General features: G+C 40.7%; 175 protein-coding genes, 16 tRNA genes, 1 other RNA gene, 6 pseudogenes and 1 riboswitch (1 of these 199 running past the window's edge). Of the genes and pseudogenes, 110 read left to right on the top strand and 88 right to left on the bottom strand.

The features are described from left to right. Window positions 1-128 precede the first annotated feature (128 nt). Window positions 129-563: pseudogene (locus tag FTU22_RS08215) on the bottom strand (efflux RND transporter periplasmic adaptor subunit); the annotation flags it as partial. 46 nt (window positions 564-609) lie between these two features. After that, window positions 610-1,203, bottom strand: coding sequence for a hypothetical protein (locus FTU22_RS08210; RefSeq protein WP_373683064.1), 594 nt, complete (start codon window positions 1,201-1,203; stop codon window positions 610-612). A gap of 343 nt (window positions 1,204-1,546) precedes the next feature. Between FTU22_RS08210 and pilG the strand changes: the two genes are divergently transcribed. The 7 genes and pseudogenes from pilG to FTU22_RS08180 all read left to right on the top strand — a co-directional run bounded on the left by pilG (window position 1,547) and on the right by FTU22_RS08180 (window position 10,139). Then, entirely contained in the window at window positions 1,547-1,930 is a 384-nt protein-coding gene (gene pilG / locus FTU22_RS08205; protein WP_078191060.1) for a twitching motility response regulator PilG, read from the top strand. A gap of 29 nt (window positions 1,931-1,959) precedes the next feature. Further along, complete coding sequence (locus FTU22_RS08200) at window positions 1,960-2,328, top strand: response regulator (protein WP_078191059.1); 369 nt, start codon at window positions 1,960-1,962, stop codon at window positions 2,326-2,328. A 6-nt stretch (window positions 2,329-2,334) separates the two neighbouring features. Next, complete coding sequence (locus tag FTU22_RS08195; protein ID WP_078191058.1) at window positions 2,335-2,871, top strand: chemotaxis protein CheW; 537 nt, start codon at window positions 2,335-2,337, stop codon at window positions 2,869-2,871. A gap of 44 nt (window positions 2,872-2,915) precedes the next feature. Beyond that, window positions 2,916-4,991: a methyl-accepting chemotaxis protein gene (locus FTU22_RS08190; RefSeq protein WP_078192256.1), complete on the top strand. Its 2,076-nt coding sequence runs from the start codon at window positions 2,916-2,918 to the stop codon at window positions 4,989-4,991. A 162-nt stretch (window positions 4,992-5,153) separates the two neighbouring features. Continuing rightward, window positions 5,154-5,690, top strand: a pseudogene (locus tag FTU22_RS16475) (Hpt domain-containing protein); the annotation flags it as partial. Window positions 5,691-5,783: 93 nt separating this feature from the next. Further along, window positions 5,784-9,668: pseudogene (locus FTU22_RS08185) on the top strand (Hpt domain-containing protein); the annotation flags it as partial. Window positions 9,669-9,671: 3 nt separating this feature from the next. Continuing rightward, complete coding sequence (locus FTU22_RS08180) at window positions 9,672-10,139, top strand: hypothetical protein (protein WP_180093851.1); 468 nt, start codon at window positions 9,672-9,674, stop codon at window positions 10,137-10,139. 68 nt (window positions 10,140-10,207) lie between these two features. Here FTU22_RS08180 and dapE read toward each other — a convergent pair whose 3' ends face one another. The 3 genes from dapE to FTU22_RS08165 all read right to left on the bottom strand — a co-directional run bounded on the left by dapE (window position 10,208) and on the right by FTU22_RS08165 (window position 12,641). Further along, window positions 10,208-11,341, bottom strand: coding sequence for a succinyl-diaminopimelate desuccinylase (dapE, locus tag FTU22_RS08175; RefSeq protein ID WP_180023170.1), 1,134 nt, complete (start codon window positions 11,339-11,341; stop codon window positions 10,208-10,210). A gap of 122 nt (window positions 11,342-11,463) precedes the next feature. Continuing rightward, entirely contained in the window at window positions 11,464-11,613 is a 150-nt protein-coding gene (locus tag FTU22_RS08170; protein WP_078191053.1) for an entericidin A/B family lipoprotein, read from the bottom strand. A gap of 164 nt (window positions 11,614-11,777) precedes the next feature. Next, entirely contained in the window at window positions 11,778-12,641 is an 864-nt protein-coding gene (locus FTU22_RS08165) for a DUF1853 family protein (RefSeq protein WP_180093849.1), read from the bottom strand. An 88-nt stretch (window positions 12,642-12,729) separates the two neighbouring features. Here FTU22_RS08165 and FTU22_RS08160 point away from each other — a divergent pair, with 88 nt between their 5' ends. From FTU22_RS08160 to FTU22_RS08110, 11 genes are all read left to right on the top strand, one after another. After that, window positions 12,730-13,164 carry a YbaN family protein gene (locus FTU22_RS08160; protein WP_078192251.1) on the top strand — a complete coding sequence of 145 codons (435 nt, stop codon included), beginning with the start codon at window positions 12,730-12,732 and terminating at the stop codon, window positions 13,162-13,164. Further along, on the top strand, window positions 13,157-13,651 hold the full coding sequence (elsL, locus tag FTU22_RS08155) for a cell wall-recycling L,D-carboxypeptidase ElsL (RefSeq protein WP_180093847.1): 495 nt from the start codon (window positions 13,157-13,159) through the stop codon (window positions 13,649-13,651). Before FTU22_RS08160 ends, elsL begins: the two co-directional genes overlap by 8 nt. Window positions 13,652-14,100: 449 nt before the next feature. After that, window positions 14,101-14,176, top strand: a tRNA-Val gene (locus FTU22_RS08150). 29 nt (window positions 14,177-14,205) lie between these two features. Beyond that, window positions 14,206-14,282: transfer RNA gene (locus FTU22_RS08145), tRNA-Asp, on the top strand. A 47-nt stretch (window positions 14,283-14,329) separates the two neighbouring features. Next, window positions 14,330-14,406 (top strand) — tRNA-Asp (locus FTU22_RS08140). A 21-nt stretch (window positions 14,407-14,427) separates the two neighbouring features. Then, window positions 14,428-14,503 (top strand) — tRNA-Val (locus FTU22_RS08135). A gap of 13 nt (window positions 14,504-14,516) precedes the next feature. Then, window positions 14,517-14,593, top strand: a tRNA-Asp gene (locus tag FTU22_RS08130). A 31-nt stretch (window positions 14,594-14,624) separates the two neighbouring features. Then, a tRNA-Val gene (locus FTU22_RS08125) sits at window positions 14,625-14,700 on the top strand. A 43-nt stretch (window positions 14,701-14,743) separates the two neighbouring features. Continuing rightward, a tRNA-Asp gene (locus FTU22_RS08120) sits at window positions 14,744-14,820 on the top strand. 98 nt (window positions 14,821-14,918) lie between these two features. Beyond that, a tRNA-Val gene (locus FTU22_RS08115) sits at window positions 14,919-14,994 on the top strand. Window positions 14,995-15,091: 97 nt separating this feature from the next. Next, complete coding sequence (locus FTU22_RS08110; RefSeq protein ID WP_180023173.1) at window positions 15,092-15,553, top strand: DUF2750 domain-containing protein; 462 nt, start codon at window positions 15,092-15,094, stop codon at window positions 15,551-15,553. A 54-nt stretch (window positions 15,554-15,607) separates the two neighbouring features. Here FTU22_RS08110 and FTU22_RS08105 read toward each other — a convergent pair whose 3' ends face one another. The 4 genes from FTU22_RS08105 to yccS form a co-directional block, all read right to left on the bottom strand. After that, the gene (locus FTU22_RS08105) at window positions 15,608-16,378 is read right to left on the bottom strand and encodes a YdcF family protein (RefSeq protein WP_180093845.1); all 771 of its coding nucleotides are present in this window, start codon (window positions 16,376-16,378) and stop codon (window positions 15,608-15,610) included. A gap of 89 nt (window positions 16,379-16,467) precedes the next feature. Continuing rightward, window positions 16,468-19,170, bottom strand: a complete 2,703-nt coding sequence (locus tag FTU22_RS08100; protein ID WP_180093843.1) for a sulfite reductase flavoprotein subunit alpha — start codon at window positions 19,168-19,170, stop codon at window positions 16,468-16,470. Window positions 19,171-19,358: 188 nt separating this feature from the next. Continuing rightward, a complete protein-coding gene (locus FTU22_RS08095) occupies window positions 19,359-19,919 on the bottom strand; it encodes a YcxB family protein (protein WP_180004995.1) in 561 nt (186 codons plus the stop codon). An 85-nt stretch (window positions 19,920-20,004) separates the two neighbouring features. After that, window positions 20,005-22,173 carry a YccS family putative transporter gene (gene yccS / locus FTU22_RS08090; RefSeq protein WP_078191437.1) on the bottom strand — a complete coding sequence of 723 codons (2,169 nt, stop codon included), beginning with the start codon at window positions 22,171-22,173 and terminating at the stop codon, window positions 20,005-20,007. A 135-nt stretch (window positions 22,174-22,308) separates the two neighbouring features. On the opposite strand from yccS, the gene FTU22_RS08085 reads away from it, so the two are divergent. From FTU22_RS08085 to FTU22_RS08040, 10 genes are all read left to right on the top strand, one after another. Beyond that, window positions 22,309-23,511: a multidrug effflux MFS transporter gene (locus tag FTU22_RS08085; RefSeq protein WP_180093841.1), complete on the top strand. Its 1,203-nt coding sequence runs from the start codon at window positions 22,309-22,311 to the stop codon at window positions 23,509-23,511. Between the two features lie 640 nt (window positions 23,512-24,151). Further along, entirely contained in the window at window positions 24,152-25,423 is a 1,272-nt protein-coding gene (locus FTU22_RS08080; protein ID WP_180093839.1) for a DcaP family trimeric outer membrane transporter, read from the top strand. A gap of 626 nt (window positions 25,424-26,049) precedes the next feature. After that, complete coding sequence (gene gltS, locus FTU22_RS08075; protein WP_078192244.1) at window positions 26,050-27,291, top strand: sodium/glutamate symporter; 1,242 nt, start codon at window positions 26,050-26,052, stop codon at window positions 27,289-27,291. Window positions 27,292-27,354: 63 nt separating this feature from the next. After that, window positions 27,355-28,830, top strand: coding sequence for a sodium:alanine symporter family protein (locus tag FTU22_RS08070; protein WP_180093837.1), 1,476 nt, complete (start codon window positions 27,355-27,357; stop codon window positions 28,828-28,830). 242 nt (window positions 28,831-29,072) lie between these two features. Continuing rightward, entirely contained in the window at window positions 29,073-30,065 is a 993-nt protein-coding gene (locus FTU22_RS08065; RefSeq protein WP_180009823.1) for a patatin-like phospholipase family protein, read from the top strand. 386 nt (window positions 30,066-30,451) lie between these two features. Further along, window positions 30,452-30,628: a hypothetical protein gene (locus FTU22_RS08060; RefSeq protein ID WP_171263721.1), complete on the top strand. Its 177-nt coding sequence runs from the start codon at window positions 30,452-30,454 to the stop codon at window positions 30,626-30,628. A gap of 280 nt (window positions 30,629-30,908) precedes the next feature. After that, entirely contained in the window at window positions 30,909-31,430 is a 522-nt protein-coding gene (locus tag FTU22_RS08055) for an acyl-CoA thioesterase (RefSeq protein ID WP_078192241.1), read from the top strand. 196 nt (window positions 31,431-31,626) lie between these two features. Continuing rightward, window positions 31,627-32,223 carry a TetR/AcrR family transcriptional regulator gene (locus FTU22_RS08050; protein WP_111885574.1) on the top strand — a complete coding sequence of 199 codons (597 nt, stop codon included), beginning with the start codon at window positions 31,627-31,629 and terminating at the stop codon, window positions 32,221-32,223. Continuing rightward, entirely contained in the window at window positions 32,220-33,425 is a 1,206-nt protein-coding gene (locus tag FTU22_RS08045; protein WP_180093835.1) for an MFS transporter, read from the top strand. The genes FTU22_RS08050 and FTU22_RS08045 overlap by 4 nt, the downstream gene beginning before the upstream one ends. Next, window positions 33,425-34,318: a LysR substrate-binding domain-containing protein gene (locus tag FTU22_RS08040; protein WP_078191428.1), complete on the top strand. Its 894-nt coding sequence runs from the start codon at window positions 33,425-33,427 to the stop codon at window positions 34,316-34,318. The genes FTU22_RS08045 and FTU22_RS08040 overlap by 1 nt, the downstream gene beginning before the upstream one ends. 120 nt (window positions 34,319-34,438) lie before the next feature. Here the strand turns inward: FTU22_RS08040 and FTU22_RS08035 are convergent, their stop codons facing one another. Beyond that, window positions 34,439-35,347 carry a DUF4349 domain-containing protein gene (locus tag FTU22_RS08035; RefSeq protein WP_180093833.1) on the bottom strand — a complete coding sequence of 303 codons (909 nt, stop codon included), beginning with the start codon at window positions 35,345-35,347 and terminating at the stop codon, window positions 34,439-34,441. A 215-nt stretch (window positions 35,348-35,562) separates the two neighbouring features. Between FTU22_RS08035 and FTU22_RS08030 the strand changes: the two genes are divergently transcribed. Then, on the top strand, window positions 35,563-36,171 hold the full coding sequence (locus tag FTU22_RS08030) for a glutathione S-transferase family protein (protein ID WP_180093875.1): 609 nt from the start codon (window positions 35,563-35,565) through the stop codon (window positions 36,169-36,171). Between the two features lie 65 nt (window positions 36,172-36,236). Here FTU22_RS08030 and FTU22_RS08025 read toward each other — a convergent pair whose 3' ends face one another. Next, window positions 36,237-37,841, bottom strand: coding sequence for a bifunctional 3-(3-hydroxy-phenyl)propionate/3-hydroxycinnamic acid hydroxylase (locus FTU22_RS08025; protein WP_180093831.1), 1,605 nt, complete (start codon window positions 37,839-37,841; stop codon window positions 36,237-36,239). A gap of 343 nt (window positions 37,842-38,184) precedes the next feature. Further along, window positions 38,185-38,406: a hypothetical protein gene (locus tag FTU22_RS08020; RefSeq protein ID WP_078191424.1), complete on the bottom strand. Its 222-nt coding sequence runs from the start codon at window positions 38,404-38,406 to the stop codon at window positions 38,185-38,187. Window positions 38,407-38,976: 570 nt separating this feature from the next. Here FTU22_RS08020 and FTU22_RS08015 point away from each other — a divergent pair. From FTU22_RS08015 to FTU22_RS08000, 4 genes are all read left to right on the top strand, one after another. Next, the gene (locus tag FTU22_RS08015) at window positions 38,977-39,990 is read left to right on the top strand and encodes a GTP-binding protein (RefSeq protein ID WP_180093874.1); all 1,014 of its coding nucleotides are present in this window, start codon (window positions 38,977-38,979) and stop codon (window positions 39,988-39,990) included. 65 nt (window positions 39,991-40,055) lie between these two features. Continuing rightward, on the top strand, window positions 40,056-40,586 hold the full coding sequence (locus FTU22_RS08010) for a YaeQ family protein (RefSeq protein ID WP_168379277.1): 531 nt from the start codon (window positions 40,056-40,058) through the stop codon (window positions 40,584-40,586). A 506-nt stretch (window positions 40,587-41,092) separates the two neighbouring features. Then, window positions 41,093-41,431 (top strand): FKBP-type peptidyl-prolyl cis-trans isomerase, encoded by a 339-nt coding sequence (locus FTU22_RS08005; RefSeq protein WP_078191421.1) that lies wholly within the window; start codon window positions 41,093-41,095, stop codon window positions 41,429-41,431. A 127-nt stretch (window positions 41,432-41,558) separates the two neighbouring features. Continuing rightward, a complete protein-coding gene (locus tag FTU22_RS08000) occupies window positions 41,559-43,415 on the top strand; it encodes a diguanylate cyclase domain-containing protein (RefSeq protein ID WP_373886218.1) in 1,857 nt (618 codons plus the stop codon). 143 nt (window positions 43,416-43,558) lie between these two features. On the opposite strand, the gene FTU22_RS07995 is transcribed toward FTU22_RS08000, so the two are convergent. Continuing rightward, complete coding sequence (locus FTU22_RS07995) at window positions 43,559-44,005, bottom strand: GNAT family N-acetyltransferase (RefSeq protein WP_078191420.1); 447 nt, start codon at window positions 44,003-44,005, stop codon at window positions 43,559-43,561. 435 nt (window positions 44,006-44,440) lie between these two features. Here FTU22_RS07995 and FTU22_RS07990 point away from each other — a divergent pair, with 435 nt between their 5' ends. Continuing rightward, a complete protein-coding gene (locus tag FTU22_RS07990) occupies window positions 44,441-44,929 on the top strand; it encodes a hypothetical protein (RefSeq protein WP_180093829.1) in 489 nt (162 codons plus the stop codon). Here the strand turns inward: FTU22_RS07990 and FTU22_RS07985 are convergent. From FTU22_RS07985 to FTU22_RS07975, 3 genes are read right to left on the bottom strand one after another with little or no spacing between them, the layout of a single operon-like run. Beyond that, window positions 44,911-45,474 carry a TetR/AcrR family transcriptional regulator gene (locus FTU22_RS07985; protein WP_180076709.1) on the bottom strand — a complete coding sequence of 188 codons (564 nt, stop codon included), beginning with the start codon at window positions 45,472-45,474 and terminating at the stop codon, window positions 44,911-44,913. The two genes, FTU22_RS07990 and FTU22_RS07985, sit on opposite strands and share 19 nt — an antisense overlap. A gap of 50 nt (window positions 45,475-45,524) precedes the next feature. After that, window positions 45,525-46,415 (bottom strand): alpha/beta fold hydrolase, encoded by an 891-nt coding sequence (locus FTU22_RS07980; RefSeq protein ID WP_180093827.1) that lies wholly within the window; start codon window positions 46,413-46,415, stop codon window positions 45,525-45,527. A gap of 55 nt (window positions 46,416-46,470) precedes the next feature. Beyond that, on the bottom strand, window positions 46,471-47,256 hold the full coding sequence (locus FTU22_RS07975) for a crotonase/enoyl-CoA hydratase family protein (protein WP_180093825.1): 786 nt from the start codon (window positions 47,254-47,256) through the stop codon (window positions 46,471-46,473). Between the two features lie 222 nt (window positions 47,257-47,478). Between FTU22_RS07975 and pnuC the strand changes: the two genes are divergently transcribed. The 4 genes from pnuC (at window position 47,479) to FTU22_RS07955 (ending at window position 49,708) form a co-directional block, all read left to right on the top strand. Next, window positions 47,479-48,069, top strand: coding sequence for a nicotinamide riboside transporter PnuC (pnuC, locus tag FTU22_RS07970; protein WP_111885562.1), 591 nt, complete (start codon window positions 47,479-47,481; stop codon window positions 48,067-48,069). 263 nt (window positions 48,070-48,332) lie between these two features. Further along, the gene (locus tag FTU22_RS07965) at window positions 48,333-48,632 is read left to right on the top strand and encodes a hypothetical protein (RefSeq protein ID WP_180093823.1); all 300 of its coding nucleotides are present in this window, start codon (window positions 48,333-48,335) and stop codon (window positions 48,630-48,632) included. A gap of 109 nt (window positions 48,633-48,741) precedes the next feature. Beyond that, window positions 48,742-49,035, top strand: a complete 294-nt coding sequence (locus tag FTU22_RS07960; protein ID WP_180093821.1) for a hypothetical protein — start codon at window positions 48,742-48,744, stop codon at window positions 49,033-49,035. A gap of 166 nt (window positions 49,036-49,201) precedes the next feature. Beyond that, window positions 49,202-49,708, top strand: coding sequence for a DUF2505 family protein (locus FTU22_RS07955; RefSeq protein WP_180093819.1), 507 nt, complete (start codon window positions 49,202-49,204; stop codon window positions 49,706-49,708). Window positions 49,709-49,749: 41 nt separating this feature from the next. Here FTU22_RS07955 and FTU22_RS07950 read toward each other — a convergent pair whose 3' ends face one another. Then, on the bottom strand, window positions 49,750-51,030 hold the full coding sequence (locus tag FTU22_RS07950; protein WP_180093817.1) for an MFS transporter: 1,281 nt from the start codon (window positions 51,028-51,030) through the stop codon (window positions 49,750-49,752). A gap of 741 nt (window positions 51,031-51,771) precedes the next feature. Between FTU22_RS07950 and def the strand changes: the two genes are divergently transcribed. The 8 genes and pseudogenes from def to FTU22_RS07910 all read left to right on the top strand — a co-directional run bounded on the left by def (window position 51,772) and on the right by FTU22_RS07910 (window position 57,843). After that, window positions 51,772-52,254 carry a peptide deformylase gene (gene def, locus FTU22_RS07945; protein ID WP_180093815.1) on the top strand — a complete coding sequence of 161 codons (483 nt, stop codon included), beginning with the start codon at window positions 51,772-51,774 and terminating at the stop codon, window positions 52,252-52,254. A 190-nt stretch (window positions 52,255-52,444) separates the two neighbouring features. Then, a complete protein-coding gene (locus FTU22_RS07940; RefSeq protein WP_180093813.1) occupies window positions 52,445-52,615 on the top strand; it encodes a hypothetical protein in 171 nt (56 codons plus the stop codon). Window positions 52,616-52,621: 6 nt separating this feature from the next. Then, entirely contained in the window at window positions 52,622-53,656 is a 1,035-nt protein-coding gene (locus tag FTU22_RS07935) for a GGDEF domain-containing protein (protein ID WP_218956297.1), read from the top strand. A 17-nt stretch (window positions 53,657-53,673) separates the two neighbouring features. Continuing rightward, window positions 53,674-54,126: a hypothetical protein gene (locus FTU22_RS07930; protein ID WP_180093809.1), complete on the top strand. Its 453-nt coding sequence runs from the start codon at window positions 53,674-53,676 to the stop codon at window positions 54,124-54,126. 64 nt (window positions 54,127-54,190) lie between these two features. After that, window positions 54,191-55,468: a glutaminase gene (locus FTU22_RS07925; RefSeq protein ID WP_180093807.1), complete on the top strand. Its 1,278-nt coding sequence runs from the start codon at window positions 54,191-54,193 to the stop codon at window positions 55,466-55,468. 90 nt (window positions 55,469-55,558) lie between these two features. Continuing rightward, window positions 55,559-56,590 (top strand): molecular chaperone DnaJ, encoded by a 1,032-nt coding sequence (locus FTU22_RS07920; RefSeq protein WP_180093805.1) that lies wholly within the window; start codon window positions 55,559-55,561, stop codon window positions 56,588-56,590. Between the two features lie 193 nt (window positions 56,591-56,783). After that, window positions 56,784-57,071: pseudogene (locus tag FTU22_RS07915) on the top strand (endonuclease domain-containing protein); the annotation flags it as partial. 163 nt (window positions 57,072-57,234) lie between these two features. Continuing rightward, window positions 57,235-57,843, top strand: a complete 609-nt coding sequence (locus FTU22_RS07910; RefSeq protein WP_180093795.1) for a hypothetical protein — start codon at window positions 57,235-57,237, stop codon at window positions 57,841-57,843. Between the two features lie 174 nt (window positions 57,844-58,017). On the opposite strand, the gene FTU22_RS07905 is transcribed toward FTU22_RS07910, so the two are convergent. Continuing rightward, on the bottom strand, window positions 58,018-60,912 hold the full coding sequence (locus FTU22_RS07905; RefSeq protein ID WP_180093793.1) for a valine--tRNA ligase: 2,895 nt from the start codon (window positions 60,910-60,912) through the stop codon (window positions 58,018-58,020). Between the two features lie 184 nt (window positions 60,913-61,096). Between FTU22_RS07905 and FTU22_RS07900 the strand changes: the two genes are divergently transcribed. The 3 genes from FTU22_RS07900 to FTU22_RS07890 all read left to right on the top strand — a co-directional run bounded on the left by FTU22_RS07900 (window position 61,097) and on the right by FTU22_RS07890 (window position 63,710). Beyond that, window positions 61,097-61,768, top strand: coding sequence for a hypothetical protein (locus FTU22_RS07900; RefSeq protein WP_180093791.1), 672 nt, complete (start codon window positions 61,097-61,099; stop codon window positions 61,766-61,768). 44 nt (window positions 61,769-61,812) lie between these two features. Next, window positions 61,813-62,619 (top strand): SDR family oxidoreductase, encoded by an 807-nt coding sequence (locus tag FTU22_RS07895; protein WP_180093789.1) that lies wholly within the window; start codon window positions 61,813-61,815, stop codon window positions 62,617-62,619. Window positions 62,620-62,693: 74 nt separating this feature from the next. Next, window positions 62,694-63,710 (top strand): hypothetical protein, encoded by a 1,017-nt coding sequence (locus FTU22_RS07890; protein ID WP_180093787.1) that lies wholly within the window; start codon window positions 62,694-62,696, stop codon window positions 63,708-63,710. A gap of 33 nt (window positions 63,711-63,743) precedes the next feature. Here FTU22_RS07890 and FTU22_RS07885 read toward each other — a convergent pair whose 3' ends face one another. The 8 genes from FTU22_RS07885 to sdsA form a co-directional block, all read right to left on the bottom strand. Continuing rightward, window positions 63,744-64,187: a YbjQ family protein gene (locus FTU22_RS07885; protein WP_180093785.1), complete on the bottom strand. Its 444-nt coding sequence runs from the start codon at window positions 64,185-64,187 to the stop codon at window positions 63,744-63,746. A gap of 3 nt (window positions 64,188-64,190) precedes the next feature. Next, window positions 64,191-64,547, bottom strand: a complete 357-nt coding sequence (locus FTU22_RS07880) for a YbjQ family protein (RefSeq protein WP_078192212.1) — start codon at window positions 64,545-64,547, stop codon at window positions 64,191-64,193. 150 nt (window positions 64,548-64,697) lie between these two features. Continuing rightward, on the bottom strand, window positions 64,698-66,152 hold the full coding sequence (gene adeK / locus FTU22_RS07875) for a multidrug efflux RND transporter AdeIJK outer membrane channel subunit AdeK (RefSeq protein ID WP_180034600.1): 1,455 nt from the start codon (window positions 66,150-66,152) through the stop codon (window positions 64,698-64,700). Then, a complete protein-coding gene (locus FTU22_RS07870) occupies window positions 66,152-69,331 on the bottom strand; it encodes an efflux RND transporter permease subunit (protein WP_078192210.1) in 3,180 nt (1,059 codons plus the stop codon). Before FTU22_RS07870 ends, adeK begins: the two co-directional genes overlap by 1 nt. Before the next feature lie 12 nt (window positions 69,332-69,343). Then, complete coding sequence (locus FTU22_RS07865; RefSeq protein ID WP_180093783.1) at window positions 69,344-70,609, bottom strand: efflux RND transporter periplasmic adaptor subunit; 1,266 nt, start codon at window positions 70,607-70,609, stop codon at window positions 69,344-69,346. A gap of 42 nt (window positions 70,610-70,651) precedes the next feature. Further along, complete coding sequence (locus tag FTU22_RS07860; protein WP_180093781.1) at window positions 70,652-71,248, bottom strand: phosphatase PAP2 family protein; 597 nt, start codon at window positions 71,246-71,248, stop codon at window positions 70,652-70,654. A 152-nt stretch (window positions 71,249-71,400) separates the two neighbouring features. Continuing rightward, the gene (locus FTU22_RS07855) at window positions 71,401-73,452 is read right to left on the bottom strand and encodes a site-specific recombinase (protein ID WP_180093870.1); all 2,052 of its coding nucleotides are present in this window, start codon (window positions 73,450-73,452) and stop codon (window positions 71,401-71,403) included. Between the two features lie 31 nt (window positions 73,453-73,483). Then, window positions 73,484-74,461, bottom strand: a complete 978-nt coding sequence (sdsA, locus tag FTU22_RS07850) for an All-trans-nonaprenyl-diphosphate synthase (protein WP_078191391.1) — start codon at window positions 74,459-74,461, stop codon at window positions 73,484-73,486. Between the two features lie 459 nt (window positions 74,462-74,920). Here sdsA and rplU point away from each other — a divergent pair, with 459 nt between their 5' ends. The 10 genes from rplU to FTU22_RS07795 all read left to right on the top strand — a co-directional run bounded on the left by rplU (window position 74,921) and on the right by FTU22_RS07795 (window position 83,765). Next, window positions 74,921-75,232 (top strand): 50S ribosomal protein L21, encoded by a 312-nt coding sequence (gene rplU / locus FTU22_RS07845; protein ID WP_078191390.1) that lies wholly within the window; start codon window positions 74,921-74,923, stop codon window positions 75,230-75,232. Between the two features lie 19 nt (window positions 75,233-75,251). Then, window positions 75,252-75,506 carry a 50S ribosomal protein L27 gene (gene rpmA, locus FTU22_RS07840; protein ID WP_067764378.1) on the top strand — a complete coding sequence of 85 codons (255 nt, stop codon included), beginning with the start codon at window positions 75,252-75,254 and terminating at the stop codon, window positions 75,504-75,506. 181 nt (window positions 75,507-75,687) lie between these two features. Beyond that, entirely contained in the window at window positions 75,688-77,133 is a 1,446-nt protein-coding gene (locus FTU22_RS07830; RefSeq protein ID WP_257225846.1) for a YadA-like family protein, read from the top strand. A 232-nt stretch (window positions 77,134-77,365) separates the two neighbouring features. Then, complete coding sequence (lolA, locus tag FTU22_RS07825; RefSeq protein WP_180093779.1) at window positions 77,366-78,061, top strand: outer membrane lipoprotein chaperone LolA; 696 nt, start codon at window positions 77,366-77,368, stop codon at window positions 78,059-78,061. A 160-nt stretch (window positions 78,062-78,221) separates the two neighbouring features. Then, window positions 78,222-79,013, top strand: coding sequence for an RsiV family protein (locus tag FTU22_RS07820; protein WP_180093777.1), 792 nt, complete (start codon window positions 78,222-78,224; stop codon window positions 79,011-79,013). A 117-nt stretch (window positions 79,014-79,130) separates the two neighbouring features. Continuing rightward, window positions 79,131-80,402 carry a serine--tRNA ligase gene (gene serS / locus FTU22_RS07815; protein WP_078192204.1) on the top strand — a complete coding sequence of 424 codons (1,272 nt, stop codon included), beginning with the start codon at window positions 79,131-79,133 and terminating at the stop codon, window positions 80,400-80,402. A 73-nt stretch (window positions 80,403-80,475) separates the two neighbouring features. Next, a complete protein-coding gene (cysG, locus tag FTU22_RS07810) occupies window positions 80,476-81,870 on the top strand; it encodes a siroheme synthase CysG (RefSeq protein WP_180093775.1) in 1,395 nt (464 codons plus the stop codon). Between the two features lie 3 nt (window positions 81,871-81,873). Then, entirely contained in the window at window positions 81,874-82,578 is a 705-nt protein-coding gene (locus tag FTU22_RS07805) for a hypothetical protein (RefSeq protein WP_111885294.1), read from the top strand. 38 nt (window positions 82,579-82,616) lie between these two features. Then, window positions 82,617-83,096, top strand: coding sequence for a tRNA (cytidine(34)-2'-O)-methyltransferase (locus tag FTU22_RS07800; RefSeq protein WP_111885295.1), 480 nt, complete (start codon window positions 82,617-82,619; stop codon window positions 83,094-83,096). A gap of 168 nt (window positions 83,097-83,264) precedes the next feature. Next, window positions 83,265-83,765, top strand: a complete 501-nt coding sequence (locus FTU22_RS07795) for a hypothetical protein (protein WP_078192201.1) — start codon at window positions 83,265-83,267, stop codon at window positions 83,763-83,765. A 92-nt stretch (window positions 83,766-83,857) separates the two neighbouring features. On the opposite strand, the gene FTU22_RS07790 is transcribed toward FTU22_RS07795, so the two are convergent. Continuing rightward, window positions 83,858-85,429 (bottom strand): PT dipeptide repeat lipoprotein, encoded by a 1,572-nt coding sequence (locus FTU22_RS07790; RefSeq protein WP_180093773.1) that lies wholly within the window; start codon window positions 85,427-85,429, stop codon window positions 83,858-83,860. A gap of 70 nt (window positions 85,430-85,499) precedes the next feature. Next, a complete protein-coding gene (locus FTU22_RS07785) occupies window positions 85,500-85,895 on the bottom strand; it encodes a hypothetical protein (protein WP_078192198.1) in 396 nt (131 codons plus the stop codon). Between the two features lie 152 nt (window positions 85,896-86,047). On the opposite strand from FTU22_RS07785, the gene FTU22_RS07780 reads away from it, so the two are divergent. The 3 genes from FTU22_RS07780 to FTU22_RS07770 all read left to right on the top strand — a co-directional run bounded on the left by FTU22_RS07780 (window position 86,048) and on the right by FTU22_RS07770 (window position 88,739). Beyond that, window positions 86,048-87,244: a cupin-like domain-containing protein gene (locus FTU22_RS07780; RefSeq protein ID WP_180093771.1), complete on the top strand. Its 1,197-nt coding sequence runs from the start codon at window positions 86,048-86,050 to the stop codon at window positions 87,242-87,244. A 66-nt stretch (window positions 87,245-87,310) separates the two neighbouring features. Further along, window positions 87,311-88,123 carry a DUF6502 family protein gene (locus FTU22_RS07775; RefSeq protein WP_180093769.1) on the top strand — a complete coding sequence of 271 codons (813 nt, stop codon included), beginning with the start codon at window positions 87,311-87,313 and terminating at the stop codon, window positions 88,121-88,123. Beyond that, window positions 88,101-88,739 carry a hypothetical protein gene (locus FTU22_RS07770; RefSeq protein ID WP_078192196.1) on the top strand — a complete coding sequence of 213 codons (639 nt, stop codon included), beginning with the start codon at window positions 88,101-88,103 and terminating at the stop codon, window positions 88,737-88,739. The genes FTU22_RS07775 and FTU22_RS07770 overlap by 23 nt, the downstream gene beginning before the upstream one ends. Before the next feature lie 64 nt (window positions 88,740-88,803). Here FTU22_RS07770 and FTU22_RS07765 read toward each other — a convergent pair whose 3' ends face one another. The 6 genes from FTU22_RS07765 to rpoD form a co-directional block, all read right to left on the bottom strand. Continuing rightward, on the bottom strand, window positions 88,804-90,201 hold the full coding sequence (locus FTU22_RS07765; protein WP_111885298.1) for an APC family permease: 1,398 nt from the start codon (window positions 90,199-90,201) through the stop codon (window positions 88,804-88,806). A gap of 265 nt (window positions 90,202-90,466) precedes the next feature. Then, the gene (locus tag FTU22_RS07760; RefSeq protein WP_180093767.1) at window positions 90,467-91,651 is read right to left on the bottom strand and encodes an iron-containing alcohol dehydrogenase; all 1,185 of its coding nucleotides are present in this window, start codon (window positions 91,649-91,651) and stop codon (window positions 90,467-90,469) included. A gap of 3 nt (window positions 91,652-91,654) precedes the next feature. Continuing rightward, window positions 91,655-92,188, bottom strand: coding sequence for a hypothetical protein (locus FTU22_RS07755; RefSeq protein WP_180093765.1), 534 nt, complete (start codon window positions 92,186-92,188; stop codon window positions 91,655-91,657). Between the two features lie 75 nt (window positions 92,189-92,263). Continuing rightward, window positions 92,264-92,923, bottom strand: coding sequence for a lipoyl(octanoyl) transferase LipB (gene lipB / locus FTU22_RS07750; RefSeq protein WP_180023222.1), 660 nt, complete (start codon window positions 92,921-92,923; stop codon window positions 92,264-92,266). Window positions 92,924-93,065: 142 nt separating this feature from the next. Further along, window positions 93,066-93,353, bottom strand: a complete 288-nt coding sequence (locus tag FTU22_RS07745; RefSeq protein ID WP_180093866.1) for a YbeD family protein — start codon at window positions 93,351-93,353, stop codon at window positions 93,066-93,068. A 127-nt stretch (window positions 93,354-93,480) separates the two neighbouring features. Beyond that, entirely contained in the window at window positions 93,481-95,370 is a 1,890-nt protein-coding gene (gene rpoD / locus FTU22_RS07740) for an RNA polymerase sigma factor RpoD (protein WP_180093763.1), read from the bottom strand. A 399-nt stretch (window positions 95,371-95,769) separates the two neighbouring features. Here rpoD and FTU22_RS07735 point away from each other — a divergent pair, with 399 nt between their 5' ends. Both FTU22_RS07735 and FTU22_RS07730 read left to right on the top strand, forming a co-directional pair. Then, window positions 95,770-95,979 (top strand): PA3496 family putative envelope integrity protein, encoded by a 210-nt coding sequence (locus tag FTU22_RS07735; RefSeq protein WP_078191373.1) that lies wholly within the window; start codon window positions 95,770-95,772, stop codon window positions 95,977-95,979. A gap of 67 nt (window positions 95,980-96,046) precedes the next feature. Next, complete coding sequence (locus FTU22_RS07730) at window positions 96,047-96,571, top strand: YecA family protein (RefSeq protein WP_078191372.1); 525 nt, start codon at window positions 96,047-96,049, stop codon at window positions 96,569-96,571. Window positions 96,572-96,651: 80 nt separating this feature from the next. On the opposite strand, the gene FTU22_RS07725 is transcribed toward FTU22_RS07730, so the two are convergent. From FTU22_RS07725 to FTU22_RS07705, 5 genes are all read right to left on the bottom strand, one after another. Continuing rightward, complete coding sequence (locus FTU22_RS07725) at window positions 96,652-97,068, bottom strand: ABZJ_00895 family protein (protein ID WP_078192190.1); 417 nt, start codon at window positions 97,066-97,068, stop codon at window positions 96,652-96,654. Between the two features lie 124 nt (window positions 97,069-97,192). Continuing rightward, the gene (locus FTU22_RS07720; protein ID WP_180093761.1) at window positions 97,193-97,603 is read right to left on the bottom strand and encodes an ABZJ_00895 family protein; all 411 of its coding nucleotides are present in this window, start codon (window positions 97,601-97,603) and stop codon (window positions 97,193-97,195) included. A gap of 21 nt (window positions 97,604-97,624) precedes the next feature. Next, on the bottom strand, window positions 97,625-98,236 hold the full coding sequence (locus tag FTU22_RS07715; protein ID WP_111885305.1) for a DedA family protein: 612 nt from the start codon (window positions 98,234-98,236) through the stop codon (window positions 97,625-97,627). Window positions 98,237-98,600: 364 nt separating this feature from the next. After that, window positions 98,601-98,897, bottom strand: a complete 297-nt coding sequence (locus tag FTU22_RS07710) for a hypothetical protein (RefSeq protein ID WP_180093759.1) — start codon at window positions 98,895-98,897, stop codon at window positions 98,601-98,603. 194 nt (window positions 98,898-99,091) lie between these two features. After that, window positions 99,092-100,024: a rhodanese-related sulfurtransferase gene (locus FTU22_RS07705; protein WP_180093757.1), complete on the bottom strand. Its 933-nt coding sequence runs from the start codon at window positions 100,022-100,024 to the stop codon at window positions 99,092-99,094. 188 nt (window positions 100,025-100,212) lie between these two features. Between FTU22_RS07705 and FTU22_RS07700 the strand changes: the two genes are divergently transcribed. Together FTU22_RS07700 and FTU22_RS07695 are read left to right on the top strand one after the other, a co-directional pair. After that, the gene (locus FTU22_RS07700) at window positions 100,213-100,701 is read left to right on the top strand and encodes a DUF1289 domain-containing protein (RefSeq protein WP_111885315.1); all 489 of its coding nucleotides are present in this window, start codon (window positions 100,213-100,215) and stop codon (window positions 100,699-100,701) included. Between the two features lie 64 nt (window positions 100,702-100,765). Beyond that, window positions 100,766-101,377, top strand: a complete 612-nt coding sequence (locus FTU22_RS07695) for a LysE family translocator (protein WP_180093755.1) — start codon at window positions 100,766-100,768, stop codon at window positions 101,375-101,377. Between the two features lie 88 nt (window positions 101,378-101,465). Here FTU22_RS07695 and ribB read toward each other — a convergent pair whose 3' ends face one another. Beyond that, window positions 101,466-102,125: a 3,4-dihydroxy-2-butanone-4-phosphate synthase gene (ribB, locus tag FTU22_RS07690; RefSeq protein ID WP_180093753.1), complete on the bottom strand. Its 660-nt coding sequence runs from the start codon at window positions 102,123-102,125 to the stop codon at window positions 101,466-101,468. A gap of 103 nt (window positions 102,126-102,228) precedes the next feature. After that, window positions 102,229-102,382: riboswitch (FMN riboswitch) on the bottom strand. Window positions 102,383-102,552: 170 nt separating this feature from the next. Here ribB and FTU22_RS07685 point away from each other — a divergent pair. Both FTU22_RS07685 and FTU22_RS07680 read left to right on the top strand, forming a co-directional pair. Then, window positions 102,553-104,394, top strand: coding sequence for a DUF2157 domain-containing protein (locus tag FTU22_RS07685; protein WP_180093751.1), 1,842 nt, complete (start codon window positions 102,553-102,555; stop codon window positions 104,392-104,394). After that, entirely contained in the window at window positions 104,394-105,005 is a 612-nt protein-coding gene (locus tag FTU22_RS07680; RefSeq protein WP_180093749.1) for a GDYXXLXY domain-containing protein, read from the top strand. The genes FTU22_RS07685 and FTU22_RS07680 overlap by 1 nt, the downstream gene beginning before the upstream one ends. 130 nt (window positions 105,006-105,135) lie before the next feature. On the opposite strand, the gene panD is transcribed toward FTU22_RS07680, so the two are convergent. The 11 genes from panD to FTU22_RS07625 form a co-directional block, all read right to left on the bottom strand. Continuing rightward, complete coding sequence (panD, locus tag FTU22_RS07675; RefSeq protein WP_078191363.1) at window positions 105,136-105,516, bottom strand: aspartate 1-decarboxylase; 381 nt, start codon at window positions 105,514-105,516, stop codon at window positions 105,136-105,138. 150 nt (window positions 105,517-105,666) lie between these two features. Further along, on the bottom strand, window positions 105,667-106,242 hold the full coding sequence (pth, locus tag FTU22_RS07670; protein WP_168378106.1) for an aminoacyl-tRNA hydrolase: 576 nt from the start codon (window positions 106,240-106,242) through the stop codon (window positions 105,667-105,669). 20 nt (window positions 106,243-106,262) lie between these two features. Next, window positions 106,263-106,559, bottom strand: coding sequence for a 50S ribosomal protein L25 (gene rplY / locus FTU22_RS07665; RefSeq protein ID WP_078192179.1), 297 nt, complete (start codon window positions 106,557-106,559; stop codon window positions 106,263-106,265). Between the two features lie 98 nt (window positions 106,560-106,657). Further along, window positions 106,658-107,611, bottom strand: coding sequence for a ribose-phosphate pyrophosphokinase (locus FTU22_RS07660; protein ID WP_078191360.1), 954 nt, complete (start codon window positions 107,609-107,611; stop codon window positions 106,658-106,660). A gap of 37 nt (window positions 107,612-107,648) precedes the next feature. Continuing rightward, window positions 107,649-107,723: transfer RNA gene (locus tag FTU22_RS07655), tRNA-Gln, on the bottom strand. Between the two features lie 91 nt (window positions 107,724-107,814). Continuing rightward, window positions 107,815-107,889, bottom strand: a tRNA-Gln gene (locus FTU22_RS07650). Between the two features lie 28 nt (window positions 107,890-107,917). Further along, window positions 107,918-107,992: transfer RNA gene (locus tag FTU22_RS07645), tRNA-Gln, on the bottom strand. A 38-nt stretch (window positions 107,993-108,030) separates the two neighbouring features. Further along, a tRNA-Gln gene (locus FTU22_RS07640) sits at window positions 108,031-108,105 on the bottom strand. Window positions 108,106-108,108: 3 nt separating this feature from the next. Further along, the gene (ispE, locus tag FTU22_RS07635; RefSeq protein ID WP_180093864.1) at window positions 108,109-108,948 is read right to left on the bottom strand and encodes a 4-(cytidine 5'-diphospho)-2-C-methyl-D-erythritol kinase; all 840 of its coding nucleotides are present in this window, start codon (window positions 108,946-108,948) and stop codon (window positions 108,109-108,111) included. A gap of 28 nt (window positions 108,949-108,976) precedes the next feature. Continuing rightward, window positions 108,977-109,555, bottom strand: coding sequence for a lipoprotein insertase outer membrane protein LolB (lolB, locus tag FTU22_RS07630; protein WP_180034449.1), 579 nt, complete (start codon window positions 109,553-109,555; stop codon window positions 108,977-108,979). A gap of 9 nt (window positions 109,556-109,564) precedes the next feature. Then, the gene (locus FTU22_RS07625; protein WP_180039555.1) at window positions 109,565-111,277 is read right to left on the bottom strand and encodes a hypothetical protein; all 1,713 of its coding nucleotides are present in this window, start codon (window positions 111,275-111,277) and stop codon (window positions 109,565-109,567) included. A gap of 78 nt (window positions 111,278-111,355) precedes the next feature. On the opposite strand from FTU22_RS07625, the gene hemA reads away from it, so the two are divergent. Next, window positions 111,356-112,639, top strand: a complete 1,284-nt coding sequence (hemA, locus tag FTU22_RS07620; protein ID WP_180093748.1) for a glutamyl-tRNA reductase — start codon at window positions 111,356-111,358, stop codon at window positions 112,637-112,639. A gap of 55 nt (window positions 112,640-112,694) precedes the next feature. Here the strand turns inward: hemA and FTU22_RS07615 are convergent, their stop codons facing one another. Then, on the bottom strand, window positions 112,695-114,623 hold the full coding sequence (locus tag FTU22_RS07615) for a DNA primase (protein WP_180093746.1): 1,929 nt from the start codon (window positions 114,621-114,623) through the stop codon (window positions 112,695-112,697). A gap of 221 nt (window positions 114,624-114,844) precedes the next feature. Continuing rightward, the gene (locus FTU22_RS07610) at window positions 114,845-115,828 is read right to left on the bottom strand and encodes an outer membrane protein assembly factor BamD (RefSeq protein WP_180065829.1); all 984 of its coding nucleotides are present in this window, start codon (window positions 115,826-115,828) and stop codon (window positions 114,845-114,847) included. 71 nt (window positions 115,829-115,899) lie between these two features. Here FTU22_RS07610 and rluD point away from each other — a divergent pair, with 71 nt between their 5' ends. From rluD to FTU22_RS07590, 4 genes are all read left to right on the top strand, one after another. Continuing rightward, complete coding sequence (rluD, locus tag FTU22_RS07605) at window positions 115,900-116,952, top strand: 23S rRNA pseudouridine(1911/1915/1917) synthase RluD (RefSeq protein ID WP_078192173.1); 1,053 nt, start codon at window positions 115,900-115,902, stop codon at window positions 116,950-116,952. 44 nt (window positions 116,953-116,996) lie between these two features. Continuing rightward, the gene (gene pgeF, locus FTU22_RS07600; RefSeq protein WP_180093745.1) at window positions 116,997-117,737 is read left to right on the top strand and encodes a peptidoglycan editing factor PgeF; all 741 of its coding nucleotides are present in this window, start codon (window positions 116,997-116,999) and stop codon (window positions 117,735-117,737) included. A 40-nt stretch (window positions 117,738-117,777) separates the two neighbouring features. Further along, window positions 117,778-118,329 (top strand): flavodoxin family protein, encoded by a 552-nt coding sequence (locus tag FTU22_RS07595; RefSeq protein WP_180048747.1) that lies wholly within the window; start codon window positions 117,778-117,780, stop codon window positions 118,327-118,329. 229 nt (window positions 118,330-118,558) lie between these two features. After that, on the top strand, window positions 118,559-119,908 hold the full coding sequence (locus tag FTU22_RS07590; protein ID WP_249708367.1) for a hypothetical protein: 1,350 nt from the start codon (window positions 118,559-118,561) through the stop codon (window positions 119,906-119,908). A gap of 54 nt (window positions 119,909-119,962) precedes the next feature. Here FTU22_RS07590 and smpB read toward each other — a convergent pair whose 3' ends face one another. Beyond that, the gene (smpB, locus tag FTU22_RS07585) at window positions 119,963-120,436 is read right to left on the bottom strand and encodes an SsrA-binding protein SmpB (protein WP_078191351.1); all 474 of its coding nucleotides are present in this window, start codon (window positions 120,434-120,436) and stop codon (window positions 119,963-119,965) included. A 137-nt stretch (window positions 120,437-120,573) separates the two neighbouring features. Here smpB and coaD point away from each other — a divergent pair, with 137 nt between their 5' ends. The 4 genes from coaD to FTU22_RS07565 all read left to right on the top strand — a co-directional run bounded on the left by coaD (window position 120,574) and on the right by FTU22_RS07565 (window position 121,886). Continuing rightward, window positions 120,574-121,065 carry a pantetheine-phosphate adenylyltransferase gene (coaD, locus tag FTU22_RS07580; protein WP_078191350.1) on the top strand — a complete coding sequence of 164 codons (492 nt, stop codon included), beginning with the start codon at window positions 120,574-120,576 and terminating at the stop codon, window positions 121,063-121,065. A 1-nt stretch (window position 121,066) separates the two neighbouring features. Then, complete coding sequence (locus FTU22_RS07575; protein ID WP_078191349.1) at window positions 121,067-121,330, top strand: YfhL family 4Fe-4S dicluster ferredoxin; 264 nt, start codon at window positions 121,067-121,069, stop codon at window positions 121,328-121,330. Window positions 121,331-121,356: 26 nt separating this feature from the next. Then, window positions 121,357-121,736, top strand: an RNA gene (gene rnpB / locus FTU22_RS07570) — RNase P RNA component class A. Between the two features lie 73 nt (window positions 121,737-121,809). Then, a tRNA-Met gene (locus FTU22_RS07565) sits at window positions 121,810-121,886 on the top strand. 67 nt (window positions 121,887-121,953) lie between these two features. Here FTU22_RS07565 and FTU22_RS07560 read toward each other — a convergent pair. Beyond that, complete coding sequence (locus FTU22_RS07560) at window positions 121,954-122,532, bottom strand: hypothetical protein (protein ID WP_180093744.1); 579 nt, start codon at window positions 122,530-122,532, stop codon at window positions 121,954-121,956. Window positions 122,533-122,800: 268 nt separating this feature from the next. Here FTU22_RS07560 and FTU22_RS07555 point away from each other — a divergent pair, with 268 nt between their 5' ends. After that, window positions 122,801-124,039: a hypothetical protein gene (locus FTU22_RS07555; protein ID WP_180093743.1), complete on the top strand. Its 1,239-nt coding sequence runs from the start codon at window positions 122,801-122,803 to the stop codon at window positions 124,037-124,039. Here the strand turns inward: FTU22_RS07555 and FTU22_RS07550 are convergent. From FTU22_RS07550 to carA, 5 genes are all read right to left on the bottom strand, one after another. Next, window positions 124,036-124,665, bottom strand: a complete 630-nt coding sequence (locus tag FTU22_RS07550) for a CatB-related O-acetyltransferase (protein WP_180093742.1) — start codon at window positions 124,663-124,665, stop codon at window positions 124,036-124,038. The two genes, FTU22_RS07555 and FTU22_RS07550, sit on opposite strands and share 4 nt — an antisense overlap. 74 nt (window positions 124,666-124,739) lie before the next feature. Further along, window positions 124,740-125,612, bottom strand: coding sequence for a class I SAM-dependent methyltransferase (locus FTU22_RS07545; protein ID WP_180093741.1), 873 nt, complete (start codon window positions 125,610-125,612; stop codon window positions 124,740-124,742). A 192-nt stretch (window positions 125,613-125,804) separates the two neighbouring features. Beyond that, entirely contained in the window at window positions 125,805-126,281 is a 477-nt protein-coding gene (greA, locus tag FTU22_RS07540; protein ID WP_078192164.1) for a transcription elongation factor GreA, read from the bottom strand. A gap of 107 nt (window positions 126,282-126,388) precedes the next feature. Continuing rightward, window positions 126,389-129,619, bottom strand: coding sequence for a carbamoyl-phosphate synthase large subunit (gene carB, locus FTU22_RS07535; RefSeq protein ID WP_078192163.1), 3,231 nt, complete (start codon window positions 129,617-129,619; stop codon window positions 126,389-126,391). 13 nt (window positions 129,620-129,632) lie between these two features. After that, window positions 129,633-130,775, bottom strand: a complete 1,143-nt coding sequence (carA, locus tag FTU22_RS07530; protein ID WP_078192162.1) for a glutamine-hydrolyzing carbamoyl-phosphate synthase small subunit — start codon at window positions 130,773-130,775, stop codon at window positions 129,633-129,635. 309 nt (window positions 130,776-131,084) lie between these two features. On the opposite strand from carA, the gene FTU22_RS07525 reads away from it, so the two are divergent. Then, on the top strand, window positions 131,085-131,570 hold the full coding sequence (locus FTU22_RS07525; RefSeq protein WP_078192161.1) for a hypothetical protein: 486 nt from the start codon (window positions 131,085-131,087) through the stop codon (window positions 131,568-131,570). Between the two features lie 239 nt (window positions 131,571-131,809). Here the strand turns inward: FTU22_RS07525 and FTU22_RS07520 are convergent, their stop codons facing one another. After that, window positions 131,810-132,349 carry a DOMON-like domain-containing protein gene (locus FTU22_RS07520; protein ID WP_180076751.1) on the bottom strand — a complete coding sequence of 180 codons (540 nt, stop codon included), beginning with the start codon at window positions 132,347-132,349 and terminating at the stop codon, window positions 131,810-131,812. 6 nt (window positions 132,350-132,355) lie between these two features. Then, window positions 132,356-132,679 carry a YhbY family RNA-binding protein gene (locus tag FTU22_RS07515; RefSeq protein ID WP_078191340.1) on the bottom strand — a complete coding sequence of 108 codons (324 nt, stop codon included), beginning with the start codon at window positions 132,677-132,679 and terminating at the stop codon, window positions 132,356-132,358. Between the two features lie 194 nt (window positions 132,680-132,873). On the opposite strand from FTU22_RS07515, the gene rlmE reads away from it, so the two are divergent. The 4 genes from rlmE (at window position 132,874) to FTU22_RS07495 (ending at window position 136,928) form a co-directional block, all read left to right on the top strand. Then, window positions 132,874-133,524: a 23S rRNA (uridine(2552)-2'-O)-methyltransferase RlmE gene (gene rlmE / locus FTU22_RS07510; protein WP_078192159.1), complete on the top strand. Its 651-nt coding sequence runs from the start codon at window positions 132,874-132,876 to the stop codon at window positions 133,522-133,524. A gap of 136 nt (window positions 133,525-133,660) precedes the next feature. Continuing rightward, complete coding sequence (gene ftsH, locus FTU22_RS07505; protein ID WP_078191443.1) at window positions 133,661-135,559, top strand: ATP-dependent zinc metalloprotease FtsH; 1,899 nt, start codon at window positions 133,661-133,663, stop codon at window positions 135,557-135,559. A 112-nt stretch (window positions 135,560-135,671) separates the two neighbouring features. Beyond that, complete coding sequence (gene folP, locus FTU22_RS07500; protein ID WP_218954978.1) at window positions 135,672-136,526, top strand: dihydropteroate synthase; 855 nt, start codon at window positions 135,672-135,674, stop codon at window positions 136,524-136,526. 87 nt (window positions 136,527-136,613) lie between these two features. Beyond that, the gene (locus FTU22_RS07495) at window positions 136,614-136,928 is read left to right on the top strand and encodes a DUF5713 family protein (RefSeq protein ID WP_078191338.1); all 315 of its coding nucleotides are present in this window, start codon (window positions 136,614-136,616) and stop codon (window positions 136,926-136,928) included. 817 nt (window positions 136,929-137,745) lie between these two features. Here FTU22_RS07495 and FTU22_RS07490 read toward each other — a convergent pair. Further along, a tRNA-Leu gene (locus FTU22_RS07490) sits at window positions 137,746-137,831 on the bottom strand. A 169-nt stretch (window positions 137,832-138,000) separates the two neighbouring features. Then, window positions 138,001-138,735 (bottom strand): hypothetical protein, encoded by a 735-nt coding sequence (locus tag FTU22_RS07485; RefSeq protein ID WP_180093740.1) that lies wholly within the window; start codon window positions 138,733-138,735, stop codon window positions 138,001-138,003. A gap of 195 nt (window positions 138,736-138,930) precedes the next feature. Here FTU22_RS07485 and FTU22_RS07480 point away from each other — a divergent pair, with 195 nt between their 5' ends. Continuing rightward, entirely contained in the window at window positions 138,931-139,437 is a 507-nt protein-coding gene (locus FTU22_RS07480) for a hypothetical protein (RefSeq protein ID WP_078191335.1), read from the top strand. Between the two features lie 94 nt (window positions 139,438-139,531). Here FTU22_RS07480 and FTU22_RS07475 read toward each other — a convergent pair whose 3' ends face one another. From FTU22_RS07475 to FTU22_RS07460, 4 genes are all read right to left on the bottom strand, one after another. Continuing rightward, entirely contained in the window at window positions 139,532-140,872 is a 1,341-nt protein-coding gene (locus FTU22_RS07475) for a CitMHS family transporter (RefSeq protein WP_180093739.1), read from the bottom strand. Between the two features lie 266 nt (window positions 140,873-141,138). Next, window positions 141,139-141,417 (bottom strand): hypothetical protein, encoded by a 279-nt coding sequence (locus FTU22_RS07470; protein WP_078192154.1) that lies wholly within the window; start codon window positions 141,415-141,417, stop codon window positions 141,139-141,141. Window positions 141,418-141,471: 54 nt separating this feature from the next. Beyond that, on the bottom strand, window positions 141,472-142,800 hold the full coding sequence (locus FTU22_RS07465; RefSeq protein WP_078191332.1) for a hemolysin family protein: 1,329 nt from the start codon (window positions 142,798-142,800) through the stop codon (window positions 141,472-141,474). 129 nt (window positions 142,801-142,929) lie between these two features. Next, window positions 142,930-143,922, bottom strand: a complete 993-nt coding sequence (locus FTU22_RS07460) for a LysR family transcriptional regulator (protein ID WP_078191331.1) — start codon at window positions 143,920-143,922, stop codon at window positions 142,930-142,932. 684 nt (window positions 143,923-144,606) lie between these two features. Here FTU22_RS07460 and FTU22_RS07455 point away from each other — a divergent pair. Beyond that, window positions 144,607-146,211, top strand: a complete 1,605-nt coding sequence (locus FTU22_RS07455; RefSeq protein WP_078192152.1) for an isocitrate lyase — start codon at window positions 144,607-144,609, stop codon at window positions 146,209-146,211. A gap of 140 nt (window positions 146,212-146,351) precedes the next feature. Here the strand turns inward: FTU22_RS07455 and FTU22_RS07450 are convergent, their stop codons facing one another. After that, window positions 146,352-146,726 (bottom strand): diacylglycerol kinase, encoded by a 375-nt coding sequence (locus tag FTU22_RS07450; RefSeq protein ID WP_180076757.1) that lies wholly within the window; start codon window positions 146,724-146,726, stop codon window positions 146,352-146,354. Between the two features lie 261 nt (window positions 146,727-146,987). Between FTU22_RS07450 and FTU22_RS07445 the strand changes: the two are divergent. Together FTU22_RS07445 and FTU22_RS16315 are read left to right on the top strand one after the other, a co-directional pair. Beyond that, a pseudogene (locus FTU22_RS07445) lies at window positions 146,988-147,878 on the top strand (MBL fold metallo-hydrolase); the annotation flags it as partial. An 84-nt stretch (window positions 147,879-147,962) separates the two neighbouring features. Further along, window positions 147,963-148,151 (top strand): annotated as a pseudogene (locus tag FTU22_RS16315) (hypothetical protein); the annotation flags it as partial. Between the two features lie 56 nt (window positions 148,152-148,207). Here FTU22_RS16315 and FTU22_RS07435 read toward each other — a convergent pair. Next, entirely contained in the window at window positions 148,208-149,395 is a 1,188-nt protein-coding gene (locus FTU22_RS07435) for a glycerophosphodiester phosphodiesterase (protein ID WP_078192150.1), read from the bottom strand. Between the two features lie 276 nt (window positions 149,396-149,671). Between FTU22_RS07435 and FTU22_RS07430 the strand changes: the two genes are divergently transcribed. From FTU22_RS07430 to FTU22_RS07420, 3 genes are all read left to right on the top strand, one after another. Beyond that, on the top strand, window positions 149,672-152,782 hold the full coding sequence (locus FTU22_RS07430; protein ID WP_180093737.1) for a multidrug efflux RND transporter permease subunit: 3,111 nt from the start codon (window positions 149,672-149,674) through the stop codon (window positions 152,780-152,782). A 230-nt stretch (window positions 152,783-153,012) separates the two neighbouring features. Then, a complete protein-coding gene (gene mgtE / locus FTU22_RS07425; RefSeq protein WP_078192148.1) occupies window positions 153,013-154,353 on the top strand; it encodes a magnesium transporter in 1,341 nt (446 codons plus the stop codon). 80 nt (window positions 154,354-154,433) lie between these two features. Further along, the gene (locus FTU22_RS07420; RefSeq protein ID WP_180093735.1) at window positions 154,434-155,024 is read left to right on the top strand and encodes a DUF4112 domain-containing protein; all 591 of its coding nucleotides are present in this window, start codon (window positions 154,434-154,436) and stop codon (window positions 155,022-155,024) included. A 161-nt stretch (window positions 155,025-155,185) separates the two neighbouring features. Here the strand turns inward: FTU22_RS07420 and htpX are convergent, their stop codons facing one another. Further along, window positions 155,186-156,091 (bottom strand): protease HtpX, encoded by a 906-nt coding sequence (gene htpX / locus FTU22_RS07415; protein WP_078192146.1) that lies wholly within the window; start codon window positions 156,089-156,091, stop codon window positions 155,186-155,188. Between the two features lie 133 nt (window positions 156,092-156,224). Continuing rightward, window positions 156,225-157,088, bottom strand: a complete 864-nt coding sequence (locus FTU22_RS07410) for a lytic transglycosylase domain-containing protein (protein WP_111883899.1) — start codon at window positions 157,086-157,088, stop codon at window positions 156,225-156,227. 497 nt (window positions 157,089-157,585) lie between these two features. Between FTU22_RS07410 and ttcA the strand changes: the two genes are divergently transcribed. Both ttcA and FTU22_RS07400 read left to right on the top strand, forming a co-directional pair. After that, window positions 157,586-158,515 carry a tRNA 2-thiocytidine(32) synthetase TtcA gene (gene ttcA, locus FTU22_RS07405; RefSeq protein WP_078190435.1) on the top strand — a complete coding sequence of 310 codons (930 nt, stop codon included), beginning with the start codon at window positions 157,586-157,588 and terminating at the stop codon, window positions 158,513-158,515. Window positions 158,516-158,737: 222 nt separating this feature from the next. Next, window positions 158,738-159,121 carry an SCP2 sterol-binding domain-containing protein gene (locus FTU22_RS07400; protein ID WP_078190434.1) on the top strand — a complete coding sequence of 128 codons (384 nt, stop codon included), beginning with the start codon at window positions 158,738-158,740 and terminating at the stop codon, window positions 159,119-159,121. Window positions 159,122-159,197: 76 nt separating this feature from the next. On the opposite strand, the gene FTU22_RS07395 is transcribed toward FTU22_RS07400, so the two are convergent. Further along, a complete protein-coding gene (locus tag FTU22_RS07395; RefSeq protein WP_078192143.1) occupies window positions 159,198-160,310 on the bottom strand; it encodes a transglycosylase SLT domain-containing protein in 1,113 nt (370 codons plus the stop codon). 365 nt (window positions 160,311-160,675) lie between these two features. Between FTU22_RS07395 and greB the strand changes: the two genes are divergently transcribed. The 6 genes from greB (at window position 160,676) to epmA (ending at window position 164,740) form a co-directional block, all read left to right on the top strand. Beyond that, the gene (gene greB / locus FTU22_RS07390) at window positions 160,676-161,173 is read left to right on the top strand and encodes a transcription elongation factor GreB (protein WP_180093733.1); all 498 of its coding nucleotides are present in this window, start codon (window positions 160,676-160,678) and stop codon (window positions 161,171-161,173) included. Window positions 161,174-161,256: 83 nt separating this feature from the next. Then, window positions 161,257-161,346: transfer RNA gene (locus FTU22_RS07385), tRNA-Ser, on the top strand. 229 nt (window positions 161,347-161,575) lie between these two features. Continuing rightward, window positions 161,576-161,665 (top strand) — tRNA-Ser (locus FTU22_RS07380). Window positions 161,666-161,830: 165 nt separating this feature from the next. Further along, entirely contained in the window at window positions 161,831-162,583 is a 753-nt protein-coding gene (locus tag FTU22_RS07375; RefSeq protein WP_180093731.1) for a class II aldolase/adducin family protein, read from the top strand. A gap of 115 nt (window positions 162,584-162,698) precedes the next feature. Next, entirely contained in the window at window positions 162,699-163,766 is a 1,068-nt protein-coding gene (locus FTU22_RS07370; RefSeq protein ID WP_180093729.1) for a 4-phosphoerythronate dehydrogenase, read from the top strand. 5 nt (window positions 163,767-163,771) lie between these two features. Beyond that, window positions 163,772-164,740 carry an EF-P lysine aminoacylase EpmA gene (gene epmA, locus FTU22_RS07365; protein WP_373886221.1) on the top strand — a complete coding sequence of 323 codons (969 nt, stop codon included), beginning with the start codon at window positions 163,772-163,774 and terminating at the stop codon, window positions 164,738-164,740. A 135-nt stretch (window positions 164,741-164,875) separates the two neighbouring features. Here epmA and FTU22_RS07360 read toward each other — a convergent pair whose 3' ends face one another. The 7 genes from FTU22_RS07360 to ahcY all read right to left on the bottom strand — a co-directional run bounded on the left by FTU22_RS07360 (window position 164,876) and on the right by ahcY (window position 175,471). After that, a complete protein-coding gene (locus FTU22_RS07360) occupies window positions 164,876-165,349 on the bottom strand; it encodes a hypothetical protein (protein WP_180093725.1) in 474 nt (157 codons plus the stop codon). Window positions 165,350-165,510: 161 nt separating this feature from the next. Then, window positions 165,511-166,752, bottom strand: a complete 1,242-nt coding sequence (locus tag FTU22_RS07355) for a multifunctional CCA addition/repair protein (RefSeq protein WP_180093723.1) — start codon at window positions 166,750-166,752, stop codon at window positions 165,511-165,513. 81 nt (window positions 166,753-166,833) lie between these two features. Continuing rightward, window positions 166,834-169,113 carry an NADP-dependent malic enzyme gene (locus FTU22_RS07350; RefSeq protein WP_180093722.1) on the bottom strand — a complete coding sequence of 760 codons (2,280 nt, stop codon included), beginning with the start codon at window positions 169,111-169,113 and terminating at the stop codon, window positions 166,834-166,836. Window positions 169,114-169,253: 140 nt separating this feature from the next. Continuing rightward, on the bottom strand, window positions 169,254-172,130 hold the full coding sequence (locus tag FTU22_RS07345) for an EAL domain-containing protein (protein ID WP_180093721.1): 2,877 nt from the start codon (window positions 172,128-172,130) through the stop codon (window positions 169,254-169,256). A gap of 193 nt (window positions 172,131-172,323) precedes the next feature. After that, window positions 172,324-173,034 carry a 16S rRNA (uracil(1498)-N(3))-methyltransferase gene (locus tag FTU22_RS07340; RefSeq protein ID WP_180093720.1) on the bottom strand — a complete coding sequence of 237 codons (711 nt, stop codon included), beginning with the start codon at window positions 173,032-173,034 and terminating at the stop codon, window positions 172,324-172,326. A 32-nt stretch (window positions 173,035-173,066) separates the two neighbouring features. Continuing rightward, window positions 173,067-173,903 carry a methylenetetrahydrofolate reductase [NAD(P)H] gene (gene metF, locus FTU22_RS07335; protein WP_180093719.1) on the bottom strand — a complete coding sequence of 279 codons (837 nt, stop codon included), beginning with the start codon at window positions 173,901-173,903 and terminating at the stop codon, window positions 173,067-173,069. A 185-nt stretch (window positions 173,904-174,088) separates the two neighbouring features. Then, window positions 174,089-175,471, bottom strand: coding sequence for an adenosylhomocysteinase (ahcY, locus tag FTU22_RS07330; RefSeq protein ID WP_078192086.1), 1,383 nt, complete (start codon window positions 175,469-175,471; stop codon window positions 174,089-174,091). A gap of 236 nt (window positions 175,472-175,707) precedes the next feature. On the opposite strand from ahcY, the gene FTU22_RS07325 reads away from it, so the two are divergent. From FTU22_RS07325 to FTU22_RS07310, 4 genes are all read left to right on the top strand, one after another. Next, complete coding sequence (locus tag FTU22_RS07325) at window positions 175,708-176,010, top strand: hypothetical protein (protein ID WP_180093718.1); 303 nt, start codon at window positions 175,708-175,710, stop codon at window positions 176,008-176,010. A 34-nt stretch (window positions 176,011-176,044) separates the two neighbouring features. After that, window positions 176,045-176,986, top strand: coding sequence for a DUF4424 family protein (locus FTU22_RS07320; RefSeq protein ID WP_180093717.1), 942 nt, complete (start codon window positions 176,045-176,047; stop codon window positions 176,984-176,986). Window positions 176,987-177,138: 152 nt separating this feature from the next. Then, window positions 177,139-177,768: a hypothetical protein gene (locus FTU22_RS07315; protein ID WP_180093716.1), complete on the top strand. Its 630-nt coding sequence runs from the start codon at window positions 177,139-177,141 to the stop codon at window positions 177,766-177,768. Window positions 177,769-177,928: 160 nt separating this feature from the next. Beyond that, window positions 177,929-178,453: a cysteine peptidase family C39 domain-containing protein gene (locus tag FTU22_RS07310; protein WP_180093714.1), complete on the top strand. Its 525-nt coding sequence runs from the start codon at window positions 177,929-177,931 to the stop codon at window positions 178,451-178,453. 64 nt (window positions 178,454-178,517) lie between these two features. On the opposite strand, the gene FTU22_RS07305 is transcribed toward FTU22_RS07310, so the two are convergent. The 6 genes from FTU22_RS07305 to radA form a co-directional block, all read right to left on the bottom strand. Then, window positions 178,518-179,030 carry a tetratricopeptide repeat protein gene (locus tag FTU22_RS07305; protein WP_180003360.1) on the bottom strand — a complete coding sequence of 171 codons (513 nt, stop codon included), beginning with the start codon at window positions 179,028-179,030 and terminating at the stop codon, window positions 178,518-178,520. A 113-nt stretch (window positions 179,031-179,143) separates the two neighbouring features. Further along, window positions 179,144-179,482, bottom strand: a complete 339-nt coding sequence (locus FTU22_RS07300; RefSeq protein ID WP_180093711.1) for a DUF3325 family protein — start codon at window positions 179,480-179,482, stop codon at window positions 179,144-179,146. Beyond that, window positions 179,479-181,227 (bottom strand): PepSY domain-containing protein, encoded by a 1,749-nt coding sequence (locus FTU22_RS07295; RefSeq protein ID WP_180093710.1) that lies wholly within the window; start codon window positions 181,225-181,227, stop codon window positions 179,479-179,481. The genes FTU22_RS07300 and FTU22_RS07295 overlap by 4 nt, the downstream gene beginning before the upstream one ends. A gap of 1 nt (window position 181,228) precedes the next feature. After that, window positions 181,229-181,576, bottom strand: a complete 348-nt coding sequence (locus tag FTU22_RS07290) for a hypothetical protein (protein WP_078192079.1) — start codon at window positions 181,574-181,576, stop codon at window positions 181,229-181,231. A gap of 202 nt (window positions 181,577-181,778) precedes the next feature. Further along, the gene (locus FTU22_RS07285; RefSeq protein ID WP_180093709.1) at window positions 181,779-182,780 is read right to left on the bottom strand and encodes a Tim44 domain-containing protein; all 1,002 of its coding nucleotides are present in this window, start codon (window positions 182,778-182,780) and stop codon (window positions 181,779-181,781) included. 114 nt (window positions 182,781-182,894) lie between these two features. Further along, window positions 182,895-184,292: a DNA repair protein RadA gene (gene radA / locus FTU22_RS07280; protein ID WP_180093708.1), complete on the bottom strand. Its 1,398-nt coding sequence runs from the start codon at window positions 184,290-184,292 to the stop codon at window positions 182,895-182,897. Window positions 184,293-184,477: 185 nt separating this feature from the next. Here radA and FTU22_RS07275 point away from each other — a divergent pair, with 185 nt between their 5' ends. After that, the gene (locus FTU22_RS07275; RefSeq protein WP_306670209.1) at window positions 184,478-185,005 is read left to right on the top strand and encodes a hypothetical protein; all 528 of its coding nucleotides are present in this window, start codon (window positions 184,478-184,480) and stop codon (window positions 185,003-185,005) included. A gap of 69 nt (window positions 185,006-185,074) precedes the next feature. Here the strand turns inward: FTU22_RS07275 and FTU22_RS07270 are convergent, their stop codons facing one another. Beyond that, window positions 185,075-186,436, bottom strand: a complete 1,362-nt coding sequence (locus FTU22_RS07270) for a sodium:alanine symporter family protein (RefSeq protein WP_180093707.1) — start codon at window positions 186,434-186,436, stop codon at window positions 185,075-185,077. 332 nt (window positions 186,437-186,768) lie between these two features. On the opposite strand from FTU22_RS07270, the gene FTU22_RS07265 reads away from it, so the two are divergent. The 7 genes from FTU22_RS07265 (at window position 186,769) to FTU22_RS07235 (ending at window position 193,419) form a co-directional block, all read left to right on the top strand. After that, window positions 186,769-188,172 (top strand): amino acid permease, encoded by a 1,404-nt coding sequence (locus tag FTU22_RS07265; protein WP_078192075.1) that lies wholly within the window; start codon window positions 186,769-186,771, stop codon window positions 188,170-188,172. A gap of 344 nt (window positions 188,173-188,516) precedes the next feature. Next, window positions 188,517-188,726, top strand: coding sequence for a lipoprotein (locus tag FTU22_RS07260; protein ID WP_373886215.1), 210 nt, complete (start codon window positions 188,517-188,519; stop codon window positions 188,724-188,726). Between the two features lie 24 nt (window positions 188,727-188,750). Continuing rightward, complete coding sequence (gene lysA, locus FTU22_RS07255) at window positions 188,751-189,995, top strand: diaminopimelate decarboxylase (protein ID WP_180093705.1); 1,245 nt, start codon at window positions 188,751-188,753, stop codon at window positions 189,993-189,995. Window positions 189,996-190,008: 13 nt separating this feature from the next. After that, on the top strand, window positions 190,009-190,854 hold the full coding sequence (gene dapF, locus FTU22_RS07250) for a diaminopimelate epimerase (protein ID WP_111883917.1): 846 nt from the start codon (window positions 190,009-190,011) through the stop codon (window positions 190,852-190,854). An 85-nt stretch (window positions 190,855-190,939) separates the two neighbouring features. Beyond that, window positions 190,940-191,773: an enhanced serine sensitivity protein SseB C-terminal domain-containing protein gene (locus tag FTU22_RS07245; protein ID WP_180093704.1), complete on the top strand. Its 834-nt coding sequence runs from the start codon at window positions 190,940-190,942 to the stop codon at window positions 191,771-191,773. A 71-nt stretch (window positions 191,774-191,844) separates the two neighbouring features. Then, entirely contained in the window at window positions 191,845-192,768 is a 924-nt protein-coding gene (locus FTU22_RS07240) for a tyrosine recombinase XerC (protein ID WP_180003344.1), read from the top strand. 279 nt (window positions 192,769-193,047) lie between these two features. Then, on the top strand, window positions 193,048-193,419 hold the full coding sequence (locus FTU22_RS07235; protein WP_218948625.1) for a hypothetical protein: 372 nt from the start codon (window positions 193,048-193,050) through the stop codon (window positions 193,417-193,419). A gap of 464 nt (window positions 193,420-193,883) precedes the next feature. Here the strand turns inward: FTU22_RS07235 and FTU22_RS07230 are convergent, their stop codons facing one another. After that, window positions 193,884-194,029, bottom strand: the 3' end of a protein-coding gene (locus FTU22_RS07230; RefSeq protein WP_078190405.1) for an Lrp/AsnC family transcriptional regulator. It continues 349 nt past the right edge of the window; 146 of the gene's 495 nt are visible here — the last part of the coding sequence; its start codon lies off the right edge, out of view — the gene reads right to left on this strand; its stop codon occupies window positions 193,884-193,886.

Here is a 194,029-nt window from a genome sequence, read left to right as displayed (position 1 = left end):
CGCGACTCATGAGTGCTCGGTTATATGCGGGCCAATTGGTTGTGCGGTAGATTTTGTGTGTAGGCTTCTTCATTTGAAAATTATATCGCTGAAAAAGCCTTTACAGATAGGTTTGTGCAACAAAGCCCTTTGGAAATAAAGCCTTGATTCAGCAAACGCTGTTTACGTTCCATCATCAGTTTGGCTTGATTGGCTTGAGCTTGCGTTGATGCAAGGTTTGCTTGAGATTGAGCAAGACGTGCGGCATTGTCTTGATTATTTAAACGCACCAACACTTGGCCTTTGTTGACACGTTGTCCGACTTCTGCATTAACATTGGTTGCAGTCGCAGTGACTTGGGCTTGAATACTGCTCTGATTGACCGCCCGAATGGTACCTGTAAAGGCTGTTTTTGAAATGGCGTTGCCTTGTTCGATCGTGACCAGATCTTGTTGAATCAATTCAATCTTATTTTCTGGTTTAACACTTTGCTGCGGATCTTCTTTTTGACATGCAGCCAAAGTCAGGCTTATGCAAAGCAGGCTAAGCTTTAAAAATGGGGATGATTGCTGTGCAGAGTGCATAATGGTCCTTATATCAGCGGTCTACAAAAGCAATTGAATAACAAGTTTATTCCATCGCTTTTAAACGCGTAATAATTCTGTCGTATTCAGCTTCTGTATTTCGATAGCGAGTTTGTAACGATTGAATGTATTCTTTTTTCGCTACCATATTTTTTTGATTATTATCCAACATTGTTTTTAATTTTGCCGGAACGGTTTCACCTTTTCGAAAATGTTCACGTTCTTGGCGAACAAATAATACACGATCATTTTGTAATTGTTTTAATTGTTCTTGTTCAAACACGATCTGTTTACGTATACCAGTCAGTGCATCACGCTTTTTAATGGCCGCAGTTCGGCTATTGGTATAGGCTTTTTTAAGTTTGATATCTGAAGCTTGCTGACGTGCTTGGGCAGCACGCTGAGGAGCTTGTCTAACGTCCGCTTCAGCATTGTAGGGGCGGTTACGTTTAATCACTTGCATATTTTGATCAAGTGCTTCATAACCATAGCGGATGTGATTTGGTGTCACATTGGTACTGATGTTTGCTATGCCTTTACTGTCATAGTAACGATACCAAGTCGCCTTTTGTGGTTGCTGCGTATTGGTTGGTGCAGCAAATAAAAGCGGGGTATAAGCCAGTAAACAAGTCGTCAGAATGACTTTTTTTGAGAAATGTTTAAGGCCAATCAAGTGAATTTTTTTTGTAAACGGACTCAACCTTGTACTCCCCAGTTTAAAGTTGACTAAATTACTTATTTTAAAGTAATAATCTTGCTATAATATGCTTAATTAAGACAATTAAATACTATTCCAAGTTAAAAAAAAATCGTTGGTCATCGGAAAGTGTGAAGCAGTTAATAAAAACAAGAAATCTTGTGTGTTTGCGCAGAAAATGTTCATTGAAAACGCAAGTAAAGATATGTTAAAAATGTTCACAACTTGTAAATAATAATGCTGCTAACTTAATTGTTTGTACATCCTCAATGGGTAGGGTCAATAAATGGACGATAAATTCCAAAATCTAAAAGTCATGGTAATTGATGATTCAAAAACCATTCGTCGTACGGCCGAAACGCTGCTTCAGCGTGAAGGATGTGAAGTCGTCACTGCTGTAGATGGTTTTGAAGCACTTTCAAAAATTGCAGATGCGAATCCAGATATCGTATTTGTCGATATTATGATGCCGCGTCTTGATGGCTATCAAACTTGCGCCCTGATTAAAAACTCTCAAAATTATCAAAATATTCCTGTGATTATGCTTTCAAGTAAAGATGGTTTATTTGATCAGGCAAAGGGGCGTGTTGTGGGTTCGGATGAATACTTAACGAAGCCATTCAGTAAAGATGAATTGCTGAATGCAATCCGTAATCACGTTACAGCTTAATTAGATTTTTTATTTTTTGGGGAAAAAGCATGGCACGTATCCTAATCGTTGATGATTCACCAACAGAAACATTCCGTTTTAAAGAAATTTTAGGTAAACACGGTTTTGAAGTGATTGAAGCTTCAAATGGGGCAGATGGGGTGACAATGGCTCAAGCTGAGTTACCTGATTTGGTCTTAATGGATGTGGTAATGCCGGGTGTGAATGGATTCCAAGCAACACGTCAAATTGCACGTGGTGCGACCACCAAACATATCCCAATTGTCATTGTAAGTACCAAAGATCAGGCAACTGACCGTGTTTGGGGTAAACGCCAAGGTGCTTCTGATTATCTGACTAAACCTGTAGACGAAAAACAATTAATTGATGTGATTAAGCAACACCTCAATGCAGGATAAAGCTCTATGGCAGCAAATGGATTTATCGAATTACTTCGAATCGCAAAACGAGGAAACAAAAACTACGTTTCCACTGAAAATGAAGTAAACCGATGGTCAGGCATTGCTTTTGAGATGATGGGGCAATATTACGTTGCTCCTTTAGGTGAAGTAGCTGAAGTGATCTACCCACCAAAATATACGCCAGTTCCCAATACCCAACCTTGGGTGATGGGATTAGCCAATATTCGGGGACGCTTACTTTCTTTGTCTGACCTAGCACAATATATAACCGGTCATCGAAGTAGTTTTTCACCCACTCAAAAAGTTTTATGTATTAGTCATAATGACCATTATGTCGGTTTGGTAGTCGATCAAGTTTTGGGTATTCAACACTTTAATAAGAAAAGTTATTTTTCTAAACATAATGAGTTGGATCGAAATTTGCAGGAATATTGTCAGGGGTATTTCCACCAGCATAACCAGCAGTGGAATGTATTTCTCTTCAGTCGTTTACTGCAAAATCCAAAATACATGAACGCATCTATAAAATTTATAAATTAATTGTCGCGCACGAACGAAAGAAGGCGTAATCGGGGAGAAGCTGAATGGGCTTTAAACTTAAAAAGAAAAATACGGGTGAAAGCACCAGTGGTCGTAAAGGCGGTAATGCTTTTCTGGCAAAACTGCAATCACAGACAGATCAATTATCTCGAGTTTTTGGTGATAGTGAAAAATCCAAACCATTTATTTATGGTGCGATTGGTTCATTAGTACTGGCAACGATCATTTTATTATACCTATTCTATAGCGTTCCTCGCGGTAACCAATTGACGCAAAGTTTGGGTGAACTCCGTCTTCTTTCGCAAACAATTTCGCGTCAAGCAACTGAAGCAACAGCTTCGGGTACTGAAGATGCAATGAAAAAATTAATTGCTTCTCAAGATTCGTTCAAAGAAAACTTAGAAACTGTAAAAGATATTCATGCAAATACCGATGCGCTGAAATCTGTAGATACGCAGTGGGCTGAAGTTTCAAAAAGTATTGACTTGATTACTTCGCAACAAAAAATCATTAACAAGCTATATGACACGAACATCGCGATTGGTGAAACCATTCCGGGGATTCAGGCGGAATATAACTTGATGGTCGACCAAATGGCACGTCAAGACATGCCTTCGAACCAGGTGGTGATTGCGAAAAACCAGGTATTCATTGCTGAACGTATTTTACGTTCGATCAGCTCGGTGCTTTCCGGTTCTGATAGTTCACGTGAGTCTGCGGATGACTTTAGTGCCGATACTGAAACCTTCGGTTTGTACTTAAATGCCCAATTGGATGGTAGTACAGAGCTTGGTGTACAACGTATTGAAAGCCCTGAATTACGTGAGTCACTTGAAGGTATTAAAGCTGAATATGACGATGTATTAAAATCAGCGGCTGCGACAATTTTGAAAAACTCAACGCAAATTGTGAACGTACGTAAAGCATCTTCACAAATTTTTGCTGAGTCAGACAAATTGTTGGACAACTTAAATCAATTGTCTTCTAGCACAGGTCTGAAAACCATTTTACCTGCGGTACTGTTGATTCTTGCTTTAACAGCCTTCTTAATCTGTGTGTTCAAACTTCTTTCTTTACGTGGTCAATCGGATAAATTCCGTGTAACCCGTCTTCAAGAAGAATATGACCGTAACCAGAACGCGATTTTACGTTTACTCGATGAAATTGCCGATCTTGCAGACGGTGACTTACGTTCGTATGCGACGGTATCTGAAGACTTTACTGGTGCGATTGCCGACTCGATTAACTTCGCAATCGACCAATTACGTGACCTTGTATCGCGTATTACAGAAACTTCTCAAGAAGTTGCGCAATATACGGCGAATACGCAGGGTATTACCAACCAGCTTGCAGAAGCATCTGAACATCAGGCGCAAGAAATTGCTGGTGCATCTGCCGCAATTAACGAAATGGCAATGTCGATTGACCAAGTATCTTCGAACGCTGAAGAATCAGCTGTCGTAGCAGAACGTTCTGTACAAATTGCTGCAAACGGTGCAGATGTCGTAAACCGTTCAATTGAAGGTATGGACACGATTCGTGAACAGATTCAGGAAACCTCAAAACGTATTAAACGTTTGGGTGAGTCTTCTCAAGAGATTGGTAACATTGTCGCACTGATTAACGATATTGCCGACCAAACAAACATCTTGGCATTAAACGCAGCAATTCAGGCGTCAATGGCGGGTGAAGCAGGTCGTGGTTTCGCCGTGGTAGCGGATGAGGTACAGCGTCTTGCGGAACGTTCAGCGTCTGCAACCAAACAGATTGAAGGTTTGGTAAAAACCATTCAAACGGATACTAACGAAGCTGTAATTTCAATGGAACAAACGACTTCGGAAGTTGTACGTGGTGCGAACTTGTCTAAGGATGCCGGCGTAGCACTAGATGAAATTCAGTCTGTATCGGGTAACTTGGCGAAACTGATTGCAAACATTTCGGATGCTGCAAAACTTCAGTCTGCTTCAGCAGGTCATATTGCGACAACGATGAACGTTGTACAAGAAATTACCTCGCAAACCACCAGTGCAACATTTGATACTGCACGTTCGGTATCTGAATTGGCGAATATGGCTGAATCATTACGTGAATCTGTATCTGACTTTAAACTCCCAGAGTAAGTCAGGCGCAAACCTGTAGTACCTTAGCTGCGGCTAGGGTACTGCACCGATTACAGATAACACATCGATAAGGTGAACTTAACGTCACAGTTAAGTCTTAGGTGATGGTTACAATTAAGTTTGAGCAACCTTCTTGGTGGCAAAATATAAGAAGCCTTAGCTATGAAAGAAATATTAAAAAATTTAGTTGAAACAACTACGCTTCCTGAAGATAGTTATCTTGATCAAGATGCAGAAATTTTAGAGATTTTTGTTGAAGAAATAGAAGAAATCTTTGAAGAACTGGCGAGTTTATTTACGACTTGGTTGGAAAATCCACAAGATAAAGACACTTTAACGACGATTCGTCGTCATTTCCATACCCTGAAAGGTTCGGGTCGTATGGTCGGGGCAAAATCGGCGGGTGAAACTGCATGGGCAGTTGAAGATACGCTGAACCGTGTTATTGCGGGTTCGGTACAGTTAACGCCGACCGTTCAAAAGTTTGCACAAACAGTTTTAAATGTTTATCAATATAAGCTCTATCCACGGTTTAAAAATGTTGCCGAATTGGATGTTGACTTACGTCCATTGGTTTTAATGGGGCAACAATTACAACAAAATATTAGCCTTGAGCCTGCACTCGAAGAATTATTAAAACTGGCAGATCAATTAAAATCTGAAGATGGTGTTACTGGTTTAGAACTGACTGATGTTGAAGCTACAGCGTCTGTAGAAGTGCTTGAAAGCACGATTGATGCGGTCGATGAATCAGAACCTGCTTCTGAACAAGTGGATGTAGATGCATCACTGGTCGAAGAGACAGTGAGCATTTTTATTGAAGAAGCTGAAGAACATCTACAAACGATTGATCAGTTCCTCCAATCTGATGACAGTAAATCACAAGACTATAATGGCTTGATTCGCGCGCTACACACCTTACGTGGTAGTTCGTCGATGGCGCAAATCGAAGAGATTTTTGAAGCCAGTTCAAAAGTTGAAAATTTATTCAAAACCTTATTACAAGACGAAATCGTATCGAGCTCGAAAGAAGCTGCTTTATTGATTCAATATGCTGAATTTGTTCGTGATTATTTACACGTGCTGCGTTCAGGGGATAAGGCAAATCTTGCATCTATTTATGAAACCTTCAAAGCTGCTTGGGATGATTATGGTTTTGCTAGCCAAGATCAATTGGCGCCTGAAGATAATCCACAAGGTTTGGTTTCTAAACTAATCGAATTAAATATTGATCAGTTATTGGATGCTGAATTTGAGTTTGATAAACGTGCCCTTGCTGAATTCCCTGACTATATTCAACAGCTCAGTCAGCAAGCTTTAGAGTTGATTGAACATACGGATAATCGTGCGTCTGTTGGAATCCATGATTTCACAACTCAACTGCGTGCAGCGTATCAGTCTTTAATTGAAAAGCCTGAATTACTCCATGCTGATTATGGTTATGAGTTATTTGCGCAAGCACATCAAGAGTTCATTCACTTATTTGACACTTTAGCTGCGGGTCAGCGTGTAGTGTTAAGTGAAGAGGTTCAGCGTTTCTTAAATGAGCTGACTGCATTTGTTCAACAAGACATTGAAGCAGTTGCAGCGACGACAACACCAGAAGCCCATGTAGTTGCTGAACCTGTTGCCACTGTAGAAGATAAAGCCGCTGTTCCAAATACAACAGCAGTAGACTTTGCACAATTAAGTCAGCGTATTCAACTTGATCATCAACAGATGCAAGCGGCGGATGCGAATAATGACTTTGATGAAGATCTTTTGGGGATCTTTATTGAAGAGGCAGAAGAATTATTGGTGGGGATTGATCAAGACCTCAGTACTTGGACACGTGATCAGACCAATACTTCAGCTTTGAATAATTTAATGCGCTATTTGCATACCCTAAAAGGTGGTGCAAATATGATTGCCGCGTCTCATGTGGGTTTAATTTCGCATGAATTGGAGTCGATTTATGAGCGCATTATTCGTCAGCAAATTTCGATTACGCCTGCGTTAATTCAAATTATTCGTTTGGTGCAGGATGATATTTCAGATCGTATTCAAACCATTCGTGACCAAGGGATCGACTACCCAGCGAATAATGTGATCGATATTCTTAAGAATATTCAGTCAATTGTGGCAGGGGAGCATTCAGAACCAGTCGGATTGGCTTCGGCTCCTATTTCTGCTGAAACTGAACAAGCAGCAGTAGAGCAAGATGTATCGGTGTCAGAGCCGATGGATGTTGCTGAAGACACAGCAGAAGCAGTGGTTGAAGCTCAAACGACGGCTCACACTGAGTCTGCTGTTGAACATCTTGAACATGCGGTTGCTGAACATGTTGAGCATCCAGATGACGATCTACGTTCTGTCATGGAAGAAACCTTCCTTGAAGAGTCTGAGGAAATTCTTGAACAAGCCGTTCAATTATTAAATCAATGGACTGAACAACGTAGTGACCGTAACGTATTGCTTCAATTACAACGTGCTGCCCACAGTATTAAGGGTGGTGCGCGTATGGTTGAAAATGAACCTGTTGCCGCAATTGCGTATCAACTTGAGACGACGTTTGAGCATTTCGCGGTTCATCATTTCAACTCAAATGCATATGACGGCTTACTCAAAACGACGTTGGCATGGTTAAAAGAAGCGATCTTCAACCACGACTATAGTAATTTTGATAGCATCAAATTGAGCCTAGAATCCATTCAGTATGTGGATGTTACAGTTCAATTACCAAACCGTGTTGCAGAATTAGAGCAAGGTATTGTTAGCAAAGGCTTTGAATTTATTCAAGGTGATGGTGTTGAACCTCCATCGATGTTGGGTGAATGGACTGAAGCCAATTCTTCTGATAACAGCAATGAGATGATTCGTATCTCGGCTGATCTCGTCGAGAAGATGATTGACTTATCAGGCGAAAACTCGATTAACCGTTCACGTATTGAGATGGACTTAGGTCAGCTAGGCAATACCTTGAATGAAATGGAGTTAGCAATTAAGCGACTTGCTGACCAGTTACGTCGAATGGATGGTGAGCTTGAGTCACAAATTATTGCCAAACATGGTTCTGAAAATTCACGCTATGCGGATTTCGACCCATTGGAGATGGACCAATATTCATCGATTAACCAATTGTCAAAATCTCTAGCCGAATCTGCGTCGGATTTGGTTGACTTCAAGAGTACTTTGGCAGAAAAAATCCGTGATGCAGAAGGTTTGTTATTACAACAATCACGTATTCAGTCAGAAATTCAAGAAAGTCTGATGCGTACCCGTTTGGTGCCATTTGATCGTTTGTTACCACGTTTACAACGTATTGTGCGTCAAACCTCTTCGACCTTGAACCGTCCTGCAGAATTGATTGTTCAAAATACAGAAGGTGAATTGGACCGTACGATCTTAGAGCGTTTGGTGACACCATTTGAACATATGCTGCGTAATGCGGTCGACCATGGTTTAGAAGATACTGCTGACCGTTTGGCTTTAAAAAAGCCAGAAGTAGGTAGCATCGTCTTGAACATTAGTCGTCAGGGTACTGATGTACTGGTGTCTTTCAGTGATGATGGTAAAGGGATTGATGAAACCAAAATTAAAGACAAAGCCTTAAAACTTGGTTTAATCAAAGCGGATCAGTTCCTCGATAAACAAGAAATCTTGCAATTGATCTTCCATCCAGGTTTCTCAACGGCACAATCGGTAACGCAAATTTCGGGTCGTGGTGTTGGTCTGGATGTGGTGCAAAGTGAAATTAAAGCCTTGGGTGGTCATGTTTCCGTTGAGTCTGAGTTAGGTAAAGGGACGACCTTTACCATTCGTGTACCAACCACAGTAGCGGTCAGCGATGCCTTGATGGTGAAAGCGGGCGATCAGCAATATGCGATTTCATTAGCGCAAATTGAACGTATTGTCCGTATTGCACCTACGGCACTCGAAACTTACTTCAATAGTAAGGATGACGTGTTTAAAATTGACAACACCAATTACAAACTACGTTATCTATCAGAGTTTGTGGGTAATCAGCCAATTCCACGTTTAAATAATGTCGGCCATTCATTGCCTGTACTACTAATTAAAGGCAACAGTGGTCAAACCATTGCTTTATTGGTCGATCAGCTGGTGGGTTCACGTTCTCAAATCGTGGTGAAACCAATTGGTCAACAATTTACCAGTGTAGCCGCGATTGCAGGTGCCACGATTCTAGGTGATGGTCATGTATGTTTGATTTTGGATGGGCAAAATATTGCACGTCAAATTCAAACTACGCAGCGTGTTAAACATTCAGCTGAACAGCGTGATTTGGGCCGTCAGGCCAATGCGCGTCGTTTAGTGATGATTGTCGATGACTCGGTAACTGTACGTAAAGTGACTTCACGCTTACTTGAACGTCAAGGTTATGACATTGTGACAGCGAAAGATGGTGTGGATGCAATTGAACAGCTTGAAAATGTCCGTCCAGACTTGATGCTACTTGATATTGAGATGCCACGTATGGATGGTTTCGAAGTGACAAACTTAGTTCGTCACCATGACATTCACCGTGACCTGCCAATCATTATGATTACATCACGTACAGGTGAAAAACATCGTGAGCGTGCATTTAGCTTAGGTGTGACTCACTATATGGGTAAACCATTCCAAGAAGCTGAATTGCTTGCCAATATTGAAGCTTTAATTGCAGAAAAGCAGGGGTAATCTATGAGCCAAAATACTGTTTCTCAGATTGTCAGCGATAAAATTGATCAACAGGAACTGCAACATCTCATTACGGTATCTACCGGGTTTATCGATGCGTATATCATTGATTGTCATGGTAAACAGCCAATGTTGTTGCCACAAAATATTGTGCTATCAGCGCTTGATAGTGCAACTAAGGTTCCTTTTGTTGAATGGCATGAATTGAAATTGCCTGTTTTCTCAGTCAATGATCCTGCCAAAAATCAGGGTGTGGCTTTGGTGATTGAAGGTGATGATGTTGGGCAGCGTTTTGCACTGATGTGTAATGAAATGCCGAAAACCATTCGTCTGCGTATTTCTGAAGTGGTTGATGAAGAAAAAACCGTGAAAGACGCCAATATTTTCCAATATGTACGCATGGCCGATCAGGTATTTCATATTCCAAATTTAGCCAATATTCAAAACAGCATTGGGCTTCAAGTGGTTTAGTATTTGTAAAAGCGAGATATAAAAAAGGAACTCAATGGAGTTCCTTTTTTTGACTATGTGGGGAATATTTAAGCCAACAGGTTTTCTAAAATCTTTTCGTAAATTTCAGAAAGTGGCTCCAACTCTGCCACATTAACGTGTTCATTGATTTGGTGAATCGTAGCATTTAAAACACCCAGTTCAAGCACCTGTGCTCCTGTAGGCGCAATGAATCGACCATCAGAAGTTCCACCACTGGTCGAAAGTTCTGTTTCTGTCCCAGTAACATCTCGAATGGCATCACGTGCAGCATTCACTAACTCACCGACAGGGGTTAGGAAAGGCAGACCAGATAACGTCCATGAGATGTCATATTCAACGCCATGACGATCTAAAATTTCCAAAGTACGTGCTTTGAGTTCATCTGCCGTTACTTCTGTTGAATAACGGAAGTTAAAGAGTAAATTCATCGTACCCGGAACAACGTTGGTTGCACCTGTGCCGGCATTAATATTGGAAATTTGGAACGACGTTGCAGGGAAGTATTCGTTACCATTGTCCCACACGGTATCGCAAAGTTCAGCCAGTGCCTTTGACGCAGTATGGATTGGGTTTATTGCTAGATGTGGGTAAGCAACGTGCCCTTGTTTACCTTTAACTGTTAAATTGGCATTTAGCGAACCACGACGACCATTTTTAACAATATCACCGAGTGTGTTGGTGCTAGATGGTTCACCTACCAAACACCAAGTCATTTTTTCATTACGCGCTTCTAACGTTTCAACAACTTTGACTGTCCCGTTGATCGAAGGACCTTCTTCGTCAGAGGTAATGAGAAATGCAATCGAACCTTTATGATTTGGATGCTTTGCTACAAAACGTTCTGACGCTACAACCATAGCTGCCAACGCTGTTTTCATATCTGCGCTGCCACGACCATATAGTTTTCCGTCGCGAATTTCAGGAAGAAATGGGTCAGAACCCCATGCATCCAAGTTACCCGTAGGTACTACATCAGTATGACCTGCAAAGCAAAATACTGGTGCTTCAGTCCCTTTACGTGCCCAAAGATTATCTACATCATCAAAACGCATATTTTCAATGTTAAAGCCAATCTTGGCTAAACGTTCTGCCATAATGTTCTGGCAGGTATGGTCAATCGGTGTCACCGATGGTTGGCGAAGTAGTTCTAGGCTGAGATCAAGAGTTGCTGTTGAGGTCATGCTAAATACAGAAGTCAAAAATGTCGCAATATAATAGGCGAATCAACAAGCGAAGGGAAATTTAGACGTAAAAAAACCCTATTTAAAAAATAGGGCTGTTTTATAAATCCTTGGGAAAGAAATTAATTGCGGCGAATTTCTTCCGAAGTTTTCTCAGCAGTATTGGTTACAGCATCTCCAGCTTTAGATACGTCTTTACCAACACCTTTTACTGTATTACAACCTGTCAGTACGAAAGCAACCATAAGTGATGCAGCTAAAATTTTTTTCATAGAATGTAATCTCCATTATGAAAGAATAATTTTTAGAGGACTAAATTATTCTGTTGTGAGATTTAGATTAAAAAATAGGCTTATTGAACAGTAGGTAGTTTTTATGGTGGTTGAGTAAATAAATGTAATTATCTATCAGGCTTTATATTTTGTATTCTGCCATTTCAAGTGGTTTGAGGCAAAACTAAGCGTGGTAATCTATACATATAATAGCTTTCATCGCTGTCCTTTTTATATAAACCATCTGTCCACCAATGTGCAGTTTTACTTGTGGGTTGCTGCTGTACGCAGATCCATTCATGTCGTTGTAGGCGATAGAAACCTTGACTTATGGACGGAATGACATGTCCCCATTGACCTATTCTACGCGCAGGATTGACCCAGTTTGGTAATGTGCTGGTACGCTGAATAGGTAAATATAATTGACCCTTTAAAACGCAATAGCGTTGTTGAATCTGCTGCCCAAGTGCTTCATCAAATTGGAATTGTTTTTGGGTAAAATGATTAAGCTTTCGAGCCAAATTATCAATACGATTTAAGCCATACCAATAGGGTAATTGAAAATCGCGCTCTGCTAGATAGTATTTTAAAGCCACTTCCCAATGTTCAACTTCACCACTTTCAGTATTTTTTAAAACAAAGTCGAGTTCACCTACTGTACGAGGGCCGTCAATTTTTTGAATGCTATGTCCGAGTATCTGGTAGGGATGGTATGGGTGATCGAGAAGCCAAAACCATATAAACATTTCGAAACGTAAACCCAGACGAGTACTTTTTAATTTTTGTAAAAATTCTACTAATTCACTTGGGTGTTGTTCGAGTTGTTTTAAACGGGGAAGGTAGGCTTCAAAATATTTATGCCAAAGCTCGTTTGGATGAAAATGAAAGGGATAGCGGATTTCGAGTTCATTGGGAATTTGCTGCAGAATATTTGGGCTAGCAATACAGAAAGCCAATTGGCGAACTAAGGGCTGTTTAAATTGCAACCATGGCTCAAAATAAGACGACGTTGTCGGGGCTACAGCCATATTGAAACCTTTTGAATAATGTAGAATAACAACGGATAATTGTTAAAAACATCTTATACTACCTGAATTGAAAGTTCAGGGTAGCGGTATGAAGACGTTGTTTTGGCGAAGCTTAGTGGTTGTCTTTGTCATTTTAGGCTTTATAGGGGCTTTATTGCCGGGAATGCCCACGACAGTCTTCTTAATATTAGCGGCATGGGCGGCTTCAAAAGGTTGGCCTCAAATGGATGCTTGGTTGTTGAATCATCCTAAATATGGGCCAACCTTACGCGCTTGGCGCGAAAATGGCACAGTCCCACGCAAAGCAAAATGGTTTGCATCGATCATGATGTTTGTGAGTGGTATGATTATGCTTTTTACATCAGCACCGATTGCCGTCAAGATTTTCACTGACTTAACCATGTTGATTGTTGGCATTTGGTTATGGACACGACCAGAGCCAAATAAGATTAGGACTATTGAACATTCGCCGCAGACTAAACCACAAGATAAAGATAAGCAGAAAGAGCAAGAGCATGTCTGAATATACCCAAGATCAAGCAGATATCCTGATTAACTTGAAAGATCAAACTTTAACTTTGCCGAAACTGAATAAGTTTTACCTCATTTCATCGGGTAAAAATGGCATTGGTGAGCAGGAAAATAGTGGCAAGACGCCACGAGGCTGGCATCAAGTGGCTGAAAAGTTTGGTGGAAAACATCCTCAAAATGCAGTTTTTAAAGCACGTCAGTGGACCGGAGAGGTTTACGACGAGCAACTTGCTGCATCACACCCTGATCGGGATTGGATTTTATCTCGAATATTATGGCTCAGTGGTTTAGAACCCGGCTTTAATGCAGGTGAGGGCTGTGATACTTATCAACGCTATATTTATATCCATGGCACACCAGATCGCGAGCCTATGGGTATACCGATGTCACATGGTTGTATTCGCATGCGAAACAGCGATGTTGTAGAACTTTATCAATTGATTCCATTAAATGCGCTGGTTTACATCACTGAACATTGAACACGTCGTTAAAAGCACAAGCCATGAAAGCCGAAGTTCATGGCATCAAAACAAAGATTTGAAAAATTAAAGTGAGTTTGAAAGGCGTTTTTTGTCAGGACTAATGCTCGCAAACTAACAGAAAGTCGTGTTTGAATGTATTTTGTACACTAGGCTGTTTTAGAATGCAGGATGTGTGGTGAAATAATCGTCGGTTTGCTGAATGATTAGTTATGAGTCCACGCGAAAAACTGTTTTTTATGTGAATGATGCAGAATATAAGTCATATTTTTAGTAATAAATTTACAGGTTTATAGCTAAAAAATGTTCAAAAATACTGATTTTTCCGCAATATAACTTATTTTTTAATCACTCAAACAGAAAAAGTGGAAAAGAGTTAGAAAAGCGTTTGACAGACCGTGAGGATTCTCTATAATGCACCTCATCAAACGATGAACATGTTTTGAAAAGGGCGCTTAGCTCAGTTGGTAGAGCGTCTGCCTTACAAGCAGAATGTCGGCGGTTCGATCCCGTCAGCGCCCACCAAGCCTTTTCAGCGTTAAGATATTTAGAGTGCAGCGGTAGTTCAGTTGGTTAGAATACCGGCCTGTCACGCCGGGGGTCGCGGGTTCGAGTCCCGTCCGCTGCGCCACTTTAAATCTTGATTCGTTTGAACCACAATAGCGACATTGTGTAAGTGCAGCGGTAGTTCAGTTGGTTAGAATACCGGCCTGTCACGCCGGGGGTCGCGGGTTCGAGTCCCGTCCGCTGCGCCATTTACATGATAGACCTTTTGAGGGCGCTTAGCTCAGTTGGTAGAGCGTCTGCCTTACAAGCAGAATGTCGGCGGTTCGATCCCGTCAGCGCCCACCATATTTTTTGCGATGCAGCGGTAGTTCAGTTGGTTAGAATACCGGCCTGTCACGCCGGGGGTCGCGGGTTCGAGTCCCGTCCGCTGCGCCATTTCAAAGAATATAATTATTGTACCCTTTAAGGGCGCTTAGCTCAGTTGGTAGAGCGTCTGCCTTACAAGCAGAATGTCGGCGGTTCGATCCCGTCAGCGCCCACCAAATCTTTAAGATTTTGGTTGTGTTTCGAAAGAAACTACGTGATGCAGCGGTAGTTCAGTTGGTTAGAATACCGGCCTGTCACGCCGGGGGTCGCGGGTTCGAGTCCCGTCCGCTGCGCCATTTATCTTAAAAATCTCTGTTCAAGAGAGTGCCTTTAGAAAAATTTAGGATTTTTCTCTTGCGCTCAGACAAGGCTCCGCTTTGTTACTCTTTGCTCAGGGCGCTTAGCTCAGTTGGTAGAGCGTCTGCCTTACAAGCAGAATGTCGGCGGTTCGATCCCGTCAGCGCCCACCATATTCTTCTATAGAAACTTCTTTATCCAAAAGCTTGCCTAAATTTTCTGATTTACATAGAATCCGCTCTATAATAATTTTAATATTGTATGTGATCTATGAGAAATCCATATCAGCGCAAGGCAGCGTCTAAAACTCAAACTACAAATTACAATCCTCAAGAAACCTATAAACAATTTATTGAAAATATGGTCGCTCAAGGTGGCGTGATTGCGTTATATCAAGATGGTTGGGCCCTTTGTGCGACACCTACAGGTCAACGTTCCTTCGCCATTTGGCAAAACCGTGGTTTGGCACGTTTATTAATTAAAGACAATTGGTCCAATTATGAAATTCAGGAAATTTCATTAAAAGACTTTATCGAAAAAGTCATTCCGTTTTTACGCAGCGAGAGCACTACAGTATCTTTAGATTTAACCCCAGAAGGACAAAATATTTTAGTTGCACCTGAAAAGATGCTGTTAGATATTAAAAATTATTTATATCAAGTTTATCAACAGCGCCCAGAAATTTTTGAAAACCTTAAAATTCCTTTGCCACGTAACATTCGTTTAAATTAATTGTTTATTCACAGCATAAAAAGCCCTTGTTTACTGATCAAACAAGGGCTTTTTTTAATATTCATTGAGTACAAAACCGCTCAAAAAGGCAAAATATTCTCGTAGCCAAGAGTTGTAGCGGATGTACAGCGGTGTAGGCGCTGCAATGGTATACACCTGTGTATAGCCTAACTTTCGTGCAATTGCTTTTGCACGTGGAAGGTGAAAGTCACTACTGGCAATCGCAATGGGGGCATCAAGAGAAATCTGATGTTGTTTTAAAATCTTTTTACTATTGATCAGGTTGAGTTCTGTACTGGTACTTTTACTTTCTTCATATATGCCTGCCGCTGAAATGTCATAGTGTTGAAGTAAATAGCGTTTCATGACGGAAGATTCGGTCATTTTTTCATTAAAGCCTAAACCACCCGTCATGATCATAATAGTATTGGGTTGTTGCAAGGCATACTGTGCTGCGGCATCGAGACGCGCCTTTAAGGTCGGAGAGGGTTGACCATTTTCAATACCACTACCCAAAACGATGATGGCTTGGACGGAAGTAAATGGCTTGGATTGCTGGCTATTGAAGTGTAAATACGCAAAAAACAGTAAAAGGCTCAATAGCCAAAGCCAAAACAACCACCATGTAGCACGCCAGAGCCTTTTGAGTTTAGGGTATTGATCTAAAATATTGTGGATTTGGGTTGAAAATAGTCCGGATAAAATAAAAATACACCCAATGACTAAGGGTAAAAGGATGCCTAAATGAATTTTATCTAATGTAAGTAACCAAATGGCATCTACGCAGAGCAGCAAGCCTACACAAAGCAGTAGTATTCTTTTCATGCAAAAAATTAAAGCAGTATCCGTATTTGGCCCAAGTATAGCGTGAAAAAAACCAGACACGAGGTCTGGTTTTGAGTTGGGGCTATTGATTAGTAAACATCACGGCGGTAACGTCCAGCTTGACGCAGTTCAGCCACGACATCTTCACCTAGAATATCAATCAATGCGTGGTCAACGTCCGTTGCCATACCGTTGATACTACCGCAAACGTAGATCACGGCACCTTGTTCTACCCATGATTTTAGTAAGGATGCTTGATCACGTAGCTCATGATGCACATAGCGTTTCTCCGCTTGATCACGAGAGAAGGTGAGGTCTATGCGTTGAACTAAGCCCGTGTTTTGCCATGCTTCAATGATGTCTTGATAAAAGAAATCATGTGCGCGTTGGCGCTCACCAAAAATCAGCCAGTTTTGCGTATAGTCTTGACGAACTCGTGCATGTAACAGGCTGAGTAAACCAGCAATACCTGTACCGTTACCAATACAAATCACAGGACGATTATCTGCAATCAGATGGAATGATTCATTGGTACGAATACGCAGTTGTAGTGTGCTATTGATCGCAGCATGTTGTGTTAACCACCCTGAGCCTAAGCCGAGCTCACCATCCGCATTGGATTGCTGACGCACCACTAAGCGTAATACTTGCTGACTTGGAATACTGGCAATGGAGTATTCACGAGTTGGAAGCGGTGGAAGCTGTTCGAGCAAGTGATCAAGGTTGGCAAATGGTTCGACATCCGTATTTAGGTTACGATCCCATAATGCATCTTCAATACGTTGCTGAGTAGAATCAACCACTTGTTGACTTTGAATTTGGTACTTTTGCATGAAGTTTGCAATACGTTCAGCACTATTACCCGGCTGAATCTCTGCAATATCACCCGCTTGCCAGTTGGCTTCATGTTGCGGTTTTAACTCAATATTAAATGCAGGTGCACCTAAACTGTTCGGGTTGAGTAAATCACGTTTGGTCAATGTCCATGCATCAAAAGTTTTTTCAATTTGCATGTGCTGAAGTTCAAGTTTAGTCGCTTTGGCTAAAGCGCTATTCCATGCTTGAATGGCTTGGGTGTCGCCATTATTGACTTCAAGCGTGTCAAACAGGGGCTTCGCAGCATTACTTTGCATCCAACGATGAATCGCATGACCAAAGCTACAGAACGTATCCGGATATTCTTCAGAGCCTAAAGCTAAAACGGCAAACTGAACATGACTCAAATCGAGGCTTTGTGTCATCAGTTTACGTTCAAAGCTTGAAGCGAGGTCAGGTGCTTCCCCAGTGCCATAGGTACTTGCAACAAATAAAACCTGAGCGGCTTGCGTTAAGTCATCTGCTGAAAGTTGCTGAACAGCTTTCACTGTGACAGGCTGACGAGCCTCTTGTAAGCTTGTTGCTGTACGCCATGCCAATTGTTCAGACTGACCTGTTTGTGATGCATAGCAAATTAACCAAGGCTGTGCATTTGGGTCGATGGTAACTGGTGCTAAGCTTTGACGGGCTTGCTGTGTCAGTTTTTTCTGTTTACGACGTTTGAGATAGAGCATCCATCCTGTGACAAAGAACAGCGGCATCATGAGGGATGCAATAACCACAAAGAACTGATAAATCGGTCCGAAGAAACTACCGCGATGTACAGGCAACATGCTGGTCATGATTTTTTCATTTAATTTTTTATCTTCGTATAACTCGATATCGGTGAGAGCAGACGTTTTGTAGTTATAAGTTGCTTTGTTGCGCGCACGCTCATGTTGAGGGACGGCATCCACAAAGTTAATTTCTAATTCACCATTGGCTTTTTTCGGAATATTAAAAGTGACACTTGAGTATTCACGACCAATATTTTGATTAAAGCCATTCCAACTTTGCGTAAGGGCAATATTCACTTGTTCTGGTTTTAGACCACGTTTTTCTCCGCGACCTTCAGCACCATGTTTATTTTCTTGAGCGCCGTGTTCAGAGGGACTCGACGTTGCAGGGTTTCTTTCAGAACGTGCTTGGTGTTCGCCATGAGTTTGTTTTGCCTCAGTGGCTTGTTTTTCACCACCTTGCTCTGCACCCGCCTGTTCAGCAGGTTGTCCATTCGGTTTTGGACGTTCTTGTAACTGGGGCTGTGGACGTTCAACGCCCATGACTTTAAACATGCCATTACGCCACCACTCATAAGACCAGTACAGGCCTGTACATGCCAAAATGAGATAGAAAATAATCACCCATGTGCCGACGACAGCATGTAGATCCCACAGGAAATTACGTCCTTTGAGCTTCGGTTTTACTGCAAGCCATTGTTTTACAGAATGTCTTTTTGGCCAACGCAGATATAAACCACTCAATACAAAATAAATCAGCATCAGTGTACATGCGCCGGTAATTTGTTTACCAACAGGGCCAACAGTTAAATTACGGTGTAGCTGCTGTACAAACTGGAAGAATTTTTGACCTTTGATTTCAGGTAAAACTTCGGCTGTATAGGGGTTAACCATCATGTTATAGCCACGACGAGCACCTTCTTTGACAATATTCACGGTACTTGAGGCGGTAGCATCTGAGGCAATAGAGATGCTGTTAATTTTCATGTCAGGATCAGACTGACTAAAATGCTGATAAAGCTCAGCAGGGGTTAGTTTAGGCTGCTGTTGAGCCTGAACCACATAACTGTCCTGATTGATTGCTTTAAGTATTTGCTGTTCATAGGAATAAATGGCACCTGTAACCCCCATGAGCGAGAGTATTAAGCCGGCACTAATCCCCAAGAACCAGTGAATCTGGAAAAGGGTTTTCTTAAACATGATGGATTTAATATTGATAAAAGGTTGCTGAATTGCGACGAATTATAAACGATGATTTAGCAGAGAATGTGGAAAAAGTAAGTAATATTCATTCTCATTATTGTAATTATCAATAATTATTCAAAAATTAAACACATAAAAAAACCTCCAAAGAGAGGAGGCTTTTTATACACAAATGTCTGTTAGGCTTAAATTGGTTTAGCAGGGCCTACAGTTTCATTTAAATGTTTACGAATGGTCGAAAATGGAAACTTCTTGCTATCCATACGTTTAGGCAAGATGTATGCGCCGTCTTGACCCTTTACTTTAAAGTTCAAAAGGATGAAGTCTTTGGTGTCATACCATTCATGAATGTCTTTCCAACCGACAGTCATCGTCCCCATGTTTGCGCCCATACGTTGCTGCATAGAGATCCCATGCGGCTGGACACCCATACGGATGCCTTTAATTTCTTGAACAGGGACTTCGTTCAGTTTGCGTTTCGCATACCATTCGATTCCGAATTTACGCACAAGGAAGTAAATCACGACACAGACAATAGCTACCCAGCAAAATACTGTTGAATAGTTCTTAATAAAGATGAGGCCCAAGAGTGCCAGTGCAAGAATTGCACCCATAATTAGCCATGCTTTTTTGCCAATTTTGAAGTTACTGCGAGACAGAACAAGTTGAGCATAACGTTGTTCTTCTTCAGAAATTTCATAAGCCACTGGCTCTAGCGTGTAGGCGTATAAATTTTTTGCGGTCATAGTGAAAGTAACAGATTTAAAACTGTAAAAAGTTTAGCATTATTTATACCAATTCAGTGAGTATATTGTTCCAAAATCATCCAAATTATAGCGAAGCCAGTTCAGTCGATGCTTGATCATGCTCATGACTGAGATTTTGTTTCAATTGGCTAAATTGGTTCAACACGTTAAACATCAACGAAAGCTGTTGTAGCACAATCAAGGATTTTTGATCTTCCTCACTGTTTTGTGACAAACGCTGACGGATTTCTTGCAACATATTTTGCGCCGTTAAGTCCGGCACTTCGTCACGTAGTAATGCACCTTGAATGTCATCCGTGGCTTTATCCAATAAGGTTAAGACCTGTTGATCTTGAATTTTTTCACGATGCGCACCTAAGGCTGCGATATAACTAATAAAGGTATGATTGAGACACAAAAACTCAAAGGCCAAAGCTTTTTGAGTCGGATCGGTATCGGGTTCGGTAGCTAAGGTGGAAATCAGTGAAGCTACTTCTGCATCGGTATTATGGGCTGCACGACGGACCACACGATAATTCAACCCGTTATTACGACCAGATTTGTATTGTTCAACCACTTCGGCCAAATAATCACACTGCGCTTGAATCGAACGGCTGATGGTCCGAGGCAGGCGACGGAATTTCCAATCTGGGAAAATGAAACTCACACCAAACCATGCCAAGGCACAACCAATCAGTGTATCAATCATACGCGGCATTGCTGCGGCAAAACCCATTCCATCTAAGTTAAAGTTAATCAGCGCCAAAATGGTAATAAACGCAGTGGCTTGTGCATATTGCTTACTGCGTAATTCAAAAAACAGCACGCCACTTAAAATGAGTAGCAGTAACTGACCTTCGACAGAAGGAACAAAATATAAAATCGCATAACCTAAAATAATTCCGACCAAGGTGCCAATGATACGTAAATAGAGGCGGCGCTTGGTGGCGTTAAAGTTCGGCTGGCTGACAAACAGGGCAGTCAATAAAATCCAATAGCCATAACTGATATTGGTGACTTGGACAAAAATATAACCAATAAATAACACGGTCGATAAACGCACAGCATGACGGAACAGCACCGACTCAGGGCTCAAATGTTGTTTGAATCGAATGACGATGTCGTCCCAGCCTTTTAAATCATCATCTTTTAAACGATTTTCAATCAGGGCTTGTCGGTCAATATAACGCTCGGTTTCGACATTACGTAATTGCGCATCGATGCCTTTTAGGTTTTGGTATAAAGCAAATAAAGAGTTGATCCAAACTTCATCGTATTTTTGTTCTTCACGCAGCTTTTCGAGTGACAATTTTAGATTGTGGAACGCATGTTTAAAACGTTGATTATGATGATAAGGTTTTCGCTGTAAGATACTGATACTCAAATCTTTACAAGCTTTACCTTGAATCGAAAGCACGCGTTGAAAGCGAAATAAAATATCACTATGTTCAAAAATACGGGTCAATTTTTGATAATCAATATGCGCGGAATCGGCACGTTCATGAATGTCTTGCGCGACAAAATAATATTGCAGGCTACGACGCGTATCTTTTTGTCCACGGTCACCTTTTAAACGCGTTAATAAGGCTGTTTTCATATCGTTGAAAATGCCAATTAATTTGCCATTTTCTAGCGATAGCTCAATCAAACTTTGCTGATAACTTTCTGGTGTCATATCGACATCAAACAAGTTAGATTTTGCAAATAAGAAGTCACCTAGGGACGAATAGCTTTGGGCCAATTTGTCCTGAACTTGACGCACAGGAAACAGCAGAAAGCTCAAAGTCGAAAGCAGTCCATACCACATCGCACCGATGACCAATAAACCTGCTTGTGTATACCAATTTTCAAAAAGTTCAACCCCTAGCATGGAATACACGGAGATCACCAGACAGCCATAAGAAATGGTGGCATAGCGACGACCCAATGAACCCAAAAGAATCCAACCGATACAAGACACAATCAGCCCCAATGCAAATAAGATCGGATGCGGGAACAACAGATAAATGGATACCGCAGTAACAAAGAACCCGATATAGGTATAAATTTGATTGAGCACACGGACTGAAAAGCGGTCATCGATATCACTTAGACCAGCGGCAACCACACCCAAGGTGAGGGGAATGGTCATCAATTGCTGATCTAAAAAATATGGGACAAAGGCTGTTCCTGCGAAGGCAATGACCATGCGCAAGTTATACATAAAGGTCGTGTTATAGGTTGCTTGTTTCAGTCGTGCGAGCCAGGCGTTCAAAATTTTTCCTTTGCTAAAGCGATGGGGCAGTAAGCAATGTGTATCGTGTGAATTTTCACATTGAAGCCAAGAAATAATACTATGTGCAGTGTAAACTTGTCTGCAAAACTTGCTTGCGATAAATGAATTATTCTTATGAAAAGCGTCGAATCACAAAAGGAATTTTCTCAACGCTGGATCGTCTTGTTGGCATTGCTGACTGCTTTAGGGCCACTTTCAATCGATATGTATTTGCCGGCTTTACCTCAAATGGCCGACGATTTTGGTGTCACAACCCAACAAGTGGCCAATAGTCTTCCAGCGTATTTCTTGGGTTTGGCGATTGGGCAGTTAATTTATGGGCCAGTCAGCGACCGTATTGGGCGTAAAACACCGCTATATTTCGGTTTGGTTTTATATATTTGTGCCGGTTTTCTGTGTGTCTTTGCCAATAGTGAATGGAGTTTGATCGCTGCTCGTGTTTTGCAAGCGTTGGGTGGCTGTGTCGGTGTAGTGATTGCCCGTGCTGCAATTCGTGATCGCTTAAGTATGCAAGCTTCTGCTCAAGCCTTTGCCAGCATGATGATCGTGACAACAATTGCACCAATCATTGCACCTACTTTAGGCGCGTGGGTGTTACAGGTGTTTGAATGGCAATACATATTTGCGGTATTGGTACTTGTCGGTATTTTTTGTCTTTTCTGCGTACATTTTTTCTTTCAAGAAACCCTGCCTGTTGAGCGACGCTTAAAATTAAGTTTGAAACAAGTCTTAGGTTTATATGGTGCGATTTTACAGGACGAAACTTTCCGTAAACCGATGCTCACAGGCTGTTTTTCTGGCGCAATTTTATTTTGTTATATCAGTGGCTCATCTGCCATTTTAATGGATGGTTATGGTCTGAGCCAACAGCAATTTGCTTATGTATTTGGTGCGAATGCTTTAGGGATTATAGTGTTTTCGACCCTCAATAAGAAACTTGCAAATCGACTGGATGTTCGCCATCGTTTGCAATTGGGTAATGCACTTCAATTGTGTGGTGTGTTGATCTTATTGGCGGCAGGGTTATTTTATCTTTCCTCTATCATTGTTGTAATGTTTGGTATGTTCTTATGTGTTGCTTCAATCGGCTTCACTGGTCCAAATGCGATGGCATTGGCGATGTCTGAACAAGGCTCACGAGCTGGCACAGCCAGTGCAATCATGGGAAGTATGCAATTTGCCTGTGGTCTATTGGCCGGAGTGTTTTTGAACTTTTTAGTATGGTCAGCGCTGATCAATATGGCCCTGATTATGTTGCTATTTGTGGTTGTTGCAATGATTACTATACGTAGTTTAAAAGCTTCAGCCATGGGTTGAAAATGCAGGTGATGACGTTTAGCAGGTCTTACTTAAACGTCAGTCATCAACGTACTAGTATTATTGATCAAATATCCACGTCACTCATTATAAATGTTCATCATCCATAACTTTAGAAGAGGGCGCTATTTTCCCATTGTGAGGGCAGTATCTGTTTACTCGAAACTTATATCTAAACAATCATCCACTTGGAAATAATTAGTGATACGGTGGATCGCTGTTGTCTCACTCTAATGAAATAGAGCAACTGATAAATAAGTATTATTTGCATTAAATACATTACGTTATGCTGGATAAATACATTGTGAATGTCTCTATCGGTAATATGTCGGATTTTATCGTTTTTATTGCATACCTACAGAGTATGGATTTTTACCTTTAAGGTATGTGTGTTGAGCTATTTTGCCATCTGAATCGGCTAAGTCCGAATTTTAACTAAATATTTCAGTCTATTTTCAGTGATGGATTCAGTGTTTTTGCTTATTGCTTTCAAGTATTTCGTTATTAGGGGCAACAAGTTGGGGCGTTAATGCGACTAAAGCACGGATAGGCAGCTTGAAATTTGTCCGCTCAAATAGGCGAATAACAAAGCGCCCGGAGTTAGGGCATACAACAATGACAGGACAATAGAGAGCTTAGGATGAAAACTCAAACTGTATTCCACCCAATGAAAACCCTTGTTGTTGCCATGAGTTTGGTAACGGTATCAATGGCTCATGCAGGCAGCAATACTTCTGAAATTGAACAATTACGTGCAGAAGTTGCAGAACTGAAAAGTTTGATTAAAGCGCAGCAGCAAGTTCAACAACAGCAACAAACCGAGATTCAGCAAGTTAAAGCGCGTCCTGTTGCACCACCACCGCCACCAGCTACTCCAACTGCAAGCTTAAAATCTAAAACAGGTGCAGATGTAAGTCTTTACGGTTTTGTTCGTGGTGATGCGAACTACATCATCGAAGGTGCTGATGATGACTTCAACAAAATTGCGTCTACAGATGGAAATACAAAAGATAAATTACGTGCGACAGCAAAAACCACGCGTTTTGGTTTAGATTTTACAGCACCCGTCGGTGGTGATGATAAAGTGGGCGGTAAAATCGAGGTCGATTTCAATGGAAGTGGCGAAACTATTCGTCTACGTCATGGTTATTTAACCTTTAACAACTGGTTATTTGGTCAAACGACATCTAACTTCTTGTCTAGTCATGCACCAGAAATGATTGATTTCAATACAAACTTGGGTGGTGGTACTACACGTATTCCTCAAGTTCGTTATAACTACAAGTTAGCTCCAGATACTCAATTATTTGTTTCTGCGGAAGAAGGGGATAGTAAAGGGACTGTTGCTGCAGATCCGACGTATCGCCTTCCAAACTTAACTGCCAAAGTGACTCAAGGTTTTGCTGCTGGGAAAGGTACCGCTTCAGCTCGTGCATTGGTTGAAAACTACAAATCTAAAACTGCGGATGATACAGAAACAGCTTGGGGTGTAGCAGCGGGTGCATCTTATGCAGTGACTGATCAATTGAAATTGAATGGTGATGTTTCGTATACAGAAGGCAACAGCAACTATTTATATGGTTCTAACTCGGCTTACTCTGTGGTAGATGGCAACATCGAGCAAAACAAATTCACTGCTGTACAAGTGGGTGCAACTTATAAGTTTAATGAAAAACTACGTTCGACTTTAGCTTACGGCGCGCTATTTGCGGATGATGGCAGCGCGTATGCGAAAGATGCATCTAACTCAAATGCAAACGAAGAAGCACAGCAAGCTTGGATTAACTTTATTTACGCACCTGTAAAACCAGTTGAACTTGGCTTGGAATATGTGAACGGTAAACGCAAAAACTTTGCGGGTGAATCTTATAACGATGACCGCGTTGGCTTAATGGCTAAATATAGCTTCTAAGCTAAATCATCGAAAAGAATCGATCAAAAAAGCCTGACTCAGTTCAGGCTTTTTTTGTTTAAATGTGGATGTTTCAACGCAAATGAACTCGCAGTACTAAGTAGATGGATTCACTAAATCGCCTGAGTCATGATGTCGTACTGGTTAAGGCAGGCGTTGAACCACGTCCTATAATACATTATGTTCAAATCTTTAATATTTTATATAGATAAAAATTGCGAATGCATTTAAATAAAAACAATTAGATATAACTTTAAATTATAGGAAAATTAACTTTTTGTAATAAAAAGTGCTGAAATTTTATTTCACTCCACGCATAATGTGCGACTTTTCTAATCAGCATTTGATTTTATGTATTTCATCTATGATATGAATATTGTAGTAAGTGTTGGTTTAGTAAGTATGAACTGCTTTTATGGATTTGTTTTGTCGAATTGAGTTTTCACTTTTTTTAACTCAGGCATACATATTTGAATCAGATGATGAATATTTATGATTGGCAATGATAGCTGGTAGCCTGATTTATTGGTTAAATTTACAAATTGGAATTGTATTTTAATTAATAAACGCTACTAATTTCTATTAATTGGACTAATAAATATTCTAACCATTTTGGACAAATTATTATGGAATTTAGCTTTAACGCATTTTATACCTTAATTGCGGCGGTGATCGTTCTTTTATTAGGACGTTTTTTGGTAAATAAAATCAGTTTTTTGAGGCGTTACAATATTCCTGAGCCCGTAGCTGGTGGTTTGGTTGCTGCAATAATTTCATTGGTTGTACATAGCATTTGGGGTTATAGCATTACTACGAGTAGTGAATTACAAACCAGTTTTATGCTGATTTTCTTCGCATCCATTGGTTTAAGCGCAAACTTTGCCAAATTGAAAGAAGGCGGAATTGGTCTTGTTATTTTTCTGGTAGCCGTTGCTTCTTTCATTGTTGTGCAGGATGTCGTTGGTATCAGTCTTGCCACTTTATTGGGTATTGATCCACTGATTGGTTTGATTGCAGGTTCAATTACGTTGACAGGTGGTCATGGTACAGCTGGTGCATGGGGTGAAATTCTTGAAGTTGAACACGGTATACAAGGTGCATTAGCTTTAGGTATGGCAAGTGCAACTTTTGGTTTAATCATTGGTGGTATTATTGGTGGACCATTAGCTAAGTTGCTAATTAATCGTTATCACCTAGCAACTCCGCGCACGAATGAGCAAATTGAGCGTAGTGATAACACACCACTAGCTGATATTAATTCAACAGAATATGTACCTTTTGAATATCCACATCGTGTTCGTTTAATTACCGCAGATAATGCAATTACGACTTTGGGCTTATTTGCTGGCTGTTTAGCATTTGCTGATTTTATGACGGCTTTCAGTAAAGGTACGATGTTTGAATTACCGACATTTGTATGGGCTTTAGCTGGTGGTGTCATTTTACGTAATGTATTAGAAGGTATTTTCCGTGTACAAATATTTGATCGTGCAATTGATGTATTTGGTAATGCTTCATTATCACTGTACTTAGCAATGGCACTATTATCGTTGAAACTATGGCAGCTATCAGATCTTGCAGGACCATTAGTTGTGATTTTGGGAGCCCAAACATTAACAATGGCACTATATGCTGCGTTTATCACTTTCCGTGTAATGGGCAAAAATTATGATGCTGCGGTTTTAGCGGCGGGTCATTGTGGTTTTGGTATGGGGGCAACACCTACCGCAGTTGCAAATATGCAAGCCATTACCAATATGTATGGTCCATCTCATAAGGCTTTCCTAATCGTTCCTTTATGTGGCGCATTTTTTGTTGATTTGATTAACGCAACAGTTATTCAATTAATTCTTAAATTCTTTGCTTAATTTAGAAAGGCTCTTCAGAAAAGAGCTTTTCATACTTTTGACCATTTAAAACTAGGGTTGAATATGAATGAACAATTAAATGAAACCCTGTTGGGGTGGATTAAAATTTTTAATGACCCACTTTGGGATTTCTTAGTCGTACTTTTAGTGGCGGTTGGTATTTTTTATACCTTAATCACTGGTGCAGTTCAGATTCGTCTATTTTTTCATAGTATTAAAGTGATGAAATCTAGCCGTAAAGAAGGCGATGATGAGCATGGGATTACACCATTCCAAGCCTTTGTGACTGGACTGGCAAGTCGTGTCGGTGTGGGTAATGTCGCAGGTGTTGCAATTGCGATTGCAATTGGTGGGCCGGGTGCAGTCTTTTGGATGTGGATGACGGCATTTTTAGGGATGAGTTCTGCATTTGTTGAATCTTCACTTGCACAGCTCTTTAAAGTGCGTGATACGCAAAATCAGCAATTCCGTGGTGGACCAGCTTATTACATTACCCAAGGCTTAAAACAAAAATGGTTGGGTGTAGTATTTGCGATTGCCCTGATTTCAACCTATGGCTTTGTGTTTAATGCAGTACAAGCCAATGCCATTACGGGTGCAACTTCACATGCTTGGGGTTGGGATAAAGCCAATCTAGTATTGAGTTTGGGCGGTTTTAGTTTTGAAATTTCATGGGTAGGGTTATTCCTTGTCTTTATAACAGCGCTGATTATTTTTGGTGGTATTAAGCGTATTGCAAAAGTGGCAGAACGTTTTGTTCCATTTATGGCATTACTTTATTTGGCAGTCGCGCTCTATATCGCTTTTGCCAACTTTGCAATCTTGCCTGATATCTTCCAGTTAATATTCAGCAAAGCATTTGAGTTTGATGCTGCGGCTGGTGGTTTCTTCGGTGCTATGGTTTCTATGGCGATGATGCAAGGCATTAAGCGTGGATTATTCTCAAACGAAGCGGGTATGGGTTCTGCTCCGAATGCTGCGGCAGCATCAGATGTTAAACACCCGGTCAATCAAGGCCTGGTTCAGATGCTCGGTGTCTTTGTCGATACATTTGTGGTGTGTACCTGTACGGCGATCATTATTTTGGCATCTGGCTTGTATGAAAATGCAGGCTTTGAGGGTGTTGCTTTGACGCAAATGGCGCTTGAAAGCCAGATTGGCGCATGGGGAGATGACTTCCTTGCCATAATCTTGTTCTTATTCGCTTATTCTTCAGTAATCGGTAACTATGCTTATGCTGAAGGTAATGTGCAGTTTATCAATAACAATCCTAAGGTCATGTTTATATTCCGCGTAGTCGTCCTCATGATGGTGTACTTTGGCTCAATCATGAGTGTACCACTGATTTGGAACTTAGCGGATCTCTTCATGGGCGTGATGGCGAGTATTAACCTCTTTGCGATTTTATTGCTGACGCCATTCTTATTGATGCTGATGAAAGACTACACCTCACAGTTAAAACGGGGTGTAAAAGAGCCAGTATTTAAAATGGATGAACATCCAAAATATAAGGATCGCGTTAATTCCGATATTTGGTAAAGTCAAAAATTAACTTTAAAAAGCTCCGTTATCGGGGCTTTTTTTGCTAGACAATGTTTTGGATCTTGATGTGGAAATTCTGCTAAACATTGAAACTTTGACAGCCAATGACTTTCTAGGTTGTATGTCAATATAATGTGCATCGGTCAGAGGCATTAACGAATAATAACAGTGACGTGAATGTGGACTGATTAGACTACTTTTTCTCTTCAAATCTCGAGTTGCATTTGGAATATCTCTCAATGAAAAGCATAACTGTTTTGATGACTGCATTCGCAATCAGCCTTGTAGGTTGTCAAAGTGTGGGCTCAAAAAAGGTCAGCGCTGAAACAACATCACAAATTCGAACTTATACAGCAGCACCTGCTCAAGTGGCGAATAACCGCATTGACTTTAAAAAAGTGAAAAAGCAGGAAAAGCGTCCGATTGTTGCTTTGGTTTTAGGGAGTGGTGGGGCACGTGGTTATGCACACATTGGCGCCATTCAAATACTTGAACAGCAGGGAATACACCCAGATTTTATTGTTGGAACCAGTGCGGGTAGCATTGTGGGTTCAATCTATGCATCAGGTAAAAGTGCCAATGAGTTAAGAGATATCGCCTTAAATATGAAAGCCAATGATGTTCGAGAAATACGCTTGGACAAAAAAGGCTTTTTTGATGGTAAAAAAGTTGAAGATTATATTAATGAGCAAGTTGATGACGTGCCTTTAGAGTTGCTGAAAACCCCAATGTATGTGGTGGCAACCGAGTTAAAGGATGGCAAAAAAGTCGTGTTCAACTATGGTAATACGGGACAGGCCGTTCGTGCTTCGGTGTCGATTCCGAGTATGTTTATTCCAACGATTATTGAAGATACAGAATATGTCGATGGTGGCTTGGTCAGTCCTGTTCCTGTGGACGTTGCACGCGATTTAGGGGCAGATATTATTATTGCGGTGGATATTTTGGCACGACCGATTCATACCGAAACGTCGAATGTTTGGGGCTTGTTTAACCAAAATATCAATATTATGCAAAATCGTTTAGCTCAAGAAGAGCTCAAGCGAGCAGACATTGTGATTCAACCTGATTTACGTGAAAAAGCACATATATTTGATGTGAAAGGGCGTGAAGCGACGATGCTTGCAGGTGAAGAGGCAACCTTGGAAAAACTTGGAGAGATTTCTCGTGTTTATGCTGAACATCAATATAGCAAGGGACATCATATTCCTTATTTAGCAGCCAAAGATTAGGCAGGTAAGATCAGCAAATTGATATGCATCCTGTTCACCTCTCAGGGTGCATTTTTATTTCAGCAAAGCATTTTAATTTTTGCTCTCAGCTTTTCCCATGCTCAATAGTATCCAGTAATCATTAATATATTGGATGTTGATTGGTTTTAGGTCTTAATCACAAGATTTGCCAAATATAAAAATCGTAATGATACGAAAATATACAGTTAATTATTTGAAATTAATTAAGAAAATCATATTAATTGGTTTTATGTAGATTTTAAGAGTATATACCTATATTAGCGTTTTTATTCATGTGCTTACGTTTACCAATACTGTTGAAGTGTTTAGAATATCATCAGGTTATTAATACTTAAAACCAATAAATATTTTAAAGGTGGCTGTAGATGAAAACGCTTGATGTAGGACAAAAAGTAAAGCTTGCGATGATGGAAGATAACGTATTTATTGTCACTCATGTACATGTAGATAATTCTTACACGCTAGAAAGTACCAATGATGGTGGACAAAAAACCAGCTATGACAACGTATCTTTCGAGATGTTAAAAGTCTTAGAAGATTAAGTTTAATGCCGTGCTATGTTGAATCGATGAACAACGCGTTTTAATGAATATGTTTTAAATATAAAACACAGCATAGCTTGGATTAAAAAACTGATAGATAGCGCGATAAATACTTGTTTATTGGGTGTATATCGTTATCGATATATATTTTACTGAATGATGGTATGATCACTATAAATAATAATGATGGTTTTTTTGCCGATTTGAACATTTAATTTTGATTAAAATCTATATAATAATCACATTAATCATTGTTATATCACGAGTCTAGAGAAACAAGATGTCCCCATTAGATCAAATTGCGAATGCACTAGACGACCAGTCAGAATTATCGATGTCAGTTTTAATGACTCCTGACATGGCGAATTTTTCGGGTAATGTGCATGGTGGAACGATTCTAAAATTGTTAGACCAAGTCGCGTATGCTTGTGCAAGTCGCTATTCTGGTAGCTACGTGGTGACACTATCAGTTGATAAAGTGAATTTTAAAGAACCAATTCACGTGGGTGAGTTAGTGACTTTCCTTGCAAGTGTGAACCATGTTGGTCGTACTTCAATGGAAATTGGTATTCGTGTTGAAGCGCAGAACATTCAAAAACGTACAGTACGTCATACCAATAGTTGCTATTTCACAATGGTCGCTGTTGATGATCAAGGTAAGCCGAAACAAATTCCAGCATTGAATCTAGATAATGACTGGAAACGTTGTCGTTTCGAAGCTGCGGAACAACGTAAAGTGGCACGTTTACAGGAAAATCATCATCCTTCTTGCAGTATTTATAAAAAGTCGACACAAAGCTAATCACTTTGGTGGCTGAATATTTGAAAAGATCGCTTAGGCGATCTTTTTTGTATTCTGAAATTCGTCTGGAGAGTGCAGTTGAGATTTGAGTTCCGAGTGTGCGACTAAAGTTTATTCTTCGAAGCTCAGTTAAAGATAGTCATTCAGTCCAATACTGTTTAATATAAAACGATACGTAGCGTTTCGTTTTTAAATTATGAGTGAAACTGAAAAAACTTCTCGGCGTAAGCAATGTATCTTACAAGCGGTCACAGATGCTTTGGCGGAAAGTGATTATCGAAGCATGACCATTGAAGACATTGCGGCTCGCGCAGGCGTGGGAAAATCGACGATTTACCGTTGGTGGAAGCATAAGTCCGATCTGGTTTTCGATGCTTTTAAAGCGCACACCGCGTCGGTGTTTGAACTCGATTTATCACAAAGTTTGGAGTTCAATCTAAATCAACAATTGCTCAAACTATCACGGGCTTTAAATCAGCACGTAGGTCGAGCATTGTTGGTTGTATTGGCGGAGCATCGTGAAGCAGCGGGTGAGTTTTTTAAACAGTATTTATTACCTCGACGAGAAGCCACACGTGAGCTGATTCAATTGGCCATTCAACGAGGAGAAATTCGCGCAGATTATCCTTTCGAACTCATGTTGGACATGTTGTACGGCCCGATTCATTATCAGATCATTTTCTTTAATACCCAGCCAGATGAAGACTATATCAAGCGACTGGTGCAGTTGGCGCTAAACCCGATTTTTATGCAGTCCCAAGCCACGCGTAGCAGCGAGACAATGACCTCATGACTACTCAACATCAGGCATCGCTATGGAACAAGTCTTTCGTTTTTTGTCTGTGTAATAACATGTTTTTATTTAGCTATTACTTTGCGTTGCTGACAATATTGCCCATTTATATTATGAAAGAATTGGGTGGTTCGATTCAGCAAGCGGGTATGGCTTTAACGCTGTTTTTGGTGTCATCCATTGCGATTCGTCCCTTTTCCGGCATGATCATTGAACGTTTTGGTAAAGCCAATTCTGTGCGTATTTCAGGCTTTATCTTTGTCGTTTTTGCGCTGAGTTATTTGTGGATTGACAGCATGTGGTCGTTGTTGGTCATTCGTTTTTTACATGGTTTTTGGTTCAGTATATTAACCACGGTCAATGTTCCCATCGTAAATGATTACATCCCAGATCATCGAAAAGGCGAAGGCATGGGTTACTTTGTCATGTCGACCAACTTAGGCGTGGTGATCGGGCCATTTTTAGCGCTGAGTATGATTCAATTCAGCAGTTTTAGTACCTTATTTGCAGTGTTAGCCTTATTGGTTGCAGTGGGCTATATTTTTACGTGGTTAGTTCAAGTACAAGAACACGTACAGCATAAGTCAAGTGATCAAGCGAGCCAATCCGCAGCCATCCAATGGCGTGATGTGATAGAAACACGGGTACTTGCCATCAGTTTTGTGGCATTGCTGACCGCATTTGCATATTCGAGTGTGATGAGCTTTATCACCGCTTATGCAGAGTTGAAGCATTTACTCGCTTATACCAGTATCTTTTTTATTGTCTTTGCTGTGTCGATGTTGCTCGTCCGTCCTTGGGTTGGCAAAGTTTATGATCGCAAAGGCCCGAGTGCAGTCATCTATCCATCCTTTATTTGCTTTGCCATTGGTTTGGTGGTTGTGAGTTTTCTCACGAATCAATGGGTGCTTTGGATATCGGCAGTTTTTATGGGCATCGGCTACGGTTCAGTGTTCCCATGCCTGCAAACGGTCGCGATTCAAACGGTAGAAAAAGCCCGAATGGGACATGCGATATCCACCTTTTTTGCCTTGTTTGATATTGGCCTTGCTGTCGGTTCGGTCATTATGGGTGTGCTGATTGCATACTTTGGATTTCAGGCAACCTATTTATTTTGTGCGGTGATGGTGCTGTTCACTACGTGGATGTATCGTCTATTCGTGGCAAACCAATTCAAACGCAGTGCTTTAGGAGCTGAATAATGGAATTACGACATCTACGATATTTTGTTGCGGTTGCCGAAGAGCTAAATTTTACCAAGGCTGCGCAGCGAATGTGTACTGTGCAACCTTCTTTAAGTCAGCAAATTAAAGACCTAGAACAGGAAGTTGGGGTGCAATTATTGATGCGAACCAACCGAAAAGTTGAACTGACTGCAGAAGGTCAGGCCTTTTTAAAAGAAGCGCGTTTGAGTTTAGAGCATGCTGAAAAAGCCATGATAGATGCGCGTCAAATTGCGCAGCTCAGTAAAGAACAACTGAATATCGGCTTTGTTCCTGTGGCTGAAATGAAGGTCTTTCCTTATATCATGCCAAATATTCGAGCTCAGTTTCCTGAGTTAAAAATTCATTTTCATAGTTTAATGGATGTCGATCAAATCAGTGCAGTGCGTAAAGGAGAGATTGATATTGCCTTTACCCGTTATGTCGAAGAAAGCCCTGATATAGAATCTGTTCAGATTTTTACTGAGCCTTTGGCGCTGATTGTACCGAAAAATTCGCCTGTTGCAGAACAGCGGCATATCAGCATTAAAAACATGAATAATCAGGATTTTATTATTAGCGATGAACACTCATCACCTGAGCTATACCGAATTATTCAAGATTTCTTTAAGCAAAATAAACTGAATGTGAACTTGGTACAGCATTCGACCAATATTTTGTTAAATGTCAATTTGGTCGGTATGGGCGTGGGATGGAGTTTGGTACCGTCTTATGTCATTCCATTGCTCGGTGATAAAATATTGGTTAAAAGTACAGTTGAACCCTTGCCGACCATTGGTCTGTATGCGAGCTATCGAAAAGATCGTAAAAATGATGCGATCGAGTTGATTTTAAAAGTATTAAAAGAGCAGTTCTATATGGGATTTTTCTAAGCCTTTAAATATTGCCCTAAGATTTAAATGAAAAAATCCCGAATTAAGCGCTTCGGGATTTTTTTAGTTATCGTATTTTTAATCAAAGACTCAATGAGACATAGTCATTGTCACTCTGATTTATTTAAACCACTTTTGTAAATAAGGTTTCATCACACGGTAGGCAATCAAACCGATAATAATAATCATATAGATTGGCCAAATCGTAATGAGAATAACCAGCAGGCTCAACACAAATTGCCAACCTTTTTGAATACCGTACCACGCTCTTTGCCAGAAACTATCGCCATTTAACTGCGCAATAGCATCAAGGTTAATATCGATATGTTCACGGACAGTGGCAGGTTGAGTAAAGCCAATCAAAATCGTGCTATAGCGGACACGATCTTGAACTTCTAAGCGAGTCAGGCGTGAGATTTCATTGATTTGTGCTGCTGCAACATGGTCGGGCACGACCTGTGTTTGCGACATTTTTTCTTCGAGTAGTTTTAGCTCATAGCGTTTTGCCGAATATTGCTGACGGTTCAAAAAATGCATAAGGGGCAACAGTTGATTAACGAAATGTGCAGCTTTTTCACTTGGCACACGAATGATCATTTCCGCTTGCGGATTTACTTTTTCAAAGATTTTAATTTTGCCGTCAGCAATCGGGTAGGATCGACTCTCTTGCACCACAAAGTCGATATTTTTCTGTTCAATAAAGCCGCCTAAACTTAGCGTCAGTTTTTCAATTTCTAAGGCCGTTTTAACGACATCTTTCGACTCAAAACTGACATTGGCTTCTCGTACCATTTTACGAGAGGCTTCGGCTGGGTTGACCTGCTCATTTAAAATAGTTTCAGGTTTTTGTGTTGTTCCAGGCGTGGTAGACGGCTCATTGGAAGTGCTTTCCGCTGCTTGATCTTGCTGTGTGCTGACTTGAGCAGGTTGTGCATCTGCGCTGGCTTCAGTTGCCATTTCTTCGGTTTTCTTGGAACAGCCTGAAATTAAAATCACCGTAAACATGGCAATTAAATATTTATTTTTCATCGATGTAGAGCTCAATTGTTTGATTATCAGAAAGTCAGAGTAAATACTTTTTGCTTTAAATATAAATTCAAATTTAGCGTAATTATTAGTCGGGCGTATTGTATCGGAAAGTGTTTAAAGCAGGGATGAACGCAACATAATTCTACATAAAGCCGCGTATAGTCATAGACAGAACAACAAGGATGAAAATAAGGATATCTACAATGAACCCAGCAATGAAACTCTACAGCAATCCACGCTCACGCAGTAATACTATTCTGCCTTTATTGAAAGAATTAGACATCGAGTCAGAAGTTGAGATTATTGAAGTGCCATATGAAGAGATGCACCAAGCGGCATATCTCAAGATTAATCCCATGGGCAAAGTTCCCTGCTTGGTCGATGGTATTGTCGTGATTAGTGAGACCGCAGCCATCTTTAGTTATTTAGCCGATAAATTCAGTGACAAAGGTTTGGCACCCGCATTGGATGATCCCAAACGTGGTGAATATTTGAAATGGATGTTTTTCTGTCATGGTCCGCTGACTGAATACATGGACATGAAAAATGTCGGCATTAGCACAGAGTTGATGGATGAGAAACGTGGCAGTTTGAGTTTTGGTAATGAAAAAATACTTTTAGATTTTATTAAAACAGGGCTTGCGCAGGCCCAGCCATATCTGTTGGGGGATAAAATTAGCGCAGCAGATTTGTATTTAGCTTATTGGATGGTGTATGCCATTTCATTCAAAATATTGCCATATTTAGAGGAATTTAAACCTTTTATTCAGCAGATTCAGCAACGTGAATCGGTAAAAGATGTGCATTGTTTTCAGTCGGTTTAAACCGATTTGTCGTCAAAAAAAACCACGCGATGTGCGTGGTTTTTTTAATTGGGTACTAAACCCAATTAAGCATGCAATTTTGCAAACAATTGTTGGCTCACGCTGTCTAAAGTTTGTGGAATTGCAATCGCTGCAACAAAACGGTCTGGGCGAAGAATCGTAATAGATTCAGTGGTTTTACCAAACCAACCACGAATATCAGTACCAATATCACCAATCGTAATCACATTGTCGTACTTGGTGCGATTTTCATTGCTAAGCTGAACAGCAGGCAATACTTGGATAAATTTAACGCCCAATTTTTGCCATTTTTTCATGGTTGCATCTGACAGACCCCATTTTGGATCGACGCCCCAAGCAATGATTGCAAAGTCGTTACCGATGACTTCATCAAGTAGGACTTTCTCACCAGATTCAAGTTGAACATGTGGTTGAATGAACATTTTACCCACAGGTGAGTCTTTAACACCGTTATTGATCAATGCACCATCGTTGTACTTCGGCATTGGCTTGAAGCGCATTTCCAATAGATATTGTTTGATCGGTTTGATGTAATTGAGTGCATAGGCGATACCATCACGCACGAAACCTTGCCATTTTTTTGGTGGCGCAAGGACATGACCCGCCATTACAGAAAGATCAATCATTGCTTTTGCATGATCTTTACGTTCAACTTGGTACGTATCTAAAAGCGCAGGGCCAGCTTTGCCTTGTACAACCATTGCAACTTTCCACGCAAGGTTGAACGCATCACGCATACCACTGTTATACCCTTGACCTTGCCAAACTGGCATGATGTGCGCAGCATCGCCTGCAAGTAAAATACGGTCTACACGGAATTTATCTGCAATACGCGCATTGTGGGTATAAACACGCTGACGAATCACTTCAATACCATCGGTCGTTGGAAGTACTTTCGACAAAAGTTTTGCAATGTTTTCAGGTTTGCTTAATTCTTCTTGAGTCTCCCCAGGCATCACCATAAATTCGAAACGACGAATACCGTGTGGAAGTGCAGCAGATACATAAGGACGCACAGGGTCACAGCATAGGTAAATGTGTGGCGTTGCAAGTGGGTCATTATTGATGTCGATTACAATCCATTGGTTCTGTGCAGTTTTACCATCGAAGCCGATGTTGAGGGTACGACGTACCACAGAGTTACCACCATCACAAGCAATCAAATACTGCGCTTGAATTATTTCAGCTTCACCGTCTTTATTTTGAATATTGAGCGTTACACCATTGGCATCTTGGCTAAAATCAGACAATTGACGAGAGAATAAAACATTTGTGGTTTCGTACTGTTTTAAACCTTGTAGCAGTACATTATCGACTTGTGGTTGAATAAAGGCATTACGACGTGAGAAACCAAATTCACGAGTGAGCGGTTGAATGTCTGCGAAACAACGGCCTTTAGGGGTTAAGAAACGCATCGCGTGGTTCGGTGTCGTATGCGGTAACACTTGGTCCACTAAACCTAATGATTGGATGGTACGTAATGATTCATCATCAATACCAATCGCACGTGGGTAGTCAATCAGGCTGTCCAGTTGTTCAATCACAGTGACATTGACGCCTTGCTTACTTAAGTAGTTTGCAATGGTTAAGCCGACAGGACCTGCGCCCAGAATGGCAACTTCCGTTGTGTAATTTGCTTTATTGCTCATGCGTAAACATCCAATCACTTCACATATGCCACTATTAAGTTCTAAACAGAGACTTTCAACAAGCTAGGCATAAGTCGAAACGATGAATCGAATTGTCGTGTTTTTTGCAGGGTTTTATTTTAAGTGGATGATATATATTTATTTATATGAAAATCATCAATCATTTTGAATGATTTATCGATCATTAAAATCTATCAATCAGTGGCTTTGAGTATAAAAAAGCCGAACCATTTTTCAATGATCCGGCGACTTTAATTCATTTAGCACAACATTTTATTAGTGAGGGATAAATGTTGAGCAGCAGACTAAATGAATTTAGCGTGTGGAGTACGCTATTCGTCTATTACTGAGCAGGTTGAGCTGGTGCAGAACCTTCAGCATTTGCTTCTGAAGCAGGTTGAGCAGCAGTACCTTCAGCAGCAGTTGTTTCAGTCGCTGGCTGTTCTTGAGTGCTAACCACTACTTTTTCTTGTTCAGGCGCTTCTTGTTTATCTTTGCTCGCAGCAAAACTTGTTGCAGCTGCAGCAGCTAGAGTAGAAGCAAGTAAAATTTGAGTTAATTTCATTTTGAGCATCCTTATATATTTTAGTAAGTCCTGAAAAGATCATCACGTCCATCAGGAGAGAACTCATGCTAAATCGAGAAAACCGAGTGATCAATGCGAGCAACAAAGTGAAACAGACTGGTTAACTGGATGAATACATAACCTTCCATCCTGTGTTTTAAATGTAAAAAAATATCGGAATCTTCATTTAACTTTGCAAGAAAAAATGACCAAATCGACTTCATGATTCATTCATTGTTTACATGATGATTACATCGATGTCGTAAATAAGCAGAATCCAGAAATTTCACTAAAATCCAAATGTAAGGATTCTTTTCGAGATAACCATTTTTTAAAATATAAGAGTTAACTTTGCCAATAAAGTGTGACCAGATATGTCATGCATTCATGCAAATGGAATAAACAGGCTGTTCAATAGCCAGATGATTATACAATTCGTTGGAATACGAGACTGATCTATGCTTTAGGAAAATGAAGACAGAGAAATGAAGACTGGGCTTGCAGCATTTTTTTGAAATCATTATGGTAAAGGCCATCAATCATTGGCTATTTATTTTGAGTGACTCACTTTTGAAATTAGTTTCTACCCACGGTGCGATTCCTGTTCATATTATTTCTGGCTTTTTAGGTGCGGGTAAAACCACAGTTTTACAGCAGTTATTGAAGCAAAAGCCAGCGGGCGAAACTTGGGCCGTACTGATGAACGAGTTTGGACAAATCGGGGTCGATCAACAGATGTTGCCGCAAGATCAAGGTTATGCGGTGAAGGAACTATTGGGTGGTTGTCTATGTTGTAGCAGCCAACTGCCGATGCAAATTGCGTTGTCACGATTATTGTCAGAGGTGAAACCCGACCGACTGTTTATCGAGCCGACAGGTTTGGGGCATCCGGGACAGCTTTTGGAGCAATTGACTGAGCCACATTGGCATCCGCATTTAGCCATGCGAGCATTGGTGACCGTGGTCGATGGCTCGCGCTTACACGATCAAGATTGGACGTCGCAAAACCTGTATGCCGATCAACTAAAAGTGGCACAAATCGTTGTGGTGTCGCATGTTGATTGTATGAGTGATGCCGATCAAGCTGGTTTGGAACGACTCAAACAAGCGTATTTACCGTATCAGCAGCAATGGATCAATGTTGTAAAAGGTGATTTAAAACTGGCAAATATTGATCTTGCCTATATGGGAAGTCCTCGTAAAATTCAGCCCTTATTGGCGATACAAAAGCAAACGCTGGTCGATGTACCCACAGAAATTAAACAGTTGCCTTATCATTATGTTGAATCCGCTCAGGGTTATAGTGTCGCAGGTTGGAAACTCCCAAAACGATGGACCTTCGATTTTTTTGACCTGTTAGATTTACTCTGTGAGCAGCAAGATTGGCTACGGATCAAAGGTATTTTTCAGACAGACCAAGGGTGGAAAACCTTTAACTTTAATCCCGATCAGTTTAATTATCAGTCGAGCGAGGAAAGTATAGATAATCGTGTCGAAATTATTTACCAGACTGATCGTGAATGGCTTGAATTTGAAGATCGCTTAATGCAGTGCCGTATCGATGCCGAGAAAGCTGAGAAATAAGTAAATCAGCGCAGCAAAAGCTTGCTAAATCTTATATGCTAGGCGCCAAATTTGAGGACTTTACCATGGCGCTAAAAGCTACAATTTATAAAGCAGATTTGAACATTGCCAATATGGATGTACACCAATATGGTGATTATCAATTGACGATGGCTTTGCATCCTTCTGAAACGATTGAACGTTTGATGGTGCGTGTCTTGGCATATGCACGCTATGCAGATGAAGCATTAGAATTTACCAAAGATCTTTTCGAAACAGACGAACCAGCGCTGTGGGAAAAAGATTTAACAGGTCAATTGGTGAAATGGATTGAAGTCGGTTGCCCTGACGAAGACAAAGTCAAAAAAGCCAGTGCTCGTTGCCCACAAGTCGCTGTGATTACTTATGGCTCATCAGTAGACGAATGGTATAAACGCAACAGCAAACTGAAAACATTGAAGAATGTTGAAATTTGGCAATTATCTGAAGCGAGTACAGCTGCCATTCAAGAGTTATGCGAACGAACCATGTCTTTACAATTAAACGTAATGGATGGCGAATGGACTTTGATAGGTGATAAAGCTCAAGCTGTGATTGAATGGACACAATTGCAATAAGTTTATCATTTGATTTAACTTTTCATGATGGGTGTGAGTTTAGGCTTGCATCCTTGTCGCTATAACTATTTTTTCAGCTAATACGATTCTGATAATTTAACTGTCGATTTAAAACTCAGTTGACCTAAAACCAAAATAAAAATTTAATTCGGGAAATTTTCTAGCCCCCCATTTATGTAATGCCTATGGATGAATCCTCTTTATTATCTTTGTAAATAGCGTTGTTCTTACCGCATAAACGTCTTCATTCAATGAACGTTCAAACTTTTAGTGCGCTTTAAATTTTTTATTCGTTTCTTCCCAATGCATCTTAGGGATAACGGAATACTCATAAATGTTTCAAGACATGTGAGCTTTACTAGTAAATGTTTATTTGCATGCTGATCTAAATCATTGTGTTCTCAACTTTGCGTCGCTAAGTTCTAACGCATTCAAGGGCATCATGTTCAGACTGATTCTGTTTATAATAGTGCTTTATTTAGATTGCGGCATTTGAGGTTGAGAGCATGAGCACGGAATTAGAAATTATTGACTTAGTGGTAGGTGAAGGTAAAGAAGCGGTTAAAGGCGCTTTGATTACAACTCACTATACAGGCTGGTTAGAAGACGGTACAAAATTTGATTCATCATTGGATCGTGGTAATTATTTTGAAACAGTGATTGGTACAGGCCGTGTAATTAAAGGATGGGATCAGGGCATCATGGGGATGAAAGTCGGTGGTAAACGTAAGTTAATCGTGCCATCACATTTGGCTTATGGTGAACGTAAAATGGGTAATGTAATTCCTGCCAATTCAAATCTTATTTTTGAGATTGAATTGTATGATGTAAAAACTCGCGATTAATACAGTGACTGTTTTAGATCAGTGACATGGAAGTTATTGATCAATTTGATAAAATAGTAGTTGTTATTTTTGTCTTTTACCTTAGATTAGAATAATTGCTCGAGTATAAACGCAGGAATCAAAGCCGTTGTCTTTACAGTTGCCTTGCACCAGATTGTTCTGGGTTCTTACCTTTATTATTTTTACATTGGCATTCACTGTATCGACTGCTCAAGCACAGTATGAAACTGCTCCTAAATCGTTTTATTTAAAACATCAAAACGAAGTTAACCAAATCTACTTCACAGAAGATACCAGTAGCCTATTGCAAGGCAAATGGTTGTTTTATCCAAATCAATTTTTAACGTCTCCAAGTTCGGTTCTGGTCGGTCAAACGGTCTATCTGCCTGCTTCATTTAAAGACATCACAGGGGACAGTAAAGGTTTTGGGACATTTACTGGACATTTCCAAATCCCCAAACAATTTATTGGCCGTCGTATCGCAATATTGATTCCAAATCAGTACGGTGCGTATCGGGTATTTTTAAATGGTGATGTGATCGTCCGTTTGGGTGAAGTGGGACAAACTGAAGCAGAACAAAAAACGGAGAATGCACCGCGAATTGCCTATTTCGTCGCTCAAGATGAATATTTCACCTTAACCATTCAAGCTTCGAGTTTTAACAGTATGCATGGCGGTTTTGAAAACCCAATGCGCATTGGTATTGCCAAGACAATAAACCGCCAGTTCCAACGACAAATGATGAGTATTGGAATGGTGTCTGGCGCCGTCTTGGGTGTGGGACTATTTACGATCCTATTTTCTGTTTTCCGAGGTTTACGCGGTCGCAATAGCCGAAGTAACTTGGTGTTTGGCTTATTTATTGTCTTTTTAGCATTCCATAATTTATTTTCAGCACCTTATGCCTATACCACTTTTACCGATATCAATTGGTTGTGGGGCACGCGATTAGAATATTTATTTACTTATTTGGCGTCGATTTTCTTTTTAAGTTATATCCACTTACTCAGTCGTCGCTATTTATTTACCTTAAATTATCAGATCGCGATGTTGCTGTTGTCTTTGAATATTTCAGTGACATTTGTTTCGACGCCTGAAATTTTTCAGCCTTTGGCAACCTACAGCTTTGCCTATGTGATCGTTGTTCTGAGTAATTTTGCGTATGGTTTTTACCTAACACTGAAAAAGAAAGAACCGTATTCAAAATTAAATTTAATCGCGGTTATTTTCCTGTGCATTACTTTTTTAAACGACTTCTTGCTGATGATGAATTTGATTGATTCAGTCAATTTATCGTTCATTTCAACCAGTTTGTATGCCTTGTTGATCATGTTTCAGCAATCGCATCACTATGCACAGCAGTCGATGCATACCGAGCAGTTAAATAATAGTCTGCTTGAGCTAAACAGTTCACTCGATCAGAAAGTCAAAGAGCGCACCTTACAGCTCCATGAGCTGAATAAAAAATTAGAGCTACAAATTCGTATTGATGCCTTAACGGGGGCATTCAATCGTCGTGCTTTGAATGCCGAAATTCAACGTTTATATTCAGAAGTCCGTTTTCATAGTCATCGAACATTGGTCTTTGCCATGTTAGATGTCGATTATTTTAAAAATTATAATGACCACTATGGACATCTCAAAGGCGATGAGGTGTTACAGCAGATCGTGAAAACCATGCAAAATACCCTGCCAAGTTCAGCCTATGTGGCTCGCTACGGGGGAGAAGAGTTTGCCATATTGATGCATGATGTTCCGTATGCGATTGCCCAAGAGCAATTACAATTGGTACTCGAAGCCATGCGTAATGAACAGCTTGAACATGTTAATCGGGGTGATGACAAAAATTACGTCACTCTAAGTTTGGGCATGGCATGGATGGATAAGCAAAATGACTTCGACAGTATCGAAGCCTTAATGAAGCATGCAGACCATTATTTATATATGGCTAAACAGGCAGGACGCGATCAACTTAAGCCTTGATACTCCGTTGTAAACGGTGAAAACTTTGCGGTGCTATCGCTAGTATCCTTTGCCAATACTTATTTAGATTGATCTCTTTTTAAATTCACCTATCATATTCATCCTATTTGAAAATCTATCTTTTTATGAGGTTTGCCTCTCTACTAACAGAGCTGTTTGACCAATTTGAGCGGAACATCGGCAGGCTCAAAATCCTGATGTGCGACAAAGCCATATTTTTGGTAAAAGGCGAGTGCTGTATGAGTACTTTCTAGACTGATCTCGGTAATATTCTTTTTTCGGACGCAGTGCATCATGTTTAACAATAACGCCTTACCAATGCCTTGGTACTGACGTTCAGGGCAGATATAGTTCAGTAAAATTTGTCCCTGATCACTGACTAAAATAAAGCCGACCACTCGATTGTCACTGACGTAGACCCAACTGTCGTTGTAAAGCATCCACATTAAGATATTTGATTGATTTGCCTCCTCAAGCCAAGTTTGAATCACACTTTCATTACGTTGATGGTCCTGGATACATGAACGAATGCTGTTGTGAATCACGTGAATAATTTCGGGTATATCCTGAATTTGTGCTTCGCGTATCATAATTTTTTCTTTTTATAGAAAACTCCAACAGCCTGTCATTTCAGAAGATATCGCCTTGTGCTTAAAGAGGCTTCTTGTTGCGTTTTATGTTTTTTTGCAGCCATTGCGCCGTTGGGTTGGGTTTTTATTTCAAAATTGTTGCAAAATTTACAAATGTATATTTATAAATTAATCGTTAAATACGGATAAATAACGACATAAATGCATCTAACTATACTGTTTTAAAAGTAATAATAGATTTTTTAGAAATGTATACATACTCAATGATTTCAGCAGGTGTAATAGTTTGAAATAAATTAGCAAAGAAAATAGGCAAGATTTCAGCTTTAAAATAATTTTGTATGAATTTTAAACGTTATTGTGCGTTATATTAGTCCATAAAAATATTCGGTGATTAATGATGTGTATGCGCGTCATCGGCAGTAGGTTGTTATTATGGTTAATTTTCTCATTGTGATGTGTATTCTGATTGCGTTGTCTGCAGCAGGAATCGTGGTCAAAAAAATGATAAAAACAGAAAAATATCGTCAAAAATATATGCGTTACCAAGCACCAAAAAAATCGAACAGTATCTCTCTAGCATCAAATGATGATGCTATACGCCAAGTCGATCAGGTGATTGAAGTAGATGAATATGAACAGCAACTTTTTGATGATATCGCGGAAATTTTCTTTCAACAACAATACAAACTAGATTCGCTACAGGCAGCCGAACAGTTACAAGAAGTTTTTTTACGTCGCATGCCAGTCAATTGTAAAACTCAAATTCGCCAATTAGATCTGAATGAATGGTCGATTTATTGGAGTTTTTACAATCAATCGCTCGAGTATTATTTAGGCCGATACGGTGAGTTTTATACACATGTCGACCGTTTTGGCGAAGAACATAAAATTGAATATCGCTATCAAGACTCCGCAAGTTGAAGCAAAATGCGATCTTGGACTAAATCGAGATAACTCAAATCATCGGTTATTCGGGCCATTAAAATCGCGCCTTCATAATCCGCCAAGCTGACTTTGGCAAGTTGAGCGGCATGTTCGATGCTCATGCATCGCTGAAAAAACACTTCAAAGGCCAGTTGCCACTCCTGAAAGATGGACTGTAATTTTGCAAAAATCTCGGTAGGCAAATGTTGACGTTCCATACTTAATATCCCGACTAAACAACCTAATCCACCTTGGCTAAAAAACTGGATGGCCAGTTGATGGATGTGCGGGTAAGTCTGTTGAGGTGATGCAGTGGATCGCTGTAATTGCTGAAAAATACTGTGCTTTAACTTCACGTGTGTCAGGTTTAAAATTTCCATCAGCAAAGCGTCTTTATTTGGATAGTCATAATAAAACGCAGCTTTTGAAAGTCCACAGGCTTCAGCCAATTTCCCCATGCTGCAGCCCATATAGCCATAGCGTTTAAAGGCGTGTGCTGACTGTAACAATAGATGTTCAGAGGTGTTTTTCCGTGGACGCATGTATCTCTCTATCCGAATAATTCAATGTGCTATGTATGAAGTAAATTGGTCTAGGCGACTAATAGTTCGTCAAACCGTCCAATCACTTCCTGCCATAAGAGTTCAGCACCTTTGCGGAAATATCCCATATGACCAATCTGTTTTAGGCCATAATCTTGCGCTTCAATATTGATATAGTGCATTGATGCTTGCGCATAATGTTGCATAAAAGCATGTCGTGAATTGGGTAATGCCCAATCATCATCGAGTGCAGCGACCGCATAGATCGGCGTTTGAACTGCAGCATATTGTTGAGATAGCTCACTCAGCTCAGGGTCGGCAAAGAAATAGGTTGGGTTTTTACACCAACGGCGCCATTGTTTATAGACATCGACAGGAAGGTCAGCGCCCATATTGAGTTTGCTCCAAGGCAAATACCCTTTGATGGCAACCATCGGCGGAAAAACGATATTCCACATAACATGAACCTTCATTTTTTCTTTAAAGGGCATATAGCCATGCCAACCTGCGCCAGTGCCAAAACAATACATGGCACGTATCTGATCGTGATTTGAGGTGAGGCCTAATGCTTGACCGCCATAGGAGTGTCCCACTAGAAAAGTTTCCTGACCGTGTTGTTGCATATAAGCTATGGCACCAGAAAGGTCATAACGTCCCCAGTCGAGGTAGGACATCTTAAAGCCTTTGAGTTTTGGAGGAGCAGAACGTCCTATACCACGATAATCAAAAGTCAGTACTTGATAACCGAGTCCTGCGGCATACTCGGCAAAACGACGGTAAAATTGTTGAGGTACACCTGTCGCACTTGAAATAATAATATTGGCTTTAACGGCAGAATTAGGTCGATATTCAACACCTGAAAGTGTATAGCCATCGGTTGCAGGGAAACTCACGGGTGTAGTACGTATTTCTTGCGTTGCTTGTTCTAAATCCGTTGGCATAATTTTTCTCTTGATGTTGCAGGGCGCTAAGGGTTTATTCGGTTTATCAATAGGCTTATTTGCCCTGAAAATTGGCTGCGCGACGTTGTAGCATGGCCATCACGCCTTCTTGTACATCTTGTGTTTTTAGTAGTGGTTGTAAGTGCTGATCCAATTGAGCAAATGCAGCATCGGCTCCCAAATGCACACCTTGCTGTGCTGCAGCGAGTGTTGCCTGAACCGCCAGTGGTGCGGCCTGCGCAATTTGTTCCGCAAGTTCTATCGCACGAGATAAGGGCGCTTGCTCAGTGATTTCAGTCACCAAGTTCATGTCATATGCTGTTTGCGCATTGAAACGTTCACCCGTGAGTAAATAGCGCATGGCTTTATTCCAACCCGCTGCTTGCACAAAGCGAACTGTTGCGCCACCAAAGGGAAGAATGCCACGTTGCACTTCCATTTGAGCAAACTCCGTCTGACGCTGTGCGATCACGACATCGGCATTCAGCATGAGTTCAATACCCGCTGTAAAACAGAATCCTTGTACCGCGACGACAACTGGTTTTTTTCGTTGTCGTGAGTTGGTTCCCCACGGATTAATTTGCAGATCAGGAAAATTAAATAGTCCACTGCCAAGTTTGGGTTGTAGTTCGACCAAGTCTAGACCTGCAGTAAAATGATCACCATGAGCAAAAATCACTGCACAGCGTAAATTTGGATCATCTTCATATTCAGTGAGCGCCAATGAAAGGTCATGAATTAAATGACTGTCAAACGCATTTCGTTTATCTGCACGGTCCAAACCGATTAAATAAAGATGACCACGGATTTCTCGACTTACACGACCTTGTTGTTCTGACATTTGGATGATTCCTTCTGATTATTCTTTATGCATAGCTATGTTTTTAAACGATTGTTAGAAAACTGTCAAAACTGATGCGTTCAAAACATCAAAATCAAATTCAGTTGGATGAATGGTTTTATTTACAATTTACAGAGTTGATATGAAATAGTGCATGATATAGCTTGCCTTTAGGCTGAATTTTTCCATAATAGCTGCAGCTTTTTTAAGGCCCAATCAACCATGTCGAACTTAGAAATATTTGCAGTCATTATTAGCTTAATCGGGGTGACTTTAACCATAAAGCGAAATATGTGGTGTTGGTGGTTTAACTTTGCAGCTTTTTTGCTGTATGCCTACTTGTTTTATACCTACAAACTTTATGGCGAAACCATTTTGCAGTTTTTCTTTGTGGTGGTGAACTTCTACGGTTTTTATCACTGGTTGAAGGGCAAACAACAAGATCATGACATCCGTATTGAACCGATTGCGACCAAAATTGTGATCTTTCAAATGCTCTTAGCTGCGGTGGGCGGTTTGATTTTTGGTTTAAGCCTGCACTATTTTACCGATGCAGCCGTACCAATTTTGGATGCACAATTGGCCGCGTTTAGCTTACTCGCAACGTATTGGACCAGCCGGAAACATATTGCTACTTGGGTGCTTTGGGTATTTGTCGATATTATCTATGTGGGTATGTTTATATACAAAGACCTGTATCTCACTGCGGCGTTGTATGCAGGTTTTGTGGGCTTGGCGGCATTTGGTTGGTGGCAATGGACACAAGTCAAAAATAAACAGCAGCAACAGGCGATGAAAGCTTTATCCATTTAGCCCACAGATGTTTTTTTCATTCCCAATTTGACAATTTATAAAAATATATTTACTTTGTAACCATAAAGGGCATTTCATAATCGGGCTTCACCCTGATGAGAAGTGCCTTTTTTATGCCTTAAGAAATGTGGCTGTGTTCATTTGAGTCTAAGACATGTCATAAAATCCTCTGTGAATTTATAAGCAAAATTGGGTATCTGCGAAGCTTGATTTTAATAGCCGATGATCCGATCCCGATGAATAAGTAAAGAGCGTGCAGAGTCATGATTATCGACTTTCAACATGAGCAGCAACTGCGTTTTGACCGACAAGCTGCATTTCTACTGCAGCAAAAGGCGAGCTTTTTTCAGTTTGAGCAAATAGCAGATGTGTATAACGCTGAATGGCTCAAGGCATTTCCACAAGGGACGCAATGTAGCATCAGCGGTTTGGATGATGGTGCAGATGAATACGGCATCCAGATCAGTTATAAACACCAAAGCATCTTGATCGATTATTCACAACCGATCAAATTGGTACACCGTGATCGGGATGGTGTAGTGCATAGCATGCTGTTAAATTAACAACTTAAATTAAACTGAGATTTATAAAAGCAGTACCACAAAGATTTGTTATAGAAATATAAAAATAAGCGCAAGAAGAAATGAAAAGATATGGGAAGCTATTAAAGCAATGACGCAACTTGATCCCAAAGATTCAACATTTGAAATTTTTAATCAGCTATGTTTTGAACTGTTTCATCATTATGGCTCGCACTGCAAGTCTTTTGAACCTAGCGCTTTAATACATGCAAAACCAATGCAACAGCTTCCTGAACAAGCCAGCTTTGATATTTTTAGCCTCGACTTTGGTCATTGGTACGCAAAGTTGTCCTATGCAGGGATGTATTTAAAAATTGATGCGGGCTGGGAATTTCAGCTCGAGTTGAAAAATCAGCATGGGCAAATATTTCAAAAAAGCCTTTAAGGCAGAGTCCCTCTGAGTTGCAGTATGGCAATTCTGTTTTTCTAGCTTGGTTTCAGGTCAATGACAGCGACAGCGCTTTCCGATTTAATCCAAAGCACAGTTTTAGCAACTGTAGACTGGGCGAAATAAAACAATAAAACCAATATTGACCTGAAGGATTACGAGAATGGCACATCAATTTACCGTCAATGCCACAATTCATGGCGTTTCACTTGAAGATTTTAAACGACTAGCCGCAGATATCAGCTTGCATGAAGCGGTGTGCAAACGCATACCGGGTGAAAATCTAGAAATTTTAGAATCAAAAAAAACAGGTGATATGTATACCTTAAAACGTGCCTATAACTTGGATGTAAATATTCCAGATATTGCCAAGAAGTTTTTAAAAGATGCGTTTCGTCTGAAACGTACGGATATTAGTAATTTGGCGGCATTAACCTCTGACGTCAAACTAGATCCGAACCTACCGCTCGAAGCCAGTTGTAAACGAAGTGTCAGTGGTGATGCAACACAAGTGAGTTTCAATTTGGACTGGACGGTGAAAGTCAAAGTTCCACTGATTGGTGGATTACTTGAAAAACATGCAGAAGGTGAAATTCGTCGTTTTAGTCAGCTTGAGATTGAAATTGTAGAAGATGAATTGCGTAAAAATTTAAAGCCTGAATTGATTTGAAAGCAAGTTAAAAAAAGCGGTCATTGACCGCTTTTTTATTTTTAGTGCGAAGTTTTTTCAAAACGTTGACGATAGAGCATCGCAGTAAAGACGGTCACCAAACAGACGCTCCATATATAATACATGGCGCCAATGTTGCTGTATAAACTCAACCATTGAACCAATGGCAAGGTGATACCACCCGCGATGGCATAAGCCAAATTGTATGAAAATGAAATGCCCGAGAAACGAATCTGTGCAGGGAACATTTTCACCATACTATAAGACACCATACCAACCGTGCCTGATGCCAAACCGAGCAGCATATAGAGCGCAAACACGGTCGATGCTGCCACATGGCCCAAGCTGTTATAGAACACTCCCGCAATTATCGCAACAAGGAGGGAACCGAATAGCATCACTTTACCCGCACCGAAGCGATCTGCCAAAAGACCTGCCAAGATACAACCGACCATTTGCATCACAATAGCGGCACTTTGCATTTTAAAGGCATCGGCACGTTCAAAACCAAAGGCGCCCGTGAGTAAATTTGGCATCGCTAAAATCAGCACAACAACGCAGCCAGTTAAGAACCATGTAAACAGCATACCAATCACAACGCCTGTTTTGTGCTGTTGCAGTACTTGTTTCACTGGAAGCTCTTTAGCCAATTGTTTCTTTTCTTGCATGGCTTTAAATACAGGCGTTTCTTTTAAATAACTGCGGAGATAGAGCGCAACAAAGCCAAAGATCCCGCCTAAAATAAATGGAATCCGCCATGCCCAATCATGGATTTCTGACTCTGTAAATTGTAATGAAATAAACAAAGACATCAGTGCGCCCAACAAGATACCCAAAGATAAGCCGGCAGTGAGTAAGCCATTGGCGATACCAATTTTTTGCTCAGGTACATGCTCTGAAACAAAAGTCCATGCAGCAGGGATTTCACCACCAATCGCGATGCCTTGAATCACGCGCATCAGTAGGAGCAAAAGTGGTGCTGCATAACCAATACTTTCAAAAGTCGGCATCACACCAATCATCAGTGTAGGCAAAGCCATGAGTAAAATAGACAAACTAAATAAACGCTTACGACCAATCAAATCGCCAAAATGGGCCATCACCACTCCACCCAGTGGGCGGAAAAAATATCCGGCTGCAAAAATACCGTAGGTATTCAGCATCGCCCAAAATGGACTGAGTCCAGTGGGGAAAAACAGTTCCGAAATAATTTTGGCGTAAAACACATAAATGACAAAGTCATAAAACTCAAGTGCGCCACCGAGGGATGACAGTCCGAGGGTGCGTTTATCTTGACGAGTCAGGCGTGGCTGAGCTTCCATGCAAATATTTTCCAGCAGCAAATAGCATTTGACGATTTTAGTGATTCAATTTTTTATTGAATAATCAAACTTTTTTGCCTTATTAAAAACTTATAGTTATGAAAATATTATTAATTAAGAACAAAATAATATAGATAAAGTCGCATTAACTTAAAGAATGATTGGTAATAGATAAAAGTGTACCTTGATTTATAAATGATAAATATCAATGGTATAGGGTGGTGTGATCTACTATTTTACTTTTGTACTCTATATAAACCATAAAAGATTCAAAGTCATAGTACACTGTTGTTTTATACTCAGAACCGATAATAATGCATATTGCATGGTTGTTTTTTTTAAATAACTGATATTACGCAGTAACATCAGAAGCGTTATTTGATTCAAATGAAAGAATGATACGCGGTAACGTCATCCGCAAGTGTTTGAGACAGGACTCCTTCTAATCAAAAAAGTTTTTGCGATACTTTGAATAATTTGATACTAGTGAACGAGTTTTGCGGTGAGGAGCATTGCTCCGCAAGATGGTTTCCTTGCGAAGCTTCGCTTCTCATTTTGCCTAATGAGAAACATTGTTTCGTAAGAGTACCTCCAGCCGAAGGCTAATCCCTTTATTTAAATCCTAGATGTAAGACTCCGTCGAATAAACTTAAATATCATTTTAAAATTGTGAAATTACTTTTACGTGCGTTACATCAGTTAAATAATTTAAGCTTGCTAGACTTAAAAAAGGATAAATACATGAGTTATGTTGCTGCTGTTGCACAGCGTGGTGAAGCAATTTTGACGCTCACTGCCGCAGAGGTACAAGCATCTGAAATAGGTTCTGCATGGTTAACTGCACTAATTGAAACACTGCATGCCACTATGCTTGAGCGTCAAGGCGTAGGCATTGCCGCACCGCAAATTTATGTTTCAAAGCGGGTGATTATCGTGGCTTCACGTGCAAATTTACGCTATCCCGACGCGCCTGAAATGGAGGCGATCGTGATGGTGAATCCAGTGATTACATCTCGATCGACAACGACTGTATTGGGTGAAGAAGGCTGCTTAAGTGTGCCGAATGCACGAGGACAAGTCCCGAGAGCTGAGCAAATTCACGTGCGATATTTGACGCTTCAAGGTGAAGTTAAAGAGAAAACCCTGAATGGCTTTCCCGCACGGATCGTGCAACATGAGGTCGATCATCTGAACGGGATCTTATTCACCGAGCGTTTAGAATGAAAACCGTACTATTTCAAAAAGATAAAAGTGACCAATTGAGCTAAAAAAAATAGCGGAATAGTAATTTGAATAGTGATGCAAGTGAAGTTTAAAGGCTTCAAAGGTTGCATGCTCAACTGTGAAAATAGACTTTCTTTTTGAAGCTAAAACCTTGTATAACTAGCGAAATAATAAATAAAAAAGAAGTTTAATGGGGAAAAATTGGGGCAATGCTGTCTGTACGAAATGGGGCGTGCAATGGCGTAAATTGAAGCATCTTTTGTTTGAGTCAGACTATCTCATCATCAATTGGTCTGACTACGATAAAGGGCGTTTACTCCTCATCTTTGGCATGTTGAGTCAAGTCAGCGTGTTGAAGTAGTGCATCATGAATTTTTATTATTCGTCCAATCGGATCTGGTTTAATCCGAGTGCACTCAAGTTGAGGATCATGGTCGCTTGTATAGTCCTACTCAGTTATGGCGTATTGGCAGTACTCAGTCTTTATTTCAAAAAATATTTAAATTTTAGACTGTTTTTTAGCTATTTTGCGCCCGTCCTGTTTGGGATCGGCATGATCTATGGTGGCTATATGATCGGGATCTATAGTCCTGCCACTATGGCGGGGACGGTCAATCTGCTGATGGTCGGTTTAGTTTTTTATCGTCCTGCGATTATGCTCAGTATTACATTTCCGATCACACTGTTTATTGGCTACATTTGCTATCAAACTTCGATTGACCATCTAGAATATGCACCGATTTTCAGCCCAGCTTTAAAACAGAGTGAGTTTTACGACAATGCCTTTTGGCTGATGAGTATGGCGGAGTTGTATTTACCTATATTGATCGTCAGTGCAGTATTTTTTCAGATTTTGCTTTTACAGTGGCGACACCGTGAACAAAAGATGGAAGTCCTCAGCCGTGTCGATGGGCTGACCAATGTGTTTAACCGACGTTATGTTAGTCATGAACTTGATACGCTCAGCAAACAGACACGGCCTGAATTTGCAGTGGTTTTGCTTGATCTCGACCATTTTAAATTGATCAATGACCAATATGGACATGATGCAGGGGATGCCGTTTTACAACGTGTTGCTCAAATTTTAAATGATAATACCCGTGTGCAAGATGTGGTTGGGCGTTATGGCGGCGAAGAATTTATTTTAATTTTAAAAAATCAGAGTTTAGAGCAGGCGATAGAGGTCGCTGAACGCTGTCGATTGGCCATTTCTGAAGCTGAAACTATGATAGCCAACCATCAAATGTTGAAGATTAGTGCAAGTTTCGGTGTAGCAACTGCGATCGAGGGGACACCGTCTGCTGTGGTCACGCGTATGGCCGATCAAGCGCTGTACATGGCAAAGCAACAAGGACGTAACCAAGTGCGTAGCTTTCGTGAGTTAAACTTTGCAGAAGATTAAAAACTTAAAAGATAGCGATGCAGCAATTACAATTTCAGCTCGGATTAGCGCAGCTCGACTTTCAGACCGAGCAACAGAAAATTCATTTTGATCATGGCTTAGTCGCTTTGGTGCAAAAATGTGTTCGACATCAGCGCTTCGATGCTTTGGCAATTGAATATTTGATCTATGAAATTGAAGAAATTTTAGAACGATTACAGCTCGATTATCAGACGCAGCGCTATGCTCAGTCGAATGACTCGATGCTGCATATATTGTCGCAGACCTTTTTTGAACATGCGACCCACATTGACCGACAAAGCTTAGAACATGGCTTTAATGAAATGATTGAACATACTGAATATTATCAAAATCTCTTTGGTGAACAGGCAATCATTCAACTCAGTTATTTCGTTTTTATTCGAGAAATGATGCACCATTTGAATATACAGCACATACAGGTTTTAGCTCAGAACGCGTCTTCACCATAAGGACTTATACAGATGGAGTTCAATTTGTTATAAATAAAAAAGCACACAACAAAAAATAGACCTTATGAAAACGCCTGTTCCAGATTATTTACAGCATGTCCTCAATGCCTGCGATGCCAATCAGCGCGGAGCTTTGGCAGATTATATTCCTGAGTTAGCTAATGCCAATCCAAATAGACTGGCTTTGGCACTGTCTACCGTAGATGGCACGATTTATTCCACAGGTGATGACGAAGTCGAGTTCACCATACAGTCGATGTCTAAACCCTTTGCTTATGCCTTAGCGATTCGTCATCTTGGCTTAGACAGCGTTTTACAAAAAGTCGGTGTCGAGCCATCGGGAGAGGCGTTTAATCAAATTGCGCTCGATACACAAAGCAATACCCCGAAAAACCCGATGATCAATTCGGGGGCAATCACCACACATTCACTATTACCGCATGACGAACACAGCACCCGAGCTGAAAAACTCCGTGAATTTTTAAGTGAACTGGCAGGGCATGAGCTGAGTTTTGATGAAGCGGTTTACCAGTCTGAAGTGAAGACGGCTTTTCGAAATTTGTCGATTGGTTACATGCTGCGCACAGTCGGTGTACTTGAAGAAGACCCTGAAGATGTGGTGAACGGCTATATTCGTCAGTGTGCAATATTAGTGACGGTTAAAGATTTGGCAAAAATGGCCAGTGTGCTTGCCAATGGTGGCGTGCAAGCTGCCACAGGTAAACGGTTGCTGTCACGTTCGGTGGTGCGCCAAGTGTTAAGCGTGATGATGACTTGCGGCATGTATGATGCTGCGGGTGATTGGCTGACAACGGTCGGTATTCCTGCCAAAAGCGGTGTGGCCGGTGGCATCATGGGGGCTTTACCGGGGCAGGTTGGGCTGGCGGTCTTTAGCCCGAAACTGGATACACATGGGAATAGTGTTCGAGGCGTCGAAATATTTGAACGACTGTCTAAGGACATGGGACTACATGTGATGGAGGGAACACCTTCAGCGCAAACGATCGTCCAGAGTCGCTATACCTGCGGCCTTGATCATTCGGTGGTGGTGTATGAGCTGCGTGGTGTGCTGCAATTTACGGAGTCTGAAATGTTATTGCGCATACTGCAAAATGAAGCTGTCGAACCGACTCAAATTGTCCTTGATCTCACTAATATTTCTTTGATACACGATGTTGGTGTCCGAATGCTCTTTGAAGGTGTAGATCGTTTAATTGCGGATGGTCATCGCGTGGTAGTGATCGACTCTGAGCATCTTTTGGAACAAAGTCGAAGTCATGCAGGACATGAGGTGGTTGTTCGAGAAGAGTTGGGTCAATATTTACAACGGTTTGAGCGTTAATGGACCAAAAGCCATTGTTGATTCATACAAGGTGCTCATAAGTTTCGTGCTTAGATCGGCTATAATTTTCTTTTTGCGTTAAATTTGCTTATGTCTTTTGAGTTAAAAGTCAGTTTACTCCCGAGTGCTGAAGCTTTATCCCCACAGCATAATAAGCTGAATAAACTGATTGAGCAAATCGAACAGCAAAAGCTAGATTTAGATCTTTGGCAAAATGCCAAAAGTGAAATTCAGAGTTATATCCAACTCAAACTTGTGCCGATTTATCGTGATTTGCATGCGGTGTACTACCGCCAGCTTGCACAGCTTTGGTTGCACATACAGCAAGAAGACTTTGCCAAAGCAGACTTAGCACAGCTGGATGCAAAGCTTGCGAAACTGGCTAAGCAGCTAAAAAAATCCATCTATTTAAATACTGCCGAACTTGAAAAAGTCACTGAGGTGGATGCCTTTTATCAGCAGCATCATGCGCATAATCAAAAGCCAAATAAAAAGGCCAAGTCAGCCCAAGCTGAAAATATAAAAGCAGACTTTCATATTGATGCTGAACAAGTTGAAAGCGAAGTTTATGAAGAGTGGGATACAGAACAGTATCAACGTGAGAAAGAAGAACATCAGCGTAAACGCCTAGCGCAAAAACGTGAGCAAGCTGAAAAGTTAGTGAACCAATCACTAAAAACCGTGTATTTAAAAATTACCGCCATGATTCACCCAGACCGTGAACCTGATGAAACAAAAAAAGCTGAAAAAACCCAGTTGCTCCAAGTGGTGAACCAAGCTCATGAAGCACAGGATTTATTTTATTTATTAAAGCTGCAATTACAGCTTGAGACCAATAAAGGCAAAAGCCCAAAAGCCTTAACAGATGAACATTTAAAGTTTTATAAAATGGCGCTTGAAGCGCAAAGTCAACGCTTAGCCAGTCAGATCGATGACATCACGGATAGTTTCCACTGGAGTGAAAAAACGAAGCCGAAAAATATACAGGTAAAAGATGTGTTTAAGGTGATTGATGGTGATGTTTCAGTGTTGAAAGAACAAGTGAGGTGGGAAAAAGAACGACTGAAATATATGGAGAAGGTGAAAGGGTTGGAAGTGTTGTTGGAGAATGGGGTTTTATAAAAGCACGTTTCCCTAACCCTCACTTGCGCTTCGTTTTAAAGCAGTGCTTTAAAACTCGCTCAGGAGAGGGAGCTGCATCTAATTAAATACCGTCAATCGGCTTAATAATGAATATTCCCTCTCCTTGTAGGAGAGGGCTAGGGAGAGGTTATAAAATTTGATAATCTAAATAAAATAATAAAAACAAAACTTAATGAACAATAAACTAGACCCCCAACTTTTAAAATTCGCCAAATACATGCGCCACACCGCCACCGATGGAGAACACATGATGTGGCAAGTACTCCGTGCCAAGCGTTTTATGAATCTTAAATTTCGTCGTCAGCATGTGATTCAACCATATATTGTGGATTTTTACTGTCATGAAATTGGTTTAGTGATTGAGTTGGACGGTAGTCAGCATGGGTCTGATGATGTGATTGAATATGATGCTGAACGAACCAAGTTTTTGGAGGCTTTGGGTTTAACGGTTGTACGGTATTAGAATCATGATGTATTGAGGCAAATGGATGTGGTGTTGGAGGATTTATCAAAGGTGTATTTTGACCCAAAATTTAATAAATGATGAGATTTTAGACAATAAACTGACTTAAAAAATAAGTTATGTTATTTTTAAACTTGATATTTAATATGGTGGAGGCTTTGTGCTTACTTTTAGAGATGTTGTTGATTTAGTAAGTAATCATATAATTTTTAAAATAGTGGTGATTATAATATTATCCGCATTCATTTGGGTTCCTTTGTCCTGGGTAGTGTTTGAGAAGGTCATCTATGCACCTAAGTTAGAACAGGGTAGGCAGCAAATTTCTTATTTAGAAAAAGATATGCAACAACTTCAAGCTAAAAATGAAAAAAATCAACAAATCATTGAGAATTTTCAATCAAATAATAAATCTATTGAAAAACAATTAGGTACCGTTGTATTTAAAGATTTAGAAATTAATAACAATAAGAATAATATTTTTGATTTGAATGAAAAATTAAACTCATGTATTCAAGAAAAAACTCACTTAGATGTACAAATAAAGGAATTGAGCAATGTTATTAATGTAAAAGATAAAATGATCGAAAATTTGAGTGTTAATGAAGGAGTTATCACGCAGATTAAATCATTACAGAAGGAAAGACATGATTTACTAAATCCGGGAATCGTAGTATTTAGAAATGAGAGTAGTAAAGAGATTGACCTTAAAGCTGAATCTTTAAATAAACAAATAATAGATTTGCAAAAATCTATAACTTGCAAAAATTAGAAGAAAGATTTCAAACTACTGATTGATATCCTTAATTTAGGTTATGACTTAGTATAATTTTTTTCATATTATCTTACTCGTTATATTTTAATATTACTAATTTTACAATTTTTATATCAGCTATAAAAAAATCCCCTCACTAAGAGGGGATTTTTTTGTATCAAACCACAGCCATTAAAGCGCTGCAATCTGCTCCATATTCGCTTTAATTTTCGCTAATTGGTCAGCAAACTCAGCAAGTTTCACTTTCTCGCCTTCAACCACAGCCGCAGGTGCTTTAGACACAAAACCTTCATTTGCAAGCTTCGTTGCAATTTGGTCATGCTGTTTTTGAACCTTGTCTAAGTCTTTTTGCAAACGACCCAATTCCGCTTTCGGGTCAATTAAACCCTTCATAGGAACGAATACAGACACGTGACCTACAACAGAAGACGATGACAATGGTGGTTGTTCAGCATCAGCCAAGAAGGTAATGCTTTCAACTTTTGCCAATGCCTTAAACAACGGTTCAATACGTGAGATTTGCGCTTTTTCAGCTTCAGTGGTGTTTTGAAGAAGAACAGGCAACAAGCGAGCATTACCAAGACCCATCTCACCACGGATGTTACGTACCGCACCAATCAAACCTTGCAGCCATTGCATATCTGCTTCAGCTTGTTCGTTAATCAATGCTTGTTCAGCAACAGGGTACTGAGCCAACATGATTGTTTCGCCAGAAATGTTCAGTTTCGGCGCAAGCGTTTGCCAAATTTCTTCTGTTAGGTAAGGCATCAACGGATGAGCCAAACGTAAAGATGCTTCCATTACAGCAAGAAGAACACGACGTACTTCAGCTTTACGCTCAACTGATACGTTTTCATCATTTAGAACAGGCTTAGTCAGCTCGACATACCAGTCACAGTATTCATTCCAAATGAACTCGTAAATTGCTTGTGCAGCCAAGTCTAAACGATACGTTGCAAATGCTGTTTGCACCGCTTGTTCCGCTTTTTGCAGACGGCTCACGATCCATTGTTCAGGCAATTCCCAAAGGTCTTGACGTACTTCTTGACCAATCACTTGCTCTTCGCAGTTCATCATCACGAAACGGGTAGCGTTCCAGATTTTGTTGGCAAAGTTACGGTAACCTTCAACACGTTTCATGTCGAACTTGATGTCACGACCTGTGTTTGCAAGCGCACAGAATGTGAAACGAACAGCATCTGTACCGTAAGATTGAATACCTTCAGGGAATTCTTTACGGGTCGATTTTTCAATCTTCGCCGCTTGTTTCGGGTTCATCAAACCTGTGGTACGTTTTTGTACTAAAGTTTCAAGATCAACACCGTCAATCAAATCTAATGGGTCAAGCACGTTGCCCTTAGATTTAGACATTTTCTGACCTTCGCCATCACGAACCAAACCATGTACATACACAGTTTTGAACGGAACTTGCGGTGTGCCATCTTCATTTTTCATGAAGTGCATGGTCATCATGATCATGCGGGCAACCCAGAAGAAGATAATGTCGAAACCTGTTACCAGTACATCAGTCGGGTGGAAAGTATTTAAGAAATAGTTTTCTTTATCTTTCGCAGCGTCGCCAGTCCAACCTAGAGTTGAGAACGTCCAAAGACCAGAAGAGAACCATGTATCAAGCACGTCTTCGTCTTGTTTCAATTCAACTTCAGGCGCAATGCCATTTTTCGCACGAACTTCAGCTTCGTCGCGACCGACAAATACGTTGCCTTCAGCATCGTACCAAGCTGGAATACGGTGACCCCACCATAATTGACGTGAGATACACCAGTCTTGAATGTTGTTCATCCAAGCCATGTACATGTTGCTGTATTGCTCAGGAACGAATTTAATCTCGCCATCTTTAACTGCTTTAATCGCAGGCTCAGCAAGCGGAGCGATCTTCACATACCATTGGTCAGTCAGTAATGGTTCAACGATCACACCTGAACGGTCACCACGAGGTGGCTTCAAGGTATATGGTTGAATTTGGTCTAACCAGCCTTCAGCTTCCGCTTGAGCAACCAATTTTTTACGTGCTTCAAAACGTTCTAAACCAATGTAATCCGCAGGTGCAGGAATGGTTTTAGAAATTTGCTCGCCCGCTTTTGCGATGTATTCAAACTCAGCAAGAACTTCAGCATTTTTGTTGAAGATATTGATGATTGGAAGTTCACAGCGTTTGCCCACTTCATAGTCATTGAAGTCGTGCGCAGGGGTGATTTTCACACAGCCTGTACCAAATTCTTTGTCTACATATTCGTCTTTTACGATAGGAACAGCACGGCCTGTAATAGGTAGGATGATGTTTTTGCCTACAAGCGCTGCATAGCGTTCATCATCAAGCGCAACCGCAACAGCTGTATCGCCAAGCAATGTTTCAGGACGAGTGGTCGCCACAACAATGTGATCTTTGCCGTCATGGGTGCGGATTGATTTGTCTTCAAAGAAGTATTTGAAGTGCCACAGTGAACCTGCTTCTTCTTTATCAGACTCAACTTCCAAGTCAGAAAGGGCAGTTTGTAGTTTAGGGTCCCAGTTCACAAGGCGTTTACCACGGTAAATTAAGCCTTCTTCATGTAGCTTAACAAACACTTCTTTAACGGCATTTGATAAACCTTCATCCATGGTGAAGCGTTCACGTGACCAGTCTACAGATGAGCCTAGACGACGAATTTGACGGGTAATGTTCCCGCCAGATTGTTCTTTCCATTCCCACACTTTTTCGATGAACTTTTCACGGCCAAGGTCGTGACGGCTGATGCCTTCAGCACCCAATTGACGTTCAACAACCATTTGCGTTGCGATACCTGCATGGTCGGTACCCGGCTGCCAAAGGGTATTTTTGCCAGACATGCGGTTATAACGAGTCAACGCATCCATAATGGCATTGTTGAAACCATGACCCATATGCAAGCTACCAGTGACGTTTGGTGGCGGAATCATAATACAGAATGAATCACCTTTTTGAGATGGCTTGAAGTAGCCTCTCTCTTCCCAAGTCTTGTACCATTTTTTTTCGATCTCGGTCGGATCGTAGGTCGTAGCAATATTTTGCGCTGAATCAGTCATAGTCTAAACAGATCAAAAGTGGATAAAAAATTAGATCTATTGTAGCAAAAAAAATGGTGAATTAGGGATGTTGGGCGAATGTTAACTTTTAGGATTTGGCAGTAAATAAAAGAGTCCGTATGATAGGACCTAAGATAAGAAGTATCCATTGATCCCAAAACTAAGATAAAAGGAGCAATATCAAATGACTTATTCTATTTCTTTAAAGATTCAACCTACGACATATCAACGTTTTGAGACGATTCATCAAAAACTCAATGCAGGTGAAACAGAAAGTCAGTCCAAAGCCTTAGGGGATAATTTAGCGGATATTGCATGTGAAATTTTAGATCAAGTTTTTGGCCAAATGGCGCGCATGAATAAGTCTGGAGACAATGAATCCGAAAAAATTATTCAGCAAATACGTGAAACGACCCGTAAATATATGCCGTGGTCGGTGTCTTTTTTCAGCAATGACCGCCTTGTACCGATGGTAAATTATTTATATGGACGTTTTTACAGCGAAGATGGTCAGCATTATATGCATTATCCGATCGATGCCTCTTTAGCCACCGACTTGCTTGCCTATGTCAGTCAAATGAAAGAAGGGCAGAATCAATATGTCCCACTCGCATTGAAGGCATTTACACAAGTGGTCGATGCCGGGGTGACGCATTTGGTGCGAGAACCAAAAAAAATGCTGAAATTTAATATGGTGGTGGATAAAACTTTAACCGGTGTCATCAATCTCACCACGCAACTCGGATATAAACGCTTCGATAAACTCGGCAAAATTTATGATGCACAATCGATGAGTCAGTACTTTGATCATTTTATGGTGTTTTTGAACAATGAGCCTGTACTACGTAAAGCATAAAATACATATAAATGAATAAATTAGTTATTTAAAAGGATGTCAAAATGGCAAAACGTGATGATTTGAACGGAAAAGTGGTATGGATTACTGGGGCATCGTCAGGTTTGGGTGAAGCTTTAGCAAAAGAATGTGCTTTGCAAGGGGCGCAGGTCATTTTGACCGCACGTCGTTTTGAAGAGTTGGAAAAAGTCCGGGTTTCATTATTACATCCAGATCAGCATCTTTCAGTGTGTGCCGATATTACCAATGAAGAACAAGTTCGCCATGCTTATGAACAAGTCCTTGCGCATAAAGGCCGAATTGATTGGCTAATCAATAATGCGGGATTGAGTCAGCGTGCATTGATCACGGATACGACCATGCAAACTGAACGTGCCATCATGGAAGTAGATTATTTTTCTCAAGTCTATTTGACTAAAACCGTTTTACCGACTTTTATAGCGCAAAAGTCGGGTCGAATTGCTTTTGTTTCAAGTGTTGCAGGCTTATTAGGGACACAGTACCGCGCGACCTATTCTGCTGCAAAAGCTGCTATTCATATGTGGGCAAACAGTCTACGTGCAGAAGTGGCAGATCAAGGGGTGGGCGTATCGGTGATATTCCCCGGATTTGTCAAAACCAATGTTTCATTTAATGCACTCAATGGTGCAGGCAAGCCACAAGGGCATCAGGATGAAGCCATTGAAAATGGTCTAGAAGCCAATGAGTTTGCCGAAACGGTGGTGCAATCTTTGCAACGTGGGGAAGAATACATCGTGGTGGGTGGTTCTAAAGAAAAGCTCGGTGTTTGGGTATCTCGATTATCACCGACAACGTTATATAAAATGATTCGTAAAACCAAAGTGAAGTAAATTTTATCAAGTTTAAATAGTTTAAAAGTCACTCTTAACAGTGACTTTTTTAATGAGTAACGAGATTATAAGAAATGAAAAAGAATAATTTTAACAAATGGGGAATAGCCATCATTTTGTGCGCAATCATTGGTGCAATCGGTACAGTGGCATATTTTTATTTTAAACAGAAAACTCAAAAAATTGAGCAGAAGTCAACGCTCGAAAAGCCTGAAAAAGAAATAGGAACTCTATCAGAACCCGTTACTGAATCTGTTGAGATTGAACCTAAAGTTGAAGCGGCGAGTGCAGAAGTTGTTATGCGAGGACCAAATGAGGGGTGGTTACCGATCGAAGCACTGTTTGATGAAAAAGGATTATTGAAGTCTGAGTATTACAGTCAAAATCCTCAAGATTCAGATGTTGATAAATTACCTTATAGCTCGAATAAAATTGGTGATTTTAAATGGCGAGCTGAATTTCATCCTGTTGATGATTTTAAAGGCGATCAGGCTAGATTCAAAGATCAATGTTTTGGATATTGTGTTTTAGTGAAAGGTAAGTTGCTGACCAGTGTTGAATCGACTGTATTTACGGGAGCATTTATTGCGAAAGATCATTTGATCGAAGTGATTGCACATAAGGGGAGTGGCGCATATATGCCTGTCAACTATAGCTTTATCAAAATCGACAAAGCTGGTAATGCAGAGTTAATCTCAGATGATCATAATTCTTACAAAGATCAATTGGCTCGTATCAATCATTCGGGACTCGAGATTGACTTAAAACCATTTAGAAAACTTCAATATTTTCTTCTAATGAATGAAAATGGTTTAAATGTGTCGATGCAAAAAACCAATAAGGTGGATGTCGAACCGACTCAGTGTAAAGAGTATTACGAAGGAACATTAGAGGCATGTCCAACTTTATATGGATGTAAAGCTGACATTGTGGTGCAAGATCTGGCACGTGCTTATGCTGGAGATGTTGCATTTAGTTATCATGATCCAAATATTGATGAAAAGAAATTTAATGAAGTTTGTTTTAAAGTTTGTCGCAATGAAAATGTGAGTTATGAAGAGTTTGAAAACACATTGTGTAAAGTAAATTAAATAGTAAAAATGAATTGGGGAGAAGTAGAGAGATCAGATGTCTCTCTTTTGAATTGCTGTTCCATACGCAAAGACTTCGACCATGCCACCTTGCATACCCAACTCAGTGGTGCTTAAACGTAAGCCCATAATTTGGTTTGCGCCCATCTTTTCAGCTTCTTGCTTTAAACGCACCACGGCTTCACGACGTGCCCGATCGACGATGCTTTCATAACTGGTTAAACGTCCGCCAAAGAAGTTCTGAATATTGGCAATCACATATTTAAAATAATCATGTGAAATCACTACATTACTTGAAATCAGTTGTCCGAATTGTTCAGTAGTTTTAAAGCGGTTGTTGTCTATGCGAATATGCGCCAATCGCTTTTCTTGAGCTTCGAGTTCTTTGAGATGTTTTTGTTCGATATGGCGACCGAAGCCCCAACCAATACAAAAGAGCACCACAAAGATCAGGACTTTAAAAATAAAGGCATCCATGACTTAGTCCTGAGTTGGAAATGGGTCTGGGAGTTTTGCTGAGTTGGCTTCTACGCGAACAGCCGTGCCATACACAAATAATTCAGAGGCGCCTTGAGCAATATTTGAGGTTGAAAAACGGATACCGACGACCGCATTCGCGCCTAAGGCACGTGCTTTGTCAATCATACGGCTCATAGCTTCTTGACGGGATTCTTCGAGTAGTTCTGTATAACCTTTGAGTTCACCACCCACGATATTTTTTAGGCCAGCCATAAAGTCACGACCAACATGTTTACTGCGGACAGTACTGCCATAAACGACATCAAGTTGTTGTGTAATGGTATGACCCGGAACAGATTCAAGATTACTTAAAAGCATTTTTAGTTATCAATATAAAAAGGTGAATTGAAGATAGGAAACTCTTCAGCAAAAAGCAATATGTTCATTTTTATTTTGTAGCTCCGATTTAAAAATGAAAAAGCCCACCGAAGTGAGCTTTTCAAATATTACGGGCTAGGCTAACTCAAATTATTGTTTTGATGCAGCTTTACGCTCAGCAGTAGAAGGTTGGTATTGCACAGCATCAGAAGTGTTGGCTTTGATACCACCACCAAGTGTTTTATACAATTCAACTTGATTGTTGAGATTTGCTTGTTCAAGCAACAACAAACCTTGCTCAGCTGCATAAGATGCACGCTGCGCATCCAGTACAGTTAAGTAGCTATCAATACCAGCACGGAAGCGAGCATTTGATAGTTTGTACGTTGTGTTGGTTGCATCAACTAAACGGCGCTGTGCTGCAATACGGTCACCAATGTTTTGGCGAACTGCAAGCGCATCATTCACTTCACGGAAAGCTGACTGAACTGATTTTTCATAATCAGACAATGCAATTTTCTGGTCAGTTTCAGAAACTTTAATATTTGCCTGACGTGTACCCCAGTCGAAAATTGGAATATCTAGGCTAGGGCCAGCAGACCATACAAAGTTGCCTGATTTAAATAGATCACCTAAGTCCGTTGAAGCATAACCCGCTGAACCTGTCAGACTAATCGTAGGGAACAGACGTGCTTTAGCTGCACCAATGTTCGCACCAGCAGCAGACAGTTTATATTCAGCTGCACGTACATCTGGACGGTTGTTCAACAAGTCACTTGGAATACCTGAACCAATGGTATTGGTCGAAGTAATTCGACTGACACGTTGATTTGGCAGCAAGTTCGCAGGCACTTGTTGACCCACTAATAGGTTCAATAAGTTTTGCGCTTGAGCAATTTGAGTCTTGTAATTCGCAACATCATTACGTGCAGTTTCTACAGAAATTTGAGCCTGACGAACAGGAACTTCACTGTCAATACCGACATCAAAACGCTTTTTGTTGAGGTTGTAAGATTCAAGCTGAGCCTTTAAGGTTTGATCCGCAAGCTTCAAGTTTGAGTTAGCGTATGCATAGTTTAACCATGCTTGAGCCACTTGACCGATCAACGCAATTTGTGTTGCATCACGGGCACTTGCAGTTGCAAGGTAACTGTCTAAAGCATTGTCTTTTAAGCTACGTACACGACCCCAAAAATCAAGTTCATAGGCAGTGACACCTAAACCGACATTATAAGAGGTGATAGGCTTTTGTGTATTCAACGTGTCTTGACGAAGTACACTACCACTTGCACCAATGGTTGGTAATTGACCATTGGCAGTGATTTGATACTGTTGCTGTGCACGTTCAATATTTAAAGCAGCCGTACGTAGGTCACGGTTATTGGCTAAAGCTAAGTCAAGAACTTGTACCAGACGTTGGTCAGCAAAGAAATCTTTATATCCTTGTTCAGCAACAGAAGTACCAGAAGCACTTGCTGTGTAGCTTTCGGGGATATTGGTCTGAACAACCGGCTCTGGACCACGCATGCTTTGGCAGGCAGCCAAAGCAAGCGCAAGTGAAGAAACCGCAATGCTACGACCTGCAATAGACCATACATTTTGCATCACGATAAATGCTCCTGATTATTTTGTTGTTTTGGTTTGTACTTAAAGATACTTCGGATCCATACATAGAACACAGGAATAAAGAAGATACCAAGTAGGGTAGAACTGATTACGCCACCCAATACACCATAACCTACGGAGTGCTGACTACCTGCACCTGCACCCGAAGAAAGGGCAAGCGGAAGTACACCAAAACCAAAGGCTAAAGTGGTCATGATAATTGGACGTAGACGCATTTTAGCGGCATGCAATGTTGCGTCAAACAGATCTTCACCTTTTTCTTGAAGTTCTTTGGCGAATTCTACGATCAAGATCGCATTCTTCGCGGACAAACCAATGACGGCAATAATAGCCACCTGGAAGTAAATGTTATTCGCCAAGTTTGGATTTTTGAAGAACACCATTCCAAGGAAAGTCAGTAATAACGCACCCAATACACCTAATGGTACAACCAGTAATACTGAGAACGGAATAGACCAGCTTTCATACAAGGCAGCAAGACATAGGAAGACGATTAACAATGAAAGTGCGTATAAGAATGGTGCTTGTGCGCCAGACTCACGTTCTTCTAGAGATAAACCAGTCCATTCATAGTCAAAGCCTTGAACGCCCATCGAAGGAAGTTTTTGTACAATTTCTTCCATCGCTTTCATCGCATCGCCCGAACTTACACCCACACCCGGTGAACCTTGAATGTTCACAGATGCGATACCGTTATAACGTTCAAGACGTGGTGAACCATAAGTCCATTCGCCAGTAGCGAAGGTCGAGAATGGAACCATTGTGCCTTGGTTGTTACGGACATACCACTGGCTCAGGTCTTCAGGCATCATACGTGCCGCAGCCTCACCTTGTACATAGACTTTCTTCACACGACCACGGTCAACGAAGTCATTGATGTAAGAACCACCCCATGCCATACCCATTGTGGTGTTAATCTCAGAAATACTCACACCCATTGCACCAGCTTGAGCTTGGTCAATCGTGATTTTGTACTGTGGTGTATCTTCTTGACCGTTAGGACGAACACCCATGAGGCGTTTATCTTGAGCAGCCATACCGAGTACCATATTACGGGCATCGATAAGTTGTTGATGAGTTTGACCTGCAGAAGCTTTTAACTGCAAGTTGAAGCCGGCAGTTACACCCAATTCAGGCATTGCTGGTAATTGGATTGGCATGATGTATGAAGCATCCTTCACGATCATGTTCAATGCCATACCACGTTGAATAATCGCACCCACTTGAGATTCAGGTGATGTACGGTCTTCCCAATCTTTTAACTTGATGAATGCAAGACCTGCGTTTTGACCTACACCTGTGAACGAGAAACCGGCAACACTGAATACAGAATCGACATATTTTTCTTCGTTTTTCAGGAAGTAATCGGTCATTGCAGTGACAGTTTTATCCGTACGCTCAAGTGAGGCATTCGGTGGTAACTGTACCAGTGTCATTACAACACCTTGGTCTTCTTCAGGTAAGAATGATGATGGTAACTTTTGGAATAAAAGCACTAACAACCCGATTACAACTGCATAAATCACACCAGAGAAAATCTTGTGGTGCGTCATGAAGTTCACGCCGCCTTGGTATTTATGCGCAACTTTATCAAAAGAGCTGTTAAACCAACGGAAGAAACGGGCAAAGATATTGTTGCTTTCAGGTTTGTTTGGATCATGTTGTTTCAACATGGTCGCACATAGGGCAGGGGTAAAGGTCAATGCCACAATCAATGACAGAATCATTGCTGTTACCAGCGTGATTGAGAACTGACGATAAATTACACCTGTCGTACCACCGAAGAATGCCATCGGCACGAATACAGCGGTTAACACAGAGGTAATACCGATTAAGGCACCCGAGATCTGTTTCATTGAGATTTCAGTTGCAGTCACAGGGTCAAGATGATCTTCGACCATGACACGTTCAACGTTCTCTACGACAACAATCGCATCATCCACGAGGAGACCAATCGCCAGTACCATCGCGAACATGGTGAGTGTGTTGATCGAGAAACCAAACATGTTAATGACAGCAAAAGTACCCAATACCACTACAGGTACAGCCAATGTCGGAATAATCGTTGCGCGCCAGTTCTGTAAGAACAAGAACATCACAAAGAATACGAGAATCACGGCTTCTACAAGGGTATGTACAACACTTTCAATCGATAACTTAATGAATGGAGTCGTATCAAATGCAAGCGTGTCTTTTAAACCTTCAGGGTAGTTTGGACGTAGTTCTTTTAAACGTGCTTCAACAGCTTCGGCTGTATCTAATGCGTTTGCACCAGTTGCTAGTTTGATCGCTACACCACCAGCAGGTTTGTTGTTGAACTTAGAGTCAAACTGATAGTTGTCAGCACCTAATTCAACACGTGCAACATCACCTAAACGTACCTGAGCACCATCACTACTGTTACGCAGGAAAATGTTTTTAAACTGCTCTGGTGTTTGCAACAAACTTTGTGCTGTAACTGTCGCGTTCAGTACTTGACCTTCAGTTGCAGGCGCACCGCCTAACTGACCAACAGCAACCTGAGCATTCTGTGTACGGATAGCCGCAGCCACATCACTCGGTGTAACTTTCAGGTTTGCCATTTTGGCTGGATCTAGCCAAATACGCATCGCATAAGAACCACCGAATACTTGGACTTCACCTACACCTGCCACACGGCTGAGAGGTTCAGAAATATTCGAGTTTACATAGTCCTTAATGTCGTCCGCAGTCAACTTACCTGATGGTGAGTGGAATGCTACAACTTGTAGGAAGCTTGCGCCAGATTTGGTGACTTTTACACCTTGACGCTGTACATCTTCAGGTAATAGCGCTGTCGCAGACTGGAGTTTGTTTTGGACTTGAACTTGGGCGATATCTGGATCGATCCCTTGTTCAAAGTTCAATGTAATAGATGCTTGACCATTACCCGCACTGTTTGACGAAATATAACGTAAGCCATCCAAACCATTCATTTGTTGTTCAATGATTTGGGTTACGGTGTTTTCAACTGTTTCTGCAGACGCACCAGGGTAAGTCGCAGAGATTGAAACCGTTGGCGGCGCAATGGTCGGATACTGTGCAATTGGCATATTAGATAGCGTGAGTACACCCGCCAACATAATCACCAATGCAATCACCCACGCAAAAATGGGGCGATGAATAAAGAATTGAGCCATTCAGTCTACTCCCTATGCGTTTGAAGTAGCTTTTTGTTCAGATTTAGGTGCTGCTTGTTCTGCAACTTTAGCATCTGGCTTTGCTGCAGCAGGTTGTTGCGCACCTTGAGGTGCAGCAGCCTGAGGTTGATACGGTTTGGCTACAACTTGTTGTTCTGGCTTAACTTTCGCAATACCGTCAACAATCACTTTATCGCCAGTATTCAAGCCTTGAGTCACGATCCAATTCGAACCTTGTGTACCAACAGTGGTTACAGGACGAGATTCAACAGCACCTTTTGCATTCACAATCATTGCCATTGCTTGACCTGTAGGGGTACGTGTAATAGCAGCTTGTGGAATCAGGTAAGCATTTGGAATCACACCTTGAACGATGCGAGCATTGGTAAACATACCCGGAAGTAATAAATGATTCGGGTTAGAAAAAACAGCACGAAGTGTAACCGTACCTGTATCTGGGTTTACACTCGCATCAGAAAATGCAAGACGACCTTCAATTGGGTATTCGCTACCATCTTCAAGACGTAATTTCACTTTGGTGTTATTACTGCTGTCCAAGTTGCCTTGGCTTAACTGTTGGCGTAGACGAAGAAGTTCAGCACTTGATTGGTTAATGTCAACGTACATTGGATCAAGACGTTGAATTGTGACTAATGGATCAGCCTGAGATGCAGTAACTAATGCACCCGCTGTCACTGTTGAACGGTTAGTTTGACCCGAAATTGGCGCACGTACAGTTGAATAACCTAAGTTAATTTCTGCATTTTTAAGTTCTGCCTGAGATGCAGCAACGTCTGCTTCAGCCAGTTTTACTTGCGCAACAATATCGTCATATTCTTGTTTTGAAATCGCATTTGAGCCAACAAGCTGACGGTAACGACCTTCTTTAACACGTAACACGTTTAGGTTTGCTTGTTGACGTGTTAAAGCAGCACGAGCACTGTCAGCTGAAGCACGGTTTGTACGCGAGTCGATCTCGTACAAGGCTTGTCCTTCGCGAACATAACTGCCTTCTGCAAATAGACGTTTCAGTACTACACCACTGGTTTGTGGACGTACTTCTGAAATTTCATAGGCAGATGTACGGCCTGAAAGTTCAACAGATTGTTCAACGCTTTGCGGTTGGGCAACAATGACACCGACTTCAGTTGGTGGCATTTGCTGTGCAGCAGCAGCTTGCTGTGCATCTTTAGGATCTTTGCTACAACCAACAAGTGCAATACTTGTTGCCAATGCGCAAGCAGTCAGGGCGGGAGCCCAAAGCTTTGCAGACATCATTGTTCCACCTCAATTAGATATTTATCTAAATTATTCATTTGTTTACGCTTTACTGATTTTGATGTAACTCAAATAAAGTAGCGCGATCCAAATAAAACTTATGCTCCAACCGGATAAGACATCTGTCGGAAAATGAACCCCAACATATACTCGCGAAACACCCATACACAGCATCCATAACAATGCCAAAATGGTGATCAAGCGATGTTGAGCATGTTGTCGGCAAATCAAGATCATCAGACACGCAAGCGATGCAGCATAACAACTATGCGCGCTTGGAAATGAACTCCCGTAAGATGCTACAAGATGGTACATTTCTGGGGGACGTGGTCTGGTAAACGTAAATTTAAGCAACCATGCAAGGCCGATACTTCCAAAGATCCCTATACTGATAAAAACAATCTCTGTATATTTTTTATACCACGCAAAGTGTAAACACCATAGCGTGGTGAAAAATAATACAAAAGGCATGCCGCCTAGCGCGGAAAGTCCGATGGCAATTTGATTAAAAACAGCAATACGGTGCTGATTCATCCATTCCACGATACTTAAATCTAATAGATTTAAATAGCTAGAATAAAGCGACAACACACTGATAATTAATGCAAAAAAACCAACAAACAGTAGCGTTCGTGGCATATTTTATTCCTTGTCATTTTAACCGGTTTGAGCTCGGTTAATTAATGGACTAAAGTGTACTCATCAGTACACTTTATTTCAAGTATGTGTAAATCATACTGATTTTATTTTTTGTGTTCATTTACATCTTACTAAAATAAAACACAAATCTGCTAATGATTGTTCTTACTGGCTTGTGTGCCATCTTCAACTTCAAGTGGGGTTTTCGGTGGCCAGAAAAAATCACTTGGTCGCGTTAGAAAATGAGTCATCACCAGTTTAGCCAGTGGTTTCCATTGTTCAAATCTTACGCGACGTGCCCGTAGTGCCACAATAATGGTTAACGTGAAACTGACGAATAAGTTAGTCAGACCGATCAGAATAACCCCTAAGAATGACACAATGATTAAGCCAATGTCTGGTGAACCATTAATATTGATGAGGCCTTGAATGAAGTTGGCCGAGGCGAAGGCGATATGGCGAATATCTAAAGGTAAACCAAAAATAAATCCAATCGTTCCCATACTGCCCAGCATGATCCCGAATAAGAAGTTACCTGCTAAAGCACCTAAGTTTCGCTCAATGTAAGCGGCAAGCTTATCCAGTCTCTCTTGACCCATGATGCGTTTTAACTTTGGATGTGCTTGAATCCGTGGTCCAACTTTGCGATAGATCGCCATGTTGTCAAAGTATCCAGCAAGCAAACCTGATAAAAACAAACATACCCCAGCAATCGCAGCATGTGGCACAGCCAATGAGGTAAATGGATTGAGGTCGTGTAAGGTTTTAGCTGCTTTTGCATGATTCATTAATGGCTCATGTAAAGCCATGTCCCAACTTAAGGCGATCAATGCTGCAACTGGAATCGCAATACTGATGTTGCCTAAGATTGCAATAAACTGGGTTCGAATGATGTTAATAATCAGCGCGGCAAGCTCGGCAATCTGCGCCATTTTCGAGCCTTTACGATGCTGAACCGTCGAGGCAAGGGCGGCAGCTGTCATCGCAGGCTGTTTAGTGGCAACAGTAAAATGTAAGACATGAATCAGCATAAATCCGAAAGAGTAGTTCAGACTATATGAAATGGCTTGCATGAGCGGTGCCATGCTGACACGGGCCATCAGCACTTTTAAAGTTGCCATACATGCAATGATCACACCGGCACCTGCCGCAGATCGGTACATGCTCATAAAGCCTTGTTTGTCCGTACTTACATAGTGTTCGCCAGTTTTACTTGCGTTTTCGGTGACTTGTAGGGCAACCAATTCACTATTGGTGGCGAGCAAATCGCGCACACTGCGCTCGCTATAAATCGCTGACGTCACATCACTGAGTAAACTACCCATAGACACATAGCGGACATCATCTTCTTCAACAATCAGGTTGAGTAAGATTTCTAAGCGATCTAAACACTGTTCTAAAAGCGACAATAAGTAAGTCAGGCTGACACTTACACCAATTCGTTTGGTCGCACGCCGAATCTTCAGCACCACATCACGACATTGTTCCAGCATTACCAACGCTTGAGAAGCATCTGGCGGTAGCACAGCACTCATTTCTTCAGCACTTTGATGGAGCTTTTTATACTGCTGAATAAAATCGTTTATTTCGCGGTTTTGCACCAAAAAAGGTGATTCATATTCGGTCAGTTCAGGCTGTGCATTAATAAATTCAGGATATAAGCCAATACCACTTACCCGATAGGACAAAACGGTAATGGCTTTAATTAACTCACGGCGAATTTTCTTTTTTTCTTCCTGATTGCTATGACCTTGGTTAAACAGTCGAAATAGCTGCATCCATTGCTGATCATCAATACTGTCCAGCCAATATTTGTCGCTATGACGATAAAAAACTCGACGGACTAAATCTTGTAATTGAGTTTCGTCATTGATCACAGGAAGAAAATGTGCGCCAAGCCGTTGGAACAGTTGTCCCCAAAAACCATCGAGAGACAAAATACCCGTGTCCGCATATAAACTGGTTTGTTTATATCGGCTAATGAGTTTTAGGACAAAACTTTGCAGGGTAGAGGCTGCATCTGGCGTGATGAGTAAAGCTTGGATGAAAGCCTGAAATTTTTTCTTAATTTCGTCGGTATTTTTTGTATCTTCTGGTCGAATTCGGTTGACCAATTCGATAAGCAAGTTTTCATCCAGCACAGCCCGAGGGGTATCGAGCTGTTGCTGCATGGTCAAAAAGATATCATTGAGTTTTATATGCATAGGCAAGTGGGATTACGATGAATATTGTTAATTATTGAATTCGGTGTAATGCCAAGTTTGCGAGGTTGATTAAAGCTTGACGATATTCAGTATCTGGTAGCGCTGCTAAAGCGGCTAGTGCTGCCTCAGTTTCTTCAGTCGCTCGTTGGCTACAATAATCAAGTGCCCCAGAGCTTTGTACAATCTGAATAACACGCTCTAAATCTGCCGTACCACCTGTGGCAATACTGCGGCGAATAATGTCATGTTCTTCGCCAGTGGTATTCTTTAAGGCAGAGATTAAAGGTAAAGTTGGTTTACCTTCCATCAAATCATCACCAATATTTTTACCTAATGTTTCAGCATCTGAGGTGTAATCTAAAATATCGTCAATAATTTGAAAGGCATTTCCAAAGTGTCCGGCAAATTTTCTAAGCGGTTCACGGTACTCTGGTGTACCAGTCAGAATCGCTGCACCTTCGGTAGCGAGCTCAAATAAACGTGATGTTTTACCGTGAATAATATCTAAATAGGTTTGTTCAGTAGTTTCAGGTTGGTGCTGTGATTGAAGTTGTAAAACTTCACCTTCAGCAATTTCACAGGTACCCGTTGAAAAGTCTTTGAGTAATACTTTGCTGTCTAGATCCACCAATAAATCAAAAGCGCGAGAAATCAAAAAATCACCCACAAGTACGGCAGTTTGATTATTCCATGTCGCATTTGCTGTTGGGCGGCCACGGCGTAAACCCGATTCATCGACTACGTCGTCATGTACCAAGGTCGCGGTATGCAGCATTTCAATAATTGCTGCAAGTTTACGGTGTTTTTCTAAATCTTCTGCGCCACAAGCCTTTGCTGCAAGTAAGCACATAATGGGACGCATGCGTTTACCGCCTGCTTCGACTACATGTTTACTGACTGCCATGACCAAGGCAACTTTAGACGTGATCCCTTCATTAATAAATTTGTCCATCGCAGCAAAGTCAGTAGCAACAGGCGCGAGAATATCTTGCTTAAAGTCGATGGTCATATGAAGAGAAACCTCAATAATTTTTGAATTACAGACGTAGTGTAGCAATTTGTTATATGAATAACAGATAAGAACTTACTCAATTGACTTAATCTTAAGTGATTTTTTTCATCAAGCGGAAGTATTGTACTTATTTTTTAACAGACTTTTATCTTTAGCATGTTGTTTGAACAGCATGTTGTTGATGTCAGTCCAGTGTATATTAGCGAATTGTTGCTAAAAATCTATGTCAAACCTTGCCAAACGCATGATAAGTGAAATAGAGCACTCATTTTAATGGTTTTAATGACACTGTTTATATAATAAACGCATACTCATCTAATATTTTACGGAAATGACTTGTTGTTTTTTGGGTTATCCCTTAAAATCTTTGCCTTTGCGAAACCCCAGTGACGATCGTTTTAAGATCGGTATATCCCTTTACCGGCACGACAACACGGGCATGTTTGGAGTACTTAAATGTACGCAGTAATCCAAAGCGGTGGTAAACAACACCGTGTAGTTGAGGGTGAAACCCTTAAAGTAGAATTATTGAAAGCTGAAACTGGCTCAACTGTTACTTTTGATGACGTGTTGATGCTTGTTAACGGTGACAGCATTCAAATTGGTGCACCAGTAGTAGCTGGCGCTAAAGTAACTGCTGAAGTAGTTAGCCATGGTCGTCACGACAAAATCCGCATCATCAAAATGCGTCGTCGTAAACACTATCGTAAACAACAAGGTCACCGTCAATGGTTCACTGAGTTGAAAATTACAGCTATTTCAGGCTAATTACGAGGAGTAAGTAGACATGGCAACTAAAAAAGCCGGTGGTTCGACTAAAAACGGTCGTGACTCGAACCCAAAAATGTTGGGTGTTAAAATCTACGGCGGTCAATCTGTGACTGCTGGTAACATCATCGTTCGTCAACGTGGTACTGAATTCCACGCTGGTGTAAATGTAGGTATGGGCCGTGACCATACTTTATTTGCAACTGCTGACGGCGTTGTAAAATTCGAAGTGAAAGGCCAATTCGGTCGTCGCTACGTATCTGTTGAAGCGTAAGCTTGAATAGAAAAAGACCCGCATTTTTTGCGGGTTTTTTTTTGTCTGAATAAAATTTGAGGTATTTTTTAGATTGTTACAAATGATGTACAAATCAATAAATTAACCATAAATAGTGATTTAAATCACAAAACATAAAGAGCGTAATAGAGGAGTACAAATACAAAAAAAGGATAGGGACATGAATAAAATATTGAATACAGTTTTTATCGGTGCTGACTATCAGAAAAGGAATTGTCCTGATAAAAGCCAACAAATTGCATTTGAAAAGACACTAGGACTTGGTGAAATAACTTCAATCGCTATTAAAGCTGTACCAAAATTACTTGCTGTGATTATTTTACTTTCTCTAGGTTCAATTGCATGGGCCGGTGGGAGTGGCTCGTCATATCCTGAGCATACTTGTAATCGTTGCAATAGTGGTATTCCTGGTCCAGTAGGGCCAATGGGTCCTCAAGGTCCTGCTGGTGATAAAGGTGATACCGGAGCAACAGGTGCAACCGGAGCTAAAGGTGACAAAGGTGATACTGGAGCAACAGGCGCTACAGGTGCAACCGGAGCTAAGGGTGACAAAGGCGATACAGGAGCAACTGGCGCTACAGGTGCTACTGGTAAAGATGGACTCAATGGCCGAGACGGCATCGATGGTAAGGATGGTTTAAACGGTCTGAATGGCGTCAATGGTTTAGATGGTGCAAGTGCTTATCAAGTTGCGGTGAGCCATGGTTATGAAGGCAATGAGGACCAATGGCTAGAAAGTCTACATGGTGTAGTTGGCGCACAAGGGCTAACAGGTGAAAATGGTTTCAGTGCGTATGAACTTGCGATAAAAAATGGATTTGTCGGTACTGAAGTTGAATGGTTGTTGAGCTTAAAAGAAACAGATCCGTACATTAAAATTCAATCAAACGTTGCCAATACAGCACCTAAACCAACTGCGAATGGACAAGATGCGATTGCAGTTGGTGCAGGTAATAAAGCTGATGGTAATCAGTCTATTGCCCTCGGTGTAAACAATACAGTCAGTGGTGATGGATCTGGTGCATTAGGTACCAATAATACAGTTACTGGTAATAATACCTATGTGGTTGGTAACAATATCAACACCTCTGCAAATAATGCTGTTGTACTTGGCAATGGTTCAAGCTCTGACCGCAATAATACGGTTTCCGTTGGCTCGGCTGGTGCAGAGCGGCAAATTATCCATGTGGCAGCTGGTACGGCAGACACCGATGCGGTAAACGTGAAACAAATGCGTCAAGCAGATCTAGAAGTGTTAAATAGTTCAAAAGCATATACAGATCAGCATGGGGCAAATGTACTCAACCAAGCCAATAGTTATACCAATCAACGTGTGAATGAATTGAACCATAATTTCAATAAATTTAAAGATAATGTTTACGGTGCTGTTGCTTCAAGTATTGCAATCGCCTCCTTACCTCAACCCACAGATGCTGGATACAACATGTTTAGCGTAGGTATGGGGACTTGGGAAGGTTCACAAGGCTATGCAGTTGGTTTCAGTGGAGTGACTGAAAGCAATAAATATGTGTATAAATTGGCTGCAACAGGGAACTCTGAAGGTGACTTTGGCGCTGGTGCATCGATCGGTTGGCAATGGAAATAACTCAATATTGGATTATTAAAATTGCTAAATCATGGTTTAATTATTTGAAAGGCATTTGAGTCAAATTAAGTGCCTTTTTATTTTATATTTCTCCATCATGATGAATAAAAAACAGCAATTTGCATTAATAACCATACAAAACTTCTTATTTTCTCTAAATTTAGTCAATGAAAGTGGTTTAAGATGGAGCCATCTAACAAATTGCGTTGATGCAAATATAAAAGGTGAATCTATGAAAATGCTTCGTAAAACCATCTGTGCTATGGCATTAGGTGCAGCGACACTGGCACCGGTTATGAGTACGACAGTATTCGCGGCACCAGTTGCAGCGTCGGAGCAGCAGGCAACTGCCAATTTGGTGAAACAATTATCGGGTATTAAAAGTTTTACTGCTAACTTTCAGCAAACTACAAAAGTGACCAACCCGAAAGCTACTCAAAAGAAAGGTTTAAGTGCGCAGCATATGAACCAAACTTTTACTGGGGTCATGAAAGTTCAGCGCCCGGGTAAATTCTATTGGGAAACAACCAGCCCATCTAAGCAAACCATTGCGACCACAGGTAAAACAGTTTGGATATATGATCCAGACCTACAACAAGCGGTACGCCAAAGCTTAGATGACCAAATTGCGAATACACCTGCATTATTATTGTCAGGTAATACGGCTCAAATCATGAAGTCTTATCGTATTACACAGCCGAATAAGACCAAAACTTACTACACTTTATATCCAAAAAGTGATGATGGTGTGTTTCAAAGCTTAACTATTAGTTTTGGTGCGAGAAATGCGCCGACTTTAATGATTCTCCAAGACTCATTAGGTCAAACAACCCATGTACGTTTCAATAATGTGAAGGTGAATGCGTCTATTCCAGCATCAACCTTTAATTTTGTACCTCCAAAAGGTACGGACATTATTGATCAATAATTCTCATAATCGAAAAAAGCAGACATCGGTCTGCTTTTTTTATGGAGAAATGTAAAGCCAGCAAGCTGAATATAAGAGAAATTTAGTAGTATGCTGATATTCACAGTTTGCTTAAATGAAGTGACTTGTGGTTTTGACTGTTGCTATAGGGAATTTTGGGATGAAAAAAAATCATATGAATAATATAGCTTGGGCTGTTTCAGCTGTGGTTTTAATCGGGTCATTAACGGCCTGCCATCCTCGAAATGAACCTGTTGAAGGTGAAACAACGGAACAGAAGCCAGCGGTCGTCGCTGATGCGATTCCACTTATTCAATCTAAATCAGTTGCGATGCAATTACCAAAAGCTCAAGCTTGCGATGCGGAAGGTTGTACCCAATATAGGATTCAAACAGTTGAAACCAATGTTGATTGGATTAATCAATATTTTACTGATCGGATTAAAAAAGCAGACCCGATTGCATTTTCAACTGAGCCGAATCAAAAAATCGATTTATCGGACAAGACGGATGCAGGCCTAAGTCAAAGTACCACTTCTGTTCGATATATTAGTCAGTGGGGACATATCGCAACTTTTGCAATCGAAAGCTATACCTACGCAGCGCATGCGGCTCATGGTATGTCTCATGTTGAATATGTCAATTTTGATTTAAAAGCCAAAAAACGTTTGGCTTTACAAGATGTCTTGGTCAAAGGTGCAGATGCGAAAGTGATTAGCGCACTTTTTGATGCCAACTATATGTGGTTAGATAGTCATGATATTGAACGTTCAAAACTTCAGTTAAGCGATAATTTTTATTATGGTGCGAACGGGATTGTATTTGCTTATCCACTGTATGAATTGGCGAGTTATGCAGAGGGCATGCCTGAGCTAAAACTTCCATATTTTACGGCTAAAGGACTATTTAAACCTGAATATTTACCAAGTTTGCCAAATTACGACACCAAATAAGACAATTTGAAGCAAGATTATTGGTCTAATAAGGGGCAGCTGTAAGCTCGGTCACTGTATTTTTGAGTGTTAAGAGCTTACACTATAGCCAGTTTTTTTCTTTACTTAAGATTGGCTATGATCGACCCGAAATTACTCAGAAATAATATTGAGGCTGTAAACTTAGCCTTAGCAAAACGTGGTGTTCAACTTAACGTAGCAGAGTGGGCAGACCTTGAAGCTCGCCGTAAGGAAATTCAGTCTAAAACTGAGTCGTTACAAGCTGAACGTAATGCTGGTGCAAAACAAGTTGGTCAAATTAAAAAAGCTGGCGGTGATGCATCTGAAATCATGGCACGTATGTCTGCTATTGGTGATGAAATTAAAGCCGCAGAAGTTGCACTTTCTGAGCTTCAGGCTGAACTTGAAGCCAAATCTTTATCGATTCCAAATTTACCTCATGAGTCTGTGCCAGAAGGTAAAGACGAAAATGACAATGTTGAAGTTTTAAAATGGGGTACACCACGTCAGTTTGATTTTGAGATCAAAGACCATACTGACTTGGGTGAAATGATGGGCGGTTTAGAATTTGAAACCGCAACCAAATTGACAGGTACTCGTTTTAGCGTACTCAAAGGCCCATTGGCGCGTTTACAACGTGCAATTACTCAATTTATGTTAAATACACATACCTTGGAAAATGGCTATACAGAAGCGTATGTACCTTATTTAGTTAATGCAGATTCTTTACGTGGTACAGGCCAATTGCCTAAATTTGAAGAGGATTTATTCAAACTTCAAGGCGAAAAAGAATACTACCTGATCCCGACTGCAGAAGTGCCTGTAACCAACTTCGTGCGTGATGAAATCATTGATCCAGAACGTCTACCTTTAAAATATGCAGCGCATACGCCATGTTTCCGTAGTGAAGCGGGTTCGTATGGCCGTGATACACGTGGTTTGATCCGTCAACACCAATTTGACAAAGTAGAAATGGTTCAGATTGTAAAACCTGAAACTTCGATGGATGCTTTGGAAGAATTAACGGGTCATGCCGAAGGTATTCTTCAAGCATTAGGCTTACCATACCGTAAAGTCGTTCTGTGTGGCGGAGACATGGGCTTTGGTGCAATCAAAACTTATGATTTAGAAGTTTGGGTGCCAAGTCAAAATACCTACCGTGAAATTTCATCTTGCTCATGCATGGGTGACTTCCAAGCACGTCGCATGAAAGCACGTTACCGTACTGACCAAAAGAAAACTGAGTTTGTACACACGCTAAATGGTTCAGGTTTGGCAGTTGGTCGTACTTTACTTGCCGTGATGGAAAACTATCAACGTGCAGACGGTTCAATTGAAATTCCAGCAGTACTTCGTCCATATATGGGCGGTGCTGAATTTATCGATTAATAGTCGATAAAGTGCATACATTTGTGCACAAAAATTGCTTAAGACAATCAGATTTAAACTATTGAGGTCGTGTGTGGATATCTTTCCAATCTCTTTGAAGTTGCAGCAGCAACCTTGTCTGATTGTTGGTGGTGGTCGAATTGCATATAGAAAGGCTGTGCTGCTTGCAAAAGCGGGCGCTCAGCTGACAGTTTGCTCACCCGAAATTGAAGATGATTTATTGACCTTGGTTAATAAAACCCAAGGTCAATATCTCAACTCGATTTATCACGAATCGGTTTATCGAGAAAATGCCATTGCGCTGCGTCAGTTTCGTTTAGTGATTGCAGCAACCAATGACAAAGCAGTCAATCAGGCGGTATTTGAAGCCTGCGAAGCTGAAAATGTCTTGGTCAATAGTGTTGATGATCCGCCGCATTGCCGTTTTATGGTTCCTGCGATCATTGACCGTTCTCCGCTGGTCATCTCTGTTGCATCTAATGGCACATCGCCAGTGCTTTCACGCCAAATCCGCACCCAGTTAGAAAGCTCGATTCCGCATGGCATGGGCAAACTGGCTGAGTTCTCAGGCCAATGGCGCGCAGCCGTTAAAGCCAAAATCGTCAATCCAGATGAACGCCGTATTTTTTGGGAAGACTTGTATGCAAGCCCGCTCAAAGAGCAGGTATTTAATGACAATTTGACTGAAGCCAATCGTTTGATTGAACAGGCCTTATTGGAATGGAAACAGCCGAAAGGTGAGGTGTATTTGGTGGGTGCAGGGCCGGGTGATCCTGAACTGCTGACCTTAAAAGCCCTGCGTTTAATGCAGCAAGCGGATGTGGTGATCTATGACCGTTTGGTTTCTCAGCCGATTATGGATCTCTGCCGCCGTGACGCTGAAAAAATCTATGTAGGTAAAGCAAGATCCAATCATGCTGTTCCGCAAGAAGGCATCAATGCCTTACTGGTAAAATACGCAAGTGAAGGCAAACGCGTTTGCCGCTTAAAAGGTGGAGATCCGTTCATCTTTGGCCGCGGCGGTGAAGAAATTCAGGAACTCTTTGCGGCAGGCGTTGCCTTCCAAGTCGTTCCGGGAATTACTGCTGCCTCTGGATGTTCGGCTTATGCAGGGATTCCTTTAACGCATCGTGATTATGCGCAAAGTGTACGCTTCTTGACAGGACATCTCAAAGAAGGTTCACCGGAGCTACCTTGGAATGAGTTGGTTTATCAAAATCAAACGCTCGTGCTGTATATGGGCTTGGTCGGTCTAGAAAAAATTTGTGAGAAACTCATCGCGCATGGGCAGCGTCCGGATATGCCAGTTGCATTGGTATCGAAAGGCACAACCCCAGAGCAAAAAGTCGTGGTCGGTACATTGGCAGATATTGCATCTAAAGTCAGTGAATACCAAATTCAGGCGCCTACATTGACGATTATTGGTGATGTGGTGAGTCTGCGTGAACAACTTCAATGGCTGGATTGATGGATGGCCTATTATTTTGCTGGCTATTATTTGTTGCGGCTTAAACAACATGCATTATTGAACAGGGCTAATCAATTTATTCGTACTTGCAGTTCTTGCATTAATGATCATTTGATTAGCGATTGGTCTTATTCATGCGTTAAAAATGCTCATTTTAAAATAGAAGATGTACAAAGCAAGTTTAATTTGTCTAATTTGCAATTGAGTAACTTGCGGAAGTGGGCTGATCAACATAGTTTGCAAGATCAGGTTGGTTGGATCAGCCTCTTTTACGATATTGAAACTGCTTTAGAATATAAGCATAAATTCTTTGAGCATTGTCAAAACGTTCACTTATTATCAATGTATATTGATGAAGAATATAGACAGGATATTCTTGAAATTTATAAACCTGCTTTTCCTAATATAGGAGAGGTCGGCCTTTATTCATGTTTGAAGAAGGTAATTGTTGAACCTGAAGATACTAATGAATTACTTTTAGGCTATGACTATATTGGCATAGAACCTTGTGGAGATTTTCACAGTTTTCATTGTCACCATCTTGCAGATAGGCTTTGTGAGAAATTCAATTTAGACCTTAACTACAATAATTTATTTGATGATTCTTCAAGGCAGTCTGAAATTGAAGATTTTCTAAATGATGAATCGTCAGGACTTGAAGCAGTCCCATGGGGGATTGCAAAAGTGAAGTTGGTCAAATCTTGGTAAATATGTATTTATCAAATAATTTAATATAGAGAATATACGTGATACATGTTGTTTTATACGAGCCAGAAATTCCTGCAAATACAGGGAATATCATTCGTTTATGTGCCAATACTGGAGCGCAGTTGCATTTGGTCAAACCATTAGGTTTTGAGCTGGATGATAAAAAACTCCGCCGCGCCGGTTTGGATTATCATGAATGGGCACACATGAAAGTATGGGAAAACTTTGAAGAATGCCTTGCGGGCTTAAAAGCGCAAGGTATTGAGATGGATGCCATTTATCCATTAACCACCAAAGGTTTTGAAACACCGCATACCTCTAATTTAAATCGTCCTGTAGCATTGTTAATGGGGCCAGAAACACGTGGTTTGCCGGAAGATGTCCGTATGATGTTCCCAAAAGAACATTGGATTCGCCTGCCGATGGCACCAAATTCGCGTAGTTTAAACTTGTCTAATGCTACTGCTGTGATTTTATATGAAGCTTGGCGTCAGCAAGACTTTAAAGAATTGGTCTAAGTGTGATCTGTTCAAAAAGCCGCTCTATCGAGCGGTTTTTTATTGGGAGTGAACACAGTGAACCGTTTACAGCAATGAAGTTTTGTAAAATAAGGGCTTAAAAACTTCAGCATCAATATAAAAATGTGTATAAGAACACTGTGAAGAAATAAAACGGGTACTTAAAACTTGAAATCTATAAATTTAAAAGCTTTTGGTGTCGTGATTGCGACCGGATTCATTTCATCAATGAGTTGGGCTAATCCAACCGTATCGAACACAACAGAACAGACACCAGTGACCGTCACTGCAACTACAGAAAATGTTCCAGTTGTACCGAAGGTTGAGGTGATCAAGCCTTTTACTAAGGCTGAAATCCAGCAGGGCATGCTGGAAATGCAGCAAAGACAAAATCAGCGTATTGAGGAATGGGGAAAAACACTAAAAGCCGACGATTTTGAACGTTCATGGTATGGTGGTCGTCAATTGAAAAAGTCCAAGCGTCAGGAAGTTTGCGGGATCTATCAGGGTTTAGTGAATGAAACCTATGCGTTGGCACAAAAAAATAAAGCAAGATTGAGTCAAGCGGATCAAAAACAAATATCAGACCGCAATCAATTTATTCAAAGCTTAGGTTATGAAAATAATATCGTTGATACCAAGATGGGTTTTAATTGCCGCTTAAAATAAGTGATTTTTATCACTGCTTTGATTTATGTGAATGATCCATGTCCTTGATGTAAAAAATAAAGGACATGGAAAAGCTCGAGATACCTCATGAATTAATCAATTAAATTAAAGTCACTCAGTTCTGTTTGTAGATGTTTTGGATTATTTGCAAACAGCAGTTGACCACTGGTGTATAACCAACCCAATTGACCTTGCTGCTGAAGACGTTTCAGTAAGACGTCGTTAAATGTCGACGTTGCAAAGACAGTTTCACTAAAGACTTTAAACTCACCGACATTAGTGTTTTCGCTGTCTTTCATAAACAGCATGCCGTTTTTGGTGGTTGAACTCATATCTAAAGCACGGCTGACTAAGCGGTAACCGTCTTTAGCTTGCTCATCGATCATCTCCTGTAATTTTATGCTGCGCTCTACACTATTGCTGCCGGTTGGGTAAGTTTTATAGCGATAGCTGTAAGTGCCATGGTGTGCGCTGCTATTTATACAGGTTGCAACTTTAGGACTATTTTGTTTGCCGTTCAGAATTTCAGGACGAAAACCTGTGTAATAGCTTTTGAATTGAATAATACGGCAGCCTTGGGCACCCAGTGTATTGAGCATAGTTTCCAGTTGCACTGGGTCTACGAGCGGGGAAACATAGCCGCTGTCGTAAGTATATGTCGCGGTATCATTTTCCTTCTTAATAAAATAATCTTTGAAATTCAGGGCATTGGTTGGTCTGACGCTATGCAGGTATTGATAGCCTGATTTGCCTTTTTCATTTAACTGATTACGCCATGTAAAATATATGTCAGCGATAGAGGGTGCTGTACGGTCTGCAACAATATGATTGAAACGCGTATTTTCATTGGCAAGTTTCATGTAGCTATTAACATTACCATTGTCCAAAGTTTTAGAATCATAGCCAATTAACTTATAACCACTTTGTCCCATTGTATTGAGCTGAGTTAAGAAGTTTACTGTGTCGGTGGTATTAATAAAATTCTCAGACTTAAAGTCCGCAGCTGTGATTTTGGTTTTCGGTTTTAAATTGGTGAAGAATTCATTGGAATTTTTTGTATAGCAGCGGCTGTCCTTGAGTGGGTCAGTAATTAGTCCGCGTTGCATGATGATATAGCTTGGATTTGAAATCGTCGCGTTAATTACACAGAAAGAATTATTATTTAAAAAAGTTAAGACACGGTTGCTCGTCGCGCCACCTCTGACTGGTTGAAACTTAATCGAATGATATTCAAAGTTATTTAGTGTTGCAGCCGGCTGTATTTCACTTATAACCATGTCATGAAGTAATTGATAGCGTTTGGAAACAAATTCACCGCTGCAAGTTTTACTTGAACTATTGTGTACCGCATATTTTAGTTCTTCGTTCACTGCACTGACTGAGTTTTCACTGGTTTTATGAATTGAAATTTGTGGTAAATCGCAATTATTGTTACCGAGGGCAGAATTCCCTTGAATCCATTCTCCTGTGAATTTATCCGCTACAGTTGTTGGCGTTGGCGTTGGCGTTGGCGTTGGCGTTGGCGTTGGCGTTGGTGTTGGTGTAGGTGTAGGTGTAGGTGTAGGTGTAGGTGTCGCGCCACCATCATTGGAGCTTGATCCACCACAGCCCACCAATGTCGTAAATACAGCAGCGATAATGCTGATTTTGTGATTATTATTCATGACTAGTGCTCAATAGAGTGAAGTTGTTATGTACGGCTGATGCAGTTGTATAAACTTTTAAAATCTAGATTTATTGCACAAGGTGTGACTCAATCCAGCCATTGCCATGTTCTGTAGTGACTTCTATCAAACCTGTTTTAGTCATGTTTCCCGCAAAAATAATGTCTGCATTTTTTGACAGTTTATTAATGACTTGGCTCGACTTATCGGCAGTTTGATAAAGCGGTAGATTATTAATTTTAGGTCTGAGTTGCTGTCCCATGCTGAAACCATTTGCAGCATAATTTGAGTTAGTCGTGGCCCGACTGCCTGTCCATTCTTTTGCGGTATTCGATACTTCTTTGGATGTTTCATTAAATTGATTCAGCGTATTTCTTAAATCACGCATGGTATCGGCAAAACCTGCATATACTGGTATTGAAGCTAAAGACAGACTGCTAACGATGACTAAATGACGAATTTTCATGAAATTTCTCCTTTACTTTGTTATGTCATTCCGCGTGATATTTGACGGATTCATAACATTCGCGGTGTTTAAATAATTATAAAATGCGAAAATTTAGCATTTTTAAAATAGATCATTTATACTTCACTTGTAAAGAGGGTGGAGTGGTGAAAATGAATGTAGAAAGCCAGAGTGAACATCTAAAGCAAAGTAAAAATTGGTATCAGTCCTTACCGACGGAATGGCAAAATTGGTTGAATGAAAATATTGAAAATGGTTGCGATGTACAGAAAATAAGTCTAATTTTACAATCACATGGATTAAGCCCAAGGGCGGATCAATACTTATTTTCTGATGCAGACCAACTTTCAGAACAGCTGCAAAATGAACTTTTGGACTACAGTCTTGAGGGCTTAGAGACAGATGAAATTTTAGAAAAAATTAAGCAAAAAAATATTTCAAATCATTTGATCATTCAGTTTTTAAAGCGTGTAAACAATAACGTAATTTTTAAAAAACTGAAGCAAGTACAGCAACAGCAGAATAAACAGCGTTGGCTATTACAGGTGATGGGTCAATTGAATCAATTGAACGACCACATTCCATCCACAATCGATTGCATAGAAACACCTGATTTTGAAACATTTATAGAGCGGTATTATAGCCAGATGCGACCAGTCATTTTAAAAGGTGGGATACAACATTGGCCTGCACTGCATAAATGGAGTCCTGATTATTTTGCACAGCATTTTGAAAATGAGTTGGTTGAAGTCCAGATGCATCGTGAGCAGCATCAAGATTTTGAAAAAAAATCGGTACAATTGAAACGTATTATTTTGATGCAAGATTTTGTCGCACAAATTAAAGCCACTAAGCACAGCAATGACATTTATTTAACTGCGAATAACGCCGCTCAAAATAAGCAATTTATGCAAAATATTAGTGAAGATCTAGGTGACTTCGCCAAAGCTTATTGTCAAAAAGAGATCAAAAATCGACATTTTTTATGGTTTGGCCCTGCAGGCACATTTACACCACTGCATTATGACTTAACCAATAATATGTTGGCACAAATCTATGGACGTAAAAAAGTGACTTTGATTCCTGCATGGCAAATGCCGTATATGTATAACGATCAGTGGGTATTTAGTGAAGTTACAGATTTAAAAAAGGCTAATTTTTCTCAATATCCATCGTTGAAAAAGGTCAGACCTATTGAGTGTACATTGAATCCAGGAGAAACCTTATTTATCCCAATTGGCTGGTGGCATAGCGTTGAAAGTTTGGATATATCGATCAGCGTGTCGTTTACGCACTTTAATGTAAAGAATGATTTTTTTACTGAATACCCTCAAGATCTCATCAGATAAAAATTGTGTAGTAGAAAGAATAATGCGAAAATTTCACTTATGCAGTCTAATTTTCATGGCAATTCAATGAGCAAACTTCTCACCAATGAGGCAGATCAAAATTTACAGCAAGTATTGGTGCTGATGAATGAGTTGAGCCAATGGTTGATACGATCAGGTGTTGGATATACTGAGTTTACTGCTGCATTGAAGCCTATATTTTTTCAACAAGCTGTACAAGAGTTGGAGCGTATCGATCAAAAACCGACGATTTCCGCGATTAGTTTACTTTCTGGCTTACACCGTAAAGACGTGACTGCTTATAAAGAAGTGATTTCTGAAGGTAAGGATTTGACCGAAGCGACTGTTTCGGAGCCGATTAGTGTGCCATCACGTGTGATGGGTTTGTGGCTTGCAGAAGGCTGGGGGGATTCATTGCCCTTCAGCAGTGAGTCGGAAAATAGTTTTGAAATGTTAGTGAAACGAATCTCCACCGAGCGCCATCCACGTTCGGTACTCAATGAACTTGTTCGTTTGGAAATTGCCACTGAAAAGGATGGGCAGGTGTATTTACAACAACGTCGTTTTATTCCTGATCCTTCGCAGTTAGAAGCACGTAAAATTTTAACGCGAAATGTTCAAGCGCATTTAGAAGCGGGTTTGCATAATTTATTGAATCCTGATGAAATACCTTATTTAGAACAAGCCATTTGTGCTGACGAATTAACAGAAGAATCGATTAATAAATTACATGAAATGAGCTTAGAGCTTTGGCAGAAATACTCACTACAACTTTTAAAACTTGCCGCGGAGTGTTGCGAAATGGATGAGGGAAATCCTGAAGCAAATCGTGTATTTCGCTTTGGAGTTTATCAACATGATACGAAAATTAAACTTTAAGACTTTAACCCTTTGTGGCTTGATCAGCGTTTTAGCGGGTTGTGACATAGAGTTTTTTCGAAGTGGTGGGGTTACAATTGAAGGTACAGGTGATCCAATCATTGATATCGGTCATGCAGGGGATGGCCGCGGAACAATTATCTTGGGGACACGATATTTAGAGTTTTCAGCTTCCGTGCAGGATTCTTGTTATGGCGTGGAACGTAAATTAGCCTTCCTCAATCCATTTGATCGTCAGTCGATTGACACAAAAACGTATGTAGAAATACCTGCTGCCCAAGCGGATCTTAATTCGCAAAATGTTCAATTGATCTTAAAAAATACCAATAGCGTACCAGTCACCATTCATTTGCAATGTGATATGCCATTAACCATGCAATTATTCGAGCAGGTTAGACCATATTTTCCAAAACAAGTATGTGATACACCTATAGATATCAAACTCTATCCACAACAACAGCATATATTTGAAGCAGCTGTAAATTTAGAGACTGTTGAAGATGGTATATGGTCACACGGTGATGGAGCATCGGTTGAATTAAAAGGCAATACACCAGACAAGTGTGAAGAAATTTCAATTCAATTTCAGCAATCTAGAAAAGCCATACAACCTTAATTGGTATATTTAGAATAACAAAAAAGGCGCTTTAAGCGCCTTTTTTGTTTAGAGATAAACTTGATTAGAATTTATCATCAAATTCGTTATGTTGCGGTGCAGGGTGTTTAAAACCTTTAGTTTTATAACCAAGGTATAAAATACCGAACATTGCCCACCACAAACCATATTTCAATGCAGTTTCTTCAATTTCTAACCACATCGCAAAGATACTGATAAAGCCAAGCATTGGAATAACCACGAAGCTAAAAATATCTTTGGCTGTTTTTGTGCGGCCATCACGAAGTGCATAACGTGAAATCACAGATAAGTTCACGAAAGTAAAGGCTGTCAATGCACCAAAACTAATCATCGAAATGACAATATCAAGATTCATAAAGCCCGCAGTTAATGCAACCGCACCTACGATCATGATGTTGTACGATGGTGTGAAGTTTTTCGGACTAATATGACCAAAAATCTTTTTGTTAATGACGCCATCACGACCCATTACATACATCAGACGTGATACGCCAGCATGTGCAGAAATACCTGATGCCATTACTGTCACAATCGCAAAAGTTAACACATAGGATTGGAACAGTGAGCCGCCGACGAGCAAGAGTATCTCTGGCTGTGTTTCAGCAATATTCTTGAAATAGTTACCCGGCTCAGCAGGGAAGAACAGCTGCATGAAGTAGGTACTAATAATGAAGATAATCCCTGCGATTAAAGCAGTTAAGAAAATCGCTTTCGGCAGTGTTTTCTCAGTATCTTTGGTTTCTTCTGCCAATGAACTTAATGAGTCAAAACCAGTGAACGAGAAGCACAGTAATGTTGCACCTGTAATTAGCGCACCCACAGACGTCAGCTCATTCCAAAATGGCTCAAGGCTCCATAATTGATAGCGTTCTGCCGCAGAAATCGGGCCATCAGCATTGAAGCCCATTTGAAGCTTGCTGTAGACCATCCACGTGAAAATACCAATTACTAATAACTGCACAAGTACAATCAGGCTGTTGAAGTTAGCAACAAAACGCGCGCCGCGTAAGTTAATTCCAGTCATGAATGCCGTTAGCACAATGACCCATACCCAATGGTTTACTGTTGGAAATAGTGCTTCAAGGTAAATCACTGCAAGAATAATATTCACCATTGGAGATAATAGGTAGTCTAACCAAGAAGACCAACCCACCATGAAACCTACGTTCGGGTGAATAGATTTTTGGGCATAGGTATACGCAGAACCCGAAGAAGGGTAGCGACGGATCATATGACCATAACTAATCGAGGTAAACAGAATTGCAATAAGGGCAATAATGTAAGAAGTCGGCACGTGTCTATGACTTTCTTCAGATACTAAACCAAAAGTATCAAATAGAGTCATTGGTTGGATGTAAGCCAAACCAATAATAATAATGTGCCAGAGTCCAAGCGTTTTTTGCAGTTTAGCTGCCGATTGAGTCCCAGAGATATTTGTCAACGGCGTTATCCTCTTATCGTTGATCAAGGATCAGTCATATTCTAAGGATCGTTTGAGACGAACGATCCCCCCTACGTTTTAAAACAAAAGTGCGCCAATCTACTCCAAATTGGTACATTTTGTCAGTAACTTTGAAATTATTTTTAGCAGAAATTATGCCAGTTTGATTAAAAAATAACTGATATTGCGTTCTGCAAGTGAAAAGCCCGATGTTTAAAAAAACATCAGGCTTAATTTTTCGCTATATTCGCTTATTTTTCAGCAATTACCAAGCTTTTTTTAGAATAGTTTTGAGGTCTTCTAAGCTGGCTTCTTTAGGATTATAAATAATAGATCCATCATTCAGTGCTTTCTCTGCCACTTCATCTAATTGAGCTTCAGTCACTTTACCTGTTTCACTCAAAGTACGTGGTAATTTGGTCAAACTAAACAAGCGGTCACGCATGGCTAAAAGCGTTGAAATGGCTTTTTCAGCGCGGAGGTTGGCCGGTGTTTGTGCATAAATATCAGGACCAGCCAGTGGTAATAGCAATTCAGCAATCTTATCGCCATTCACTTCTTTGTTGTATTCCAACACATACGGCAAGAATAAATTCATGCATAATCCATGGGGGAGGTGAGCAACAGCACCTAAAGCATGACCCAATGAGTGGACTAATCCAACCATCGAATTCGAAAATGCAATTCCTGCCATTGTAGAAGCTTGTGCAAGTTCTAAGCGCCCATGTGCATCGCTGGTATTATCTAATACACCAAATAAGCTATTGCTAATTTTCTTGATTGCGGCAGTTGCATAGGCATCTGAAATCGGGTTCGCCGCCATGCACGTATAGGCTTCAATAGCATGCGTCATCGCATCCATCGCTGTCATAGCCGTAAGATGAGGTGGCAAAGTTTGCGTCATACGTGGGTCAAGAATTGCCGCATGTGGCATCAAATAATTCGATGCAAAGGCCATTTTGACATTCTTTTCAGGGGCAGAAACTACAGCGACCATAGTCACTTCTGAACCTGTCCCTGAGGTTGTTGGAATCACAAAAAAAGGTTTTAAAGGTTTTGGTAAGTTGTGCGCACCTGAGTATTTCAGTAAGTCATCACCACCTTCAGATACCAAGATGTTGGTTGCTTTAGAGGTATCAATAACTGAACCGCCACCGACGGCAATAATGGCATCACATTGGTTGTCGCGGTAAAGTTGAGCCGCTTTACGTACGGTTTCTAAACTTGAGTCTGGAGGAACATCATCAAAAATATAGCCAATCACCGTCTCGGTACTTTCAAATGCCGCTTCAATCGGTGCAAGTAATTGATTACTGCGAACGCCTTTGTCAGTAATGATCATGGGGCGTTTAGCACCCAAAGTAGACAGTTCGAATGGAATGTGTTCTAAAGCAGCATGGCCAGCAATCACTTTTACAGGACAGAAAAATTCGTAATATGGTTTAGCCATGTGTTATGCGCTCCGTTTGAAATAAGACTGGGCTACTTTTAAATAAATATTTGCAGCACCGCTCAGTTTTTCTTTTAGGCTTAAATGTGTTGGATATTCTTTGACAGCCAATTCAGCCACCAATTTAGGTAAAATTAACGCTTCCATTTTGTTGAGACAACGCACCAGTCGGATGGCATAAGACAAATCACCATCGGCGATCATGCGGTCATTGGCAAAGGCTTGTGCGGTACTTTCTTGAAATGAGAAGACCAAAAAGGCATGATTCAAATGCTTAAACGTAATGGTTAAGTCAGGCTTTTGAGTGCCGGGTGTGAGGAGTTTGAGTTGATGGTCTTCCGTGACTTGCGCGACAAATGCAGCACCATTAGGAAAAACATTCATAGATAAAATAAAATTAACTGGAAATTTAGCAACTTCTTGTTTAATTTCTTCATCGACCTGGCTCGCCATGACCAGACCTCTGCCAATCACATCCATCATGAGTTTGACATAGGCCTGCTGGAGCGCGGGTTTAACGGATTTAGTTGCAATCACGTGTACATCCCTTATCTATAATTATTAATTTAGAGCTTTTACTCTAAATTATTTTATTTGAGAAAGCAAAGTCTTTTATAGTTGTTTGACTGTTACGTCTTTAAAGTAACCACTGTTTTTCAAAGTATCAATGATATCGACGCATAAGTTTTCAAATTTAGGGTAATCTTGCACCAAATCTTGTATACGAACCATTTCTAATCCAGCATAGCCACATGGATTAATGGTATGAAAACCAAATAGATCACAATCGATATTCAGTGCCAAACCGTGATAACTGCGGCCTTTACGAATTTTAAAACCGAGAGAACCAATTTTGCGTTCTGCAACATAAACACCCGGTGCATCAGGCTTGGCATAAGCGTCGATGCCGTACTTTTTCAGCAGTTCGATCATCAAGTTTTCTGCATAGGAAACCAGCGTACGCACGTTCCAACCTAAGCGATTTAAGTCAAACATGAAATAAGCGACCAACTGACCCGGTCCATGCCAAGTGACTTGTCCACCACGGTCTGTTTGTACCACAGGGATGTTACTTTGCACCAAAATATGTTCAGGTTTGCCAGCTTGCCCCTGAGTTAATACATCGGGATGTTGCAATATCCACAGCTCATCGGGTGAGTATTCATCTCGCTGTTCAGTGAGAGTTTTCATCTCTAAAAAGCGGTCTGCATAAGGGGTAAGGTGGTTATATTGACGAATGATTAATTCGGGTTTTTGAACAGTTTCAGTCACGCGTGTTGCGTCCTTTATGGTCAAACATAGAGTTTTATTATAATGAATTGGCAGAATAATGGGGGCGTTGAACGGTTTGAGTTGTAATTTAATGCTCTATTTTCACATAAAAAAACACGCTCGAAAGCGTGTTTTTCAGTACTTACAGTGCTGTCTTAATTAATGGACAAGCTGCAAGGTCTGCATAAACTGCGTGAACTTGTTCAAGCTCTTCAAAACGAAGATTTGCTGTTACTGAATGGTATTTACCTGTACGAGATGGAGTCACAGTCATTTTACTGCCATCAAAATCAGGAAAATGTTTAACAAAAATTTCATTCACTGCAAGGCGAAGTTCTTCACCTGCATTACCAATCAATTTAATAGGGTAGTCCATAGGGAAGACCCAAAGATGCTCTTGCAATTCACGTGAAGGAGCGCGATTAGTCATATCAGTCATGGGACACCTCATTACTTAAAAATACCTGCAATGAGCAGGTATTTGGAATCATTTGCTACATGCTCATAATATGGGGCGGAAAACCCCATATTCAAGCCTGCATTGTCCTAGTTATAGGTTAATCATTCTCAAGGAATGAACGCAAATGCTCTGAACGTGATGGATGGCGAAGTTTACGTAATGCTTTCGCTTCAATCTGACGAATACGTTCACGTGTTACGTCAAACTGTTTGCCCACTTCTTCCAAGGTATGGTCGGTTGGCATATCGATACCAAAACGCATTTTCAAGACTTTCGCTTCACGTTCAGTCAAGTTTTCAAGAACTTCACGTGTTGCTTCTTTTAAGCCTTCTGACGTTGCAGCGTCAATAGGAGAGGTGATATTACCGTCTTCAATGAAGTCACCAAGATGCGAATCTTCATCATCACCAATTGGTGTTTCCATTGAAATTGGTTCTTTCGCGATTTTAAGCACTTTACGAACTTTCACTTCGTCCATTTCTAGACGTTCACCTAATTCTTCTGGTGTCGGTTCACGACCCATTTCTTGAAGAAGTTGGCGAGATACACGGTTGATCTTGTTAATGGTTTCGATCATGTGTACTGGAATACGAATAGTACGTGCTTGGTCAGCAATCGAACGCGTAATCGCCTGACGAATCCACCAAGTTGCATATGTAGAGAACTTATAACCACGACGATATTCGAATTTATCCACCGCTTTCATCAAGCCGATGTTACCTTCTTGGATCAAGTCGAGGAATTGCAAACCACGGTTGGTGTACTTTTTCGCAATCGAAATTACCAAACGTAAGTTAGCTTCAACCATTTCCTTTTTCGCACGGCGAGCTTTCGCTTCACCAATCGACATACGTTTAGAAATGTCTTTGATGCCTTTAACATCTAAACCAAGTTCTTTCTCGATGTCAGCGATTTTTTGTTGGAATGCCAGAACGTCAGGGCGGACTTTTTCAAGATAGCCTTTCATTTCTGCAGGTGCTTTAGCAATTTGTTCATCTAACCAAGCAAAGTTAGACTCTTGGCCTGGGAAAGACGTACGGAATTGAGTACGGTCCATACGACCACGACGTACTGCATAGCGCATAACTTCACGTTCAGAAGTACGGATTTGGTCATGGGTATTACGAATCAAATCAGAGATGATGTCGAATAAACGTGGTGTGAATTTGAACATCATGAACACAGTTGCAAGTGCTTCAAGTGCAGCAGCAGCTTCTTTACTGTTACGACCATGTTTTTCAATTGCAGCTTTAGTGACTAACCATGCTTGTTCAAGCTCGGTGAAACGTGCTTTAGCAATTTCAGGATCTGGACCAGATTCGCCTTCAGAATCATCATCACCTTCAGACTCTTCTTCTTCATCGTCATCATCAAGTTTGACATCTTTAGTTGGCTTGTTGGTTGACGCTTCATCTTCATCGATCTCAGAATCTTCTTCATCGATCACTTCTGGGATGGCTTCGTCAGATTCTGGATCTAAATAACCAGAAAGAATATCAGCTAAACGGCGTTCACCCGCTTCATAATCTTTATATTCTTGCAATACAACTTCGACTGCATTTGGCCAATAAGCAATAGAATGTAAAACGTCACGAATACCTTCTTCGATGCGTTTTGCAATGCTAATTTCGCCTTCACGTGTCAAAAGCTCAACTGTACCCATTTCGCGCATATACATACGCACAGGGTCAGTGGTACGACCGGGTTCATTTTCAACAGATGCAAGTACAGCAGCGGCTTCTTCTTCAGCAACTTCGTCAGTCGCTTCGCTGCCACCTTCAAACATTGTATCATCAGTTTCTGGTGCACGATCATGTACCGGAATACCCACGTCATTCAACATCTGAATGATGTCTTCAATCTGTTCACTTTCAGTGATTGAGTCCGGGAGATGATCGTTAACCTCGGCGAAAGTTAGGTAACCTTGCTCTTTGCCTCGGCTAATCAGAGCCGCTACTTGAGAAGTAGGGGAAGTCATATCGCTCATCTTTGCTTACTCTTCGTTGAATCTGTGGCAGTAAAAAACCGTGCATTTTAGCACGATCGTCTCATTAAATCTTGTTAATAGCTGGCTTATCCCATTAGGACGGTACAGCATCAAGCTGTCCAATGAGATATTAAAAATTTAAATTCAGTAATTTAGGTGGGGCTGAAATTGTTGTTTTCAAGTTCATCCCATGCATCGATTATTTTACGAGTCATCTTTGACTGTCATAAAAATGAAGGACGCAGGGTGGATTATATCATGCCACAGGTTTTGGTAAGAAAAAAAGACCTATTTTTAAAGTTTAGTTGTTAAAAAAACAAATAAAACTTGACAATATTTTATATCCCATATAAATAGCGGCTAGACCCCTTCAATTTTTTTCATTATGAGGTAGTTTTGGTGTCTTCTACAGATTTTGAACTAGATGATAACTACGGTGATGATGATGTGAATTTCGATGAGGCCAGTGCAAAAACTAGCGCGAAAGAATCGTTAGAAAAGCGCCGACTTATTGATGACCTTCTGGCTCAGCGCCGTCTTGAACGTGAGCTTAAAGATTTTGATTACGACATCGACGATGACGATGATTTTGATGACGAAGAAGACTAAATAGCGATTTAGCATAGCGCTTGAAAATGCTATGCTTACGCATTAAGTTTCTAACTCTGGATTTGAAATGAGTGCTTTAGATTTAGACCTTTTGAGTGACTATCTAGACGGCGATGACAACGAGCATGGTCTAGATTTTGCAGCGACTCATGGTTTTTTATGTGCAATTGCAGTAGGCCCAGCTTTTGATAAATGGCTAGACGAACTTTTTGATAACAATCAGAAAAAAGTACCTGCTGAAATTATTGCACAAGTAAAAGCATGGCTCGAATCGATTCGTCAGAATCTTGCCAATGAAGATGGTATTGAATTTCCATTTGAAATTGAAGAAGCCGATGTTGAATCAAGTCTTGGTGACTGGAGTGTTGGCTTCGTTGATGCCATGTTCCTAAACGAAGATGCATGGTTCACCGACGAGTTTGAAGAACAATTGGTAGATTTAACTTTGCCAATCATGGTATTCAGCGGCATTGATGAAGAAGATCCACAAATGGAATCTTTCCGTCGTAATGGTCAGTTGATGGATGAACTTGCAGAAGAAATCCCAACCAATTTGAACGAATTATATTTGATGTATCACACACCAAATTAATTTCGACGAAATTTTAAAAAAGCACCTTGGGGTGCTTTTTTTAGCGCTATACCTTTTCAATTCAAAGTTAGTCTAAGGGCTTAACTACGTTTGGCTTTTAAGAAGCTCTTTGCCATCCATCCAAAAGATAAAGCCAACATGAGATAATGGATGAATAAAGTAAAGCTGATAGCAAGCAGCCAGACCCAAGCGGGTAATTGCGTTAGCGCCATTTGAATAAAGGCTTGGGTTTCAGGGAAGATCAAGAGACAAATGACTGTAGCAACGACACTGATGAGAACCGACGCTAAAATACAGCTCCAAATCAAAGTTCGCTTTTCTAACTTATTTGGCACTCGCTGATGGTCTTTAACAAAGCTAGATGCTGCAGCAAAACCGCCCACGATGAGACAGGTAATGGATGAACCACCGGGTAAATCAAAGAAAGATTCGATGGCTGCGACAGCAACCATGGCGAGTGCATAAGCAATGCTAAATGTGATGATGTATTTTTTCATTATTTAATGTTCATGTTTTCATTATATAAAGTGCGAGTATAACTTACCTGAAGTGTCTTCACTGAATTTTAACTTTCATTGAAGTGGTGATGATTTAAATTTTAACGCAATACATTGAAAAAATTTATAATTTTTTAGCGCAGTAGTCTGCATACCAACCGTAGGCAATATGAAATATCGTGCCATGAATGGCGACCATGCAGAGCATAACTACAGCAGTTAGCCCAATGCCTGCATTATCCACAGACTTCATAATCCTTTCGGCATTGGGATTCATTAGCACCAAGAACAGCACAAAAAAGCTACCAATGATGATTGCAACGGCACTGGAGCCCCAAACCAGTTGAATCTTTTCATGGTTGCTAGGCACGCGTTGTTCTTTCTTTACAAAATGCCCAACGCTGATTAATGCACATGCCACCAATGTAGGAATTAATGTAATACCACCTAGATTTAATCCAAAAATTAATACGGTAATCAAAAGCACCAAGGCGATGCTATAAACAGCAGCAAAGTGTAGGAGATAGTGTTTCATTTAAGCCCCAAAAACAAAAAATTAACGAGGTCGACGTTGATGTCGACGGTACAAAATCCAAGCAATAATGATGACTGTGATCAGAATAATCACATGGCCAACTTTACTAAATATTTGCTGCATTAACTGCTGATTTTCACCTAAATAAAAACCCATACAAGCTAAAAAAGTGGTCCAAATAATCGTACCTAAACCACTATAAAACATAAACTTCCAAAATGGCATGCGGCTCATTCCAGCAGGAATACTAATGAGAGAACGCACAGCTGGAATCATTCGTCCGAAAAATACAATGCGGTGACCGTATTGCTCAAACCATGCTAGAGATTTTTTTACATCTGCCGACTTGATAAATAAATACTTTCCATAGCGATCGACGAAGTGAAAGATGGATTCATGCTTAAATTTATAACCAATCCAATATAGCAATGCAGCCGCCAGTAAAGAACCGACACAACCTGAAATAATGACACCAATGAGGAGTAGTTGACCTTGGGAGGCAGAATAGCCAGCCGAGGGCATAATGATTTCAGAGGGGATAGGGGGGAAGACATTGTCAAGAAACATGAGTAGGGCAATACCGAGATAACCCAATTGTTCCATGATTGAAATGATCCATTCAGTTAAAGTCATGGTAGCTAAGGCAGAGAAAAGGTGTATTTATCCTATGTTGAAAAGCGCAGTGGGTAAAGTTCCGTTTTAAATATTCCTGAAACCACCTAAGCAAAAACAACAAATATTGAGTTCATCTTGTATTAAGTAGCATGTAGGCTGAATTAGAAGGAAAATGTATCAATGCGTGATGGCATTAAGATATGCTGAATGATATAAGGCTGAATAATTGAAAGGCTTGGATCATAGTTTTTATAGTATTGAGTGTACGCTGTTCAGTTTGGATTTTATTTAGATTTCGGAGCTTTAGCAGCTTTAAAAATCGTTTTATATACTGAACAGCGTAGGACTAGGTTGCAATAAGTGACGTTGTAAGGTGCGTAAATTAATCATCATGTTCCATATTTAACAGTGTGTGAATATAGACTTGGCGTAAGCTTAGAGATAAAGCAAATGGAATCACACAAAGTCCAAGAATATTGAGCATAGTAGGTTGTAAGTGCAATGTATAAGCAATAAATACGGCAAAAATTGCACCAATGCATGTAGCAATACTGACTATCAAAATATGCGACTGTTGGTTAAGGAGGTGTTTTAATTCTGTTACACTTTCTTTTACGTGTGGAGCGGGTAAAGCAAGGCGCCTTGAGGTTGCAATTGGAGAGTTGATTAATTTTGGCATAATGCTTTCCTTTTCAATTATCTATAATGATTTTCTCGGATCAATTGATCAGAATAAGCATAAATGCGCGAACTGATTCTCGTAAATAACCAGATATAGTTATTTTGTCAAAAAAATTAAGTCACTGTTGAGAATGCGTAAAAAAAGCCCTAGAAATAGGGCTTTTATTTATATATCGTTACAACAAATTTTCCTTAGAGACGCTTACGTTTTGCTGCCACAATTTGTGATTGACGCATACGGAAGCCTGCTTTTTGCTGTTCAGTAGTTTTGTCGATACAGTATTTGCATGATACGCCGTGTTCGTAACTCGGAAGTTCAACTTCAGCAGGAGCCAGTGGCCAACCGCATGCGTGACATTTGATATTTTCGCCTTCTTCCATACCGTGAGTGACAGCAGTACGACCGTCAAATACGAAACATTCACCTTCCCACATGCTTTCTTCAACAGGGGTTTCTTCTAAATATTTTAAGATACCGCCTTTAAGGTGATAAACCTCATTAAAGCCTTCTTGAAGTAAAAGTGAGGTTGATTTTTCACAGCGAATACCGCCTGTACAGAACATGGCAATTTTCTTATCTTTATGCTGCTCAAGCTCTTTTTTCACGTATTCAGGGAATTCACGGAAAGTCTCAGTTTTCGGGTCAATCGCACCCTTAAATGTACCTGCTTTGTACTCATAGTCGTTACGTGTATCAATTAGGATTACGTCATCACGTGCAATTAGTTCATTCCATTCTTTAGGATCAAGATAGTGACCGACTAAATCACGTGGTTTCACTTCCACACCTAAAGTCACGATTTCTTTTTTCAGTTTGATCTTCATTTTACGGAATGGTTTATCCGTACTATGCGATTCTTTGTATTCCATCGCATTAAAGCCTTCATTGAGAAGGAATTGATGGATGATATCTACAGATTTACGGTCACCGGCAACAGTACCGTTAATACCTTCACCTGCCACAATTAGAGTACCGCAAAGGTTGATGGTTTTTACCAAGTCTAAAAGACGTTGTTGAAGATCGGCAGGATCTTGAACTTCTTTGAATTGATAAAGTGCGGCAACAACCCAACCAGAGGTCGCTTGCTGTTCTACAGGTGCAAGCTGTTCTACAGTAGCGTTCATGGAGTACTCCAAATGAATAAACAGGATAAAAATTAAGGCGCACATTCTACCGTGATTTGGATGAATAAGCGAGTAAAGCGATGGCTTTTAACCACACATTTGATCATAGCTTCATTTCAGTAGTTTTAGCGTGTATAGTCATGCCGAGTTGTTTTTATCCCATAAATATTGATTGAATGGAGCCGGTTTTGAGTACTGATCGTCGAATTGCCTCGTTAACCCCATGTGCAGGGCGTTGTTCTACGGTATTTGGTGATTCAGTCTGTCGTGGTTGCCGCCGCTTTAACCATGAAGTCATAAAATGGAATACCTATACAGCAGAGCAACACACGGCCATTTGGTGTCGTTTAGATGCACAATTAGATCAAATTTTAATACCGATGTTGCCGCAAGCAGATATCGTCCATGTCGAAGGTTTTGTTTTGTCTAAGCGAGTTCGCTTACGTCCAGATGCAAGCAAAGGCCGCAAACTGTATCACGCACTCAAGCTCTGCGAAAAAAACCGTCATTTCACAGATGAAAGTGGACTCGGGATACATTACAAACAGGTGCGACCGTTGTGGGATGAATTTGAGCGTCGTGTTTTAGCACTCGCCACAGCCAGCTATGATTTGGCATTTTTAAGAGCAGATGCCATTCGCTTGCATTTATTGCAAAACATGGATGAAGAGGACTAAGTCCTCTTTTTTTATTTATGAAATTTATCGTGATGTAAAAAAAAATAAGTGAAGGAATCTCAGCGTGAATTATTCGGAGTACTTTTTATATTGTGTGGCAGTCATCGTAATGATTGCAACACCTGGACCTGTCATGCTGTTGGTCGCAAGTTCAGGTTTACAAGGCGGATATAAAAAGGCATTTCAAACCATTGTCGGGACAAATTTTGCGTCACTGATTTTGATTGTGCTGTCAGTGTGTATTTTAAAAGGCATTTTAAATGTTAATGCGCATTGGCTTGATGGCATCAAAATACTGGGTTGTTTATATATTGCTTATATTGGATTTGATATTTTAAAAGAAGTAACTATACAGCCTACTGCACAATCTCTGCGGTTAAAAGCAGCACAAGGGGGTTTTAAGCAAGGACTAATTGTGGGGATTTCAAATCCTAAGGATATTATTTTCTTCGCGTCATTTTTTCCGCAGTTTGTAGGAATTACCCCTTATCTTAATCTGAGTTTAATTGTGTTGACCCTGAGTTGGATTGTTTTAGATTTCGCGACCTTGTCTTTGGTGTATTTGTCTTTTCATCGATTGTCGAAATCACGCTGGTATAAAAAATTGTTGGCATTGTGTGGGCTGATTTTAGTGGTTGTTGCCATCTATGGCATCTATAGCACATTCACGGCTTAATTCTTAACTTGAAACGTCTATTAAAAAAATAAAAAGGCTGATTCAATCAGCCTTTTTTATGAACGTGTAGAGCTTTAATTAATTCGCACTAGAGATTGTGCTGTAAACGATATTGCACAATTTCTTCAATGGTGAGTACAGTCAAATGATGGGTTTGTGCATACGCTAAAACTTGTACGCCATTCGCCATTGTGCCGTCTGGGTTGGTTAATTCACACAAAACACCTGCAGGTTTTAAACCGGCCAGACGTGCCAAATCAATAGTCCCTTCAGTATGTCCACGACGGGTCAATACGCCGCCTTCACGCGCACGTAAAGGAAAAACATGACCCGGACGGTTTAAGTCACTAGCAACAGCACCATCTCTAATTGCGGCTTTGACTGTAGTTGTTCGGTCTTTTGCTGAAACGCCAGTAGTAACGCCTTTTGCAGCTTCAATGGTTACGGTAAAGGCAGTTTTAAAATGGCTAGAGTTATCAGATACCATGGGTGGAAGTTCTAAGTGATTGGCCTGAGCATCGGTTAAACACAAACAAACAATCCCTGAACCGTCACGAATCATACGTGCCATGGTTTCTACAGTCAGTGTTTCTGCTGCAACAATCAGGTCGGCTTCATTTTCACGGTCAAAATCGTCCATGACTAAAACAGGCTTGCCTTGACGAATGTCTTCTAAGGCTTGCAGCATGCGCTGTTCTGCAGGTGGAAGGGCAGAAAAGAAAATTTCGGGTTGAATTAAACTAGACATTGAAACGCTCGCGTAAATTTTAGATACGGTTGAACATTTCAGGACATGTGAAATAGTGGCGTTACGATATATATTGAAAATGATCAATGATATAGAGATGTGACGTCGTCTTCTTTCATCCGGACTATACCGTCGGCTCAGGTATTGCACCTGATCTGCGAATCGCGTTTAAACGATTGGCTCGTGGGCTTTTTGCAGGGCTTTCAACCCAGCAAATTTACCACCGGTGGGGAATTTCACCCCGCCCTGAAGCGATGTGTCTTGAGTATAGACCTGTTTGAGTGATGATGGGGGATTATTGCTTAGAATCATTTGCAAAATTTTAGATAAGTAATGTTATAAGATTGGATTTGTAAGCATTTATATAAAGTGTGTCAAAGCATGCTATCGTGCCGATAAATCAACCATGATTGCATAATGATAAAAAATGACGCTTCCTCAGCATTCTCAGCAGCAGAATATAAAGCTGCATCGTTCACATTTAGATCAAGAGTTTTCAACAGATCTGTTCCAAGATGTACAGGTCATTCGGTATCTGCAAGTGATCGGTGTTGCACTGATAGCTGCCAGTTTCGTGTATTTGATCGCGGCAAACTGGTTGATGTTGCCAAAATTCATCCAATTGGCAATTCCAATGTTGCTGTTGCTGCTGAGTGCTGTGACGAGTGTATATTTTGCAAGTCGTGTTTGGATTCAGCAAAGTTTAGATACTTTAAGCGGTTTGTTGCTTGGATTGAGTTTGGCTGTGATTGGGCAGGTCTATCAAACAGGTGCAGACAGTTATCTGTTGTTTTTGGTGTGGGCTTTGCTGTTTTTACCTTGGTTATATCGACCGAATATCGGAGTCTTTACGCTACTGTGTTTGATCAGTCAATTGGCATTATTTTTATATTTTAAACAAAGCTATTTAATCGTTGATTATTCATGGTGGTATTTACTCTGCATGAATATATTGACGGTAATATGTGTGACGTTTTGTTTGAAATATTATGCTGCGCTGCGCTTTGTATTTATAGCATTCATTACACTAATGTCGATGTATTGCATGTTTTTATACTGTGGAAATGGGGTAGATCAGTATCAATGGCAATATTTAATTTTTGCATTGTTGCTTCCAATTTATCTGATTATCTATTTTTATCGACAACAGCGTGCATTAGAAACCAGTTTACAAGCCGCGGGTCTTGCCGCGAGTTTCAGTATTTTGATTTTCCAATGGGCAGAACATATTTTATCAGATTCGATTGCAGGATTGCTGGTTTTTGCTTTGCTGATATTTGCTTGGTTTGCGGTGATCAGTTGGGCACTGATTAAATTTCTGCCACAGACTAAATTTGCGGTTATTCCTTTAGCGATTGGGGCATGGTTGGCAGGCATTATTTTATCGAGCTTATTGCTGACCTATTGGAAGGCGTTTTCGATCGTCATGGGCTTAGTTTTTGTAGCTGTGGCTTGGTGGTTGATTCGACGAGCTAAAAGTATCTTTAGTCGCCAATTTGCTTACTGCTTATGGGTATGTGGCCAATCTGCGGTCTTCATTCATACAGAGAGCTTAACCAATAGCATTTCGTTTATTTTAGTGTTGCAAATTGGCGTTATATTGCTCTGTTTGTTTAGTCGAATGCACTGGTTTATTGTTTTTATTCAACTCATTGCAGGATACGGCCTTGCAGTGGCCACACTATTTGATGCCGATCTTTTTATGAGCGATGAACATGTCATCTTAGCTGTGACTGGATTGAATTATATTCTACTGATTTTCTTGCTCGGGAGTGCAACAGCTTGGTTGCACTCGATGTATCGAAAAAGCATTGTGTTATGGATGTTATGCATCGTATTGGTGGGTGTGGTGTTGCAGACGTTGTCAAATAACATTCTACAGTTTGAACAGACCCAAAATGGTGTTCTTGACCTGTTTGTCGGTTACCTGCTGCCTGTGGTTTGGCTTGGCCTTTACATCGCAAATCAGCAAAAACAGGTGGGGAGCGAAAAATGGCCGTTACTGCTATTGGGCCTTGTGCTGATTGCGATGGGCTATTTTGGAATTTTCTTGTTATTGGTTTTATTGGCATGGGCGCAGGTCTATCAGCAATCTTTGGTTAAAGCCCTGAGCATCGTGTTGATCATTTTTAGCTTATGGATGCTGTATTACAATTTGGGTCTGAGTTTTTTATTGAAAAGTTTAACGATTTTGATCTCTGGCCTTTTGCTGCTTGGCATTACCAAGATGTTATCTGCGATACAGCTTAAACAAGGGGGAGATGTGTGATGAACATACTCAATAAAAAAATGCTTCCTATTGGTTTGGCTGTACTCAGTATTCTTTTATTTGTGCTGATGATTGCACGTCATGAATGGCATTTAGCAAATAGTCAGAGTATTTATGTAAAGCTGCAACCTGTCGATCCGCGCTCTTTGATTCAAGGGGATTATATGGCCTTGAATTATCAGCTCTATTTTGGTGGTCAGCCTTCTGAAGAGCAATCTGCCAATGGGCAAGCTGCCAAAGCGAACAAAGAAGAAAATGTACACCGTGACTATTTTGTCGATAAAAACAGTATTGTGAGTTATGCGCAGCTTGATGCACAGCGTAGAGTGATTCGAACCAGTTTCAACCCAGAGTTATTAGCGCAGTATTCAGGTTCATCCACAAAACTGGTGCTCAAAAATCCTGACAATAGATTTGAGGGTTTATATCCCGCTGCGAGCAGCTTTTTATTTGCTGAAGGCTTGGAACCGTGCTATCGCGATGCGCAATATGCAGAGCTAAAGGTGCAAGAAAATGGTCAGCCTTTGTTGGTGGGGTTGGTCGGAGAGCATTTACAGCCCTTTGAGTGTAAACAAAAGCAAGCATGGTGGAAGGGCTCGAGAGCAGGGTAGAAAAATTGAGCTGTGGAGTTGTATGTAGTGATATGTGTCTAATACTGATTTTTCGTAGTCAATAATGCATAGTTCAGCCATAAAAAAGCCCGCAAAGTTGCGGGCTTTTCAGAATCTCTAAATGCTTGAATTAAGCAACTTGAACTGGAATACAGTTCGCTGTGTGGTTCACAGTGTTGTTTGGGTTCGCATAAACTAGGCGTGGCTTATGTGCATTTGCTTCAGCTTCTGTGAAATCACCAAAAGTTGCGATAATCAACAAGTCTCCAATATCTGCTTGGTGAGCAGCACCGCCATTTACAGAGATAATGCCAGAACCTTCTTCACCACGAATGGCATAAGTGGTAAAACGCTTACCATTAGTCACGTTCCACATATGAATTTCTTCATATTCACGGATTCCGGCTAAATCTAGAAGAATACCGTCAATTGCACAAGAACCTTCATAATGTAATTCTGCTTGTGTAACGACGCAACGGTGGATTTTAGCTTTTAATAAACGAGATAGCATGGCTAGCGTCTCCTTGGTAGACCTAAGATCGTATCTTATGGTGGAACAATCTCTTGAATGCTGGGTGAGCAGTCAAATGCAAGCGCATTTTGCTCTGAAATTATTCAGATGGCAATAAGTATTGTTCAACAATTTGTGGAATTGTCAGTTCTATTTGTAAGCGTTGATCTGGTTCATGGCTTGCTGAATCTCACCACTTACCAACAATTTAGTACGTGATAAGGCATGTGCAATAGCATCATCCATTAAGCCTTGTTCACTACTTGGTGCTTTACCTAAGACATGGCCTGAGACACGTTCTTTAGAACCAGGATGACCAATACCAATACGTAAACGATGGAAATTTGGACCAATATGCGGGACAATATCGCGTAAACCATTATGACCACCATGACCACCGCCAGTTTTCAGGCGAATGACACCAGGGTTCATATCAAGTTCATCGTGTGCGATAAGCATTGCTTCAGGAGCAATTTGATAGAATTTGGCGAAGGGAACAACACTTTGACCAGAGAGGTTCATAAAGGTTGTGGGTAACAGCAGACGAACGTCTTGACCTTCGATATTACCACGACCACTGATGCCTTTATATTTAGGATCAGCTTTGAGTTGGATGCCATATTGTTCTGCAAGGCGTTCTACGAACCAGAAGCCTGCATTATGGCGGGTTTGGGCATACTCAGAACCTGGGTTACCCAAACCAACAATCAGTGAAAGTTTACTCACTCATTTACACCATTTAACACTTATGCGCGTTTGAAGTCAGCGTGCATAGGAGTGTTTTTAGCTGGGTGACGTTGTAAAGCTTGGATTTTAACGCTTTCAGCTTTACCGTCGATGTTGATTTCAACAACTTCTTCAAAGAATGCGTTGTTTTCTAAAGCTTTAACAAGTTCGCGAAGTTCCAAAGTAACTGCTACAGGTTCAGCTGCACCACCGTAGATGATTGCTGGTACTTTATTTTGAAGACGAAGGCGGCGGCTCGAACCTTTCCCTTGTACTGCTTCTTCACGTGCTACTGCATTTAATACGAAGTTTGCCATGATAGACATTCCTATTTAAGTTTAATTGACTAGACCTTCGACCAGTCTAGTGATAGAAAGCCCCACCAAAAGGCAGGGCTTTTAAATTTAGCACTATATTATAGATAAGAATCAAACATTGCGCTAATAGATTCTTCGTTGTTAATACGACGAATTGTTTCAGCAACCATACTTGCAACTGAAACTTGGCGAATCTTACCAAGAGCTTGAGCTTCTTCTGAAAGCGGAATAGTGTCTGTTACAACCAATTCGTCAATCACAGAGTTTTTCAAGTTTTCTAAAGCTTTACCAGAAAGTACAGGGTGAGTTGCGTAAGCAACAACTTTGCGAGCACCAAAAGTTTTTAGTGCGTCAGCAGCTTTACACAATGTACCTGCTGTATCCACCATATCATCAACGATGACACAGTCACGGCCTTTAACGTCACCGATCAAGTGCATTACTTGAGATTCATTTGCTTTTTGACGGCGTTTGTCGATGATCGCAAGATCGATATCACCCATTTGCTTAGCTACAGCACGCGCACGTACTACACCACCAACGTCAGGAGAAACAACCATTAAGTTGTCGTGTGACTGTTGACGAAGATCTGCTAAAAGTGCAGGAGTACCGTAGATGTTGTCTACAGGAATATCGAAGAAACCTTGGATTTGGTCAGCATGAAGGTCGATCATGACAACGCGGTCAATACCAACAGTTGTGAGCATATCTGCAACAACTTTTGCTGTAATTGGCACACGGCTTGAACGTGGACGACGGTCTTGACGAGCATAACCAAAATAAGGAATGACAGCAGTGATACGACCAGCACTTGCTCGACGCAAAGCATCAGCCATAACTAAGATTTCCATAAGGTTATCGTTAGTTGGAGCACAAGTTGGTTGTACGATGAATACGTCTTTACCACGAACATTTTCAGTAATTTCGACAGCGATTTCACCGTCAGAAAATTGACCTACAGATGCAGCACCTAGAGGGATGTGAAGGTGGCTAACGACTTTTTGGGCGAATTGTGGATGTGCAGATCCACTAAAAACGACAAGATTGGGCATGAAGCACCCTTGGCGGTTGGCAAATTGGAGAATTAGATGGCAGGGGCGGCTGGATTCGAACCAACGGATGCCGAGATCAAAACCCGGTGCCTTACCACTTGGCGACGCCCCTAATGCGGCAGAACTTTAATATTTTTACGGTATTTTGTCAAGTTGAAACAACAAAGATACTGCAAATTATGCTCTGTCTTTTTTGAAATAAATGGCAGGGGCGGCTGGATTCGAACCAACGGATGCCGAGATCAAAACCCGGTGCCTTACCACTTGGCGACGCCCCTAAATTGATGAAATAGCGAATAAAGTAAATGGCAGGGGCGGCTGGATTCGAACCAACGGATGCCGAGATCAAAACCCGGTGCCTTACCACTTGGCGACGCCCCTAATACTTTACAGCAATTACATCTACAGATGAAAAATGATGGCAGGGGCGGCTGGATTCGAACCAACGGATGCCGAGATCAAAACCCGGTGCCTTACCACTTGGCGACGCCCCTATATCAAACCTCAAAATGACGTAATGGTGATTCTTGCAAACTGCAAACCAAGTAAGATTTACATGGCGCATTTTTCAATATGTCATCAATATTCATATTCTCAGTCACTTCAGTAAATACACAAGCACCTGTACCTGTAAGCTTTGCTGTACCGAACTGATCTAAGTACCGCATTGCTTCATCGACTTCGGGATATAAGCTTCGTGCCACAGGCTCAAAGTTATTTCCAAAATCAGATGGCGTTTCCTGATAGCCGCAAAATTTAGTGGGCTTTGAGTCTCTTGTCAACGTTTTTTGTGAAAAAAGCAGTTGAGTGCTGATAAAACAGTCAGGTTTTAACACAATGTACTGTTTTTGAGCTAAATCTATGAATGTTAAGTGTTCACCGATGCCTTCTGCCCATGCATTTAGACCATGTACAAACACGGGAACATCTGCCCCAAGTTGTAAGCCGAGTTCTGCAAGTTGTTCGGTATTTAGACCACATTTCCATAGTTGATTGAGCACAATAAGGGTGGTGGCTGCATTGGATGAACCACCACCGAGCCCTGCACCCATGGGAATATTTTTTTCAATGTGGATTTTTTGTGCAGTCAGTGCTTTAGCAAACGGTTTGAGTATTTGAGCAGCACGATAAATTAAATTTTGCTCTAGATTGACGCTGTTTAAGCCCTCAATTTGAATAAAATCTTCATCAGCAGAATTTGCAAGTGGGTGAAATTCCATCCAATCCGATAAATCGATGAGCTGAAAAATCGTTTGTAATTCGTGATATCCATTCGGACGTCGGCCAGTAATGTGCAAAAACAAATTGAGTTTTGCAGGAGAAGGTACACGAATCACAGAAGTCATAGCTCAGCTTTTAGGCAAATTAACGATTTTGAATCACCATTGTAATACGGTTTTCCTGACCGGATTCAAGTGCTTGTTTTAAAATTAACTTGTTCGGTACCGTTGCAGTTTCATTATAACTCAGGTCAACCGTCCAACCATCTTCAATAATCTGTTGTGGGCGCTGCGCAGTATCGCGTTGAATTTTTGCTTGTGTGGTTGCAGGGCGCGCCTGTACCCAGTCGATGAGGTGGGTAATGGGAGCTTGCCAACCGGTAGCACGTTCGAGTAATTCTTCTGGTGTTGCTGCTTCAATCAAACCGGTTTTTGCACTATTGAGTTGAACTTGACCGGGTTTACCGCTGATTTGAGTTTTGCCAACACCTAATATGCCACTCAGTTCAATGTCATATTCATTGCGGTCTTGAACCCAAGTAAAAAAAGCACTTCCTGACTGTTGTGGCGTGCGCACACCAATCTTACCTTGTAAGTTGAATTGATTTGCAGCGACCTCTTCAGGGCTAGGTTGAGCGGGTGTTTTAACATATTGCTGACAACCGGTAAAAAATAAAGCGCAGCAGGTCAGGGCAGATACCCCAAATTTTGAAGATACTTGCATAAAGTCTTTTTAACTCTTTTTCATGGGTTGGGGTAACAATAACGAATGTAGTTGCTCTAATTGCGGATCATTCGGATGTTTTTGTTGGAGTTGTTGTAACAACGCGTCAAATTTATTCATATCACCTTGCATGAAGACTGATCGTGCGTAGCGAATGCCAATTTTTAAACTATTACTCAGTTCATATGCTTTGGCCAAAACAGATGCAGATGTACTAAAATCATTTTGCAAATAACAAATATAACCGAACGTATCTAAAATTGAGGCTTGCTCAGGAGCATATTCTAAGGCATGTTCGACGTATTTTCGGGCTTCATCTAAGCGTCTATTTTGTACCGCCAAGGTATAGGCATATGCATTTAAATAGGTCGGGCTATTGGGTTCAATTTCAAGTAATTGTTTTAGTAATTGGTCGAGTCTATCTTTATCTTGATGGGCGTCGAGCAGTAGAACTTCGGCATAAATGAGCTCAGGATCTTCGGGCAAGTTTCTTACCGCTTCATCAAGCAAACGGACTGCTGCTTTTTTATTGTTCATGCGTTTTAAAATATCTGCCTGAGCAAGATATAAGAAACTGGCATGTTGAGGATAATTAACCCGTTCTTGGGTTAAAAAGCGCAGTGCATCATGCAGCTTATTTTGCTGGCTAAAAATGCTGATCATATTGCGCCGTGAAACTGTATAAAGACTGCCATCAACAAGGCGATAATAGGCTTTTGCCGTTTCATAATGCTGTTTGCGTTCAGCATTTACTGCGAGATAGTAATACGCTTCATTTTGGTATTTGCTCGAATAACGTAACTCCACCAAATACTTTTCGGCTTTTTCATAAAGCTCTAAGTCAATACTGGTCAAACCTGCCATAAATAGCGGTTCTTCAGCAGATGGCCATTTCTTTAGTATATCTTCGAGTTTTTCTAGACCTAATTCTGACTGATTGATTTTAATTAAATATTTTGCTTCTGCTAAGCGAACTTCCATATTGTTGCGGTGTTTACGGCTGGATTTTTCGAACCATTTTAAGGTTTCGTCTTCATCACCCAAAGACATGAGTAAATTGGCTTTCATTAGGATATAGCCAGTCACTTTCGGGCGTTTTTTCAGTGCTAAATTAATGGTGTCTAAGGCATCAGCAAAGGCACCATTTTGAGCTTGTAAACCTGCGACTAAGACCAAAATAGAAGGGTTGGTTTTTTCCTTGCTAGCGGTCAGTGCTTGAATCAGATAAGCGCGATCTTCCTCTGATTCAGGGGAAATACCCGCCAAAATTTGTTCTAAATCTGCATTTGGGTCAATGGTTAAAATTTTATCAAGTGTTTCGGCGGCAAGCTCATATTCATGGGCTTTCAAAGCAATATGTGATAAATAAAATAATGCTGGTACATCTTCAGGTTCTTGCACAACCCAATGTGTAGCAATATCTAAGGCTGCTTGTAAATCATTTTGCTCAATAGCAACGTTTAAAGCACGCTGTTTGACCATGGTGGATTTACTTTTGATTGCAAGCACGGTGTAATTATGAAGCGCGGTTGGAATGTCGTTATAAGCTAAGGCAAATTCTGCAATCATACTTTGTTTAATTGCATCATATCCTGAATTTGCATGGTAAACTTCTCCCACGGCCCGAATTGGGGCAGTAGAAGCCATGCTACCAACAAGTAAGAATGTGGTAGAATACTGCTTTATTGTCTGGCCGTTCAGTCGGCTATTTGTTAGACGCAATTTTTCTTGATCCAAGTAATGCTTTTTATGACGCCGATAATGCACAATAGCATAAATTTAGCGAAATGATGATCTGATATGTCTTTCTTTGCATTGGGTGTCAACCATCAAACCGCCTCTGTAGAACTGCGCGAACAGATTGCATTTAACCCTGAAAAGTTAACAGCGCTGCTTGAACAGCAAAGCCATGCACCTGAACTTAATGACATGGTGGTGGTGTCTACATGTAATCGTACTGAGGTCTATGCGATGTCTGAAAATGCAGACATGGTATTGAATTGGCTTGCCCAATCAAATGGTATTGATGTAAAGCAATTGTCAAATCATGTGTATCGTTATGAAAATGCACAGGCGGTGACACACCTCATGCGTGTGGCTAGCGGCTTGGATTCGCTCATGCTTGGTGAGCCTCAAATCTTAGGTCAAGTTAAAACGGCTTTGTCCTTAGCCAAAGATGCCGAAACTGTCTCCCCAAATTTAAACCGTATTTTTGAATATGCCTTTTATGCGGCAAAACGAGTGCGTTCTGAAACAGCCGTAGGAAGTCATGCAGTGTCGATGGGCTATGCTGTTGCTCAGCTAGCTTTACAGGTTTTTAGTCAGCCTGAAAAATTGACGGTCATGATTGTTGCTGCTGGTGAAATGAATAGCTTGGTTGCGAAGCATTTGGCCGAAATGGGTGTGGGTAGAATTATTATCTGTAACCGTACACGTGCCCGTGCTGAAGCTTTATCCCAAGAGATTGCTCATCGTGTAGAAGTTGAAATAATTGATTTTGCAGATTTGGCAGACAATTTACATCGCGCAGATGTAATTTCAAGTTGTACTGGAAGCTTGCATCAAGTGATTTATTTTGCGGATGTCAAAGCAGCATTGAAAAAACGCCGTTATAAACAAATGCTGTTGGTCGATTTGGCTGTACCACGAGATATTGAAGCCAAAGTCGAAAGTTTAGATGGCGTTTATTTATATGGTGTAGATGACCTGCAAACTGTCATTGAAGAAAATTTGGCTCAGCGTCGTCAGGCGGCAGTTGAAGCCGAAGTGATGGTTAATCAGCTTGCGACAGATTTAATCACACAGCAAAAAGTGAATTTGGCTGGCTTGACAATTCATTCATACCGTGAACATGGGGAGTCATTACGTCAAGAAGAGCTGGCTTTGGCCTTGAATCGTCTACAAAAGGGTGAAGATGCGGCTACAATTATGCAAGAAATGTCGCATCGTTTAACCCAAAAACTATTGCATCCGACCTCTATCGTGCTGCGCAATGCAGCGATGGCGGAAGACCCTGCTTATTTTGAAATGTTAGAACAAGATTTAGTTAATGTGGCTGCAAATCGCCGTAAACCAAAGAAATAAATAAGCTGATTCATTGAATAGTATGTTGTTCACAGCTTGAACTTGAAATTAAAACTTAATCTTCAAGGAGCGTGAGTGATCTTTTTTTATCAATATCATAAATACGTTGTTTTAAATTACGCATTTCTGCAAGGCTAGAAAACTTATTCGACTTGATCTTGAGTTGTAAGAATTGATATTGCAATTTTGTCGATAAATCTGCCGCAAGTTTATCTGCTTGTTCAGGTGATGACGTATAGTCACTGATATTGGCATGCTCTAAAATATGTTGTAATTCATGATGATGTGCTGCACAAGCACCGAGTACATAATAGGTCGATAACTCTGGGTCATCAGGCAATTCATCAAAAATCACATTGAAAATATTTAACACATGATAAAGCAATAGGTCTTGTGAAACTAAGGCGCGTAAAGGCTCAAAATGAATGTAGAGATAAGGATGATTGATTAAAATCGCAATCACATATTCTTCAGCATCAATTTTTGTACTAAAGCTCAATGATGCATCATTATTGACTTGAGGCTGCCACTTTCGGCTAAACCCTAATTTTTCACGGAAATATTGTTGTAGCAAATAACGATATGAACCACCTTTCGGCAACAGTTCAGTGAGCTGTCTGAGTTCACCCATCACCTGACTTTTACCTTCAGGTGAACTGACATCATGATTTTGCGTTAAATGTGCAAAAACAAATTCAGAAAGAAGCGGTGAGGTGTGCAGTAACCGTCGAAAATTTTCAATACCTTCTCGACGGATCAGTGAATCTGGGTCGTGGTCATTCGGCAAAACAAAGAATTTAAGTTCACGACCATCATTCAGTAATGGCAGGGCAATTTCAAGCGTACGTCGAGCTGCTTTTTGACCTGCGGCATCTCCATCAAATGCAATGGTAATACGGCTATTTTGCTTAAATAAAATGTTTAAATGTTCAGTATTACTGGCAGTCCCTAAAGTCGCTACAGCGCCATGAATGCCATATTGCTGTAGGGCAATCACATCCATATAACCTTCGACCATTAACCAATCTTGGGCTTTTTGTTTACGGCCTTCATATAAACCATAAAGTAACTGGTTTTTATGGAAAACTTCAGAGTCTGGGGAGTTGATGTACTTTGGTTTGATTTCATCATTTAGGGCACGACCACCAAAACCGACCACACGACCTTTCGCATCTCGAATCGGGAAAATCACCCGCTCACGCAGTAAGTCAAAGTCACGACCACTATCACTGGTGCGAATCAAACCGAGGAGTTTGAGTCCTTCGATATCTTGTGGAAAGGCTTTTTCCAGATGTTGCCAATCTTCGGGGGCATAGCCTAAACGCCAATAGGCAATGGTGTCTGCACTGAGACCCCGTTGTTTAAAATAAGCTTGCCCGATTGGACTGAGTGGTAGTTGTTGCTCATAAAACTGTGCGACATTTTCCAGCAAGTCATATAAGTTTCCGTCTTGCGGCACATCTTCAAAACCATTGGTAACTTGGTCAAAGTGAGCAAAGGGATCGTTCCCATAAAACGCATCTTCGTTATTTTGAAACTCAGCAAATGGGTCGTGTTCGAAATTTACTGCAGCAGGAGCGGTGTGTGTTTCGCCTGTTTTGGGCGGCAGAGCTTTTGCTTCGATTGCAGGTTTTTGTACAGGTTTTGGTTTGGATTCGCGTTTATATTTGAGTTTATTGGAATCGTTATTGTCTTTCGGTAGTTCAATACCCGTTTGGCTAGATAAATCCTTCATTACTTCGATGAAGTTACGGCTACCAATATCCATTAAAAAACGGATGGCATTACCATTGGCCTGACAACCAAAGCAGTGAAAATATTGTTTATCACGATAGACATGGAAAGATGGCGATTTTTCCTGATGGAATGGGCAGCATCCTGAGTAGGTGCGTCCAGTCTTTTTCAATTTCACAAATTGACCAATCACATCGACAATATCGGTGCGATCTAAAATTTGATCAATTGTATGTTGAGGAATGGCCATGCTGTTTTATCTGTCTATCTATTGAATTTGGGCAGTTCGTGAAATATGTTGAAATCAGCAATGCTGTAAGTTCAGGTGGAGATGCAGTACAGCATCGTCCATCGAACTATTGTATACCTTTTAATCTAACCGAATCTGTAGATCCTGAAAAGATAAAAGGGCAAGTATTCTAACTTGCCCTTTGTGAAAAATCGACCTTCGTTGCGACTATATTATTCAGCTTATTCTGACGACTCAGTTTTTTCGCTATGAGGACGATCCAATAAGCCAAAGCTTAAACGATTGGTTAAACTGCGTTTTTCTTCATCGGTTTCAACTACGTCTGTAGAGGTTTGCTCAGACATCGTCTGTGCTTCTTTACCGAAAATACCCAAAGTTGCACGGTTAAGGAAGCTGCCTTCACTACGTGCAGCACGCATATTGACTGTACCGTCTGACTTCACAAGTTTTGGATAGTTCAGTTTAAGTACTTCAATGTATTGCTGAGACGTGGTTTTATCACCAAGTTTGTCATAACCATAGGCAACCGTCGCTAGAGCTTCTGGAACTTGTGGTGCTTGAGGATAATGTTCGATCACCCAAAGTGAACGTTCAACAGCAGCTAACCATGCTTTACGCTTCACATTAAAACGTGCCGCATTCATTTCGCTTTCAGCCAATTCTTGACTGATGAACTTCATACGTTGTGCGGCATCGACTGCATATTCACTCGATGGATAGCGACGGATAAAGTCGACAAAGTTTTGATAAGCCACTTTGAGATAGCTCACATCACGATGCGATTGCTTTAAAGAAGTATAGCGAAGCAAACCATTGTAGTTTTGCTCCATGTTTGAAACACCACGCACGTAGTACGCATAATCAACTTGCGGATGTTGTGGGTTCATACGAATAAAACGGTCTGCAAGTGCAATCGCACCTTCATAGTCTTTTTGCTGAAACTTTACATACAATAGTTCAAGTTGTGCTTGCTGCGCATAGTTACCTGTAGGGTAGTAGGTCTCTAGAGCTTCAAGGTGTTTTGCTGCATCTGTATATTGGTTACGTTCAAGCGCTTTTTGTGCTTTTTCGATATAAATCTGTTCGCTTGATTGTGGACCTGTGTCGACCACTTCTTTCTTTGGATTACTGCTACAGCCTACCATTGCCGATGCAATGCCTATTGTTAGAGCAAGCATTGTCATTTTATATTTTGGTAGCGACATAAAAATTCCTCTGTTAATACGGGCAATGAGCTACAATTGAACTATTAAACCACTTTTGTCTGAATGAGCAAATGAGTCAAGCACAATCTTCCAATTCTAATTTCCCTGAAACTGATTTCAATTTACTTGAAGATTCTGAGGATGCAGATAACCATACTTCAGACTCAACTGCAACACGTTTATCGTTGCAATTTCAATTGGATGAAAGCTATTTAGGACAACGTATTGATCAGGTTTCAGCACTGGTTTGGACTGATTTTTCTCGTGAAAAGCTAAAACAGTGGCTCAAAGAGGGCCATTTGTTGGTCAATGGTAACACTGTGAAACCAAAGTACAAATGCGAAGGCACAGAGTTATTGACTTTAGACGTCGAGTTAGAAGCACAAACCCGTAGCTTACCTGAAGATATTCCACTTAATATTGTCTATGAAGATGACGATATTATGGTGATTAATAAACCTGTCGGTATGGTTGTACATCCGGGCGCTGGAAACAGTACAGGCACATTGGTGAATGCAATTTTGCACCATTACCCAAAATCTTCAGAGTTGACCCGTGCAGGTTTGGTGCATCGTATCGATAAAGATACCTCAGGTCTGTTGGTGGTGGCGAAAAACCTCGAATCCCAATTTTCTTTAAGTAAACAATTGGCGAAGAAATCGGTTTACCGTATTTACGATTTGATCGTATATGGCAACATTATTGCTGGCGGTACAGTGGATGAGCCAATTAAACGTCATCCTGTTGACCGCATTAAAATGGCTGTCTTGCCGGGCGGTAAAGATGCAGTGACTCACTATAATGTGAAAGAACGTTTCCAAAACTTTACCCGCGTTCAAGCACGTCTAGAAACGGGTCGTACCCATCAAATTCGTGTGCATTTTACTTATATCGGTCATGGTCTTGTGGGCGATCAAGTGTATGTACCACGTGTACGTATGCCTGCAGGCGCGTCGGTGTTATTAGATGACACTTTACGTGGCTTTAAACGTCAGGCTTTACATGCGGTTAAATTGGGTCTCGTTCATCCACGTACAGGTGAAGACATGATGTTTGAAGCACCATGGCCTGAAGACTTTAATCAATTGGTTGAAGTATTACGTAGCGAAAACAAAGCGTATTAAGTTTTAACCTGATTTACACGCCATAGATAGAAAAGGACGGCAACATGCAATTTGTTCAGGGACTTCCACAGGGTGTTTTTGTGGGACAAACTCGAGTTCATCATGATCAGACGCAACCCGCTGAGCAACCTGAACTGGCAGGATTTAATCTGGCATTGCATGTGGGAGATGATGCAGCGCGTGTGCAAAAGCACCGGATGCAATTGCTCAAAGACTTTGCTAAATATGGCGTGAATAAAATCAGCTGGATGAACCAAACGCACAGTACGCTATGCCATCGCATTGATGAACAGATCAACTTTGTTGCACCCGAAGGCGATGGTATGGTCACGCAGTCAAAACACCATGCCCTGATGATGATGACCGCAGACTGCTTACCCGTGGTTTTGGGTAATGCTGATGGGACTGAAGTTGCCAATCTGCATGCAGGTTGGAAGGGCTTGGCCAACGGTATTGTGGAAAACACCATTGCAGCCATGCACACTCAGCCAACATGGGCGTGGTTGGGGGCAGCCATTTGCCAAGAGAATTTTGAAATTGGCGCAGAAGTCAAAGCTGCCTTTTGTTCCAAATACCCAGAACTTGAAAGTGCATTTAAAGCTGGTGTAAGGGAAGGCAAATATTATGCTGATCTTTATGCGATAGCGCGTTATATTCTTGCATTACATGGGGTTAAAGCCGTAACAGGTGGCGACCAATGTACCTTTTTCCAAGCTGAAGAATATTTTTCTTATCGCCGCGAAGCGAAAACAGGACGTATGGCAACATTCGTCTTTATGCTTTGAAAATGCTAAACTTGACTGAATCTATCGACTTTTAAATGTTATGTCTTTGACTGCTAAATCTCTTGCTGTTGTTTACCACAGTCCCTATGGACACACTGCCAAAGTGGCGAATTTCATTGTACAAGGTGCAGAAAAAGCCGGTGTAAAAGTCCATCTCATGAATGTAGAGCATGTGGATTGGGATGTATTGGACAGTGCAGATGCCATCGTTTTTGGATGCCCAACCTATATGGGCAGTATGAGTGCGGCAATGAAATTATTCATGGAGCAATCATCTAAACGCTGGTTAGCACGGACATGGCAAGGCAAGTTGGCCGCTGGTTTTACCAATGGTGGCGGCTTAAGTGGAGATAAATTGGCAGTATTGCAGCAAATCAATTTATTCGCCATGCAGCACGGTATGTTGTGGAGCGGTCTTCCATTGATGCCAACTGGACGCAGCACAACAGATTTAAATCGGATGTCGAGCTTTTTAGGTTTAATGACACAATCGGATAATGCACCTGTTGAAGTCACGCCACCTGCGGGCGATTTAGAAACCGCCATTTGGTTTGGTGAATATTTGGGGCTGTTATTAAATAAAGTTAATTAATTTGTAAATAAATCGTTTGAACTATCATTTATAAATCTTTGAAAACCCTAGTGATGGAAATGTTACTGGGGTTTTTAATGGCCTGAAATTTGTGAAAATTGGCATTTTGTATATTTGAGTTGTGATGTGTGTCACAAATTGCCATTCATTTACGCCAACGCTATTGATTTAATCTTCTCATAAATTTCACTCGGGATGAGTGACGAATATTAAAAAGGATTAAATAATCGTGAAAAAAACAATAGTCGCAATGGCATTGACCTTATGTGTTTCTGACGTTGTTTTTGCAGCAGAAGGATTGGTGGGATTAGCCGATGAAGAATTGTCTGCCATCAATGGTGCTGCATTGATGAATATGTCCTATACCGATCCTATTTTGGTCAACCAACAAATGGTCGATGAAAATATTGGTTTCTACAAACTCAGTTTAGATGCCGTCATGGATCTAAATGTCAATGTCAAAAGTTTGCAACTCGGCTGTGGTGGGGTAAATGGGTCAAATGGCTGTGATATTGATATTCGTCATCTGGCGTTGAGTGGTAATGCAACGTCGACCGATGCCAATGGTAATCCCGTCTTTAATGGTGATCGAGCGTCAACAAGTGCCGAACTGAAAAATCCGTTTATTGAATTTGCAATTAAAAACCCAAAACAAGCGGCTTTACGTGAAGTTAAAGGCTTCCGTGTCAGTGCTGAATCAATTACAGGTTTATTGACCACAGGTATTCAAAACACGGGTGCGCCGACAGATGGGATTAAGTCGCTAAGCGGTTATATGAAAATTGCACCGACTACAGGGATAGCAAAGACCCAAGCCGCGATCTTTGGGGATAGCAGCAGTGAGACTTTATCCGGTAACTTGGTGATTAACACGATTTGGAACAATGATCGTAGCTTTGTCAGCCAACCTGAAAATAGTAAGGGTTTAAAAATTCCTTCAATGAATGTGCCGTTTACCGTCCCTGAAATTACCATTAACGGAAAACGACAAACTCAAGCCGTTGCCAAAAATATCAGTGCGACTGTACCGTCGATTCAACTGAATCGTGATAGTGGTAGCTTGCAGGTCAAACTTGACCGTAATTTGTTATGGGTAGAAGGGGCACAGTTCTTTATGGATTCTGGCTCATCAATTGATGGTTTGAAAATGAACATTACCTTTGAGCAAGCCTTAAATATGATTCATAATATTCCACTAAATGGCACAGCCGGTTATTTATCGCTTCAATCTCAAGATATTAGTTGGCCAGATGCCAATGCCGATGATATTGCACGTACAGGTTGGTGGATGTCATTTAAAGACCCGATCAATATTGGCAAATTGAATCCAACATCTGAAGTGGATATCTCAGGCGTCTTGCCACAAGTTGCTCAAAAAGTATCGCAAATTTTAACCAATGAACCGATTTATATTCCCTTAGGTTCTGCTGTTGGTGCAGCATTTGGTTTACCGATTTATAAAAATGTCGGTTCAATTAACCTTAGTAATGCCGGTGCGGCCAATTTAACGTTAAAAAATCAGGTATTGGGAAATCAGGAAGTTCGGACCAACTGTTTTGGTGGATTGAAATTCTGCTAAATCTGCAATTTAAAAATAAAAAAACCTCCAAAAAGGAGGTTTTTTTTAATGAACTTATTTATGAAAAATACGGGCTTTATCGCGTTGCCAATCACGGTCTTTTTCCGTTGCACGCTTGTCGTGAAGCTGTTTACCTTTTACTAGGGCGATTTCAAGTTTGGCATGAGGACCTTTCCAGTAACATGCCAAAGGCACACATGAATAACCTTTTTGGTTAATCGCACCTTGTAGTTTTTCAATTTCACGGCGGTTCAGCAATAATTTACGAGTACGTGTTGCTTCAGGCACCACATGTGTCGAAGCACTCAGTAAAGGTTGCACTTGAGCGCCGAATAAAAATGCTTCACCATTTTTAAACGTAATATAGCTCTCTACGATAGTCATACGACCCGCACGCATTGATTTGACTTCCCAGCCTTGTAATGAAAGACCCGCTTCAAATTTTTCTTCAATGAAATAATCGTGACGCGCACGCTTATTTAGGGCAATCGTACTGCTACTATTTTTTTTAACTACTGCTTTCGTCATAATCAAAAACTTCCAAACTTAGCACTATTGTACCCGAACTTTGAATAAGATGAAGTTTTTAAATTTACAAGCTGACTTCACCTATAAATCAAGATTTTGTTAAAATACCCATCTACAAAATAACAGAGTACAACTGGATGTCTAAAACTCGTGTAATTTATCCGGGCACATTCGATCCAATTACTAATGGTCATATCGACTTAGTGACACGTGCATCACGCATGTTTGACGAAGTTGTCGTGGCAATTGCAATTGGACATCACAAAAACCCTGTGTTTAGTCTGGAAGAACGTGTTGCACTAGCGCAAGAGTCTTTAAGTCATTTGTCAAATGTTGAGTTTGTAGGTTTTGATGGGCTGTTGGTCAACTTCTTTAACGAGCAAAAAGCAACAGCCGTGTTACGTGGTTTACGTGCAGTTTCAGATTTTGAATATGAATTTCAATTGGCAAATATGAATCGCCGTTTGGACAGTAAATTTGAAGCCGTGTTCTTAACCCCATCAGAGCAATATTCGTTTATTTCATCTACGCTCGTGCGTGAAATTGCACGTTTAAATGGTGATGTCACTCAGTTTGTACCACAAGCTGTTGTGGAAGCCTTTAAGCGTAAACAACAGCAAGGTTGGTAGAGTGTCTTTATATATCACTGATGAATGCATCAACTGCGATGTCTGTGAACCTGTATGCCCCAATGAGGCGATTTTCATGGGGGAACTCATTTATGAGATTAACCCTGATTTGTGTACGGAATGCGTTGGGCATCACGATAAACCGCAGTGTCAGTTGTTCTGTCCGGTGGATTGTATTCCATTGGATCCGGCACATCCTGAAACTCAGGAACAGCTTCAACAAAAGTACGAAAAACTAACTGCTCAAAAAACATCAAGCAATTAGTTGTCAGATTTGTTAGAATGCGCCCCGAAGTGAACCAGACGATCGCTGCTGTGTATAGGTCTCCGTGACTAAAGCAGGGGAGGAAAGTCCGGGCTTCATAGGGCAAGGTGCCAGGTAACGCCTGGGCGGTGTGAGCCGACGGAAAGTGCAGCAGAGAGTAGACCGCCTTCATTATGGTTTCGAGCAATCGAAATCGGAGGTAAGGGTGAAAGGGTGCGGTAAGAGCGCACCGCGTGTCTGGTAACAGTTCACGGCATGGTAAACCCCACCGGAAGCAAGACCAAATAGGGATCCTTTAGGCATGGCCCATGCTGGATCCGGGTAGGTCGCTTGAGCGTATGAGTGATTGTACGCCTAGAGGAATGATCGTCCTCGACAGAACCCGGCTTATCGGTTCACTTCAACAAATTTTGATCAAATACGCGCATTATGGGCTTGACGATATTTAAATATCCCTCCATAATGCGCGCACAGTTTAAGGCTATGTAGCTCAGTTGGTTAGAGCACCGCACTCATAATGCGGGGGTCACAAGTTCAAGTCTCGTCATAGCCACCATATTCAAAAAAAGACCACTCCGATTGAGTGGTCTTTTTTTATGTCTCAATTTTCCAAATTTAAAAAATTAACGATAAACAAAACGACGCATACCTGCACGTAAGGCAAATGCGCCATGCATATATACGCCACCGAGCCAATACGGCACATTAAAAACTTCTGAATAGCGATATTTAACTAAAGCAAACTCAGCCAATAGTCCTTCAAAGAACATCCCACCAATGGCAAGCATAATAGCTAATATCAGTAGCCATGTACGCTCATAGCTAAATAACCAGCGAATAAAAAAGCTAATATAGAAAATCCAACACAATGCTACTGGGTGGAAGTTACCAAAACCACTGAGTATGTAGACAATCGCAAATAGCACCAAAGCCTCAATCAATGGAGCTGTACCGTCGTGATGGCAACTGAGCTGAGTCATTACATAGTGTTTAAGTAGTTGTGTAAGTTGAATATAGCTATATGCCATCAAAGCAAAGGCAATAAAAAAGCCTGGGAATACCCACCAAGCTTGATGGAAAAATAATGGGTTGGGATAACTAAGTGTCTGGGTATAGACATGAATCGCATCGCAAAAAGTTGCGACGACTGCTGCCAGCAGGGAAAGTATAAATATGCCTGAGAATTGAGTGGTTCTCGTCATCATTCATCCTGAAAAGTGGGGTCTTTTTATTTTATGTGTTCTTTATAGTCTGATTGAGTAAAAAAGGCTAGGATTAAAGATGATTGTAGTACTGATATTTGTTTCTCTGACTATATACACTATTAATAGCTCTATTCATCAATTGGTTGAGAGGGCCTTACTCATAATACCGAGTTATAGTTAAAGCTTAGCCTTAAACACCATATTCTGAAAAAAAGATTTGTGTAATAATTGATCTAATAAATATAATTTTTTCAATAGGTTTGTTATGGGGCTTGATATATTGGGGTTGAAAAGCAAAGACGAAACACGTTTGAAGCATATGCTAAAAGAGCTAGCTGAGTTAAATGATTCATTAGGTTCTAAGTATTCATTACGTGCAGATTTGCGAGATTTAACACATAGGTCTTTTACTGTTGGAAAATTGCTGCAAGAAGAATTGGAGAAAATCAAATGTAATCAGCAGAAATTAGAAGAAGCTTGCAATGAAACTTTAATAGTTAAGAGTAAAATTGAAGAATGTTTGGGAACTATCAGTGAAATAGACAGCAAGCTACAATTAAATGATGATGGAGTCTCTATATATGATCGTATATTAGAACTTACATCTGAAGAAAGCATTGAGGAAATTGAAAACTCTAAGCAAGAAATTCTAGATCAATATAATGAATTATTTGCTAAAGATGAGCAGGGTGAATCTACAGTTGATCAACTTTCGTCACAAATAAATGAAATAAAAGCAAAATATGTTGAACTGTTTGAGGAACAAAATGAGAACGGAGAAAATTTATTTGAAGAAATGGAATCAAGAGTAAATAAATTAGGAGAATTATGGAAAGAGTATTTTACAGAAGATGAAGAAGGGGTAACAAAAAACGAATTAATTGATGGACGGCTAAAAAAATTAGATCAATTTTATATGAAAATATATGGTGATGAAGCTAAGGATATTCCATCATTAAAGAAAGAACTAGAAGAAAGATTGAAAAATTTAAAAGATATAGAAACTAGAGCTAAAGCTACCATTGATTTATCTAGCGAAGCTGGGTTAGCGGGTGGCTTTGTTAGCAAACGAAAAGAAGCTAATACAGCTCGTGTAATAAGTTTGTTTGTTTTTATAGTAACGGTTTTATGTATGTTTGGTTTTAATCTTTGGCTTTTTGATGCTGATGATTTTAAAAATATGGAACTGCATACCTTGTTATTTAAAGTAACTATTAATGCTCCTCTTATATGGATTGCAACGATAGCGAATGTAAACTTGAATAGATTTTCTAGACTTGAGCAAGAGTATTCACATAAAGAGTCGCTAGCAAAATCTTATGAGCGCTATAGAGCTGAAATTGAACAGTTGGAACAACTAGGTGTTCAAGGAGCCGATGATCTGAAAATTAAGCTACTTGATACAAATTTAGAGGCATTCAAACTAAATCCAGTTTCACATACTAAGCAGGCGGGTAAATCATTTGCAATATTTAATTTTGGAAGAAAGGTGAATGATGGTTAATTAGCATTTTGAGTAAAATATTTAATTAAACTTGAAACATCCTCAGTCTGCAACTGTTCCCGCATCTTTAAAAACTGCTTTTCATCTAAGTCATAAAGTTTTAGAGAAAGCAGTTTTTGTATATCTTCTTCAGGAAAGCGATATTTAATAACTTTAGCAGGGACTCCGCCTACTACTGCATAAGGAGGCACATCTTTAGTCACCACCGCGCCTGTAGCCACCACAGCACCTTCACCGAGTGTAACACCTTGCATAATCATCGCACGTGAGCCGATCCAGCAGCCATCACCAATGATGGTGTCACCCGCAGGGATAAAACTCCGTGTATCAAACGGAAAGGCTGAAATCCAATCCGTGCGGTGGAGTTGGTTGCCGCCCATCATAATCACGCATTCTGCGCCAAAACAGACAAAATTACCGATATGTAGCTGGTCTATCGGCTTCTCAGCTGTTGCAGGTTTATCATGCAGATAACGCACCACACAGCGCTCAAAACCTTGATCCCAATATGCAGAATAATATGAATAATTACCTTTGATGTGAATATTAGGGTTCTTCACTGTTTTAGAGATGAACTCAAACTCACACCAATGATTTACAGGTGAATTAATCAATTTTTCAGACATAAGGTTTAATAGCAATAATGATTCGCGTGACTATTTTAGCTGACTCATTATAAATGTCGACTATAGATAAATGCTTAAGCTTGTTTTAAATGCAGCAAATGCGTGGCTTGAGTATGTCGTATTCCATCTTTACGATTCGCAAAATAACGCTGAGTAATCTCATGTGCAGATAAATCTTCTAAGACCACATAACCCAGTTTTGTCACGGCACGGTGTAACTCATCACTGTGAAATGTCCCAATAATGGCTTCACTTAAAAAATAGGTAAATTTGGAAACAGCAAATGATCCGACACGCTCTATACCAGTTAAATCTTGATAGGGAATAGAATAATCTAAAACCAATTCGCTACCTGAGGCTGCAAATTCGGCAATGGTTTGCAAGGTGCTCATAGTTGTTTCTGGTTTTAAATAATGCGTCGTTCCAAGCCAAGAAAAGAAAGTTGGTTGCTTTGTATCATAAGAACTCCGTTTTAAGGCATGCGCTAAATTTTCTTTTTCAAAATCAATAGAAACAAATTCAACATGGTCTGGAATATGTCCGAGTTTCTGTAAACTTCGTATTTTTAATGTTTGAGTATCTGGGTGATCAACCTCAAAAATTTTAATATCTGAGTATTTCTGCGCTAATCGGAGGACAAAAGAATCTAAACCTGCACCAATCAGCACATATTGTTTAATTCCTTGTTGTACTGCCTTTTCTAATTGATCTTCGGCATAGCGTGAACGTGCCACCACCTGTGCAGTAAGTAATCCAAACGTTTGATTGGGTATTTTGCTATTCAACGCTTTTATACATGCACGATTTGAAAGTAGTCGACGCCAAATTGGACTGGTGAAATGAAAGGCATAAGGGTCGGAAAAAACAGGTTCGTTCGCATATAGATAATGATTTGCGCGAATGGCAGCAGCAGCTTGTGCCGTTCGGCTTGCATGTCCAAATTTCATCGTGTGTTATGACTCTTTTTGTTTTAGATAACACTTTAATGAAATAAGCCAGTTGAACAATGACGTATTCAGTCGACTATTAGTGCTGAACGTACATTTTGGTCATTCGATAGCATACATTGGGCTAAGCAAAAACATAGAACAATAAAAAACCCCTCAAAAGAGGGGCTTAAAATTGCTTATCTTAATGAATTAAAGATATTCAACTTTAGAAATTTCATACTCAACTTCACCTTGTGGTGTGTTGATTTTTACATCGTCGCCTTCGTTTTTACCCAAAAGACCACGCGCAATTGGAGAGTTCACAGAGATTTTGTTGATTTTAAAATCTGCTTCGTCATCACCAACGATTTTATAAGTCTTTTGTTCTTCAGTATCTAAGTTTTCAATGGTCACTGTCACACCGAAAACCACACGGCCATTTTGCTCAAGTGATTTAACATCAATCACTTGGCAAGCACCCAGTTTACCTTCGATATCTTGGATACGGCCTTCACAGAAACCTTGTTGCTCGCGAGCAGCGTGGTATTCTGCGTTTTCTTTCAAATCCCCATGTTCACGCGCTTCAGCAATTGCTGCAGTAATACGTGGACGATCAACACTTTTAAGTTGCTGTAATTCTTTCTCTAAGGCAATTTTGCCTTCGGGAGTCATAGGATAACGTTGCATTGTTGTCCCTCATGTTTGTAAAAAGAAAAAATCAGTAAAATTTTTACTGACCTAGAAATGAAAAAAAGCCCGCCACCGAGAGGTGGCGGGACTTCTCGGTAACTTAATTAACCTTTAGTAAGGTCTTGTAAGCGGTATACATCCATTGGCAATTTGATTGCTAAAGCTTGGCATACTGCATCAGCACCGTTAAGGGTAGTTGTGTAATACACTTTACCTTGTAATGCAGAGCGACGGATCGAGAATGAATCTTCTTGAGCCTGTTTACCTTCAGTTGTATTGATAATGAGGTGAACTTCGCCATTTTTCAAGCGGTCTACGATATTAGGACGGCCTTCAGTCACTTTGTTCACACGTTCACATTCAATACCAGCATCTTTAATCACATCATAAGTACCGCCAGTAGCGATGACTTTGAAGCCAAGATCTGTTAACTGTTTCGCAATACCAACAGCACGAGGCTTGTCAGAATGACGAACAGATAAGAATGCATGTTTTACTTCGCCTTCCGTTGGTAGGCCTGGTAAACGGTCATTAGAGCCTAACACAGCTTTATAGAACGCTTCACCAAATGTTTTACCTACACCCATCACTTCGCCTGTAGATTTCATCTCAGGGCCAAGAATTGGGTCAACACCAGGGAATTTGTTGAATGGGAACACTGCTTCTTTTACAGAGAAGTGTTCAGGAATAATCTCTGTAGTGAATCCTTGAGATTCTAAAGATTGACCAGCCATACAACGCGCAGCAACTTTCGCTAAAGATTCACCAATGCACTTAGATACGAATGGAACAGTACGTGATGCGCGTGGGTTTACTTCTAGAATGTATACGTCAGTACCTTTAACCGCAAACTGAACGTTCATCAAACCAATTACGCCAAGCTCTTTCGCCATTGCAATCGTTTGACGGCGCATTTCGTCCTGAACTTCTTTAGATAAAGAGTAAGGAGGAATAGAACATGCTGAGTCACCTGAGTGAATACCAGCTTGTTCGATGTGCTGCATGATACCGCCGATCACAACGTCTTTACCGTCAGATACGCAGTCTACGTCAACTTCAATCGCATCATCTAGGAAGTGGTCAAGAAGTACTGGCGCTTCGTTAGATGCTTGAACCGCATCACGTAAGTAACGTTTCAATTCTTCGTCGTTGTACACGATTTCCATCGCACGGCCACCAAGGACATAAGAAGGACGTACTACAAGTGGGTAGCCAACTTTAGCTGCTTCAGCCATACCTTCTTCAGCAGATTTAACGATGCTGTTGTTTGGTTGACGAAGTTGCAGACGTTGAATCATTTGTTGGAAACGTTCACGGTCTTCCGCACGGTCAATCGCGTCAGGTGATGTACCGATAATTGGCGCACCTGCTTCTTCCAAAGCACGAGCCAATTTAAGCGGAGTTTGACCACCGTACTGAACGATAATGCCTTTAGGCTTCTCGATACGTACGATTTCAAGTACATCTTCCAAAGTGATTGGTTCGAAGTACAAACGATCTGATGTGTCGTAATCCGTAGAAACCGTTTCAGGGTTACAGTTCACCATGATAGTTTCATAGCCGTCTTCACGCATTGCAAGGGCAGCGTGTACACAGCAGTAATCGAATTCGATACCTTGACCAATACGGTTAGGACCGCCACCGATGACCATGATCTTGTCGCGAGTAGACGGATTCGCTTCACATTCTTCATCGTAAGTTGAGTACATGTAAGCTGTATCAGATTCGAATTCAGCCGCACATGTATCTACACGTTTGTAAACAGGGGTCACGCCCAAGTTCCAACGGTGTTTACGGAATTGTTTTTGTGAAATACCCATCAATTTCGCAATACGAAGGTCAGATAAACCTTTGCGTTTGAACGAACGGATGTTGTCAGCGTTTAAGTCACCAAAACCTAAAGATTTGATTTTTTCTTCAGTTTTGATGATGTCTTCGATTTGGATCAAGAACCAACGGTCAATATTCGTCGCAGCGAATACTTCATCTAACGTGAAACCATGACGGAATGCATCGCCAACGTACCAAATACGCTCAGGACCAGGCACTTTAAGTTCTTGAAGGATTTTCTCTTTCGCACCTTCAGTACCCACTTCGATTTTTTCATCAAAGCCAGCAGCACCCACTTCAAGACCACGAAGCGCTTTTTGTACTGACTCTTGGAAGTTACGGCCAATTGCCATGACTTCACCCACAGATTTCATCTGTGTAGTTAAAGTTGCATCAGCTTGTGGGAATTTCTCGAAGTTGAAACGAGGAATCTTAGTCACAACATAGTCAATCGCAGGTTCGAATGATGCAGGAGTTGTACCGCCAGTGATGTCATTTTTCAATTCATCAAGGGTATAACCGACTGCCAATTTCGCTGCAATTTTTGCAATTGGGAAACCGGTTGCTTTAGATGCCAAAGCAGATGAACGAGAAACACGAGGGTTCATCTCGATCACAACCATACGGCCATCTTTCGGGTTAATACCGAACTGAACGTTCGAACCACCCGTTTCTACACCAATTTCACGAAGTACTGCTAAAGAGGCATTACGTAAAAGTTGGAATTCTTTGTCTGTTAATGTTTGTGCAGGGGCAACAGTGATTGAGTCACCTGTGTGCACGCCCATTGGGTCAAAGTTTTCAATGGTACATACAATGATACAGTTGTCGTTTTTGTCACGAACAACTTCCATTTCGTACTCTTTCCAACCAATCAATGATTCATCAATTAAAAGTTGGTGAGTAGGAGAAAGGTCGAAACCGCGTTCACAGATCTCGATAAATTCTTCTTTGTTGTATGCGATACCACCGCCTGAACCACCCATCGTAAATGATGGACGGATAATCACAGGGAAACCGAAGCGTGCTTGAATTTCTAACGCTTCTTCCATTGATTCAGCGATGTCAGCTTTTGGACATTCAAGACCAATTTTACGCATTGCTTGGTCGAAGAGTTTACGGTCTTCGGCTTTTTCAATTGCTTCTTTAGTCGCACCGATCAATTCAACATTGTATTTTTCTAAAATGCCGTGCTCATCAAGGGCGAGGGCACAGTTCAATGCAGTTTGACCACCCATTGTTGGAAGAACTGCATCTGGGCGTTCTTTCTCAATGATCGCTGCAACAGTTTGCCACGTAATCGGTTCGATATACGTTGCATCTGCCATTGCAGGGTCAGTCATAATCGTTGCAGGGTTAGAGTTAACAAGAATAACTCGGTAACCTTCTTCACGAAGGGCTTTACATGCTTGCGCACCTGAGTAGTCAAACTCACATGCTTGACCGATCACAATCGGACCAGCACCAATAATTAAGATGCTTTTAATGTCTGTACGTTTAGCCATGATGCTTCCTTAATTACTTCTTAGATGCTTCGATAAGTTCGATGAAATGATCGAACAGTGGTGCGCAGTCATGTGGACCAGGGCTTGCTTCTGGGTGACCTTGGAAACTGAACGCAGGTTTGTCTGTACGATGAATCCCTTGAAGGGTTTGGTCGAACAGCGATTTGTGCGTAGCTTTCAAGTTTGCAGGAAGAGTTTCTGCATCCACTGCGAAGCCGTGGTTTTGAGAAGTAATCATCACTGTACCATTTTCTAAGTTTTGTACAGGATGGTTAGCACCGTGGTGACCGTGAGGCATTTTCACAGTTTTTGCACCTGATGCAAGTGCAAGAATTTGGTGACCTAAGCAAATACCGAATACAGGTACATTACGTGCGTCTTCTACAATTGTTTTTACAGCTTCAATTGCATAATCACATGCTGCTGGATCGCCGGGGCCGTTCGATAAGAACACGCCATCTGGATTCAGCGCAAGTACATCAGCAGCAGGAGTTTGCGCAGGCACGACAGTCAATTTACAACCGCGGTCTGCGAGCATACGTAAGATGTTGGTTTTGACACCGTAGTCGTATGCTACAACATGGAATTTAAGTTCTGGTTGAGCGAAACCTTTACCAAGCGCCCAAGAGCCTTCAGTCCACTCGAAACCGGTCGGATCACAGCATTCTTTTGCAAGGTCTAAACCATTAAGACCACCAAAAGCACGTGCTTTAGCTAACGCTTCTTCTTCAGTCGCGTTTTCACCAGCAAGGATACAACCGTTTTGCGCACCTTTTGATCGCAGAATACGCGTTAATTTACGAGTATCAATATCTGCGATAGCAACAACATTGTGTTGTTTAAGGTAATCACTTAGTGATTGCTCAGCACGGAAGTTGCTATGCAATAAAGGTAGGTCACGAATGATCAATCCGTTGGCCCATACTTTATGAATTCGACCTGACTCAGCGTCTTCATCATTACAACCTGTGTTACCGATATGTGGGTAAGTTAGGGTCACAAGTTGTTGTGCATAACTTGGGTCAGTCAAAATTTCTTGATAGCCAGTCATGGCAGTGTTGAAAACGACTTCACCAGTCGTACTACCCGATGCGCCAATTGAAGTACCTTTAAAAATAGTACCATCGGCAAGGGCTAAAATTGCTGGGGTGCTCAAACCAAAGCTCCTGAAATTTAGGCTGTAAAAAAGCGAGAAGACGAAAAAAAAGGAAGGCTGCTTAAAAACCTACCCTCCTTACATCTGCTCGCTTGAACTTAACACGGCATTATACGCAGAAAGCCACTGAAAGTCCATTGTAAATATTAGGAATAAAGCAGATAAAGCGCTTGCATTTTAGAATAAAGTTTGGTTTTGCAAAATCGTAGAAAAATGTAAGCAATTAATTATTGTCAGACAAATCATAAATTAAAATTTATCAATAAGCGCTATTGTGGTTCGGTCAGCAAAAACTATAGGTACAAAGTCATGGCAACACAACAAAAACAAACAGCGGCTAAATCCTCCCTGAAAGAAGTCGTTATCGAAGGTGCTGAAAAGCTTGAACAAGTTGCAAAAGAAGCGAGTGTCCAAGCCACAGAAGCGGTCACTGAAAGCAAAGAAAAGATCGGAGCAGAGGCAAAGCAGTTGAATGCCAGTGTGCAAGATCAATTGCGTCAGTTGAAGCAAGATGTGTTGAATAAACTTGATCAGCTAAAAGTTCAATTTGGTTCATCGCAAAAAGATTTTAGTGAACTCAAAGAATTTGTGAAAACTGAGTTTAATACGGTTATTGATGATCTTTCAAAACTTGGAAAAGAGCTGAAAGAAGATGTGACCCAAATTTCAGGAAAACACAAAGATCATCTAACAGAAACATTTAAGCGTTCTAAGGAACATACTTTGGAAGCGTGGAAAAAAATTTCACCAGTAAAAGCTGAAGTTACGGATCAAACCACAGATCTTAAAAGTTAATTGTGAATGACATGAATTTTAAAGCGCTTAAGCTAAGTCTAGTCATTCCAGGGAGCTGGATTGGGTGAGAGCGAATTAAACTTAAAGTTAACGCTATATATGCATAAGGGAGCCATTAATGGCTCCCTTATTGTGAATAGTACATTTAAGTACAAAGCACTTATTTAAAAATAAGCAGGCAATAAAAAAGCAAAAGATCGTACTTTTGCTTTTTATCGAAGATCAAAACATTAAAAAGTTTAGAACTGATGTAGCCAATCACGTTTGTTGTGAAAGTCAGCATTTGGACTACTATGCTGCATGGCATAGTACTGTTTACCTTGAGGGGTTTTCAGTACAGCAGTTAGACCAATATAGAGATCTTCCCATTTAAGTTTGTACTTCAGCATAAATTCTGTCAGATCAAGACTGACATTTAAGCCATAGTGCGTCCGTTTCAACTGATTCAGTTCGATATCGTAAGCAGCTTGTGGCGGCATATCTTCTGGATAGCGATATTCTTCAAACTGGTAAACCTGCCAAGCTTGTGAAGGGGAGAGGTTGATTTCACGATAAAAGTCTTCGTTGCGTACACCAATAAAAACTTCTAAGCAGGTATGTTCCCACAAAAAATCGATTCGTGGGTGAGATGATACCAATTCTGGCCATTGAATCAGTTGGTTTGGGTCTCGAATCCAATAACCCACATTTAAAGTATATGGGCTTTGTTGTTCGATAGCACCAACGACTGATACAGCCTGAAAGCGACGATCAAAAGCGCTGAGTTCGAAACTTGCCATAAATGCTTAGTTAGACAGGTGTGCGTAGCGAACAAGGTTAGACAGTTTTGCATTTTGTTTTGCCGCTTTGCGGTAAATCAAAGCAATCTTACCAATCGTTTGAACAACTTCAGAACCTGAAACAGTCGCAATTTCAGTAATCATTGCAGCACGAGCTTCACGGTCTTCTGCCACAACTTTCACTTTAATTAACTCATGGTCGTTTAACGCACGGTTTAATTCTTCAACAACGCTTTCTGATAAGCCTTTGTCCGCAACCATTACAACTGGGTTTAGGGTGTGACCAATTTGACGTAAGCGTTTACGTTCTTGAATAGATAAAGCCGCCATAAATATAACCTAATTTTAAAAACGACCTAGTATAGCAAAATCAAAGTTGAAGCGCTGTATTTAATCGGCATTTTCTCGATGAAGATTATTGAAAAAACATGATTTAAGATGCTTTTTAGATACACATGTCTACTGCAAAAGTGCTGAATTTCACGTACAATCAAGACTGAGAAGTTTTTTTTATTTAGAGAGTTATGGCTACCCGCATTACTAACCAGAAATTATCCAAAAGTAGTCGTGACTGGATGCGTGAGCATCTTGATGACCCCTTTGTGAAAAAAGCACAAAAGGAAGGATATCGTGCGCGTGCCGCTTATAAATTGCTTGAAATTCAAGAAAAATACAAATTGATCAAGCCAGGCATGACCGTTGTCGACTTAGGTGCTGCACCAGGTAGTTGGTCGCAAATTGCCGGTAAACTTGTTGGCGACAAAGGTTTGGTAATTGCTTCTGATATTTTACCCATGGATGCTTTACCCGATGTGACCTTCTTGCAAGGTGACTTTCGTGAACAAGAAGTGTTCGATGAATTGTTAAAAATTTTAGATGGACGTACTGTAGACGTTGTAATTTCAGATATGGCCCCCAATACATCAGGTAATAAGGCTGTAGATCAACCGCGTCAGATCTATCTTTGTGAATTAGCAATCGACTTTGCTCAAAAGGTTCTTGGACCAAATGGACAATTTGTTGTTAAAGTGTTCCAAGGTGTTGGATTTGATGAATACCGTAAGCAAGTTGTAGACACATTTGATGTGCTGAAAACAGCAAAACCGGCGGCTTCACGTGCTCGATCTAAAGAAGTGTTTTTAATCGGGCAGGGACGTAAGAAAGCTTTCAAGTAAAGTTTACTTGCCAACTCGTTAAAAATTGTGCATTTTGTACGTTTTTAAATTATTGCGAAGCTACTCTGCAGCGTAAGTATTAGAGTCACCCATGTAAATGGGATTGAACGAATTAGATAGAAATGGGAATAAAGCTTTGAGCGATCTTTTTAAGAATGCCGTGTTGTGGCTGGTTATCCTAGGCGTGCTGGTTTTAATCTTCAGCAACGTCAGTGACCGCAATCAACCGACCGCGATGAACTATTCTGAGTTCGTGGCAGCCGTAAATGCGGGTCAGATTAAACAAGTCACCATTGATGGCGAAAGAATTCGTGGCGAAAAATCAAACGGTTCTGAGTTTGAAAGTATCCGTCCTGCGGTTCAAGATCCTGAACTTATGCCGAACCTAATCAAGAACAATGTTGTTGTTGAAGGTACAGCGCCACAGCGTCAAAGTATTTTGATGCAACTTCTGATTGCAAGTTTCCCTGTTCTTTTAATCATTCTGTTATTCATGTTCTTTATGCGCAACATGGGTGGTGGAGCTGGTGGTAAGAATGGCCCAATGAGTTTTGGTAAGTCAAAAGCAAAAATGCTTTCTGAAGACCAAATCAAAGTGACATTTACTGATGTTGCGGGCTGTGATGAAGCTAAACAAGAAGTTGTTGAAATCGTTGACTTCCTAAAAGATCCATCTAAGTTCAAACGACTTGGTGCAAGCATTCCGAAAGGTGTGCTTATGGTTGGTCCTCCGGGTACAGGTAAAACTTTACTTGCTAAAGCGATTGCGGGTGAAGCGAAAGTACCGTTCTTTAGTATTTCGGGTTCTGACTTTGTTGAAATGTTCGTGGGTGTGGGTGCGTCTCGTGTCCGTGACATGTTTGAACAAGCAAAGCGTCATGCACCATGTATCATTTTCATCGATGAGATCGATGCCGTTGGTCGTCACCGTGGTTCAGGTACAGGTGGTGGTAATGATGAGCGTGAGCAAACTTTAAACCAAATGTTGGTTGAGATGGATGGTTTTGAAGGCAACGAAGGTATTATCGTCATTGCTGCAACAAACCGTGCTGATGTATTGGATAAAGCTTTACTTCGTCCAGGTCGTTTTGACCGTCAAGTGATGGTATCTCTACCGGATATTAAAGGTCGTGAGCAAATCCTGAATGTACATTTGAAAAAATTACCTTCTGTGACTGGTGTAGATGTTAAAGTCTTGGCACGTGGTACACCGGGCTTCTCAGGCGCTCAGTTGGCTAACCTTGTAAACGAAGCGGCACTGTTTGCTGCACGTCGTAACAAGAACACGGTCGATATGCATGACTTTGAAGATGCAAAAGACAAGCTTTACATGGGTCCTGAACGTAAATCGATGGTGATTCGTGAAGAAGAACGTCGTGCGACGGCTTATCATGAAGCAGGTCATGCGATTGTTGCTGAAATCTTGCCGGGTACAGACCCTGTGCATAAAGTGACAATCATGCCGCGTGGTTGGGCACTGGGTGTGACTTGGCAGTTGCCTGAACATGACCAAACCAGCCATTACAAAGACAAAATGTTGAATGAACTTTCAATTTTGTTTGGTGGTCGTATTGCAGAAGAAGTCTTCATTAACCAAATGTCGACTGGTGCTTCAAATGACTTTGAACGTGCAACAAAAATGGCACGTGCAATGGTTACTAAATACGGTATGTCCGATAAGATGGGCGTCATGGTTTACGAAGATGACTCACAGCAGTCATTCATGGGTGGTTTAGGAAGTCGTGTGATTTCTGAAGCAACTCAGCTTGAAGTTGACCGTGAAGTTCGCCGTATTTTAGATGAGCAATATAAAGTTGCACGCGATATTCTTGAAAATAACAAAGATATCGCACATGCCATGGTGAAAGCATTGCTTGAATGGGAAACCATTGATCGTGATCAAATCCGTGACATTATGGAAGGTCGCGAACCTCAACCACCAAAAGTGTACATTGCTGAAAATCCAGTGATTGATGTCACACCAACAGATGGTCCAGATGTTCCACCACCATTGCCGTCATTGCCAAAAGCATAAAATTTTAAAACCACCTTTGGGTGGTTTTTTTATATGAAAATAAATGCATGTGAGCGCAATGCTGAGCAAACTTAGCGTTAAAATAAGCGCAGCAAAATCTGGGATGTGTAATATGAAGTTGGTGTCTTTGCCTAATAAAATTTTAAACTGTGGTAATTTGCAATTAGATTTGTCAGAGCCACATGTGATGGGGATTTTAAATGTCACACCGGACTCTTTTAGTGATGGTGGCAAACATAATGGTAAAGACCAAGCTATAGCACATGCCTTACAAATGATAGTGGATGGCGCGACAGTGATTGATGTCGGTGGTGAGTCAACACGTCCGGGTGCATCTGTTGTTGAAGTTGAAGAAGAAATTCGACGGGTCGTACCCGTCGTTGAAGCATTATCCAAACACAATGTGGTGATATCTATCGATACCTCGCAACCTGAGGTGATTGAGGCAGCGGTTCAAGCAGGTGCGCATATCTGGAATGATGTACGTGCATTAACTCGGCCGAATGCCTTAGAAACCGCTGCAAAACTGGATATTCCAGTGATCATTATGCATATGCGTGGCGAACCCACCACGATGAATAACCTAGATCAGTATCAAGATGTCGTGGCTGACGTCATCGATGAATTAAAGCAACGTGTGCAAGATGCATTAGATGCAGGTGTGCGTGCAGAAAACATTATAATTGATCCGGGTTTTGGTTTTGCTAAAAATGCGCAGCAAAACTTAAAGCTTTTACAGCAATTCTATCAATTGAATGACATGGGCTATCCGATCCTGTCGGCATTATCTCGTAAGCGTTTTATCGGTGAAGCACTTGGCGGTGCAGATGCACAAAATCGCGCTGTAGGCTCGGTTGCAGCGCATCTACTCAGCATTCAACAAGGTGCATGTATGGTTCGCGCACATGACGTCAAAGCAACAGTAGATGCGATACGTGTTTGGCAAGCCATGCAGAATGCAGACTGATTTGAAAATACTAAATCCCAATAAATTTGGTGAATTGTAGTATTTGTGTTATATAAGCGCCCTGAATGTTTTGTGATAGAGTTTCGTATGTTTGCAGATTTACTGCTACCCATGTTTGATGATGAATATTACCCAGATGTGTTGGTTGCAGAGGTGAAGTTATTGGTTGTTCAATTTGCGAAGAAAATTGCAAAAGCAGATTTAAGTTCAACTGATATCTACCATTTTGCCAATGAAACGGTTGCACAGCTCAATAAGATGAAACCTCAATTTGAAGATTTAGATTCGTCTTTGGATGATACGGCTGCAGATTATATTGCAGAAGCCATGATGATGGTGCTGCAAGATGAAGGCCATATGGATATTGAAATGGAAGAGTTGGTTGCTAACCGAGAATGGTAATTGAACTTTAAAAAAAGCCCTGTAGTGACAGGGCTTTTTTGTGTTTAGGGATTTAAAAAAGTCATTGAGCATTGTCTAAAAAATCTTTAAATGATGATTTGATCGATGCTGATAGTTTTTGTTCTTCATGCATGGCTTGTAAATGTAGGGCGTAGAAATACGATTGATGTTCTTTTTGTTTTAAAGATTGTTGATAAGACCAATATGCCAGTTGGCGAAGCTTTTGTAGTTTTACCCGTTCAATGGCGCTGCTTTCAGGTTTATAAAATAATTCTGTAAATATACATAAAAACAGACTGAAAAAAGTCCACAGAGACTGATGAGGTTTAATACATCTGTTTGTAGATACTTAAAGTTTATAGCAAGGAGAAGTGTGAATCCCCCAAGGAGATATAGCTGTATTTGCAGACGTTGAACTGCGGACTTGCTGCTAAAACGTGCTTGATAATGTGCATACCAGACATAGCAATAGATCAAAGGAAGAATAATCAATATACCAAGATTAAACGCCATGTTTGGGTCGTGAATTGAAAATGTCGTCGAAAACATCAGGCTAAGTACAGCGCTGCCAAGAGAGATTAAAAGTATCAGGCAAAAGCTAAAGATTAAAACGGGTGCAGTGGGCGTGAGATTGATGATTTTAAAATGCGCAAACAGCAGCCGTTGATAAAAGGCATCGGGATGCTTGAGTTGTAGTGCAGGGAGATCAAAATCTGAAGGTATTGGCATTGAATAATAATAGATTTATAAATTTTAGGCATAAAAAAACCAGCAAATTGCTGGATCTTTTATTGCACCAATCTTAGAAGTATAAGAATGGTGCCCGAGGCCAGACTCGAACTGGCACGCTTTGTGGGCGGGGGATTTTAAATCCCCTGTGTCTACCGATTTCACCACTCGGGCATGTGCGCAATAATAGAGGACGAAATGGAGCTTGGCAAGTGTATTTGATTGTGTTTGTTTTAAAATCAATCAATTCATGCATATAAGTTGAAAATATTCAAAACTAATGATGCATTGAATGACTTTTTAAGCAGTGATTGAAAGATCATTGCACTTCATTAACGCCGACTTATTTCATTAACTCATCAAGATAATGTTCAACATTTTGATGTTTTAGCTTTTTACACAGCTGATTTTCCTGGTGCAGCATTTGTATGTGTAAATTTTGGAAATGGATAAAGCGCTCAGATAACTGTTTATGATTTGCTTGATTTGGATTACTGAGTGTCAAACGAAATTTGGCTTTAAGCATTTGTTTATACGACCAATAAGCAATACGACGTGTCTCTTGCAGAAAATAGTATTCTTGGGTGTTACTTCCACCTTTGAATAGATTTTCTTTATAAAAACGCACAAAGCCGAAACTCATGGCGAAAAAGAACAATACAGATTGAACAAAGGGGCTTTGTAAAAAGGCGATATTGAGTAATTGTAATAAAATCACGATCGCAAGTCTGAATGGCGTATTCTTCAAACTTTGATACAGTGACATTGAACTGTGCTTGATTTGCTTGATGACTAATGGCACAACCAGCATGAAAAACAACATAATACTCAGCACAGCAATACCATGAGCTCGAAACTCACTCATATCTGGAAAATATAGTTGCACTGCATGTCCAATACTCATGCTCAAAGAAATAAAAATCATCGCCGCCAAAACCCAAGGAATGAGTTCTTTGAGTTCGTCTAAAATGCCTTGAGTTTTCAGTTGGCTATAAAATAAATAATTATGTTTAAAGGCTGCTGGATATTGCTGTTTCAGTTGTTGAAGGTAAAGAGCAGCCTGTTTCTTTTGAGCCATATTGTGACGTTAGTATTAAAGCGTGAAAGTAATATAGTTGATTTCGATATTTTTGACATAATTTTTTTCTAAATCATGTTGTATATCTGAACATTATAAGAGAAAACGCAATTTCTATAGCGAAGGTCGCAGTTTTCACGCTGCTTTTATGCGAAAATACATACTTATTGAATATTAAGTTTTTATAGGCAGTTTATGACTGATCATTCTCCTGAAACATTAAGCGATATCGAAATTCTAGACATTCTTCAGTCGATGAAATCAGATGTTTTAAATACTGAAGCAAATGAAGTGATTCGTAGTGGGGGGAAAGCTGGTCGTCAAGAGGCTCATAAACAAGCTTTGGTGAAATTAAATCAAGCATTTGAAGATAAATTTGTTGAAGCTGTGACTTTGGCTTTAGGCTTAAATGAAGGCCAAAGTAAAAAAATTCGCTATAAGAAAGACCGTATCCGTATTTTGAAAGTTCGTGGTATCGATTATTTAGCGATTGATGGTGCTGAAACTGCACAAGTATTGTCACAAGTTGCACAAGCAATTGTACGTGAAGACGCAACGGTGACTCATGACCTGCATAATATTTTCCCATTTTGGAAAGAAGGATGGCCAATGGTGCAATTCGACAATGTCTATAAAATTTTAGAAGATGACATTCGTATTCATTATGAAGCAGTTCTAGAGGCATTAATTTCAAAGCATTAATTACTACAAATGAACCTGCGAGTGTAAAGCACTGGCTAGTTCTATTGTTAAACATAAAAAAGCACCTGATGGTGCTTTTTTTATCTTTAAAATTTTAAGTTAAGCTCGAATAAAACGGAAACATCTCAAAGATCAGGCCAGCTGCTAACATGACAAAACACGTGATTACAGCCCAGATAATGGTAAATTTCTGATGTTGTCCAAACTCGATACCTGCAAGTCCACAGAGTAAATAGGTCGAAGGAACAAGCGGAGAGAGTAGGTGTACAGGTTGCCCTACGATGGAGGCACGTGCCATTTCTACAGGTGCAATTCCATAATGAGCGGCAGCATCGGAAAGAATCGGCAAAACCCCAAAATAGAAAGCATCATTCGACATAAAGAAAGTCATCGGCATACTGATGACAGCGGTGATCGGTGCTAAATAGGGGCCCATACTTTCAGGGATAATTGCCACAAGTTGTTTGGACATGGCTTCTACCATACCTGTTCCAGCTAAAATACCGGTAAAAATACCTGCAGCAAAAATAATACCGACCACGTTTAAAGCACTACCTGCATGATGTGCGATTAGCTTTTTCTGCAAGTCGACATTTTTGTAGTTGACGACTAGCGCAATACACAAAGCCACCATGAATAAAATAGGCATAGGTAAAATACTGAAAACCAGACAAATCATCAAAATGACGGTTAACAGTGCATTGAACCAACGTAGATCTGCGCGGTTGGCTTCTGGATTATCTGAGATTTGAATGTTTTCACCATGACTGATATCCAATTGGACAATTCCCAGACGCTTTCTTTCCATTCGACCATACATGGTTCCCAAAAAGTACAACCAGCCGATGGCAAATAGCATCGGTATAACCATCGGAACAAAAACATCACTTGGGTCGACATGAAGTGCGCTGGCGGCGCGGGCTGTAGGCCCACCCCATGGCGTAAGGTTCATAATGCCGCTAGAGAGCATAATCAAACATGCCATAATCAATGGGCTCATACCTAAGCGCTTATAGAGTGGCAGCATGGCAGCAACACAGATCATATATGTTGTAGAACCATCTCCATCCAAAGAGACAATTAACGTCAGGGTAATGGTTCCAAGAACGACTTTTAAGGGATCACCTTTGACCATTTTTAAAATAAATTTCACCGAAGGGTCGAACAAACCTGTATCAATCATGATGGCAAAATACAGAATCGCAAAAAGCAGCATGATGCCAGTCGGTGCAAGTTTTTTTACACCTTCAATCATCATGTCGCCAATTTCATTTATTTGTATGTGTGACAAGCTGTCAAAATAAAAACCAAGTAACCACGCAATCAAGGCAAAAAGTAGGGGAATTAAAGTCAGTGCGACAAGTGGGCTTAAGCGTTTCGACATGATCAAATACATAAAGCACAAGATCATGCCCAAACCGAGTACGGTTAACATGGTTCATTCCTTTGAAATATAAAGCTGTTTTTAAATCCAAGGGCAGAGCATAAAGAGAAATTTCATCAGTCAAAACAAAGGTGAGAAAATGTGAAATACATCACTATTTTGATGAAAAATAGTCATTAATAATGAAGGTATTAAGGAGGGGTAGTTTTTCGATTTATTTTAATTTTTATTCAAAAAAAGTGGTCTGTTTACATATATTCAACATCTGTAGAGAACTGTAAGTGCGTGTAGATCCAGTTTGATCACAATAAGTGCGCTTAAGCAAAAATAGACAGTAGCGTCCGAATCGGCCAACTAAAAAATCGGAACCAAAAAATTAAGGGATTATAAAAAAAAAGACCAAAACGCATGGTTTCGTCATATTGTTGTCTGCCACGTTCATAAGGATAAGGTGTTAAAAACCAAGCAGTGACGATCAGTGCAACACCGAGCAATAGAAATAAAGGTTGCGGATGAGCTTTGAAAAAATAATAGACTAAATAAGCCCCAGTATAAAAACTAAAGCAAGTCAAAATCGCTTTAAGTGAAAAAGACATCTTCGTATTCCATCGTATTTATATTTTATTGTTTTAGAAAAAAGAAGAATCGAATTAATCCGATTCTTCTGGTGTATCAAGTTCAGTTTCAGCCTGTTGTAAGCGGGTCACTAATAATTGGTCAATTTTAAAGTGGTCTACATCCACAACTTCAAATTTGTAGCCATGATAAGTAACAAAGTCAGCTGGACGTGGAATTTTACGTAGTTTAAACATCATAAAGCCCGCAAGGGTTTCATAGTTTTCTTCATCGGGCATTTCATCTAAAGCGAGGGCATGCTTTAAATCTTCAATTGGTGTACTGCCATCGATAAGCCAAGAATCCGCATCACGTTTAATAATTTGTTGTTCTGCTTCAATCGGTGTTACCCAGTCGCCCATCACGGTAATCATAATGTCGGAGAGGGTAATAACGCCGACAACCAATGCGTATTCGTTAATTACTACGGCAAATTTTTCTTTGGTTGAACGAAAGCGATCGAGTAATTCAGACAATGTTAATGTATCTGGAATCGTGAGGACATTACGAATAGTATTTTCATTGAGCTGTAGAAGTGACTGATTGTTGAGGATACGAACCAAAATATCTTTGGCATCCACATAGCCAATCACGTCATCAATATTTTCACTACAGACCAAAAACTTCGAATATGGAAATTCAGCGAGTTTTTGACGAATACTGGCTTCTGATTCTTTGAGGGTAAAGTACACCACGTTTTCACGTGTAGTCATACTTGAAGGGACGTTACGTTCTTCCAGCTCAAATACGTTTTCAATAAAGTGGTGTTCTTGCTTTTGTAGTACACCAGCTTGAGCACCGGCATCCATCACGGCTGAAATGTCGTCAAAGGTAATATTGTCATCACGTGTTGTATTCACTTTGAATAAACGAAACAACAAATTGGCAATGGCATTAATCACCCACGCCATTGGCTTACACACTTTAATAAAGATTTGAATCGGGTCAACAACAGCAACGGCAATTTTTTCAGGTGCGATCATCGCCAAACGTTTTGGCATCAGATCAGCAAATAGAATGAATAAGGAGGTGACTAAAGTAAACGACAGGGTGAATCCAATAGTTTCAGTCCACGGGCCCTGATAAAAACGGGTCACTAAGGTTATGAAATAGGGACGAAATGCACCCTCACCCAAAATACCGCCAAGAATTGCCACGGCATTTAAGCCAATTTGCGATGCAGCGAAAAAGTCTGCTGAGTTGGCTTGTAAGTCAAGCACACGTTGTGCACGTGAATCTCCAGATTCAGCCAAAATTTTAAGTTTTACTTTTCGTGCACCCGCAAGGGCAATTTCTGTTAGTGAAAGAAAACCCGCACCGACGATCAGGAGAATAATAATGACAATATTTTGGAAAAGGCTCACGAATACACCTGTTTGTGATTCATTCTATTTTTCTGTATTTCTAACACAAAAATGGGCAAGGTAGTAGTCTTAACTACTACCTATATAGTGACAGTATACGTTTGAATTAATAAGGAATTAAAGAATTAATTACTGATACTGTGAAAACTGAGAGTTATTCATTAAGTATTCGCGGTTTTCTTCTTCAATCATTTGACGTGCAACATACAAGATAAGTTGACGTAACCAGCGATGAGCAGGGTGATGATGAAGTAATGGACACCAAGCCATTTTTAATTCAAATTCAGGAATATAGAATGGCGGATCACGAAGTAACAGGTTTTGACTTTTGGCTTGAAGTCGAGCAATACGGCTTGGCAGAGTTGCAACCAAGTCAACATTCGATGCCAATAAGCCCGGCATTTGATAATGACGGGTGAAAACTGAAATTTTACGTTTTTGGCCAATACGTTCTAAGGCTTGATCAATCCAACCTAGACCCGCTTGTTTTTCTGGGTTGACACCAAAACCGACACCCATACCTGTTTTAGACACCCAAATGTGTTGTGCATCTAAATAGCTTTTCAGGTTTAAATTATTTGCAGCAGGGTGCTTGGCATTTAAAAGGCATGAAAAACTGTCACGCCAGACCAAAACTTGGTGGAAACTTTGCGGAATTTCATTAAAGCGGTTAATCGCCAAGTCGACTTTACCTTGTTCCATATCTCGATAAGACACATCACTAGGCGTTAAAAAATCGAGAACCACATTGGGTGCTTCTGAGCGCAAAGCTTTTACTAGGCGCGGCACCAGTGTTGCTTCAGCATAATCTGAAGTCATGATGCGGAAGACACGATTTGAGGTGTAAGGGCGGAACTCGGTACGGGGTTCCAAAATCATCGAAAGGTCAGAAAGTGCATCACGGATACGTGGCTGTAATTCAAGCGCACGTTCTGTAGGTGTCATACCTTCTGAAGAACGAATAAGAAGTGGATCATTAAATAAGTTGCGTAGACGACGTAAAATATTACTCATCGCGGGCTGAGTTACACCCAGTTGCTCGGCAGCACGAGTCACATTTTTTTCACGAAGAAGTACATCAAGATAAATTAATAGATTGAGATCGACCCGCTCCAGATTCATAAAATAAATACCGACAATAAAATCATGAAATTTATCTGATTATGCCATAACTACTAAGGCTTGTGTAAAAAATGGATGAAAAAATGACGTGTACTTTTGTACTAAAATTCAGCAGTTTTAAGACAAATTTGCTGAAGTCGTAGCACATACTTCTTAAATACTTATTACCTGTTTAGACCGATATTTTTAAAGTGAATGAAATAAAAATACGGAGCAATTTTGTTTATGTGATGCGCTGTTCATAAAACAAAAAAATTAGATGAAATATCTCATTTGCATGATCATTTGAAGACAGAATAACCAAGTATTTAGCTCGGTAAATTTGGGCAAAAAAGGCGTAAAAAATGCTGTTTTTTTTTAAAGTGAATGCTCAGTCGACTTAAGTCTAATGAAGAATAATTCATCAGAGTGTTTGTAAAATAGACAAAAAAATCAGCCAAATTTATTGATAAAATTATTTAAATACAAATACTTCTGAATATTGGTTAATTATTATAATACGACTTTAATCTACATATTTTTTAAATAAATATTGAAAATTAATGCAGAATATTGGATTAATTTTTTTAGTCAATCTACTCTGTGTCTATCGCAACGAAGTGTTCTAAATCTGAACAATCATTCGAGGGTATGATTTTAGCCTTACGTTGCAGAAAAATCCTAATATTATTACAGGAACATATCATGTCTACATACTTAACAGCGATTGATGCAATCCGTGAATTAAAAGCAAAATTCGGAAGCACTTGGCGCGATATTAGCCCAGAAGATGCTGCACGTATGCAAATGCAAAACCGTTTCAAAACTGGTTTAGACATTGCGAAATATACAGCTGCAATTATGCGTCGTGATATGGCTGCTTATGATGCTGATTCTAGCAAATACACTCAATCATTAGGTTGCTGGCACGGTTTTATCGCACAACAAAAAATGATTGCGAACAAAAAATACTTCGGTACAACTGAACGTCGTTATATCTACCTTTCTGGTTGGATGGTTGCAGCTCTTCGTTCAGAATTCGGTCCACTTCCTGACCAATCTATGCACGAAAAAACTTCAGTTCCTGCATTGATCGAAGAAATCTACACTTTCCTTCGCCAAGCTGATGCGAAAGAATTAAACGACTTATTCCGTGCGCTTAAAAAAGCAAACGAAGCAGGTGATACTGCTAAAGCTGCAGAAATCACTGCTCAAATCGACAACTTCCAAACTCACGTTGTGCCAATTATTGCGGACATCGACGCTGGTTTCGGTAACGAAGAAGCGACTTACTTACTAGCTAAGAAAATGATCGAAGCGGGTGCTTGTGCACTACAAATCGAAAACCAAGTATCTGACGCTAAACAATGTGGTCACCAAGCTGGTAAAGTTACAGTTCCACACGAAGACTTCATCGCGAAAATCCACGCTCTTCGCTATGCATTCTTAGAAATGGGTCTTGATGACGGTATCATCGTTGCTCGTACTGACTCTGAAGGCGCTGACTTGACTCAAAAAATCCCAGTGGTTAAAGAGCCAGGCGACATCGCTTCTCAATACATCAGCTACTTAGACACAACTGAAATTGACATTTCAGAAGCTCAAGAAGACGAAATCCTAATCAAGCGTAACGGTAAACTTCACCGTCCAAAACGTCTTGCTTCTGGCTTGTACCAGTTCCGTCCAGACACGCAAATCGACCGCGTTGTACTTGACTGTGTATCTAGCCTTCAAAATGGTGCTGACCTTCTTTGGATCGAAACTGCGACTCCAAACGTTGAAGAAATTGCTCACATGGTCAACCGTGTACGTGAAGTTGTTCCAAATGCGAAACTTGTTTATAACAACTCTCCATCATTCAACTGGACATTAAACTTCCGTCAACAAGCTTACGACCGTTGGGTTGCTGAAGGTAAAGACGTATCTGCATACGACCGCGCTAAATTAATGAGCGCTGAGTACGATAACTCTGAATTAGCTGCTGAAGCTGACGAAAAAGTTCGTACATTCCAAGCAGATGCTTCTCGTGAAGCGGGTGTGTTCCATCACTTAATTACACTTCCGACTTACCACACAGCTGCGCTTTCTACACATGAACTTGCTCAAGGTTACTTCGGTTCTGAAGGTATGTTGGCTTATGTTGCTGGCGTACAACGTAAAGAAATCCGCGGTGGTATTGCATGTGTGAAACACCAAGCAATGGCTGGTTCAGACATCGGTGACGACCACAAAGAAATCTTCGCTGGTGACAACGCGCTTAAAGCGGGTGACGATGCGAAAAATACAATGAACCAATTCGCTGCTCACTAAGCATTGAACTGATTCGAAAAAAAGCCCAGCGAAAGCTGGGTTTTTTTATGGCTTTAAAATCTTCTTAAATCCATTTATTGAAGTGTGTCGATATAAAAAAGCTGGGCATAACCCTGCAAATATAATGAGACACCCCTTATTTAAGGCCAAAGGATAATTAACCAAGTAAAAAAAATAATTGCTAAAGCGACAAATTGAGCGGCACTTCCCATATCTTTGGCAATTTTAGAAAGTGGATGCTTGTCTAGAGATACCCGGTCGACCACGGCTTCAATAGCAGAATTGAATAACTCAACAATTAAGGCAAATAAACACACCACTACCATAAGGGCATGTTCAACACGACTCACATCGAGTAAGCAACTGGTGGGAATAAGCACAATATTCATCCAGACAATTTGTCGAAATGCAGCTTCATTTTGATAAGCAGCTTTGAATCCGTCGAGGGAATATTGCGTTGCATTAAAAATTCGTTTAAGTCCAGATTTACCTTTAAACGGGGAAATTTCACTCATAGCACTGTACAGACGTATAGATTTAAAAACTGGCGAAAATATAGCATGCCAAGCTTAAAGTTTTCTTGCATTCAGTTTTTATTTTATTGAGCATTAAAGTTTAGGATGATTTACATAAGCCTGTATTAAGTTAGTGCTATGTTTATCCAGTATGAGACTTAAAATTTGCCTGAATTTCAGGCACAATACAGACGTTTAAAATTTTTAATTTTGAAGCATTTGCTTCATTGCATGAAATAATAAAAGTGATATAGGTCAACAATGAAAAACTTTAGTTTTGCTGTGCTTGCAGCAACACTTTTAACCAGCCAGTTTGTCAGTGCAGAGCCGGCATTTATTCAAACAGAAATCAAAACGAATGTGACTCAGCCCGTGGGATTTTATTCTTTCCAAGTGGGTGCGTATAAAGTCATTGCTTTAAAAGATGGGACACTCGAATTAAGTCCTGATTTGTTTAAACAAAACTTAACTCCAGAAGAAGTCAGTGCCTTATTTCAAAAGCTTGCGGTTGATCAGAGCAAAGGCATACAAACCAGTGTCAATGCCTACCTGATTGATGATGGACAAGGCGGCATCAGTCTTGTCGATAGTGGTGCAGCCAGTTGTTTTGGTCCGAACTTAGGTTCTATTGCACAAAATATTGAAGCAGCTGGCTATAAGCTTAATCGTGTACGCAGTGTATTCTTAACCCATTTACATCCAGATCATGCATGTGGTATTGCAAAACAAGGTAAGGCCGTATTTCCGAATGCAACGGTTTACGTCAATGAACAAGAAAGTCAGTATTGGTTAAGTGAAAGCACCGTCAACACTTTAGCTGCCGAAAAACGTGACGGTTATTTAGCAACCGTTGCAAAAATTAAAGCTGCGATTGCGCCTTATCAGACCATGCGGAGTTTTAAGACTTTTAGCGTTGGTTCTGTGATTAATGGATTAGAAGTACTACCGAGTGTTGGGCATACACCAGGGCATTATTCTTTTATCTTAAAGTCGCAAGCTAAAAGTTTTGCTATCCTCGGTGATGTGGTTCATTCGTATCATTTACAGTTTGAACAACCCAAGTTATCTGTTGATTTTGATGTCGATCCGGTCAAAGCCAGTGAAACTCGTTTAGCAATTTTTAAACGTTTCGCTCAAGAGCAAACCTTTGTTGCATTTGCACATTTACCATTTCCTGGTATTGGTAAAATAAGTGAAATCAATGATGGTCAGTTCCGTTGGAACCCACTAAATTTAGCTCCGACAGCTCCGACAGCTCCGACAGCTCCGACAGCTCCGACAGCTCCGACAGCTCCGACAGCTCCGACAGCTCCGACAGCTCCGACAGCTCCGACAGCTCCGACAGCTCCGACAGCTCCGACAGCTCCAGCACCTCAGCCAGTGGCAACGCAGTCAGCCGCAGAATATTTGGCAAACCCGCTTTAAGGTTTCCATTGAACAATAAAAAAGACGCCTCGGCGTCTTTTTTAAATTTAGGAAAACTAGGGCTTTTGCAGTTGTGTTAAGGTTTTGCGTGCCAGTCCCGGATCATCTGCAAATACACCATCTACACCAGCTTTATAGAAGTTTTCAAATTCTTTAGCCGCACCGGTATCACAACGTTCGGTTGCCACTGAGCTACATTTTAAATAGTCAGGTAAAAAACCATTTTCAGGTCTGAGCGTATAAGGATGGACTTTCAAACCAGCAGCATGGGCATCTTTGACAAAAGTGGTTTGTTTAAATTCAGTGTTTGAAAAGATATACGTTTTACTAGGACCCACACCATCTGCATATTTTGCCACTGATTTTAGGCCTTCTGCTGTTGCTAAGCTTGCATAATTTTGAGGTGAGCTTTGTTGCTGTAAGTCACCCGGTATTGCAGTTGGGCTATCTAATAATTGAATAATTTTGCCATGTTTGAGGGTTTTCTTTTGCGTGAGTTGATCACGTAAGTATTTAAGATTGGTGGTTTCAAAGGACTGTAAATATACAGGCGCGATATCACGTGTATAACTGTATTTAGCAAGCGTGGAGAGTAAACGATCTTCCATGGCTAGATTTTGCTGTTGGAAAAATGTTGGGTGCTTGGTTTCAATATATAAACCAACAATTTTCCCAGTTTTTTTATAGTGAGCGTCGGCAAGTTCAATGATTTGTTCGAGCGTTGGGATGCTGTATTGATCATTATATTGAGTGTTATTAGGGCGATATTGAGCAATACGCTCACGTGCTTTTACATTTTGAGTCAGTTCATTCAAATTAAAGTCTTCCGTAAACCATCCTGTATAGTCGATACCATCGATTTTTTTGGTGGTTTTTCGATCCGCAAATTGTGACAGCGTACTAATATTGGTAGTCCCTGAAATTTCACTTTCATGGCGCGCAACCAGATAGCCATCCTTGGTTGGCACTAAATCGGGTTCGATAAAATCCGCACCATCATCAATCGCTTTTTGATATGCGGCAAGAGTATGCTCAGGTCGCAAAGCACTGGCACCACGATGCCCAACAATGACAAAACCTGTATCAGGCAAAATAGGGGGCTTGGTGACATGGGTTTTATCGTCATCCGAATTACATGCAGATAAACCAAAAACGCTAAAAAGGAGCAGTGAAGACACGCCCCATGAGGATTTCACTTTGCTAGTTATGGCTAGATTTAACTGTTTTGTTAATTGTTTTTGCATGGCTGCCTCTGCATCTTTTTATATAAATGAATGATGTTGCAGGCATACATTGCAGGGCAGTGGCTAAGGCTTCATGACAGAGGCGGTTTTGTCACATAAATTTACTAAAATAGCTGAAGTGGAGGTTCTCCATATTTTCTACATATTTCGCTTCAAGCAAGGTTTTTATGTAGTCTAGGCTTGTAATCAAGCTCATTGTGATTGATTATCAATAAGATTTTTTGAAAAATTCAATCTATATTTTTTATTTCTTCAATTGAAAAGTGACATGGACTGATGCTGTCTAAGTTTTTTATTTATCGACCGATTTTTGCAGGTGTCTTGGCGATCATCGTCATGGCGCTCGGGCTATTTGCTGTGCTCAATTTACCGGTAGAGCGCTATCCAGATATTGCACCACCACGAATTACGGTCAGTGCAAGTTATAGCGGTGCGTCAGCAGAAACAGTCGAGGAAAGTGTCACACAAGTTCTTGAGCAACAAATTAAAGGAATTGATCATCTTTTATATTTTAGTTCAAGCAGCGACTCTTCAGGCCGAAGCCGGATCAGCATCAGTTTTGAAAATGGCACTGACCCAGATACCGCTCAAGTACAAGTACAAAATGCCATAAATGGAGTAATCAATCGGCTGCCTGAAGATGTGCAGCGCCAAGGGGTAAATGTCTATAAATCTTTGGGTGATACCCATATGGTTATCGGCCTCTATGATGAGACTGGCAAGAGTTCGAATATCGAACTTGGTGACTATATGATGACTCATCTAGAACAGGACATTGCTCGAATTGAGGGTATTGGTGAAGTCGATGTTTTTGGTTCGCAATTTGCCATGCGCATTTGGCTCAACCCACTGAAGTTAAAGCAATATAGCCTTATGCCCAGTGATATCCGGGCGGCTGTTGAATCACAAAATACGCAGGTTGCAGCCGGAGCCGTAGGTGAATTGCCCAGCGTTTCGGATCAATATCTCAATGCAAAAGTCACTTCAGGTTCACGTTTAAAGTCAGTTGAAGAATTTGAAAATATTATTGTCAAATCTGCACGAGATGGCAGTTTTGTCTATTTAAAAGACGTTGCACGTGTTGAATTGGGTGCGGAAAATTATTCAGGAGTTAATACCATTAACGGGTATCCATCTTCAGGGATGGGGATCTCATTGGCTTCTGGGGCAAATGCACTTGAAACCTCAGCCTTAATTAAGCAAGAAATTGAACAATTAGCGAAGCAATTACCTGCCGGTTATAAAATTGTTTATCCACGGGATAACACGCCATTTGTACAAGAATCGATTAAAGAAGTGGTGAAAACATTATTCGAAGCCGTTTTATTGGTAGTTTTGGTGATGTTTATCTTCTTACAAAATTGGCGAGCAACGCTGATTCCTGCGATTACCGTGCCTGTGGTGATTCTTGGGACTTTAGCGATTTTATATGCTTTGGGCATGACCATTAATACGCTCACATTGTTTGCATTGGTACTGGCCATCGGTCTGTTGGTCGATGATGCGATTGTTGTGGTGGAAAACGTCGAACGTTTAATGCATGAACAACAGTTAACAGCAAAACAAGCGGCCATCGAGTCGATGCATGAAATTAGCGGGGCATTAATCGGGATTACTTTGGTATTAACCGCTGTATTTATTCCCATGGCGTTCTTTGGTGGCTCAACGGGCGTGATCTATAGACAATTTTCCATAACACTTGTGGCTGCAATGGGCTTGTCACTGATGGTTGCGCTGATTTTAACCCCTGCATTATGTGCCTTAATTTTAAAACCCAATCCGAAACCACAGCGCTGGGCGATTTGGTTTAACACCAAATTAGAGACTTTAAAAACCAAATATCTAGCACTTGCACAAGCCACGGTTCGTTATCGCTTATGGACGGTGGTTTTGTTTGCGGGGCTCATTACGGTATTTGCTTTGTTTTATCGTGCTTTGCCGACCAGTTTTATTCCTAGTGAAGACCAGGGTATTTTGAGTGTGCAACTTAAATTACAAGAAGGTGCACCGATGTCGAAAAGTCGTGAGGTCGGTGAACAAATTCGGCAGTACTTTTTAACTAAAGAAAAGCAAAATGTTGATTTGGTGATGATTCGTTATGGACGAAATTTTTCTGGTACGGGTCAAAACTTAGGGCAAGGCTTTATTGCACTGAAGCATTGGGATGAACGTTCAGGACAGCACAATTCAGCGCAAGCGATTCGTGAACGTGCTATGAAACATTTTAAAAAATTTAACAATGCACAAATCAATGTCAGCATGCCTTCCTCTGTCAGTGGCCTGGGGCAAACCGATGGTCTGGAATTTTGGCTGCGAGATATGAATGGTGAAGGCCGTGCTTATCTCGATGCGCAATTTAAAAGCTTGCAAGAAAAATCTTCACAATTCAGCAGTTTCGAAAATTTAGACAAACGCTCAAACCCCGATAAAGCTGAACTAAAAGTAGATATTGATCAAAAACAAGCAATGGCCTTGGGGTTAACTCAAAATGCGATTAATAGCACTATGAGTAGCGCATGGAGCGGTAGCTATATCAACGATTTTATCGACCGTGGGCGCATTAAACGCGTCATGATGCAGGCAGATGCCGAATTCCGTTCTAAACCAGAAGATTTAGCTTATTGGCATGTACGTAATGACCAAAATGAAATGATTCCATTTAGTAATTTTTCAACCATTCGTTGGAGTGGTGGTCCAGAAGTTGTTAACCGTTTCATGGGCTATACCGCATTACAAATGGAAGCGGATACAGCCAAAAATGTCTCAAGTGGACAAGCCATGCAGGATGTTAAAGCTTTAGTTGATCAAGTGCCGGGTGTGGACGTGGCATGGAGTGGGTTATCCTTTGAAGAGCAAAAATCAAGTCATCAAGCGATTTGGCTATATTTGGTCTCGATTGGATTTATTTTCCTTTGTCTTGCCGCCCTATATGAAAGTTGGAGTATTCCAACTGCAGTCATGAGTGCGATTCCACTTGGGATAGGTGGTAATATTTTGTTTAGCTACATGGCCGGTTTTCCAAATGACATCTATTTCCAAATTGCTCTACTGACAACAATTGGTTTGTCCTGTAAAAACGCGATCTTGATTGTAGAGTTTGCAGCGATGGCACAAGAAAAAGGCAAACATGTAATCGAAGCTGCAATGGAAGGCGCAGCACTTCGTTTACGTCCTATTTTGATGACCTCTTTGGCTTTTGGTGCGGGAGTGGTTCCTTTAGTTCTTGCTTTTGGTGCAGGTGCAGCCAGTCGCCAAGAGATTGGGGTGAGCGTACTCGGTGGGGTAATATTCGGTACGGTTTTGGTGCTGATCTTTATTCCGTTTATGTATGTATTGATACGGACTCTATTTAAGCCCAAGTCTGTTAAAAGAAACATAAGTGATTAAATTGTTTAGGTTTCGTTGTAAAGGTTGAGAAATGTAACAGTTTTTCGTAGTATTGCTGCGCCGTATAAGCGGTTTGATGAGGATTAAATCCCTAAATGGACAGGCACAGTTGTCAGATACACCAAATTTCAAACATATATATTTACCAACATTATTATGTGGGTTCATTCGGCAAATAAAATAAGAGCCGTTGCGGCCCTATTACATAGGTTGGGTAATAGGGGGCGAGCATGAGCTACAACAACTTTTTATATCTTTTAAATGATGCATTAAGCAAGCAAGATATTGCATTGGCATTAGACTCTGTTAAAACGTTTAAAGCCGCAGATTTGGCTGATATTTTGGCACAATTACCTTTAGAGAATAGTCAAAAGCTGCTACTGCATCTTCCTGCACGCGCCTATGTATTTTCATATCTCAAACCCGAAGAACAAGTAAAATTTGCACGCGGTTTAACGCGAACAGACTTGGCTGAAATTATGGGCGAAATGCCTTCAGACAAGCGTGTCGATTTATTTAAATGTTTAGATCACGAGCAGCAAAATACTTTATTGCCTGCATTGGCACAGGCCGAGCGTGAAGATATTCGGCAGCTCTCTTCTTATGTAGAAGGTACGGCAGGGGCCATCATGAGCTCCGAATATGCCACCCTAAAACCGAATATGTCGGTAAAAGATGCCATTAAAATGTTGCGTTATGAGGCACCCGATTCGGAAACCATTTATTTGGCCTATGTACTTGATGAAGCAAGAAAGCTGCTGGGTGTTTTATCGCTCAAACAATTAATACTTGCCGAAGAACAAAGCAATATTAGTGATTTAATGGCGACCGATATTATTTTTGCATATTTTGACAGCGATCAGAATGAAGTAGCCAAAACCATTGCTCGTTATGACTTACTGGCATTACCCATTATAGATCATGCCGGTGTGATGGTGGGTATTGTGACATATGATGATGCAATGGATGTGGCCAGTGAAGAGGCAACAGAAGATTTTTTAAAATCTGGTGCTGTCGATGCATCATCTAAATTGAGTCTTAAATCTGCCCCGATATTGCAACTCTATCAAAAACGGGTGTATTGGCTGGTATTTCTTGTTTTTGGCAGTTTGTTATCCGGGATTGGCATTGCACATTTTGAAGACGTTATTGCCGCAAATATTGTATTGGTTTTCTTTTTGCCCTTATTGGTCGGCAGTGGTGGAAACGCCGGCTCTCAATCTGCAACGCTGATGGTGCGTGCATTGGCAACGGGCGATGTACATTTTAGGGACTGGTTTTACTTGCTGGGACGTGAAAGTTTGGTTGCCCTGTGTCTGGGCGGAACCATGGCCATTGCTGTATCTATTTTAGGCTACTACCGTGGTGATGCAACCGTGGCCTTGGTCTTGGCACTGAGTATGATGGGTATCGTATTGCTCGGTTGTTTAATTGGCATGAGTTTGCCTTTCATACTTAATAAGTTAAAGTTCGATCCTGCAAGTGCTTCTGCACCCTTGGTAACCTCGATTTGTGATGCGACAGGCGTGGTGGTGTATTTGATGATTGCTTCACAATTGCTCAATTTATAGAGATTAGCATTTTGCTACAGATTGAAGACTTCTAATATGTTTTAATCTCAGTGATTTACACGGTTTTTATTGGATAAAACATGACTGAACCATTAAAACAAAAAATGTCAAAGCAAGAAGTCATTCGTCTTGAACGTGACCTCGCAAAATTTGCCAATATGATGGACTCCGTGGTTCGGATTCCATTTACTCGACAAGGGGTAGGTGCGGACGCAGCGTTGAGTACCATTCCCGTAGCTGGTGATATCGCAGGATTTGTCTTGACCTGTTATGCCGTCTATAAAGCCAAACAGATTGGCGTACCACAAGCCAAATTAAATGGTGTGATGAAACTCGCAGTTATAGATGCTGTCGTGGGGTTTATTCCTGTTGCAGGGACGATCTTTGATGTGTTTATTCGACCGAGCCGTAAAGCTTTAGATGTTGTACATACGCACATTCGTGAAGAATATCAAATCAGTACAGATCAACATGTGGTACATCCGTTTTTACATGAAAAAATAGAACAGAAACAACAGCAATCTGCTTTTTGGCGCAACCCTGTGGTTGCATGGATATGGATCCATATCCCAGATATACTCGGGATGATTTTCTTATTAGTCTTTATCTTTGCAATTTATATGGGTGGTTCATTGCTTTGGCAATGGTTAAAGGCCAATGGAGTATTGTAGATAGAAATGCCTTGTTGCTTGAACGCGATCACTGAGAGGCTATTCAATTGAAAGATCGTTCAGCTGAAAGATTATTGATAAGACAGTAAATGTTCGGAAAAAATTAGACGTAAAAAAGCCTCCATACGGAGGCTTTTTTACGACATACATTAGATGCTCGATTATGGGCAATCTAATTGTTGTAATGCCGCAACACGTTGTTCAATCGTTGGGTGTGTTTGGAACAAAGCAGCTAAACTGAAACCTTGTTCTTGACCCGCAGAAATTGCGAAGGCTTTCATTTCTTTTGGCATTTGATCTGGCATTTCAGATTCTGCTTGTAAACGTAACAGGGCAGAAATCATCGCTTGTTTACCTGCTAAACGCGCACCAGCTTCATCGGCACGGTATTCACGGTAGCGAGAGAACCACATCACAATGGCAGACGCTGCGATACCAAAAACAATATCTAATACAATCGTAATGACAAAATATGCAATACCCGGTGCTTCACCATCTTCACGACCAAAAACATTACGGTCAATGAAGTCACCTGCTACACGCGCAAAGAACATCACAAAAGCGTTGACTACACCTTGCACCAATGCAAGGGTTACCATATCACCATTGGCTACGTGACCAATTTCGTGAGCGAGTACGGCACGGAGCTCGTCTTTGTTCATACGCTCAAGTAGACCGGTAGAAACTGCTACTAAAGCATCATTTTTATTCCAGCCTGTTGCAAAGGCATTTGACTGGTACGATGGGAAAATACCCACTTCTGGCATTTTGATACCAGAACGTTGTGCCAGTTGCGCAACTTCGTTAAGTAACCATGCTTCAGCTTGGTTACGTGGTGCATTAGGGTCAATCAGCTCTGTACCCGTGGTTTTCTTCGCCATCCATTTTGACATGAATAGTGAGATCATTGAACCCACCATACCGAACACAAAACAGATTACGAGCAAGTTGCCTAAATTTAAGCCGCCTGCACCGTGGTAACTACCGACACCGAAGAGTGACAAGATTATGCCAGCTACAACCAGTACCGCGAGGTTGGTTAGCAAGAACAAACCAATCCGCATCATTGGGTAAATCCTCTTATTATAGAAAAATGATCTGATTTACAAATAAAAATCATTAAACTCAATATGAGGTGAAAGTCTTAAAATTTCAAGGAAAAATTAGTAAAACAGATGCAATTTTACAAAATCAGTGAATTTATTCATTGAAATAAATACGCGCTGAAGCAGACGCATTTGCTGTGGCAAATGAACCTGAAGGTGCGTCGGTAAAACTAGCATTGTCTGTTTGAATAATTTGACGTGCCGATGATTTAGCAACCGTAGGGGCAGCAGCATGATAATTATCCGAACTGGCAATAATCCGACCACTATTTGAAGCGATATTGGAATTGCTCGAACCTGATACACTTAAACTACCAGCATATAGGTTGTTGTAGCGGCTAGTGACACGGCGGACATAATCTTGTGTTTCGCGAAAAGGTGGGATACCACCATATTTTGCGACATTGCCTTCACCTGCGTTATAACCAGCTAAGGCAAGTGAGGTGTTACCATTAAAACGTTTCAGTAGCCAAGATAAATAGCGCGCACCAGCCATAATGTTCTGATGTGGATCATAAGCATTTGTTACATTGAAGCGACGTGCTGTGGCAGGCATGAGCTGCATTAAACCTTGAGCGCCAACAGGAGAACGAGCATTAGTGTTAAAGCCTGATTCGGTATGCATCACCGCTTTGATTAGACCTTCGGAAACACCATGTTGGGCCGCTGCTTGTTTAATAATATTGTCAAAGGCATTTTTATTCCTACTATAGCTGGGTAACACAGACGCTTCATTTGAGCCCCAGTTACTATAACTATGGATATTACTGTCCGGATAGTAGGTTTTTTTCTCAACTTTTAGATTGCTATAGCGGCCTTGTTTATTGGTCAGTAACGTTGTGCCATTACTTTCACGCAATTGATAAATCGTTTGGCCGGCAAAAATGTTTGGTGCTGCTAAACTGATAGCCACACTTCCACCTAATAACAGCCCCAAAGTCCAAGTAATGTTTTTCATTTTATTGTGAAGAAAAATTCTGTCCCCAAACAGTTAAAGAGAGTTTATCAAAAAAAAATTAGATGAAAAGGCTTCATAGACTGATTTCTTCTTTACTTTGTAAAAATCAAGTCATTTTGATGATTCAATAATCAAAAAAAATATTTATTTTTTTTTATTGATCTTAACTTGACACACTTAAGTCATTGATAATTAAATTTATTTAAATTGATCAAAAAATGATCAATTTAAATAAAAGCCTTAAAATAAGGGCGGCTCACCTTGTCAAGTCATTTAGAATCCACAAAGTTATCCACAGCTTTTGTGGACAACTGTGGAAAAGTCCAAAAGATAAGCATTTGGGCTAAAAAATGAACTGTACCGTATAGAATATTGCACTGAAGATTACGTGATCATGACAGTATTTCTACTTTTTTCGGAAATTACATTCTTTTGATGCGAGAAGTCTGCGAATCGGATAAAATTGCGCGGTATTTTTTTTTAGGTTTAACTCGTCTATGTTCTCGCCAGTTGAGTCCGAACAAGGATTTAATTTCAAACCAGAACTACCAACTAGCTCTGCGTATTATCGTTTATTGAAAAAGCTACGCCGTCAGGTCGGTCATGCTATTCGTGATTTTAAAATGATCGAAGAGGGTGACAAAGTGATGGTCTGTATTTCAGGCGGTAAAGACAGTTATACCTTGCTCGACATTTTGTTGCAGTTTAAGCGTATTGCGCCGATTAATTTTGATGTGGTTGCGGTCAACCTTGACCAAAAACAGCCGGGTTTCCCTGAAGACGTATTGCCACGTTATTTAGAAGAAAACAAAATTCCGTATTACATCTTAGAAAAAGATACTTACAGCATTACCAAACGTTTAACACCAGAAGGTAAAACGTACTGCGCAGTGTGCTCGCGTCTACGTCGTGGTTCGTTATACGGCTTTGCTCAAGAAATTGGGGCGACGAAAGTGGCTTTAGGTCATCACCGTGATGATATTTTGGCGACGTTCTTTTTGAACTTGTTCCATGGCGGCAGCTTAAAAGCCATGCCACCGAAATTATTGTCTTCTGACAAAAAGAACATTTTGATTCGTCCACTGGCTTATGTGGAAGAAAAAGACATTATCAAATATGCAGAAATGCGTAAGTTCCCAATTATCCCGTGTAATTTGTGTGGTTCTCAGGAAAACTTACAACGTGCGATGCTAAATGACATGCTGCGTACTTGGGATAAAGAATTTCCAAAACGTTTACACAGTATTTTTGGTGCGTTGCAAAATGTTTCGCCCTCACAACTGGCTGACCGTGAGTTATTCGACTTTGAAGCCTTGGATGAACAACGCGAATTTGACTTCAAAAATAGCGAAAGTTGTTCAACTGAAGAAGGTGAGCCTGAAAGCAAACGCATTAATATGGTGAACTTAGGGTTTATGGCAGATTAAGCCGAAAAACTTATCACGCAAAAGGCATTCTACGGAATGCCTTTTTTATGCTTATGATTTTTCTCATTTTGTTGTTAAACAGTTAAATATTGAACGGCGCGTACAAAAAACTTTAGCCTTTTCACAAATGATCATGCTATAACAAACCTCAAGCAAAATATGCTTGCACTGATGTTGTCCGGAACGGCAACACACACGAACAAAATAAATTGAGGAAAGATCATGCCTGCTTTTTTAACTGATGATTGGTTTTCAACTGTAGAAACTCTGACAGCTCAAGCTGGTGATTTAAACTTACCACCTGCATTGGCTAATCTTGCAATTAACCTTGTGGTTGCTGACGCTGCAGGCAATACTGAATTGTCATTAGACGGTGGTGCAATTAAAAAAGGTTTATCTTCAAATGCGAAAACAACTTTGAACATGGATGCTGAAACTTTACGTAAAGTATTCCTTGAGTTTGATATGGCTGCAGCGATGCAAGCGTTTATGACGGGCAAAATAAAAGTACAAGGTGATATGTCACAATTGATGGCATTGCAAACAGCAAAACCAAGTACTGAGCAAAAAGATTTATTCAAAAAAGTACTTGAGCAAACTGCTTAAGTCTAAAACGAAAAAAGCTTACCCGAAGGTAAGCTTTTTTTTGTGCGCTCACATGTAAATGTTAGGTGGACGCATATTAGATATTCACCAGTTGAGGTGTGGTTTTAATATGTTCCAAATACGCACGAATACGCGTGACATATTGCACAGCTTGACGATAACGACCATTGCTGGCCTTGTTACGGTCTAGATAAGCATATAAATTCACCCACTTATTTGGGTTTTTACCCTGAGATTGGATGCGCTTTTGAATCTGACTTACAGCACCAGGACCCATGTTATAAGCCACTAAGGCATACCAATTACGATCAGGGTACGGAATGTTACTATAACGGTTTAGCATTTGGTCATAGTACTTTGCACCACCTTGAATGCTTTGAGTCGCATCTGTACGGTTGCTCACACCCATGGCTTTTGCTGTACTGTTGGTCAGCATCATAATGCCACGAACACCCGTTGGGGATACCGAGTCAGGTTTGAGGTAAGACTCTTGATAACCAATCGCTGCCAATAAATGCCAGTCTAGATCGTATTGCTTGGCCGTGTTTTTAAAACTTGCCTTATAGATCGGCATACGTTTACTTAAATCACGTTGAATCACATTCCAAGAATCTTGTTTGACCACATTACGGTTGTAGAATGATGCCAACTGTCCAATTGCGCCATTTTGTTTGGCACGGCAAATAAAACCACTCGCGGTTTGGCTTAGTGGATCATCTGCATTTTTAAATACCCAGTTTAAGTTGCTGTTTAAACCATTCTTTTTTAAAGAAACGGTATCACCACAACTGGCTGAAAATGACGTCAAATGCTTGGCTTCAATGGTACTCATTTCGGCAGTGGTCATAGCAAAATTGGCTTGACCTTTGGCAACCATTTTTAAAGCAGTGGCATTGTCATTCACTGTTTTAAAATCTAATTGGACATTTAAACTTTCTGCATAGTTACGTGCAAGGTCGTAACCAAAACCATGTCGATGTTTACCATCCTGAAAAACAATGGCAGGATTGGCAACTGCAACAACAGTGAGTTTATTACTGTTGACGACAGCATCATATTGATGTGCTGTTTTGCTGGCATTAATACTGTGAAAAGGAATTAAGATAGTACTAAGTGCAAGCGCTTTAAATGGGAGAGAGTTAAAAGAGTTAAGGCAAAGCCTCGACCCAGAAGTTGAACTACTGTGCATGTTGTCTCCGCTACAAGTAATTTATGCCCTAAAAAGCAAAGGCAAACAGGCCTCAGACTTTTTCAAGTTTGATAAATTCAATAAGGGTTGGGCAGTCATGACGTCATTCAAAAATGACTAGGGGGTTTCGGGAAATATGTAGAAAATCTACACTGGATAAAAATTAAACAAGCCTAAAAGATGTGCGCATAATAATGAGCAAAAAAATACTTGTCAAATTTTGTACGAAAAAATATTAAAATATGTAACATAAACAATTGATTTTGTTTGGGAATAAATTTTATATACTTTGCCTGTGTAGAAATGGAGGATAAAATAGGCATGTTTTGTAAAAATCAGCACTTGCTCAAGGCCGAAAAATCATCATGAAATCTAACTTAATTACCCGTGGTGGACACGATTTATTGGTCGCTGAACTTCAACATTTATGGCATGAAGAGCGACCTGAAATTACCAAAAAAGTGAACTGGGCCGCTAGTCTTGGAGATCGTTCGGAAAACGCAGATTATCAATATAATAAGCAATTATTACGCAAAATTGATCGACGTGTACGCTACTTGGGAAAACGTTTGGAAGAGCTTCGTATTATCGATTACTCACCCGAACAAAAAGGGAAAGTCTATTTTGGGGCATGGGTTGATATTGAAAATGAAGACGGCGAACACAAAACGCTAAGAATCGTGGGGGTAGATGAAATTTATGATCATCATCCGCAACATATCTCAATTGATTCACCTATGGCTCGGGCACTCTTATCCAAGCAAGTGGATGATGAAGTCGAAGTCCTAACCCCGCTAGGAAAAAAATGTTGGTATATCAATTCAATTCGTTATGAAATGGGCGAAAGCACTGAAAGACAGTAAACTGCTCTTATTTTGTTCAATTGGACGTGTTTTTTACAAAATAATTTGCCATTGCTGAATTTTATTTATATGATGGCGGCCATGGAAGCGTGGCAGAGCGGTTTAATGCACCGGTCTTGAAAACCGACGAGGGCGCGAGTCCTCCGTGAGTTCGAATCTCACCGCTTCCGCCAAATTCAAAAACCCTGATGTTTTTAGCATCAGGGTTTTTTTATGTGCGTAAATTGAGGTAATGCAATTAGCCTTGACCTCAATTCAATAAATTTTGATTGAGCTTCTATTTTTCAGCTCGAAGCCAAAATTTTACAATCGCCTAAATTTTGTATGAACGATTCGCCAAGTGTTCAAAATAAGGCAAAATAATTTGCCAATCTGAATTTTTATTTATATGATAGCGGCCATGGAAGCGTGGCAGAGCGGTTTAATGCACCGGTCTTGAAAACCGACGAGGGCGCGAGTCCTCCGTGAGTTCGAATCTCACCGCTTCCGCCATATTCAAAAACCCCAATGTTTTACATTGGGGTTTTTTTATTGCCTAAATTTTTGAATAGTTTTTTTCTACAGGCGAAGTTGATATACAGTATGAATATGACATGCTATTAATTATTCACAATAAACAGAAAACATAATTAATCGATTTAGAAAAGGAATTCATCCATGCAGAAACCAGAGCTTATTCATGAACTGGAATGGCAAGCGCGTTGTCAATTGGCGGCACTGTATCGCTTGGTGGCTTATTATAAAATGACCGACTTAATTGATACCCATATCAGCCTACGTTTAAGTCATGAACCGGAGCATTTTTTGATTAATCGTTATGGTGTGACCTTTGACAAAATGACAGCTTCTGATTTGGTCAAAATTGATCATGAAGGAAAAATTATTGAAACTTATGATGCAGGGAAGATGGTGAATGTCGCCGGCTTTGTAATTCATTCGGCCTTACATCATGCGCGTGCAAATATTAATTGTGTGATTCATACGCATACTGCAGATGGCGTGGCAGTTTCTGCGCAGGAACATGGATTATTGCCAATCTCACAACATGCGTTAAAGTTCTATCAGAACATTGCTTATCATGAATATGAGGGTATTGCCTTTTCAACTGAAGAGCGTGAAAGACTGGTACAAGATATGGGGCATTATCGTTGCATGATTTTACGCAATCACGGCTTGCTTGCGACTGGAGAGAGTGTGGCACGGGCATTTCATGAAATTTACTTTTTAGAACGGGCTTGTCAAATTCAAGTAAAAGCGTTGTCGAGTGCTACATTGCATTATCCGAGTCCGAAGGTTTGTGAACATACGTTGCAGCAGTTTGAAAATCCGATGGCCGAGCCCATTATTCAAGCGGCTTGGCAGGCGGCCTTGTCTTTAATTGTAGATCAGCAGTCAGATTATTGTCGTTAATATAATTTTCTATCATTTAGCTTATAAAAAAATGGCGCTATGCTTTATGTGCAGAAGAATAGTCATGGCATGAGCAACGCGTTATCATGTTCGTAGTGGAATTATGAGATGAACTATGAAAATCGTTGCAGATGAAAATCTGGCATTTACTGAGTATTTTTTTACCGAATTTGGTGAAATAAAGCAAGCGGCAGGTCGAACATTGACCCATGCAGATGTCAAAGAAGCCGATGCATTATTGGTACGATCAGTGACTCAGGTAAATGCAGAATTAATTCAACAGACCGCACTCAAATTTGTCGGTAGTGCTACGATTGGAACAGATCATTTAGATATTACCGCTCTAGAAAAGCAGGGCATTGCTTGGTCAAATGCCGCAGGTTGTAATGCACAAGCGGTTGCTGAATATGTGATTACTGCATTGCTCTACGTTAAACCTGAATTGTTGAATGCAAATGAACAATTTACCTTGGGCATCGTTGGCTTAGGTAATGTCGGTTCACGTTTAGCCGTCATGGCAGAATTATTCGGTTGGAATGTCATTGGCTATGATCCATTTGTGCAATCTGATCAGGTGAAACAAGTTGAATTTGCAGAACTGTTAAAAAATGCAGATGCGATTAGTATCCATGTGCCACTAACTAAAGTGGGGGAATATCCAACCTGTCATTTAATTAATGCTGCTGCACTTGCCGCTATGAAGCCTTCAGCGATTTTGATTAATTCCGCGCGTGGGCCAGTGGTCGAAGAAGCTGCCTTAATTGCCGATATTCAACAGACTCAGCGTAAAGTGGTCTTAGATGTTTTTGAACATGAGCCAGAGATTTCAGCAGCGTTGTTGGATTTAATTTACGTGGTGACACCCCATATTGCGGGCTATAGCTTGGAAGGTAAAGCACGTGGCACACAGATGATCTATGAAGCATTCTGTCAAACTTTCAATCAACCGATAAATAGAGCTTTTGAAAGTCAGTTGCCCGTCTGTGAGCAGTATTTTACTGGTGCTGACTTTAAGACGGTATTACAGCGTTATTTAAAAGATATTTATGATATCGCTCGTGATGATGCAAACTTACGTGCTTGCCTAAAAGACGGCAAGGTGGATCAAAAAGCCTTTGATTATTTACGTAAAACCTATCCTTTACGCCGTGAATGGGCTGCGCATGGAGGCCCAGCAGCATGAGTCAGATGAACTTTCAGCCGAGTTGTGAACTCACTGCACTTCGTGCACGTGCCACGATGTATGCTCAAATTCGCCAGTTTTTTGCTGCACGTGATGTGCTTGAAGTGGAAACACCTGTGCTTTCACAAGCGGGTGTCACCGATGTGCATTTAGCATCGGTACAAGCTCAGCGTCATGTGAATGGTCAAAAGCAAACGCATTATTTGCAAACTTCACCTGAATTTGCCATGAAGCGTCTGTTGGCAAGTGGCAGTGGGCCTATCTACCAAATCTGTAAAGTTTTCCGTGATGATGAACATGGACGTAAACACAATAGTGAATTTACCATGTTGGAATGGTACCGTCCGGGTTTTAGCTTAAAAGACTTGATGTTTGAAGTGACGGATTTATTGAATGAAACCTTGAAACAACGCTTTGGTGAAATTCGTCCGACTATTTTGAGCTATAAGCATGCCTTTATGGATCGTTTGGATTTGAACCCGTTACAAGCTTCTTTACAAGATCTAAAAGATTGCTGTCGTCGTGTGGGGCTAAGCTTAGATTTGGGTGAAGACCGTTTAGGCTATATCGATTTATTGTTTTCGCATTATGTTGAGCCGAGCCTCGGTTTTGATACGCCAGTGTTCCTTACAGATTTTCCACCGGAAATGGCTTCTTTGGCGAAAACCCGTGTGGACGAAGATGAGGAATTGGTTGCAGCACGATTTGAGCTGTATATCGAAGGTTTAGAGTTAGCGAATGCTTATGATGAACTGATTGATGCGGATGTTTTACGCAGTCGTTTTGAGGCAGATAATGCAGAGCGCGCTAAACTTGGGTTGCATGTGATGCCGATTGATGAATATTTGCTTGCTGCATTACCGCATATGAGCGAGTGTGCAGGTATAGCCTTAGGTATTGATCGATTGCTAATGGTGGCTATGAATCAGCTAAAGCTTGAAAAAGTCATTAGTTTTCCAGCAGCTGTGTCATAAGTGAACTGAATAGCTGCTGTCTATAAATGCTTATACATTTTAGACAGCAGCATAGCTTTCAAATTTAAAAAGGCCTATCAACGTATAGATTGTGATTTAGCGATAATATGTCTAAATATTTATAAAAGATGCAATTTAATTACAGCAGAGTAGCTCAAATTTTATATAAATTATCAATGTCACAATAATAAAAAGAGTAATAAAGGCTATTTCAAGACCTTTATTTCTTTGAATTTTTTTATGATAGAAAACAATGCTGAGTGGGGAAAGAAAAAAGGAGACAATTATCGCCCACAGCCAGTTTAAATTTGGGCTTCTATCAATACTCCCGTCATTCTGTGTAGTCCAGTCTTGATGTGGATGAATAAAATCCACAGCAGCGCTCGCCAATAGAAAAATATTAATATAAAACATAACTCCCAAAACTATATAAAAAGGAATAGAGCTTATAAATGAACGCTTAATTATTAAGGAGCCTAAGGCTAACATTCCAAAAAATATCATGATGAGCTGTGGCAAACTTTTTAAAAGGGTTTGGGTAAAGCCCATCCCTACTAGGAGTGCGCAAAAGACAATAGCAATCAATATATTGGAAAGTTGTTTCTTCATTATTTTTATTCTTTTTACCAGTCTTAAATTGGGTTGAGTATCAGTATTTAATTTTCAGAGATGACACTAGATTATTTCAATTTTTCATTTATTTCAAAATACTTCGGCAGGCTTAACAGCAATGATGAAAGTCAATCCTCTCATTTCTGAGAGGATTTATTTTAAGCTGTAGGCGTGTTATGGCCGAGTTCATGCTTGAATTGTCCGATAGCTTCAATTCGTTTCTGAATCAACATTTCACCAATATCAGGGCCTTTCACATCTGAAGGTAAGTCAGAAGCCTTAATATTACGAACCACCTGCATGGCATCTAAAACGTATTTAGCTTGCGGATAGGCACGATCCTCTAAACCTAAGCGACCACGTGAATCACATTCACAGGCTTGTACAAAGGCCTCTACGCGTTCAGGACGGCGTAGCACATCCATACGTTGTAACAGGCGCCACAAGGTACCCGGTTTTAAACTCAAGGCTTGATGGCATTTTAAATGTTCTTTACACACTGAGATAGCCAATTGTTTGGTATTGGTGGGAACACGCATACGGTCACAGACATCAGTAACTGGTTTTACACCACGCTCTTCATGCATGATATGGCGCGGTAACTCATCTACTGGAGTAAGTGCTTTGCCTAAGTCGTGTACCAGTACAGCAAAACGAACATCCAAAGAATAATTTGCACGACACGCTTGTTGTAGCGACATCATGGTATGAATGCCACAGTCTATTTCAGGATGATATTCAGGACGCTGTGGAATACCGTATAACGCATCAATTTCAGGGAACAAGACTTTTAAAGCGCCACAGGCTCTTAATACCTCAAAATATTCATCTGCGTGGTCTTCCATTAAGGCACGAGACGTTTCCTTCCATACACGTTCAGGTGTAAGGGCTTCAAGCTCACCCGATTGAGCAAGCTCTTGCATCAGTTCCAGTGTTTCATCAGCCACTTTAAAACCTAAAGCTTTATAACGTGCCGCAAAACGTGCAATCCGCAGAACTCGCAAAGGATCTTCGACGAAGGCATCAGAAACATGGCGAAGGACACGCTGTTCTAGATCACGTTGACCGCCATAGGGGTCATAGACATTACCTGCATCATCCATAGCAATCGCATTGATCGTGAGGTCACGTCGAATGAGATCTTGTTCGAGTGTGACATTGACGTCGGTATAAAATTCAAAGCCATGATACCCATGTCCAGACTTACGTTCTGTACGGGCTAAGGCATATTCGTCTTTGGTCTCTGGATGAAGAAAAACAGGGAAATCTTTACCCACAGGTTGATAACCTTGAGCAAGTAATTGTTCCGGCGTTGCACCGACAACGACATAATCTTTTTCGTGATAGGGGTGCCCGAGCAAGTGATCTCGAACTGCACCGCCTACTAAATAAACTTGCATGAAAAAACCTCTATTCTTAGAGCAATCATGCTACAGAACAGAGGTTTTCTCAAGTCACAAAGTGTGTTCAGGTCAACTAAATTAGAGCGCTAATTTTTCGTTTTCTTGAATCTCTGCAACAGTTAATGCAGTCATATTCACTAAACGGCGAGTTGTCGCTGTTGGTGTTAAAATATGAACAGGTTTTGCAGCACCCAAAAGGATTGGGCCAATCGTCACGTTACTACCTGAAGTTGATTTCAACAAGTTGAACGAAATGTTCGCTGCATCTAGATTAGGCATAATCAGCAAGTTCGCAGAACCTTTGAAACGTGAGTTCGGGTATGCGAAATGACGAATATTTTCATCTAATGCGGCATCACCATGCATTTCACCTTCAACTTCAAGCTCAGGTGCAATTTCTGACAAAATATCATAAACCTTACGCATTTTTTGTGCGCTAGGATCATTTTGGTCAGAACCAAAACTTGAGTGAGAAAGCAATGCTACACGCGGTGTAATACCAAAACGGCGTACTTCTTCAGCCGCTAAAATAGTCATTTCAGCAAGTTGTTCAGCTGTTGGATTACGGTTAATGTAAGTATCAGCAATAAACAAGTTACGATCTTCAAGCATCAATGCATTCAGCGTGAAGAAGTTATTGCGGCCTTCTTTTAACCCAATCACATTGCTGACAAAGTCTAAGTGAATGTCATAGCTAGAATAAGTACCACATAACATACCGTCAGCTACACCATGACGAACCAGCATTGCCGCGATAAGTGTTGAACGACGACGTGCTTCACGCTGAGCGTATTCAGGCGTTACACCTTTACGCTGCATGATGCTGTAGTAATCATTTGCAAACTTATCGTAATCAGGGTTTTTCTCTTGATCGACGATAGTGATGTTCACGCCGTCTTCAAGACGTAGACCTAATTTTTTGATGTTTGCTTCAATGACTGCAGGACGGCCTACAAGAATTGGTTTTGCTAAACCTTCATCAACAGCAATTTGTACTGCGCGAAGTACACGTAAATCTTCACCTTCAGCATATGCAATACGTTTTGGATCAGTTTTCGCTTGCGCAAAAATTGGTTTCATCATGAATGCAGAGTTATAAACAAACTCAGACAAACGTTGACGATACGCAGAGAAGTCTTGAATTGGACGAGTTGCAACACCTGAATCCATCGCTGCTTGCGCAATAGCAGGTGCAATTTCAAGAATCAAACGTTGATCTAATGGGCGCGGAATGAGGTAATCACGACCAAATGAAGCAGATTTTTCACCATATGATGCAGCATCAGCTTCGACATGTGCCATGCGAGCAATCGCATGTACACAAGCAATCTTCATCTCTTCATTAATTGTGGTTGCACCAACATCTAGTGCGCCACGGAAGATATACGGGAAGCAGAGCGCATTGTTCACTTGGTTTGGATAGTCTGAACGACCAGTTGCCATAATCACGTCTGGACGTGCTTCATGTGCGTGTTCAGGAAGAATTTCAGGGTCAGGGTTAGCAAGGGCAAAGATGATCGGATCTTTCGCCATGACTTTAACCATTTCTTTGGTCAAAATACCTGCTGCAGAAAGACCAAGGAACATGTCCGCACCTTCCATTACATCAGCAAGCTGAGAGCCTTCGATGTCTTGAACGTATGCCTTTTTCGACTCATCCAAGCCTTCACGTTTAGTCGTCAATAAACCGCGTGAATCTGCCACAACGATGTTTTCTTTTTTCACGCCAAGTGCGCAAAGTAAGTTCAAACATGAAAGGGCAGCAGCACCTGCGCCAGAAGCGACAATTTTGATTTCTTCAATTTTTTTGCCATTGAGTTGAAGTGCATTCAGTAATGCAGAACCCACAATGATCGATGTACCGTGTTGGTCATCATGGAACACAGGAATATTCATGCGTTCACGAAGTTTTTGCTCGATGTAGAAACACTCTGGGGCCTTGATGTCTTCAAGGTTGATACCACCGAAAGTTGGTTCTAATGCTGCAACGATATCTACGATTTTGTCTGGATCGTTTTCAGCAATTTCAATGTCAAAAACATCAACACCAGCGAATTTTTTGAATAGAACGCCTTTACCTTCCATAACAGGTTTTGACGCTAAAGGACCAATGTTACCTAAGCCCAGTACGGCTGTACCGTTACTGACTACAGCAACAAGATTACCGCGCGCTGTGTAAAGTGCAGCAGTAGATGGGTCGCGTTCAATTTCTAAACAAGGTGCAGCGACACCTGGCGAGTATGCGAGGGCTAAATCGTGTTGGTTGACCAATTGTTTGCTTGGTGTAACGCTGATTTTCCCCGGAGTTGGAAATTCGTGATAATACAAAGCCTGCTGTTTTAAAGATTGATCGTCCATCTGTATCTCGATTGTGTTTTGTTTATCCAATATAAAGCTGCAATGCTTGCTTTATCCGCTTGAATATAACATTAGTTGCACAGTTGGGACAGTCGAAGTCGCGTCTTTTTCAGACAATCTTATAGCTCAGGCATAGTGACTTATATTAAGTAAGTATAAGCAGGCGAAGAGATATTATTTTCAAGGAACACGGTTGCCTCTTCTTGTGGCAGTGGCTTAGAGAAAAAATAGCCTTGAGCAATGTCACATTCTAAGTCTTGTAGATACTGTAACTGCTGTTCAGTTTCAATCCCTTCAGCGACTACCGTCATGCCCATCGCTTTACCCATGGCAATCATGGCACTAACGATGGCCAATTGTTTATTTTCACCAATTTTAGAGATAAAACTGCGATCTATTTTTAAAATATCAATTGGAAAATCAGCCAGATAGGATAGAGATGAGTAGCCAGTGCCAAAATCATCAAGTGAAATATTGATTTTACGTTTTTTTATTTCGTTTAATAGTTCACGTACTGAATCTAGATTTTCGACCAAAGAAGATTCTGTAATTTCCAGTTCCAGACTGGCACCATCAATTTGATTGGCATCAATCGCTTCATCGAGATCATTTAATAATTGTCCACGGCGCAGTTGCTGCGCAACAATATTGACGGATACACAAATATTTTGATAACCCAAATTATTCCAAAAGCGAATTTGCTGCGCGGTTTTTTGCAGGACAAAACGCCCGATATCGGAAATTAAACTGGTTTGTTCTGCTAAAGGAATAAATAAGCCCGGTGGTATTAAGCCTTTTTCAGGATGATTCCAGCGCACCAAGGCTTCAAAACCGTAAATATTTTTATCACGGAAATTGATCTTCGGTTGGTAATACACCACCAGCTCATTATTTTGAATGGCTTTACGCAAGTCGCGTTCCAAGAAGATTCCTTGCTCTAATAATGCGGTATTTTCATTGGAATAATAACGTGTAGTATTGCCTCCCAAATTTTTGGCTTCGCTCAGCGCTTGTTCAGCACAGTTATTTAGATAATCTAGCTGACGGCCATGCTCAGGGTAGAACGCTACACCCATAGATAAGGTGATGACATGATCTTGGCCAAAAATATTAAATGGAATGCTAAAGGCTTTATTGATGCGTTCACAATGCTCTTGCACAGAAGGGCGGATGTGTGAAATTTCATACACAATCGCAAAATCATCGCCATTTAAATGTGAAACAAACAGAGCTTCGGCATTGGTCAGACGCAAACGCTGTGCGACTTGGCGTAACAGTTCGTCACCACCGTTATTGCTGAGATATTCATTTAATGGACGGAAACGGTCGATGTTTAAACGAATGACAGCCAACTGTTTAATCGAATCTTGCTGTGAAACTAAATATTGATGCAGTTGATAGTTGTAATAAAAACGGTTCGGTAAATCCGTTAAGGTGTCATAGTTTTCTAAATAAGATAATCGTTGTTCTTGCAATTTACGTTCGGTTAAATCTGAGACAATTCCAATATAATGGGTGACGCGATTTTGATCATCAGTAATCGCATTAATATGCATCCACAGCGTCAGTTCTTTACCTGAAAGAAATTTTTCGTGCAATTCACCATCATACTCACCAATTTTCAGCACTTGTTTAATGATCGAGTAGTGCATACTGCGTTGAATTGATTTGTAATTTGCAGTGATATCAAAAAGATGTTTACCAATAATTTGGTCGTAGTTAAAGCCGGTTAATTGTTCGTAAAACGGATTGACTTCGATATAGCACAGCTCTTCATTTAAAATGAAAATCCCTTCAGCAGCTTGTTCGAGTACACTGGCTGCAAGTTTTAAACGTTCCTGAGATGTCCGTTCTTGATGGATATCACGTCGAATACCGACCATGCGCAATGGCTTACGATTATTTGGATCGCGTTGAATGACCCGTCCAATATCATGTACCCAACTCCATTTTCCTTGACTGTTTTGAATCCGATAGGTGGCCTCATAACGGTCTTTAAATCCACGTAGATGTTGAATCATCGCTGATTTAAAATGTGGGATATCATCAGGATGGATCACATGTTGTAACTGTTGCTGATGCTCTTTCGAATGTCTAAGGGTTTTTTCTTGCTTATAGTTGGTGACAACGATTTTACGGTCTTTGATGTTCCAATCCCAAGGACGTAAACCGGCGATTTCATGCGCAAGGACTAAATTGGCTTGTTGGTTTTCTAAATCCTTGTTCATTTGCTCAATGTCGAAGGTCCGCTCTTTAACTTTCTGTTCAAGGATTTGGTTGCCCAGTTGTAGCTGTAATTCGATGTCTCGTGATTTGTTGACTTCATCTTGGAGCTGCTGACACAGTTCATCAGTCCATTTGACTTGTTGCTTGGCACTATCGACCAGTAGGTTATTTTTAGCATGTAAAGTCGATACACGACGATGAATTCGATATGACGTCATGGCGCACATTAGAATCACAATGAGCCCAAAATTAATACTCAGGCTAAATAAGTGATTTGAACCATCTAAGAAAAAGAACTGTGCAATCAGATAGGGCACGATAGACGGGATAAAGGCTAAACAGAAATAATTAAGTTTTTGCGTCAAATAGGTCAAACCAAAGGTTTGCGTCACGATCAAGAGTAGGGCAGAGAGTGTCAGGGCTTGAATTGGTTCAAAGCTTTGATTGGTCGCAGGTAAATAATAAAAAATTAAAAAAATACCGCTCGCAATCAGTGTGCCGACAGAAAAACACTGAAATTGTAGCCAACGATGCGCAATCATCAGTGAATATTGTTCAGGTTTAAAATAAACGGTGCTGATCAGCCAGCATAAACTGACAAAAACTTCGGTAAAAATAAACCAAATATTAAAATACAAAGATGGCGATTGATAAAAAATTTGATATATCGAAAAAATATATAAGCAAATAATCAGGATACTGACTAAAAAATAGCGGCTATGGCGAATCGTGTTCGCAATTTGAGCAGTATGATTGTACTGCTTGATATATTCATCTTGTTTATACGTCATGAATATAAAAACCCTGCCTTAACTAAATCTAGATCGTTGTATTTGTATTGTTCCTGAGAGTATTTGTTTATTCTTGGTAACAAATCATTTGTTTTTATTGACTCTAGGGTAATTGCGTTACAAATAAAAAGCAATATCAAGGATGCCATCATTGATGCTTTCAGATGAACTATCGAGTAAAAATTAAATAAATTTATAATTTATAATTTAAAATTGAAAGTGCAACTACAGGTGCAGTTTCTGTGCGAAGGACACGTTCACCGATACACCAGTTCACGAAACCTTTCTCATTTGCTGCGCTGATCTCTGCTTCGCTCAAGCCACCTTCAGGGCCAATCAGTAAGGCAACGTGCGGGTCAGCATCAGCTAATACATCAACTTCATCTTTATTGGGTGCGAGCACCAATTTTGTTGTCGGTAGGTCACTTTCCAACCATTTTTCAAGGGAAAGAGGCGGAAGTACTTTAGGAACAATGTTGAGTCCACACTGTTCGCAAGCAGCAATAGCGATGCCTTGCCAATGGTCAAGTTTCTTTTGATCACGATCGTACTTCAAACGCATCTCACAACGTTCTGAAGTGAGTAGTTGAATTTCAGAAACACCGAGTTCCACCGCTTTTTGAATCGCATAATCCATGCGGTCGCCTTTGCTCATCACTTGACCCAATAGTACCGTAAAATGTGGTGTGCGATTGCTTGGATTGAATTGCAAAACTTGGACGGCAGCCGACTTTTTAGCGATTTCAATCAATTCAACATGGTATTCGCCACCTTGCCCATTGAACAAAGTAGCAGTTTCGCCCACTTGAGCACGTAAAACTTTTACCCAGTGATGAAACACTGTTTCCGTTAATTCAACAGTCGTATCAACAGTTAAATCAGCTTCAATATAAAAACGTGGCATTAAAGTTTTACTCTCAAATAGGTCGAAATGTCTTATGCAAGACCGAGGTCTTTCACAAGTTGGCGTGTAGGGTCAGTGGTGTTCATGGTATAGAAGTGCAAGCTTGGCGCACCACCAGCAATCAGGCGTTCGCAAAGTTTTACAATCACTTCATGACCAAAGGCTCTGATTGACGCTGTGTCGTCGCCATAAGTCGCAAGCTGTTTGCGAATCCAACGTGGAATTTCTGCACCTGTACCATCAGCAAAGCGAATTAAATTACTTGCATTGGTAATAGGCATAATGCCTGGAGCGACAGGAATGTTCACGCCTTCTTTTTGAATGCGCTCTACAAAGTAGAAGTATGCATCTGGGTTAAAGAAGAACTGTGTCAAAGCTGCATTTGCGCCCGCATTGGCTTTATCGCAGAAACGTTTGATGTCGAGATCAAAACTGTCTGCTTGAGGATGCATTTCAGGATAAGCTGCAACTTCAATTTTGAAGTGATCGCCTGTATGTTCACGGATGAAACGTACAAGGTCAGTTGCATAAGGCAATTCGCCTAAGCCCACTTGACCAGACGGCAAGTCGCCGCGCAGCGCAACAATACGGTCAATGCCTTGCGATTTATACAAATCCAGCAATTCAGCAATACGTGCTTTGCTATCACCAATACAAGACAGGTGAGGGGCAACCGGTGTGCCTTTACCGTTGAAATCATTCAATGTAGACAAAGTGCGTTCACGGGTAGAACCGCCTGCACCATATGTTACAGAGAAAAATTCAGGATTTAATAATTGAAGTTCTTGGTGTACAACTTTAAGTTTTTCCGCGCCCGCATCAGTTTTGGTCGGGAAAAACTCAAAGGAAATAGGAATCTGTTTTGACATGTTCAAATCCTTTTTTATAAATACTTTTATTTAAAAAAAATCCCCTCATCCTAACCTTCTCCCAGAGGGAGAAGGGACTTCCATTATGAAAGTAATAGTGATTTGGAGTTAACATCAAATTTGCTTTCACAATGAAGAGTTCCCTCTCCTTTTAGGAGAGGGTTAGGGAGAGGTATTTATAAAACTTAGTATTTATAAGCCTCAGCTTTGAACGGGCCTTCAACTTGAACACCGAGGTAATCCGCTTGTTCTTGTGTCAAAGTCGTCAATACGCCGCCGAAACCTGCAACCATTGCAGCAGCAACTTCTTCGTCTAATTTCTTAGGAATAAGTTCTACGCGGATCGCCGCTTGTTTTTGATCTTCAGGAAGATCAGCAAATTTTTCAGCGAATAGGTGCATTTGACCCAATACTTGGTTGGCAAAAGAACCATCCATAATACGTGAAGGGTGACCGGTTGCATTACCAAGGTTCACCAAACGGCCTTCTGAAAGAAGAATAAGGTAATCATTTTCATTTTCTGAACGATACACTTGGTGAACTTGTGGCTTAACTTCAACCCACTTATAACCACGTAAGTAATTTGTGTCGATTTCAGTATCGAAATGACCGATGTTACAAACTACAGCGCCCGCTTTTAATGAATCAAGCATTGCAGCGTCACATACGTGGTAGTTACCAGTTGTTGTTACGATCAAGTCAGTATTTTGAAGAAGATCAAGGTTGATGTCTTCTTTCTTACCCGTTTGAATGCCATTTTTATACGGAGCAACAACTTCGAAACCGTCCATGCATGCTTGCATTGCACAGATAGGGTCAACTTCAGTGACACGTACAATCATACCTTCTTGACGAAGTGATTGAGCAGAACCTTTACCTACGTCACCATAACCGATTACAAGTGCACGGCGGCCAGATAAAAGCATATCTGTACCACGTTTGATGGCATCGTTTAGTGAGTGACGGCAGCCGTATTTGTTGTCGTTTTTAGACTTAGTGACAGAGTCATTTACGTTAATCGCTGGAACTTTTAAAGTACCGTCGCGGTGCATTTCGTAAAGACGTTGAACACCTGTAGTGGTTTCTTCTGTAATACCGTGGATTTTAGCAATCACTTCAGGATATTTTTCGTGAACAAGCGCAGTTAAGTCACCGCCATCGTCCAGAATCATGTTGGCATCCCAAGGTGTACCGTTCACATTGATTTGCTGTTCAAGACACCACATGTATTCTTCTTCAGTTTCGCCTTTCCAAGCAAATACAGGAATACCCGCAGCAGCGATTGCAGCAGCAGCGTGGTCTTGAGTAGAGAAGATGTTGCAAGAAGTCCAGCGAACTTCTGCACCTAATTCAACTAGAGTTTCAATTAAAACTGCAGTTTGAATGGTCATGTGGATACAGCCAAGGATTTTCGCACCAGCAAGCGGTTTAGCCGCTGCATAGCGTTTGCGAAGACCCATTAGGGCTGGCATTTCGGCTTCTGCAAGTTTGATTTCTTTACGGCCGTAGTCAGCTAGTGAAATATCGGCAACTTTATAATCTGTAAATGAAGCATTAACCGCGTTCATCACGATCTCCTTAATAAAAACAATTGATCATTCAGTTCGCGGATGCCGTTGTTGATTGGAACGAGTGTCCAACCGAATCGTCGAGCCTAGCGATCTTATATTTAGTGCCTATAAGAAAGTCGCAGCATCCCTCGACTAGGGCAGTATTGTACTTGGAAATAGAGTGAGTTCCAATCAAAAATTGGTTAATATGTAGATGAATAATCTGATAATAAAAAGATAATAACGTACATATCATGAATATATTAAAATTTAATATTTTCCTAGTTTTACTCGTATCTTCACAAGCTGTCTCAGCAAGGCGAGGCGACTTTTCACCACAAGATATTTTTTTTCTGCCTTTAATTTTGATTGGGGTTTTATCCTTATTTAAATTTTCAGGCTTTATTGAAAATTATACGAAAGGCTTAAATTTAACCCTTAGAGTAGTCATAAAAGCAGTGAGTTTTATTATTTTGATTGGCATCATTGCCCTTATAATTATCGGGATAGGGCTAATTTATGAGTATATTCCTGAAAAATGGTCGATGATATTCTAGTGCAATTTTAAATATAAAAAATTGGAAGCTAATAATGAAAAAATTAACTGCATTCATATGCTTGTGTTTTTCAGCACTAACATATGCCAACGATTCAACAGGCTATGTGGCAACAGGCGGTGTGCAATACCTGAAAAATAAAGATATTCAAATGCTCAGTGAAGACCTGTTTATTAGTAAAAAAATCATCAAGGTCGATTACCAGTTCAAAAATTTAAGCAATAAAGATGTGACTGAAACGGTCTTATTTCCGCTGCCAAAAGTTGAAAACTTCTTTGAATCTGATTTTGCCAATACTGAAAAATTGCTAAAAAGTTTTAAAGTTCAGGTGAATGGAAAAACGATTCAGCCAGAAATGCATGTGCGCACTTTTATTCAAAAAGATGAAAAAACAGCCCCGATTGATATGACGGAGAGTTTTAAGCAATGCGGGTTTACGGAAAAAGACATGCTGAATCCGTGGAGCAGGCAAGATGATGAATATGAAACATTCGAGACAAAGCTCAGAAACTGTAAAAATGCAGAGCTGCAAAAAGTATTGCCCAATGATTCGAGTGAAGTCATTTCATGGTCATCTCAGGTAATTTACAGCTGGAAGCAAACCTTTAAAGCCAAAGCATTTACTCGCGTACAGCATCAATATGCACCGCTGGTGGGTGGCTCTGTGGCGTTATATCCAGATGAGTATAATCAACAATTTTGTATGGATAAAAACTTTAAGGTAGGACTCAGAAAGGCCAAATCACAGCATGGACCATTTCAAGCTTTGGGTTATATCTTAAAAACAGGTGCCAATTGGGCAAAACCTATTCAAGATTTTAAGCTGACTATTGAGCGGGATGCTAACGAACTGGTTTCATTTTGCTGGGCAGGTAAAGTGAAGAAAATCAGCGCTACGCAGTTTCAAATGGTTGAAAAGAATTTTGTACCGAAACAAGATTTGGACATTATTTTTGTGAGTAAACGTCCGTCATAAGACACAATCCAGCAAGAGATATAACCAAAGTAATGAGCCTAGAAAAATTTAAATCATATGCTGCATATTTCTTGGGAATGTGTGCCTGTTTATATGGTTGTTATACTTTTTTCTATGAAAATGACAAATGGCATTTGTTGCTGTTTTCAATAATGTTGTACGGCTTACTGTATGCAGTATTTAGATTTATCAGCAAAAAATCATGGAGCTGGTTGTGTCATGGCCTCAGTTTTATTGTTTTGTATAGCACTGTTTTAGCCATATTTTTTAGTTCAAGTTTTTTACAAATTAAAGAATTTCAACTGACTCATCCCAACTGGATTTTGGCAGATCAGGTTCAGATTAATCAAGTTGAAATTGATGATTATAGGCACAGGCGTTCACTGCAATATGCGTATACGCGAGCGCAATACCAATACATGCTGAATGAGCAAATAAGTACAGGTGTTGCAGATAAACTTGACCCGCAATATATGCTTTGGTTTCTTGAAACGTCGCAGGATTTAAAAGTCAGAGCAGCACTCAAAACTGAGCATGCAATACATCAGCAGCAGTATTCAGTGTATGTAAATACTCAAAATCCGAATCAATCACGATTTTTTCTTAACCAAGACTATTTTGAACTTCGTAATTCAGGGTTTGCATGGCTGATTTACGGCCTTCAAATGCTGTCCTTGGTTTTAGTTCTTATCGTTGTCATTTTGCTGTGGGATGCCTTTTCTGATTCGAAAGAATCTAAGACCGCTAAAAAAAGTAAGACTAAGCCTAAGGCAAAGGTGTAAAAAGCTAAACCTGGTATGGAGTAAACATCTTCGTCCTAAAAAACTTCTGCACTAGGGATAAATTTTTTTTGATGCGGCATAACTATGTTTATAAAAATTGCCGTACAAATCGCGCTGATTTGTTTATTATCACTGCAGATTTAAGTTGTGAGTTCTTATTATGTCTTTGGAAATGCCTGAAGAATTAGCCAATCTTGAAGCCAATGGCGGCATTTTTGCAGTATGGATGCTGTTGCAGCACTTAGGTATAGATGCAGACATTCAGCAGCTCATCGAAGTTTGCGCTTATGAAGCTGACCATGGCACAACAACCATTGGTTTAGCTGTAGGACTGAAAAAGTTTGGTTTTCAAGTCAAGTTTTACACAGAGCATGATCCTGAGCTGCAGGACAGTGAAAAACGCAGTTATGCAGAAGCAGACCAATTGGAACTGCCTATATTGCCCGCAATTGGCTATGCACAAATTCAGCAGGCTTTAGAACAAAATCAGTTTGTGATTGTGTATTACGATACTCTAGAGGGTGTGGGGAACCATTCTTTGGTGTATGACATTGACGAAACAGAGATCAGTTTTTTTGACAGCTTTGAAGCCATGCCAGCAGACGTATTTGAACAGCAGCGTGGGGCAGAGGGCATTTGCCGACAAGTCATTACGGTGGATGTAAATGACTATATGGCGAGCTGAGCCATTTTGTTAAAAGTAAAAAGCCCATCATGAGATGGGCTTTATTTTTTAGAAAATAATTGGATTACTGCTCAGCCACATTGGCTTTTTCATTCCAAAAATCTGCTTTTTCTTCATCAGCGTCGATGCCTAAGCCATTGGCATAAATAAAAGCCAAATCACGCATGGCCTGAACTTCACCTAATTTTGCAGATTGTTCAACCAGTTCAATGGATTTAGCGACATCTTTTTCCACCACATCGCCGCGACGGTAAAAATTGGCGAGTTCTAAAATTGCAGCAGGATGGTCATGTTTTGCCGCTTGTTCTAACCAGCGGTGCGCATGCTCAAAATAGGTTTTAGATTCTTCAGGATCTTCTTCGAGCATGTCTTTGGCATAGACTGCATAGCCTTCACCCAGCCAATACATTGCTTCTACATGACCTAACTGAGCTGCTTTGAGTGCCCATTCTTCAGCAAGTTCAACATGCTCATCATTTTCACTTTGCATATAAATTTCAGCCAGTTCAAATTGAGCATCTTTATTGCCTGCCATAGCGCGGTTATATAAAGCAGGAGAGATTGAAAGTTCAGACATGTGTAATCCAAAAGAGCAGAATAGGCATAGCCTAATCGGTTGGCATGAAAAAAGCCAATCCGAAGATTGGCTTTCAATGTTTAGAGAATGTTTAGAGATCGTTGTCTAATGAATTAAAATTTCAATAACACTGCTGACAATACAAATACGACAACTAATGCACCAATAATTTTCCAAAAATATTCAGCGATATAACTAATACATAGCCCGACAAATAAAGCCGCAATGGTCAGCGCGCCAAACCAATAACTGATGTTATTGCTCGGCGTGCCAAGTGAGAGGCAAAGTAGTAAGGCGATGATCAATAGCGCCCAGCCGACTAGCGTGGCTATCCGTGTTTGGCCCACATTTAGTTCTTTGCTGTAGAACTGCTTTTGATGTTTAGACATGCTGCTTGCCAAGGCAAAAAAACCTAAGCTACTCAGTGCCCAAATCAGGAGAAAGAACATCATGCTTCAACCTCCTTTGTGCCACGTACTTTTTTAACAGGCAGCCCTTGATGCTTTTTCACTTTGTAAAATGAATAGGCAAACAAAACAGCTAATAGCCACATTGCAAGGTCAAAGGATGCAATCATCCATTGGCCATTTGCCATGGTATTCCAAAGCGGTTGACCTCCAGTCATGAAGTTTACAATCGGCAGTAAGGCAAAAATTGCTGTGGCAAAAGCTAAAAGTTCCAGCCACGCTTGACGGTGCGTACGGAACATCGCATAAATAAGCGTTAGTAGCCAAACAATAAAGAAACTACGAATTTCTAATTCCGAGCGGTTTTCAAGCTGTGCTGGAATAAAACGGTTGGCATAGAAAAATGCTGCACAGGCAATAGGTAAACCAATAATCGCTGCAATATTGGTCACTTCAACCGTGCGGTAGCCAAATGATTTAAAGCCTTGTTTTTGCTGTTGCGGCGCACGTTTTACACACCACAGAATGAGACCTGTAGCGACCATCAGGGTGCCTACAATCCCTGAAATAAACAGCAGCCAACGTAGAGCTAAGTCTACACCGCGTGCTTCATGTAGCGTGGTCACTACATTGTAAATACCCATCGGTACAGAAGGGTGCTTTAACTTGGCACTTTCGTCAGTTAAGTCTTTGCCAGTTACGCCATCAAATTGTTTACTTGCATAGACATTTCGATATGCAACACTTTCACCATGTAAGGCGCGTAGCTCAATTTTAGCTTGGTCTGTATTCGGTGCAATGATGCTAACGGTACTAATAGGATTAGTTTTCCATTCAGCCTGAACCGCAGTCACGATTGGCGCTAAGTTGGTCAGCGGTGCAGCAACGATAGGTTGCTCTTCACGTTTAGAGCGACGATCTCCTCGACCTTCACCACCTTCAGCGCGATTTTCACCTGGGTTTTGTGCAGAATTGGCACGGGCTTGCTGTGGGCGTTCGCCACGTTCTTCGCGTCCTTGAGCAGATTCACGTCCTTCAGGTTTATTTTCTTGAACCAAAGCACGATTTTGTTCTTGTAAAAATTGTCCCCGGTTTTCATAAATACGTTCAATCCCCCAAGGCATGATCGTAAATAACAGCAGCAACAGGCCACTAAAGGTAATCATGATGTGGAAGGGGAGCGCAAATACTGCGGTTGCATTATGTGCATCGAGCCAAGAACGTTGTCCTTTGCCTGAACGGAAGGTAAAAAAATCTTTAAAGATTTTTTTATGAGTAATCACACCACTAATGATGGCAACTAACATCAACAGTGTCGCTATCCCGACAAACCATCGCGTCCACATACGTGGCATACCATACAGTTCGAAATGGAAACGATAGAGAAAATTACCACCACGCGTATCGCGCGGCTCAAGCACTTCACCTGTAGCACTATCAATGTAGATTTGTTTACCACCACGGCGTGCGCGAGGGTCTTCACCTTGTTCACGAACGGTAATTAAGGTGGCATTTTGACGCGTATTCGGCAGCAAAATATTCCAAGCACCTGCATTCGGATGATTTTGCTGTAAATAATTCAGTGCGACTTGAGTTTGTTGGACTTGTGAACTGGCTGGAACAGATTGATGCAGCTCAGGTGTCATCCAAACATTGATTTCATTTTTAAAGAAACTTAGGGTCCCAGTCAGGAAAATTGCATACAGCAACCAACCTAAGATAAGGCTAGCCCATGTATGCAGCCAAGACATGGACTGGCGCGGTCCCTCTACTTTTGCATCAACACGCATTTTAGCTTCCCATCATCATGTAAATGGCATACAAACATACCGCAGGGATCACAATGCCTAAAGTTGCTTTGAGGGTTTTATTTACCATAAAGACCCAAATAAATGCACAGCTCCACAGGATAAATGCAATTAAAGTCGCACTCATGGCTGCACTTCCACGGTCTTCGCTAAACACATCTGCGATCACGATGGCCGATAGCATCGCGACAACATATCCGCCCACTAAAGCGAGGGCAAAGCGATAGAAAATCATCAAGCGATAGGTCAATAGAGAAGGAGTGTCTTTACGCGTTTTAGGCAGCGCAGATGTGAGGGGTGTCACAAGTGCCTCAGGTGGTGAGCTATTCATAAAATACTTAAGCGCTTGGAAATTGTATTAAAGTTAATCTAAATGATAACAATTATTATTAATAATTAGAATAATGTATTCACAAATTTATTGATTTTTCAGCATGCTGAGTAGAAATTGATTTAAAAAGAGGGGAATTAAAGGCGAAAAAATAGCGACCGGAGTCGCTATTTTAGAATGCAAGAATGCTTAATTTTCTACATTATTGCTCTTGTTGAATGCCTGCAACTAACCAGTCTTGATCAGAACCCGCAGGTTTAACAAAATGCCATACTTCAGCAAATGGCTGTGGCAGGCTATTTAAGTCTTCACTTACCGTACCTGTAAAACGCACACTTACAACGTATTGACCATTTTCGTTAGCAGAATCGACCACCATTGCATTTAAGTTAGAAAACTCAGCAACGTCTTCATCTTTATTCGCCATAATGTCGTTATACATAGACTGGTAAAGATCAGGCGTTAAGTAACGCTGAATTTCAGAAATGTTGCTTGCCGTATTCATCGATTGAATGTGGTTAAAACGCTGACGTGCAACACGTAAGAATGTTGCTGGTTCTGTACCATCAGGCAATTGATTACCGCTATTAGTATAAGCGGCACCAAAAGGCGCGTTCGTTGCAGCAGCTGCACCAAATGGAGCATTTGAAGCTGCTGAATTACCGCCTACAGAATTACCAAAAATATTCGTATTGTCATTGCCTGCACGAGGTGCAGCATTTTGCTGGCCAAACGGTGCATTGTTTGCACCGCTGTTTGGCGCATACGGATTGTTAGTGGCTAGTTTTTTTTTTGCGCCCATCTTACGGAAAATGAAGAAGGCAACAGCAGCGGCAAGTAAAATCCAGATCCAGCCTGGAATACCACCTTTCTCTTCCTGTTGTTGAGCTTGCGCTTCAGAAGCTGCTTGACCGTTATTGTCATCGGCCATCGCATTTGCAGCGACTGCACCAATTGCAGCACCAGCCACACCAGCAGCAACCATTCCGCCCACATTCGAGCCAGATTTTGCTGGAGCGCCAGCAGTTGCAGGCTGTTGAACAGGAGCAGATTGACGAGGTTGCTGATAAGACTGAGTTGGAGCAGCTTGACGGCTCATACCATGGCTTTTACCACCACCGGCACGTTTCGCTTCTGCAATCGGCGTTACCAAAAGGGCTGCTGTTAAAAGAGCAGTCATCAAACCACGCTGTCGAACTTCCATCAAATTTTCCTATATCTATATAAAGTTAAAATAGCCATCTAGTTATGCCGCCATTTGTACTGAATTTCAATAGAACATCAGTAAAAAATTGAAAATTCATTCAAAATAAACGATTCAGCGTGACTCAGATTCATCGGTCAGCGTAATTGCCTGACTCAACGCCTCATGTAAACGTGCGACAGAAATAATTTCTACACCTGAAATGGGTTTTTGCGGTGCATTCCCACGCGGTAAAATAATGGTTTTAAAACCATGTTTAATGGCTTCTTTGAGTCGTTCTTGTCCATTGGGTACAGGGCGGATTTCGCCTGAAAGGCCGACTTCACCAAATACTGCCAAATGCTGTGGCAGGGCTTTAGCTCTTAAGCTAGAGGCACAGGCTAAAAGTACCGCAAGGTCAGAACCGGTTTCTGTGATTTTTAATCCACCCACGACATTGACATAGACATCTTGTCCTGCAGTTTGTACACCACCATGACGGTGCATAACGGCTAAAAGCATGTTTAAACGGTTTTGTTCTAAACCTAAGGCCACGCGTCGAGGTTGTCCGTGCGCATCATCTACCAAAGCCTGAACTTCAACTAAAAGTGGACGTGTACCTTCACGGCTAATCATGACAATGGAACCCGGAATGGCTTCATCATAACGACTCAGGAAAATGGCGGAAGGGTTTGATACCTCGCGCAGACCTTTATCAGTCATGCCAAATACACCAAGCTCGTTGACCGCACCAAAACGGTTTTTCACCGCACGAATCATACGGAAGCGCGAGTCAGACTGACCTTCAAAATACAAAACACAATCGACCATGTGCTCTAGCACACGAGGGCCTGCCAAAGAACCTTCTTTCGTTACGTGACCGACAATAAACAGTGCTGTGCCACTATTTTTGGCAAAGCGAGTCAGGAGTGCAGCCGATTCACGAATTTGGGAAACACCGCCCGGCGCAGACTGGAGTGTCTCGGTGTATAGGGTTTGGATCGAATCTAAAATGGCAACGGCAGGGCGCTCATGTGCCAAAACTTCACAAATACGCTCGACACAGGTTTCTGCCATGACTTTGAGTTGATCGGTCGGCAAATCTAGGCGCTGGGCACGTAGAGCCACTTGAGACAAAGATTCCTCACCAGTTACATATAAGGCAGAACTTTTACTCGCCGCCATATAGGTTGCGGTTTGTAGCAAAATAGTGGATTTACCAATGCCGGGGTCACCACCAATCAGCACAACTGAACCTGTGACCAGTCCACCACCGAGCACACGGTCAAATTCACCAATACCTGTTGCCATTCGAGTTTCATGCGAAACTGAAACTTGATTTAAGGTGGTCACAGCAGCAGCTTGACCTGCATAGCCACCGCCCATTTTAGGCTGTGCACGGTGTGTAACGGCGGGTGCAATATTGACTTCGACTAATGAATTCCATTCACCACATTCGGTACATTGACCGGCCCATTTGGGATGATCAGCACCACATTGTTCACATCGATAGACACTTTTTGCTTTCGCCATAATATTTACTGTGCACAAACTCAAATTGAGTCACAGCATAGCGGTGAATACATCGAAAAACCAAGTTTTTATCGCATGAAATGACTGATGAAGGTCAATTGATGTCGTTTTATTTTCAATAGCTGCACTTTTACATAGTAAGCACTTTATAATAGCGCATTATATTTTTTGAAATGGGTCACCACATGACTGAACTATTACGACATATCGATGCCATCGCACGTGAAAAAAATCGTGATGTGTTATTTGTGCATTTTGAAGAATATGATCATCAACATCCTGAAAAAAATACGGTGCGTAATGATGTTATGCACTGGTTTGACCTGCAAAATATCGACTATTTCCCTTGTATGGGGCTAGAAGGTGAGTCTTTAATCGATAGCTATACAGGTGATTTATACCTTGACGTGCCTTTTGATGAAAGCAGCCCTGCATATAAAACCCTCAGTGAATATCTTGAAGATGAACAAGGGAACATGAAAATTCAGGGGGTATTGTTCTTTTCTTTATCTTTGGAAATTGCCCTAGAAATCGAAGCTGATCTGATGGAAGCCAGTGCTGTAGATTCTGAATATACTGAAAATGAGTTTGGTGACCAATTTGGTGAAGGCTTTATTGAAGATACTGAATCAGATCCAAAAGATGCAGCAGCCAATGAAAGCAATACGAAAAACGACAAATTTGATGATGGTCAAATTGGCACGATTCAATAAGTAAATATTGATTTTCAGTCCGAATAAAAAAGCCACGTGAATTCACGTGGCTTTTTGTTTAGCAGGGGATTAGTACAATTCACCTGATTTACGACGTTCAATAAAATCTTTCGATTCTTTTACAATGATGCCTGAGAGCAATAACAGTGCAATACAGTTTGGTGCAGCCATCAAACCGTTAAAGGTATCGGCAAATAGCCAAACGAGATCAAGTGTTACGACACAGCCGACAAATACTGATGCGATGTAAATTAAGCGATAAATCATTACTGATTTTTCACCTAACAGGTAAGTACAGCATTTTTCACCATAATAGCTCCAACCCAGAATGGTTGAATAAGCGAAGAAAATAATACCGAAAGTCACGACCCAACCACCGAAGCCCGGAAGTAGTTTGTCAAAAATACTAATCGTCAGTACGGCACCCGTTTGATCACCAAAGCTTTGTCCCGCCATGATGAAGCCCATCACCAGTACGATACCTGTAATTGAGCAAACAATGATGGTGTCTAAGAACGTACCTGTCATAGAGACAAGACCTTGACGTGCTGGGTGGTCTGTTTTTGCAGCCGCAGCGGCAATAGGTGCTGAGCCCATACCTGCTTCATTAGAGAATACACCACGTGCCACACCATAACGAATCGCAGCACCAATCGCACCACCCGCAGCAGCTTCGCCCGTAAATGCATAGCTAAAGATCATTTTTAGTGCAGGGATCACCAATTCAAGGTTGGTGAAAATAATGATTAAGCCACCCAATACATAACCTACCGCCATAATTGGAACAATAAATGAAGAGGCTTTAGAAATGGATTTGATGCCGCCTAAAATAACGAGTGCAGAGAATATGGTGATAACGATTGCAGTGGTGAGTGTGCTGATCCCTAAGCTGTTTTGCACAGCAAGCGCGACAGTGTTCGACTGTACTGAGCTACCAATACCAAAGGATGCCAAAGTACCAAATAGGGCAAATACCACTGCCAACCATTTCCACTTAGGTCCAAGTCCACGTTCGATGTAATACATCGGACCACCGTTCATTTCGCCATTTTCATTTTTATGACGAAACTTCACAGCGAGTACACCTTCACCATATTTGGTTGCCATACCAAAGAGCGCGGTTATCCACATCCAAAACACTGCGCCCGGACCACCGAGCACACAAGCGGTGGCTACACCGGCAATATTACCTGTACCAATGGTGGCAGAAAGTGCGGTCATAAGTGAGGCGAAATGAGAAATATCGCCATCATGTTGATTGGCTTTAGGATGCTTGCCAAAGACTTGTTTGAATGCGAAAGGCAACATGCGAAATTGCCAGAAAAGTAGTCGGAAGGTGAGGAATACACCTGTTCCGACAATGAGGACCAACATGTACGGGCCCCAGACCCATCCACTGAGTGTTTCCATGATATTTTGAATTTCTTGCATAGTATCTTCTTCTTATCGGCCCTGAGTGAGTGAATGCTACATTTTTGATATCTGTAGCAATTGATATGCCATTGTTAGAAACTTCCATGATTTTTGGCATAAATTTTTATCGTTGGTAAAATATTTTTTGCATAAAATTTAAGTTATTACAAGTAAATTGTTGTTTTATTGGTCGCTTTAAAATGTGAACTGGCGCTAAGATTTTTATATATAAGAAAAATAAATTAACTTTGTCACTTAATCCGAAAATATAGATGATGAGAAATAATTTTGTATTTTCTGAAATTTTTACGTTAATTTGTCGCAATTGGAACGCGAAGTTGAATTAAATAATGTCAAATGAAATTCATGGATCGCACGCTGATAGCGGCGATTTGAAACGAAGCTTGTCCAACCGACACCTGCAATTGATTGCGATTGGTGGTGCGATTGGTACAGGTTTATTTATGGGGTCAGGAAAGACCATCAGTTTAGCTGGTCCGTCCATCCTTATTATCTATATGATTATTGGTTTTATGGTTTTCCTCGTCATGCGTGCATTAGGCGAGTTATTACTATCAAATCTTGAATATAAATCTTTTATCGATTTTGCAACCGACTTAATCGGCCCGTGGGCAGGCTATTTTGTGGGTTGGACCTATTGGCTGTGCTGGATCACTATAGGGATTGCTGATTTATCGGCCATCATTTATTACCTGCAATTCTTTAATGGAGGTAACCCGTTCTCGCCCGAAGAAGGGGTGATGATCAGTGTTGCCGCCATTGTATTTATCATGGGGTTAAACCTTGTTACGGTTAAACTTTTTGGTGAATTAGAGTTCTGGTTTGCACTGATTAAGATTATTGCAATCGTGGTGCTTATTGGTGTCGGTCTTTGGATGATCTTTACCGGTTTTACCTCATCGACAGGTGAAATCGCATCATTCACACATTTATGGTCACATGGTGGTCTATTCCCAACAGGAGTAACTGGCTTCTTGGCAGGTTTCCAGATTGCTATTTTTGCCTTTGTCGGCGTAGAACTCGTTGGTACTACGGCAGCAGAAACCAAAGATCCAGAACACAACTTGCCTAAAGCTGTGAACTCGATTCCGATTCGTATCATTATTTTCTATGTGCTTGCACTTGTGATTGTGATGTCTGTTACGCCATGGAATGCCATTGACCCAAGCATTTCACCATTCGTGAACTTGTTTAGCCAAGCCGGTATTGCTGCTGCTGCGATTATTATGAACTTGGTGGTGTTGTCATCAGTTATGTCATCGATGAATAGTGGTGTGTTCTCGACTTCACGTATGTTGTTTGGTTTATCTCGTGAAGAGCAAGGTCCAAAAGCGTTTGGCCGTCTAAACTCACGTGCAGTTCCGGCAAATGCGTTGTATTTCTCGGCAGTTTGTTTACTGTTGGGCGCTGCATTACAGTATTTCGTACCGAACACGGTTGAAGCCTTTACATTAGCAACCACACTTTCTACGATTTTATTTATCTGCGTATGGCTCATGATTATCTGGAGCTATATCGTTTACTATAAAACTCGTCCTGAGCTGCATGCGAAATCAACCTTTAAATTACCAGGTGGCTTATATACTTGCTGGCTCGTGATTATCTTCTTCATCGGCATGATTTATGTCTTGTCGCTAGAAGCAGATACCATGAAAGCGCTCATGGTGAGCCCAATTTGGTTCATCATTTTGATTATTGGTTATTTCGGCTTTTATAAGAAAAAACACCATTAATTTACATTTTTGAACTGATGTAAAAATATAAAAAAGCTGCTCCTAAGGGGCAGCTTTTTTATTTGGATATGGATTTAATTTACACTAATACACAGTATTCATTAGTGCTAATAGAAGTATAAAACAGCATTCAAATTGATAAGCTATTTCAGTGAAATCAATAGCCTGATCGGTATAGAAAAATACACAAATGTGGTTTGAAAACAGCACCATCAAATTTTGCTTAAATTTAGTGCAGAATGGCAAAAAGCTCACTTGGAATTACAGGGCTTTTCTTTTATCCGCGGGTTGATCACGTTATACTCGGAAAAATCTTTTCATTAGGTACGTTTATGTATCGTTTTATGAATTATAAAATTATTGTATTAGCAAGTGCTGTGCTGCTGACAGCTTGTGGTCAGTCTGGTGCATTGCATTTACCTTCAGATGCAAATGCAGATAAGCGCGCAAAATATCTGATTTATCCAGATACGCCTGCACAGCAAAAGCAGGAAAAACAAGCGGCTTCTGTTGCAACTGAATCGGAATCTTCAAATTCTAACCCTACACCTTAATGCTTTTATAGAAAGGATACTTTCATGAGTTTCACCCGTACGAATGGGGTATTGCATGCAGAGCAATGTTCTTTACAACAGCTTGCACAGCAATATGGCACACCGCTTTATGTTTATTCAAAAGCTACTTTTGAAAAGCATTATTCAGATATGGACCGTGCATTTAGCTTTATCGACCATCAAATTTGTTTTGCGGTAAAGTCAAACTCTAATCTTGCGGTGTTAAACGTACTTGCCAAGCAGGGCGCTGGTTTTGATATCGTGACGGGTGGTGAACTCGCACGTGTATTAAAAGCCGGTGGTGAAGCTTCTAAAATTGTATTCTCAGGTTTGGGTAAAACAGAAGCCGATATCCAAAAAGCATTGGACGTGGGTATTGCATGTTTTAACGTTGAATCACATGCAGAGTTGGATCGAATCCAAAAAGTTGCTGCGGCAATGGGTAAGAAAGCACCGATTTCATTGCGTGTAAATCCAGATGTGGATGCCAAAACCCATCCTTATATCTCTACGGGTTTAAAAGAAAATAAATTCGGTATTCCTTCAGACAGCGTTTTTGACACCTATGCGTATGCGGCATCATTGCCAAATCTTGAGATTATCGGGATTGATTGTCATATCGGTTCACAGTTGACTGAAACTCAGCCTTTTGTTGATGCACTTGATCGTGTCATTGTGATGATTAATCAACTGAAAGAGATGGGGATTCACCTAAAACACATCGATATTGGTGGTGGTTTAGGCGTAACGTACAAAGACGAAGTTCCGCCAACCGTTGAAGAATATGCTCAGGCAATGCGTCCGGCATTAGAAAAATTAGGCCTTAAGGTATATATGGAGCCGGGGCGTAGTATTTCTGCAAATGCAGGGGTGTTGTTAACTAAAGTTGATTTGCTCAAACCGACCAATCATCGTAATTTTGCGATTATTGATGCTGCAATGAACGACTTAATCCGTCCCGCTTTATATGAAGCATGGATGGATATTCAGGAAGTAACACCTCGTACAGATACAGAAAAGAAAGACTGGGATGTTGTTGGTGCGATTTGCGAAACCGGCGATTTCCTAGGAAAGCAACGTCAGTTGGCGATTCAAGAAAATGACGTGCTTGCAGTATTGGGTGCGGGTGCTTATGGTTTTGTCATGAGCTCAAACTACAACAGCCGCGGACGTGCTGCTGAAGTGATGGTTGATGGTGATCAGTCTCATTTGATTCGGGAGCGTGAAACCATTGAATCATTATGGGAACGTGAACGTATATTGCCTTAAGGAGAAATTCGAGATGTTATTAGAATTTACCAAAATGCATGGCCTTGGCAATGACTTTATGGTGGTCGATCTAATTAGCCAACGGGCTTATTTAGATACAGTGACGATTCAGCGTTTGGCCGACCGTCATTTTGGTATTGGTTTTGATCAGCTTTTGATTGTAGAACCGCCTGATTTACCCAATGTTGATTTTAAATATCGTATTTTTAATGCGGATGGTTCGGAAGTTGAACAATGTGGTAATGGTGTACGTTGTTTTGCGCGCTTTGTGCATGAACGTAAGTTGACCAGCAAAACCAAAATCAAAGTACAAACCAAGTCAGGTATCGTAGAGCCTGAATTAGGTGCGAATGGTTGGGTGCGCGTTAATATGGGTTATCCACGCTTTTTGCCGCATGAAATTCCATTTATTGCGGAAGAGCCTGAAAACTTATACGACATTGCATTGGCGAATAATGAACAGCTCACCATTGATGTGGTGAGTATGGGTAATCCGCATGCAGTGACGATCGTTCCTGATGTCATTACCGCAGACGTTGCTAAAATTGGTCCACAAGTCGAATCGCATGAGCGTTTTCCACAGCGTGTAAATGCTGGTTTTATGCAAATTGTGGATGAGAAACATGCACGCTTACGTGTATTTGAACGTGGTGTCGGTGAAACGATGGCCTGTGGTACAGGTGCTTGTGCAGCGGCAGTATCAGGTATGCGTCGTGGCTTATTAGCCAATTCGGTCGAAATAGAGTTGGCAGGTGGTAAGCTGCAAATTGAGTGGCAAGAAGGTGGTGTGGTTTGGATGACCGGACCAACCGCAACAGTTTACGAAGGACGCTTAGATTTAAGTTACTTCCAAGGTTAAACTCCAAGCCCTGATTAATTCAGGGCTTTTTTTCATAAAATAAAAAGTGAATAAAAAATTATAATTCAATGGGATTGTAGTCAACATGGAACAAATAAACGAAGAAATAAAAGAAGAAATCTTAGAGCAACTTTTTCATAAAGCTTTACATGAACCTGCGTATCGACCCGAATTTTTAGCTCAATTATTAGCGGCCAATGTGTATTGTGTGGGAACAACAGGGGGACGTGATTCACGTATTGCCGAAGCTTTGATCTTGGATGAAGGCGACAGCGTTCAATTGAAATCATGGGAAGATGAGACTTATGATTGCGCCATCCCGTTTTTTACGTCCTTGGAAAAAATGCGGTTGTCAATATCTGAAGAGGAGTCGTATATCCGGCTACCAACCAAGGCATTATTTGAAATGACCATTGGGGCAAGGCTTGTATTGAATCCACAATCACCTGATGCGACGAAGGACTTTGTACCAGAAGAAATTCAACATTTGCTGAACGGGCAGTATATTCAGCCCTCAGAAAACTATGAAGTTACGGAAGATACGGAAGTTTTAATTGGTCAGCCAACGGAATATCCGCAGTTTATGATTGATCAATTAAGCATTTTTTTCGGCACAGAGCGTGTGGTAAAAGCTGCCTATTTAGCGCAAATGCTGAATCAAGCTCGAGATGATTCACCAACTTTGCTCATTGGATTAGATTTAGAAGCAGGATTATCTGAACAACAAATTCAAAATTTGCACAGTAAAATTGGTCGTATCACACAGGATAGTTTAAAAGAGCAATGTCCAGTGGATCTGATCCATGTCAATCCGCACAGTGTCGATGGTGTAGAAGGGTATTTGCTTAATGAAACGCAAGCTTTTTACCAACGTGTTGATGGTAAGCCTAAGGGGTTCTTTGCTAGACTCTTTTCATAAAACAGATATGTGAAATCGCTTTAGAGAATGTACTGAAACGCTAAAGCACATGTTGAAATGGGAGAAGACAGATGACGATGGATCAGAGTCAACTACTGACTATGTGGTTGAAGGAACGTGAAATTCAAAATCAGTCTAAACATACATTGCAAGCGTATGAGCGTGATGTCAGTGATTTTCTCCAATTTTGTACAATACGCAACTTGCCACTGCATGATGTTGAAAAGTCAGATCTGCGTGAATTTGTTGCTCATAAAGTGGAACAGTTTCAGCTCAGTCCAAGTAGTTTGCAGCGCATGTTATCTTCGATACGCCAATTTATGAAATGGGCAGAACAAGGAAATTATCTCAATTTTAATCCTGCAGATGATTTTCAGCTCAAACGCCAATCACGTCCTTTACCTGGATTGGTCGATATTGAAACCATTAAACAAATCATGGAACAGCCTGAGCCAGAAAGTGAAACTCAACGGCAGCTTTGGATACGTGATAAAGCGATTTTGGAGCTGCTCTATTCAAGTGGTTTACGTTTGGCTGAAGTGCAGGGCTTAACCATTCGAGATATTGATTTTAATCGCCAACTGTTACGTATTACGGGTAAAGGGAATAAAACGCGCATTGTACCTTTTGGTTCTAAAGCCAAAGAGGCTGTGATGCATTGGTTGCAATTATATCCTGCATGGCATGGTGATTTTGTCCCAGAAGCCCAAGTTTTTATCACTCAAAAAGGTAATCCACTGGGGGTAAGACAAATAGAAAATCGAGTTAAATTTCAAGCTCGACGTGCAGGTGTAAATGTCGATTTACATCCGCATTTATTACGACATTGCTTCGCTAGCCATATGTTGTCCAATAGCGGTGACTTGCGTGCTGTACAAGAAATGTTGGGGCATAGTAATTTAACCACTACACAAATTTATACCCATGTGGATTTTGATCGATTGGCACAAGTTTATGATCAGGCCCATCCAAGGGCACAGCATAAAGATTCGTAACAATTGCAAAAACGACTTTGGTACTCAGTGGTCTAAATTTTGCTTAAATACACAGGCTATATTTCACATTTTTTATCCTAAAGTGGTCTACTTCATGAAAATTAAATAAGGATGTGAAAAAATATTGGTAAAATTGACCGACATTTTGAACTATTGTCGCATTATAAAAATTCAAATTATCGGGTATAAAAATTGTCCATTATTGAATTGACGTAAGTGCTGAAGTGAAATTCGCCATTTACTAAATTGCTGTACCGTTAAAAATATATAGGCCATACCATGATTTCAGATATTCAAGAAAAATATGACCAGTTAAATGGTCAGCAAAAAGAAATTTTTGCAGGATACGGCTTACGCCAGATCAAACACTTTGTTGAAATCAGTTTGCCTGAAGTAGAAGCTGTATTGCCTGAAGGTGCGCAGCTACAAGGGATTAATGCCGATGGTAAAGTTCAGGCGTTTAATGCGAAGACGGGCCAATACTTTATTTGGATTTCGGATAAACAATGGCAGCTTACCAATAAAGCAACTGCGAAATTTGACAGTAAAGAAGATGCCCTCACCATTTGGCGTATTTTTAATTTGGCAAAGTATGAACTTATTGACCTAAGCCACATCCATCGTGACTTTTTGGAAAATCAGCCAGCCTAAACCATTGGTCAAATAAACAACTCATGGGCTATCTTCATTGGTTTTGGATGTTTAGCCCTTATATCACCCGCTCCATGACATGTTGAGATGCTTGTGAGCAGAGCGTTAGAGTGTTGATCTTCTTTGCATAGCTTAGTTGCCTAAACAAAAATCTCTAAATGCCAATCCGTTTCGCTGCTATTGATTCAATTTGTTCAGTTTTGATAGCGAGAGCCTGTAAATGCAATCAATTGTTTTCCCACTTGAGCAATTGAGCTCAAAGACCTCCTAGATATTTCCTATTCAATTGCTGCAAATGTGCCGCAAATCATTATTTTTCTTTGCTTAAAATATAATGAAATACCGCATAGCTAGATATTTGCATTCGAGGCTGTGAAGGTAATCCGTCACTACATTGCCAAGCTTGTAGTATCAGCCTCGTCGTTTCTGATGCTTGAGTTGTTTCTTGGCAGACCAATTTCTGTTTATAAATCTTCTAACGGTAACTGGAAGCTTTGTTTGATGATTTGGCTTGGTAAATCAGTCTTTACACTGGTGATGCCATTTTTCTTGGTTAAGTGAGTAGACTGAAATTTGCGGTAACTTTCTAGGTCAGGCACCACTACTTTGA

It is taken from the genome of Acinetobacter sp. YH12076 (assembly GCF_013419525.1).
GTDB lineage: Bacteria > Pseudomonadota > Gammaproteobacteria > Pseudomonadales > Moraxellaceae > Acinetobacter > Acinetobacter amyesii.
This window is presented reverse-complemented; position numbering and strand designations above follow the sequence as displayed.

Bases quoted from the DNA above. Each gene is read 5' to 3' on its own strand.
- FTU22_RS07545 (WP_180093741.1), bottom strand. From the start codon at position 125,612: ATGAAATTTGGACATGCAAGCCGAACGGCACAAGCTGCTGCTGCCATT.
- FTU22_RS08035 (WP_180093833.1), bottom strand. From the start codon at position 35,347: ATGAAAAATAAATATTTAATTGCCATGTTTACGGTGATTTTAATTTCA.
- FTU22_RS07560 (WP_180093744.1), bottom strand. From the start codon at position 122,532: ATGACGAGAACCACTCAATTCTCAGGCATATTTATACTTTCCCTGCTG.
- htpX (WP_078192146.1), bottom strand. From the start codon at position 156,091: ATGATGCGGATTGGTTTGTTCTTGCTAACCAACCTCGCGGTACTGGTT.
- FTU22_RS07270 (WP_180093707.1), bottom strand. From the start codon at position 186,436: ATGCAAGAAATTCAAAATATCATGGAAACACTCAGTGGATGGGTCTGG.
- FTU22_RS07935 (WP_218956297.1), top strand. From the start codon at position 52,622: ATGAATTTTTATTATTCGTCCAATCGGATCTGGTTTAATCCGAGTGCA.
- FTU22_RS07360 (WP_180093725.1), bottom strand. From the start codon at position 165,349: ATGAAGAAACAACTTTCCAATATATTGATTGCTATTGTCTTTTGCGCA.
- FTU22_RS07725 (WP_078192190.1), bottom strand. From the start codon at position 97,068: ATGAAAAAATACATCATCACATTTAGCATTGCTTATGCACTCGCCATG.
- rpoD (WP_180093763.1), bottom strand. From the start codon at position 95,370: ATGAGCGATATGACTTCCCCTACTTCTCAAGTAGCGGCTCTGATTAGC.
- panD (WP_078191363.1), bottom strand. From the start codon at position 105,516: ATGCTATCTCGTTTATTAAAAGCTAAAATCCACCGTTGCGTCGTTACA.
- FTU22_RS07410 (WP_111883899.1), bottom strand. From the start codon at position 157,088: ATGAAAAACATTACTTGGACTTTGGGGCTGTTATTAGGTGGAAGTGTG.
- FTU22_RS07985 (WP_180076709.1), bottom strand. From the start codon at position 45,474: ATGCGTCCACGGAAAAACACCTCTGAACATCTATTGTTACAGTCAGCA.
- FTU22_RS07895 (WP_180093789.1), top strand. From the start codon at position 61,813: ATGGCAAAACGTGATGATTTGAACGGAAAAGTGGTATGGATTACTGGG.
- FTU22_RS07685 (WP_180093751.1), top strand. From the start codon at position 102,553: ATGACGCTTCCTCAGCATTCTCAGCAGCAGAATATAAAGCTGCATCGT.
- FTU22_RS07285 (WP_180093709.1), bottom strand. From the start codon at position 182,780: ATGGAAGTTCGACAGCGTGGTTTGATGACTGCTCTTTTAACAGCAGCC.
- FTU22_RS08040 (WP_078191428.1), top strand. From the start codon at position 33,425: ATGGAATTACGACATCTACGATATTTTGTTGCGGTTGCCGAAGAGCTA.
- FTU22_RS08195 (WP_078191058.1), top strand. From the start codon at position 2,335: ATGGCAGCAAATGGATTTATCGAATTACTTCGAATCGCAAAACGAGGA.
- FTU22_RS07555 (WP_180093743.1), top strand. From the start codon at position 122,801: ATGGGGCTTGATATATTGGGGTTGAAAAGCAAAGACGAAACACGTTTG.
- FTU22_RS07470 (WP_078192154.1), bottom strand. From the start codon at position 141,417: ATGTCTTTTTCACTTAAAGCGATTTTGACTTGCTTTAGTTTTTATACT.
- FTU22_RS07745 (WP_180093866.1), bottom strand. From the start codon at position 93,353: ATGACTAATCGCGCTCCTTCACGTGAATTGCAAGAGCATCTTTGGGTC.
- FTU22_RS07305 (WP_180003360.1), bottom strand. From the start codon at position 179,030: ATGTCTGAACTTTCAATCTCTCCTGCTTTATATAACCGCGCTATGGCA.
- FTU22_RS08010 (WP_168379277.1), top strand. From the start codon at position 40,056: ATGGCGCTAAAAGCTACAATTTATAAAGCAGATTTGAACATTGCCAAT.
- FTU22_RS07775 (WP_180093769.1), top strand. From the start codon at position 87,311: ATGAGCAAACTTCTCACCAATGAGGCAGATCAAAATTTACAGCAAGTA.
- FTU22_RS07290 (WP_078192079.1), bottom strand. From the start codon at position 181,576: ATGAATAGCTCACCACCTGAGGCACTTGTGACACCCCTCACATCTGCG.
- FTU22_RS08030 (WP_180093875.1), top strand. From the start codon at position 35,563: ATGAAACTCTACAGCAATCCACGCTCACGCAGTAATACTATTCTGCCT.
- FTU22_RS08080 (WP_180093839.1), top strand. From the start codon at position 24,152: ATGAAAACTCAAACTGTATTCCACCCAATGAAAACCCTTGTTGTTGCC.
- rplU (WP_078191390.1), top strand. From the start codon at position 74,921: ATGTACGCAGTAATCCAAAGCGGTGGTAAACAACACCGTGTAGTTGAG.
- FTU22_RS07960 (WP_180093821.1), top strand. From the start codon at position 48,742: ATGACGCAACTTGATCCCAAAGATTCAACATTTGAAATTTTTAATCAG.
- greB (WP_180093733.1), top strand. From the start codon at position 160,676: ATGAAATCTAACTTAATTACCCGTGGTGGACACGATTTATTGGTCGCT.
- FTU22_RS07705 (WP_180093757.1), bottom strand. From the start codon at position 100,024: ATGAACGCTACTGTAGAACAGCTTGCACCTGTAGAACAGCAAGCGACC.
- FTU22_RS07235 (WP_218948625.1), top strand. From the start codon at position 193,048: ATGATTTCAGATATTCAAGAAAAATATGACCAGTTAAATGGTCAGCAA.
- FTU22_RS07965 (WP_180093823.1), top strand. From the start codon at position 48,333: ATGATTATCGACTTTCAACATGAGCAGCAACTGCGTTTTGACCGACAA.
- FTU22_RS07975 (WP_180093825.1), bottom strand. From the start codon at position 47,256: ATGTCAGAACAACAAGGTCGTGTAAGTCGAGAAATCCGTGGTCATCTT.
- FTU22_RS08055 (WP_078192241.1), top strand. From the start codon at position 30,909: ATGTCCCCATTAGATCAAATTGCGAATGCACTAGACGACCAGTCAGAA.
- FTU22_RS07890 (WP_180093787.1), top strand. From the start codon at position 62,694: ATGAAAAAGAATAATTTTAACAAATGGGGAATAGCCATCATTTTGTGC.
- FTU22_RS07820 (WP_180093777.1), top strand. From the start codon at position 78,222: ATGAAAAAAAATCATATGAATAATATAGCTTGGGCTGTTTCAGCTGTG.
- mgtE (WP_078192148.1), top strand. From the start codon at position 153,013: ATGAGCTACAACAACTTTTTATATCTTTTAAATGATGCATTAAGCAAG.
- FTU22_RS08025 (WP_180093831.1), bottom strand. From the start codon at position 37,841: ATGAGCAATAAAGCAAATTACACAACGGAAGTTGCCATTCTGGGCGCA.
- FTU22_RS07780 (WP_180093771.1), top strand. From the start codon at position 86,048: ATGAATGTAGAAAGCCAGAGTGAACATCTAAAGCAAAGTAAAAATTGG.
- FTU22_RS08065 (WP_180009823.1), top strand. From the start codon at position 29,073: ATGAAAAGCATAACTGTTTTGATGACTGCATTCGCAATCAGCCTTGTA.
- FTU22_RS07880 (WP_078192212.1), bottom strand. From the start codon at position 64,547: ATGCTTTTAAGTAATCTTGAATCTGTTCCGGGTCATACCATTACACAA.
- FTU22_RS07275 (WP_306670209.1), top strand. From the start codon at position 184,478: ATGACTGAACTATTACGACATATCGATGCCATCGCACGTGAAAAAAAT.
- FTU22_RS08050 (WP_111885574.1), top strand. From the start codon at position 31,627: ATGAGTGAAACTGAAAAAACTTCTCGGCGTAAGCAATGTATCTTACAA.
- pilG (WP_078191060.1), top strand. From the start codon at position 1,547: ATGGACGATAAATTCCAAAATCTAAAAGTCATGGTAATTGATGATTCA.
- FTU22_RS08100 (WP_180093843.1), bottom strand. From the start codon at position 19,170: ATGTTTAAGAAAACCCTTTTCCAGATTCACTGGTTCTTGGGGATTAGT.
- FTU22_RS07955 (WP_180093819.1), top strand. From the start codon at position 49,202: ATGGCACATCAATTTACCGTCAATGCCACAATTCATGGCGTTTCACTT.
- FTU22_RS07295 (WP_180093710.1), bottom strand. From the start codon at position 181,227: ATGCGTGTTGATGCAAAAGTAGAGGGACCGCGCCAGTCCATGTCTTGG.
- FTU22_RS07370 (WP_180093729.1), top strand. From the start codon at position 162,699: ATGAAAATCGTTGCAGATGAAAATCTGGCATTTACTGAGTATTTTTTT.
- FTU22_RS07485 (WP_180093740.1), bottom strand. From the start codon at position 138,735: ATGGCTCAAAAGAAACAGGCTGCTCTTTACCTTCAACAACTGAAACAG.
- FTU22_RS08180 (WP_180093851.1), top strand. From the start codon at position 9,672: ATGAGCCAAAATACTGTTTCTCAGATTGTCAGCGATAAAATTGATCAA.
- FTU22_RS07770 (WP_078192196.1), top strand. From the start codon at position 88,101: ATGATACGAAAATTAAACTTTAAGACTTTAACCCTTTGTGGCTTGATC.
- folP (WP_218954978.1), top strand. From the start codon at position 135,672: ATGAAGTTGGTGTCTTTGCCTAATAAAATTTTAAACTGTGGTAATTTG.
- FTU22_RS08190 (WP_078192256.1), top strand. From the start codon at position 2,916: ATGGGCTTTAAACTTAAAAAGAAAAATACGGGTGAAAGCACCAGTGGT.
- metF (WP_180093719.1), bottom strand. From the start codon at position 173,903: ATGTCAAAACAGATTCCTATTTCCTTTGAGTTTTTCCCGACCAAAACT.
- FTU22_RS08005 (WP_078191421.1), top strand. From the start codon at position 41,093: ATGAGCACGGAATTAGAAATTATTGACTTAGTGGTAGGTGAAGGTAAA.
- elsL (WP_180093847.1), top strand. From the start codon at position 13,157: ATGTCTGAATATACCCAAGATCAAGCAGATATCCTGATTAACTTGAAA.
- FTU22_RS07785 (WP_078192198.1), bottom strand. From the start codon at position 85,895: ATGAAAATTCGTCATTTAGTCATCGTTAGCAGTCTGTCTTTAGCTTCA.
- FTU22_RS08200 (WP_078191059.1), top strand. From the start codon at position 1,960: ATGGCACGTATCCTAATCGTTGATGATTCACCAACAGAAACATTCCGT.
- greA (WP_078192164.1), bottom strand. From the start codon at position 126,281: ATGCAACGTTATCCTATGACTCCCGAAGGCAAAATTGCCTTAGAGAAA.
- FTU22_RS07860 (WP_180093781.1), bottom strand. From the start codon at position 71,248: ATGCCACGAACGCTACTGTTTGTTGGTTTTTTTGCATTAATTATCAGT.
- FTU22_RS07930 (WP_180093809.1), top strand. From the start codon at position 53,674: ATGCAGCAATTACAATTTCAGCTCGGATTAGCGCAGCTCGACTTTCAG.
- lolB (WP_180034449.1), bottom strand. From the start codon at position 109,555: ATGCAAGTATCTTCAAAATTTGGGGTATCTGCCCTGACCTGCTGCGCT.
- FTU22_RS07375 (WP_180093731.1), top strand. From the start codon at position 161,831: ATGCAGAAACCAGAGCTTATTCATGAACTGGAATGGCAAGCGCGTTGT.
- FTU22_RS07790 (WP_180093773.1), bottom strand. From the start codon at position 85,429: ATGAATAATAATCACAAAATCAGCATTATCGCTGCTGTATTTACGACA.
- FTU22_RS07340 (WP_180093720.1), bottom strand. From the start codon at position 173,034: ATGCCACGTTTTTATATTGAAGCTGATTTAACTGTTGATACGACTGTT.
- FTU22_RS07455 (WP_078192152.1), top strand. From the start codon at position 144,607: ATGTCTACATACTTAACAGCGATTGATGCAATCCGTGAATTAAAAGCA.
- FTU22_RS07515 (WP_078191340.1), bottom strand. From the start codon at position 132,679: ATGGCGGCTTTATCTATTCAAGAACGTAAACGCTTACGTCAAATTGGT.
- carB (WP_078192163.1), bottom strand. From the start codon at position 129,619: ATGGCTAAACGTACAGACATTAAAAGCATCTTAATTATTGGTGCTGGT.
- FTU22_RS07430 (WP_180093737.1), top strand. From the start codon at position 149,672: ATGCTGTCTAAGTTTTTTATTTATCGACCGATTTTTGCAGGTGTCTTG.
- FTU22_RS07855 (WP_180093870.1), bottom strand. From the start codon at position 73,452: ATGCATATAAAACTCAATGATATCTTTTTGACCATGCAGCAACAGCTC.
- lysA (WP_180093705.1), top strand. From the start codon at position 188,751: ATGAGTTTCACCCGTACGAATGGGGTATTGCATGCAGAGCAATGTTCT.
- FTU22_RS07420 (WP_180093735.1), top strand. From the start codon at position 154,434: ATGACTGAACCATTAAAACAAAAAATGTCAAAGCAAGAAGTCATTCGT.
- FTU22_RS07830 (WP_257225846.1), top strand. From the start codon at position 75,688: ATGAATAAAATATTGAATACAGTTTTTATCGGTGCTGACTATCAGAAA.
- FTU22_RS07260 (WP_373886215.1), top strand. From the start codon at position 188,517: ATGAATTATAAAATTATTGTATTAGCAAGTGCTGTGCTGCTGACAGCT.
- FTU22_RS07995 (WP_078191420.1), bottom strand. From the start codon at position 44,005: ATGATACGCGAAGCACAAATTCAGGATATACCCGAAATTATTCACGTG.
- sdsA (WP_078191391.1), bottom strand. From the start codon at position 74,461: ATGACCATCGACTTTAAGCAAGATATTCTCGCGCCTGTTGCTACTGAC.
- adeK (WP_180034600.1), bottom strand. From the start codon at position 66,152: ATGCAAAATGTATGGTCTATTGCAGGTCGTAGCATTGCGGTTTCTTCA.
- dapF (WP_111883917.1), top strand. From the start codon at position 190,009: ATGTTATTAGAATTTACCAAAATGCATGGCCTTGGCAATGACTTTATG.
- FTU22_RS07245 (WP_180093704.1), top strand. From the start codon at position 190,940: ATGGAACAAATAAACGAAGAAATAAAAGAAGAAATCTTAGAGCAACTT.
- FTU22_RS07265 (WP_078192075.1), top strand. From the start codon at position 186,769: ATGTCAAATGAAATTCATGGATCGCACGCTGATAGCGGCGATTTGAAA.
- FTU22_RS08020 (WP_078191424.1), bottom strand. From the start codon at position 38,406: ATGAAATTAACTCAAATTTTACTTGCTTCTACTCTAGCTGCTGCAGCT.
- FTU22_RS07905 (WP_180093793.1), bottom strand. From the start codon at position 60,912: ATGACTGATTCAGCGCAAAATATTGCTACGACCTACGATCCGACCGAG.
- ahcY (WP_078192086.1), bottom strand. From the start codon at position 175,471: ATGAACGCGGTTAATGCTTCATTTACAGATTATAAAGTTGCCGATATT.
- pgeF (WP_180093745.1), top strand. From the start codon at position 116,997: ATGCAATTTGTTCAGGGACTTCCACAGGGTGTTTTTGTGGGACAAACT.
- FTU22_RS08060 (WP_171263721.1), top strand. From the start codon at position 30,452: ATGAAAACGCTTGATGTAGGACAAAAAGTAAAGCTTGCGATGATGGAA.
- FTU22_RS07710 (WP_180093759.1), bottom strand. From the start codon at position 98,897: ATGCCAAAATTAATCAACTCTCCAATTGCAACCTCAAGGCGCCTTGCT.
- FTU22_RS07680 (WP_180093749.1), top strand. From the start codon at position 104,394: ATGAACATACTCAATAAAAAAATGCTTCCTATTGGTTTGGCTGTACTC.
- lolA (WP_180093779.1), top strand. From the start codon at position 77,366: ATGAAAATGCTTCGTAAAACCATCTGTGCTATGGCATTAGGTGCAGCG.
- FTU22_RS07395 (WP_078192143.1), bottom strand. From the start codon at position 160,310: ATGCACAGTAGTTCAACTTCTGGGTCGAGGCTTTGCCTTAACTCTTTT.
- FTU22_RS08105 (WP_180093845.1), bottom strand. From the start codon at position 16,378: ATGAAAAGAATACTACTGCTTTGTGTAGGCTTGCTGCTCTGCGTAGAT.
- FTU22_RS07900 (WP_180093791.1), top strand. From the start codon at position 61,097: ATGACTTATTCTATTTCTTTAAAGATTCAACCTACGACATATCAACGT.
- FTU22_RS07610 (WP_180065829.1), bottom strand. From the start codon at position 115,828: ATGTCGCTACCAAAATATAAAATGACAATGCTTGCTCTAACAATAGGC.
- dapE (WP_180023170.1), bottom strand. From the start codon at position 11,341: ATGACCTCAACAGCAACTCTTGATCTCAGCCTAGAACTACTTCGCCAA.
- rplY (WP_078192179.1), bottom strand. From the start codon at position 106,559: ATGGCAAACTTCGTATTAAATGCAGTAGCACGTGAAGAAGCAGTACAA.
- FTU22_RS07325 (WP_180093718.1), top strand. From the start codon at position 175,708: ATGAATATATTAAAATTTAATATTTTCCTAGTTTTACTCGTATCTTCA.
- FTU22_RS08070 (WP_180093837.1), top strand. From the start codon at position 27,355: ATGAATGAACAATTAAATGAAACCCTGTTGGGGTGGATTAAAATTTTT.
- FTU22_RS07870 (WP_078192210.1), bottom strand. From the start codon at position 69,331: ATGGCTCAATTCTTTATTCATCGCCCCATTTTTGCGTGGGTGATTGCA.
- FTU22_RS07460 (WP_078191331.1), bottom strand. From the start codon at position 143,922: ATGAATCTGGAGCGGGTCGATCTCAATCTATTAATTTATCTTGATGTA.
- FTU22_RS07950 (WP_180093817.1), bottom strand. From the start codon at position 51,030: ATGGAAGCTCAGCCACGCCTGACTCGTCAAGATAAACGCACCCTCGGA.
- FTU22_RS08110 (WP_180023173.1), top strand. From the start codon at position 15,092: ATGAGAAATCCATATCAGCGCAAGGCAGCGTCTAAAACTCAAACTACA.
- FTU22_RS07475 (WP_180093739.1), bottom strand. From the start codon at position 140,872: ATGTTAACCGTACTCGGTTTGGGCATGATCTTGTGCTTTATGTATTTG.
- FTU22_RS07315 (WP_180093716.1), top strand. From the start codon at position 177,139: ATGTTGTACGGCTTACTGTATGCAGTATTTAGATTTATCAGCAAAAAA.
- FTU22_RS07925 (WP_180093807.1), top strand. From the start codon at position 54,191: ATGAAAACGCCTGTTCCAGATTATTTACAGCATGTCCTCAATGCCTGC.
- FTU22_RS07480 (WP_078191335.1), top strand. From the start codon at position 138,931: ATGACTGATCATTCTCCTGAAACATTAAGCGATATCGAAATTCTAGAC.
- FTU22_RS07355 (WP_180093723.1), bottom strand. From the start codon at position 166,752: ATGCAAGTTTATTTAGTAGGCGGTGCAGTTCGAGATCACTTGCTCGGG.
- FTU22_RS07350 (WP_180093722.1), bottom strand. From the start codon at position 169,113: ATGGACGATCAATCTTTAAAACAGCAGGCTTTGTATTATCACGAATTT.
- gltS (WP_078192244.1), top strand. From the start codon at position 26,050: ATGGAATTTAGCTTTAACGCATTTTATACCTTAATTGCGGCGGTGATC.
- coaD (WP_078191350.1), top strand. From the start codon at position 120,574: ATGTCTAAAACTCGTGTAATTTATCCGGGCACATTCGATCCAATTACT.
- radA (WP_180093708.1), bottom strand. From the start codon at position 184,292: ATGGCGAAAGCAAAAAGTGTCTATCGATGTGAACAATGTGGTGCTGAT.
- FTU22_RS08165 (WP_180093849.1), bottom strand. From the start codon at position 12,641: ATGGCTGTAGCCCCGACAACGTCGTCTTATTTTGAGCCATGGTTGCAA.
- FTU22_RS08160 (WP_078192251.1), top strand. From the start codon at position 12,730: ATGAAGACGTTGTTTTGGCGAAGCTTAGTGGTTGTCTTTGTCATTTTA.
- FTU22_RS07805 (WP_111885294.1), top strand. From the start codon at position 81,874: ATGGCCTATTATTTTGCTGGCTATTATTTGTTGCGGCTTAAACAACAT.
- FTU22_RS07940 (WP_180093813.1), top strand. From the start codon at position 52,445: ATGGGGAAAAATTGGGGCAATGCTGTCTGTACGAAATGGGGCGTGCAA.
- FTU22_RS07595 (WP_180048747.1), top strand. From the start codon at position 117,778: ATGTCTTTGACTGCTAAATCTCTTGCTGTTGTTTACCACAGTCCCTAT.
- FTU22_RS08170 (WP_078191053.1), bottom strand. From the start codon at position 11,613: ATGAAAAAAATTTTAGCTGCATCACTTATGGTTGCTTTCGTACTGACA.
- FTU22_RS07730 (WP_078191372.1), top strand. From the start codon at position 96,047: ATGAGTGCTTTAGATTTAGACCTTTTGAGTGACTATCTAGACGGCGAT.
- FTU22_RS07310 (WP_180093714.1), top strand. From the start codon at position 177,929: ATGTCTTTGGAAATGCCTGAAGAATTAGCCAATCTTGAAGCCAATGGC.
- FTU22_RS07300 (WP_180093711.1), bottom strand. From the start codon at position 179,482: ATGATGTTCTTTCTCCTGATTTGGGCACTGAGTAGCTTAGGTTTTTTT.
- FTU22_RS07400 (WP_078190434.1), top strand. From the start codon at position 158,738: ATGCCTGCTTTTTTAACTGATGATTGGTTTTCAACTGTAGAAACTCTG.
- FTU22_RS07885 (WP_180093785.1), bottom strand. From the start codon at position 64,187: ATGGATGCCTTTATTTTTAAAGTCCTGATCTTTGTGGTGCTCTTTTGT.
- FTU22_RS07345 (WP_180093721.1), bottom strand. From the start codon at position 172,130: ATGACGTATAAACAAGATGAATATATCAAGCAGTACAATCATACTGCT.
- FTU22_RS07660 (WP_078191360.1), bottom strand. From the start codon at position 107,611: ATGCCCAATCTTGTCGTTTTTAGTGGATCTGCACATCCACAATTCGCC.
- hemA (WP_180093748.1), top strand. From the start codon at position 111,356: ATGTCTTTCTTTGCATTGGGTGTCAACCATCAAACCGCCTCTGTAGAA.
- FTU22_RS08095 (WP_180004995.1), bottom strand. From the start codon at position 19,919: ATGACCGCAAAAAATTTATACGCCTACACGCTAGAGCCAGTGGCTTAT.
- FTU22_RS07990 (WP_180093829.1), top strand. From the start codon at position 44,441: ATGGTTAATTTTCTCATTGTGATGTGTATTCTGATTGCGTTGTCTGCA.
- FTU22_RS07980 (WP_180093827.1), bottom strand. From the start codon at position 46,415: ATGCCAACGGATTTAGAACAAGCAACGCAAGAAATACGTACTACACCC.
- ttcA (WP_078190435.1), top strand. From the start codon at position 157,586: ATGTTCTCGCCAGTTGAGTCCGAACAAGGATTTAATTTCAAACCAGAA.
- FTU22_RS07525 (WP_078192161.1), top strand. From the start codon at position 131,085: ATGGCAACACAACAAAAACAAACAGCGGCTAAATCCTCCCTGAAAGAA.
- FTU22_RS07615 (WP_180093746.1), bottom strand. From the start codon at position 114,623: ATGGCCATTCCTCAACATACAATTGATCAAATTTTAGATCGCACCGAT.
- rpmA (WP_067764378.1), top strand. From the start codon at position 75,252: ATGGCAACTAAAAAAGCCGGTGGTTCGACTAAAAACGGTCGTGACTCG.
- FTU22_RS07720 (WP_180093761.1), bottom strand. From the start codon at position 97,603: ATGAAACACTATCTCCTACACTTTGCTGCTGTTTATAGCATCGCCTTG.
- FTU22_RS07760 (WP_180093767.1), bottom strand. From the start codon at position 91,651: ATGGCTAAACCATATTACGAATTTTTCTGTCCTGTAAAAGTGATTGCT.
- FTU22_RS07715 (WP_111885305.1), bottom strand. From the start codon at position 98,236: ATGACTTTAACTGAATGGATCATTTCAATCATGGAACAATTGGGTTAT.
- FTU22_RS08085 (WP_180093841.1), top strand. From the start codon at position 22,309: ATGAAAAGCGTCGAATCACAAAAGGAATTTTCTCAACGCTGGATCGTC.
- smpB (WP_078191351.1), bottom strand. From the start codon at position 120,436: ATGACGAAAGCAGTAGTTAAAAAAAATAGTAGCAGTACGATTGCCCTA.
- rluD (WP_078192173.1), top strand. From the start codon at position 115,900: ATGAGTCAAGCACAATCTTCCAATTCTAATTTCCCTGAAACTGATTTC.
- FTU22_RS08045 (WP_180093835.1), top strand. From the start codon at position 32,220: ATGACTACTCAACATCAGGCATCGCTATGGAACAAGTCTTTCGTTTTT.
- FTU22_RS07920 (WP_180093805.1), top strand. From the start codon at position 55,559: ATGTCTTTTGAGTTAAAAGTCAGTTTACTCCCGAGTGCTGAAGCTTTA.
- FTU22_RS07520 (WP_180076751.1), bottom strand. From the start codon at position 132,349: ATGGCAAGTTTCGAACTCAGCGCTTTTGATCGTCGCTTTCAGGCTGTA.
- FTU22_RS07550 (WP_180093742.1), bottom strand. From the start codon at position 124,665: ATGTCTGAAAAATTGATTAATTCACCTGTAAATCATTGGTGTGAGTTT.
- rlmE (WP_078192159.1), top strand. From the start codon at position 132,874: ATGGCTACCCGCATTACTAACCAGAAATTATCCAAAAGTAGTCGTGAC.
- pnuC (WP_111885562.1), top strand. From the start codon at position 47,479: ATGTCGAACTTAGAAATATTTGCAGTCATTATTAGCTTAATCGGGGTG.
- FTU22_RS07450 (WP_180076757.1), bottom strand. From the start codon at position 146,726: ATGAGTGAAATTTCCCCGTTTAAAGGTAAATCTGGACTTAAACGAATT.
- FTU22_RS07865 (WP_180093783.1), bottom strand. From the start codon at position 70,609: ATGATGTCTGCAAAGCTTTGGGCTCCCGCCCTGACTGCTTGCGCATTG.
- serS (WP_078192204.1), top strand. From the start codon at position 79,131: ATGATCGACCCGAAATTACTCAGAAATAATATTGAGGCTGTAAACTTA.
- FTU22_RS07240 (WP_180003344.1), top strand. From the start codon at position 191,845: ATGACGATGGATCAGAGTCAACTACTGACTATGTGGTTGAAGGAACGT.
- def (WP_180093815.1), top strand. From the start codon at position 51,772: ATGAGTTATGTTGCTGCTGTTGCACAGCGTGGTGAAGCAATTTTGACG.
- epmA (WP_373886221.1), top strand. From the start codon at position 163,772: ATGAACTTTCAGCCGAGTTGTGAACTCACTGCACTTCGTGCACGTGCC.
- FTU22_RS07435 (WP_078192150.1), bottom strand. From the start codon at position 149,395: ATGCAAAAACAATTAACAAAACAGTTAAATCTAGCCATAACTAGCAAA.
- ribB (WP_180093753.1), bottom strand. From the start codon at position 102,125: ATGTCTAGTTTAATTCAACCCGAAATTTTCTTTTCTGCCCTTCCACCT.
- FTU22_RS07495 (WP_078191338.1), top strand. From the start codon at position 136,614: ATGTTTGCAGATTTACTGCTACCCATGTTTGATGATGAATATTACCCA.
- FTU22_RS07320 (WP_180093717.1), top strand. From the start codon at position 176,045: ATGAAAAAATTAACTGCATTCATATGCTTGTGTTTTTCAGCACTAACA.